This is a genomic window from Gallaecimonas pentaromativorans (assembly GCF_003751625.1).
GTDB lineage: Bacteria > Pseudomonadota > Gammaproteobacteria > Enterobacterales > Gallaecimonadaceae > Gallaecimonas > Gallaecimonas pentaromativorans.
In genome coordinates this window covers 1-223,322 of sequence record NZ_RJUL01000004.1, presented here as the reverse complement: position 1 = coordinate 223,322, position 223,322 = coordinate 1, and the positions used below count along the sequence as shown (strand labels likewise).

Genomic DNA, 223,322 nt, shown 5'->3' with positions numbered 1-223,322 from the left:
GGCCCCGTGCAGGTATTACAGGCAGCCTCACGGCTGGTTGGAGGTTGGGGCGCTCTCGGCGTTTCCACTTGTTATTCGTTTGAACGATGTCTGGTGAAGGGACAACGGTTTTGTCCAAAGGCTTTTCACCAAAAAGGCATCCAGTCGTTTTGCAAGTCCAGTGACGCGCACGCAATCGGCGCGAAGCTGTGCCTTTTTCCATATCAGGGCCCGGTGTTGGTTACCGCGCCCTGTAAATTCATCTGGCCTGACTCATCTTAGTCGATGCAGGCTTACCTATTATCCCATTGGATCAGTTATTTCGGCAAGCATACTGCGGCCATTTTCCCTGTGGTAGAATGCTCGCCCTATGAGCACAGCCAACAACACCGCCACAGTGCAGTATGTGGCCGTTGAGCCGGACTTGGCCGGTCAACGCATTGATAACTTCTTACGGACCTTCCTCAAGGGAGTGCCGAAGAGCCTCATTTACCGTGTTTTACGTAAGGGCGAGGTCCGGGTCAACAAAAAGCGCGTCAAGCCTGATTATAAGTTGCAGGCGGGCGACGAAGTGCGCATTCCGCCGCTGCGGGTGGCCGAAGAAAAAGCGCTGCCCAACGCCAATTTAAGCCAGGTGTCGCGCCTTAACGATTGTGTGCTCTATGAAGACGACTACCTGATGGTGGTCAACAAACCGGCCGGTTTGGCGGTGCACGGTGGCTCCGGGTTGTCCTTTGGCCTTATCGAAGGGCTGCGGGCGCTGCGCCCCGACGCGCGGTTTTTGGAGCTGGTGCATCGTCTGGACCGCGACACCTCCGGCTGTATTTTGATTGCCAAAAAGCGCTCGGCGCTTCGCGGCCTGCACGAAGCTCTTCGCGAAAAGACCATGCAAAAGGATTACCTGTGCCTGGTGCGTGGCGACTGGCCGGGTAATAAAAAGGTCATTCGGGCACCGCTTTTGAAAAACACCCTGCAGTCCGGTGAGCGGGTAGTACGAGTAGATACCGAGGGTAAGGCTTCTGAAACCCGCTTCAAGGTTGAGCGCCGTTTTGGCGGCCTGGCAACCTTGGTTAACGCTTTCCCTGTTACTGGCCGTACCCACCAAATCCGGGTGCACACCCTACATGCCGGGCACCCAATCGCCGGTGATGACAAGTACGGTGACAAGGACTTTGATGCTCGTTTGAAAGACGCTGGCTTGGCGCGTTTGATGCTGCACGCCTGGCACCTTTCCTTTACTCACCCCAATACGGGCGACGCCGTGTCGGTCACCGCCAAACCGGATGGCAGCTTTGCCGCCTTGCTTGCGCAGTTGGAGAAGGGCCAATGAAGGACATCGCGCTGGTGGTATTTGACTGGGACGGCACCTTGATGGACTCGGTGGGGCGTATTGTCTCGAGCATGCAAGCAACCGCCAGGGCGCTTGCTATGCCTGAGCCCAGTGAAGAAGCGGTGCGCAATATCATTGGGCTTAGCCTTCGCCCGGCGCTGGACCAGCTCTTTCCCAACCTCGATGAGAAAGGCCGCGAGCAGCTGCTCGCGGTGTACCGTGACCAGTATGTGGACCTTGACCCAACCCCAACGCCGCTTTTCCCCGGGGTTGAAGCCATGCTGGATGAGCTTCGCGCCTCAGGCAAGACCCTGGCGGTGGCAACCGGCAAAGCCAGGGCAGGGCTGGAGCGAGTCTTTGCCCAAACCGGCCTTGAGGTGCATTTTATTACCAGCCGCACCGCCGATGATGCCCAGTCTAAACCGCACCCTGACATGCTTGAGCAGATCTTGTCGCAAACCGGAATAAGCCCATCGCGGGCGTTGATGATTGGCGACTCGGTGCTGGACATTACCATGGCCAAGGCGGCTGGCATGTGGGCCGCTGGCGTGACCTTTGGGGTGCACGGCGCCGAGAAACTGCGCGCCGCCGGTGCAGACCTACTTATCAATGACTGGCGCGATTGGTCTTTGGCTTAATCGAGAGGCCCGGCGCCTTCGTTTTCCAGCATCCGGGTCAGTGCAATTAAAGGCAGCCCGATAAGGGTATTGGGGTCGCGGCCATTAAGGCGCTCAAAAAGGGCAATGCCCAAACCTTCACATTTAAAAGAACCGGCGCACCAAAACGGCTGCTCTTTATCAACATAGTTTTCAATTTGGTGCTGGCTTAACGAGCGAAAAGTCACTTCAAAGGGTTCCACCAGCGACTGGCACCTGCCGGTTTCACTGTTAAAAAGCGCAAGGCCGGTATAAAAGGTCACGGTTTTCCCAGAGGCTGCCGTCAGTTGGGCAATGGCATTTTCCCGGTTAAGGGGTTTGCCGCAGATGGTGCCGTCTACCACACATAGTTGGTCTGAGCCGATAACCAGCGCCGGCCCAACGGTTATCTCAGCCGCTTTTTTTGCTTTTTCAACAGCTAAGCGTTCAACCAAAGCCGTTATCGACTCCCCCTCCAAGGGGCTTTCATCGATGTCAGGGCTGACACAATCGAACGCGATTGCCAGTTTTTTCAGCAACTGCTGACGAAATACTGAGCTTGAGCCCAAAATCACCTTCATAAACTACCTATTTTTCTTCACTTGCCTGGGCATTTTCCCGTAAAATGCGCGGGCAAAACAGGGCAGTCTCACTGCTTTGTTAATTTCTCGGGCCCGTAAGGGCCTGTTGGCTTTTTTGACAGGGACTTAGGTCCCGAGTAAGATGCGCGCCTTATGCGAAAAGTTAAGCTGCCCTTAACTCTCGATCCGGTGAAAGCCGCCCAACGTCGTGATGATTACGACGGTATGGTGCCGTTCACCGAATTGACGCGTTTAATGGAATTGTCACTGACCCGGCAGGGTGAAGTGGACATTCAGCTACATTGTGGTGTTGACCCCCAGGGGCTGGTCTTTACCGAAGGTAAAGCCGCCGTGGAGCTTGAGCTGGAGTGCCAGCGTTGCAATGAGCCGATGTCCTTCCTCGCAGAGGTAAGCTTCGCCTACACGCCTGTTTTTGCCAAAACCGTAATAGAAGAGCTCCCGGAAGCTTATGAGCCTGTCGAACTCGACGAAAATGGCGAGATGGACTTGCGAAAACTTATCGAAGACGAGTTGATCCTGGCACTGCCCTTGGTCGCAATGCATGCTGAAGACCAGTGTGCAGTGTCTTCGTCAGAGATGAGTTTTGGCAAAATCGAGCCTGCTGATGAGCGTCCGAACCCCTTCGCTGTTCTTGAACAGTTGAAGAAGAAGTGATCACGATTTAAGGAGACTAGTCAATGGCCGTTCAACAGAACAAAAAGTCCCGGGCCCGCCGCGATATGCGTCGTTCACACGACGCACTGACCGCAGCTACCCTGTCTGTGGACAAAACCTCCGGTGAAACCCATCGCCGTCACCACGTGACTGCCGACGGTTTTTACCGTGGCAAGAAAGTTATCGGTTAATCCCCGGTAACTGACTTGCAAGCGTTTACCATAGCGGTAGATGCCATGGGCGGGGACCTAGGCCCCGCCGTAACAGTGCCCGCCATAGCGCGGGCACTGCTGCTTTACCCCTCTTTATCGGTCCGCCTTTTTGTCTGCGGCGATATCAGCAGTGACATCAAATCCGCCGGTCTTGAAAACCACCCGCGCCTGACGCTGGTGTCGGCTGCCTGTACCGTCGGCATGGACGAACGTCCGTCCAGTGCGCTTCGTACCAAACGTGACTCGACCATGGGCGAAGCCATCAAAGACGTGGCCGATGGCCAGTCCCAGGCCTGCGTCAGTGCCGGTAATACCGGGGCGCTGATGGCCCTTTCTCGGCATTTTCTTAAGACCCTGCCCGGTATTGACCGGCCCGCTATTGTCTCTGCCATGCCGGCAGTGAACGGTAAGCGCGTTTATATGCTGGATTTGGGGGCTAACGTCGCCTGCGACTCCGAGACCCTCTATCAATTTGCCGTGATGGGCTCAGCCATGGCCCGTACCGTTGAAGGTATTGGCTCGCCAAGGGTGGCACTGCTTAATATCGGCGAGGAAGAGGTAAAGGGGAACGACCAGGTTCGCCACGCCGCCAACCTGCTGCAAGATGCCCCCAGCATCAATTACATCGGCTATCTCGAAGGCCATGACATCTTCACCAACAAAGCTGATGTGATTGTCTGCGACGGCTTTGTTGGCAACGTCACCCTCAAAACCTGTGAAGGCATCGCCCAGTTTTTCCTGGCTCAGCTCAAGGAGAGCTTCGGGCAGAGCCTCTGGGGCCGGGTGCTTGGCTGGCTGATCCGGCCTTTTGTAAGAACGGTTTACGCCAGGGTGAACCCCGACCAGTACAACGGGGCCAGTCTGGTAGGATTGCGCGGTATTGTCGTGAAGAGCCACGGGAATGCCGGCATTGATGCTTTCTTTAATGCCATCGAGCAGGCACTGCACAGTGCAGAGCGCCATTTGCCAGACGGCATCGAAAGCAGCATCGGCACCGTTTTATTGGACAAGCACTGAGCCTTACATGCATTCAAAAATTCTGGGTACAGGCAGCTATCTGCCTGGGAAGGTGCGTACCAACGCCGATTTGGAAGCGATGGTCGAAACCAGCGATCAGTGGATCGTTGAGCGCACCGGGATCAGCGAGCGCCGTGTCGCCGCTGAAGACGAAACCGTAGTCACCCTGGCTGTCCCTGCCGCCAAAGCCGCTATCGAAGCCGCCGGCATCGAAGCAGACGACATCGACCTCATCATCTTTGCCACTACCACGGCGCCGCATTCTTTCCCTTCTGCCGCCTGTTGGCTGCAAGCCGAACTGGGTATTCCCGGTATCGGCGCCTTTGACGTGGGCGCTGCCTGCGCGGGCTTTACCTATGCGCTGACGGTAGCAGACCAATTCATTCGCGCAGGCTCTGCCAAGAAGGTACTGGTGGTAGGCGCCGACGTGCTCACCAAAGTCTGCAACCCTGAAGACCGCTCCACCATCATTCTCTTTGGCGATGGCGCCGGGGCCGTGGTGCTGGGTGCCAGTGAAGAGCCCGGCATTCTTGGCAGCTGCATCCATGCCGATGGCCATTATGGCGATTTGTTGTGCGCGCCGCTGCCAAGCCGCGTCAAACACGAAGCCGATGCCTGGCTGCAAATGAAGGGCAACGAAGTGTTCAAGGTGGCGGTCACCAAGCTGGCCAGCGTGGTAACCGAAATTCTCGACAGCAATGGCCTTGAGAAAGAAGCCATCGACTGGCTGGTTCCCCACCAGGCCAACTTGCGGATCATCACCGCCACCGCTAAAAAACTCAGCATGGGCATGGACCGTGTCGTGGTTAACCTCGACAAATACGGTAATACCTCTGCTGCCTCCGTGCCGGTCGCCTTGGACGAGGCGGTGCGGGACGGCCGTATTCAGCGTGGCCAACTCCTGCTGCTGGAAGCCTTCGGCGCCGGCTTTGCATGGGGTGCGGCCCTGGTTCGTTATTAATAAGGCCATATAAAATGCAACAAACCGCCTTTATCTTCCCGGGGCAGGGTTCCCAGAGCGTCGGCATGTTGGCCGAGCTGGCACAAACCCACCCCGTGGTGCTGGAAACCTTTAACGAAGCATCACAAGTGCTGGGCTACGATCTGTGGGCCCTGGTGCAAAATGGCCCTGAGGCCGACCTGAACGCCACCGAGCGTACGCAACCGGCTTTGCTGGCTGCGTCAGTCGCCACCTATCGCGCCTACCTGGCCCTAGGCGGCAAGGCGCCGGCGATGCTGGCTGGCCATAGCCTCGGTGAATATTCGGCGCTGGTCTGCGCCGGTAGTTTGGCATTTAAAGATGCTATTGCCCTGGTGGAAGCCCGCGGGCAGTTTATGCAAAGCGCGGTGCCCGCCGGCAGCGGCGCCATGGCTGCCATTATCGGCCTGGACGATGCCGCTGTGGTTGAAGGCTGTAAAGAGGCCGCCCAAGGCGACGTGGTCGAAGCGGTTAACTTCAACAGCCCCGGTCAAGTGGTAATAGCAGGTAGCAAAGCGGCGGTGGACCGCGCCTGTGAAGTACTCAAAGCCAAAGGTGCCAAACGAGCGCTGTCGCTTAGCGTATCAGTGCCAAGCCACTGCGCGCTGATGAAGCCTGCGGCCGAGCAACTGGCCGAGCGTTTGGCGGCCCTTGAGGTTAAAGCGCCAGAGATCAGCGTCATTAATAACGTGGACGTTGCCAGCGAGACCTCGCCCGAGGCCATCAAAGCCGCGCTGGTGCGCCAACTTTACAGCCCGGTACGCTGGACCGAATCGGTTGAAGCCATGGCTAAGGCCGGTATCAGCGAGCTGTTCGAGTGCGGCCCCGGCAAAGTGCTGTGTGGTCTTGTAAAACGGATTGATAAAGGCCTGAACGCCAGCGCGCTTCACTCAAGTGAAGAGCTGCAGGCCGCGGTTAAGTGAGGAAAACATGTCTGACTTTTTGTCATTGACTGGCAAAGTGGCCCTGGTTACCGGTGCCAGCCGCGGTATTGGCCGCGCCATTGCCGAGCGTCTGAGTGCCCAAGGCGCTACCGTATTCGGTACTGCTACATCCGACAGCGGCGCCCAGGCCATCAGTGATTACCTGGGTGAAGGCCGTGGCCTCAACCTCAATGTCACCAGCAGCGACAGCATCGAAGCAACCTTGGCCACCATCAAGGAGCGGGCAGGGGATGTGGATATTCTGGTTAACAATGCCGGTATCACTCGCGACAACCTGTTGATGCGTATGAAAGATGAAGAATGGGATATGGTCATCGACACCAACCTCAAATCCCTTTATCGTCTTTCCAAGGCCGTGTTGCGGCCCATGATGAAAAAACGGACCGGCCGGATCATTTCCGTCGGCTCTGTGGTCGGCACCATGGGCAACCAGGGACAGGTAAACTACGCTGCTGCCAAAGCAGGTCTGTTGGGTTTCACCAAATCCCTCGCTCGTGAGCTGGCCTCACGCAATATCACCGTTAATGCAGTGGCTCCCGGTTTTATCGACACCGATATGACCCGTGAGCTCACTGAGGAACAAAAAGCGGCGATCTTCGGTCAAGTACCCCTTGACCGGTTGGGAAGTCCCGCAGAAATTGCCAGTGCCGTTGCCTTTCTTGCTTCCAATGAAGCGGGCTACATCACTGGAGAAACCTTGCACGTCAATGGCGGCATGGTGATGGCGTAAGTGATGGGAAATTGCGCGAATTGCGTCGAACACCGGTATTAATCCGTGGTTTGACCAGCAACTTCGCGGAATTCCTTTCCCTTGCAAAGATTTGGGGATCGAATACACTAGCCCCCATTCGCTATTCACAGCGTACTGCTAAGGAAATAACAAGCTATGAGCACTATCGAAGAACGCGTTAAGAAAATCATCGTCGAGCAACTGGGCGTTAAAGAAGAAGAAGTCAAAAACGAAGCTTCTTTCGTTGACGACCTCGGCGCTGACTCTCTGGACACCGTTGAGCTGGTGATGGCGCTGGAAGAAGAGTTCGACACCGAGATCCCGGACGAAGAAGCCGAGAAGATCACCACCGTGCAAGCGGCTATCGACTACGTTACCGCTCACCAAGGCTAATCTTCCAACAGGCGGCCATCAGGCCGCCTGTTTCCTGTCTAGACCCTCGTAATTATTCCTTTCGGAGGCTAACGCCGTGACCAAGCGTCGTGTCGTTGTAACCGGTATGGGCATGCTGTCGCCGGTGGGCAACAGCGTAAACGCATCCTGGCAAGCCCTTCTGGCAGGGCAGAGTGGCATCGATACCATCTCCTGCTTTGATACCAGTGCCTTTACCACCCGTTTCGCCGGTAACGTTAAAAACTTTGACGTCACCGAATATATGTCCAGCAAAGACGCCAAGAAGATGGATCTTTTTATCCAGTACGGCGTTGCTGCAGGCATTCAGGCCCTCAAAGACAGTGGCATCGAACTGGATAAGACCGATCTGACCCGCTTTGGCGTCGCTGTCGGCTCCGGCATCGGTGGCCTGGGCCTGATTGAAAAAAACCACGAATCGTTGCTGGCCAGCGGCCCGCGTAAGATGTCGCCCTTTTTTGTGCCCAGCACCATCATCAACATGGTGGCCGGACACCTGTCTATCATGCACGGTTTGCGTGGCCCCAATATCGCCATCACCACCGCCTGTACTACCGGTGTTCATAACATCGGCCATGCAGCACGGATGATCGCCTACGGCGATGCCGACATCATGTTGGCCGGTGGCGCCGAGATGGCTTGCACGCCGCTGGGTATGGGCGGCTTTGGCGCCGCGCGCGCCCTGTCTACCCGCAATGACGACCCCCAAGCGGCCAGCCGCCCTTGGGACAAAGACCGTGACGGCTTCGTGCTGGGTGATGGCGCCGGCGTCATGGTGCTGGAAGACTATGAGCACGCCAAGGCCCGCGGCGCTCGCATCTACGCGGAATTCACCGGCTTTGGTATGAGCGGCGACGCCTACCATATGACCTCACCGCCGGACGACGGTGCTGGTGCGGCTCTGGCCATGGTCAACGCCCTTAGAGATGCCCGGCTTAACCCAAGCCAGGTGGGCTACGTTAATGCCCACGGCACCTCCACCCCGGCCGGCGATATTGCCGAAAGCAACGCGGTCAAAGCGGTATTTGGCGACCACGCCTACAAGATGATGGTGAGTTCCACCAAATCCATGACCGGGCACCTGCTGGGAGCGGCCGGCGCCATTGAAGCCATCATCTCGGTGATGAGCATCTATGACAACGCCATCGCGCCCACCATCAACCTGGACAACCTCGCTGAAGGCTGCGACCTGGACTACGTGCCGCACCAGGCGCGCCAGGCCAAGGTCGACCATGTGCTGTGTAACTCCTTTGGCTTTGGCGGTACCAACGGCTCCTTGTTGTTCAGCCGCGTCTAAAAGGGTGTAACTTGGCAAAAACGCCTGATAACCTTACGGCTTATCAGGCGTTTTTTATTACCTATGCTAAGCCTCGAACCTTATCCCAGCCGCCTGCAATACGGCGACGGTCATTTCACCACGGTGCGCGTCAGCGCCGGCTTGCCGGTTAACTGGCAGGCCCACCAATATCGTCTAGACGAGGCCTGTGCGCGCCTTGCCATGGCGCCCATCGACTGGCAGGCACTGACACCAGCAGTGATGGCCGAGGCCAAACTGCAAGGGCAAGGTGGCCTTAAGATCCTGGTGGCAAGGGCCCCCGGTGGCCGCGGCTACAAACCAGGGCCGGGTGAAAACCACATTTGGCTAAGCCGCTTCGCCGAGCCAGCCCATTACCCCCAATGGCGCCAAGCCGGCATCAGCCTGGCGCAGCTCCCCATTACCCTCGGTTCAAGCCCGCTGCTGGCAGGACTCAAGCATTGCAATCGCCTCGAACAGGTGTTGGCAGCCCAGGCACTCATTGAGCTCAACTGTGACGACGGCATTTTGCTGGACGAAAGCGGCCATGTGGTCTCGGCCATCAGTGCCAATGTGTTTTGGTTCAACGATGGCAAGCTGCATACCCCAAGCCTCGATAAAGCTGGCGTGCAAGGCACGCTGCGCTCGCAGATCCTCGCGCAAAGCTCGGTGCTGGTGGGTCGCTGGGGATTTGATGCCTTGTTGGCTGCCGACGAAGTCTTCATCACCAATGCCCTGATGGGGGTGGTGCCGGTGCGGCGTATCGAGCCCAAACATTTTGGCGATTTCTCACAAACCCGTTCTCTTATCAATAACTTACAACTATGAAAAAACTGTTTTGGATACTGGCGGTAGTGATGGCTGCCAGCGTGGCCTTTATCGGTGTGGCGACCTGGCAATATCGCCAGGCCCTTGAGCGGCCGTTGGCCGTCCCGGTGGCTCAGACCTACCGCATAGATAGCGGCGTCAGCGCCTATCAGCTTATTAAGGCCATGCAAGGCGCGGGCTGGCTGCAGCAGCGCTGGCCTTATAAGGTGCTCCTAAAGCTCCAGCCAAAGCTTTCGCACATCAAGGCGGGCTGTTACGCCCTGACCCCAACCACCACCGCCCAGCAATTACTGACTGACGCAGCTGCCGGTAAAGAGCAGGCTTTTTTAACCACCCTGGTGGAAGGGGAACGTTTTAGCCAGTGGCGAGCCCATCTTGCCAACCAGCCCGAGCTGAAAGCCGGCGAGTTGGACCAAGCGGCCGTAGCCAAGGCGCTGGGGGTGGATAACGTAGAAGGCTGGCTGCTACCTGACAGCTATCAGTATCGCTGCGGTGACACGGCGCTCAGCATTTTCGAGCATGCCCACAAGGCGATGCTCAGCTACCTCGATAGCGCCTGGCAAAACCGGGCTGACGGCTTACCCTACAGCGACCCTTACCAGGCGCTTATCATGGCGTCTATCGTCGAGAAGGAAACGGCGGTACCGGCCGAACGGCCACTTATTGCCTCGGTCTTTATCAACCGTCTGCGCCAGGGTATGCGCCTGCAAACCGACCCCACGGTGATCTACGGCCTGGGCGAAAGCTTTGATGGCAACATCACCAGGGCTGACCTTAAAAAGCCGACACCGTACAATACCTATGTGATTAAAGGGCTGCCGCCCACCCCTATTGCCATGCCGTCGCGGGCCGCCATCGATGCGGTGTTGCACCCGGACCAGGCCGATTACCTGTACTTTGTAGCCAAGGGCGACGGCAGCCACGTCTTTTCCAAGACCCTGCGTGACCACAATAACGCGGTCAACCGCTACCAACGAGGCCATAAATGACCCTGAATGCCCCCGGATTTGTTGTTATCGAGGGCCTGGAAGGCGCCGGTAAATCCACCGCTGTTGCCAGGGTTCGCGCCTTCTTGGAAAGTCGCGGCGCCACCGTAGTGCAAACCCGCGAGCCTGGCGGCACGCCGCTGGCAGAAAGAATGCGCGAGCTAGTGAAAAACGTTCACGACGAGCCTCTAACGCCCCAGGCTGAGTTGCTGCTGATGTACGCCGCACGGGTGCAGCTGGTGGAGAACGTCATCAAACCAGCCCTTGCCGCCGGCAATTGGGTGGTAGGAGACCGCCATGACCTGTCCAGCCGCGCCTACCAGGGCGGCGGCCGGCAGCTCGGCAACGCCCTTATCGACAGCATTCGCCAAGTAGTGCTGGGGGATTTCAAGCCGGTGCTGACCCTGTATCTGGATATCGACCCGAAACTGGGCCTGGAGCGGGCAAAAGCGCGTGGCGAGCTTGACCGCATCGAGCTTGAGCAACTGGCTTTTTTTGAGCGCACCCGCGCGCGCTACCTGGCGTTAGCCTCTGAAGATCCCAGCATTGTCACCATTGATGCTGGCCAAGAGCTGGCCTTGGTGCATCAGGCCATCGACAAGGCGCTGGCTGATTTTCTGGAGCGCCACTGATGCTGCCCTGGCTGACGCCTTATCTGGACCAGTTTGCCAAGTGGCAGGCTCACGATCGCCTGGCCCATGCCTATTTGCTGACCGGCCCCGATGGAGTTGGCAAGGGATTGTTGGCAGACGAGCTGGCTCGCTATCTTTTGTGTAAAAACCGGGTCGGCTGTGGCCAGTGCCATGCTTGCCAGTTGGTGGCAGCCGGCACCCACCCCGATTTGTACCGGGTAGAGCCGGATAACGGCACCATCAAAGTGGACGCCATCCGCGCGCTCACCGGGCCTGTGTACAGCGCCGCCTTGATGGGCGGGGCCAAGGTGGTGGTGGTGAACGGCGCCGAGCACCTTAACCTCAATGCCGCCAACGCGCTGCTCAAATCCCTGGAAGAACCTCCGGCGCAAACCTATTGGCTACTCACCAGCAGCCAGCCGGGGCAGCTGCTGCCCACCATTTTGTCGCGCTGCCAAAAGCTGCATGTCCCGGCGCCTGCCGAGGCCGACGCCCTGGCTTGGCTGGCAGGGGAGGGCATTGCGGCCAACCTGCCGCTGCTGCGGCGTTTTCACGGTGCGCCCTTGGCCCTCAAAGCCGCCCTTGCCGGCCAGTACCTTGAGAATGTACACAAGCTCCAGGGCGACTTGGTGGCGCTGGAAACCCGGCGGCTTACCCCCGAAACCTTTGCCGACCGCTGGCACAAAGCGGCGCTTTTTTGCCTGGACGAGTTGGCCCACCGGTTGCTTGACCAAGCCCGTTTGGCCCAGGGGCTGCCGGCCCTGTATCATGAGCGCCTTGATAGACAGGAGCGGCTTAGCGAAGCGGCCTTGACCGAACTTTGGCAAGCGGTGCTCGGCCAGCGCCGTTTGCTCTTGGAGCAGCCCGCCGTCAACAGCAAATGGTTGTTGATGGACATTGCCTGGCAGTTATTGGAAGGAAGGAGCGATAGCCTTGTTGGTTGATTCCCATTGCCACCTGGAAAGACTGAAACTCAGTGAAGACGACACCCTGGCAGCGGCCCTTGACCGCGCCAAAGGCCGGGGCGTAGACAGCTTCCTGTGTGTTTGTGTGACCTTAGAGAATTTCCCCGACATGATGGCTGCCATCGACGGCTTTGATAACGTGGTGGCAAGCTGCGGCGTGCATCCGCTGGACCAAAAAGAAGCCCAGGACCTGGCGTCCCTGCATGACCTTTCCACCAACCCCAAAGTGGTGGCTATCGGCGAGACTGGCCTCGATTATTTTTACGCCCCGGAAACCGCCGAAGTGCAGCAGTCATCGTTTCGCCACCACATCCAGGTCGCTCGCCAGCGCCAACTGCCCCTTATCATTCACACCCGTGATGCCAAAGAAGACACCCTTAGCATCTTGCGTGAAGAAAAGGCGGCCGAGGTCGGTGGCGTACTGCACTGCTTTACAGAAGACCTGGACATGGCTCAGCAAGCCATTGAGCTTGGCTTTTTTATCTCTATTTCCGGCATCGTGACCTTTCGTAATGCCGAGGCGCTTCGCGAAACCGTTAAAGCCCTGCCGCTGGAGCGGTTGCTGGTGGAGACCGACAGCCCCTATCTGGCGCCGGTGCCGCACCGAGGCAAATCCAACGAGCCGCAATATGTGCGCGATGTGGCTGAATTTGTGGCCGAGCTCAAAGGGGTGAGCCTTGAAGCGTTGGCCCAGATAACCACCGACAACTTCTATCGCTGCTTCCCCAAGGCCAAGCCTCTGCTGGCCCATTGAAAAAGGCGCCGGATGGCGCCTTTTTTACGAGGGATATTCAGCCAAGGCGCGCCGCAATGGCGGCCACCCGTTTACCGTAGGCAAGGGCGGTATCGATATCGCCCTGGGGTATGGCGTCGGCGCCGGCATCGGTGGGAGATTGCACAAGCACCCCCATGGAGCCGCCCAGATTGTTGATGTCGCTGCGGCTCGCGGCCAGGGTGTTGGCTGGCATCAGCCCCAGGCTCACCCACAACCCGCCATGTTGGCTGGCCAACACCTGCAGGTAGCTTAAGGTGCTGTGCTTGTCGCCGTTGAGACTGCCGCTGTTGGTAAAGCCACCGAAGACTTTGTCCTTCCAGCCTTGTTGCATCCAGATCTTGGAGCTGGCGTCGGCAAATTTCTTAAACTGCCAGCTGGGCCCGCCCATATAGGTGGGGGTGCCAAAAATAATGGCGGCGCTGTCTTTGAGGGTGGCCCAGTCAGCCTCGCTAATGTCCCCCTCACTGCTGATGGCGATAAGGGTGGCAGCGGCGCCTTCGGCCACCGCTTCGGCTACGCGCTGGGTGTGACCGTAGCCGGAATGATAAACAACACTGGTCTTGGGCATGTCGTACTCCATGTCGGTTCAACGGGTGGGTAAAAGCGGGCGCTTTGCACATAAAAGAAGCCCGAAACCAGGTCCTTGTTTCGGGCTTAGGGGAATGGCTCTCGGTGAGAGCCGTGCGCTAATTAACGGTGTGTACAAAGTGTGCAAAACCTGTGATTTAGGGTAGCTGAGCCTTGCTCAGTTTGCCTGCCATTAACGCCATTTATTCAATAAAACGCCGGGCTTTATTCATCAAAGGCCCTGATCTTTAACCAATTCCCTGGGCAGCCTGTTCTTCAGTTTATTCTTGATAACCTTGACGCTACCCAGTGGATATCCTTCCAGGGAAACCAGCTGCTCGCCACCTGCCGGGGTATCTCTTGCGATGTCACGGCCCTTTAAGAACTCGCTGGCTTCCTCAAGGCTCAGGGCAATGCTGTGGCAGTGCTGGCCAAAGGCCTGAATGAAATCTTGATGTAATCGCCATTCCTTGCCGGCTTGTTCGGCCACCTTGATGCCGAGACGGTCCATGCGAAAGCGGCCAATAAGCGCCTCACCGGCTTTGGGAAAATGCCACAAGGTTTGCTCGCGCTGCCAAAGGTTCAGCGGCTGGGTAAAACCGAACTGCTCGGCAAGGTAGTGGCCAAAAGCCTCGGCCACTTTCTTCGGGGCGCTTTGGTAGGGAAACTTGCCGAGCTTAAAGCCGGGGGGCTCGCTCTCGACACTGCCGGTCTTTTTAATGGCCGCCACAAAGAAGCCTTCGGAGTCGTAAATCTGCGGCCAGATATGCAGGTAGCCCTCTTCGGTCAGCGCCTTATGGGCTCCCTCAAACAATCCTTCAAGAGATAGCACCTCGACCTTGCCCGGGTGGGCCTTGATTAGGCTGTCCAGCACGTGCTGGTTTTCCTGGCGATTAAGGGTGCAGGTGGAGTAGGCCAGCACGCCGCCAACCTTAAGGGCCGAAAAGGCCGACGCCAACAACTGCTGCTGCAGGGCACTTATCTCGTCGATATGGCTTTGGGACCAGTTTTTCAGCGCGTCGGCATCCTTACGGATAGTGCCTTCGCCGCCGCAAGGGGCATCAAGGAGGATGGCGTCAAAGGTTTCCGGCAGGGCGTTGCCAAAAACCCGGCCGTCAAAATGGCTCAAGGCCACGTTGGCCACCCCCAGGCGCTGAATGTTGGCGGCCATGGATTTAAGGCGCGAAGAGGACAGCTCGTTGGCCACCAGCACCCCGCCATTTTGCATCAGGGCCGCCAGTTGGGTGGTCTTGGAGCCGGGGGCCGCGGCCATATCCAGCACCTTTTGTGCTTGGCCTTCAAGGACATGCCAAAGGGCTGTAGGCGGCATCATCGACGAGGCTTCCTGCACGTAAAAAAGCCCCAGCTGATGCTCGGGCTCGTTGCCCAGCATTTTTGACTCGTCGTCGCGCGCTACCCAAAAGCCGCTCTCGCACCAGGGAATGGGGGAAAGTTGCCAGCCCTTGGGGGCCATACGCGCCTGAAAGTCGGCAACGTTTATCTTGAGGGTGTTAACGCGGATGGCCTTTCTCAGCGGCCGCTGGCAGGCAGCAGCAAAGTCTTCGCGGCTTAGCCCGCTTGGCATGATGGCGTCCATGGCCGCCAGGAAGGAAGGGGGAAGGAAGGCTTTGCTTTGCACGCTGACTCTCGGGCCTTTAAAACAGGCCCGAGAGTGTAGCAAAAAGCCTTAGCTTTGGGGACGCGGCAGCTCCGGCGACCATTGCTCCCAGTGCTCCGGGGCGTCGCTTTGCAGCGGCATGGGTTTGTCAACCGGCTGGCCGCCGCCAAAGGTGGCAAATTGAATGCCGCCCTGGGCGATGGCTTGCAGGCTGTCGGTGTTGAATTTAAAGCCGTCCAGGAAGCCAAAGCTGGCTTTGAAGCCGGCTCTCACCCAGAAACGGCTGTTGCTGGTGACCCACTGGGCCGCCTCATCGCGGATGGCAAGGCGAATAAAGACCCCATCGCCGGTCGGCATCAGTTTGAGGCTCAAGATCTCGCCTACCGGCAGATCCCGGTACCACACCGGTGCACCGGGTGTGAGCCCGGCGGCGCTGGTGGCAGCCACTACCACTTCCTTGTGGGGATAGAGAGTGGGGGAGAGGGTAAAGGCGGTCTCTTGCCTAGCGCTCTTGTCCTTGGCCGGCATCACGGCGATATAAGGGCCAAGCAGGGCATCAAGATGGTCGACCCCGCCAAGGGATAGCTGCGGGCGCACCAAGCTGAACTGGCTGCCGTGGCGGGCAAAGCGTTCGGCCAGATTGCTGTCAAAGCGGATGGTCAGCACCCGGCCTTGGTCGTTGTCATCGAGGTTGACCACTTTGCCCACCGGGTAACCGAGGTATTTGACCGGTGCATCCGGGGTTATCTCGGTAAGGGCCGGTACCAACAGGGTTATATCGGGGCCAACGGCCAGGGCGCTGTCTTTGTTGGCAAAGATGCGGGTGCGATCTTCCTTGCTGCCCGCGTCTTTGGCATCCACCAGCTCAATGCTGCCAGCAACGGCCGAGGCAAGGTCAGGAATGCTGACTCGCACGCCTTTAAGATCGGCCTTCATGGCGATAGGAGGCTGCCAATAAAAGCGATTAGTGGCACTCAGGGTAATGTCCTTACGGATGACCACCTTGATCTGCGCTTCCTTGCCGCCTTTTTCCAGGGTGCTGCTTTGCACTTCCCCTATGGTAAAGCCGTTGCGGCGCACCGGGGTGCCAGCGGGCAGGGAGTGAGGCGGCGAGACATGCAGCGTCAAGTGCTGCATCGGTACGGCGCTTTGCTGGTCCAACACAAAAAGGCTGTCGTAGGAGGCCTCTTCACCTTTACCGGGCAGAATGTTAACGGCCCCTTGCCACCAGGTTTCAAGAGGAGCGGTTTTCAGTTTGAACTTCTGAAAACTGGCGTCCACTTGCAAGGGCTCAGCGGATTCAAAGCGGCTGTCGCGGCGTACCAGCTGCCGGTAGGCCTGCTGAATGCTGGTTTCGGCAATGACTTTATCACCCTCAAGGTGCGAGTAAATCACTTCACCTACTGTAAAGCCTTTGTACTGAATGGGCGTGCCATCGGCCAGTTTGTGGTCGCTGCTGATTTTAATCAAAAGCTCGCTATCACTGTTGCTGGGTAGCGGCGGTTCGTTGTGGAGGATATGGCGACCATCCACTCCTTGTAGCAGGCGAATGTACTGTGGATGTAACAGGGTGGCGACCTGTAAATCTTTGAGGCTGCGCTGGGCTATCCAGGCGTAGAAGGGATTGACCGGCTGCTCGTTAAAGCCCAGCAACACTCCGGAGTCGTTGCTGTCCATCACTTCACCCACCACTTGCTGGTGGGCAATGATGGGAGTGCCTTTGGGCAGGTACACCTGCTCGTCAAAATTAAGGTGCACTTGGTGGTTAAAGCGCCGCTCCTGGTCCAGCACAAAGCGCTGGCCGTACGTGGCGGCCGGGGAGTCGTCGGGGGAGTCCATCTGCAGCCCGCCGCTTAGCATGGACACCAGGCCCTGGCTGTCGACTTTCACGCCGTTAAGGCCGGCCTGAATTTTAAGGCCGGATACATCCTTAAAACGGCTGTCCCTTTTCACCAGATCGGCATAGTTTTCATCGAAGGTGAGCTGCAACACCACGGCGCCGGCTTCTTTATCCAGGCGGTAGCTGTGCACCTCACCTATGGGCACGCGCCGGTAATAAACCGGGGAGCCATCGGTCAAGGATCCTAAGTTACGCAGCGCCAGCTCCACCATGAACACCCCTTCTGGCACCGGTTCGGGCGGCGGGGTATGGCGGGCAACAAAATCCCGCTGGGGCTTGCCGTCACCGGGCAGCATGGCGATGTAGTTACCAGAGAGCAGGGTATCGAGGCCCGATACCCCCAACAGGCTGGCCGTGGGTTTAACCAGCCAGAACTGGGTGTTTTCCTTTAAAAGCGGTTCCACATCGCGCATGGCGTTGATGTGGGCGGTAAATTCGCCGGTTTTGGCATTGAAGCTCAAACGGCTGACCACCCCCACTTTAAAACCCTGGTAGCGCAGTTCGGTTTTGCCGGGCACCAGGCCCTTGGCCTCGGGGAAGCTGAGGGTGAGCAGCAGGCCGCGTTCAACAAACTGCTGATAAATCAAATAGCTGGCCAGGGCAATGGCCAGCAGCGGCACTACCCATACCAAAGACACACGCCGCACCTTGCGGATCTCGGGTTTATCCATCACGTTGACGGCGGTTTTTTTCATCTTGTATCCATAACCAACGGGTATCGAAACGCATGGTGACCAGCATGGTCAGCACCACCACCATGGCAAAAGGTGTGGCGGCGGGGCCAACCTCGAATTGAGACAAAACCCCTTGATCAACAAGGGTAACCATAATGGTGATCACAAAAATATCCAACATCGACCAGCGGCCGACAAAGTGCACCAGCTTGTAAAGCTTTTGGGCGCGGCGGGGCGAAAACTCGTGTCCCTTGGAGCGATACAGAATGATGCCCAGCAGCAAAATCTTACCGATGGGCACCACAATGGAGGCCACAAATACCAGCACCGCAATACCGGGGCTGCCGGCGTTACTTAAGGTCAGCACCCCGGAAAGGATGGTATCGGCGCCGGTGGAGCCAAAAGAGGTGGTGTAGCTGATGGGTAAAAAGTTGGCCGGTACCAGCAGCACGCAAGAGGCGATAAGCAGCATCCAGCACAGGCGGCGGCCCTGGGTAGGGCGGCTTTCCAAATGACGCTGGCAGCGCCAGCAATACTCGGCGGAGGCCACATTGAGGGCATAGCAGCGCACGCAGCTTCGCAGCCCATCGACATTTTTAAGGGGCTGCTCGGCAATGCGCTGCCAAAGCTCGGCTGGGCGAATACCTTGCAGCAATGCCGCCATGGCCAGTTGCCCAAGCACCAGGCTCCACATACCGGCTTTGAGGTGCAGATCGCCAATGTCTCCCAATTTGACCATGGACACGCAAAGCCCCACCAACAGGATGTCGAGCATGCACCATTCCTTGAGATACCCAAGGGCCACCATACTTTGGCGGCGCATATGGCTGTCGGGGGCAAATAGCACAAAGAGCAGCAGGCAAGACATCAAGATAGGTACCGCCAGCGCGGTCAGGAACACCAAAAAAGACGGGATCCACTGGCCTTCCTGAGCGAGGTTGATAATGCCGCTTAGCAAGGTGGCATCGGTACTGATGCCAAAGACACTAAAGCTTACCAAGGGCATGAACAGCAAACACAGGGTGCCGAGGGAGAGGGTCATCGCCAGGGCCACCATGGTGCGGGTTTTCATGCGCCGGCCTTCGGCAATGGCACCGCCGCAGCGCGGGCACCAGGCATTGTGGCCGGTATCCAAGGCGCAGCCGCTCATGTGCAGCAAACAGTGGGGGCAAACTATCTGGGGTTCGGACATAACAAGCCGATCCGTTAACGGCGATCCGCCCATGCTATCTGCTCAGCCAGGCAGCCTCAAGCAGATCAAGGTCTTTCAGCTTGAGGTTGACGTTAACGTAAAGCAAGGATTAGTCTGAGGGGAGTTTTCCCCATGTGAGGTTTGTCATGTCTCAGGGACGCAAATTCCGCGAGCTGGTTGCCAGCGAACACCCCCTGCAAATTGCCGGTACCATCAATGCCTATATGGCGCTGATGGCCAAAGCGGCTGGTTTTAAAGCCCTTTACCTGTCTGGCGGCGGCGTAGCCAACGCCAGCTTTGGCCTGCCGGACTTGGCCATTACCACCCTTAACGACGTGGCCCAGGATGCCGAGCGCATTACCGGCGCCGTGGATCTGCCGCTGTTGGTGGATATCGATGTGGGTTGGGGCGGCGCTTTTAACATCGGCCGCACCATCAAGACCATGGAACGGGCCGGGGTGGCCGCCGTGCACATGGAAGATCAGGTAGCCCAAAAGCGCTGCGGCCACAGACCCAACAAGGAAGTGGTCTCCACCAGTGAAATGCAAGACCGCATCAAGGCCGCCGTTGATGCCCGCCAGGACAGCAACTTCGTCATAATGGCCCGCACCGACGCGCTGGCCGTAGAAGGCCTGGACGCCGCCGTCGAGCGCGCCGCCGCCTACGCCGAAGCCGGCGCCGACATGATCTTTGCCGAAGCCATGACCAACCTTAACCATTACGACCGCATCAAAGCCGCCTGCGGCGTGCCGGTGCTGGCCAACATGACCGAGTTCGGCCAAACCGAGCTTTACCACAAGGCCCAGTTGGCCGAGCACGGCGTTGACATGGTGCTCTATCCGCTGTCGGCGTTTCGCGCCGCCAATGCCGCCGCGGTCAAGGTCTTTGAAGCCATCCTTCGCGACGGCCACCAAAACGCCGTGGTAGACACCATGCAAACCCGCAGCGAGTTGTACGACTACCTCAATTACCACCAGTACGAGCAAAAGCTCGACGCCCTATTTGCCAAAGATAAATAAAAAGAGGAATGCAGCATGGTTGATAAAGCATTAGGGGGGGCTGGCCTGCGCGGCCAGGTCGCCGGACAAACCAGCATCTGTACCGTCGGCACCGCCGGTAACGGCCTGCATTATCGCGGCTATGACATTGAAACCCTGGCCGACAAAGCCTGCTTTGAAGAAGTGGCCTATCTGCTGCTGCGCGGTGAGCTGCCCAATGAAGCCGAGCTTGGCGCCTACAAGACCAAGCTCAAGGGTATGCGCAAGCTGCCAGCCACCCTTTGCGAGATGTTGGAGAAAATTCCCGCCGACGCTCACCCCATGGACGTGCTGCGCACCGGTTGTTCGGCCCTGGGTAACCTGGAGCAAGAAGGGGACTTTAGCGCGCAGATGGACGTATCCGACCGCCTGCTGGCAACCTTTCCCGGCATCATCAACTACTGGTACCGCTTTAGCCATGACGGCGTGCGCATCGACACCGACTCAGACTGCGACAGCATCGGCGGCCACTTCCTGGCGCTGCTGCACGGCAAGGCGCCGAGCGCCCTTTTCGAAAAAGTGATGAACGTGTCGCTCATCCTCTACGCCGAGCATGAGTTCAACGCCTCTACCTTTACCGCCAGGGTCTGCGCCTCCACCCTTTCTGATATGCATTCATGCGTGACCGCCGCCATCGGTTCACTCCGTGGCCCGCTGCACGGCGGCGCCAACGAGATGGCCATGGCCATGATTGAGCATTGGGCCAGCGAAGAAGAAGCGGTGTCGCGCCTTAATGCCATGCTGGAGCAAAAAGAGAAGATCATGGGCTTTGGCCATGCCATCTACCGCACCAAAGACCCACGCAACGCCGTTATCAAGTATTGGTCCAAGGCCCTGGCCCGGGACTTTGGGGACGACCGTCTATACCGGGTTTCCGAGGCCACCGAGCAATTTATGTGGGAGAAGAAGCAGCTGTTCCCCAATGCCGATTTCTTCCACGCCAGCGCTTATCACTACATGGGCATTCCCACCAAGCTCTTTACCCCGATTTTTGTCTGCTCAAGGGTATCGGGCTGGACCGCCCACGTGATGGAGCAGCGGGCCAATAACCGCATTATCCGGCCCTCGGCCGAATACACCGGGCCTGATATCAGGGAATTTGTGGCCCTGGAAAACCGCGCCTGATAAAGAAAAGTGGCCCTTCGGGGCCCTTTGCCGTTAGTGACAACACGAGTTGAAGGCATGAACAGCCAATTTCGAAAAGCCCTGCCGGGCACCTCGCTTGACTACTTTGATACCCGCGCCGCCGTCGACGCCCTGGTGCCGGGGGCCTATGCGCGCCTTTCCTATACCGCCCGTGTGCTGGCCGAAAACCTGGTGCGCCGAGCAGAGCCGGCGCGCCTTAACGATTACCTGGGCCAAATCATCCACGGCAAACGGGAGCTGGATTTTCCCTGGTTTCCGGCCCGGGTGGTGTGCCACGACATTCTCGGCCAGACCGCCCTGGTAGACCTTGCCGGCCTTCGCGACGCCATTGCCGAGCGCGGCGGCGACCCGGCCAAGGTCAACCCGGTGGTGCCTACCCAGCTGATTGTTGACCACTCCCTTGCCGTCGAGCACGCCGGTTTTGACAAAGACGCTTTTGATAAGAACCGCGCCATCGAAGACAGGCGCAATGAAGACCGCTTCCACTTTATCAACTGGACCAAGCTTGCCTTTAAAAACGTCGAGGTCATCCCCCCTGGCAACGGCATCATGCACCAAATCAACCTCGAGAAAATGTCGCCGGTGGTGCAGGTTAAAGACGGCGTTGCCTTCCCCGACACCCTGGTGGGCACCGACAGCCACACCCCCCACGTTGATGCTCTGGGAGTAATAGCCGTGGGGGTAGGGGGCCTTGAAGCCGAAAGCGTGATGCTGGGCCGCGCCTCCTGGCTGCGCCTGCCCGATATCGTCGGCGTTGAGCTGACCGGTAAGGCGGCGCCCGGCATTACCGCCACCGACATCGTGCTGGCCATCACCGAGTTTTTGCGTAGCGAAAAGGTGGTAGGCGCCTATCTTGAGTTCTTCGGCGAAGGCGCCCGCAGCCTGACCCTGGGCGACAGGGCCACCATCGCCAACATGACCCCGGAATACGGCGCCACCGCCGCCATGTTCCAAATTGACGAGCAGACCCTCGATTACCTGCGCCTGACCGGCCGCGAAGAAGCCCAGGTGCAACTGGTAGAGCAATACGCCAAAACTGCCGGGCTCTGGGCCGATGGCCTTCAGAGCGCCGAATATGAGCGCACCCTGCACTTTGATTTAAGCTCGGTGGTGCGCAATATCGCCGGGCCGTCGAGCCCCCACAAGCGAGTGCCGGTCAGCGAATTGACTAAACGGGGCATTGCCGGCGCCTGGCAACAACAGCCGGGGCTGATGCCCGACGGCGCCGTGATCATCGCCGCCATCACCAGCTGCACCAACACCTCCAATCCACGCAACGTCATCGCCGCCAGCCTCTTGGCCCGCAATGCGGTGCAAAAAGGCCTGGTGCGCCAGCCCTGGGTCAAAACCTCCCTGGCGCCAGGCTCCAAAGCGGTGGAGCTGTATCTTAAAGAAGCAGGATTGCTGGGGTATCTCGAGCAGCTCGGTTTTGGGGTAGTGGGCTTTGCCTGCACCACCTGTAACGGCATGAGCGGCGCCCTGGACCCGGTTATCCAGCAGGAGATCGTCGAGCGCGACCTCTACGCCACGGCGGTGCTCTCCGGTAACCGCAATTTTGACGGCCGCATTCATCCCTATGCCAAGCAGGCCTTTTTGGCCTCGCCGCCGCTGGTGGTGGCTTACGCCATTGCCGGTACCATCCGCTTTGATATTGAAAAAGACGCCTTAGGGGTGGACGCCGAGGGCCAAAACATTACCCTCAAGGACATCTGGCCCGATGACGGCGAAATAGACGCCATCATCAAGCAAAGTGTAAAGCCAGAGCAATTTAAGGCCGTGTACGAGCCCATGTTTAACGTGAAGGTGGACTACAGCCAACGTGTCAAGCCACTGTACGACTGGCGGCCGCAAAGCACCTATATTCGCCGTCCGCCTTACTGGGAAGGCGCCCTGGCCGGTGAACGCAGCCTCAAGGGCATGCGGCCGCTGGCGGTGCTGGGGGATAACATCACCACCGATCACCTGTCGCCCTCTAACGCTATCCTGGCCAGCAGCGCCGCCGGCGAGTACCTGGCCAAAATGGGCTTGGCCGAAGAGGACTTCAACTCCTACGCCACCCACCGAGGCGATCACCTCACCGCCCAGCGCGCCACCTTTGCCAATCCCAAGCTCATCAACGAGATGGCGGTAGTGGACGGCACCGTAAAACAAGGTTCCCTGGCGCGCCTGGAACCTGAAGGCCAGGTGATGCGGATGTGGGAGGCCATCGAGGCCTACATGGCCCGGCGCCAACCCCTTTGCATCATCGCTGGCGCCGATTACGGCCAAGGCTCAAGCCGCGACTGGGCAGCCAAAGGGGTGCGGTTGGCTGGGGTTGAGGCCATCGTGGCCGAAGGCTTTGAGCGCATTCACCGCACTAACCTGATTGGCATGGGGGTCTTGCCGCTGCAATTTACAGACGGCACCGACCGCCACAGCCTGGGCATCGATGGCACCGAGACTTTTGATGTTAAAGGCATTCCTGCCCCCGGCGCCGAGCTGACGTTGGTGGTGCACCGCCAAAACGGCGAGCGCCTCGAAGCGCCGGTAACCTGCCGCCTCGATACCCTCGAAGAGGAGTCTATTTACCAGGCGGGCGGGGTGCTGCAGCGCTTTGCCCAGGATTTTTTGGACGCCAATAACTGATCATCCCCTTAAGCCGCCAGGGAAGGCGGCTTTCCTTTTTTTACGGGGCTCTTTTTGCCGGGCAGCCGGTGTGGAGTGATGTAATGAGTAAACCGCAAATCAAAATTCTGGCTACCTACATGCGCGGCGGCACCTCCAAGGGGGTGTTTTTTCGCTTAAACGACTTGCCCCCTGCCGCCCGTGAGCCGGGCCCGGCCCGAGACAAGCTGCTGCTGCGGGTGCTGGGTAGCCCTGACCCTTACGGCAAACAGATTGATGGCCTGGGTAACGCCAGCTCCAGCACCTCTAAGGCGGTTATCCTCAGTAAAAGCCAAAGGCCGGGCCACCATGTGGATTACCTCTTTGGCCAGGTGGCTATCGACAAGCCCTTTGTGGATTGGAGCGGTAACTGCGGCAACCTCTCGGCAGCGGTGGGCGCCTTTGCCATTCACAGCGGTTTGGTGGACAGCGCCTTACTGCCACAAAACGGCCATGCCGACATTCATATCTGGCAGCAAAACATCGGCAAAACCATCATCGCCCGGGTACCCATCAGCGGGGGCCAAGTCCAGGAGACCGGCGATTTTGAGCTAGACGGTGTCACCTTCCCGGCCGCAGAGCTGCCGCTGACCTTTGTTGACCCGGCTGACGATGAAGGGGCGCTGTTTCCCACCGCAAACCTTGTTGACAAACTGGAGGTACCCGGCCTTGGCAGCCTTGACGCCACCCTGATTAACGCCGGCATTCCCACCATCTTTGTGCGCGCCGGTGACCTCGGCTACCGGGGCACCGAGCTGCAAGGGGATATCAATGGCGATAAAGCCGCTTTGGCCCGCCTAGAAGCGCTACGCACCGCCGGGGCCCTCAAGATGGGGCTTATCAAAACTCCACAAGAAGCGGCCACGCGCCAGCACACCCCGAAAGTCGCCTTTGTGGCGCCTCCCACTAGCTATAACGCGTCGAGCGGTAAAACCGTGGCCGGCGACAGCATTGCCCTTTGTGTCAGGGCCATGTCCATGGGCCAGCTGCACCACGCCATGATGGGCACTGCTGCTGTCGCCATAGCCACCGCGGCGGCTATTCCCGGCACCTTGGTGAGCGAAGCGGCCGGCGGCGCCGCTAATCGCCTTCGCTTTGGCCACCCCTCTGGCACCTTGCTGGTGGGCGCCAAGGCAGGGCAAGACGCCAGTGGCAACTGGCAGGTACAAGACGTGTCCATGAGCCGTAGCGCCCGCATCATCATGGAAGGCTGGGTGAGGGTGCCCGAGGAATGCTTTTAACCCGGCGTAAAGCGGGGCGTTCATCAGCCTCTCATAAAGCTTTGCAATACTGCCCCTGTCCTCTGAATTTCGGCGTGACCTGACCGAGGAAATGATTTACTGTTCATTCATACAGTAAATCAGGAGTCGTTATGGCCGTCGTTATTCAATACGTCGTAGTACGCAAGGGGATAGAGAAGATGACCTTTACCAGCAAACAGGAAGCAGATGCCTATGACAAGCTGCTCGACAGCGCCGATCTGTTGGCCGACCTGCTGGAAAAAGGCCCCGTGACCTTGAGTGAAGAGCACCGGGAGCAACTGGGGTTGTTCCTTGCTACCGAAAAGGATGCGCTGCTGGCGGCCCTTAAAGGCAAGCCGGCAGCAACCAAACCGAAAAAGGAGAGCCCATGAAAGTAGCAGCGTTGGCCATGGTGCTGGCGGCAGCCAGCCCACTGACCATGGCCATGGACCGTTACGTAGCGGTGCAGGGCGAGGCGAGCCGCGCCGTGGCGCCGGATGAAGTCAGCTTTACCGTGTCCTTTAGCAGCGAAGGCGAGCAGTCTGATGAGCTACTAAAAGACATCGAAGCCAAAGCCAAGCCGTTTTTGGCCGCCATTAAAAAGATCGGCGTAGCCGACAAAGACATTCAGGGCACCCGCTTTGACGTGTCCCCGCGCTATGTAGACGGCAAAGCCGCCGGCCTTCGCGCTCAGCAAAGCTACCGGGTAACGGTGCACGACTTTGACCTTTACCCCAAGGCGCTGAAAGTGGCGGTGGACGCCCACAGCGACGGTATCGGCCAGGTGCAGCTGGCTTATTCTGGGCAAGACAAGCTCTATCGTGAACTGCTGGCCCAAGCGGTAGTGGATGCCAAGAGTAAAGCGGCGCTGCTGGCCAATGCCGGTGGCACCAGCCTGGGTAAGATGGTGAGTGTGGACGAGCAGGGCGGTGGCCGGGCGCCGGTGGTGTACATGCGCGCCGCCGCGATGGAATCGGGCCCGATGCAAACCCCAGGCACCATTGATGTCAGCGCCAGCGTGTCAGCCCGATTTGCGATTAAAGACTGACCGCCCGGCTCTAAAATAGCGCCTTAGGCCCTGTCTGGCGCATCCTTAACTGGACAGGGCCAAGCTTCCTACGTTATACCGACAGTTCGAATTTAAGGCCCTAAGGGCAAAACCAAAAATCTATGAGCAATAAAGCCGCTTTTTATACCGAAATAACCCAGATGGCATTGGGTCTTATCGACGGTGAACCGGATCTTATCGCTAACCTGGCCAACATCAGCGCCTTGCTGAATGAACACCTTGATGACCTTAACTGGGTTGGCTTCTACCTGCTCCAGGGCGATACCCTGGTGCTGGGGCCGTTCCAGGGTAAGGCTGCCTGTGTGCGTATCGAGGTGGGTAAAGGGGTGTGCGGAACCGCCGTCGCCCAAAAGGCCACCCAGCGAGTGGACGATGTTCACGCCTTCCCTGGTCATATCGCCTGTGATGGCGCTTCCAACGCCGAGATAGTCGTGCCCCTGGTGGTCAACGGCGCCATTATCGGCGTGCTGGATATAGATTCCCCTTCATTCAGTCGCTTTGATGCCGATGACGAAGCCGGGCTTAATGCATTCGTCAAGGCGCTGGGCGATGCCCTCAGCAACACTGGTAAATAAGCTGCCTGACCTTTTAGAATAAGCCGCTGCGCAGGTTTTAAGGCCCTGCGTGTCTGGCAAAGGAATACTCATGGAACAAACTGAAAGTTCGTCAAAACTCCCCGATACCAAGGCAGTACTTGCCTTTCTGGCTGAGACGTTCCCGCAATGCTTTACCCTCAAGGGCGAAGCCAAACCGCTGAAAATCGGTATTTTTCAAGACTTGGCCGAGCGCCTAGATAGCGACGAGCGGGTCTCCAAGACCCAGCTGCGCATGGCGCTGCGCCACTACACCAACGCCTGGCGCTACCTGCGTAGCGTCAAAGCCGGTGTAGCGCGGGTGGATCTGGACGGCGCCGATAGCATCGCCGTTACCGACAGCGAAGCCGAGCACGCCCAAACCAGCCTGCATGAGTCCATGCGTAAGGCCGGTGTCGATCCGGACAAAAAGCCCCAGCGCAAACCCAATGATAAAAAGGCGCCGCGTAAACCGGCTGCTAGCGCCAAGCCCAAACCCCGCCAGGCACCGCGCCTGGACATCAACGCCCTGAAAGTGGGTGACGATGTGCGGGTGGTTGGGGGCCAGCGCCCTCTGCCTGGTACTGTGGTAGCCGTTGATAAGGATTCTGTGCAGGTTCAGCTGGTTACCGGCATGGTAATGCATGTAAAGGGCGAGCACTTGATCGCCGCCAAGGGAGAGTAACGGATGGTAAAGGTGATTCGACTGGCCGCGTTGACCGCGGCCATGGTGTCCACGTTCAGCTATGCGGTGGCACCCACCCTCGGTGAAGATGCGCTGCCCAAGTTGGCACCAGAAGCACAGCACGCGACAGAGACCAAGCGGATCACCACTTTGCTGCGCCGCTCCCACTACAAGCATTTCTCGCTGGACGACAAACTGTCCGGCGAGATCCTCGACCGCTACCTAAAAGATCTCGACTACAACCGCAGCATCTTTTTGCAAAGTGACATCGACGGTTTTAAAAAGCGGTACGCCACCCAAATCGATAACGACCTTATCGACGGTGACAACAGCTGGGCCTACGCCATCTACGACCTTGGCATGAAGCGCCGCTACCAGCGCTTTGCCTATGCCTTGTCGCTGCTGGATAACCCCATGGGCTTTGATACCGAAGACAAATATGTCTACGACCGTACCGAAGCCCCCTGGCCCAAGGACGAGGCCGAGCTTAACGAAATTTGGCGCGAGCGCGTCAAATACGACGAGCTCAACTTGAGCCTGACCGGCAAAAAATGGGACGAAATCAAAGACACCCTGACCAAGCGTTACAATAACGCCATCAAGCGTCTTAGCCAGTCCCAGAGCGAGGATGTCTACCAGTTGGCCATGAATGCCTTTGCCAACCAGGTAGAGCCCCACACCAGCTATATGTCTCCCCGTAGCGCCGAGCGTTTTGACGTGGAGATGAACCTGCAACTGGAAGGCATTGGCGCGGTATTGCAGTCCATCGACGACTACACCGTGATCGCCTCTTTGGTTAAAGGTGGCCCGGCCGATAAATCCGGCGAGCTTAAGCCCGAGGACAAAATCATTGCCGTAGGGCAGGGCAGCAAGGGCGAGATGACCGACGTGGTCGGCATGCGCCTTGACGACGTGGTCGAGCTTATCAAGGGCAAAAAAGGCTCCAAGGTGCGCCTGGAAGTGCTGCCTGGTGGCTCGGTCTCAGCCAAGCCCAAGACCGTTGTCATTGAGCGTGACAAGGTGCGCCTGGAAGACCGCGCCGCCAAGGGCGAGGTTTACACCATTCCCTACGGCGAATACAAAGGCCAGAAGGTGGGCGTGATTAACGTGCCGAGCTTCTATGTGGGCCTGTCTGCCGACGTGAAAAAAGAAATCGCCAAACTGAAGAAAGACAAGGTTGGCACCATTATCATGGACCTTCGCGGTAACGGCGGCGGCGCGTTGACCGAAGCCTCGGCCCTGACCGGCCTCTTTATCGACGAAGGCCCGGTGGTGCAGGTGCGTAGCGCCAATGGCCGGGTGGATGTGGAAGGCGATTCCGACGGCGAAGTGGCCTACAGCGGCCCGCTGACGGTGCTGATTGACCGTTACAGCGCCTCTGCGTCGGAGATTTTCTCGGCGGCGCTGCAAGACTACGGCCGCGCCCTTATCATCGGCCAGAACTCCTACGGTAAAGGCACAGTGCAGCAGCATCGTGGCCTTGGCCGCCTGTACGACATGTTTGACAACAAGCTGGGCTTTATCCAGTACACTATTGCCAAGTTCTACCGCATCAATGGCGGCAGCACCCAGCACAAAGGGGTGGAGCCGGATGTCCTGCTGCCCCCGGAAATCGACCCGGATAAAGTAGGCGAGAGCACCAACGACAACTCACTGCCCTGGGATCAGATCCCCCCGGCCGATTACCAGCCGCTGGCCATGGTCAGCCACACCGCCGAGCTGCAAAAACTGCACGACGCGCGCATGGCCAAAGATCCCCGCTACGCTTATATCCTTGATGACATTAAGGAATATAACGCCCACAAAGCGGACAAGACGGTGTCTTTGAATAAAGCCGACCGGGAAAAGGAACGTAAGGACGACGAAGCCAAACGCCTGGAGCGCATCAACTCCTGGGCCACCTTTGAAGGCAAGCCGACTTACAAGACCCTGGACGACGTGCCCAAGGACTTCGAGCTTCCCGATGTGGATCTGGCTGAAGCCGCCCGCATCACTCTCGACTACGTCAAAGTCGATGACTTAGCTAAAAAATGAGATAAGGCCCCGATTTTGGGGCCTTTTTTTTTCTGGCTGCTCTGTTAGGGTTTTAACGAACAATAACAACAAGGACGGCCAATGCAGCAAACCAACAGCAAAAAAGGCGGGACTACCCGCTGGTCGAACCGCTTCGCCTATATCCTCGCCGCCACCGGCGCCGCCGTGGGCCTTGGCAATATCTGGAAGTTTCCCTACATCACCGGTGAGAACGGCGGCGGCGCCTTTGTGCTGGTGTACCTCATTTGTATCCTGCTCATTGGCATACCGGTGATGATGGCGGAAGTGGCCATCGGCAAATACGGGCGCCGCACTCCCGGCAAATCCACCAGCGAAGTGGCCAAAGCCTCCGGCAAACCGGCCTTTTGGGGCTTTGTGGGCTGGATGGGGGTGATAAGCGGCTACCTTATCTTGTCCTTTTATGTGGTTATTACCGGCTGGGGCTTGGCTTATATCTTCAAAGCCGGGGCAGGGGACTTTGGCAATGGCGACCCGGCGGCGGTGCAGGCACTGTTCAAAGGGCTGACCTCTAACGGCTGGGCGCTGCTGGGCTGGACCAGCTTGGTGGTCCTTGGCACGGTGCTGGTGATAGGCAAAGGCGTTAAAGCCGGCCTGGAGCGAGCGGTATCGACCCTGATGCCCATTTTGTTTTTGCTGCTGCTGGTGCTGGCCGGTTACGCCGCCAGTGAAGGGGATTTTGCGGCGGCCCTGCACTTCATGTTTGACCCGGATTTTTCCAAACTCACCATCAACGGCGTGGTGGTGGCCCTGGGCCATTCCTTTTTCACTTTGAGTCTGGCCTCGGGGATCATGATCATGTACGGCGCCTACCTGCCAGAAGGGGTGTCCATCGCCAAAAGCTCACTGTGGATAGCCTTTTTCGACACCTTAGTTGCGCTCATCGCCGGCATGGCCATTTACCCCATCGTCTTTGCCCACCACCTGGCGCCGGGGGCCGGCCCGGGGCTTATCTTTCAGACCCTGCCCATCGCCTTTGGCCAGATGCCGGGCGGGCGCCTGGTGGGGGTGTTGTTTTTCATCATGCTGGTGTTTGCCGCCTTTACCTCGGCGCTGGCGCTGATTGAATCGTCGGTAGCCTGGCTAGTGGAAAAACGCGGCTTTAGCCGCTGGGGCGCCGCCATCACCGCCGGTTTGGGGATTTGGCTGCTGTCTCTTGGCACCATCGCCTCGGTGGCAGAGCTGCCCATCGCCCAGTTTGCCGGCACCGATTTCTTCTCCGCGCTTGATTACCTGACCGCCAATATCCTGCTGCCCATCGGCGGCCTGGCCATTGCCGTCTTTACCGGTTGGGTGGCCAATAAATCCTTGATAGCCGACATGATTGACGCCCCGGCGGTGTTCAAGAGCTGGTACCCGGTCATCAAATTCCTGGCGCCTGTCGCCATCTTGCTGGTGTTCCTGCAACTTGTTGGGATCATCAACCTGTAGTCAGGGCGGCCCCTGCCGCCTTTTATAAAGAGAGCCCGATGAAAGCCGAAATAAAAGCGCCTTCCTTGCTGGACGCCATCATCCCGGTGGTGGTCCTTATTGCCTTGCTGGCAGCGTCGGTGACGCTGTTCCATGACGATTCCTCCTACGGCCCCAACCAGATAGCGCTGCTGCTCTCTGCCATGGTGGCCGCCATCATTGCCCTTAAAAACGGCCACCAGTGGCACGACATTGAAAAGGGCATCATCAAGGGCATCAGTATTTCCCTGGGCGCCGTGCTCATCCTGCTGGCAGTGGGCGCTCTTATCGGCACCTGGCTGCTGGCCGGCACCGTGCCGAGTCTGATTTACTTTGGCCTGAAAATATTAAACCCGTCGATTTTCTATGCCGCCACCTGCCTTATCTGCGCTGTGGTGTCCCTGGCTATTGGCTCGAGCTGGACTACCGCCGCCACCATTGGCGTGGCGCTGATGGGGGTGGCCGGGGGCCTTGGCCTGTCGCCGGCCGCCACCGCCGGCGCCGTGGTCTCCGGCGCCTACTTTGGCGATAAAATCTCGCCGCTGTCTGAAACCACCAACCTGGCACCAGCGGTGGCTGGCTCGGATTTGTTCTCCCACATTCGCCATATGATGTGGACCACGGTGCCGTCTTTTGTACTGGCGCTCATTATCTTCATGCTGCTGGGCCTTGGCAGCCAAGGCGACGCCTCCAGCGAGCGCATCGATGCCATCCTTACCGGCCTTACTCAGAACTTTGATATCTCGGCTTGGCACCTGGTGCCGCTGGTGGCCTTGCTGGTGATGGCCATGCGCAAGATGCCCGCCTTCCCGGCGGTGTTCATTGGCGCGCTGCTGGGGGGCGTGTGGGCGCTGTTATTCCAGGGCGAGCTGGTGCATCGCCTAGGGGGCGAGGGGCTGGTGGCCAGCCTTAAGCTGGTGTGGACCACCCTTTTTAACGGTATCAGCATCGAAACCGGCAATGCCACCCTCGATAAGCTCCTCTCCGGCGGCGGCATGAGCTCCATGCTCAATACCGTTTGGCTTATCATGTGCGCCATGAGCTTTGGCGCGGTGATGGAGCGCACCGGGCTGCTGACCCGCCTTATTCGCGGCCTGCTAGGGGCGGCCAAAAGCGCCGGTAGCCTGATTGCCGCTACCATCGCCACCTGTATCGGCTGCAATATCCTCACCGCCGACCAATACATGGCTATCGTCATGCCCGGCAGAATGTTCAAGGAAGAGTACGAGCGGCGCGGCCTGGCGCCGGTTAACTTATCTCGCTCCCTCGAAGATGGCGGCACCATTACCTCGCCTCTGGTACCCTGGAATACCTGCGGCGCGTACATGCATTCTGTTCTGCATGTTTCCCCGGCGGACTATATCTTTTATGCTTTGTTCAATCTCATCAACCCGGTACTGGCGGTGATATACGCCTACCTGGGTGTCAAGATCCTCAGGCTCAGTCCCCCTGCCGCGGGACCTGCGCAGTAACCTGTTCCAAGCCCGGCATTGCCGGGCTTTCCTTTCAAAGGAGTAGGCATGGCCAACAAGCCGGTAAAACGATTGGCGGATTACAAAGCCCCCGCATTTCTCATCAGCGCTCTCGACCTCACCTTTGAGCTGCACGATACCCAAACCCGGGTCACCGCCGTCAGTACCTTGACCAAGAACGGCACCGACCCCTTGCTGCGCCTGGACGGCGAGCAGCTGGAGCTGGTGTCAGTAGAGCTGGACGGCAAAGCCGTTACCCCCCGTTTTGAAGAAGGCCAACTGGTGATTGAGGTGGCAAAAGACAGCGCCACCTTGAAAATCGTCACCCAGATTGACCCCACCGCCAATACCGCCCTTGAGGGGCTGTATCGCTCCGGCGGCGCTTTTTGTACCCAGTGCGAGGCCGAAGGCTTTCGCCGCATCACCTATTTTCTCGATCGCCCGGACGTGCTGGCCGTCTACACCACCAAGGTAATAGCCGATAAAGCGCAGTATCCGCAGCTCTTGTCCAACGGCAATCTGGTGGAGAGCGGCGAGCTCGAAGGTGGCCGCCACTTTGCCACCTGGCACGACCCGCACCCCAAGCCTTGTTATCTCTTTGCCCTGGTAGCCGGGGATTTTGACCTGTTGGAAGACAGCTTTACCACCGCCAGTGGCCGCGACGTGCTGCTGCAAATCTTCGTGGATAAGGGCAGGCGAGTGCAGGCCCGCCACGCCATGGAGGCGCTGAAATTCTCCATGAAGTGGGACGAAGACACCTACGGCCTCGAGTACGACCTCGACCGGTTCATGATTGTGGCGGTGGATTTCTTCAACATGGGCGCCATGGAAAACAAAGGCCTTAACATCTTCAACGCCAAGTACGTGCTGGCCGATGACGACACCGCCACCGATCAGGACTTTGACAACATCGCCGCCATCATCGCCCACGAGTACTTCCACAACTGGACCGGCAACCGGGTAACCTGCCGCGACTGGTTCCAGCTCAGCCTCAAAGAAGGCCTGACGGTATTTCGCGACCAGCAGTTCAGCAGCGACTGGGCCGGCTCCAGCGCCACCCGCATCAAGGAAGCCCAGGTGATCCGCACCTTGCAGTTTGCCGAAGACGCGGGCCCCATGAGCCACCCCATCCGCCCCTTAGAAGTGGCGGAGATGAACAACTTTTACACCGTGACCGTGTACAACAAGGGCGCCGAAGTTATCCGCATGCTAAATGGCCTCTTGGGTAAGGCGGGTTTTCGGGCTGGCATGGATCTCTACTTCAAGCGCCACGACGGCCAGGCGGTGACCTGCGACGACTTTGTGGACGCCATGGCCGACGCCAACGACGTGGATCTCAGCCGCTTCAAAGGCTGGTATCGCCAGTCTGGCACCCCGGTGCTGACGGTAAGAGAAATTTGGGAAAACGGCCACTACGGCCTCAAGCTCAGCCAGTTGACCCCGCCCACCAGCGATCAGGCCGAAAAAGGCCCGCTGCCGCTGCCTTTTGCCATCGAGCTCTTGGGCCACGGCAAGGACGTGTTGCAGCTGCAAGACGCCGAGCAGACCTTTGCCCTTGGTCAGTTTGATGAAAAGCCCATTCTCGCGCCCCTGTGCGGCTTCTCGGCGCCGGTAAAATTGGTGTTTGAGCAGTCCGACGACGAACTGGCGGCCCTGATGGAAAAGGCCAGCGACGGCTTTGTGCGGGTGGACGCCGCCGAGCGGCTGTTGCAGCGGCTGGTGGCTGCCTGGCTGCAAGGGCAAGAGCACCCGGCCCTGGAGCTGTGGCTGCGTTCCTTGCACGGCATTGCCACCCGGCCTTTGACCGACGCCTTCCTGGACGCCGAGCTCTTTAAGGTGCCGTCGGTGAACGCCATGCAAGGCTGGTTTGAGCAAATCGACTTGGACGGCCTGGTGGCAGCTCGCCAGCGCCTTCGCAGCCAAGTGCGCGAGCGGCTCTTTGCGGTGCTGCACGACCGTTACCAGATGGTCAAGGACGTCAAAGAGAAGGGCGCCCGCGCCCTTACCAACAGCCTGCTGACCTTGCTGGCCGAGCCCTTGGAGCAAGGGGTGTTTGACCGCTACCAGCAAGCCCGCAATATGACCGAGCGCCAAGGCGCCCTGGCCGCCGCGGTGGCAGGGGATCTGGCCAATAGCGACGCTCTTCTTGCCGATTTTGCCGAGCGTTTTGAGGATAACCCCCAGGTGATGGACAAGTGGCTGATGCTGCAAGGCCAGCGCAGCGGCGCCCTTAAACGCATGGGTAAAGTGATGGAGCACAGCGCCTTTAACTGGAACAATCCCAACCGCACCCGCGCCCTTATCGGCACCTTTATCGCCACCAACCCCGAGTGCCACACCGAGGCCGGTTACCAATGGCTTAGCGAGGTGCTGCCAAAGCTTGACGCCATCAACCCCCAGGCCACGGCCAGGATGGTGGGGCCCTTGCTGCAATGGCGCCGTTTTGACCAAAAACGTCGCCAGGGCCTGGAAGCGCTGCTCAAAGGCCTGCAAACCCCGCACACCTCGGCCGACCTTGGCGAGTTGCTGGGCAAAGCCCTTAAAGGCTAAGGATGCGTCAGTTCACCCTGACGGTGGATTTTGACTACGGTCCCTTGGAGGCCGCCTACCGGCGGCCCGATACCCGTATTCTGCTGCGCGCCGACGGCGGCCAATTGCTGTCGGTGCCGTTTCGCCACCTGCGCCCTTATGTCACCCTGGCTGGGCTGCACGGGCGCTTTGCCCTGGAGCTCGGGCCAAACAACGACGTAGTCCGTTTTTACGCCCTGCCTTAGCCTTTGATACCTTTTTGCCATTACCGCCGTTAATGGCACTTTGACGTGAGCGTAAACCTTCCCTGGCAAGGGCACGCCAGCCCTTGTTTTTACTGGCCTGGAAGTGAGGTCAAACCAGTGCTTTGGCAACCGGCATTTTTGCTGGACGCCCCTCGCAACCTGCTGTGGAAAGGCATAGAATTGTTCGTGCTTTCAAGCATTACCGCTTGGCGGTCGCTTGATACTAGGCAACCCAATTCCACTCACATCACGGGGTAAGCGGATTTTCCGCTTTGCAGTACCTAAGGGAAGAGAGTCACATGGCACTGATAGACGGTCATTCGTCCGTACTGCTTGATAACGTTTGCAAACTCATTGATTCCAAAGTTCCTTCCGATCGCGCCCCGCTCATCACCAGCTTTGTCCAGAAGATCTATGGCACCATGTCGGTGGACGACTTTTCCGGTCGTAACGATGCCGACCTCTATGGCGCCGCCTTAAGCCTCTGGAATGCCTTGAATAAGAAAAAGGTCGGTGAGAGCTATATCCGCGTCTTTAATCCGGAAGTGAGCCGTGACGGCTGGCAGTCGAGCCACACCATCATCGAAATCGTCCACGACGATATGCCGTTCCTGGTGGACTCCATTCGCATGGCCCTTAGCCGCCATGCCATTACCTCGCACCTGATGCTGCACATTCCGCTGGCCTTTGCCCGGGACAAGCACAGCCAGGTGACGGCGCTGCGCCGCTTGTCAGAGCAAAAGAAAAGCGACAAGGCCGAGACGGTGTTCCTCATCGAGGTGGACCGCCTGACCGAGCAGAAGGTGATAGACAACCTCACCGACGAGCTGCGGGTGGTGCTGGCCGATGTCACCCTGGCGGTGACCGATTGGCAACCCATGCAAGAGCGCATGGACGAGGTTATCGGCCGCATTGAAAACACCCAACTGCCGGTAGAACAAGAAGAAAGGGCAGAGGTGGACGCCTTCTTAAAGTGGGTGAACGACCACAACTTTACCCTGATGGGCTATCGCTATTACGCCATCGAGCCGGTCAAGGGCGACTATGAGCTGCGCCCGCAAATCGACTCCAGCCTCGGCCTGATGCGCGCGTCCAAAGAAGTGCACAAGCGCAGCCTCTCGGCCCTTGGCGAAAGCGCCTGGGAAGAAGCCTTAAGCCCACATCTGCTGGTGCTCACCAAAACCAACTCCAAATCCCGGGTGCATCGCCCCGCTTATATCGACTACATCGGTATCAAGCGCTTTGACGCTGACGGCAATGTGGTGGGCGAAGACCGCTTTATCGGCCTGTACGCCTCCAGCGTCTATAACAACTCGGCCATGCAAATTCCGATGATCCGCAAGAAATTGCAGCGGGTGCTGGAAAACTCCGGTTTTGCCACCGGCAGCCACGCCTACAAGGCGCTGATGAACATCCTGGAAACCTATCCGCGCGATGAGCTTATCCAGGCCAAGGAAGAAGAGCTGATGCAAGTCGGCCTTGGCGTGCTGCAGATGCAGGAGCGGGACCGTACCCGGCTCTTTATCCGCAAGGATGTCTTTGGCCGTTACTACTCCTGCATGGTGTATGTGACCAAAGAGCGGTACAACACCCAGCTGCGGATCGCCACCCAGCGCATCCTGGCCCAGGCCCTGGGCTCCTCAGAGGAAGTGGAATTTACCACTTATTTTTCCGAATCCGCCCTGTGCCGCACCCATTATCTGGTGCGGGTCAAGGACGCTGACAAAGATATCAACGTGAAAGAGATAGAAGCGAACCTCATCGAAGCGGCCCGCAGCTGGGAAGACAAGCTGGAAGCGGCCTTGTTGTCTATCCACGGCGAAGCCAACGGCAAAAAGCTGGCCCGTAAATACGTGCAGGCCTTCCCCCGTTCCTACAAGGAAGAAGTGCTGCCCAGCACCGCCGCCGTCGACATCGCCCAGCTCGAAGCCCTGAGCGAAGAGCACCAGCTTGGCATGCTGTTCTACCGCCCGCAGGAATTTCGTAACCCGCGCCTGGTGAAACTCAAGCTGTTCCATATGGACCAGCCGATTTACTTGTCCGACGTGATGCCGATGCTCGAAAACATGGGCCTTCGCATCATCGGCGAGCGCCCTTGCGAAGTGCGCACCAGTGACGGCAAGCCGTATTGGGTGCTGGATTTCTACATGGAGCTGACCGGCGCCAAGGAGCTGAACCTCGAAGAGAGCCAGCACCGTTTCCAAGACGCCTTTGCCAAGGTGTGGAGCGGCGACTTCGAAGACGACGGCTTTAACAAACTGGTTTTGGGCTCAGGCCTGACTGGCCGCGAAGTGGTTATCCTGCGCGCCTTTGCCAAGTACATGCGCCAGATTGGCTCTTCTTTCAGCCAGTCTTACATCGAAGAAACCCTGGTGCGTTACCCGCATCTGGCACAGATGCTGGTGCAGCTTTTTACCAAGCGTTTCGACCCCAAAAAGCCGGCGGCCGAAAAGACCCTGGAAAAACTGGTTGGCCAAATCAACGAGGAGCTGGATCAAGTCTCCAACCTCGATGACGACCGTATCATCCGCTCCTACGTGGAGCTTATCAGCGCCACATTGCGCACCAACTTCTTCCAAAAGAGCAAGGACGGCAACGAGAAGCCGTACATCTCCTTCAAGATGAAGCCGGACATGATCTCCGACATGCCGCTGCCGTTGCCGGCCTTTGAGATCTTCGTCTACAGCCCGCGGGTTGAAGGTGTGCATCTGCGTGGTGGCAAGGTGGCCCGTGGCGGCCTGCGTTGGTCTGACCGCCGCGAAGACTTCCGCACCGAGGTATTGGGCCTGGTAAAAGCCCAGCAGGTGAAGAACACCGTTATCGTCCCTGTGGGCGCCAAAGGCGGCTTTGTCTGTAAAAAGCTGCCCACCACCGGTGGCCGCGAAGCCTTCCTCAACGAAGGCAAAGAGTGCTACCGCACCTTTATCCGCGCGCTGTTGGACATCACCGACAACATTGTCGGCGGCGACATCGTGCCGCCGGTTGACGTGGTGCGCCACGACGAAGACGACCCTTATCTCGTGGTAGCGGCCGACAAAGGCACTGCCACTTTCTCCGACATTGCCAACGGCATTGCCGAAGAATACGGCCACTGGCTGGGTGACGCCTTTGCCTCTGGCGGCTCCGTGGGGTACGACCACAAGAAAATGGGTATCACTGCCCGTGGCGGCTGGGAGTCGGTCAAGCGCCACTTCCGGGAAATGGGTATCGACTGCCAAACCACCGACTTTACCGCTACCGGTATCGGTGACATGGCCGGCGATGTGTTTGGTAACGGCATGCTGCTGTCCAAGCACACCCGCCTGCTGGCCGCCTTTAACCACATGCACATCTTCATCGACCCGGAGCCGGATGCCGCTTTGAGCTTTGCCGAGCGCGAGCGCCTCTTTAACCTGCCCACCAGCACCTGGGACGATTACAACAAAGAGCTTATCTCTGAAGGCGGCGGTATCTTCAGCCGTAGCCTCAAGGCCATCAAACTCAGCCCGCAGATGAAGCGCATGCTCGACACCAAAAAAGTCAGCATGACCCCTAACGAGCTGATGAAAGCCATCTTGCAGATGGAAGTGGATCTGCTGTGGAACGGCGGTATCGGTACCTACGTGAAAGCGGCCAGCGAAAGCAGCGCCGAAGTGGGCGACCGTGCCAACGATGCCATCCGCATCAACGGTGGCGAGCTGCGTGCCAAGGTAGTAGGCGAGGGCGGTAACCTGGGCCTGACCCAGCGCGGCCGTATCGAATACGCCCTGGGCGGCGGGCGCATCAACACCGACTTTGTGGACAACGTCGGCGGCGTGGATTGTTCCGATAACGAAGTGAATATCAAAATCCTTCTGAACACCCTGGTGCAAAGCGGCGACATGACCCGCAAGCAGCGCGACAAGCTCTTGTACGACATGACCGACGACGTGGCCCGCATCGTGCTGGAAGACTGCTACGAGCAGACCCACTCCATCTCCATTACCGAGCTAAAAGGGGGCAGCGCCCTTAAAGAGCAAAGCCGCTTTATCCAAGAGCTGGAAAAAGCCGGCAAGCTGGACCGCGCCTTGGAGTTCCTGCCATCTGAAGACGAGCTGGCCGAGCGCGCCGCCCAAGGCAAAGGCCTGACCCGCCCCGAGCTGTCGGTACTGACCGCTTACAGCAAGATGGTCCTCAAAGAGATGTTTAACGTGGCGGAGATCACCGAAGATGCCTACCACTCCAAACTGCTCAAGGCCAACTTCCCGGCGCTGATCCAAGACCAGTTCAGTGATGCCATGGCTAACCACCCGCTGCGCGGCGAAATCATCGCTACCCAGCTTGCCAACCGCATCACCAACGACATGGGCCTGAACTTCGTGCACCGCATGATGGACGAAACCGGCGGCACCGCCGTGGACATCGCCCACAGCTACGCCATGGCCGCGGCCATTTTCGACCTGCGCCGCCTCTGGGCTGAAGTAACCGCTCTGGATAACGTCATCGCCAGCGATGTGCAGTCCGGCTTGCTGTTCGAGCTGCGCCGCACCATTCGCCGCGCTACCCGCTGGTTCCTGCGCCATCGCAACAAGTCCATGACCATCGAAGAGGGGGTTGCCTTCTACAAGGACGGCGTTGAGAAAATCAAAGCCAACTTGCTGGGTTACATGGTGGAAGACGAAGCCGAGGGCATTCGCGCCGAGGCAGAGCAACTGGTAGAAGCCGGTGTGCCCAAGTCTCTTGCCTATGAAATCGAGCAGCTTTCCAGCCTGTTCTGCGTGATGGATATTGCCGAAGTGGCCCAGCAGCAGCAGTTGCCCCAGACCCTGGTGGCCAACAGTTACTACAAACTGGGCGCGCAACTGGGCCTGCACTGGTTCCTCGAGCAGATCATCGGCCAGCCGGTTACCAACCACTGGCAAGCCCTGGCCCGCGCCTCCTACCGCGAAGAGCTGGACTGGCACCAGCGCCAGCTGACCGCCGCCGTGCTGCAAAGCTGCACCGACGACAGCTGCCCGGTGGAAGATGTGGTGGAGCAGTGGATTGAGGGGCATGAAGCCATCCTGACCCGCTGGAACCAGATGCTGTCTGAGTTCCGCACCAGCCAAACCCACGAGTTCGCCAAGTTCTCGGTGGCGCTGCGTGAGCTGGGCATCCTTATTCACCACTGCCAGCCGGCCACAGCCGCCTGATTTTGTGGGTATAATGCAAAACCTCGGCCTGGTGCCGAGGTTTTTTTTGGAGGTGACATGTATTCCTTGCTTAAGCCCTTGTTGTTTCGGATGGACCCGGAGCGTTCCCACGATCTGACCCTTGGCCAGTTGGCCTGGCTGGGTAAAAGTCCCCTCAAAGGGCTCATTGCGCAATCGGTTGCGGATAAACCGGTTGAACGGATGGGGCTGACCTTTAAAAACCCGCTGGGTTTGGCGGCGGGCCTGGATAAAAACGGCGCCTGCATCGACGCCTTTGCCGCTATGGGCTTTGGCTTTATCGAAGTGGGTACCGTCACCCCGCGCCCCCAGGCCGGCAACCCCAAACCCCGTTTGTTCCGCCTACCGAAAGCCAATGCCATCATCAACCGCATGGGCTTTAACAACCTCGGCGTCGATAACCTAGTCAACAACGTCAAAGCCGCCAACTACCGGGGCATTCTCGGCATCAACATCGGCAAGAACAAAGACACGCCGGTTGAAAAGGGCACCGAGGACTACCTAATCTGCCTGGACAAAGTCTATGGCCACGCCTCCTATGTGACGGTAAACATCTCCTCTCCCAACACCCCCGGGCTTCGCAGCATGCAATACGGCGAAGCCTTCGACGAGCTGCTGTCTTCGGTCAAGGCCCGCCAACTGGCGCTTGCCGACCAGCACGGCCGCTACGTACCGGTGGTGGTGAAAATCGCCCCCGACATGAACGATGAAGAGCTGCAGTCGGTGGCCGATTGCCTGCGCCGCCACCATATGGACGGGGTGATTGCCACCAACACCACCCTGGCCCGCACCGGTGTCGAGCACCTTAAACACGGCAGCGAAGCCGGTGGCCTTTCCGGCCGGCCGGTGCGCGCGCTCAGCACCCAAACCGTAACAAAACTCAAGGGCATGCTGGCCGGCGAGCTGCCCATTGTCGGGGTGGGCGGTATAGATTCTGCGCAAAGTGCGCAGGAAAAACTCAATGCCGGGGCCGATCTGTTGCAGATCTATACCGGTTTTATTTATCAAGGGCCCGCGCTGGTAAAGGCGATCGTGGACGGGATCGAATGATCGCGCCGCGATCCTGAACGATTTTCAAAAAACCTTTAATTTTCAGGATCATGCTGTATAATTTTTAACATCTTATCAGGGAGATGCAGCATGATTCTGGAACCGGCCCACACTTGGGCCTGGCAATTTGACCAAGACCATAACCGACTGAGCATCGAGCTTGGTGGCGGCCTTGTGTTCATGACGCCATACGGCTCCAAGTGGCTCATCCCCGATGCCTGCCTCGGCGGCGCTTTTGACGTTGACGATGCCCATTATTATGCGGCCGTTATCAACGCCCTGGCGCCCTGCGATACGCTGTCAGACCCGGAGCGGGTGCAAGCGGCGCTGAACGCCTGTGCCATTCGCCGCTTTGCCAAGCCCTCCATGCCCAAAAGCTGGTTTTTTGCCGAAAACCCCCAAGGGGTAGAGGCGGCGACAAGCCCGGCGCTGGTATCGCTGCAAACCGCCTTTGGTCGGGGCCAATGCCTGGCCATCGAGAGCTTCGAGTCCAACTCGACCCTGTGCATGCTGCTGGACGGCCCGCTGGGTTTGTCGGACAGCCAAACCCTCGGTTGCTTCCAGGTGGTGAAGGTGATGAACAATCGCCTCTGGCCGTCCCAGTGGCAACGTCAAGGCGATAACCTGCGCCGGGTCAGCTAACCCGGCGAGTGCCTTTTGCCACTGCTAGGCTAAGCGGTGGCAGGGAGGCCAAGCACTGTTTTCCTGCCAGTTCGGCCACTTAGGCCAATCGACGCACTGTCAGGAGGACACATGGCATCGCCCAAACGCCCCAATATCCTGGTCATCATGACCGATGAAGAACGCTTCCCGCCCCCTTACGAAAATGCCGACGCCAAAGCGTGGCGCCTGGCCCATTGCCCCGGCCGGGAGGCCATTGCCAAAAACAGTATCCGCTTTCAAAACCATTACACCGGCGCCACCGCTTGCTCGCCGGCCAGGGCCACGATTTTTACCGGCCAATATCCGTCCCTGCATGGGGTTAGCCAGACACCGGGCATGGGCAAATCCTCGTTCGATCCGGCCATGTTCTGGCTGGACGCCGACACCCTGCCCACCATGGGCCACTGGTTTGCGGCCCTTGGCTATCAAACCTACTACCGGGGTAAATGGCATCTGTCGGACGAAGACTTACTGGTGCCGGGTACCCGCACCGCGTTATTGACCACCGAGACCGACGGCAGTCCCATTCCCGACAAAATCGGTAACTACAAGGTCGCTAACCGGCTACAGCCCTATGGCTGGCACGGCTGGATAGGCCCCGAGCCTCACGGCTCCTTGCAAGCCAACGACGGCACCAACCGTGACCCAGGCTTTGCCGAGCAGGTTTGCCGCACCCTCGAAGAGCTAGATGCCAAGGCAAGGGCAGGGGATGACCAACCCTTTGTGTTGGTTTCAAGCTTTGTGAACCCCCATGACATCGTCTTTTTCGATGTGCAATGGTTCGAGCATTTCCAAGAGCAGGTCAAAGCCGGCCACCTGCCGCAAATCGACCCGGCCCCCACTGCCGATGAAGACTTGGCCAGCAAGCCCAGCTGCCAGGCCGATTACGCCAGCCAATACCCGCTCTTTTACCTGCCGCAGCCCGATATCGCCCGTTACCGCCAGTTTTATTACTGGTTGATTGCCGAAGTAGACCGCCATATCCACAAGGTCTACCAAACACTTCAGCAGTGCAGCTTTTTTGAAGACACCATAGTGGTGTTCACCTCGGACCACGGCGAAATGCTGGGCGCCCATGGCGGCTTGCACCAAAAGTGGTACAACGCCTATGAAGAGACGGTGCATGTGCCCTTTTATCTGTCATACCCGGCCGAGCTCAAGCCGGGAGAGCACAAAGGGCTCACCAGCCACCTGGATTTACTGCCCACCTTATTGGGCTTGGCTGGCGCCGATAGCAGCAAGCAGCAGGCCATGGCTGAGCACTTTAGCCGCCGATATACCGAAGCGGCGCCCCTGGTGGGCGAAGACTTGGCCAGTTGGCTCAGGGACAACAACGACGGCACGCCTCGCACCCTCTATTTCATGTCTGATGACACCGTAGAAACCGGCGCCGATATGCGCGGCGCCCACAGCGATAAGCCCTACAAGCCCGTTACCCAGCCCAAACACCTGGAGACCATCATCACTAGCGCGCTCGAAGGCGGGCGCTGGAAGTTCTCCCGCTACTTTGACAACCCCCGCTTCAGCCAAGGTCCGGGCAATGCTGACAGCCTGCCGGTGCCGACCGGCGTCAAGGCTCAGTTCGAATGCTACAACCTCGATGCCGACCCACTGGAGCAAACCAACCTGATGGCCCCGGGCAATCGCCAGCAATTGCCCGAGCCGATTTTTGAAGCCCTTTGCCAGTTGTTGGCCGAGCAAAGGGCCAGCAAAAGACGGCTGCCCCGCAACCTCAACCAGGACCCTGAGGCGCTTTTGGCCTGATGATAAAAAAGTGGCGCCCCGGTGGCGCCGCTTTTTTGCCAGAGCGTGGCGTAAAGCCTTGTTGCAGGCTTTGAGCTAAGGGGGGCCAAGGCGCTATAATCGCGGGCTAACTTGGTCAGGATCTTCCCATGTCTCAACTCTTTATTACCTGTGCCCCCGCCATGGAAGCTTTGCTGGTGGACGAACTGGCGTTGCTGGATATCGCCGCCAAACCCGGCCACGGCGGGGTCAAGGCCGATGCCACCCTGGAAAACGCCTATCGCATCTGCCTGTGGTCGCGCCTGGCGAGCCGGGTACTGTGGCCCCTGACCGAAGGTGAAGCCGAAACCGCTGACGACATCTACGCCCTGGCGGCCAAGGTGCTGTGGCCCTCGCATTTTTCGGTGGCCAACAAGTTTGCGGTGGACTTTACCGGTTCTAATCGCGAGATCCGCCATACCCAATTTGGCGCCATGAAAATCAAAGACGCCATCGTCGATGTGTTTCGCGAAGAGCGCGGCCAGCGCCCTCAGGTGGATGTGAAGGACCCGGATATCCGCGTCCATGCCCACTTGGGTAAAAAAGGCCTGGCCATTTATCTTGATCTAGTAGGTAAACCGCTGCACCAGCGGGGCTATCGCACCCAGGCCGGCGACGCGCCGCTCAAAGAATCCCTGGCCGCCGCTATTTTGTACAAGCTCGGCTGGCACAAAGATCCCAGCCTCGACTTTCTGGTCGACCCCATGTGCGGCTCCGGTACCCTGGTGATTGAAGCGGCCCTTATTCGCGGTAAACGTGCCCCTGGCCTCAAGCGCGCCTTTGCCTTTGAAAACTGGGCGCTGCATAGCGCCGAGATTTGGAACACAGAAGTTAAAGCCGCCATCGATGCTGCCCAGCCCATTGAAGCTAAGTTCTTTGGTTTTGACAGCGACAAACGGGTTGTAGAGAAGGCCCGCAACAACGCCAAGGCCGCCGGCGTTGGCCGCGCTTTGACCTTCGAAACCCAGCCACTCAAAGATTTGGATGACAAACCCGGCGAGCGGGGTCTGCTGCTGTGTAACCCTCCCTATGGCGAGCGCTTGGGGGACATGGCCGAAGTACTGTACCTTTACAGAGAGCTTGGCGTTAAAGCTCGCCAATTTATGGGTTGGCGCCTGGGGGTTTACACCGGAAGCCCGGAAAGCCTGCGCCAGTTAAAACTCCTAAAATCCAACCAGTGGCAACTCAACAACGGCGCCATTGAAGCGGTACTGGCCAGCTACGAGCTGGACGAGCGCCAGGGCCAACCGCGGGTAGAAAGCAGCGAAGTGGCCCAATCGGCCCTGAGCGGCCCGGTGGAGGCTTATGCCAACCGCCTGAAAAAGAACATCAAAGCCCTGGAGAAATGGGCCAAGCGCGAAGGCATCGAAGCCTACCGCCTTTATGATGCCGACTTGCCCGACTACAACGCCGCCGTTGACCGCTATGGCGATCGCATCGTTATCCAAGAATACGCGCCGCCCAAAACCATCGAGCCGGAAAAGGCGGCCCGTCGCCTGCAAGACTTGATTGTGGCCACCGTGGCGGTAACCGGGGTGCAGTCCGATAAAATCGCCGTGAAAACCCGGGCCCGCCAAAGCGGCAGCAATCAATATGAGAAGCTGGAAAGCCGCCACCAGTACTTTTGGGTGGAAGAATACGGCGTGCGCTGCCGGGTTAACCTTTTTGATTACCTCGATTCCGGCCTGTTCCTTGACCACCGCCTGACCCGCAAATGGGTAGGGGAGATGGCCAAGGGCAAGCGTTTTTTGAACCTCTTTTGCTACACCGGCACCGCCACCTTGCATGCCGCCAAGGGCGGCGCCATGACCACCACCTCGGTGGATATGTCCCGCACCTATCTGGACTGGGCAGAAGAGAACCTGCGCGGCAACGGTATCAAGGGCCGCGATCACCAGTTGGTGCAGGCCAACGTGCTGGATTGGCTACATCGCTGCCAGGACAAATTCGACCTGGTGTTTGTCGACCCGCCGACCTTCTCCAACTCCAAGCGGATGGAAGCAAGCTTTGACGTGCAGCGCGACCATATCGAGCTTTTGGACGAGATAAGCTACGTGCTGAGCCCCGGCGCTAGCGTGGTGTTTTCCAACAACAAGCGCCACTTCAAGCTCGACCGTGACGCCGTGGAAGCCCTGGGTTACCAGATTGAAGATGTCTCCAAGGCCACCTTGCCGGAAGACTACAAGCGCAATCCGCACATCCACGTGTGCTTTAAGCTGGTGTTTTCCCCCAGAGATTGACACTCTAGCCCTTAATCCCAAGGGCAGCTCCGGCTGCCCTTTAAACCGGAATAACAGAAGCCTTCTACCATGGCCGCAGTCCTGACCCTTACCAACGCTTACCTGTCCTTTTCTGATGCGCCCTTACTGGCCAACACCGGCTTTAGCCTGCAAGAAGGCGAGCGCCTGTGCCTGGTGGGCCGCAACGGCACCGGCAAATCGACCCTGATGAAAATCATCAGCGGCGATATGACCCTCGATGACGGCACCTTGCAGTTCCACCATGACGGTGGCGTGGCGCGGTTGTCTCAAGATCCACCGCCGCGCGACGACATCACCAGTTATGCCTTTGTGGCCCAAGGCCTGGCCGAAGTCGGGGAACTGGTGCTGGCTTACCATGAACTCTCGGCAAGCCTTACCGAGCACAGCGACGAGAAGACCCTCAACAAGCTGGCATCCTTGCAAAGCCAACTGGATGCCTGCGACGGCTGGCAACTGGACAGCCAGATTCAGCGCGCCCTGCAACTGGCGGGGCTTAGCGGCGAAGAGAAGCTCAATGCTTTATCAGGCGGTTGGCTGCGCCGAGTCTCCCTGGCCCAAGCCCTGGCTGGCGACCCGGCAGTGTTACTACTGGACGAACCCACCAACCACCTGGATATCGAGTCTATCCAGTGGCTGGAGCAATTTTGTAAGTCCTACAACGGCGCCATTTTGTTTATCAGCCACGACCGGCAGTTTATCCGCCAGGTGGCCACCGGCATTTTGGACTTGGACCGTGGCCAGTTGACCCGCTATGACCTGGGTTACGATGCTTACCTTGATGCCAAAGCCGAAGACTTGCGGGTGGAAGCCGAGCAAAACGCGCTGTTTGATAAGAAGCTGGCCCAGGAAGAAGTCTGGATCCGCCAGGGCGTCAAGGCTCGCCGCACCCGCAACGAAGGGCGGGTGAGGGCGCTTAAGGCGCTTCGCCAAACCCACTCCGAACGCCGCAATGTCATTGGCAAAGTGCGGGGTCAGGTGGAAGAAGCGGACCGCTCAGGAAAGCTGGTGTTTGATGTCGAAGACATGAGCTACAGCTATCAAGGCAAACCCATAGTTAAGCACCTGGATTTGGTGGTGCAGCGCGGCGACCGCCTGGCGCTGGTTGGCCCTAACGGCTGCGGTAAAACCACCCTTATCAAACTGCTGACCGGCCAACTGGCCCCCGACAGCGGTACGGTACGCCAGGGCACCAACCTGGAAATCGCCTATTTTGACCAACACCGCGCCGTGCTCAACCCTGAGCTTTCTGCCGCTGAGCAGGTGGCAGACGGCAAGCAGGAAGTGACCCTTGGCAGTAAAAGTCGCCACGTATTGGGTTACCTGCAAGACTTTTTGTTTACCCCGGCAAGGGCCAGGGTGCCGGTTAAGGCGCTCTCCGGTGGTGAGCGCAACCGCCTGCTGCTGGCCAAGCTCTTTGCCCGGCCGTCAAACCTTCTTATCCTTGACGAACCGACCAACGATCTGGATATTGAAACCCTTGAATTACTTGAAGAAATGCTTGCCGAATATCAAGGCACGCTGCTGCTGGTCAGCCACGACCGGGCCTTTATCGACCAAAGCGTAACCAGCGTGCTGTGGTTTGCCGGTAACGGCAATCTTGAGGTGCACGCCGGCGGCTACGTCGATGCCGCCGCGGCGCGCACCAGAATGCAGGCTGTAGTAAATGAGGCAAAAACCGTCAAAGCTGACGCTAAGCCGAAAAAAGACACCGAAAAACCGCTCAACAATGCCAAAATGTCGTACAAAGACAAGCGCGAGCTGGAAAGTCTGCCGGGTCTGATTGAACAACTCGAGACCCAGATGGTCGAAGTGCAGAATCAAATCAACGAGGCGGACTTTTTTACACGCCCCGTCAGCGAAACCCAGCCAATGCTGGACAAGCTGGCCGAACTGGAGCAAGCCCTGGAAGAGGCCTTTGCCCGGTGGGAAGCATTGGACGCCCAACAATAAGCTGTGTGCAGGAATACCGAATTCATGAAAAAAAGTCTCTTTACCCTCTCAATGGTGGCATTGGCCACCAACCAGGCCATTGCCGCCATTCCCACCAGTTACAAGCTGGTGCCGGTGGATACGCAGGTTAGTGAACCTTACCAATTGACCGCTCTCGGCTTAACCAATGATGGGACCATAACAGGTGTCTTAACATCACGCCTAAAGGAAACTGACTCAGTTAATGAGATTTACTCCGACTTATTCGGGGTCTTTGATGATGAAACTGTAACTGCATTGGTTGAAGACACACTTGATGCAACGTCAGGGAGCTTTCGCACCTTATCAACCAGTAATGGCTTTATCGCTTCTCCAGCGGTTTCCTTGTTGAATGGGCTTAGTAGTGCTGATGACCAACTCACTGTAAGTACATTCGTCACCGGCGGGATAGATGATAGTTTTTATGGTTACAACTCGGGTCCTTGGAGTTTAACCACTTATACAGACAGTAATGGCGACAACCAGTCTGCCTACCAGCGAGACTTTGACAATCGTGCTTTTGTCGAAAATAAAGATGGAACCGCTTATCCACTCTATCCACTCTTTACCTACCCCGAAATTAGCCGAGGCGATACAGTTGTCATTACCGCAGAGGAAAAGTTAGGGGGAGTATCCTTTGCCGAGGGTGCCTCCAGCAGTTATATCGTTGGTTATAGTTCCTCCAAGTTCTCTACTGGCAGCAGTACGGCCTTGGATAACTGCAGTGAAAGCGATGAGGTCCTGCCGATCCTTGTGTGCATGAGAAATAGTGGCTATCAATATAGGGCGACAGTATGGCCACTAACTAATGGTATGCCAGGAGACCCGATATCCTTGGGAATTTTAGGTGAACGAACCGGCGATGACGATAATCCGGCGGTATATAACTCCTACGGTTATGCCATCAATGACAATGGCATCGTGGCCGGTCAGTCCACCTATTTAGACGGTGACATCAACCGCCAAGTGGCAACCATTTTTGATGTCAGTACCGGTAAGCCCATCAAAGCTATTACCAAAACAAACAGCGACATCAGCTCTTCCATTGCCTACGGTATCAACAATAACAATCTGGTGGTCGGTCAAACCAGCTATCCTGCCAGCTACAGTACCTATCGCTTCTTTGTCTATAACTACAACACCGACACCATTAGCTACCCTTCAACCTTCTATGGCAGTGCAAATTCTATCGCATATAGTGTGAATAACAGCGACTTGGTGGTCGGTGCCGCCGATTATGAGCAACTTCCCCCTTCAAGTGCTCGCCGTCAGCATGCTTTTGTTTATGATGCTGACAACGACATTTTTGCCGATATCAATACACGTCTGGAGTTTGACAGTAGCACCTTAACCCAGGTTTATAACGGTGATACCTGTGCCGCACGAGAAGACTGGGTGCTGGAAGGTGCGCAAAAAATCAACGATTCAGGCCAGATTGCCGCCACAGCCGTCACCACATTACGTGATAGTTCCGGTAATCAAGTATTGGATGATGACGGTAATGTCCAATATGTACTGCGCCCGGTACTGCTGGAACCATCAGATGAAACGGCGACAAGCTGTACAACCGAAGCCGATGAAAACTACAGTCGTTCCGGCGGCGGTAGCTTTGGCATCTTCGGCCTTGGGGTCCTGGGGTTGCTGGGGCTACGCCGACGCAAACACTAAAGACGATGAAAAACCGCTCTCTGAGCGGTTTTTTTTGTCATAAAAAATTAAAAGGGAAGTCAAGTGCTTGGGTGATGTCAAGTGCTATGCTCTCAGATCCCGATTTGATCATCCCCGCCGTTTTCTCTAATTAGTTAAAGGTACAGCATCATCGGCTGTGCGTTTCCGTACCTTCAGCTTCATTAGGAAGAGGATGTAAAGGATGAGAAGACAAAAACGTGACCGTCTTGAAAGGGCTCAATCTCGCGGCTATCAGGCCGGGATCGGTGGTAAGCCAAGAGAAGCTTGCCCTTACCAGAATGTGGATGCTCGAAGTCACTGGTATTCAGGATGGCGCACAGCCGTCGAAGACAGGGTCATCAATGGTGTAGATCTGAAATAGCGCAAATCGATGGCAAGAAAAGCCCCGCAATCGCGGGGCTCTTTTGTTTTAGAAGCTGGAGGTGTCTTTAAACAGGCCCACTTTCAGATCTTTAGCGGTGTAGATCACCCGGCCGTCCACTTCCACTTCGCCATCGGCAATGCCCATCACCAAGGTGCGGTTGATAAGGCGTTTGATGTTGATGCGGTAAGTGACTTTCTTGGCGGTAGGCAGGATCTGGCCGGTGAATTTCACTTCACCTACGCCCAGGGCCCGGCCTTTACCGGGGCCGCCTTGCCAACCGAGGAAAAAGCCTACCAGTTGCCACATGGCGTCAAGGCCAAGGCAGCCCGGCATCACAGGGTCACCCGGAAAATGGCATTGGAAGAACCACAGATCAGGGTTGATATCCAGCTCGGCAATCACTTGGCCTTTACCGAATTCGCCGCCTTCAAGGTGAATATGGCTCACTCTGTCCATCATCAGCATGTTGGGTGCAGGCAGCTGGCTGTTACCGGGACCAAAGAGTTCGCCCCTGGAGCAGGCCAGCAACTCTTCACGACTGAAACTGTGTTTGTCTGTCAGCACAAAGATATCCTTTAATTCACGAACGGGCGAAAGATTAGCGAACAACTGTACGCCAAACAACGCAGACCAGCCAACAGATTCAGTGCCTACCGAGCCCCAGCCAGCTCAAAAAGCGTTTACCGACCGTAGATATAGGCTCTTCCAGCTCCATCAGTGCTGCTTGGCGAAGATGAATACGGCCGTACACCGAGTCTTTAGGATACTGGCCTTCATCGTCCATCTGGCCTGCATCGGTTTCCATCATCAAGGCGATGGCTTCATCGACATGGCTGACGCACCAGAGGTGAAACTCACCCTTAGCCACCGCCTGGCAGACCTCGTCGTTGAGGTTTAATTGCTCAAGGTTGGCCTTGGGCAAAATCACCCCTTGGCTGCCGGTTAGGCCGCGGCTTTGGCAAACGTCAAAGAAGCCTTCCACCTTGGCATTGACGCCGCCTATGGCCTGCACGTTACCGAACTGGTCGATGGCGCCGGTAATGGCAATGTCCTGGCGCACCGGCACTTCCGCCAGCGCCGACAGCAAACAGACCAATTCGCCGGCACTGGCCGAGTCGCCGTCTACCTCGTGGTAGGACTGCTCAAACACCAAAGAGGCAGACAGATGCAGCGGGCTTTCCTGAGCAAAACGGGCAGCCAGGAAGGCGGTTAAAATCATGACCCCTTTGGCGTGAATATTCCCCGCCAGCTCGGCTTTACGTTCAATGTCGATGATGTCGCCATCACCGTAATGCACTGTAGCAGTGATCCGTGACGGTTCTCCGAACTCCACGCTGCCCATGTCCAGCACCGTCAAACCGTTCACCTGGCCGATGCAACGCCCCTGGGTGTCGATAAGAATTTGCCCCTTGGCCATGGCGTCGCGGCTCATGTTTTTAGACAGCGACTGGGCGTTATCCCGGGCCTTGATGGCCGCTTCAATATCTTGCGCTTCAATCATCTCGCCTTTGGCAAAGAAGTTGGCGCGACTGAGCAGCTCGTTATAGCGGTGATGGCAAAGGGCAATACGGTGCTGATCTTCAAAGAGGCGGCAGCCGTGGGCAATAAGGGCCTGCAAAGCACCAGGGGAGGGGAGTTTTAGCCCTTTTTTCTGGGCCTCAAAGCCCAGGTGCGCCGCCAGTTCGCTGGCAAGGCTCGATGCCACAAAAGGCTGCCATTCCACAAAGTAGGGAAAGAGTGGCGCCAGGTCTCTGTCGAGGCTCAACAGATCCAGGTGATCACCCCGGTCGCCGAACAGTACCAGTTTGACATCCAGCGGCATCGGGTCTGGCATAAAGAGCGGATTACCCTGGAGCTGGCCGCGATACTGGCTCCAATGAATTCGCTGGGAAAAAAGCGCTTCTTTAAGGCGGGTCCAAAGCTCTGGCTGCTCAACCAGCTCTGTGGCTGAAACCAAAAGGTAACCGCCGTTGGCTTTATGCAAATCGCCCGGGCGCAGCAGGTGCTGGTTAACCAGTACCGTACCGTCTTGTGTCTCGAAGGTGATCTCGCCAAAAAGCCCCACTTCGGACAGGTCCCGGTTGTGGACGATAGGCACTTCATCGGGCTTTTGATTGACAAGCAAATTGAGCAGCACCGGGTGGGCGAAGCCTTCGCCTTTGGCAACCTGGGCCAGCAAGGTGGGCAGGTAGGCGCCAAGCCTTCGCTCCTGGGGCTGGCTCTGGATAATGGCAGCCAGCAGGGCCTCGGTATCTTTGCCGCCAATGGCAGCGTCCAGCAATTCGGTGACGGCATTGCAAAAGTCATCACCACTGCCGGCTTTGAGTTTCAAACAATAAGGGCGGCGCGGCTCAAAGAGGTTCTCGGCGTAGCACCAGTCCCACAGTTTACCCAGGCGCTGCGCCTTGGGCTGGCCAGCGATAGCGGCTTTGAAAATGGCGATGGTGTCGAGGTAAGACGGCGCGCTCATGTAAACGTGGCCGAGGGGGCTGTGGTCGGCAGCGGCCTGGGCCAGTTCTGCCACGCCGTTTTCCTGCCCCAGCAGGAAGGCGGAGCCAAAGGGCAGGGCTTGCAAGGAAAACCGTGGCCGAAGCTGAGTCGCTTCTAAAAGCAGGTTCTTGAGCATCAAAGACTTAGAAAGAAGAAATAATGATTCATGATATCACGCCCCATCAGTGGTGGCAGCGGCTGTTACCCGAAGCAAGGCCTGGCACCAAGGCCTGCCTACCAAGCACCTTGGCTGAGACAATTTGCTACCGGGCCTATACAGATATGTCACAACCAATTCATAAATATGCAGTAATTACCCTCTAGCCTTCCAGCGTCCTGTTAACCTGCTGGAAAAAATAATCATGAAAAGGAAATTGTCTCTGGTTGCCCTGGCAACCCTGGTCGCGCTAACCGGTTGTAACGACGATGGCGATAACGGCAGCAATGGCCTGAATAGTCTGGTTACCCAAACCGACCTTGCCACCGGTAACAGTCAATGCTGGCTGGGCGGCGTGCAAATCGACAGCGGCGTCGACGCCAACGGCAACGGCACCCTTGAAGCCGGTGAAATCGCCAAGACGTCCTATGTCTGTAACCCTGACAACTTCTCCTCCAGCGGTGTTGAGCTGCCTTACTCGGTGATGCGCAACGATCTCCCCAACGCCGCCATTCCCGGCTCCACCATGGAAATTCGCAACGGCGGCTACGGCTCCGATATGGACGCCGATCCGAGCAATCCCATGCGTTTTTACGGCCTGACCGACCGTGGCCCCAACGCCAGCTACACCGGCAGCCTGGGCGCGGGTAAGAAGTTCCCAACCCCGGATTACACCCCGCGCATCGGCCTGTTTGAGATCCAGGCCACCGGCTCAGTGCGCCAGGTAAGCACCATTTTGCTCAAAGACCGCGACGGCAACCCCATCAGCGGCCTGCCCAACAGCGCCGCCCTTGGCGGCACCAATGAAATTCCTTACGACGCCGACGGCAACCCCATTTTGGTTGACCCTACCCAGCCTTATGACGCCACCACCAACCCCACCAAGACCGACGACTATGGTCTGGACTCCGAAGGCCTGGTGGCCATGAAAGACGGCACTTTCTGGGTGAGCGACGAGTACGGCCCGCACATGGTGCATTTTGATGCCACAGGTAAAGAAATTGGCCGCATCAACCCCTTTGCCGCCGACAGCCGTGACAACTTCAACCTGCCCGGTGAGTTTGCCCACCGCTGGGCCAACCGCGGTATGGAAGGCCTGACCATCACCCCGGACCAAAAGACCCTGGTGGGGATCATGCAATCGAGCCTGGATAACCCCGGCAAGAACCGCACCGATCTCACCCGTATCGTGACCGTCAACCTCGAAACCGGCGCCATCTCCCAGTACCTGTACCGCCAGGAGAAGCTGCAAAACGCCAACTGCGCCATCAAGGCCCTGAGCGCGACCCGCTTTTTGGTAATTGAGCGCGACGGCGCCTTCTACAACACCAACCCCAACGCCATGAAGCGCGTCTACGAGATTGATATCAGCGCTGCCACCGATCTCGAAAAAGTGGCTACTGCCACCAACATGGTTCAAGACCCAAGCGTTGGCCTGACCATCGACGGGCGCACCCTTGAGCAGGTGGTAAACGACAACTTGGCAGGTGGTGACAGCAGCGCCGGCTGGGATCTCTTGGCCAACGACGGCATCGTGCCGGTAACCAAGAAGATGGTGGTGGATATGGTGGCCGAAGTTGGCTACCCCCACGACAAAATGGAAGGGCTGTGGATCATCAACAACAGCCGCATCGGCGTCTTGAACGACGACGACTTCGCGGTGTGGTCTACCGACGATGGCGAGCTGGAGCAAAAATACCTCGATGACGCCAAATCGCGCATCGACGCCAACACCCTTTATATCGTCAAGGACCTCGATTTAGGTATCGAGTGACCCCCAAAAGCCGGCCCAGCGCTGGCTTTTTTCATGGAGAGAGTGATGAAAAAATACCTCCTGGCCGCCGCATTGCTGCCGCTTGCCGCCATGGCCAACCCCGATGTGACATCCCGCGAATACAAACTGATGCTAAGCCCGGCCAATTTTACCTTTGCCGGTGAGCAGGCCCAGGCCGACCAATATGCCGCCGCCTTTGAAAGCGCAGTTCAAAGCGCCATCAACCGCAGCGTCAGCGGTAACCTCACCCTGAAAAAGGTGCGCACCGTGAGCTTCTACGACCACCCCGGTAGCTGCCCGCTAAGAGCCCTCGGCTACAGCTTTCGCCAGCGCACCGAAGAGGGCGACACCGAACTGACCCTCAAATTCAGAAGCCCGGACCGTTACATTGCCGATTTTGAAGATGTTTCCAGCAGCGCCGGTGGCAGCGAGAGCAAACTCGAAGCAGACATCACCGCTAAAAGCCGCGACAGCTTTACGGTGATTTACAGCCACTCCACCACCGTGCTCAGCAACCGCACCGTTAACGCCGGGGACGACATCAACACCCTCTATTCGGGCTTTGCCGATGCCCAATATCTCAGCGACAGCCTGAGCCTGGCACGGGTAGGGGGCTTGGTGGTGTATGAGCGGGTTTATAAGGGGCTGGTGCTTGACCTTGGCTCCATTGATGCCGAGCTAAGCCTGACTTTGTGGTACAGCCAGTCCCCCAGCGGCGCGCTGCGGCCCATGGTTGCCGAAGCCTCTTTTAAATATGAAGACGCCAGCGCCGATTACACCCAAAAGGTGGTGCAACGCGCCAAACAGGCTTTTGAGACCATGCAGAGCCTTAGCGCCTGGAACCAACCGGACGGCACCACCAAAACCCAGGCGGTTTACCAATACGCCTCAGGTTTTTGTCACTAACTTGGCAAAAGAAAAGGCCCCGAACGGGGCCTTTTTCATATCACCATACCGCCATTGACCTTCAGCACCTGGCCATTAACCCAAACCGCGGCCGGGCTTAACAGGTAACTGACCACATCACTGATGTCCTCTGGCTGGCCGAGGCGGCCATAGGGGTTCATACCGGCAATGCGGGCCACCAGCTCATCCGATTTTCCTTCCATGAAAAACTCGGTGGCTATGGGACCGGGCGCTACCACGTTAACCGAGATCTCGCGCCCGGCCAGTTCCTTGCAAAGCACCTTGCACATGGCCTCAACGGCCGCCTTACTGGCAGCATAAGGGCCATAGCTCGGAAAGTAGCTGCCGTTGATGCTGGTCGATAGCGCCACAATGCGCCCGCCTTTATCCAGGCGCCGGGCCGCTTCTTTGAGGGTGTAAAAAGCGCCGGTGAGGTTTACCGCCATCAATCGTGTAAAAGCCTCGTCGCTAAACTCGCTCATGGGCGCCAGCTCCAAAATGCCAGCGTTGCATACCACGGCGCCAAGGGGGCCAAGCTGCTGGGCGGCATCAAAAAGCCGCGCCACGTCGCGAGATTGGGTGATGTCGGCCTGCACCGCGATAGCCTTGGCGCCTATGGCGACAATGTCTTCTACTACCGCTTCGGCCGCCGCTTTGGAGGCGGTGTAGTTCACCACCACATCAAAGCCATCTTTGGCTAAACGCTTGGCAAGTACGGCGCCAATGCCGCGAGAGGCGCCGGTGATAATGGCGGTTTGGTTGGTCGGTTTCATAATAGGCTCCGGTGAAAATGCCAGGCTATTGTTACCGTCACACCGGCGCGTTACATTGGCTTGCACTCCGCATTTCTTGCACTATCCTCCGTAGCGCTCACCTACAAACGGATTAGAACCAATAAAATCAAATGGTTAGAGAAGAATTATCGCCACTGGCTTGCTTGATTGCCCGGCATGCCAAGGTGGATGGAATAAACGACACCCCCATCGAGCGGCTGCGGCTGATGCGTAGCCACAGCCCAACCTTGCCCATTCCTTGGGCGTACCGGCCGTCTCTTTGCGTGGTGGCCCAGGGGGCCAAAGCGGCCCTTTGGAACGGCCAGTCGTACCGGTACGACCCAAGCTGCTATCTGGTGGTGTCGGTGGATCTGCCGGCGGTTAGCCACATTGCCAAGGCAAGCGTTGACGAGCCGTTTTTAAGCTTTCACCTGGGGTTTGATGCGGCGCTGGTGGCCCGTTATGTAGAAGCACTGCCAGCCGCGCCCATGGCGGCGCCCATGGCGACCACGCCCACAGAGCCAGAACTGGCTGATGCCTGCTTTCGGCTGCTGTCACTGCTCGACACCCCGGAAGATATCGCCGCCTTGGCGCCACTTATCGAACAGGAGATTGTCTACCGCCTGGTTAAAGGCGGCGCCGGTGCCACCTTGCGCCATATCGCGGGCAACCTTGGCGACAACGCCGTCGGCCGCGCCGTGCAGTGGGTAAAAGGGCATTTTTGCGAGCCTTTTACGGTGCAAGAGTTGGCCAATGAAGTGGGCCTTAGCGAGTCGGTACTCTTTGAGCGCTTCAAGGCATTAACGGCCCTTAGCCCCATTCATTACCGCACCAGCCTGCGCCTGCACGAAGCCCGGCGGCTGATGGTATTTGAGGGTTTCGATGCGGCTCAGGCAGCTTACAGGGTAGGGTACGGCACCCCGTCGCAGTTCAGCCGTGAATACCGGCGTTTTTTTGGCCACAGCCCGGCAGCCGATGCCGGTCGCTTGCGCCAAGGCCATGGATTGAATTTGTCGGTATAGCCGCTAACCGTGGCTTTGAGGCGAGCAAGGCGGCAATGCTAGGCTTGAAAGAGCAAGAGTAGAAGAGGAGGGCATCATGGCATCAGGTTGGGCCGGTGACGACGCCGTTACCAAGCAAATCGACTCCACAATAGACGACGCCGTTGCGGCGGCGCGCGCCAAGCTCGGTAAGGGCCCTGGCAGTGAATTTTGCCTAGAATGTGGCGAGCCTATTCCCCAAAAGCGCCGCCAGGCACTGCCCGGCGTGCAATATTGCGTCAACTGCCAGCAGACAATGGATGCCAAGGCCGATAAAAATGCCCTCTACAACAGAAGAGGCAGTAAAGACAGTCAGTTACGTTAGGCCACCTGCAAAACTATCTTCCAGATTTAACAGACTCTTAAGGCTGACTCTCTAGTGTCAATACAAATGCTATTGATACGAGATCTCATGGCTTTCCACCAATTTCGCCGTTTTGCCTGCAAAGGTGGGCAATGAAGGCACTGTTATTTTCCCATGACCCGGACCCGCGCTTTCTGGCCCGCTGCCAAGAGGCTGCCGTGCAAGTTGTTGAAGCCACGCCGGCGCCAGACAGCATGGAAAAGGTGCTGGCCACCCAGCCTGAGCTGGTGGTAGTGGACCTTGATAATGACAGCACGCAAGGGCTGGCGCTTATAGAGCAGCTACGCCAGCAGCACCAACATACCGCCTTGGTGGCGGTGGCCAGTAGCGGCTGCGCCTTGGTGTCGGCGCTGGAAAATGGGGCCGATGTTTTTATCTCCAAGCTCAGCTCTTGCCAGGAGTTGGTGGCGCAGTTCAAGGCGTTATCTAGGCGCTGCAATATCAAGTGGGGCCATGAGAGTCACCAAGCCGGCGACTACAGCTTGTCGGTGCGCAGTAAATCTTTGTATTTTGCCGATCAGCAAGTCCATTTGACGCCAGTGGAGTTCCAGGTGCTGCTGTGCATCTTCAACGGCCAGGGCCTGGCGGTAACGCCCGAGAGCATCATCAGTACCTTGACCCAGCAAGGCCATCAAATAAGCCATAACGCGCTGCAAGTGCATTTGTCATATATCCGCCGCAAAGTACGCAGCCAAGGTGGCGAGCTGCCGGTCATCAACCGCCGGGGTCTGGGATATTCCACCCAAAGCTAAAAACCCGACGCGTCGCTACGTGAAAAGTTAACCGCAAGCAGGGGCAATATGCCGATCGGTAAGCGTAGCGGCGCCCACACTAGTCATCGCTCCGTGGCTTGCCCATATGGTTATCGGCAGGTGCCAGCCCGAAAAGGGTTGGCAGCAGCAGGAATCATGCAAAGCGCAGCGACCAAAGAAGAGAAGAGAAGAGAAGAGAAGAGAAGAGAAGAGAAGAGAAGAGAAGAGAAGAGAAGAGAAGAGAAGAGAAGAGAAGAGAGCAGTAGACGTCTAAGCCTGAGTGACCGGGGCTGGTATAATGCCACATGTAATTTAACATAATATACATTATGCGCAATAATGTATACACCAGCGCAGGCAGGTTTCAGCGACAGCATTAAGGCAGCCACGCTAACCGGCGCTCCGTGGCTTGCCCATTTTACCAACGTGGTCCAAACGGCCGTTTGTCGTCCGTTTTTGCGCGCTCCTAGTGATAGCTGATCACCGCTAGAAAGCGCCAATCCTGCAAACTCACCCGATGCGTCGCAAAAAGTTGTGGGCGTTTTATTTGTTTGGGTATGGCTAGCTGAGAGCTTGATGAGCCAATCCGTTTGGTGCTTCAAGCGACCTTACCTTCGGCTATCCAGTTTTCGATGTACAGAGTGTGCAGCCGTTTTTGAGTTAAGTCTGCCTTGGTGCGCTGGTTTTTTCGATGCCTGACTACACTTACCGCCACTCTGGAGAGCATCAGGTACATAACAACCAGGAACCTGAGCGGCGAAGCCTCTGTAACCATTCCGCCCCTACACGGGTCGAATGTAAGGAGCGTGCCCTTGCTACCTTCACGCAATTAAGTGCGCATTTAACTGTGCACTGCAGTATACTGAATATGTGTCAATGGGAGGTCCCTTATGCAAACCGTACTCACTCGCAAAGCAGTTACTATGACTGATCTTCGCAAACCCTCAAAAGTACTTCAGGAAGCCAACGGCTCTCCTGTAGCCATTCTTGACCGAGGTGAAGTCCGCGCCTATCTGGTGCCCGCTAGTGCCGTGGAGTCCACTACCTTTGAAGCTGCTAGCACTGGTGAAGCCATGGCTGCACTGAAAAGCCGTAAACAGACTATCGCTCCGGTTCTAAAGTATCTTGAGGACAAGTAATGAAGTATCTGACTGCCAAGGATGTGGTGGCCATACACGACGACATCATCAACCCCAATGAACTCCAGGGCCAAGCCCCCGATAAAAGCATCCAGGCCGTAGTAAACCGGGTCGAAAACCGTGTTAACTACGGCCTCGTTTCAGATGTGTTTGAGTTAGCCGCTTGCTACGCCGTCTGTATTGCAATTGGCCATGCGTTCAACGACGCCAATAAGCGTACCGCCTTTGCCTGCATGGACTTGATCCTTTACCTTAATGGTATTGAGCTTCAATATGACACTGTTGAAGCTGGTGATATGATAAGAAAGGCTGCCCAAAAACAAATTGATGAGACAGATCTTTCTGGGTGGCTTAAGTCAAAGGAATGATTTGATAATTGAAAGAAGCAATTGCCATCAATTACAACCATCCGATGGAGCATCGTCCTTTTTGGCTAGTCATAATCATTCCACTTTCACTGTTCTTTATAAGTTTTTTTGTTTGGTTTGATAAAGGCTTGGATATTTCATCGGGCGGATTCAATTACTTCATTAAAATATCAATGCTCCCCATTCTCCATGTAATGTAAACGGGCCAAAATAAGCCGACCAGAAGAGCTAAGTCTCGATTTTCCAGCTATATTCCTGATGGCGTGACCGAAAATTTTTATAAAAATTATATCCTTTCAACGACGGAGCATTATTTTCTTCATTACGCCACTCGCCAACGCCCTCAGCTCGGTAAGATAGGACCGCCTGTTTTTCTCGCCCTCTCCACCGCTCCATTATCACCCCCTCCTGGCTTGAAATGCCGATAAATCCCGTTATCGGCATTAACGCTTATACCCAGATATAGTTGTGGCGAGCGTTGGTTGGCGGCATAAGTGGTGACGTTAACTCACGAGAGAATACAGATGGAAAACTATTTTGGAGATGCCCAGCAAGGGGCCGCCATTGCCGAGGAGCTGGGGATCAGCCCATCAGCAATGGGAGTCGCTAAAAGCGGAGCTGGACCCGGTGCTGTCGGCCGACGGCAACACTGTAATTGGCTACACCTTCGAGGTGCCAGCAGCGGCTGATGCAGCGCTGCTGGCCCAAACCGGCTGGGCGCCGGGGGCGCGGGTTGAGGTGTCGGTCACGGCAGTGGATTCAGAGCCGGACAAAGTGGACGACTAACAGGGCGTTTTAAAAGGGTTGGTCAGGGTATTAAAAAGCGCCAGTTGCTGGCATTGCACCACCACTCCCCTGTCCTTCTCGCCAAGGTGCTTTTTCAGCTCGTCCAGTATCGGCTCTGCCAGGTGGTGAAGCCGGGTTTCAAGATACCAGCTGTGGCGGCACAGCCGTTTGGCGTGCCAGCTGATAAGCAGGTTATGTAGCTCCAGGCTTAACAAATTCGATGGGGTATCGAAGCTCAATAAATAGTGCGACGGTGTTTGCATTCCCTGCCCTCCTCTTTTAGCACCGCCTTACATTACTCGCCGCTAATGTGGAAAAGCTTGATTGAAATCAAGCTCCCTTATTCAAGGGGGTCGAGCTTTTTATTGCTGGCACTTTGGTGGCGCTCTTGCACGGCGGTATGCAGGTAAAGGCTGGTGGTATGGATACTGTCGTGGCCAGCGTCGGCCTGCACGTGGGAAAGCGGCCTGTGGTTGAGGTTGATGTCGTGGCTGATACCGGTGTGGCGAATGTTGTGGGCGGTCATCTCGCGCATTTCCTGGGCGTCTTGGGTAAAACCGTCGGCCATGGCGGCGTCGCAAGCCTGGCTTATCAGCTTGTCTATTTCTTCTCGAAGTTGCCTTACCCCCAGATTGGCATTGAGCTGGCCTTGTTCCCTGCCCCGCCCGGCCGCCTTTTGGCGGATAAATAGCGGTGTGCTGTCCCCCGGCGCTGGCAGCGGGCTTAGGCCTAAAAAGCGCCGGTAGCGCTCAAGGGCTACCAACAAGTCTTTGGATACCGCCACGTTACGGCGCTTGCCGCCTTTACTGACCGGCACCCGAAAACCCCAGACGCCGGTTTTGCTGTCGCGGCGAAATTGGCCCATCACCGGCGAAAACCCAGGCCTTGCCGCCACTTCCGAGATGCGCAGGTAGCAGCCATAAAGGAGGCTTACCAAAAACAAAGTGCGCTCGTGGCGCTCGGGGGCCTGCTCGGCCATGGCTCTGGCGGTGGCCATAACATAAGACCACTGCAACTCGGAAAAGGCTTTGAGATCGTCCTCGCCGTCCCAGGCAAGGGAAACCGGCACCTGGCGGCTGCGGGCGTTATGGCGCATCCATTGGGTGGCGGGGTTTCGCTCGGTGAGTTCCTCATCAATCAAGAAGGTATAAAAGGAAGAAAGAATGGCCACTTTTGTTGCCAGGGCGCGGGGGCTGAGCTGATACGGCTGGCCCTTTTTACCAAGAAAGGGGCGCCAGTGGGGGTTGGGCAGCCGGCACTGCCAACCGGCGTCAGCCACAAACTGGGCCACGTTGCGATAAGCGATCAGCTCGTTTGGTGGCGCCTGGCAATAAAGGATGTATTGGCCAAAGCCGCGCCTGTCGAGGCTTACCGGGCTTTGCTTGGCCACATCAAAGCACCAGTGCAAAAAGCCGGTGAGTTCGGAGCGGTAGGCTTTGAAGTTGTTGTCGTGGTGAGCCGATTCTGCCAGGTATTGCACCGCATACTGATAAATCAGCCCCGCTTCCGGCACGGTGGCCAGGCTTAGCTCGGCAAGGTGCTGATTAACAACAGGGTTGCCTTCATCCAGGCTGGCACGGTCAAAAAGCGGTAATACCGGAGGCAATTGCATGATGGCGGGTTGTAAGGCAGGTGATGGTGGGGATATTACCATTAACTGTATTTATATACAGCACCTCGAGTTTTGGGCAGGAAAGGGCCAACATCCCTGCCCTTTTTTAGCCACATGCTGGCAATAGAGGCGCCGCTGCCGTTATCCTAGGCAGATATTGGGCCTCCCGCTGTACCCATTAAAAGGCATTGAAGCCAATCCGGGCCCAGGTCAGCCAGCCAGAGGGATACCAAGATGCATCGTAATTCTACCTGCGCCATTCATTGCCACGACTGTGCCATGAGCGAGCTGTGCATTCCTTTTACCCTGAGCACGCAGGAGCTGGACCAGTTGGACAGCATCATCGAGCGCAAAAAGCCGGTGCACAAAGGCGACACCTTATTTGAGGCTGGCCAGAACCTGGACTCGCTCTACGCTATTCGCTCCGGCACCATCAAAAGCTACACCCTCACCAAAGAAGGCGAAGAGCAAATCACCGGTTTTCACCTGCCCGGCGACATCATCGGCTTTGACGCCATTGGCCAAGGCAACCATGTGTCCTTTGCCCAGGCCCTGGAAACAGCCATGGTCTGCGAAATTCCCTTTGATACCTTAGATAGCCTCTCCGGCACCATGCCCAAGCTTCGCCAGCAGATCATGCGCTTGATGTCTTCAGAGATTAAGGGTGACCAGGACATGCTGCTGCTGCTCTCTAAAAAGACTGCCGAAGAGCGGCTGGCCTCGTTTTTGATGAACCTTTCCAACCGGTTTGGCGCCCGCGGCTTTTCCCCCAAGGAATTTCGCCTGACCATGACTCGCGGCGACATCGGCAACTACCTGGGGCTGACGGTCGAAACCATCAGCCGCTTACTGGGCCGCTTTCAAAAGGCCGGCATTATCCAGGTTTCAGGTAAGTTCATTACCGTGGTAGACCTTGAGAGCCTCTCCAAAGTTGCCGCCGACCCCCTCGAGGTTTGATCTAAATCATCTGCAACGCCAAAGGCCCCCCAGGGGCCTTTTTCTTTTGATCCAGAACAACTTAACCACCCACCCCCAGGACTACTCTTGCCGCCAGTTGTTCATTCGCTTGTAAAGCATTTGGTAGGGAGTTCCTATGCGCTATTCTGCTCTGGCCCTTGCGGCCGCTCTGGTTTGTGGTTCTGCTGTTGCTGATGACGCCGGTTGGCGTATCACCGCTGGCGCCATCAACGCCAACCCCAACGACAGTTCCAGTCACTTGACCAACGTTGAGGCCGCCGCCGGCCTGCCGGCCAACTCCACCGAAGTGAAGGTGGACGACGACACCCAATTGGGCCTGACCATCAACTACGACATCGACGCCAATTGGTCTGTCGAGCTGCTGGCCGCTACTCCGTTCAGCCACGAAATCACCTTAAGTTCTCCTGGCACCGCGGTTGACGGCCTGAACGTGGGCAAAACCAAGCAACTGCCCCCCACACTTAGCCTGCAGTACCGTTTTTTTGAGGGGCAGCCGGTGCGCCCTTATGTGGGCATAGGCTTGAACTACACCAAGTTCTTTAATGAGAAGATCTCCGGCCAGATGAGCGACACCCTCGACTCCCTTGGCCTGACCGGTGACAAAGAGCTGACCCTGTCCGACAGCGTAGGCCTGGCGGGCCAGGTAGGGGTTGACTGGGCCATCAACCAACAGTTCTTTGTACGTGCTGCCGTCTGGTATGCCGACATCGACACCAAGGCCCGGGTAAAAGTGAACGGCCAGACAGTGCAGAAAGTGGATGTGGACATTGACCCTGTTGTCGCCTACCTGGCTATTGGCTATCGTTTTTAATACCTTATGAAAAAGGGGGCTCGTCCTGGGCCCCTTCTGACGGAGGTGAACCATGGCAGATTTCAATAAAATCCTGGTTGTTGTGGATCCCAACGAAACGCAGCAGCCTGCCCTGTCCCGAGCAGCCTTTTTGGCCAAGAAAACCGGTGCCCAAATCACCCTGTTTTTGACCATTTACGACTTCTCCTACGAAATGACCACCATGCTCTCATCCAGTGAGCGCGAGGCGATGCGTAACGGCATCCTCAGCCAACGCCGCGAATGGCTGGACGAGTTGGCAAAACCCCTGCAGGCCGACGGCATCAAGGTTGAGACCCTCACTGCCTGGCACAACAGGCCCTATGAAAGCATCCTCAAAGCCGTTAACGAAGGCGGCTTTGATGTGCTCTTCAAATCCACTCACGAACACTCCACCCTCAAGGCCGTTATCTTTACCCCCACCGACTGGCACCTGCTGCGTAAATGCCCGGTGCCGGTGATGCTGGTAAAAGATCACGAGTGGCCAGAGAACGGCGTGGTACTGGCGGCGGTGAACTGCGGCTCCGAAGACGACGCCCACCAACAACTGGACGATGTTATTACCCGCGAAGGCAAAGCCATTGCCGAGCTTATCAACGCCGACCTGCATCTGGTTACCGCCTACCCCGGCACCCCGGTGAACATTGCCATCGAGATCCCGGAGTTCGACCCTCAGGCCTACACCCAGGCCATGAAGGAGCACCACGAGAAGCAGGCCAAGGAGCATGCTGCGGCCTTTGGCATTGCCGGTGACCATATCCATGTCAAAGAAGGCCTGCCCGAGGACGTGATCCCGGCCGTGGCCGAGAGCCTTAACGCAGAATTGGTGATCATGGGTACAGTGGGCCGCACCGGCCTGACTGCAGCCCTTATCGGTAACACTGCCGAGCAGGTGATTGACCGCCTCGAGAGCGACCTTCTGGCCCTTAAACCCGCCGCCAAAGGTTAAGGCCCGCAACTTGAAACGCCGCGCATAGCGCGGCGTTTTCTTTTGCGTATAATATGCGCCCCTAAAGAGGCTGTATGGGAGCGGGCATGTCCGGCCACAAGCAACAATACAATTTCAACAAGCTGCAAAAGCGGCTGCGTCGCCATGTGGGTCAGGCCATCAGCGATTTCAATATGATTGAAGACGGCGACCGCATCATGGTTTGCCTGTCTGGCGGCAAGGATTCCTACACCCTCCTTGAGATCCTGATGAACCTCAAGGCCTCGGCCCCGGTGCATTTCGACCTGGTGGCGGTGAACCTTGACCAAAAACAGCCCGGCTTTCCCGAGCATGTTCTGCCCCAGTATCTCGATACCCTGGGTGTGGAGTACCTCGTCGTTAACGAGGACACCTACTCCATCGTCAAAGAAAAGGTGCCCGAAGGCAAAACCACCTGCTCGCTTTGCTCAAGGCTGCGCCGCGGTATCCTCTATCGCACCGCCACCGAGCTCAAATGCAACAAGATTGCCCTTGGCCACCACCGTGACGACATCCTCGAAACCCTGCTGCTGAACATGTTCTACGGCGGCAAGATGAAGGCGATGCCGCCCAAGCTGGTGTCAGACGACGGCAAGCACATGGTGATCCGTCCGCTGGCCTATTGCCGCGAAAAAGACATCATCAAGTACGCCGAGGCCCGGGAATACCCCATCATTCCTTGTAACCTCTGCGGCTCGCAGCCCAACCTGCAGCGCCAGGTGATTAAAGAAATGCTGCAAACCTGGGACCGCCAATACCCAGGCCGTATTGAGACCATGTTTAAAGCCCTGCAAAATGTGGTGCCCTCGCATCTGGCCGACACCGCCCTGTTCGACTTCAAAGGCCTTAGCCGCGACAACGCCGAGGGTTTGGAAGGCGATACCGCCTTTGACCGGGAAAGTTTTAGTAACCCGGTGGTCGAAGACGACGAAGACGGTATCGAGATTGACCCGGCCCTGACGTTGGCGGTCAAAGCCCTGTAACGAAAAACGCGCCCTTGGGCGCGTTTTTTAATCGGTCATGTAGCGCCGGTTGTGGCTTATCATGCTCGACAGCTCTCGCACATAAGCGCCGCCTCGCTCTGAGTAACGCATCAAGCCCTGCACCAGGCTCTCGGCTTTAGGGTCCTGGCCCTTTTGGCGAGCCGTTTGGCGGATCTCCCGAAGCCCGCGATAGGCGTTATTGGTATTGATGTTATGGATATAACTGCGCACCGACGCCTGGGGCGAGCTGAATTTGGCCACCTCGTGGCTGGCGCCCTCTACCCTGTCTTGCGGCACCAGGCCGCAGCCTTCCACGTAACACCATTGACCGAAGAAGTTGTTGCCGTCGATGGCAAAACGGGAGGTGCCCCAGGCCGATTCATTGGCGGCCTGCACCAGCACCAGCGCCACCGGCAGTTTATCCACCCGGCGCAGCAAGGTTTGGCGGCCCTCGGTATCAAGGGGCAGCGGCACGTCGTAGCGGATGGCCAGGTTATCCAGCCACTCCTGCTCGGCGGGGCTTAATTTACGTTTGCCCAGCAACGCTTTTAAACGGCCCCGTTCGGTAAGGATGCGGGCGTTTTCGGCTTCCACCAGGGGGCGCAGATAAGAGAAAAAGGCTTTCTTCTTCTCGGCCACTTCCTGGTACTGGCTAAAGTCGGGCACCACCGTTGAGCCGACACTGGCCTGACGCGCCGGCGATTCGCCGCCTTGTCGCAGCCAAGCCAGTGCTACCAGCAAAATCACCAGTAGCAATAGCGGCGCGCGCAGAGTCTGCACCATCATGCGTTAAACAGCGCCTGTTGTTGGCCGGTGGCCAGTTTAAGCCGCACACCAAACAGCTCGCGGTAGATAATGGCTTGAAAACGCAGATAAAACGGCGCCAGCCATAGGGCCGCCAGGCCAAAGGTCAATACCCCAACTGCCACCGCCACAATCAGCAGCAATTGGCAAACCAGGAAGGCCGCAAAGTATTTGAAGCCAACGATGACCGAGACACGGATGGCGGCAAAAGGCGACATGCCTTTATCGGCCACCAACATCAGCACCGGTGCCAGCACCACTTGCAGCAACAATCCGGGAATGATGAACAGCGCTGTCCCCAGGCTGGAGATAGCCATGGTCAGCAAGGCCGCCAGGCTCAGTACCGGGCCAATGCGATACCAGTGCCAGAGCATGTTAAGCGGAGGGCGCAGCCCCACCACATGTTGCAGGGCAATCAATTGGATACCGGCATAGGCCGGTGCCAACATCACGGTGAGCACCAGTTGCAGCAGACTTTGGCCCTGGATATCGGTGATAGTCCAGCCCAGCATGCCCATCACTTCAAGCATGATGGAGCCCAATACCAGGCTTAGCCCCACCAGCATCAGCAGCGGCGAGAGCATGCCACGGTCAAGGCGGGCGGCCCCTTGCCAGGCTTCTTTGAGCATGGCGCCGATATTGAGCGAAATGGCGCGGGCCAGGGCTTTATCTACCGAGCCACCTACGTGGACGGTCTGCGGTTCTTGTTCAGTCATTATTCTTTTCAGCCAGGGCCTGTTTACGGGCCTCTTTCTCAGCCTTGAGTTGGGTGACGTCGGCAGCAATATGGGTTTGGTTGCGCGCCTTGGCAAGAGCGATTTGTTTTTGGCGTTCGCTAAAACGTGCCTTTTGCTCTTCGCTCATCTCGTCAAAGCAGTGCGGGCAAGCCACCCCTTGCTGGTAGCGGTCAGAGGCTTTGTCTTCGTCACTGATGGGGCGGCGACAAGCAAAGCATTGGTCAAAACTGCCCTGAATAAGGCCGTGTTTAACGGTAACCCGCTGGTCGAACACAAAGCACTCGCCTTCCCACAGGCTTTGCTCGGCCGGCACTTCTTCTAAGTACTTAAGAATGCCGCCTTCGAGGTGATACACCTCGTCAAAGCCTTGCTCTTTAAGGTACGCCGTGGATTTTTCGCAGCGAATGCCGCCGGTGCAGAACATAGCCACCTTTTTGTGGCGGGCCGGGTCCAGGTGCTCTTTTACATAAGCGGGGAAATCGCGAAAGGCCTTGGTGTTGGGGTCAAGGGCGCCTTTAAAGGTGCCTACCGCCACTTCGTAGTCGTTGCGGGTATCAACCAGCAGCACTTCGGGGTCGCTTATCAGACTGTTCCAATCCTGGGGTTTGACATAGGTGCCCACCACCCGGTTGGGGTCGATGCCTTCAACGCCCATGGTGACGATTTCTTTTTTGAGCTTGACCTTGGTGCGATAGAAGGTTTGCTCGTCACTGAACGATTCTTTGTAGCTCAAGCCGGCAAAGGCAGGCTGGGCATCCAAAAAGGCTTTGAGGATGTCTATACCGGCTCGGGGGCCGCAAACGGTGCCGTTAATGCCTTCGGCGGCCAGCAATAAAGTGCCTTTGACCTCGTGCTTGCTCATCAAGTCCAGCAGCGGTTGCTGGAGGCGTTCAAATTCAGGCAGACGGGTAAATTTATACAGGGCCGCGACCACAAACTGGGCCATAGTGATGTCCTCTTTCAGCTGACCGACCCGTAAAGCCGGCGCGTAACCAAGATAAAGGACGCCTGTTGGCGCCCTTTTTGATGTTAAGGCAGCATTCTACCAGAAAAGTCCGTAAATGAGACGTGCGGCAAGCGCCACCAGGAAAACCCCGAGGATACGGTCTATCCAATAGCCCTTCACCGCCAGGAAACGCCCCAAAGGCCCGGCGGTAAGCAGCCAGCCCAGCAGCACAAACCAAAGGCCGGTGGCAAAGGCCAGATAGGCGGAGATCCCCAGCATCTGCCAGCCACTGGGGCTGGTATTGAGCACCGAGCCAAACAGCGCCAGGAAGAACAGCGTGGCTTTGGGATTAAGAGCATTGGTTAAAAAGCCGCGGCGAAAAGAGAGCAGTGCATCGGGGGCATCGCCCTGCTCGGCGCTAAGGGCCATCCCCTGGCTTGAGCGAAGGGCGCCCCAGGCCATGTAAAGAAGATAAGCGGCGGCCACCACCGAAAAGCTCACCTCCAGCCAGTGGTGGGTTTTAAGCAGCAACGCCACCCCGGCCCAGGTATAGGCCATGTGTACCAGGATGCCGCAGCCAACACCAAAGGCCACAAAACGGGCGCAGCGCCGGCCAAAGGCAATGGCGTGGCGGCTCACTACAGCGAAATCCGGCCCCGGGCTTACCACCGCCAATAGATGGGCGCCGGCCAGCAGCAAAAACTGTTCAAAAGACATAAAAAACCGCGTTCACAAGACTTAACCCCGCTTTTTACCTTCATTACCCTTATCAGTGCCAGCGCATTTCTTTAAAATGCCTTCTTTTGCTGGCCAACTTGCACAAACAAACATGACCCACGTTGAGAAAAAGCCCCCGGTAGTGGTGCTTAAAGGTGTTGAAAAGCACTTTGACGGCAAGGCCGTGCTGGCCGGTTTGGACCTGACCATCGAAGACGGTGAGTTCTTTACCATTCTGGGCCCGTCAGGCTGCGGCAAAACCACGGCGCTGCGCCTTATCGCCGGCCTGGAAAACGCCGACGCCGGTATCGTTGAAATCGCCGGTATCGACAACACCGCCCTGCCCGCTGAAAAGCGCAATGTGAATACCGTGTTCCAGAGCTATGCGCTCTTTCCCCATATGACGGTATTCGACAATGTCGCTTTTGGCCTGAAGATGCAGAAAGTCGCCGCCGGCGACATTCAAAGCCGGGTAATGGACGCGCTGAAGATGGTACAGCTGGACAGCTTTGCCAAGCGCAAACCCCATCAGCTCTCCGGCGGCCAGCAGCAGCGGGTGGCCATCGCCCGGGCGGTGGTGAACAAACCCAAGGTGTTGCTGCTGGACGAATCCCTCTCGGCCCTCGATTTCAAGCTTCGCAAAGCCATGCAGTGGGAGCTTAAGCAGCTTCAGCGCAGCCTTGGCATCACCTTTATCTTCGTCACCCATGACCAGGAAGAGGCGCTGTCCATGTCTGACCGCATCTTGGTGATGAATAACGGCCGCGCCGAGCAGCTGGGCACCCCAAGGGAGATTTACGAGACTCCTCAAAGCCTTTTTGTGGCGCGCTTTATCGGCGAAATCAATATCTTTGACGCCGAGGTGGTGGGCCACGACGGCACCCATCTGGATGTCACCATCCTTGGCAAAGCCTTTAAGGTCAACGGCAAGGACAGCTTTGCGCCGGGCCAGAAGGTCAAGGTGATGCTGCGCCCCGAAGACCTGCGCCTTGATGCGGTCAGTAGCGAGCAAGGCCTGGCGGGCCGGGTGGTTGAACGCACCTATAAGGGCGCGACTCTTGATTCGCTGGTGGAGCTGGCCGACGGCAACCGGATCCAGGTGTCGGAGTTCTTCGACGAGGACGACCCGGATTTCGACCACAGCCTTAACGAGATGGTGGTGGTGAGCTGGGTGCCGCAATGGGAGGTGGTGCTGGCAGATGAATAAGCTCAAGTCCTTTAAATTCTGGGCCATAGGGCTTATCAGCTGTTGGCTGGTGGTATTTGTACTGCTGCCTAACCTGATGATCCTGGTGTCGAGTTTCCTCAGCAAAGGCGACAACAACCTGGTGCAGCTGCCCCTTAGCCTGCACAGCTACAAGCAGCTGATGGACCCGCTCTACGCCGAGGTGTTGTATCTGTCGGTCAAGCTGTCGTTTATCGCCACCCTGATTTGCCTGCTCATCGGCTACCCCTTTGCCTACGCCATCGCTAGCCTCAACCCCAAGTGGCGGCCGGTGCTGCTGTTTTTGGTGATAGTGCCGTTCTGGACCAACAGCCTTATTCGCACCTACGCCATCAAGATATTGCTGGGTAAGAAAGGGCTGCTGAACGCGGTGCTGATCGCTACCGGCATCACCGATAACGGCATCACCTGGCTTTACACTAATGGCGCCGTTATCTTCGGCTTAGTCTACATTTTGCTGCCCTTTATGGTACTGCCCCTTTACAGTGCCATCGAAAAACTCGACGGCCGTTACCTTGAAGCGGCCGCCGACCTTGGCGCCGGTAAAATACGCACCTTTATCCATGTGGTGCTGCCCCTGACCATGCCCGGTATTGTCGCCGGTTGCCTGCTGGTGTTCCTGCCGGCCATGGGCATGTTCTATGTCTCGGACATGCTGGGCGGCGGCAAGGACATGCTGGTGGGTAACATCATCAAGCGGCAAATTCTGCTGGTACAAGACTGGCCCTTTGGCTCGGCGGCCAGCGTGGTGATCACCCTCTTTATGGGGCTGCTGCTGGCGCTTTACTGGCAGGCGGCCAAGCGTATCAACCGCCAGGAGGCGCTGGATGGTTAAGTCACTTCGCGCTCTTATCATCACCCTGGTGCTGGTGTATCTGTATGTGCCCATTGGCATTTTGCTGGTCAACGCCTTTAACAAGCACCGCTTTGGCCTGGAATGGAAGGGTTTTACCCTGAAATGGTTTGTGGAGCTTTGGAATAACCACGGCCTGATGGACGCCGCCTGGCACTCGGTGGTGATCGCTCTGCTGGCCGCCACCTTTGCCGCCCTTATTGGCACCCTGGCGGCGGTGGCGCTGTTTCGCTACCAGTTCAAAGGCAAAGGAGCGCTCTCAACTTTGCTGTTTGTGGTGATGATGTCGCCAGATATCGTTATGGCCGTGTCCTTCCTGGCGCTCTTTGTGCTGTTGGGTCTTGGCCAGGGCTTTTGGCCGCTGCTGTTTGCCCATATCACTTTTTGCCTGCCTTTTGTGGTGGTCACCGTCTATTCGCGCCTTAAAGGCTTTGACGTACGGATGGTGGAAGCGGCCAGGGATCTGGGTGCCAACGAGTTTGTGGTGTTTCGCAAGATCTTGATGCCTCTTGCAAAACCCGCTATTGCTGGTGGCTGGCTGCTAAGCTTCACCCTGTCGCTGGACGACGTGATCATCTCCAGTTTTGTCACAGGCCCCAGCTTTGATGTGCTGCCGGTGAAGATCTTTTCCATGGTGAAAGTCGGGGTCAAACCCGAGGTTAATGCCCTGGCAGCGGTGATGCTGGGGATATCGCTAATTCTGGTGTTGCTGTCCCAATGGTTGATGAGGGAGAAAAAATGAACAAAGAGATCCGCCGCGGCGCCCTGGCGCTGATGCTGGGGCTAAGTGCCTTTGCCGCCCAGGCACAAGACAAAGAGCTGAACCTGTATGTGTGGTCTGAATACATTCCCGATGACGTGATTGAGAACTTCACCAAGGAAACCGGCATTGAGGTGAATGTCACCAACTACGAGTCCAACGAGGCGATGTTTGCCAAGCTAAAACTCACCAACGGCGCCGGTTACGACGTAGTAGTGCCCTCCACCTATTACATCAGCGTGATGAGCAAAGACGGCCTCTTGCAGAAAATCGACAAGAGCAAGCTCGATAACTTCAAAAACCTCGACCCGGCGCTGCTCAACAAGCCCTACGATCCGAACAACCAATACTCGGTACCTTACTTCTGGGGCTCTACCGCCATTGGCGTTAACGCCGATGAAATCGACCCCAAAACCATCACCAGTTGGAAGGACTTGTTCAAGCCCGAATACAAGGGCCGGTTGCTGCTGACCGACGATGTGCGCGAAGTGTTTCAGATTGGCCTGACGCTGAACGGTTTCTCGGCCAACACCACCGACCCTAAAGAGATTGAAAAGGCCTACGAGACCCTCAAGCCGCTGGTGGCCAACACCCAGGTGTTCAACTCCGACGCGCCGCGCCTGCCGTATTTGTCAGGCGATGCCGATATCGGCATGATCTGGAACGGCGAGGTGTACATGGCCAACAAGGAAGGCGGGAATCTCGCTTACGTCTACCCCAAAGAAGGCGCCATCTTCTGGGTAGACTCCTTTGCCATTCCCTCCCATGCCGAGCACACCGAGGCGGCGCTCAAATTCATCAACTACATGATGCGCCCCGAAGTGGCCAAGGAATGCGTGGAGTACGTGGGTTACGCCACCCCCAACCTGCCCGGCAAGGCGCTGTTGCCTGACGCGCTGAAAAATTCCAAGGTTATCTTCCCAGACAAAGCCACCGTGGATAAGGGCCAGTTCCAGACCGACGTTGGCGATGCCATCGGCATCTACGAGAAGTACTGGACCAAGCTCAAAACCGGCCACTGAAAAAAGGCTCCTTCGGGAGCCTTTTTTGTTTCCTATGCTTGGAAAGTACCTGCTGCGAGGGCCTGTCCATGCTAAAACGGCTGTTCATCGTACTGGGGCTGGTGATAGTGGTGGTGCTGGCCCTGGGTTATCAACGCTTTTTACGGTTCCAACAGCTTAGCTACGAGAAATGGACAGCCCAAAGCCAGCTGATGCAAACCCGCCAAGGGCCGCTGGAATACCAAATAAAAGGTAAAGGCGAGCCGATACTGCAGTTCCACGGCACTCCTTCAAGCTACCGGGGCAACCTCAACTTCCCGCTCTACCAACCCCTTTTTGATGACCGGTTTTCGCTTATTTCGGTCAGCCGCCCCGGCTACCTGCGCACGCCGCTGGCAACCGGCGCCACGCCTACTCAGCAGGCCGATGCTTTTTCAGAGCTGGTCAGTAACCTGGGGTATCAGCAGGTGGTAGTGGTGGGGATCTCCGGTGGCGGGCCCAGTGCCCTGGCCTTTGCCCATCGCCACCCCGAGCAGTGCAAGGCGCTGATACTGATTGAAGCCCTGGCGCTACCGCTGCCAGAAGACAAACGCGATGGCCGCTACGCCCGGCTTATTCGCCTGGCGCTGGACCACACCTACCTTGCCTGGCTGGCATCACCGGTGCTGAGCCAATATTTCCCGAACCAAGGCAGGCAGAACGAGATGGAGCTGGCCTTCGAGGAATACCTGTCGCTGTTTCCCTACTTTGCCGATGGCCTACAAAACGATGTCCGCCAGTTTGAACGCCTTACGCCTCTGGCCCAGCCCATCACCCGCTGCCCGACCTTGATTTTGCATGGTCTGGAAGATGAGGTGGTGGGCTTTGACAATGCCACGGCGGTGCTGGCCCACATTCCCAACGCTAAACTGGTGCCCTTCGGCGGCGCCGGCCATGAGCTGTTTTACACCCAGGCCGGCGCCATCAGCGCGTACATTGCCGACTTTGTCAGCCCAGCAGTTCCTTGACCAGCTTGGGCACCTCAACCGAGGCCGGCCCACGGCGGTGCTCTTGGAATTTGTGGCTTATCTCCGAGTGGTCGGCGTTTACCTCGATGCAGTGCGCCCCTTGTGACAGCGCTTCGTCCACAAACCCCGCCGCCGGATAAACCTGCCCCGAGGTGCCAATGGCGATAAAGAGATCGCACTGGGCCAGGGCGTGGAAGATCCTATCAAGCCCCAGGGGCATCTCACCAAACCACACCACATGGGGGCGCAGCGCATTGGCCGGCACGCAGCAGGTGCACAGGCTGTGCTCGTCCAAGGGCTCGGTAACCCGAAAAAGCTGCCCGGTTTTGACGCAGCGCGCCTTACTGAGCTCGCCGTGCATGTGTACCAGATGGTGGCTGCCGGCTCGCTCGTGAAGGTCGTCGATATTTTGGGTAATGACTAAGGTGGCGCCGACAGCCTTTTCCAACTCGGCCAACGCCAGGTGGGCGGCGTTGGGAGACACCTCGGGCAGTTGGGCACGACGCTCATTATAAAAGCGCTGCACCAAGGCCGGGTCTCGCAAGAAGGCCTCGGGGGTGGCCACATCCTCCAGGCGGTGTTGCTCCCAAAGACCGCCGTTATCCCGAAAGGTTTTGATACCGGACTCGGCGCTGATCCCGGCGCCGGTCAGTACAACGATACGACTGTAATGGCCTTGGCTCACGTTACACTTCCTATGTCTATTATTACACTTAAAAGTGTAATCTTATGATTTTCAATCTATTGCGCTTGCGCTCGTTACACTCGACCGACCAGCTGCTAAGTCTTTTTTTACCAGCCCATAACCGATACACTCAAGCAGCAGATCTTATTCACAAGGCCCCTGATGATCCCGGTCGATATCCTGATAGCAGATGATCACCCACTGTTCCGCGCCGCCATTCGGCTGACTATCTCAGCCGCCCTGCCCCAGGCCCAGATCCGCGAAGCCAGTGATGTCGAAGCGCTGGAAGCGGCCTTGAGTGAGGCAAACCCCGATTTGGTATTGCTGGATCTGACCATGCCGGGAGCCAATGGTTTCTCTTCTCTTATCCTGATGCGCCAGCATTACCCGGCGGTGCCGGTGGTAGTGGTGTCTGCCCACGAGGATAACAGCTCAATGAGCCGCGCCTACCATCACGGCGCCTTGGGCTTTGTGCCAAAATCCTCCCACCCCGACGCCATTGCCGAAGCCCTTAACCAGGTGTTGGCCGGCAATACCTGGTTTCCGCCGGGTTTTATGCCCGAGCCCCAATCCCAGCAGGAACATCAGCTGGCCCAGGGCTTGGCGTCTCTCACCCCGCAGCAGTACAAAGTGCTGGTGATGTTCTCCGACGGCTTGCTGAACAAGCAAATCGCCTATGAGCTGGGGGTGTCGGAGGCCACTATCAAGGCCCACGCCACCGCCATTTTTCGAAAGCTCGATGTGCGTAACCGCACCCAGGCGGTTATCGCCCTGCAGAGCCTGGGCCCAGTGCCCGATCCATCATGGCACGCAGGGCCGCTGGCTTAACCATCTTCGCCATAAAGCCAAAACCGGATTGCTGCGTCTCGCTGATAAGCTCCTGACGGGTGTCGGCCGTTATCAAGATCCCCGGCAGCAAACCGCCTTTTTGTTCCCGAAGTAACTGCATGACCTGCAGGCCGTTGTCCCCCTCGTCCAGGTGGTAATCGGCCAGCACCATGTCGATTTGCTCGCGGGCGATAATGGCCTGGGCCTCGCTGCGGTTACGGGCCGTCGACACCTTCATGTTCCAGCCGGTTAGCAAGGAGCGCATGCCATCGAGGATGGCGGTCTCGTTGTCGATGCACAACACGTGGCGGCCGGTGAGGGTGCGGTCGTTCATGGGCATCAGTTGCTGGGGCGCGGCGGCGCTTCGCACCCCGCGCGGCACCGTCACCGAAAACACCGAGCCGCGCCCTTCCCAGGAGCGTACCGACAAGGTGTGGCCCAAAATGCGGCTCATCCTATCGGCGATGGCAAGGCCCAGGCCCAGGCCCTTCTCGCCCTTATCAAAGCGTTTGAACTCTTCAAAGATGATGGCGAGGTTTTCCTTGGCGATGCCAGGGCCGGTATCCCACACCTCGATGCAAAGGTCGCGGCCGCGGTGGCGCGCGCCAAGCAGCACCTTGCCGCCGCGAGAATAGCGAAAGGCGTTGGTTAAAAAGTTTTGCACGATGCGGCGCAGCAGCATTTTGTCTGAGTCCACCACCGCATCGGAGCTGACCCAGTGAAAGTCGATTTGCTGCTCGTCGGCCAGGGCCTTGAACTCGTAGGCCAGGTTGCCCAGCAGTTCATCCAGCGCGAAATTGACCCGCCGCACCTTCATGGTGCCGGCGTCGAGCTTGGAGATGTCCAAAAGGTCGGTGAGCAGCTCGCCGGCGGCTTTCAGGGAGATGGTGGTGTTTTCCAGCAGCAGGGCCTGCTCGGTACCGGTTTCGGTGCGTTGCAGCAGCGCTGACACAAAGAGCCTGGCGGCGTTCAGTGGCTGCATCAGGTCGTGGCCACAGGCAGCCAGGAACCGGCTTTTGCCCTGGTTGGCCTTGTCGGCGGCGGCCTTGGCTACCACCAGCTCGTGGGTGCGTTCTTCAACCCGGGCCTCCAGGGCCTCGTTGGCGTCCTTTAGCACCCGCTCGGCGGCGCGATAGGAGGTGATGTCGGAGAAGGTCATCACAAAGCCGCCGTTGGGCATGGGATTGCCTTGCAGCTTTATCACTCGCCCGTCGGGACGCTGGCGCTCGGAGCTATGAGGGCTGCCCATCTTCATGTAATTTACCCGCCGCGCCACGTGCTCTTCCACCGAGCCTTTGCCGCACCAGCCGCGCTCGGCGTTCATGCGAATCAGATCGGCCACCGGGCGCCCGGCGTAGATAAAGCCGGGTGGATACTCAAAGAGCTCTAAATAACGGCGGTTCCAGGCTACAAGGTTCAAGTCTCTGTCCACCACCGACATCCCTTCTGAGGCATGTTCGATGGCCCCTTGCAGCAAGTCGCGGGAAAAGTGCAGCTGCTCGGTAGCTTCGTCAACCAGGGTCACCACTTCATCAAGGCCGATGTCGCGCCCTTCAAGGGCCGAGCGCAACACCAGGGCAGCGCTTGAGGCGCCAATGACCGAGGCCATTAAGCGCTCGGCTTCTTCAAGTAAGTCGTCAGGGGCTAGGCGCGGTAGCGACTGGCGGCTCATCACCCCGTCACGCAGATAGCGCTGGAGCATCCGCTCGGCCCGCTCCGGGCCCACAAAACGCGACACCAGCAGTTTGAGATCTTGCACGCTCAAATAACCCTGATGCTTACCGCCATTGCGGCTGCCTTGATGAGCGACAAAGGCGGCAGCCTGAAGCCGGTCGCGCACCCCGGCGCGAAGGGCCATGGAGGCCAGCACGTAGGTCATGGCGTTTACCAGGAGGGACACCAGCATGGCGTAGCTCGACAGCATTTGCCCAGCCAGCAGCCACCAAACCCCAAGGCCAGCCACAATGCCCAGCATCACCCCTTTGCGGTGGCCCTGGCTCCAATACAGGCCACCGATCAGCGCCGGCGCCAGTTGCGCAAAGATGCCGAAGGCAAAGAGGCCAAAACCGGCCAGCCGTTCCTGCTGGCCCATCAGGTAGTAGGCGCCAAAACCCAGTGCCATCAGCGCCAGGATGATAAGGCGGCGAATGCGCAACAGCAGGGTGGAGAACCGCTCGAAGTTACGGCCAGCGATAGAGCCGGTACGCAGCAGCAGCGGCAGCACCAATTCGTTGGAGACCATGATGGCGATGGTCACCGCCGCCATCACCACCATGCTGGTGGAAGCGGAAATGGCGCCCAGCAGTGCCAACGCCGCCACCCAGGGGTGACCTTGGTAGAGCGGCAGGGAAATCACGAAACCATCGGGGCTATGGTCAACCGGTGCGATAAGACTGCCGGCCATAGCCAAAGGCACCACCGGAATGGCCATCAGCACCAGATAGCAGCAAAAGATCCAGCGCGCGGTTTTTAAATCTCGCTGCTCCTGATTCTCCACCACCATCACATGAAACAGCCTTGGCAGGCATAAAAAGGCGCAGGCCCCCACCAGGCTCTGGGCCAGTACCGCCGGCAGCGAGGAAGAGGCCTCCTGGGTGATGCGGTCTTTGATAACCGCCTCGGTGATGAGATCCCCAAAGCCGTCAAAGCTGGCGTACACCACCACCAGGGTGACGGTGATAAGGGCAACCAGTTTCACCACCGACTCAAAGGCCATGGCCAACATCAGCCCGGGGTGATGTTCGGTGGCATCGAGCTTGCGAGTGCCAAACAAGGAGGCAAACAGCACCAGCGCCAGGGCTACGGCGGCAGCAATAGCGGTGCGGGGCAAACGGGTATCGGCCAGCAGCTCAAATCCCATCACCATGGCTTTTAACTGCAAGGCGATGTACGGCAGGCTGGCCAGAATGGCGATCAAGGTGACGGTTACCGCCAGGATTTGCGATTTGCCGTAGCGCGCGGCCAGAAAATCAGCCACCGAGGTAATGCGCTGGGCATGGCAGACCCGGATGAGCTTTTTGATCATCGGGTAGCCAAAGGCCAGCAGCAATACCGGCCCCAAGTAGACCGGCAGGAAAGACCAAATCGAGTGATAGGCCTGGCCGACGGTGCCAAGGAAAGTCCAAGACGAGCAATAAACAGCCAGTGAAAAGGCGTAAATCAGTTTACGGCTGGGAGGGTTGAATTTGCGCCGGGCGCGATCGCCCCAATAAGCAATACCAAACAGCAATAAAACGTAGGCCAGGGAAAAGGTCCCCATTAACCAAAGCGGCATTCCATCCCCTCCAAATGTAACCCGCTATTTGTACCACAGCCCTGTATTTCTGTGGGTTCGACTAAAGTCGACTGGTCGAATTTGCTGGAACCTGACTAACTTGTGAACGACCTGTTAACAAGGAGTTCCATCATGGACCATCCGCTATACGAAAAAATACACAGCAGCAAGCGATTTCAGGACATGGTGGCGCGTAGGGAGCGCTTTGCGTGGTTTTTGTCAGCGATCATGCTGGTTATCTACTTCGCTTTTATCCTGATCATCGCTTTTAGCCCCGCCACTTTCGGTAAACCGATAAGCGAAGGCTCTGTTGTGACCTGGGGGATCCCCGTTGGGCTTGGCGTCATTATCAGCGCCTTTGTACTGACCGGCATCTATGTGCGCAAATCAAACCGCGAGTTTGACGCTGAAAATAGCGCCATTATCGAGGAGGCCAAAAAATGAAGATGAAATATCTCCTCCCCGCCACCCTGTTGATGCTGCCGGGCTTGGCCAGTGCCGCCGGCGCCATCGAAGGGGAAGTGCACAAGCAACCCTTGAACGTGTCGGCCATCGTCATGTTCCTGCTGTTTGTGGCCCTGACCCTGGGGATAACCTGGTGGTCGGCCAAAAACACCAAGAGCACTGCCGATTATTACGCCGCTGGGGGCGGCATTACCGGTTTTCAAAATGGTTTGGCCATCGCCGGCGACTATATGTCAGCCGCCTCTTTTTTGGGGATCTCCGGCCTGGTATATCTCTCCGGCTTTGACGGCTTGATTTATTCCATCGGCTTTTTGGTTGGCTGGCCGCTTATTCTGTTTTTGATTGCAGAGCGCCTGCGCAACCTCGGCCGCTACACCTTTGCCGATGTTGCCTCTTACCGTCTCAAACAAAAACCCATTCGTACCCTGGCCGCTTGCGGCTCCTTGGCGGTGGTGGCTTTGTACCTAATTGCCCAGATGGTGGGCGCGGGTAAGCTTATCCAGTTGCTGTTTGGCCTGCCCTACCACTATGCGGTGGTGTTGGTGGGGGTGCTGATGGTGCTGTATGTGACCTTCGGCGGCATGCTGGCCACCACCTGGGTGCAGATCATCAAGGCGGTATTGCTGCTGTTCGGCGCCACCTTCATTGCCATCATGGTGCTCTATCACGTGGGCTTTAACCCGTCGCATCTTTTTGAAGAAGCGGTCAAGGTACACCCCAAAGGCGCAGCCATCATGGCACCGGGCGGCCTGGTGTCAGACCCCATCAGCGCCATCTCCTTGGGGATCGCGCTGATGTTCGGTACCGCCGGCCTGCCGCACATCCTGATGCGTTTTTTCACCGTCAGTGACGCCAAGGAAGCCCGAAAATCGGTGTTTTTTGCCACCGGCTTTATCGGCTACTTCTACATCCTGACCTTCATCATCGGTTTTGGTGCCATCTTGCTGGTGTCCACCAATGCGGAATTCAAGGATGCGGCCGGTGCCCTGTTGGGCGGTAACAACATGGCGGCAGTGCACCTCTCTAAAGCGGTGGGCGGCGATTTGTTCTACGGCTTTATCTCTGCCGTTGCCTTTGCCACCATCCTGGCGGTGGTCTCCGGCCTGACCCTGGCTGGCGCCTCCGCGGTGTCGCACGACCTGTACGCCAGCGTGTTCCGCCACGGCGATGCTTCCGAGCGTGAAGAGCTTAAGGTGTCGCGCATGGCCACCGTTGCCCTTGGTATCGTTGCCATCCTGCTTGGCATCGCCTTTGAGAAGCAGAACATCGCCTTCATGGTGGGCCTGGCCTTCGCCATTGCCGCTTCCACCAACTTCCCGGTGCTGTTCCTGTCCATGTACTGGTCCAAGCTCACTACCCGTGGCGCCAAGATTGGTGGTTGGATGGGCCTTATCACCGCGGTTACCCTGGTGATCATTGGCCCCACCGTATGGGTGGCAGTGCTGGGCTTTGAAGATGCCATCTTCCCCTACAAATACCCCGCGCTGTTCTCGGTAGTGGTGGCCTTTGTAGGTACCTGGTTCTTCAGCGTGACCGACAAGTCCGAAGCGGCAGACGAGGAGCGGGCACGCTTTGTACCCCAGTTCGTACGCTGCCACACCGGGGTGGGCGCAACCGGTGCCGTAGAGCACTAAAACAGCCGCCATCACCCGTCAAAAACCCGGCAACTGCCGGGTTTTTTCTACTTTGGTCTAATGGTGAGGGGCCCCCCTTGCTATACATACTCGGACCAACAATCCGATAACAAGATAGGGAATGCTATGTTGAAAGATCGCTACCCCGTCATGCAGCACATTGCCGACAGCACCCATGTGGACAAGGCCAAGTACCAGGCTCTGTACCAGGCGTCGGTGAATGACCCGGAGGCCTTTTGGGGCGAGCAGGGTAAACGCATTGACTGGATGAAGCCTTATACCAAGGTTAAGAACGTTTCCTTCGACCCTCACAACCTCCATATCCGTTGGTACGAAGACGGCACCCTCAACGCCAGTGCCAACTGCCTTGACCGCCACCTTGCCAAGCACGGCGACACCACGGCCCTTATCTGGGAATCGGACGACGGCAACACCATCACCAACGTTACCTACAGCGAACTGCACGCCAAAGTGTGCCGGTTTGCCAATGTCCTCAAAGCCCAGGGCATTAAAAAAGGCGACGTGGTGACCATCTACATGCCGATGGTGGTAGAAGCGGTGGTATCCATGCTGGCCTGTGCCCGTATTGGCGCCATCCATTCCGTGGTCTTTGCCGGCTTCTCCCCCGACTCCATTGCCGGGCGCATCATCGATGGCAAATCAAAACTGGTTATCACCGCGGATGAAGGCCTGCGTGGCGGCCGCGCCATTCCCCTTAAAGCCAGCGTGGATGAGGCCCTGTCCCACAAAGACATCACCACAGTGGACAAGGTGATTGTCTACAAGCGTACCGGCAACGACATCAACTGGGTTGAAGGCCGCGACTTGTGGTGGCACGACCTAGAAGCTGGCGCCGGCAAAGACTGCCCGGCCGAAGAAATGGCCGCCGAAGATCCGCTCTTTATCCTCTACACCTCCGGCTCTACCGGTAAACCCAAAGGGGTGCTGCACACCACCGGTGGCTACCTGGTGTATGCCGCCCTGACCCACGAAGTGGTCTTTGATTACAAACCCGGTGAAGTGTACTGGTGTACCGCCGATATCGGCTGGATAACCGGGCATTCTTACTTGGTGTATGGGCCTTTGGCAAACGGCGCTACCTGCCTGCTGCACGAAGGGGTACCCAACTCCCCCGGCCCAAGCCGCTTGGCCGAGATGGTAGATCGCCATCAGGTAGCCATTCTCTACACCGCGCCGACCCTTATCCGGGCGCTGATGGCCCAGGGTGAGGAGCATTTTGCCAAGCTTGACGGCAAGAGCCTGCGCATCCTTGGCACCGTGGGCGAGCCCATCAACCCCGAAGCCTGGCGCTGGTATCACGAGGTAATTGGCAAGGGCCGCTGCCCTATCGTCGACACCTGGTGGCAAACCGAGACCGGCGGCATCATGATAGCGCCGCTGCCAGGCGCGGTGGACGCCAAGCCCGGTTCGGCCACCCTGCCCTTCTTCGGCATTCAGCCGCAACTGGTGGACGCCACCGGCAACCCGGTTGAAGGTGAAGGTAACCTGGTAATAAGCGACTCCTGGCCCGGCCAAATGCGCACCGTTTATGGTGACCACGAGCGCTTTATCCAGACTTACTTCTCCACCTTCCCTGGCAACTACTTCACCGGTGACGGTGCCCGCCAGGACCAAGACGGTTATTTCTGGATAACAGGCCGGGTCGATGACGTGATTAACGTCTCCGGCCACCGTATGGGCACTGCCGAGGTGGAATCAGCACTGGTTTCCCACCACGATGTGGCCGAGGCGGCGGTCGTTGGCTACCCCCACGACATCAAGGGCCAAGGCATCTACGCCTATGTCACCCTCAATGCCGGGGTTGAAGCCACCGAAGAGCTGCGCCAAGCCCTTCGCCAATGGGTGCGCAAAGAAATCGGCGCCCTGGCCAGTCCCGACCTTATCCAGTGGGCACCGAGCTTGCCCAAAACCCGGTCCGGTAAAATCATGCGCCGTTTCTTGCGTAAAATTGCCGCTAACGAGTGCGAGGCTTTGGGTGATACCACCACCCTTGCCGACCCCAGCGTTATTGATGTGCTCATCGAGAGCCGTCTTAACAAGTAGTACCCTACCAACCATTAGCCCGCCTTTAAGGCGGGCTTTTTTATGTTCAATTTTCCCCAATTCACCATAGCGCTGCAGCTTTTTAATCCAACTTTCCTGGCGTAAGGCTCCTTCGCTGTCTTCGCTCCTGACAAAAATTGACGGGTGATAAACCGCGCATTTTTATTGTCCGGTAAGAGTTCTTTGGTGAAGGAAATGGTTATGCGAGGGAAGAAGGAACAGACAAGGCTTAAAAAGGGATAAAAAAAGCGCCGCATCAAGCGGCGCTTTTTCGGCCAACACTTTATTAGAAAGTGTATTTGGCAGACAGTTGCAGACGGGTCAGGTCGCCTTTGTCGTTGTTTTCCAGTTTACGCTCGGCATAAACAATCTCGGCACCGAAGGAGATCGGTTTAACCGGAGAGTACATCAGGTTGGCGTGAACAGACTGTACGCTCTTGGTCAGGGCCTGAGAGGCGGTATCGTTGTTGTCAGCCCAAGTGCCGGACAGTACAAAGCTGGAGCGCAGTTTTTCGGTCCAGAAGTGACGGTAAGCGGCGAAGGCGCTGACGGTGGAGATGGTGTCCAGGTCGCCGTTGGCTTTCACGTTGCTGGAGTTGAAGGTGTTCAGAGCCACATAACGGCCGATACCTTCACCAGCGGTTACGCTGAAGCGGAAATCGTCCATATCGCCCGCTTTAAGCAGGCCGGACAGGTTCACGCCAAAGCCCATTTTGGTTTCGTTGTCTTGCACGTCGCCGTTGGCATCAACGGTGTCGGCGCGCAGCTGACGTACCAGACCGGCAACGGCCAGGCTGCCCCAGTCGCCTTTCATGTTATAGCGACCAACCAGATCCGGCAGGATGCTGTTGTCTTCGTCTACACGAGAGGCAGAGTTGTAGGGGCTGTAAGTGGTTTCCGGGTTTTCCAAAGCGAACTGCCAGGCACCGGAATCAGAGGTGTAACGAACCATCGGCTGACGGTTGAACACGGTAGCGTCGGAAGCCGGCAGGAAGTCGGTGGTTTCCGGCAGTGCAGTGGTGTTCTCGAAAGTGGTAAAGGTTTGACCGAACAGCCAGTTGTCGTAGGTGAAGTAAGCGTGACGCAGACGAGGAGAAGTGGAGTTAGAGGTACGCTCATCGCCCGGGTAGCCAGACATGAAATCCAGTTCCAAGTAGCTGGTGATGACGTGGCCGTCGATCAGGGTCTTGGTGCCGAAGTTAAAGCGGGTTTCACGGGCGGTGAAATCCAGCAGAGTGTCGTCGTTGTTACCGTTACCACCAGAGGTAGCGATGGTGCTAGGAACATAATAGATGCGGCCCAGGCTAGAGCTGGCCGGCGCACCTTCGCTGAACTTGCTAACGTTCAAAGAGGCTTTGGCGTAACCGCCGAAAGTCACAGTGGTGTTGTCGGTTTTGAGCAGTTCAAAAGCGGCGTGGCTGGGCATGGAGACTATGGCACCGATGGCGCCAGCGAGCAGAGTCTTTTTCATGTTCTCTCTTCCTGTAGTGGTAGCTGCAATTGGCAATCTTTTTAATGTTGCCGAAGTTCATTCTTTAAATATTGCAAAAGTTCCCTAAGTTTCCTATTCGCCTTTGGTCGAAGCCAAATGCTGTTCCAAGGTCAACATGGGCGATGCATCAATTCCTTCAGCATCCATCATACTGGCCACCCTTTGCAGGGAGCTCAGAATCAACGTTTGTTCCCAAAGCGCTAATTCTTCAAATTGCTTGATGAAGGCATTTTGCAGTAATGCCGGGGCGGTGGAGACAGCCTCTTTACCCTGAACGGTCAAAGTTAATTCAACTTTGCGCTTGTCGAGGGTGGAGCGCTGACGAAATACCAGCCCTTTTGCTTCTAGGCGGTCAATTATGCTGGTAACTGTAGCCTGAGAGAGATTTACCACCTTGGCGATGCTACGGGTGGTATCGCCTGGATGCTCGGCGATGGCCCGCATCAACATCAGCTGAGGGCCGGTCAGGGAGGTTTCCTTGGTTAACTGCCGGGAATGGAGGTCAATGGCGCGGATGATGCGCCGAAGCGCGGTCAATACTTCATCTACTGGTTGCATACAGCTTACCCCCGGAACAAAAGCGGTATTTTAGACTGCGAAGGATGGCTTTGATAAGTCCTTGATTTGATCCTTTGAAACATCAGCACCATACTTGTTCGCCCACGAACAATATGGACCTGCAATGAAAAAGCATCTCCTTATCGCCGCACTGGCGCTCACTGGCACGCAAACGGCCATTGCTGACGTTAAAATTGGCGGCGCTGTGCGCCTCAATTACGCTTGGAAGGACTACGACCAGAGCAACAAGGATAAAAACGGCGAGTGGGACATTGAGCTGTTTCGTATCGACATCAACGGTGACGACGGCAATTGGTTTTACTCGGCGCAATACCGTTGGTATCAGGACTTTGAAGCCATTCACCACGCCTATGTCGGCTACAAATTCGATGAAGATCGCAGCGTCAAAGTGGGTGTCACCCTAGTGCCCTTTGGGCTACTGCCTGTTTCCTCCCACGGCTTTTGGTTCGGCGGCACCTACTATTTGGGGCTCGAAGACGATTACGACACCGGCGTGGTGTACGAACAAAAAGACGGCGACTGGTTATTTCACGCCGCGTATTTTCACAACGCCGAATACCAAAGCGGCGATCGCTACGACCGATATTCTTTCGATCTGGCCGCCGTTGACGGCCAGCGGGCCGACGAAAATGGCCAAATTAATTTGCGGGCAGAGCGCACCCTGCATTTTGCATCCAGCAAGTTGAAGTTAGGTGCATCCGCCCAGATTGGTCGTTTGTATCGGTATGATTCCAAAACACACGATAGCCGTTGGGCTGGCGCCCTCCATGCCGATTGGAGCAACGATGCTGGCTGGCAGGTGCAGCTGCAAGAAGCACACTATAAGTACGACACCGGCACCGATACCGTTGAGCTTTCCGCCTTCCAATTTCCGTTCCCGGTGGCAAGTGAAGCCGATGTAGTGTCGCTGAATCTCGCCAAGACCTTTACAGTGAACAACGACTTCGTTGACACCGTAACCTGCTATAACGACCACACCCAGACCTTGGCATCCGGCCAGGGTGTTGATAATTCGATACAGAACGTGACGGGTTGCCTGTTAGTCAAGGGTGGCCTTTACACCTACATTGACTGGATAGCCGGTAAAAACATGTGGTTTGCCGGTGGCGACGGCATCGGCTTTGACAGCCCCGACAACAACGGTTGGCACTCCAGGCTCAACATCAACATCGGCTATTATTTTTAAATATTTGTTGACAAGGATGGCCCTGATAAGAGAAGGATATAGCCATCGCTTTAGGAGTCAGCCATGAATTTGCGTCAACTCACCACCATTACCCGCACCATTACCGGTACCACCATTGTGTGGCACTGGCGGGCGCTGTTGGTGAATTGACAAGAAGCAATTCAAACATCAGAAAAGCCCGCCCTCACCGGCGGGCTTTTTGTTTATGGAGAGTAAAAAATGCAGGTCATGAAATTCGGTGGTAGCTCACTTGCCACGCCAGACAGGTTTGAATCTGTTGCCCGGCAGGTAAGAGAAGCCCTGGAAAGCAGCGCCGTAGCCGTGGTGTTATCGGCGCCGGCAGGGGTAACCAATCAACTGGTTGCCCTGTGCGATGATACCCAGGCTACCGATATTCAGGCCATCACGGCGCCTTGGCAGGCCCGCTACCCGGCCCTGACCGATGCGTTAGCCCAATGGGCCAACCAATTGGAGGCCTGGTGCCAGGGCATTGCCTTGCTAGGCCATTGCCCCGAAGGCACCCGGGTTGCCATCGCCAGTGCTGGCGAGCGTTTGTCAGTGTTGGTGCTGAGCCACATTCTTGAAGCTGATGAACCGCTGCAATTAGACCCGGCTGGCCTTTTCCTCGGTTATGGGCCTCGTCTTGACGCCTTGGTAGACTTGGACGCCTCTCGCAATAAATGCCGGGGCCTGAGAGAAAAGCAGCCCCGCCTTGCCGTCATGGCTGGCTTTTACGCCGGGCACCGAGACGGCGGCCAGTGCCTGCTGGGCCGTAACGGCTCGGATTACTCGGCAGCCGTTCTGGCCGCTTGCCTGGATGCCGAAGAGCTTATCATCTGGACTGACGTGGACGGCGTTTACCAGTGCGACCCGCGCCTGGTGCCTGAGGCCCAAAAGCTGCGTCAGCTTTCCTTTTCTGAAGCCCTCGAACTTTCCCACTTTGGCGCCAAGGTACTGCACCCCAAAACCCTGGGGCCGGTGGGCCGCTTTCATATCCCCACCTGGATCCGCTCCAGCCTCGACCCTAGCCTTCCCGGCACCCGCATCGATACCCAAGTAGAGCCGTCTGACAAGCCGGTCAAGGCCCTTTCCAGCCTCAACGATGTGGTAATGGTGTCGGTCAGCGGCCCCGGCCTTAAAGGCATGGTGGGCATGGCCAGCCGCATTTTCGCCGCCGTCGGCCAGGCCGGGGTGTCGGTGCTGCTCATTACCCAGTCGTCCAGCGAATACAGCATCAGTTTCTGTTTGAACGCGGTGGACGAGCGCCGCGCCGTCAACTCCATCGAAGACGCTTTCTCCCTGGAGCTTGCCTCTGGCATGCTCGAACCGGTCAGCGTCCAGCGGGATCTGGCCATCCTCACCTTGATTGGCGACAACATGTGCCAGGCCAAGGGCGTTGCCGGGCGCTGCTTTACCCAACTGGGCCGGGCCAACATCAACGTAGTGGCCATCGCCCAAGGCTCCTCGGAGCGGGCCATCTCGGCGGTTATTCCAGGTGATTGCGCCGCGCGCGGCCTGAAAATGGTGCATCAGGCCTTTTTTGACAGCTCCATGCCGCTGGAGCTGGTACTGCTGGGATGCGGCAACGTGGGCTCTGAGCTGTTACGCCAATTGGAAAGCCAGGGCCATTGGCTTGCTAAACAGGGCATCAATGCCCGGGTGGTGGCGCTTTCCAACAGCCAGAAAATGCTGGTGGATACCAAGGGACTGTCCCTTGCCCATTGGCACCAGGCGCTGGAAGCCGAAGGCCGGCCCCTCGACTTGGAGGCGTTAAAAGCCCTGAGCCAGGACTTATTGAACCCGGTATTGGTGGATTGCTCGGCAAGCGACGAACTGCCGGCGCAATACCAGGCTTTTTTGGAGGCGGGTTTTCATGTGGTCACCCCCAACAAGAAAGGCAACACCGGTGCCCTGGCCCACTACAAGGCGCTTAAGAAAACCGCCAAGCAGCACCGCCGCCGCTACCTCTACGACACCACAGTAGGTGCCGGCCTGCCGGTTATCGAGAACCTGCAAAACCTGCTGCACGCCGGTGACGAGCTGCAAAGTTTCTCTGGCATTCTCTCAGGCTCGCTGTCCTTTTTGCTTGGCCGCCTCGAAGACGGTGTGCCCTTTTCCCAGGCGGTACATGAAGCCATGGAAAAAGGCTTTACCGAGCCTGACCCGCGAGATGACTTGTCCGGTCTCGATGTGGCCCGCAAGGTGCTTATTCTCTCCCGTGAAGCCGGCCTCGACCTGGAACTTGCCGATATCAAACTCACCGGCCTGTTGCCCCAAAGCTTTGCCAGCCTCAGCCAGGACGAATTTCTGGCAAGGCTGCCTGAGCTTGATGAAGCCATGGCCCAAAAGGTCAGCGACGCCAAGGCCCAAGGCAAGGTACTGCGCTACGTCGGCCGGATTGAGAATGGCGAAGGCCAGGTTGGTTTGCAGGCGGTGGACGCCAACCACCCGCTGCACCGGGTTCGCGACGGCGAAAATGCGCTGGCCTTCTTGACCCGTTATTACAGCCCGGTGCCACTGCTGCTGCGCGGCTACGGCGCTGGCGCCGATGTTACCGCCGCCGGTATCTTTGCCGACGTGCTGCGTACCCTTAACTGGATGCGGGAGGTTTAACATGGTCCGCGTTTTTGCCCCCGCCACCTCCGCCAACCTCAATGTCGGCTTTGATAGCCTAGGGGTTGCCCTGGCGCCCCTTGATGGCCCCGCCATCGGCGATGTATTAACGGTCGAAGAAGCGGTTAAAGACCGCCTTGAGGTAACAGGCTCGTACGCCCATGAGCTAAGCGGCACCAATATTGTCGAAAAAGCGCTGTGGCGGTTTCGCGAACTGACCGGCAATACCACTCCGGTTGCCATGCACCTTGAAAAAGGCATGCCCATTGGCTCTGGTATCGGCTCGTCGGCAGCCAGCGTGGTGGCCGCAGTGGTGGCCATCAATCGCTACTTCGGCTCTCCGTTGGATTTGGATGCGGCCAAGGCACTGATGGCAGAACTGGAAGGCGAGCTTTCCGGCGGCGTGCATTGGGACAACCTGCTGCCTTGCCTGCTGGGCGGCCTGTGCCTGCATGACGCCAAGCTGCCGGTGCCGGAAAATTGGGTCTGGCTGCTGGCCTACCCGGGTATTCGCCTAGAAACCAAAGCCATGCGCGCCATCTTGCCCAAGGAGATTGCCCTTGGCCAAGCGGTGGCGCAGGCCTCCAACCTAGGGCGTTTTGTCGATGCTCTCTATCGCGGTGAAGGGCGCATGGCAGCCAAGCTGATGGTCGATAACGTGGTTGAGCCATGCCGCGCCCCGCTAGTGCCGGGCTTTTTGGCGCTAAAAGACAAGTTGATGGCCCAAGGGGCCCTAAGCAGTGGTTTATCGGGTTCCGGCCCTACCCTTTTTGCCATCTTTGATAACCTGGCCGCTGCCCAAAAGGCCCTGGCCGACGCCCAGCGATGGGTGGCCCCCCATAACGGCTTTGCCCATCTTTGCCGGGTTGATGACCTCGGCGCACGGACTCTGGAGTCATGATGCAGTTTTATAACCTCAAACACCCCGAGCAACGGGTCAGCTTCAGCCAGGCGGTGCGCCAGGGCCTGGGTAAAGACCAAGGACTGTTCTTCCCGGAAAGCTTGCCAATGCTGGATGCCAGTGAGCTCGCTGAGCTTCCTCGCCATCAGCGCTACCAGAAAATTTTGTCCGGCTTTTTAAAAGACACTTTTTCCGAGCCGACGCTCTCCGAGATGATCGCCAAGGCGTTTCCCTTCGAAGCGCCGTTGGTACCGGTCGGCCCACACTTTGCCCTGGAGCTGTTCCACGGCCCGACCCTTGCCTTTAAAGATTTCGGCGCCCGCTTTATGGCCCAGTGCCTGGCACGGCTTAGCGACGGCAAGCCTATCACCATCCTCACCGCTACATCAGGGGACACCGGCGCGGCAGTAGCCCATGCCTTTCATGGCTTAAAAGGGGTGCGGGTGGTGGTGCTCTACCCTGAGGGCAAAATAAGCCGTCCCCAGGAGCAGCTCTTTTGCACCCTGGGCGGCAATATCGAAACCCTGGCGGTCGAGGGCAGTTTTGACGACTGCCAAGCCCTGGTAAAAGCGGCTTTTGACGACGAAGAGCTGAAAAACGCCATTGGCCTTAACTCGGCAAACTCCATTAACATCAGCCGTTTGCTGGCACAGATCCTGTATTTTTGGGATTTAGCTCTGACCGAGCCCAACCTGGTGGTGAGTGTGCCGAGCGGTAACTTTGGCGACCTGACCGCCGGCCTGATGGCCAAGGCCATGGGCGCCCCCATCAAGCGCTTTATCGCGGCTACCAACAGCAACGATACCGTGCCCCGTTATCTAGCCAACGGCCAGTGGCAGCCCCATGCCACCGTTGCCACCCTGTCCAACGCCATGGACGTAAGCCGCCCCAATAACTGGCCAAGGGTTGAGCACCTCTTGACCAGCCATGGCTGGTCTTTGACCGGTGAAGCGGTCAGTGAAGCCGACACCAAGGCCTCGATGCAGACCCTGCAAATTCTCGACTACCTTGGCGAGCCCCACTGCGCCGTGGCGTTCAAGGCGCTGCTCAATAACCTTGAAGACAAAGAGCGTGGCGCCTTCCTTTGTACTGCCCATCCGGCCAAGTTTGCCGAAAGCGTCAGCACTATTCTCGGTATTCCGGTGCCGTTACCCAAGGCCCTGCAAGATGCGATGGAAAAGCCCAACCTTTCCAAAAAGCTGGGGAATGACTGGCAACAACTACGGCATTATTTACTTCAGGCATGAAAAAAGGCGCCCAATGGGCGCCTTTTTAATGGGTATTGATGGTTCAGCCGGCGGCAGCTACGGCCGCATCGATAGACATCATCAGGCTCAGCACCGTAACGGTGAGAATGGAGAACCCGAACAGCTTACGTGCCCAGGTGGCATCATCTTTGGTTTTGTAACCCTTGATGGCCATATGCAACCAGTAAGTGCCCAGACCCAGTGCCACCACGAAGTAGGCATAGCCGGTGTAGCCGGTAACGGTCAGCAATAAGCTGGCCACTACAAAGGCAACAATGTAGGCAATGATGTGGTTCTTGGTTACCCCTACCCCTCTGGCCACCGGCAGCACGCAAATGGATGCGGCCGAGTAGTCTTTGAGACGGAAGATGGCAATGGCATAGGAATGGGGCATCTGCCAGAGGCTGAAAATCAAAAACAGGATAACGGCGCCCAGATCCAACTGGTTGCTCACGGCGCAATAACCCACCAACGGTGGCGCAGCGCCAGAGAAACTGCCAATCAGGGTGCCATGTACCGAATGGCGCTTGAACAGCAGGCTGTATAAGCCCACGTAGATGACCAGGCCGGCCAAGACAATGGCAACCGCCAACAGGTTGGTAGTAGCCCAAAGCAAAGCGGTACCCAGCACGCCCAAGACAATACCGTATACCAGGGCAACGCCCATCGGCAGCTCACCGGTAGCGGTGGCTCGATTACGCGTCCGTTCCATCTTTTTATCGATGTCCCTGTCGATACAGTTGTTCAGCACACAACCACAAGCCACCACCAAGGAAACACCCACCAGGGTGCTTACCAGGGTCAGCCAGCTAAAGCTGCCCTTGGAGGCCAGAAAAAAACCACCGGCAACCGAAATAAGGTTACCGAAGATGATGCCTGGCTTGGTGATGCCGATGAACTTCTTAATCATGGGTGATACTGCTGGCTTGAGAGTGAAAGGGGCAGCCTCTCGGCTGCCCCCTTTGGGATAGGCCTTAGTGGCCCATCATTGGCATGGTCAGACCGTACAGATGCCAGAAGATCCAAGCAGAACCTGCCACCAGGATGGCAACGATGATCACTGCAAAGACAAAGGCATTGACGTTCCAGCGCTGCTCAGACGAGCTGTTCATGTGCAGGAAGAACACCAACTGGATCAGTACCTGAGCCAACCCGGCAATGACCATGACAGTAACGGTAACAGCCGTGGAGGCTGCACTGCTCATTACCATGGCAAAGGGGATCACGGTCAGAATGATCGACAGAATAAAGCCAATAAAATAGGACTTGAAAGAGCCGTGGCTTGCGCCGGCGTCAGTATGAGAATGTGCACTCATTACAGGGCCCCCATCAGGTAAACAGCGGTAAATACGCAGATCCAGACGATATCCAGGAAGTGCCAGAACAAGCTCAAGCACTGCAGACGGACGTTGTTCACATCAGTCAGGCCGTTACGGGCAACTTGGAAAATCATCACGATCATCCACAGCAAGCCGAAGCTGACGTGCAGACCGTGGGTACCTACCAGGCTGAAGAAGGCGCTCAGGAAGGCACTGCGCTGAGGGCCTTCACCTTCCAGGATCAGGTGATGGAACTCATAGATTTCCATACCAACGAAGCCAGCGCCCAGCAGAGCGGTGACGATCAGCCAGCCGATGGTTTGGCTCTTCTTGCCAGCGTGAACGGCCAGCATAGACAGGCCACTGGTAAAGGAGCTGATCAGCAGCAGGAAGGTTTCGACCAGCACAAAAGGCAGTTCGAAAATATCCTTGCCAGACGGGCCGCCTGCGGTGTGGCTATAAAGGACTGCATAAGCCGCGAACAGGGTCGCGAAGAGAATACAGTCGGTCATGATGTAGATCCAGAAGCCGAAAACCTTCAGGGCTCCTGCATCGTGATGCCCATGGTCGTGGGCATCCTGTGCGTGAATAGCTTCACTCGACATAGTTGAAATTCCTTACACCTTCGCTGCGGCGGCAAGCTTGGCTTTGTGCTCGCCTTCGATACGTTCGATTTCATCAACTTGGACGTAGTAATCAACGTCCTTGATGTTGGAGCGAACGATAACGGTCGCAATAACACCGATGAAAGTCACGGCAGCCAGCCACCAGATGTCCCAGATAAGGGCAAAGCCACACACGGTCATGAACGCACCGACAAAGACACCGGATGCAGTGTTCTTAGGCATGTGGATAGGCTCATAGGGAGCAACCTGCTTGTAGGCAGTACCTTTCTCTTTTTCATCCCACCAGGCGTCAAGGTCATGAACAACCGGGGTATGGGCGAAGTTGTAGAAAGGCGGCGGTGAGGAAGTGGACCATTCCAGGGTACGGCCATTCCACGGGTCACCAGTCAGATCGCGGTTGGCATCACGGTTACGGATGCTCACAAAGATCTGAATGAGCTGGAAGATAATACCGAACAGGATCACCACTGCACCGATAACGGCAACGTTCAGCCAGGGAGTCCAAGCCGGGTTGTCATAGTGGTTCAGACGACGGGTCATACCCATGAAGCCCAGTACGTACAACGGCATGAAGGCCAGGAAGAAGCCTACGAACCAGCACCAGAAGGAAGCTTGGCCCAGTTTGTCGTTGAGCTTAAAGCCAAAGGCTTTCGGGAACCAGAAGCTGATACCGGCCATAACACCGAACACCACACCACCGATAATCACGTTATGGAAGTGGGCAATCAGGAACAGGCTGTTGTGCAGCAGGAAGTCAGCACCGGGAACGGCCAGCAGTACGCCGGTCATACCACCGATGGAGAAGGTGATGATAAAGCCCAGGGTCCACAGTACCGGTGCATTGAATTGCACGCGGCCACGGAACATGGTGAACAGCCAGTTGAAAATCTTCAGACCCGTCGGAATGGCGATAATCATGGTCGCAATACCGAAGAAGGCGTTGACGCTGGCGCCAGAGCCCATGGTGAAGAAGTGGTGCAGCCACACTACGAACGACAGGAAACCGATGGCGCAGGTGGCATATACCATGGAGGTATAACCGAACAGGCGCTTGGTACTGAAGGTCGAGATGACTTCAGAGAACACACCGAAGCAAGGCAGGATGAGGATGTACACCTCGGGGTGACCCCAGGCCCAGAATAGGTTGACGTACATCATCGGGCTGCCGCCCGCATCGTTGGTAAAGAAGTGGAAGTCCAGATAACGGTCTACGGTCAGCATACCCAGTGCCACAGTCAGCATCGGGAACGCGCCCATGATGATGATGGTGGTCACGAAGATGGTCCAGGTGAACACGGGCATCTTCATCAGGGACATACCGGGGGCACGCATCTTCAGGATGGTCACGAAGAAGTTAACGCCGGTCAGGGTCGTACCGATACCGGATATCTGCATCGCCCAGATATAGTAATCAACCCCCACGCTGGGACTGAACGCCTTCTCCGACAGGGGCGGATAAGCAACCCAACCGGTGGTGGCAAACTGGCCAACGAACAGGGAGATGTTTACCAGGATCACGCCACCCACAAACAGCCAGAAGCTGATGCTGTTGAGGAAGGGGAAGGCAACGTCACGGGCACCGATCTGCAGCGGAACCACGATGTTCATCAGGCCGATAACCATAGGCATGGCCATAAAGATGATCATGATAACGCCGTGGGCGGTGAAGATTTGGTCGTAGTGGTGCGGAGGCAGGAAGCCACCTTGACCGTCATGGGCCAGGGCCAGTTGCGAACGCATCATAATGGCGTCGGCAAAGCCGCGAAGCAGCATCACGATGGCAACAACCATGTACATGACACCAATCTTTTTATGGTCAACCGAAGTCAGCCACTCACGCCATAGGTAGCCCCACTTTTTGTAGTAGGTCAGCGCGCCGACCAGGGCTATCCCTAGCAGCGCAACTACCGCAAAGGTGCCTACCAGGATCGGCACGTTATAGGGAATTTGATCCCAGGTTAATTTTCCAAACATCGTTATTCCTCAGCGCCAGCGCCCATTTTCTCGCCAATTTCGTGATTGTATTCAATCTTGTGCTCAACCACTTGGTCAAAGCTCATCACGATTTGGTGGTAAATCTGCGGCTCTACAGAAGAGAAGTACTCAACAGGCATATGGTCCTGTTTCAGAGCGATCGCTTTGTAGCCAGGATAAGTCAGCTCTTTGGAGCCGCTCTTAACCTTGGCAACCCAGGCTTCAAAGTCTTGGTCATTGGCAGTGGCAATGGCCTTGAACTTCATGCCGGAGAAGCCAGCACCGCTGTAGTTAGCAGAGATACCGTCATAAGTACCCGGGTGGTCGGCCTGCAAGTGAAGCTGAGTCGACATCCCCGCCATGGCGTAAATCTGGCCACCGAGCTGCGGAATGAAGAAGGAGTTCATGACAGTGCCGGAGGTGATCTCGAACTTCACCGGGGTACCGGGCGGGATCACCAGCTCATTCACGGAAGCGATGCCTTGCTTCGGATAAATGAACAGCCATTTCCAATCCAGAGATACGACTTGAACAGTCAGAGGTTGCTTGTCCGAATCCAGAGGACGATAGGGGTCGAACTCGTGGCTGGACTTCCAAGTGATCACGCCAAGGATGGCGATGATGACCAGAGGGATGGACCACACTGTTGCCTCAAGAGCATTAGAGTGAGACCACATAGGGGTATAAGTAGCCTTGGTGTTGGATGCGCGATAACGCCAAGCAAAGAGCACAGTCATGATGATGACGGGCACAACCACGATCAGCATCAGGATGAAGGCGGTAACGATCAACGACCATTCGCCCTGCCCTACCGGGCCCTTGGAGTTCATCAGAACCATATCGTCACACCCAGCCAACAAAAAGGCCGCTCCCAGGGAGAGCACCTTAGTAAGACTGGTTAACCACTTACTTTTCATATCATAACCTCACCTCAAAATGACTGCCTCGAGGAACATAAGAGCTCGCTACAGGGGACTTGCGTTGTAATTGTTAGCCGCGGAATGTACCAAGAAAAACCCCACCATTTCCAGTGAAAAACACCCCGTTCAACCCGCGTGGGGAACAAAACACCTTTTCGTACGGTCTTGCCTTACATTCCGTTAAAAGTTATTGACTTCATTTGACAAAAAGCCAGGTATCAGACCGTTTACCCGGCATGACCTTGCTTGTATTAGCAAGCGACTCTGGCACACTCTTTCTTTTGTTTTCCCGAGGGATATATGAGAGTAGCAGTTGCCCCTAACGGGCCTGAGTTGTCGAACATTGTAGCTGGCATGTGGCGTTTGGCCGACTGGCAGCTCAATATTCAAGCTCGCATTCGTTTTATAGAGGAGGCACTGGCATTAGGGATCAGCTCCTTTGACCATGCAGATATTTACGGTGACTACCGCTGTGAACAACTGTTCGGGGAAGCGCTGAAGGTTGCCCCTCATCTTAAGGCGCAAATCCAGCTTGTCTCCAAGTGCGGTATTAAGCTGACAAGCGACAATCACCCCTATCAGCTTAATCATTATGATACTTCCGCGGCTTATGTCCGTGCCCAGGTTGACGCCTCTTTAGCCAATCTGGGTGTCGAGCAGCTCGACCTTCTTCTTATTCATCGCCCTGATTATCTGATGGACGCTGCCGCCCTCGCAGGCACCTTCAGGGAACTGCAAAAAGAAGGAAAAGTGGCGCACTTTGGGGTATCCAACCACAGCGCCGCCCAGTTTGCGCTGCTTGATGACCAGTTCCCACTGGTAACCAACCAACTAGAACTGTCAGTCCTTGAACACCAATCCTTGGACGACGGCACCCTTAGCCAATGCCAGAGCAAGTGCATCAGGCCCATGGCTTGGTCACCCCTTGGCGGCGGCAGGCTATTTAGTGGCCAAGACCCGGCGGCCCTTCGGGTGCGGGCCGTGCTTGAAGACCTCGCCAAAGAGTACAGCTGTAGCCTAGCTACCATCGCCTACGCCTGGATACTGCGCCACCCCAGCAGGCCGCTGCCTATTACCGGCTCAGGTCGCATTGCAGCGCTAAAAGAAGCAACAGCCGCCCTTGAGGTGAGGCTGAGTAACGAGCAGTGGTATCGGTTATGGGTGGCCTGTCGCGGTCACGATGTCCCCTGAGCAAGGTTTCAGCATTACCGTGTTTCGGCATTAAGAAGCTTTGTTATCATGACGGCTTGGTCGCCGTTAACGGTAGCCCGCGCTTCAAAATGCGAGGTTATTGGGTCGCTTACCACTTAACGCAGATAATGACCGGCTAACGTCAACTGTCGTTGCCGTGAAGCAAAAGCACATTAAACTAAAGTCTCACTGACAAAATGCCAATTATTCATAAACTGGCGAGACACAATACTAAGAAGGAAATCCACTATGACATCCTGGTTGAAACGCACACTGGTGACCGTGTCACTGGCAGTCAGCCTGCCTGTAGCCGCGGCCAACTACACCATCGGTACCGGCAGTCAGAGCGGCACTTACTACCCCTTCGGCGGCATGCTGGCCAAGGTGTGGAGTGAAAACATCAAAGATTTCAACATGCGCGCCGAAGTTACCGCCGCTTCTGTTGAAAACATCATTAAAGTGGCTTCTGGCCAACAATTGGCCGGTATCGCCATGGGCGACTCCGTGCTGGCCGCGATGAAAGGCGAAGCGCCTTTCCGCCGCCCCATGGACGTTAGCGTCCTGTTCGCCCTGTACCCCAACGTGGTGCAGTTCATTGTTCCTGCCAACTCCAGCATCAAGTCCGTTGAAGACCTCAAAGGCAAAAAAGTGTCTGTTGGCGCCCCAGGTTCCGGTACCCGCGTAGGTTCTACCGCCATCCTCAAAGCCCTTGGCATCAATGAAGGCGACTTCAAAGCCCAGAGCCTGAACTACACCGCCACCACCGAAGCGCTGGCCAACGGTCAAATTGACGCTGGCGTTATCATCGGCAGCGCTGGCGTCGGTGCCATCACCGAGCTGGCCCTGACCCGCGACGTCCGCGTGCTGTCTTTCAGTAAAGACGAGTTGGACAAGATCCACGCTGCCCTGCCCGCCTATGCTGGCATGGACATTCCCGCCGAAACCTACAACAAGGTACCGGCCTTCACAGCCCCTGCCGTGTGGAACGTGCTGGTCGTGAAAAAGGATCTGGACCCGAAACTGGCCAGCGAAATGGTGAAGACTGCTTTTGCTAACATGGACAAAATCAAAAACGTCATCGCCGATGCCAAAAACACCACCGTTGCTAACATGGAACGTCTCGAAGGTGCGCCCCTGCACCCAAGCAGCCTGGCTTATTACAATGAGATGAAAGGCAAATAAGCCCCATGCAACAACAAGAAGTCGCAAAAGAACCCGTCAAGCTTGGCGGGTTCGATTATTTAATCGGGGCTATTGCGATAGCCCTTACTGTTTTCCAGATTTGGCATGGCCTGGCTGCAGAACTCTCCGCGCCGGTGTTCCTGCCCATCCACTTGAGCTGGGTGCTGGTCCTCATTTTCCTGGTCAAACCCACCTTCAAGAAAGACGGTTCCCCCAACGGTCTCTATCTTTTGGGTCGCGGACTCGATTTTATCTGCGCCCTTATCGCGGTTTGGGCAGGCTATCGCCTGTCGCACTTTGATTATGACGACTTGAGCTTCCTGCTGGACGGCCTGGGTAACGTGGATCTCTACACCGGCACCGTGCTAATCGTGCTGCTGCTGGAGGCCACGCGCCGCACCGTGGGCTGGGTGATGAGCCTGATCGCCATCCTGTTTCTCGCCTATGGCCTGTGGGGCAACCTGCTACCAGACGAATTTGCCAGCAAAGGTTTTGATTTGCAGGAGCTTATTCGCTTCCACATCTTCTCAACCAATGGCGTCTTCGGCGCTCCGCTGGCTATCTCCGCCGGCGTGGTATTCGTGTTCGTGTTGTTCGGTGCCCTGCTCCAGGTAACCGGCGCTGGCCAGTTCTTTATCGACTGCGCTTTCGCCATTGCCGGCCGTTATCGCGGTGGCCCGGCCAAAGCCTCGGTACTGGCCTCGGCGGCTCTTGGCTCTATCTCGGGTTCAGCCATCGCCAACACCGTGACCACCGGCGCTCTTACCATCCCGATGATGAAAAAGCTCGGCTACAAGCCTGAGCAAGCCGCAGGTATTGAGGCGGCAGCCTCCACCGGTGGCCAAATCATGCCGCCGGTCATGGGGGCGGGTGCCTTCGTGATGGCGCAATTTACCGGTCTGCCCTACTCCGAGATCCTCTTGGTCTCCATCGCGCCGGCCATCCTGTACTTCTTCTGTACCTTGCTGTATGTGCACCTGATGGCCTGCAAGCTCGGCCTCAAGGGCATGGACAACGTCGAGAAAGTACGGGTAGTGGTAAAACAAGGCTGGCATTACTTGGTGCCGCTGGTGCTTATCACTGTGCTGCTCTTGATGAGCTACTCACCGGTACTGGTGGGCCTGGCAGGCTGTTTGGCCATTGTGCTGGCCGCCTTTAGCCGCCGCAAAACCTGGGTGAAGTTCTCAGCACTGCTCGAAGGCTTGCGTGACGGCGCCTTGATGATATTGCCCATCAGCGCCGCCTGCGCTACCGCCGGCCTGGTGGTGGGAGTGGTTGGCCAAACCGGTATTGGCCTGCAATTTACCCAAGCGCTGCTGGCCCTGTCCGGTGGCTACCTGTGGGGCGCCTTCATCCTCATCGCCATTGCCGCTGTGGTGCTGGGTATGGGTTTGCCGGTAACCGCGGCCTACATCGTACTGTCAGTGATGGCAGTGCCTGCCCTGAACGAGTTCGGCCTGCCGGTACTGACCGCGCACCTTATCGTGTTCTGGCTGTCGCAAACCTCTAACGTGACACCGCCTATCGCTCTGGCGGCCTTTGCTGGCGCCGGTATTGCTGGTGCGTCGCCGATGAAGTCATCCGTGCAAGCCTTCAAGCTCGCCTTTGGCTTTTTCATCATCCCGCTGATGATGGCCTACTCCGGGCTGCTTTGGCGCGCCGATGAAACCGCCTTTGACTTCACCGTGGCCATTCTGGCGACCATTGGCCTTATCATCTCCTTTGCCTGCGGCGTGGAAGGCCGTCTGGTCAATCGCCTGAGCCCGATGCTGCGGGTGGTCTTGCTGGCCATTGCCTGCCTGATGCTGGTGCACAACCCGGTGCTGCGTATCAGCGCCCTGGTGGCCCTGGCTGGCATCATGTTTTGGGACTGGAAAAAGGGTAAAGCTGACGATTAATCAGCGGTTTAAGATAAAAATACCGGGCCTAGCCCGGTATTTTTTTATCCTGCACTCAATGGCCCTTGCCGGTAATGCCAGCCGCCCTTGTTTTGCTCAAAGAGCAGCTGATGGGTGATACCCACTGGCATGTCTTCGTCGTGGTGGCTAACCAGCAGCAACTGGCTTTCCCCTTTGGCCATCAGCAGACTCAAAAAGCCGTTGATTTGCTGACGGTGCCCTTCATCAATGCCCTGGTAAGGCTCGTCGAGAATAAGCAGCGGCGGGTGTTTGACCATGGCTCTGGCGATAAGCAGCAAGCGCTGCTCTCCATAAGAGAGTGATAAAAAAGCGCTGCCCGCTTTATGCGCCATGCCAACAATGCCAAGCCAACGCGCCGCCAACTGCCGCAGGTTGTCGCCGGCGCTTTGGTAAAGGCCAATGGAGTCAAAATACCCCGACAGCACCACCTCAAGGGCGCTGCAATTGACCCGGTAGGCGCCGTGCAGCGCTGGCGACACCAGCCCTTGCTGCTGGCGAATATCCCATAAGGTCTCCCCGGAGCCGCGTTTTTTGCCAAAAAGGTACACCTCGTTACTAAAACCCTGGGGGTTATCGCCGGTCAGCACCGACAGCAACGTGGATTTACCGGCGCCATTGGGCCCGGCAATTTGCCAGTGCTGGCCCGGCGCCAAGGTCCAGCTCAGGCCGTCGATAATAAGATTGTCCTGGTAGCTCACCTTGAGGTTGTCGACTTTCAGCAGCGGCCGGCTCACCTCAGGCAAGGCTTTAGGGGCCGGTGGCAACTCGGGCAGCACCTGTTGCTGGCGCTCGCCAAGCAGCGCCTCTTTGTCGCTAAGGCGCGTCAACACGCAGCGCTCCATCAGTGCCACCTGGGGGCAAAAATCCGGCACTTCGTCCAGGCGGCTTAGGGCCAAAACCAGGGTGGCGCCTTGGCCAATAAGCATTTTAAGCTCACGCATCAGCGCCTGGCGCGCGCCCTTATCCAGGCCGCTAAAGGGCTCGTCCAGCAGTAACAGCGGCGGCTCGTTCAGCAACGCTTTGATAAGCAGCAGCTTTCGCCCTTCGCCGCTGGAGAGCACGGTAAAGGGCCGCTCCAGCGCATGACCCAGGCCAAAGGCGTCAATCAGGGCCAGGGCTTTTGGCGCCAAGGTAGCGCCCAGCAGGGTGCGGGCACTGGGCACCAGCGCTTCGTCGTCTTTCACTAAATCGGTGTTAGCGTCTTTAAAGGCCTGATCCCACAGCGCCAGTTGCCGGTCCATGGACACCAGAGCGTCGCTCTTGGGGCCGGTTCGCTCCCCGGCGAGCAGCGCTAATTCCCCGGCGATGGCCCGCAGCAGCAGCGATTTACCGGCGCCGTTGCCGCCGGTGACGGCAAGGCAGCCGCCCTTTTCCAAGCTCAAGGCTTGCACCTCGAGGCTCAGCTCTTGGGTTACCCGAAACCGGGCCTCTTTGATACTCCACATACAGCGGCTCCCTGGGTCAAAAAAGGCGCCCTTGGGCGCCTTTTTGTTTTTGTCACAAAGCCGTTATTGGCGCAAGGGTGCTCAGACCCGTTCCAACAGCATGGCAATGCCCTGCCCCACGCCAATGCACATGGTGCAAAGGGCGTAGCGCTCACCGCTGCGGTGCAGTTGGCGAGTGGCGGTCAGCACCAGGCGGGCACCGCTCATGCCTAAAGGATGGCCGATGGCAATGGCGCCGCCGTTGGGGTTGACCCTGGCATCGTCGTCTTTGAGGCCAAGTTCGCGCAGTACCGCCAGGCCCTGGGCGGCAAAGGCTTCGTTGAGCTCGATAACGCCAATCTCATCAAGGCTGATGCCGGTCTGGGCCAGCAGTTTTTTCACCGCCGGCACCGGGCCAATGCCCATCACCCGGGGCGGCACCCCGGCGGTGGCCATGGCCACGATACGCGCTTTGGGGGTCAGGCCATGGCGCTCGGCAGCGGCCTTGGAGGCAACGATAAGGGCGGCGGCGCCGTCGTTGACGCCCGATGCGTTACCTGCGGTAACCGAGCCGCTGCCGTCTGGCTTGAACGGCGCCTTGAGGGCGTTAAGGGCTTCGAGGGTGGTGTCCGGGCGCAGGTGCTCGTCGGCACTGAATTCGAGGGTTTTACCACGGCCAAGGGCGACGGTTACCGGCATAATCTCTTCGGCCAAAATGCCCTCTTGCTGGGCTTTGGCGGCCTTTTGCTGGCTGGCAAAAGCAAAGAGATCTTGGTCTTCACGGCTGACGTTAAAATCATCTGCCACGTTTTCGGCGGTTTCCGGCATGGCGTCCACTCCGTACTGGGCCTTCATGCGCGGGTTGATAAAGCGCCAGCCAATGGTGGTGTCGTAAAGGCCGTTAGGCTCGCGGCTAAAGGCCTTCTCGGCTTTGCCCATGACAAAAGGCGCGCGAGACATGGATTCGACACCGCCGGCCAAAACCAGCTGCTGCTCGCCGCTTTTGATGGCGCGGGCGGCAATGCCGATGGCGTCCATCCCCGAGCCACAAAGGCGGTTGACGGTGGTGCCGGGGACCGATTCGGGCAGCCCGGCCAGCAGCGCCGACATCCGGGCGACGTTGCGGTTGTCTTCACCGGCTTGGTTGGCGCAGCCAAACACCACGTCGTCGATGGCCTCAGGGGCCAGCTTGGGGTTATTTTCCAGCAGGAATTTGAGCACCATGGCCCCCAAATCATCGGGGCGAACCGGTGCCAAGGCGCCACCGAAGCGGCCCACGGGGGTACGGATACCGTCGCAGATATATGCATCAGTCATAACATGCTACCGAGTTGAAGGGGCCGGGCGGCTGCCCGGCCCGAAATATCAGGCTTTGCCTTTTTTAAGCGACTGCCAGTAACGGAAGCCGGCAAAACCCAGGGAAAGCAGCGTCAGAGCCAGGAAGAACCAGTCGATGGGGCTGCGGAAGAAGACACTGGCTTCGCCCTTGCCAATCAGGATGGTGCGGCGCAGGTTGTCCTCGAACATGGGGCCGAGGATAAAGCCAATCAAAAACGGCGCGGCGGCAATACCGGTGCGGTTGAAGATGAAACCAACAATGCCGAACAGCAGCATGATGCTGATATCAAAGGTGTTGTTGTTGACCGCATAGGCGCCGTAGATACAGAACATCAGCACCACCGGGAACAGCACCGCCTTGGGAATGTCGGCGATGAGCGAAAAGTAGCGGATGGCCACCTTACCGGTGATAAAGAGCACCACAGAGCTCAGCATGATGCCGCAGAACAAGGCATAGATGAGGTTGATGTTTTCCTGGAACATCAGCGGGCCCGGCGTCAAACCGTGCAGCATAAAGGCGCCGAGGATGATGGCGGTGATCACATCCCCAGGAATGCCAAGAGACAGCAGCGGGATGAGGGTCGCACCGGCCACGGCGTTGTTGCCCGACTCGGCTGCCGCCACCCCTTCAATTTCCCCTTTGCCGAAGTTGTCTTTGCGCGGCGAGGTGCGGCGCGCTTCGGAGTAGGAAATAAAGGACGCAGCAGTGGCGCCGGTGCCGGGTATGGCGCCGATAATCACGCCGATAACCGAGCCTCGGATGATGGTCTTTAGCGACTGTTTAAGCTCGCCCAACGTCACAGAGGCGCCTTTGGCGGCGGACTGGATATGGGGCTTGGCCTTGGTCAGGTAGAAATCGAGGATCTCCGGGATGGCAAACAGACCAATCAGCAGCGGCACGAAGTTGACCTTGTCCATCAAATCGAAGTTATCGAAGGTCAGGCGCTGGGTGCCGTACACCGCATCGAGGCCAATGGTGGACACGATGATGCCAAAGGCGGCAGCGATAAGGCCCTTAAGAATGGAGTTGCCGGACACCGAAATGATGATGGTCAAGCTAAAGCAGATCAGCCAAAAATACTCCGGCGGGCCGAAGCTCAGGGCGATCTTCGCCAGGTAACCGGCCAAGAAAATCAAGGACAGGTTGGAGATGAAGTCGGCGATGCAAGAGGCATAAAGAGCCATTTGCAGGGCCTTTTTGGCCTGGCCTTGCTGGGCCAGCGGATAGCCGTCAAGCAAGGTACAGGCCGAGGCTGGCGAGCCGGGGGTTCGAATCAAAATAGCGGTAATGGAGCCGCCGTACATGCCCCCTTTGTAGATCCCCACCAGCAGCAAAATGGCGGTGATGGGTTCCATGGCAAAGGTAAAGGGCAGCGCCAGGGCGACAGCCATGGTGGCGGTAAGGCCAGGAATGGCACCGATGATAACGCCGATAAGCACGCCAACGGCGATCATCAGCAGGTTGTTCCAGCTCAGAAAAAGGCTGAGCACCTCGTGAAAGTTTTCCATCCGATACGTCTCAAGTGTGTTTCAGGGCGAGCCAGCTACGGCTCGTCGCGTCCTTGCATCGGATCACCACAGGTCACCGCTGGGCAATGGCACATTCAAGCCACTGATAAAGGCCCAGCAAACGGCCAGTGGGAACAGCACAGCAAATACGTACAGCAAAGGGTGTCGCACCTTAAGGGCGGCAAAGAGCAATAAGGTGGCGGCAACCCCGCTGACCATGGCACCAAGCCATTGAAAGCCGAAGCCGTAAACCACCAGGGCCACAAAGATGCTGGCGTACTGGGCAAAGGGAACGTCTTTTAACAGGCGCTCCTGGCTGTTACCTACCTGGCGGGTCAAGCCGCTGAGGATAAGGCCCAGGCTCAGTACCAGCACTATCCAGCCCATCACCTCGGGTAAGAAGCGGGGGGAAAGCAGCGGGTGCTGCATGTAACCGGGTTGCTCGATGTAGTTGGGCACCAGCTCCCACAGGAACACGGCCGATGCCACCAGAAACACCATGCCCAAAAGGACATCGACGTTAAAATGCAGGGAGCGGGATTTGGGTTGGGTCATGGAAAGGCTTTCCATCGGTCTTCTCCTCGGGCGGGGTTGCCCCCGCCCTTGGTCTATCAGTTGCGGCGGATGCCGGCTTCTTCAGCCACGGCGGCCCACTTCTTCACGTCTTTGGCTACGAATTCCTTGAAGGCCTCGCCTTGTTCGGTGGCAGGTTCGGCACCGATCTGCGGCAGGAACTGCTTGAATGCGTCGCTGGCCATAACTTTGTTGAGGGCGGCTTGCAATTTGGTTACCGCTTCATCAGACATCTTCTTGTTGGCAATCAAGCCGAACCAAGCGGAGGTTTGATAATCGGCAAGACCCAAGTCTTTACCCGCGTCCGCGATGGTAGGTACGCCAGGCAGGTAAGGAGAGGGGTGAGCGGTGGTTACCGCCAGGGCCTTGAGCTGGCCGCCTTTAATGGAGGGCAGCACCGAGGGCAGGTTTTCAAAGGACAGGTCTACGTCGCCGGAAATAAGAGCCGGCAGCGCTTCACCGGAGCCACGGAACGGTACATGCACCATTTTGCCGTGGATCATGCTTTTAAAGAGCTCGCCGGACATGTGGATGGAGCTACCCACGCCGGAGGAGCTAAAGGCCATACCGTCTTTCTCGCGGGCCGCCTTAACCACATCCGCCACGCTGTTGAAGGGGCTGTTGGCCGGTACTACCAGCACGTTGGGAATGTTGATGACGTTACGGATAAAACGGAAGTCGTTCACCGGATCGTAGCGCAGGCCAGGATAAATGGCGGCGCCGATGGTATGGCCCGGTGAGGCCATCAGGATGCGGTAGTTAGGGTCGCGGGCCCGGGTCAGTTGCGCGGTGGCAACGGTGGAGCCGGCGCCGGGGCGGTTTTCAACGACAACCGGTTTGCCCAGTTCCCCTTGCAGCAGGTCGGCAACGCGGCGCGACAGGATGTCGGTGGTGCCGCCGGCGGCGTAAGGCACCACCAGGGTAATGTTTTCCTGCGGCCAGTCTCCTGCCGCGCTGGCAGATGACGTAAAGGAGAGCGCAGCGGCGGCGCCCATGGCAAACAATGCCCCCACAAATGTGCGTTTTTTCATCGTTATCACCTCTGGTTCGATTATCGAACTTTTGTTCGTAAATGCTGACAATTAGACTCTTGCATGAAAGTGCAAGCCGATCAAGCCAGTTACGACTAAAGGCTATGGCAATTTGCATTTTACGGAAGCGTAAATAGGCTAACACCCTGTAACTCGGTGCCTTTAGTACAGATCCGTCCAGTTCCGGCCACAAAACCCCCTGCAAAGTCCCTTGACAAGGCCTTAAGGCAGCTCTTACGCTTTTCATTAATCGAACATATGTGCGATATACGAACATAGAGGAAATCATGGCTCAGCACTTGACCTTAACGGAAGCCATCAGTCGTTATGTTCTGCCCGGCAGTACAGTGGCGATGGAAGGCTTTACCCACCTTATCCCCTTCGCGGCAGGACACGAGATCATCCGTCAGGGGATCACCGGCCTGACCCTTATTCGCATGACCCCGGACCTTATCTATGACCAGCTCATCGGTATGGGCTGTGTCGACAAGATGATGTTCTCTTGGGGCGGCAACCCCGGGGTGGGTTCCCTGCACCGCTTTCGCGATGCCTTCGAGAACCAAAACCCCAAGCCGCTTGCCATAGAAGAGCACGCCCACGCCGCCATGGCCAACGCCTATGCGGCCGGCGCCAGCGGCCTGCCGGTCGCCATTTTTGACGGCTACCAGGGCACCTCTTATGCCAGCGTCAATCCCAACATCAAGTCGGTCACCTGCCCTTTTACCGGCAAGGTGCTGGCGGCAGTGCCAGCCATCAACCCGGACGTGGCCATCATTCACGCCCAAAAGGCCGATAAGGAAGGCAATGTCTGGCTCAAAGACATCGTCGGGGTGCAAAAAGAAGCGGTGCTGGCAGCCAAGGTAGCCATTGTCACCGTTGAAGAGATTGTCGAGAGCGTTGATGACAGCCAGGGCGGCACCATCATCCCGTCCTGGGTGATTGAAGCGGTGTGCTGCGTGCCCATGGGCGCCTTCCCTTCTTATGCCAGCGGCTATTACCCCCGCAACAACCGCTTTTATATCAAGTGGGATGCCATAGCGCGGGACTACGACACCTTCAGCGCCTGGATGCAGCAATACGTGCTGGACTCCAAGGACCATCAGCAATTCATGGATAAACTGCGCGAGGCCGATTATGTCTGAGGCGAGCTACAGCTCTTCTGAAATGATGACGGTGGCGGCATCTCGGATGCTGGCCGAAGACGATGTCTGCTTTGTCGGTATCGGCCTGCCAAGCGCGGCCGCCAACATGGCGCGGCTCGGCCACGCCCGTAACATCAAACTGATTTATGAAAGCGGCACCTTAGACACCAAGCCGCAGGTGCTGCCGCTGTCCATCGGTGACGGCGAACTGGCCGATACCGCCAAAGGCGTGGTGTCGGTGCCGGAGATGTTCCGCTACTGGCTGCAGGGCGGCAAAATTCGCACCGGCTTCTTGGGCGCCGCCCAGATTGACCGCTTTGCCAACATCAACACCACCGTCATTGGCGACTACGCCAATCCCAAGGTGCGCCTGCCTGGCGCTGGCGGCGCGCCGGAGATAGCCTCCCACTGCCAGCGGGTGCTTATTACCCTCAAGCATTCCAACCGCGCTTTTGTTGAAAAGCTCGATTTCATTACCTCGGTGGGCTTTCTCGATGGCGGCGACAGCCGTGAAAAACTGGGGCTACCCGGCAAGGGCCCGGCCATGGTGATAACCGATTTAGGGATATTGGAGCCAGATCCTGTCAGCCGCGAGCTGACCCTAACCTCGGTACACCCCGGGGTGAGCGTCGAGCAGGTGGTCGCAGCCACCGGTTGGCCGCTAAAAGTGGCAGACAAGGTGGCCACCACCCCTGCCCCGACCGAGCAGGAGCTGGCCATATTGCGGGATCTGAATGCCCGGACCCAGGCCGCTTACAACTGAACAATCACGGCAGCGATGCCGTGATTTTTTTTGCGGTTTCTTCCAGTAACGGTACAAATTCGGCGATCAGCTTTTCTTTCGAGACCTTGGACACATGGGTACTGACATTCAACGCAAAACGGACATTGTGATGGCGGTCAAACACCGGCACCGCTACCGAGCGCAGCCCCAGTTCCAGTTGCTGATCGTTAATGGCGTAGCCTTGCTGGCGCACCTTATCCACCTCTTCACGAAGCTGGCTGGCTTCAGTCAGGGTGTAAGGGGTAAGAGCCTCAAAGGGCGCCTCGGCCAGGAAGATGTCGAGGTGTTCCTGAGGCATGGCAGCCAGCAGCACCCGGCCCATAGACGTGGCATAAGCCGGCAGCTTGGCGCCAATTTGCAGGTTGATGGGCAGCAGACCCCGCACCGGCACCCGGGCAATGTAGACGATGTTCTGGCCGTCCAGTACCGAGGCCGAGCACGACTCGCCAAGCTTCAAGGTCACCTCTTCCATGTAGCGGGTAATGACGCCGCCAAAGTTGAGGGTCGACAAGTAGCTGTAGCCCAGATCCAGCACCCGGGCGGTGAGGCGGAACTGTTTGCCGTCACTGCTCACGTAACCGAGCTTTTGCAAGGTCAGCAAGAAGCGGCGGGCCGAGGCGCGGGAGAGATCGTTCTTCTTGGCCACCTCGGTCAGGGTCATGGCCGGGGTTTGGGCATCGAAGGATTTAATAACCTCCAAGCCACGGGCAAAGGTGGCCAGAAAGTCTTTGTCTACGGTGTCGTTTTTTTGCTGCTCTGCCATGGCTTTTTATTGAATACCGAACATTTGGTTCGAATATCGCACATGATGGTCCCATCGCCAAGTTTCTTCAGGAGTTAATCTATGTCTTCAGCCCCTTATGTCCTTGTTACCGGCGGTGCCCGCAATATCGGCCAAGCCATCAGCCTACGCCTGCAACAAGAGGGCTATCAGGTGATAGTACTGGACATCAACCCCCCCGAGGCCCGCTCCCTGACCCACCACTACCAGATTGATTTAAGTGACGGCAAAGCCACCACTACCCTGGTTAAGGCCCTGGCCGAGGAGTTTGCCATCACCCGGTTGGTAAATAACGTGGGTCTGGTAAAACCGGCCTTGATGGAAGAGGTCAGCGAAGCAGACTTTTTGCAGCTGATGCACCTCAATACCCTGTGTGCGCTGCACTGCGTGCAGGCGCTGAGCCCGGTCATGAAGGCCAAGGGCTTTGGCCGCATTGTCAACAACTGCAGCCGGGTGGTACTGGGGAAAACCGAGCGCAGCGCCTACAGCGCCAGCAAGGGCGCCTTGTTGGCCATGGCCCGCACCTGGGCCTTGGAGCTAGCGCCATTTGGCATCACGGTGAACAACGTCGCCCCTGGCCCCATCGCCACCGGCGCCTTTTGGGAAAACAACCCCCCCGGCAGCCCCCAGGCGGAGAAAATCGTCAACAACATTCCGGTCGGCCGCATGGGCCAGCCAGAAGATGTGGCCCACGCCATGAGCTTTTTCCTCGACGAGCGTTCCGGCTTTATCACCGGCCAGACCCTCTATGTGTGCGGCGGTGTTACCACCGGGCTGGCACCGGTATGACCGAAGGGGCCCGCACCCTGATCACACTGTTGATGTCCACCGGTCTAACCCTGGCGGTGGCGCATCTCTTTTTGCCCATTCCTCTTTATTGGGGGGCCTTGCCGCTGTGGCTGGCCGCCCTTATCCAGTTGCCGAGGTTGTCGGCGCTGCTGAGAAATCAGGTGCTGCTGCTGAGCCTTTGTGGCCTGGCACCCATGTCCATGGTGCTGTACATGGGCAAGGCGGTGGAGTGGCAGCGGGCCCTGGCCATCAACATGCCGCTGATTTGCATCATCATGGGCGCCGGCATGCTCAAGCTGGTGTGCCTGCCCCCCAAGGGCAAGGAAGGCAAGCTGGCCCAGGGGCCAAGGGCACTGTGGCAAACCCTGCTTGGGGTGCACGCCTTTTCAGCGGCCATCAATATGTCGGCACTCTATATCGCCGGTGACCGTTTAAGCGCCCACAAGCCGCTGACCCTCAACCAAGGCTCGCTGCTGGCCCGCGCCTTTACCACCAGCATGTTTTGGTCACCCTTGATGGCCGGCATGGCGCTGGCCCTGAGCTGGGCGCCGGGGGCCAGCCTTGGCAGCCTGATCCACTGGGGCCTGCCCCTTTCCTTGCTGATGATGGCCATCACCGTTTGGCAGATAAGGCTTAATGACAAAACCGAGTTCCTGGGTTTTAACGGTTTTCCGGTGTCGTTGGGGTCCTTGGCCATTCCCCTGGCGCTCACCTTGCTGGTGCTGACCATCAGCCATTTTGAGCCCACTCTTTCCATTCCGCTGTTGGTGTCGGGCGCGGCGCCCCTGATCACCTTGTTGATAAAGGGCCTGGGCGGCGGCCGCCAGGGGCTAGAAGACGTTGCCCGCCACGGGCGGCTGCAAATGCCAGCCATGGGCGGGGAGCTTTGCCTGTTCCTGGCGGCCGGGGTCTTTGCGGTGGGGCTTTCCAGCGCCTTTAACGCGCTGGGGGCCGGGCACATGGCGGTAACCCTCAATCATTGGCATACCGCCGCCATTTTGGTGGGGATAGTGGTACTTGCCTACCTGGGGCTGCACCCCATTGCCTCCATTGCCATCGCTGGTTCCTGGACCCAGGCGATGACGGTCGACCCCAACCTGCTGGCCTTTACCTATCTTGCCAGTTGGAGCATCGGTGTGGTGGCCAACCCCTTCTCCGGTACCATGCTGGCCATGGTGTCCCGCTATGGCCTGCCCTACCCGGCGTTGCGGCGCCATAACCTGCCCTTTGTGGCCGCCAGTCTGGCGCTTGCCATCGGCGCCATGATCTTTATCGCATAGGGCTGATTTTTATCAGGATATTGATAAGCTGGTGAGGTTGCCAGAAAGGACGCCTTGCCATGAACCACTTTTTCGAGCTCACCCTTACCACGGTTGCCGCCTTGCTGCCCATCATTAACCCCTTCAGCACGGCGGCGCTGTTCCTTGGCCTTACCGAAGGCGACTTGCCCAGTTGGCGCCGGCAACAGGCCAAGATGGGGGTGATTTACATGGTGGCCATCCTGGTGGTGTTCCTGCTGGCTGGGACGCTTATCATGAGTTTTTTCGGCATCTCCCTACCGGGGGTGCGCATCGCCGGGGGGATCTTGGTCGGCAGAGTAGCCATCGGCATGCTCTACCCTCGGGACGAGGGCTTTACCGATGCTGCCCACAAAGAAAACCGGCAGCGCAAGGACGTATCCTTCTTCCCGCTGGCCATGCCGAGCCTGGCCGGCCCCGGCGCCATTGCCGTCATCATTACCCTCGCGACCTTGGCCACTACCGTCACGCACTACCTGGCCATCATCCTTGGCGTGCTCATCATGGGGGTGATCACCTACCTGACCTTGCTGGCCTCCAATTTCATTACCCGTTGGCTGGGGGTAACCGGCATGCAGGCCCTGACCAAGATCATGGGCTTTTTGATCTTCTGTATCGCGGTGCAGTTTGTGGTGAACGGGGTAACGGACCCGGACCTGCTTGCCAAGATAAAATCGGGTCTGGGACTATAAAAAAGGCGCCTTGCGGCGCCTTTTTAGCTGTTGGGCGCTTCAAACTGAAGCTGGCCGTTTTGTACCGGTATGGTGTCGTCGGGGCGATGGGCCATACGCACCTTGCCTTGCTTACCATCCAGCTCATAAGTGACGTCGTAGCCCAGCAGCTTTTGCGAGCGGTCGTAGGCGGTGTGACACTTGCGGTCGGTGCGGGTGGTGAGGTCACCGTCTTGCATGTTTTTCTGCACCTGGTTACCGGCGTAACCACCGGCCGCCGCCCCGGCAACGGTGGCGATCTTTCGGCCATTACCGTCACCTATCTGGTGGCCCAGCACACCACCGACCACAGCACCAATCACCGAGCCGGCCACACGGTTCTCGTCCTGAACCGGTTTTCTGACGGTGGTGGTGACATCCTGGCACACCTGCCTTGGGGTGCTGATGTCTTTGGTGACCGCTTGCACGTCCAGCACCTTGGCATAGTCCTGGCCGTCGTTAAGGTTATATTCGGCGATGGCGCCGCCACCGGCGGCCAGAGCCACGCCCACGGCAATACCTGCAACCATGGATTTGTTCATTGTTCTCCCTCCTCTCCTCTTACAAGAGACCCGACCAACCTTAGGCACCCAACCCATTGCCAAGGCTGAACGCTGTGAAGAAAGCGGCCTTCTTTGCAGGTGCATTCAGATTGCAGGCAGAAACTGAGAGAAAACTGAATGGCTAGCGCCAGAGCTGCGGCAGCTGCAGCCAGGCATCTTCCAGTGCCCGTTGCTGCTCGGCCGCTTCGTCTTTGTCGTAGTAGGGTAAGTCCGCCACCCGACTCTCCAGCCCCGGCGCCGAGAAATCCGGCACCAGCGCCTTTAAAAAACGGGTGTAAGCCAGGGCCCTGACCGGCTGGTAGTACTCGCCGTTATTGGGGTCAGCGTAGGCGTTGGCCAGTACCGCCAACGCCATGAGGGCGCCTTGGTCGGCCGCGGCCTGAAAGTAGCTGATGGCTTTGGCCTGCAAGGCCGCCCAGTCGCGCCCTTCAAAGCGGGCCGAGTCAGCCTGATAACTCAGCATAAAGCCCTGCATCAGTTGGCCAAGGATAAACCCCTGGTCAGCCGAGGCGACTTTGAGCTGTTGAATAAAGGTTTTTTGCCGCCAGGCGGCTGGCAGCTCTTGGCAATGGGTCAGCCAGAGGCGCTCTTCTTCGGTTGCCTGGCTGGGAGGTAAGGCGCAGCGCTCCATACCTTCTGCCAGGCGGTACATGGCTTCGGCATCGATGTCCGGCCAGGCAGCAGCAGCGTCCAGCAGCTTGGTCACATCAAAGGCGTAATCAAAGGGCACCAAGCGCCCTTGCAAGATGGCGATGTTATCTGGCGGCGCACCCGCAGGCGCTGCCTCAATCTCACCCGCCGGGCGCTTAGGCTCAGCAAGGAGTGGCGGCGGCGAAGCTTGGGCGCTAGGTACAGGCGCCTTATCTTTAGGCGTTCCGGGCGGCGCCGGCTTGACTTGCCACCACCAGAGGCCAATAAGCAGCAATGCAACAACTAAGGCCAGCTTTTGCATATCAGCTGATCTCTTGCCAAAGATGGCAACGGGAGCAAGGGAAGAAAGGTGTCGGCAGCATCGGCTTAGCAGTAAAAATCCCAGCCACCAAGGCTGGGATTTTGTGTTATCGAACCAAGGCGCCGTCTTCGGCCGCAGGTAGCGGCTCGTCGACCAAGTCGTCCATAAAGGGGGTGTTGGCCAGCAAAAAATCGGCAAGGTGATAAAGGTCTGGCAAAACCTGGTGGAATTGCTGGCGCCCTCTTACCAAGGTTACGGCCACCCCTTTGGGGATGATCTCGGCCTTGAGGTCGTAACCCAGGGTAAAGAGCTGCAAGCGACCCTCACCGTCAAAGTGCTCGACCAGCCACTGGGCGCAGCGGCCCTTGGGGCTTTTTAGCCAGGCCGGGTGGCGCCAATCGCCGTAGCGCAGCATCAGCGCCACCCAGGGCAGCAGCAGCGCCAGCTGCACCAGAAAGGTAGAGAGGCTGTTGGTATCGGAAAAATCGTACCAGTGATGATCGGGTGACAGAATATGGTATTGCCAGGCGGTCAGGCCCTGGAACAGCAGTAGCAGCATCAAAGCCACCGCCAATGCCTGCCAGATACCGGGCAGCAGCACCGGGGCGCGGCGGGCATGGCTATACAGCCCAAGCCACAGCACTACCAGCATCACGGCAAAAAACGGATTGAAAGCCAAATTCGGAGCAAGCAGGGCGGACAGGGGATAGGCCCCCAACAGCAGTCCGTAACCTAAAAAGAGTACGGTTCTCATCATGATCAAGTCCTTGATGGTTAAGGCGCCTTCCTGGCGCCGAACGGATTTTATCTAAAAATTCCGGTTGGGGTAAAGATGAGCGAAGCAACAGGTGGGATACGAGCAGACGGCTGGCGCCCTGTATCAACCACTGCGGCTGTCCTTGCTCTTGGCTAAGAGTAGCTGACTTTCGTGCATAAAATCGGATGCTAATGGACCAAAATAGGACGCAACTTCCTCGAATCGCTCAATAAAACCTGCCTTATCATTGGCTTCCAGTAAGGCAATTACCTGATTGAGCTGCTCGCGAAAGCCTTTTATCACCCCAAGATGCTGGCTGTTGGACAGGATAATGTCTGCGTACAGCGAAGGGTCTTGGGCAAAAAGGCGCCCCACCATGGCCAGCTCCAAGCGGTAGATGGGCGAGCTCATGGTCAGCAATTTATTGAGGTCAGCGCCGCTGGCTTTGAGGTGCAGGCCATAGGCAAAGCTGTTGAAGTGTCGAAGCGCCTGGATAAAGCCCATGCTGGCATCGTGCTCGGCAGCGTCAACCGCCACCAGTTTGGCGCCCCACAGCCCCATTTGGGCAATGAGCCAGTCGTTGTCGCCCCGGCCCTGGCAATAGAGCACCACCTCTTTGGCAAAACTGGACACATCGGGCCCAAACATGGGATGCAGCCCAAGCACCGGCCCTGGGTGCTTTGCCAGCATCCAGCCGAGGGGCTGTTCCTTGATAGAGGTGAGATCCATCAAGGTGCAATGAGCTGGCAATGCTGGCAGCGCCTCGATAACCGCCTCGGTGACATTAATCGGCACGCTCAGGATGACAAGACCGGCATCGGCCAGCAGCTCGGTTGCCTGGTGCCAATCGTCTTTATCCAGCACCGACACCTGATAGCCCGAGGCGGTAAAGTATTCGGCAAAGCGCTTACCCAGGCGCCCTCGCCCACCCACCACCACGACCCGGCCAAGATCCGGGCGCAGGCACTTGCTGCCGGCCCCCACTTCCTGCTGGTAAGACTCGCGCATGCAGCGGCGCAGAATGTCTTCGATAAGGTCGGGGCTCAGGCCCCGTTTTTGCGCTTCTTCACGGCGGGAGGCCAGCATGCTGGCCTCCCTGTCCGGTGCGTAAATCGGCAGCCCATGCTCCCGCTTGACCTCACCGACTTCCCGCACCAGCGCCAGGCGCTGGTCGAGAAGATCGAGCAGCGCTTTGTCCACCGCATCGATGCGATTACGCAGATCCTCAAGCATCAGGACGCTACCTCTACCTGCTGCATGCCGCCGTGCAGCTCTTCCAAAAGGTGAGCGGTGGTGTCCCAGCCCATGCAGGCATCGGTAATCGACTGCCCGTAAACCAATGACTCACGCGGGCCACCGCTTTGGGCGCCTTCTACGAGGTTCGATTCGAGCATCACGCCCATGATGGCGCCGTTGCCGTTTTGGCGCTGACGCAACACATCCCTTGCCACCATCGGCTGACGACGGTGATCCTTGCCGGAATTTGCGTGAGAACAGTCAATCATAATGGCTTCGTTAAGGCCGGCTTTTTGCAAGCTTTGTAAAGCATCATTTACGGAGCTTTCATCGTAGTTCGGCGTGCTGCCGCCACGGAGGATCACGTGGCCATGCGGGTTGCCCTCGGTCTGAAGCACCGCCACCTGGCCGCTCTGGTTGATCCCCATGAAACAATGGGGCTGGGACGCGGCTTGTAAAGCGTTAATTGCGGTGGAAAGGCTGCCGTCGGTACCGTTTTTAAAGCCCACCGGCATCGACAAACCGGACGCCAGCTCCCGGTGGGTCTGGGATTCGGTAGTACGGGCCCCGATAGCTGACCAGGCAAAAAGCTCTGCTAAATACTGCGGGCTGATGGGGTCGAGAGCTTCGGTCGCCACCGGCATGCCCAGCTCCGCCAGCCAGACCAGCAATTCACGGGCCAGACGCAGGCCGGTTTCCAGCGCAAAGCTGCCGTCTAGGTGGGGATCGTTGATAAGGCCCTTCCAGCCAACCGTGGTGCGGGGCTTCTCAAAATACACCCGCATGACGATATAGAGCCGGTCCTGATATGCATCGTGAAGCGCCTTAAGACGGGTTGCGTAGGCCTTGGCCGCTTCGATGTCGTGGATAGAACAGGGGCCACAGACCACCAACAGGCGATCGTCTTGGCCGCAGATCACGTCGGCAATGGTCTGGCGGGCCTTGGCTATCTGGGCCAGGGCCTGTTCTGAGACCGCAATGGCGGCTTTCAATTCGGCGGGGGAAACCAGGACTTGTTCGCCACGGATATGAACGTTGTTAAGGGCATCTCTTTGCATTGTTTACACCTTGCTTAAACTTTTATTTACACAACAAGGCAAGGCTTCAATCGAAATCTGTATTGACTTTGGATAAAACCAGCCTACGCAACGACCCAGACACTACCATTGCAGCCCCTATTTTCCTAGCCCTTACCGCGATTTTATTGGCAATCGACTGTGCCACAACCCCCTTTGACAGGCATACCAACACATCGCAATAAATACATTTGCTTGTTTTTTACGCTTTAGTTGCAATTTCTGACTTTGTTACGTAACTGTTGCATGTCCACCAAAACGAGTGGACGTCAATAAGCCAATTAAAAACAAAGGTTAAGGAAGGACTACATGAAGAGAACTTTCGCATTGGCCGCCTTGGCGGTTGCAGTCAGCACCCCTGCCATGTCGGCAACTATTGTTGACATCAAACCCAACAGCCCGCGCTTTCAAGCGATGGGAGCCGACCAGGATCCGGTGAAAATGCTGGGCCTGAGCGACAGCCAAAGCTTTAAAGGTCAGGCAGTTAAGGTGGGTAAAGCCAGTAAGTCCCGCTTGCGCCAGTACTATAAAGGCGTCGAGGTGTACGGGGTGTCGGTAGTGGCCGACACCGATGCCATGGGGATCTACTCCAACCTGGTGGGCCGCTACGTTGAAGGCATTGATGGCGACTTGCCGGATGTCACCCCGACCCTGTCGGAGAAAATGGCCGTGGCTCGAGCCCAGCGCCATGCCGGGCTGAAGAAGGTGGACCGCTCCAATGCCAAGCTGTTTATCTGGCTGGACGAGGCGCAGCAGGCTCATCTGGTGTACCAGGTGGACCAGTTTGTGGCCGGCGACAACCCGCGCCGACCCTTTACCCTTATCGATGCCCACACCGGCGCGGTGCTTAAAACCTGGGATCAGCTGACCTTTTCACAAAACGCCACCGGCCCCGGCGGTAACACCAAGACCGGCGAGTACTACTACGGCACCGACTACGGCTATCTGGTGGTGGACGACAACTGCCGCATGGACAACACCAACGTCACCACGGTGGATATGAACAACGCCACCTCCGGCGGCTCTGTGCATCAATTCACCTGCCCAAACAGCACCGAGCCCATGGTAAACGGCGCCTATTCGCCGCTGAACGATGCCCACTACTTTGGTGGCGTTATCTTCAACATGTACTCCGACTGGTTTAACACCAGCCCGCTGACCTTCAAGCTGACCATGAAGGTGCACTACGGCAACAACTACCAGAACGCCTTCTGGGACGGCTCGGCCATGACCTTCGGCGATGGCGGCTCCACCTTCTACCCGCTGGTGAGCCTTGATGTCTCTGCCCACGAGGTGTCTCACGGCTTTACAGAGCAAAACTCCGGGCTGACCTACTCCGGCCAGAGCGGCGGTATCAACGAAGCCTTCTCTGACATGGCTGGCGAAGCCGCCGAGTACTACATGAAGGGCAGCAACGACTGGAAAGTGGGTGCCGAGATCTTCAAAGGCTCCGGTGCCCTGCGTTACATGAACCAGCCGAGCCTCGACGGTGCCTCCATCGACAGTGCCGACGACTACTACAGCGGCCTGGATGTGCACTACAGCTCCGGGGTCTTTAACCGCGCCTTCTACCTGCTGGCCACCACCAGCGGCTGGAATACCCGCAAAGCCTTTGAAGCCTTCGTTACCGCCAACCAGCTGTACTGGAACGCCAACTCCGACTACGACGATGCCGCCTGTGGCGTTGCCCAGGCCGCAGACGACCTTGGCTATTCGGTCAGCGACGTGGAAGCGGCCTTTAGCGGTGTCGATGTTGACGCCTCTTGCGGCAGCACACCGCCGCCCAGTGGCAGCACCCTGACCAACGGCCAGGCCGTGACTGGCATCAGCGGTTCGTCCGGCTCACAGCAAATCTGGACCCTGTCGGTACCGAGCGGTGCCAGCGGCCTTAGCTTTAACATCAGCGGCGGTAGCGGTGATGCCGACCTGTACGTGCGCTTTGGCAGCACGCCGACCACCAGCAGCTATGATTGTCGCCCTTATCGCAACGGCAACAATGAAACCTGCACGTTCAATTCGCCACAAAGCGGCACCTACTATGTGATGCTGCGGGGCTACTCCAGCTACTCTGGTGTCAGCCTAGTGGGCAGTTACAACAACTAATGAAAAAGGGCCGGTTAAACCGGCCCTTTTTTAATGTGCATGATGAGGTTCTGATAATCGGCAAGGCTCGTCGCCATACTCGATTTCAAAGGTGGTGTGGGCCAGGGGGTAATGCTGGCAAAGCCCCGCCAACGCCGATTTGAGCGCCAGGTAGTCGCCAGCGTCCAGAGCATGATGGGCAACCACATGGCCGGTCACCACATGCTGCTCGCCGTCAAAGGACCAAGCATGGAGGTGATGAACGTCGCTGACGTTATCAATCGCCAGGATATCGCGTTTAACCGCCGCCAAATCGATGTCTGCCGGAGTTGCCTGCATAAACAGCAGCACCGTACCCCAGAGGTTTTTCACCACGTTGTAGAGGATAAAGGCGGTGTAGAACACCGACAGCAGCGGGTCCAGTATCGGCCACTTCACAAAGAGCATCACCACCGCTACCACCAGTACCATCACCCAACCCAGCACGTCTTCCAGCAAATGCCAGCTGACCACCTTGGCATTTTGGCTTTTGGCGCCTTTGAGGCGAAACACCGCCGCGCCGTTAACCGCTATCCCCAGTATCGCCAGGCCAATCATGCCCCCGGCATGGGGCATTTGCGGGTCCCAAAGCCGGGGGATGGCTTCGCTTAGCACCAACACCGAGCCCGTTACCAGCACCAAGGCGTTAATAAGGGCCGCCAGCAGGCTGAGGCGTTTTGGCCCGTAGCTAAAGCGGGCGCTGGGGCCGGCCTTGGCCTTGTTACCAAGCCACCAGCCGAGCCCAAGGGCCAGGCTGTCGCCCAAGTCGTGCACCGCGTCGCTTAAGATGGCCACCGAGTTGGTGAGCAGGCCCCCCACTATCTCTATCAGGGTAAAGCCCAGGTTGAGAAAAAAGGCGACCTTGATGTTGCCCACGTCGTCGTGGCCGTGATGATGATGACTGTGGCTCATTACAACTCCTTGCCAGCGCTCAATTCTCTGAGCTTGCCTTTTGAGAACCAGGGATACAACACCGGCAGCACCAAGAGTGTCAGCAAGGTGGCCGTCACCAGGCCGCCAACAATCACCGTTGCCAGGGGTTTTTGGATCTCTGAGCCGATGCCGGTTGCCAGCAGCATGGGAATAAGCCCCAACGCGGCGGTGGTGGCCGTCATCAATACCGGCCTGAGCCTTGATACCGCCCCCTCAAACACCGCCTCGCGCAAGCTCTGGCCCGCTTCAAGGCGATGGTTAATGGCCTCTACCAGCACCACACCGTTCAGCACCGCCACCCCAAACAAGGTGATAAAACCCACCGAGCCCGGCACCGACAAATACTGGCCACTGATGTAAAGCGCGACAATGCCGCCAATCAGCGCCAGCGGCAGGTTAACCAGGATAAGCATTGCCTGGCCAACCGAGCCAAAGGCGAAATACAGCAGCAGGGCAATAAGGCCAATGGAAACCGGCACCACCACCAACAGCCGATTTTGAGCCCGCTGCTGGTTTTCAAACTGGCCACCAATCTCCACCGAGTAACCCGCCGGCAGCGCCACCTTGGCACTGAGCGCCGCCTTGATGTCAGCCACCACCGAGCCCATGTCCCGCCCTTGTACGTTGGCTTGCACCACCACCCGGCGCTGCACGTCGTCCCGGCGAATTTGCGGCGGCCCCGAAGCAAAACGCACATCGGCGATATCGGCTACCCGCAACAAGGCGCCGCCGGGGGCACGCAGCCGCAGCTCGCCGATGCGGCTTGCATCCTTGCGAAAGGCGTTATCCAGGCGCACGTAGATGTCGTAACGCTCGTTACCGTTGATGATTTGTCCGGCACTGGCGCCGCCCAGCCCTTGGCTAACCAAGCGCATCAAGTCCCCCACCGACAGGCCATAACGGGAAAGGGCATCGCGCTTGGGAGACACCACCAGTTGCGACTCGCCACTGACTTGCTCAAGGGCCACGTCCTTGGTGCCGGCAATGTTTTTTATTTGCGTTTCAATGGCCTGGCCCTTGGCGGTTAGCACTGCCAAGTCTGGCCCAAACAGCTTTACCGCCAGTTGGGCTTTGACCCCGGACAGCAGCTCGTCAACCCGGGTGGCAATGGGCTGGGAGAAATTGAGCAGCAGCCCAGGGAAGACCGACAGCGCGTCACGCATGCGCTGTTGAAGGTGTTGGCGATCCGGGGCGCTGGTCCACTGGCCGGTGGGCAGCAAGCCGATATAAATTTCGATATTGCTGACCGGCTCCGGGTCGCCCCCTATCTCGGCGCGGCCGATGCGCGACAAGGCATAGGTGACCTCGGGAAAAGCCATCAAAGTTGCCTCTAGCTTGGGCGCCAGCTCAAGCGCGTTATCCAGGCTGGTGGAGGGCCCCAGGGTCACCCGCAAGTTGATGGTGCCCTCTTCAAGCTCGGGCACAAACTCAGTGCCAAGGCGCGGCAATAGGGCCAGTGCCCCCACAAAGAGCAACAAGGCGGCGCCCAGCAGCGCCTTTTTGTGGCCCATGGCCCAGCCGAGCAAACGCCGGTAACCGCCCTCGGTAACCCTTACCACCAAGCTCACCCGGGTGTTAACGCCCCTTGGGTAGAAGTAACTGGCAAGGGCCGGCACCAGGGTCAGCGACACCACCAGCGAGGTGGCCATGGCCAACATGATGGAAATGGCCATGGGTTTAAAGAGTTTGCCTTCCACCCCTTCGAGGGCAAAGAGCGGCGCGAACACCACCAAGATGATGGTAACGGCAAAGAACACCGGCTTGGCCACTTCCCTTGCCGCCAGCACCACTTGCTGGCGCGCCGAGGTGCCCGGCGCCTTGGCTCCAAGACGCCTGAAGATGTTCTCGGTCATCACCACGGCGCCGTCCACCATCATGCCGATGGCCACCGCCAGCCCGCCAAGGGACATCAGGTTGGCCGAGCTGCCATGAAGGCTCATCACCATCAACGCCATCCCCACCGACAGCGGAATCGACACCAGCACCAGGGTAACGGCCTTCAGATCGAGCAAGAACAGGGTGAGGATGATGGCAATAAGCACCAGGGCTTCAATTAGCGCTTTCTCGACCGTGCCCACCGCCTGGCTGACCAGGAAGGCCTGATCGTAAAACGGCTCAAAGTGCACGCCTTTGGGCAAGGCCTGGTTGATGCGCTCAACCCGCGCTTTGATGCCATCGATGGTGGCTTTGGTGTTGGCCCCCATTCGTTTAAGGACAATGCCGGACACCACCTCCCCCAGCGATTGCGGGGTATCGCCCTCGCCGCGCTTGGTCATGGTTACGGCGCCTTGGCGGATCTCCGGGCCAAGCTCCACCTGGGCTACGTCTTCAACCCGCACCACGACGCCGTCGGCGGTTTTAAGGGGGAGCTTGCGAAGTTCATCCAGCGCTTTGTCACCTGATGCCAGCCAGCCGGTGCCGCGAATAACCATTTGCTCGGCGCCTCGGTCCAAGTACCAGCCGCCCACATTGAGGTTGTTGTCCTCAATCGCCGCCTGCACCTGTTGCTGGGTGAGCCCATAGGCAAGCAGCCGCGAGGGGCTTAAATTCACCTGGTATTGGCGCACCTCGCCGCCAAAGGACAACACCTCGGTGACCCCTTCAACCGGCATCAACATCAGTTTGACCAGGTAATCGTTCAGGCTACGAAGCGCCATAACGTCATAACCACTGCCGGGTTCGGCCACCAGCAGATACTGGTAGACCTGGCCAAGGCCGGAGGTATTGGGCCCCATCTGCGGCACCCCTATTCCATCTGGGATAAGGGCGCTTGCCGCCTCCAGGCGCTCAAACACCAACTGGCGGGCAAAGTAGATGTCGGTGCCCTCTTTAAACACCACGGTCACGCCCGAGAGGCCCGTTTTTGAAATGGAACGCACCTCTTCCACCGCTGGCAAGGCGTACATCACCGATTCGATAGGGTAGCTGATAAGCTGCTCCACCTCCTCGGCGCCAAGGCCGGGAGCCTCGGTGTTTACCGTCACCTGCACATTGGTAACATCGGGGAAGGCATCGAGGTTTAGCTTGGGAATAAGCCACCCCGCCATAGCCATCACCCCCAGTAGCGCCAGCACCACCAGCAGCCGGTTGGCAACGGCCCAATCAACAATACGATTTAGCATGCTGGCCCCTTAGTGGTTGTGAGCACTAAAGCCCGCCTTGGCGAGCTCGGAGGCGATATAAAACGCGCCTTTGACCGCCACTTTGGTGCCGGGCTCAAGGTCCAGTACCTGTTGCTGGTCGTCAAGCACCTTACCGAGGGTGACCTCCCTTGCCTCAAAGTGGCCAGGCTCGGGCTCTACAAAGACGGTCCAGTCGCCGTCGCTGCTGCGAATAAGGGCCTCCTGGGGTAGCGCCATCACCGGCGCAGGGGTCTCAAAGAGAAAGGCCACATCCACATACATGCCGGCGTGAAGGGCATGTTGGGGGTTAGGCAGGGAAAGGCGCACGGTACGGGTGCGAGTAACCGGGTCCAGGGTATGGCCGGCCTGGCTTACCGAGGCAGGCCAGGCGGTGTCGCCGGTGCTCACCAAGGCTTTGGTGCCTTTGGGAATATCAAGAGTGCTGGTGCCGGGTAACTGGGCTTGCACCCAAAGGGACGCTTCATCGGCCACCTGGACCAGCGCCTCACCGGGGGCCACGGCCTGGCCTTGCTGGAAGCTGTCAGATAGCACCACGCCGTCTATTGCCGAGCGAAGCGGATATTGGCCCAAGGGGGTAACCGCGATGTCGCCCTCATCCAGGCCATAGCCGCGCAATTTGGCAAGGCTGGCGTCAAAGCGGCTTTTGGTGTCCACAAAGCGCTGCTCGCCCACCGCCGCTTTGCCAAGCCCCTTGACTCGCTGCCACTCAGGCCGGGCCGAGAGATAATCGCCCTGGGCCTCGGCAAGCTCGGCGCTAAAGAGGGTGACCAGCACCGCACCTTTAACGACGTGGTCGCCAAGGGCGGTGTGGCGGCTTAGCACCACAGAGGGCAAGCGGGGGGAGGCAAGGTAACTGCGGTACTGATCCACCAACACCTCCCCTGGCACCAGATACCGATACTGGGCCGGCGCCGGGGTGATGGCGCGGGTTTCAATGCCCACGGCCGCCTGTTGCTCGGGGCTTAAGGTGATGCCTTCTTCGGCTTGAGCAGACAGGGCGAAAGTCAGCAGCAAAAAAATCAGTGAAGCTTTCATAGCGTCACTCCTTTGACAGAGAGTTGGCCGCTTTGGGCCAAGGCATCGATAAGGGCAAGGCGGGTTTGTTGCTCAAGGGCGATACCGTCACTTTGGCTTTGGGCCAGGGCATTGAGCCCCTGAAGGTACTGGGCGGTAGCCAGTTCCCCTTGCCGCCAAAAACGTTCAAGGCGGGGCTGCACATCTTGCTCGCGCCACTGCTGCCATTGGCGGTAATGGCGCTGATAGCTTGCCAGGCGGCCTTTGGCGGCGCGCCAAGCGGCACGCTGGTTAAGGTATTGCTGCTGGTAGGCAGCCTCCGATGCCAAAGCCTGGTAGCCGGTGGCGGCCACGTCACTTTGAAAGTCGTTGCGAAGGTTTAGAGGAATGGAAACCCCAACCTCGACGCTGCTACTGCCCCCGTCACGGCCGGCACTGAGCCCCACTGTCGGTTTGGCTTTTACCGCCCGGCGCCGGGTTTCAACCTGCTGGCGGCTTAGCTGCCAGCGGGCTTTGGCGAGAGCTACGGCAGGATGACGGGCGAGCCACTCTTCACCTTCGGGAAGGCGAAGGCGCGCCAGGTAGCCGTCAAGCTCCACACTTTTTTGCACGCTTGCGTTGGGCAACAAGGCTTCAAGCTCAGCGCGGGCCTCTTCATAGGCTGCATCGGCATCGGCCAGGGCCTTTAGGCGGGAGCTGAGGTTTAAGCGGGCAAGCTCGGCATCCACTACCCCAAGATCCCCGGCGACCTGGCGCTTTTTCACCAGTGCCAGCAAGGTGCCCAGATAGCGGCGCTGCTGCTTGGCCAGTTGCTGCTCATCGGCCGCCGCTAAAAACCGCGCCATGGCAGCGAGCACCTTGGCTTTTTGTTGCTGGAGCCTGGCATCGAAAGCCAAGGTAGCCTGTACCCGGGTAAGCCTCGCTTCCTGCTGTTGGCTGTCCCCTTGCCCCCACCAATCCAAGGTTTGTTCAAGGCCTAGGGCGACATTGTTGTCGTTGCCGTTTTTCTCGCCAAAGGCTGACAACACCGGGTTATAGAGGGGTTTAGCTAGGCCGTCGGCCTCGGCCCTGGCTGCTAGTAAACGCTGCTGCTCGGCAATAACCGCCGGCTGCGCCAAGAGTTGGCGGTCAAGCCAGCTCGCAAAATCCGCCGCCTGCGCGCCAAAGCACGCCGCAGCCGCCAGCCCATAGAGGGCCAGCCGTACAAAAGACAAAGACATGAAGTGTCCTCACATCGGTTGAACAGTTGGGCGAAAAACGCCCGTTAAGGCTCAAACCAGAAGGAGGATGGGAGGGCGAAACAGCGAGTCGGGGTGCAAAGACACAAAGGCCGCGCCGGTTTGGCGAGGCTTTTCAACAAAAACGGGGGCGGCTTTCCACAGTTCGCCAGGGGTCATGGTGTGGCCGCCATGGCAATGGCAGCAATGGTGGTGAACGAGGCCGTCGGCATCGCCCAGTGCGGCTTGTTGCACTGTTGCAGTTTCAGGCGCGTTAAGCGGCGCCACTACGTCAGCAACGGCCAGCACTGACTGAAAAGCCAGTAACAGGGCAAGGACGCAAGTACAGATGCGTCGCCATTGTTGAAGAGTTCGCGTAGTCTGCATGGGCAGGGACTCTAGCAAATGTCCCCGAGCCAAGAAAGAGGAAGTCCGTTGATGTTGAGCGCACTGCTGCTGGCCAGCCAGATGGCCACCGCCCCTGTTCCCTATCGAGCCAAGGCAACCCGCGTCTGTGAAATGGCAGTCAGGGCAAGGCTGGGCATGGTCAGAACCGATGCCATCAATGTCGAGCAGCGGGATCTGGTGTTGGTGGTCAGCGGTAAGGCGCTGGTGAGCAAGGGCCCGGTGAATTTTATCTGCCAGTTCACCATCGATGAGCGTGACGAGCTGCAGCTGACTCACCTAGACCTCCTGGCCCTCAAGCAAGACCCCAAATCCCAGTAACAAAAAAGGCCGCCCTAAGGCGGCCTTGGATGCTTGCAAGGTTTATTTTAGGTACGGCACTTCGACCCGTGTCAGGCGAAGAAGGCTGGCATCGTTTTGGGTATCAATGGCGTTGACCAACCAGAACTGGTTGTCGAAGGGGTCGGTCAGTTTGTATGAGATTTCCAGATCGCAGCGGTAACTGGCGTCCTGCCACTCCCCCAGGTAGTTCTCCACAGACAAAGTCCCCGACACCCAGAAGCGGCGCTCGTCCAGCTCGGCAATATTGCTGCTCCATACCGAGAACTGGCGAGCCAGGGGATCTTTGAGGCGTTTGCGAAGATGGTCTTCGCATTTGCTTGCGGCCAATGACCGCCAGTCCACAAATTCGTAGCCCTGACGGTTGCTGTAGTAGTGTTCCATGACCAGGCCGATAAAGCTGCAGTAGGCCAGAGAGAATGCGGCTGCCAACAACAAGCGTAAGTCCATATATCACCCTGTGTTTGCCGTTGAAATTGCGGATGTAAAACACCTAGGCAAATATAGTTAAAGATGTAACAAATTGCTCTTCCACTAATACTGAACACCCGTTAAACGACGCGCAGCTTCACACTTTTCAACTTTGCCTCCCTGCGTAGAATGAATTTCGCAAGCAAGGTAATCGACCCTGTCGAGACCCCTCTTATTCAGGCCGCTTTTCCCACCTCTGCGGCCTTTTTTTTCGCCCGAAATTCGTCGCGCCTTGGGCCTACACTGTGTTTAGGCTAGACTGCCCTTTTGGCCAGACTTCCCCTACCCATGACCGCAAGCTTGCTATTCCACGACTTTGAAACCTTCGGTGCCAATCCCAAAAGGGACAGGCCCTGCCAGTTTGCCGCTATCCGTACCGATGAAGATCTCAACATCATTGATGAGCCCAAAGTCTGGTTCAGCCAGCCCAGTAACGATTACCTGCCCCACCCCATGGCCTGCCTCATTACCGGCATTACGCCGCAGCAAGCCCTGGCGCAAGGCATGGCCGAGCCCGAGTTTGCCCGGCTTATCCACCAACAGATGAGCCAGCCACAAACCTGTACCCTGGGCTACAACAGCCTGCGTTTTGACGATGAAGTGACCCGCTTCATGCTCTATCGCAACTTCTACGATCCGTACGAGCGCGAATGGCAGCATGGCAACAGCCGCTGGGATCTTATCGACATGACCCGGGCTACCTATGCACTGCGCCCAGACGGCATTATCTGGCCCGAAAACGAAGACGGCCTGCCCAGTTTCAAGCTCGAGGCCCTGTCCCAGGCCAATGGACTGGCGCACAGCAAGGCCCACGATGCCTTAAGCGACGTGGAAGCCACCATTGCTCTTGCCAAGCTCATTCGCCAGCACCAACCCAAGCTGTACCAGTTTTTTTTCAAGCTGCGGCGCAAGCAGGCAGTGGCCGAGCTTATCGACATCATCAATCTCCAGCCTCTGGTGCATACCTCCAGCCGCTTTTCGGCCGCCCAGGGCTGCACCACCTATGTGGTGCCCATGGCCTGGCACCCGGTCAATAAAAATGCGGTGGTGGTGGTGGATCTCAATGGCGATCTGACGCCGCTGCTGGAGCTCGACGGCCAGGCGCTGGTTGAGCGCCTTTACACCAAAACTGCCGATCTCGATGAAGGCCAGTCGCGGCTGCCGGTAAAACTGGTGCACATCAACAAGTGCCCTATCCTGGCGCCCGCCAAGACCCTGGGGCCAGAGCGGGCCGATGCCCTTGGTATCGACCGGGCTCGTTGCCGCGATAACCTTGAGCTGCTAAAGCAGCACCCGGAACTTCGGGAAAAGCTGGGCGCCCTGTTTGCACAGGAAGGGGACTATCCTACCCCGGACGCAGAAGAAGCCCTTTACAGTGGCTTTATCTCTGACGCCGACAAAGCGGCCATGGCCCTGGTCAGAGAAAACCAAGATCCTAACCGCCTTAGCGGCATTCAGTTTAAGGATGATCGCCTTAACACCTTACTGTTCCGTTACCGGGCGCGTTATTTCGCCCAAACCCTTAGCGAACAGGAGCAGCTGCGCTGGCAGCGCTACCGCGAAGAGGTGTTGATGCAAGGCAGCCGCGGCTTTGGGCTACAGGAATTCATGGTGGAGCTTGAGCAGCTGGCCGAGGAGCGCGCCGAAGACGCCAAGGCCATGGGTATCCTCAAGAGCCTCTACCAATACGCTCAATCCCTCTAAGGGCTGGGGCTATAACCCTGGCCGGTGCTTAGCCTAGAGATGTCTCCCTGTTGGGTGGCAAACACAAACGGCAAGGAATGAGGGCGACCGTCCTCCCCTGCGGTTTTCACCACAAAGTGCAGGTGCGGCTCGGTAGAAAACCCGGTATTGCCGGAATGGGCCAAGGGCGTGCCAACCCTGGCCCACTGGCCAATTCGCACCAAGGCGCTGCCGGGTTGCAGGTGAAAATACTCCCCCAGGGTTTTATCGCTGTGCTCAAGCACCAGGTAGTTGGCATCTCCTGCGCAGCGGGCGAACGCGCAACCCTTGGTTGAGTCCATTTTCATGGCCACCACCCGCCCGGCCCGGGCAGCGGTCACCACCGTGCCTGCTGGCATGGCAAAATCCACGGCATAAAAGCTAAAGGGCTCATCGTGGCTGAACATGCCGCCCCAGCTCTGCAGCACCTTATAACGCCCGGTTTGCCAAGGCAGCCGATAGCGGGCGTCTTGGTCTTGGCGGGCGCTGACCGAGCCGCGCGACCAGCGAGACCAGTAGTGGAGCTTCCAGGGCGCGATGATGGTCAGGGTCTGCAGCGTCTTTTGCTGCTTTGGCCCCAGCTCCATCACCGCTGGCAAGCCTGGGCTTGCTTTCAGCCCCGACAGCACCGCATCAACCCTGACCGTCACCGGCGCCGAGGAATGGTTACTGGCCACCAGTTTGAGCTCTTGCCCCAGCTCCTGCATTTGTACGCACACCGGCTCCTGGCTACAGGCCAGCAGCGGTTTGGCATACAGCAATGCAAAAAGCCAAAAATATCGGCGCAACATGGGTTTAAAACCTTGAAAGATCAACTACTTTGTTAAGCGAATGTAGCTTAACGCCGGGCGTGAACTTGGCCTGAAAATATGGTTTACTCGTTCACTGTTATCGAAACATGCTTGACCCTCAATGCAAAGCGACAATCAAAACAACAACGAAGGCCGCTGGTTACCGCATCTGCTGCTGGTGCCCTTTGTGGTTTTCGCCGTCATCGCCGTATTGATGGCCATCAAGTTCAGCCTGTCGGTCCACGACCGGGTCAGCTGGCTCGATCACGCCGAAAAAACCCGAGGCGTGGTGCGCCAGCACCTTATTCGTCACCTGCCGCAACGCTTCGGCATGAAAGAAAAACTGCAACTGGCCATTTATTACAACGATAAAAAAGGCCACTGGCACGAATTCATCTCCAAAAGCGATCTGACCGAATACAACCCCTTTGCCGTTCCTCCCCAGGTGGGTGAGCGGCTTTGGCTCTACTACATGCCCAATCAACCCGCCAATGCCCGCCTGGCCGGTTTTAACGCCTTCTGGCTGCCGGTGATCCTCGAAGGGGTATTCCTGCTGTTCTCCGCCCTGCTCGGCTTTGGCCCGCTCATCTACATCTGGCTTAAACGCAGCAAGAGCTGATTGTCGGCCAGGCCGCTCCTGGCATAAGATGCGCCATCCATTTGTGTGAGGTGCCTTATGCCAAGGGCAAACGAAATCAAAAAAGGCCTGGTGGTCGAACTGGGCGGCAAGCTGCTTATCGTGCGGGAAATTGAGGTGCAAAACCCCTCGGCCCGCGGCGCGGCCACCCTGTATAAAATGCGGTTTTCCGATCTGAAAACCGGCCTTAAGGTTGAAGAGCGCTTTAAGGGCGACGATCTGTTGACCACCGTCGACATGCAGCGGGCCAACGCAATGCTCTCCTACGTTGATGGCGACGAGCACATCTTCATGGACCAAGCCGACTACACCCAATACCCCATCAAGTCTACCGACATCCAGGACGAACTGCTGTTCTTGGACGAAAACACCCAAGGCATCATGCTGCTGCTGGTAGACGGCCAGGTCGTGGGCCTGGAGCTGCCCCAGTCGGTGGAAATGGTGGTATTGGATACCACGCCAGAAATGAAAGGCGCCTCCGCAACCGCCCGCACCAAGCCGGCCAGTTTTGCCACTGGGCTTTCCATTCAGGTGCCGGAATACATCAAGGTGGGGGATAAGGTGAAGATCCACACCACGGAGCGGCGTTTCATGGGCCGCGCCGAGTAAGGAAAAGGGCCGCTAGCGGCCCTTTTTTAATGCCATTGCTGCTCTTCAAAGGCGATGGCGCCCTGCTTGGCATGGGGTAGCAGGGCCCTAAAATGTTCACCTTTAATGTGCAACAGATCCTTATGATCGCCGCTTTCCATGAAGATATCGTCTCGCCACCACAGTGACTCGTCGACCAGGGTTTCCATCGAGAACGCTTCGCCCAGGGCCGGAATGGCGCCCAGTTCGCAATCGCGGAAACGCTCGGCCAGCTCACGTTCTGACACCAACCGGCAATCCCTGTCCAATAGCGCCCTGACCCTGGACAAGCTGAGTTTGTGGCTGGCCGGTACTACCGCCATGATCTGGCGGCCTTCGTGATCTTCAAGCACCACCGCCTTGGCCATGTATTTCAACGGCACCTGGCTGGCAATGGCGCTTTGCAGCGCACCTTCACTGTACGCATGGTGGATGTGCTCGGCACGCACCTTTCTGACAGCGAGGTAATTGCGCAGGGACTCTGACATGCTCATCACAACCTCCTTCGTCAACGCCCAGCATTCAGTATAGGTGTGGCCCTTTGCTGGCGCGCCGCAAAGGGCTTTAGGGCACGGCCAGCACCTCGAAGTTGAACCTTGGCGCATAGCCTAAAAGGCGGCGGGCTTTGCTGATGTCATAGACCCTATCGATGCTGGCCGGTAGCTGCCAGCCCCGCGCCTGGTACCAGGCGTCAACCTCGGGGTAGTAGCGGCGGATAACCGCCGGGGCGTTGCGTTTAAGCTCGGCCACATCGTCCCGCCCAAAAGGCGAGCGGTTGGAGACGTTAAAGCACTCAAAGGCCCTAAGCGGGGCGCTGGCAGCCAGCAGATGGGCGGCGGCGCCGTCTCGCTCGTCAAGACCCCGGTACAGCCGGTAGTTGGCAATCTGGTTGGCGCTTTCGTCCATAAAGCGGGAAACCCGCAGTACCGTGGTAACAAAACCTGGGGCAAAGGCATCGGCGCACAGGGCCTCGGCGGCCTGCTTGGTGATGTCGTAGATGTCCCTAGGCTTGGGGGCCAGGTTTTCATCGACCCACACCGCTTTGTCGGCATCGACCATGGCCTTACCGTAAATAGAGGTGGTGCTGGTGTAGACAAAGCGGCTGGCGCCGGCCTGTTTGGCCGTTTCAATGAGACGCAAGGTGGCGCTGATGTTGGTGTCGATAAAGGCCTGGCGGCTCAAACCCAAGTCAAGATGCCGCCCGTGCAGCGCGGCGCAGTGGATAACCGCCGTTACCCCATCCAGTTTTGGCGCCAACTCGTCTTTGCGTAAATCAAAGGCTTCTGCGGTGTCACTTGGGGTGATATCCAGCCCCAGCACCGCCCTGCCCTCGGCCCTTGCCTGGCGTACCACCTCGCGGCCAAGGCGGCCGCTGGCGCCGGTCACCAAGAGGGTCATTGCCCCTCCCAGGGCTCTTTGGGCAGCTTTTGCCGCCAGCTCTGGTAGCGTTGGTGCACCCCGCGGCGAAGGGACTGGAAGCTGTTTTCCAAAATGTCCACACCGGTCAGTACCGCCACCACCACCAGGCACAGTTTCAGGGCAGTAAAGTCATGATGAAGGGAGATAACCACCCCGATACTGGCCAGTGCCCAGATGGCGGCGGCCGACGTGACCCCTACCACTACCCCGTCACGGGACATCATCACCCCGGCCCCTAAGAAGCCGACACCAGTCACCACCTGGCCGATGATCCGCGACGGGTCGGAGCTTTCGTTAGTGACCGACAAAGCCGAGGCCACAAAAAAATAGGTGCCCAGCACCACCAATGCCGAGGTGCGGATGCCTACCGGCTTGCCTCTTAGCTGGCGCTCAAGCCCCACAACGGCGCCGCACAGCACGCACATCAGGATGTCTGCCCAACTGAACGGGGCTATATCTAAAAGTTCTGGCCACATGATGTTTATTCCAAAAAGTAAGTTCCTTGGCCCGGTCGCCTTGGGGGGCGGCCAATGTAACCGCAAATGGCAAAACTGAAAATATTCTTTCCCTTAACGTAAAGAAAGTTAAGCCCAGTGCCGATAATCAGGGGTACATAGCGCCGCACGGGTAACAAGATGAATAACTGGTCCTTACGTTTGAAGATCCTGGCCATAACCGGCCTTTGTTTCATCGTTTTCTTTATCGCGGTGCTTTGGCAAAGCCTTAGCGCCTTGCAAAAAAACATCAACAGTTCGCTGGAAGAAGAGGTCAACCTTTTTTCCAACACCTTTAGCGCCAGCGTCGGCGATTGGATCCAAGACCGGCGCCAGACCATGGTGAAAACGGCGAAATCCATTGCCGACCACCCCGACATCCCCAGCTACGTCTTTTTGGATCAGGCCAAGGAAGGGGTAGGCTTCTCGCTCACCTACCTTGGCACTCCCGATGGCGGCATGTACCGCAACGACCCCACCATTGCCAACAAGGCCGGTTACGACCCGAGGGTCAGGGCCTGGTACAAAGGTGTTATGGCCGTTCGTGGCAGCTTCATCACCGAACCCTTTGTTTCTGCCACTAACAACCAATATGTGGTTACTGTGGCCGAACCGGTGTGGAAAAACGGCGAGATAATCGGCGTGGTGGGGGGGAACCTGCGGCTCGAGCAGCTGACCGAGCACACTAACGCCCTTAAGATCCCCGGCAACGGTTACGCGGTACTGGTGGATAAAAGCGACCAGGTGATCGCCCACCCCGATGAAAGTCGCCGCTCCAAAAAGGCGTCGGATATTACGCCCGAATTTACCGGCAGTGGTCTTGATGCGTTGTTAAAAACCCACGCCTTGCAAGAAAGAAGGCTCGACAACCGAGAGCGCTATCTCTTTGCCGAGAGTATTCCCGGCACTAACTGGGCTCTTATCCTGGTGATGGATAAAGACACCCTGATGGCACCACTTCGTAAACAACTCTATACCCAGCTTGGGATCAGCTTGTTGATACTGGTGGTGGTGGGATTGGTGTTGTCCTGGCTTATCCGCATGTTGCTAAGCCACTTGTCTGATATCACCGAGAACCTTGACGCCATCGCCAATGGTAATGGCGACCTTACCATTCGCCTCAAGGTTAACAGCCAGGATGAAATTGGCCGTCTGGCGGGAAGCTTCAACCGTTTTGTGGAGCAGCTGCACGGTATTATCTCAAGGCTCAAAGACGCCTCCCAAGGCCTGCTGGCCGAGGCTGAGCAAACGGCGAAGGGCGCCCGCAGCCAAAACGACCGTATCCAGCGCCACCAGACCGAAATTCATATGGTGGCCACCGCCGTGACCGAAATGGCCTCCGCCACCCAGGAAATTGCCGGTAACGCCGAACAAACGGCGGTGTCGGCCCGTAACTGCGTAGGCCTTAGCGAAGAAGGCCGTCGCCAGGTAGAGCAAAGCCAGCGCTCCATCGAAGGCCTGGCCGGAGAAGTGTCTCGCGCCAACAGCATCATTGGCGACCTGAACCAGCATGCCCAGAACATTACCTCCATCCTCTCCACCATCAGTGGCATTGCCGAACAGACCAACCTGCTGGCGCTGAACGCCGCCATTGAGGCGGCAAGGGCTGGCGATCAGGGCCGCGGCTTTGCGGTGGTGGCCGACGAGGTCAGGGTGTTGTCACAGCGCACTCACAGCTCTACCCAGGAAATTCAGGGCATGATTGAGGTGCTGCAAGGGGCCGCCAGCAAAGCGGTGGACGCCACCGACAAGGGCCGGATGATGGCCGACAAGAGCGTCACCGACGCCGAAGCGGCCAACCAACGCCTTGGCGAGATCTTGGGCGCCATCAATCAGATCAACGACATGGCGGCGCAAATCGCCTCGGCTGCCGAAGAGCAAACCTCGGTGACCCAGGAGATCAGCAAAAACACCGAGATCATCCGCGGCGTCGGCGACGAGATGTCTACCGCCAGCCACCAGGCGGCGCAGCAAGCCGACCAGCTCCGCGCCCTTGGCCAGCAGGTCGCGACAGAAGTGGCCAAGTTCCAGCTCTAAAAAGGCAGCACCTAGCCGCTGTAAAAAGGCACCTTATGGTGCCTTTTTTATTACTCGCCAATCGCTTAGCCTGAGCTTTTGCCAAAAGGATCTGTGCATGGCCAGAGTACAACTGACCTTCCCCGATACCACTCTCTTTCAGTGCGCATTGCCGCTTCGCATCAGCGACATCAACTACGGCCAACACCTTGGCCACGACACCCTGGTGACCTTGCTGCACGAAGGACGCTGCCAATGGCTTGCCAGCCATAGCCTTGGGGAGGGGAACATCGGAGGCACCGCCCAAGTGGTGGCGGAGCTGGTGGTCAACTATTTAGGAGAAGCTTTCTACCCCGAGCAACTGACCATGGAACTTGCCGTCGGCGAGATGGGCCGCAAAGGGGTAGAAGTGTTTCAGCGCTTATCCCGCCAAGACGGCCAACCGGTGGCCATCGCTAAAGTCGGCATCGTGTTTTTCAACACCGCCGAGCGCTGCGCCGTGGCGGTGCCAGAGGCCTTTAAAGCCCTGCTTTAAGCCGGGGTCAGCGCCAGTGGTCTTGGGTCGATATCCCGCTGCTGCTGATGCTGGCCCTGGCGCCCGGCTTCAATGAGCGGCAGATCGGCCAAGGGCCCGCTGGTTACCGGCCAATCCAGCGCCTTGGCAAGGGGCTGGGTGCGGGCCTTGGCAAGCTCGCCAGCCAAGGCCGACAGCAACAGGGCACTTTGCTGCTGATTGGCCTGCCCTGCCCGTTTTAAGGTGTCCAAGAGCCAAGGGTCGCTGATAAGCCCGGCCCGGTTTGGCAGCGCCAAAGGCAGCCTTGCCGACACCCACAATTGGCTAAAGGCGCTGTCGCTACCGGCGCCAAGCGCAAACAGGGTATCGGCAGGTAGCCATAACAGATCGCCGGCTTTTAGCGAGTGGTAGCCCTTGCCAAGGCGCACCACCCCTTGCCCTTCTTCCCAGCCGATAAGGGTGCCGGTCACCAGGCGCTGGCGGGCCGACAGGCGGGCCAGGGTCAGCCGTTGCTGTTGCAGGGTTAAAGGCAGATACATCAGAAGCGTCCTCTTCGTGCGTCAATCAGGGCGTTACGTGGGGTGTGCTGTTTGTCGGTAAAGGTGCCAAGGCTTACCTGGTAGCCCGCTTCTTCCAAGAAGCAGACCCTATCCAGTAGCAGCCACAGCTCCAGGGGTTTTCGATACCAGTGCCGTACCCAGTCCATGCGCCTGACCACCTGCTGGCGCGCCTGGCCAAGGGCCAGGTAATGCTGCCAATTGATGCCCGCGGATAACGCCAGACCTTTTTTGTCGGCGGCCCAGCGGGCAAAACCGGCAAAATCGCCGGTAAAAAGTGATTTGGGGGCATTGGGCACCGGCAGATAAGCATTCACCCCAGTCAGCGCCCGTTGCAGGGCGTCAAAGCCAAGCCGGTATTGCTGCTCGAGGTGGCGAAGGCGACTCGCCCGCTCGCCGCCGGTCACCAGCTCTTGTAGCGGCAGGCGAAGATCAAAGGGGGTAAGGGTCAGATCCCATTGGCGCCCAGCGCTTGATAGCGGCTGGTAGTATTCGGTGGCAATAAGGTGATAGCAACAGGGCGAGATGCTCACCGCCTCAGTGCCCGCCTTTACGGCAAGCTGTAAAAGCCGGCTGTGTAAATCCCCGCAGGCGTGGAGCGCCATGGCGTGCTGGTCTTGGCGCACATACTGCGCCGCGTCTGCCGACAACGCGTCGGCGCACACAAACTGGTGGTCCAGCTGCCAATGCCGGGCCTGCTCGCGCCCTTGCTCGCAAAGGTCCGCTTGCAGCTCAAGGGCCTTTACAGCATGGCCTTGGCTGGCGTAAACGCGGCCCAGGTGGCCTTTACCAGCGCACCATTCCAGCACCGATGCGACTGGGCGCACCGCCTGGCTAAAATCGGTAATTTGCTGCCATTTTCGCCCCTTCATGCCCACCGAAAGCCGGGCAAGGGGCTCGGGGCCCTCGGCGGCAAAAGCGCCCAACTCGGTTTGCATCCAGGCAAAAAGCCCAGGCCGATACGGCTCGATAAGAGCCCGTTGGCCATCGAGGTCGAGGCCGTCCAGTTCGTCGGCGCTAAAGGCCTCAAGGCCTGCCATTTCGGGCCAGGGCCAGGTGGCCTGGGTAAAGGGCATCAACTGCCAGTCCCCTTTGTACCGGGAAAGCAGCTCGCTTAAGGCGTGAAATTGGTCAAGGTGGCTTTGCATGGCGGCGCATTATACGTAACGGCCGGCCATTTTACTGCTTTTCGAAAAAGAGCGTGACTTCCCCCACCGCCAGGCCGAACTTTTTCATGGTGGTGCGGTTCATCAAATGCCGCTCATCGAGCTGGTACATCCAATCGTCCATGGTCACATCCAGGGTGTCGCCGTCATCCATGGTCAGGCGCAAGGTGTAGCCCCACTGAAAGGCCATACCCACCGCTTTGCCCTTGGCGGTGCCTATCACGTCGCTGGCCTGGCCCTGGTATTGGCCGCCGGGCAGTTTTTCGAGTGTCCAGACCCGGCGCTGGGTGCTGCCGTCACTGTAGGTAAAGTGCTCATCCAAGGTGCCGGTGTTGCCCTGCCATTTACCCTCAACCACCACGGTGAAGCGTTTGATGACCTTGCCGCTGTAGTCTTGGAACATGCCATGGGCCAGCACCTTGCCGTTAAAGAATTTATCCAGCTCAAGGGCAGGCTTAGTGCCTTGGTAATCCTCGATGCCGGCGGCGCAGCCCCCCAGCAGTAGGCAAAGGCTTAGTAATAAAACGCGCATCAATCCTCCTTGCCCAGCAGTGCCAGGCGTAGTTCAGGGGCCCGGGTTTTGGGCGACAGCCAAATGGCCAGAAAGACCGGGCCAAAGTCAGGGTCGGCGTTGCTGGCCAGCAGCTCACCGTTGAGATAAAAGCGGCTTTCACTTTGGGTAACTTCCAGGCGCAGGGTGTCGCCCTTTTTCACATCAGGGCAATACTCGGCAAACCAGTCCAGCCAAGGTTGGCGATAAAGGCCAAGATGGCGCCACTCTTTGGCGGTTTGCTTGACGATGTCCTGGCCCTTGATGTCCCGTAAATAATGAAGCGAAAGCGCCTGGGCCTCCGGACCGGTGTAATAGCGGGCGTCGTAGATATCCCAAAAAAGATACTCAAAGCGGCCCTGCCCTTTAAGCTGCCACTGCCCTAAGGCTGGCATGGCCAGCAGGCATAAAAGCCACAGCGTTCTCATACCGCCTCCCGCTTTGCCAGCGCCATCAAACCGGGCCATAAACCCGCCCACACCAAAGCCAGGGTGGCTATGGCTGGCATTAAAGGCCAACCAAACTGGGCCGCCCCCAGGCGCACCCCGCCCCAATAGGCCAAGGGCCCGGCCAGGGCGCCCAGCAAGACATTGAGCCAAAGCCTGCCTTTGAGCCAGGCAAGGCTATGGTTGGGGAGCATGGCAAGAGCCGCCCAAAGGGCAACAAGCCACAGCGGCACTAAATAGACCCCGGGGCCGAAATCAAAGAGCCCCAGCAGGCTTAAGCTGCCGTCAACCAGAGCGCCGATGAACATGTAAAGCAGCATCAGCCGACTATCGGCCCGGCGCTGGTTGCTGAGCCACAGGTGCAGCGCCAATATTGCCAACACCGGCCAGGCGCTTTTGGCCAGCACCGCGACCAACCAGGCGCCTTGATAGAGCAGCAGGTTTAGCAGCCAATGCATTGCCTGTTACCGGGGCGGGTGGCCACCAGATGCACCACCGAGATGGCCCGCTCCCAAAACCCCCCTTCGCAGTAGCAGAGGTAGTAGTCCCACAGCCGCTTGAAGCGCTCGTCAAAGCCATGGGGGCGCAGCCCTTCAAAGCCGTGATGAAAACGCTGGCGCCACTCTTTTAGAGTGCGGGCGTAATCAAAGCCAAAGTCTTTGAGGTCGCGCACCACAAAGTCGGTGTGCCTGGCCATCAGGCCCAGCATTCGGCTGTTAGACGGCAGGCAGCCACCGGGGAAGATGTAACGCTGGATAAAATCCACTGAGCGCGCATAGCTGTCGTAGCGTTGGTCGCTGATGGTGATGGCTTGGAGCAGCATCACGCCGTCGGGTTTAAGCAAGGACTGGCACTTTTCAAAAAAGGCCGGCAGGTAGCGGTGCCCTACCGCTTCAATCATCTCGATGCTGACCAGCTTGTCGTACTGACCGTCTAGGTCGCGATAATCCTGGGTCAGCAAGGTAATTTGCCCTTCAAGCCCGGCCTCTTTTACCCGCTCCCTCGCTTCTTGGAACTGAGCATCGGAGATGGTAGTGGTGGTGACCTTGCAGCCAAAGTGCCTGGCCGCATGAAGGGCAAGGCCGCCCCAGCCGGTGCCTATCTCAAGCAGATGGTCACCCGGTTTAAGGTCCAGCTTTTGGCAAATCACATCCAGCCGATGCTGCTGGGCCTCTTCAAGGCTCGCCTCGGCGTGGGGATAGAGGGCCGAGGAATACATCAGGCTCGGGTCCAAAAAGCTTTTGTAGAGCACATTGCCCAGGTCGTAGTGAGCAAGAATGTTCTTTTTCGAGCCCTGGCGGCTATTGCGGTTAACAAGGTGTTTGAGCCGCTGCAGCGGCCAGGTGACCCACCCCAGGCGCCGCTCAAGGCTGTCCAAAAGCGGCAGGTTGAGCACCATGACTCGCACCAGACTGGTGAGATCGTCTGAGCGCCACAGCCCGGCAATATAAGCCTCCCCGGCGCCAATGGAGCCGCCAAGAAGTAGCTGCGGGTAAAAGGCGCTGTCCAGCACTTCAAGGGTTGCCACCGGCTGGCCGCTGCCAAATTGCAGCTCGGCTTCACCGTCTTTTACCCGCAAGGTGCCGTACTCCAGCTTGGCCAAGAGCCCCAGCACGATTTTGCGGGCAAGGCGCTGCGAAAGCGGAAGGTCGGCGGCAATGGCCGCGGCTACTGGTTCAGTCATGCCGTCTCCTTGGGATGGCTGTAAAATTTGAGGCCTTTGATGGCGAGTTTGAGGGCCTGCCAGTAGATGCCCAATACCACGGTCAGGGTCATTACCGGGCGGCGCAGCAACTGGCGGCGAATATGCTGGCGGCTCAGCGCATGGCGCTTTAAGGCCAGGGTTGCATCAAATACGTGGCCACGGGGGTCATGGTTCTCAAGGTGCACAAAAAGCTGCTCACCGGGAGCCTTGATACGCCAGCGGTACTGCTGCTCTAGGGGGTTAAAGGGGGATACGTGAAAGACCTTGGGGTGATCCGGCAACTTGCCATCCACCACCCGGTGGCCGTAGCAGTGGCGCTCATTCCAGGGGGTGTTGGACACCTCGGCCAAAAAATGGGTGAGCTCGCCATGGCCGTCAAAGCCGTAATAGAAATTAACCGGGCTGAAGTAAAGGCCCAGGGTGCGCAGGTTTAAAAGGCCATACACCTTACCCTCGGGGGCGCTGCCGGTTTGCGACTGCCAGGTTTCTCGCAGGGCATCGGCCAGGGGCAGGTCTGGGGCGCCGAGGTAATCGGGGCGGTAAAACCGCGCCAGGGCAAAGCGGCGGCAAGAGAACCAGCGGCCCTCCTCGCCCGGTAGCTCGTCTAAGTCGAGATACCACATGAAAAAGGGGTAGCTAAAGCCATGCACCTTGGGCAGATGCCGGCGGTGGCGTACCTGGCCGGTGTAAAGGGCGCTGGTCATGGGCTCACTCCAAGAGCGCTGCATACCCTCAGGGCGCTATTGACACCATCTTCATGAAAGCCGTTAAACCAATAGGCGCCGCAGTAATGCACCCCGTCGACACCGGAGATATCGCGCCACTGCTGCTGGGCCTTGATGGCCGCCAAAGTGTAAACCGGGTGACTGTAACGGTAACGGCCCAGCACCTTGGCCTCATCCACTTCGTCGTTTAGGGTCACCAGGTATTGGTGGCGCTTATCCAGGCATTGCAGGATGTTCATCTGGTAGGTCAGCACCGCCTTTTGGCGGCTGCGGCCCATGCGGTAATTCCAGCTGGCCCAGGCTGCTTGGCGCTTGGGTAAATGACCGGTATCCAGGTGCAGCACCACGTCGTTGTCGTTAAAGCCCAGGGCGCCAAGCACCTGGTTTTCCGCCGCGCTCGGCGCCGCCAACATGGCCAGGGCCTGATCGGCATGGCAGGCCAGCACCACCTCGTCGAACAGCCAATCCTTGCCGTCGCTGATAAGCCGCACCTGCCCGCCTAGGCGCTCGATACGGTTGATGGGGGTCGCTAGGTGAATATTGTCTTTAAAAGGCGCCGTCAGCGGCGCTATATATTGGCGCGAGCCGCCTACGATGGTGAACCATTGCGGCCGGTTGGCCACATCCAAAAGGCCATGGTTTTCAAAAAAGCGGGCAAAAAAGCTCAGCGGGAAATCGCGCATTTCATCGAGCCCCATGGACCAGATGGCAGCGCCCATGGGCAGCAGGTAGTTGTCGATAAAAAGCGGCCCGAATTGCCCCTCGGCTAGGAAGTCGCCCAGGGTTTGGCTGCCGCTTTTGGCGGCCTCCAGCTTGGCCGCCTTGTTAAAGCGCAAGATGTCGCGAATAAGGCGCCAAAATGCCGGGCGCAGCAGGTTGCGCTTTTGGGCAAAGAGGGTGCGAAGGCTATGGCCGTTGTATTCGAGGTTGGCGCCGTCATTACGCACCGAAAAGCTCATCTCGGTGGGCTGATAGGCCACCCCCAGCTCGGCCAGCAGCCGCCGGAAGTTGGGATAGGTGCGGTCGTTAAAGACGATAAAGCCGGTGTCGATGGCGCTCTTCTCGCCATCGACCGCCACGTCCACGGTATGGGTGTGGCCCCCAAGGCGGGTGCCTGCTTCAAAGAGACTCACCTGATGCTGGCGCGACAAGTAATAGGCAGCAGTCATGCCGGCGATACCGGACCCCACAACGGCAATACGTTTCATGCTTTTATCATCCTTTTGGCAAGCCGGCGCCACAGTCCCTGAGGCAGTAGCCCCAAGAGTTGCAGGGTCCAGGTAAAGGCTTTGGGAAAGTGAATATGGCGCTGGCCCTTGTCGATGCCCCGGCGGATGTAGCGCGCCGCGTCTTGGGCAGAAAGCTGCATCGGCATGGCAAAGTCGTTTTTGTCGGTTAAGGGGGTTTTGACAAACCCCGGGAACACGGTGCTCACCGCCACCCCCTGGCGAGCAAGAGTGATATCCAGGGTGTCGAACAGGTAGCGAATAGCCGCCTTGGAGGCGCCGTAGGCTTCGGCCCTTGGCAAGGGAAGGTAGGCAGCCGCCGAAGCCACCCCCACTAATCTTGCCCCTTCACAACCGATAAGGCAGGGCAGCACCCCTTCGATGGAAATGGCCATGGACTCCACATTGGCCCGCATCACCCGGATAAAGGCGGCCGAGTCGAAATCGGGCATATCGAGGTATTCACAGGTGCCGGCGTTGAGGATGGCAAGGTTGAGTGGGCCAAGCCCAGCCAGGCCGTCGAGGGTTGCCTGTCGGTCGGTTAAATCCAGTGCCAGCACCTTGGCGCCCTTGTCTTTAAGCACCGCCAGGGCCTGACGCTTGCGGCCTACGGCGATAACGTCGTGGCCTTCGTCCAGATAATCGTGGGCCAGTTGCCAACCAATGCCGGAGGTGGCGCCCGTTATCAGCACTTTCATGAGGCGAGCCTGCGTTTAACGGCTTTGACTACCGGGCCCAACAGCGGCAGCTGCTCGTAAAGCATGGCGCCCAAGTCAAAGTAATCCCGGTGATGCTCCACCTTGCCGGAGCCGGCAAAGCGCAGCAGGCTGACCCCTTCCACCGCCACCGGCCGGCCACCGGCAAGGCGCGGGTGGGTTAAGGTCATGGTCCATTGCACCTGGGCCTTTTCGCCGTGCAGCCAAGGCGCGGCATAGGCAAATTGCACGGCACTGACGTTTTCATACAACGAAGCAAAGTAACCTTGCAGCGCCGCCAGGCCCTGCAGGCGATGGGCGGGATCTTCAAACAGCACACCCTTGGCGTAAATATCGCCAAGGCTTGCCAGATTGTGCTTGTCCAGGCGCTGGTAGGTCTCTAAGAACCGGGTCAGTGCGGCGTCCATCAGCCCTCCTTGATGGCCTTGAACAGGGCCAGGGTTTTCAGCCTTGCCTCTTTGTGATTGACGATGGGCTGCGGGTAGTCGAGTGCGCCGGGGTAAGCGGCTGGCTCAAACAAATATTTGTCGCTCACGCTTTGCAGCTCCGGTACCCAGTTACGGATGAATTGCCCTTTAGGATCAAAGCGTTTGCCCTGCTCGGTGGGATTAAAGATGCGAAAATACGGCGCCGCATCGGTGCCGGTGCTGGCCGCCCACTGCCAACCGCCGTTGTTGGCGGCAAAATCGCCATCAATAAGATGGCGCATAAAAAAGGTTTCCCCCAGGCGCCAGTCGAGCTGCAGATCCTTGACCAAGAAGGAGGCGGCGATCATCCGCAGCCGGTTGTGCATCCATCCGGTGGCCACCAGTTGGCGCATGGCGGCATCGACGATGGGATAGCCGGTCCGCCCTTCACACCAGGCTTTGAACGCCGCCTCGTTATAAGACCAGGCAATGGCGTCGGTATCGGCCTGGAAGGCCCGGCCTTTGACCACCCGGGGGAAATGCCAGGCCACATGCTGGTAAAAGTCGCGCCAAATCAGCTCATTAAGCCAGGTGCCGGGGCCGGAGGCGTCATCCCAGACTGCATCGCCGTGCTCGTGCAAAAGCCGCCACAGGCATTGGCGCACCGAGATAAGGCCGATGGAGAGCGCCGCCGACAACCTTGAGGTGGTATCGAGGCTGGGAAAATCGCGCTCGGTCTTGTAATCAGCCGCCCGTTCAGTGACAAAACGGCGCATGGCTAAAAGCGCCGCGTCTTCATCCAGCGGCCAACCTTCCAACAATGCGTCACAATCGGGGCTTGAGAAGACCGCCTTTGTTGGCGGCTCGATGGCATCGCCCTTCAACCTCGGCTGTACCTGCCCCAGGTGTTGCAACAAGCGGTCTTTGAGCTGCTTTTTAAAGGGGGTAAACACCTTATAGGGCTCGCCCTGTTGGGTAAGTACCGAGCCGGGGGGGGCCAGCAGGGCATCGTCCAGAAAATAACAGGGGCAAGCCAGAGTCTCGGCCACGGCGTTGTCTCGGGCCAGCTCGTTGACCAGATACTCGCGGTTGGCATAAAGAGCTGATACCTGATGCTCGCGGCAATACGTGGCAAGGGCGGCTGGCACGGCGGCAAAATCTTCCACCACCAGCACATCGAGCCTCACCCCAGCCTTGGCCAAATGCTCGCCAAGGTTATCCACGGCATGATTGATAAGCCGCAATTTAACCGGCGCCATGTGGTGGTGCTGCCACTGGCCGGGGGTAGCGATAAAAAGCGCCCTCGCCTCCCCAGCCTCCATGGCGCGGCTAAGGGCTGTGTTGTCGATGCTGCGAAGATCGTTTCGAAACCAGACCAGGGCGGTCATAACCACTCCTTGAGAGAAAAGGCGCCCGGCAGCACCGATTGGTGGGCCGGCAGCGAGCCTTTGATGGCACCGAGATATAGCTGCTGGTGCTCGATGGCATTAAGGGCCAGTTGCAGCTCGCGGTCAGAAAAGTGAGGCCCCAAGTCCACCACCTGATAGCGCTGAGACAACAGTGCCAGCACCATCAACCGCCACAGCGGCGCCATAGTGCCGGCCAACAGCGCAACCGGCCTTTTTTGCGGCTGCTGCAAACGGCTGATGGCGCTAAGGCGCAGGCTAAGTTCGGCCTCTAAAAGCCCTTGGCCGGCGCTTGAGAAAGGCCCCTTTGGCCACTGCTGAAGCTGCTGCCAGAGCGCCTCGCACAACAGCCCCAAGGGCTGCTCTTTCAACAGGTTATCGAGGGTTTGGCGAAGAGCTTTGACATTCAGGCTTTGCGCCAGAGCCAATACCGGTTCGGCAAGTGGTGTTACCACCGGCTCACCAAGCCCGGCCAGCAAGGTTTTGATATCGCTGAGGCTAACGCCCATGGCCAGGTACTGGCGAATTTGCGCCACCTTGGCCAGCTCGCTGGCTGGGTAAAGCCGATGGCCCTTGGCGGTGCGCTGGGGCTTTAGCAGCCCGTAACGGCGCTCCCAGGCCCGCAGGGTCACCGGCAATACGCCGCTGCGCTCGGCAAGGTCGCCAATTTTGAGAAGTTCAGAGTCCATAACGAAGTTTCAGGTCAGCCGGATAAGGGTTGAGGTAGCTTTGCTCGGCAAGGTAGCCCACCGGGTGCAACCGCAGGTGATGGTTAATCAGGGTCAGGGGCGCCACCAGAGGCACCAGGCCTTGGCGGTACTGCTGAATAAGCTCGCTAAGCTCTTGTTTTTCGGTGCCGCTCAACATTTTTTTAAAAAAGCCCTGCAGGTGCATCAGTACATTGGTGTGATCTTTTCGGCTGGCCGGGGATTGAAGGGCCTGCATGAAGCGGCTGATATAAGCCTCTGCCACCTCCTTGAGGGTGGCCGTGTCCGCCGCGGCAAGCATCGGGCCCAATTCGCGGTAAACCGGTTGGTTATGGGCCAGCAGCAAGAACTTGTGGCGGCGATGAAAGGCCATAAGCCTAGCGAGGGTCAGCCCGTCTTGGCGCAGTTGCTGCCACTGGTGATAGGCCATCACCCTCAGCACGAAGTTTTCGCGCAGCAAGGGGTCGTTAAGGCGTCCGTCTTCTTCTACCGGCAGGTTGGGAAAGCGCGCCATCAGGGCTTTGGCAAATACCCCCACCCCAACCTTACCCAAGCCTTCGCCGTCAGGGCGATAAACCCGCACCCGCTCCATGCCGCAGGTGGGGGATTTAGCGCACAGCAGGTAGCCACTTAGCTCACTCATGCCCGGCAACGCGGTATCGGCAAACGCCTTAAGCTGCTCGGTCACGTCAAGCTCGGGGCCTTTAGTGCCTTGCACCCTGGGGTGTTCCGGGTCGCCCACCAGGCGAATGGTGGGCCGGGGCGAGCCCATGCCGATGGCCATTTCCGGGCAAACCGGCACAAAGCGAAAATGGCGGCCCAGCTCGTCGCTGATAAAACGCGACAGCTTATGGCCACCGTCAAACCGCACCTGTTGGCCAATCACACAGGCACTAACGCCAACTTTGATCTCCATAGCACCCCCAGTTATCTATACAGATATTAATTTATGTATAGGTTTTCAGCATTGATATCGCATACGGGTACAACTTAGTGGTGGATCAGCTGGTCAGAATTTTTTCTGGTAAGCTCGCCCCATGCAAAGCTCACCTCCCTTTTCAGCGCAGCAGGTCCAGCAGATGCTTGACTGGGTTGCCAGTACACCGGCCCTGCTACAGATAGGCGACACCGCCTTACTGCCCGCCCCCGGACAAATAGACTTGGCAGCCCTTGGCCAGCAGCTGGCGGCTACTGCCAGACTTGGCCAGCGCTTTGAGTTACTGGTGGCCGCGCTTCTTAGCGGCAGCGGCCGCTACCAGATCTTGGCGCAAGATTGCCAAATTACCGCCCAAGGCCGCACCCTTGGCGCGCCGGACCTTATCGTCAGAGATTTACGCAGCGGCGAGATTGAACATTGGGAACTGACCGTAAAATTCTACCTGGGGCTTGCTTCGGGTTGGCTGGGGCCGGGCAAACGGGACTGGCTGGAGCAAAAAGCGGCACACCTTAAAACCCGGCAACTGCCGCTACTGGCAAGGCCCGAAGCACAAGCCTGGCTGGCAACAAAAGGCTGGCAACCGGCACGCTCCAGGCTCTGTAGCCACGGCATACTCTTTGGCGACGGCCCCTCTTACCCTTGGCTTGCGCCCGGGCATCAGCAAGGTCAGTGGTTTGAGGCAGGAAAACTGCCGGATGGAGACTGGCGGGCATTGGCGCGCTGGCAGTGGATTGCCACCACACCCAGTAGCGAGTTAGCGGCGTTTACTGGCCAGTGCCAGGCGCCCATCATGGTGCAGGACGGCTGCAGCGGCCTTAGGCATATGGTGGTGCCAGCAGGTTGGCCCAATAACGAAAAAGGAGAGCCATAATGGCTCTCCTTTTCGTTACTCTTGAACCTCTTCCACACGGCTCTTGAGTTTCTGGCCTGGGCGGAATGTCACCACGCGCCGGGCAGAAATGGGAATATCCTCACCGGTCTTCGGGTTACGGCCGGGACGCTGATTCTTGTCCCGAAGTTCAAAATTGCCGAAGCCGGACAATTTGACCTGTTCCCCGTTTTCCAGTGCCTGGCGGATCTCCTCAAAAAAGGATTCCACCAGATCCTTGGCTACCCGTTTGTTGATCCCCAGCTTGGTAAAGAGGTGCTCGGCCATTTCTGCCTTGGTCAGCGCCATAGATCACTCCCTCAAGGATGCATTAAACTGGCTTTTCAGCGCGTCAACCACCTTGGAGACTACATCGGCGATTTCGCCGTCTTCAAGGGTACGCGTTGTGTCCTGTAGCGTCAGGCTGACAGCCAAGCTCTTATGGCCATCGGCAACGCCCTTACCGTCGTACAGGTCAAACAAGTTTACGTCAACTACTTGTTTTCCGCCAATTTTTTGCAAAACCTCGAGAATTTCTCCCGCTGCCACCTCATTTTTCACCACCACAGCCAAGTCGCGGCGGTTGGCAGGGAAACGGGAAACCGGCTTGGCATCGGGGATCCGGCGCTCACCGAGCAATTCCCATTGCAATTCAAAGACCAAGGGTTGGGACTTGAGGCCAAGGGCCTTGGCGGCGGCCGGGTGCAGCACGCCGAAGTGGCCAACCATCTCGCCATTACGCACGATCTGGGCACTTTGGCCCGGATGCAGGGCATCGAGGCTGCTGCGCTCAAAACGGAACTCGTCAAGGGCCGCGGTCAGTGACAACAGCTGCTCCAAATCGCCTTTAAGGTCGAAAAAGTCGCTGCCGCGCTGCTCCAGGGTCCAATGTTCGCCATAGGCGCTGCCGGTGATAACCCCTGCCAGCATCTTCTGCTGCTTGAGCTCGCCATCGCAGGTGATAAAGCGCAGGCCGCTTTCAAAAAAGCGCACCCGGCCCTGCTGGCGGTTCTGGTTGTGCAGCACCGCTTGCAGCAAACCCGGCCACAAGGAAACCCGCATGGCGGACATTTCCACCGAGATGGGGTGCGGCAGGATTTGCACTTCTTCAGCCGGGAACAGCGCCGCCTGGGCTTTGGGCTCCACAAAGCTGTAGGTAATGGCTTCTTGGTAACCCAAGTCCACCAGCAAGGAGCGCACCCGCTTGAGGCTCAGTTCCGCTTCGCGGTGGTGGCTCATCACCAGTTTGGCTTGGGGAGCCTTGTTGGCAATGTTGTTGTAGCCAAAGACCCGGGCCACTTCTTCGATGAGATCTTCTTCAATGGCCATGTCAAAGCGGTAGCTCGGCGCCGTCACTGTCCACTGGCTGCCGTCAAAGGCCGGCTCTGTGCCCAGGCGGGTCAGGATCTCGGTGACTTTGTCATCGCTGATATTGGCGCCCAGCACCTTGGCCAGGCGGGCCTTGCGCAGCACGATTTGCGCGCCTTTGGGCAGATGCGCCTCTGCTACCGCTTCCACCACAGGGCCAGCTTGGCCGCCAACGATGTCCAGCAGCAGTGCGGTGGCACGCTCCATGGCTTTATGGGTCAGCTGCGGGTCGACGCCGCGCTCGTAGCGGTGGGAGGCGTCGGTGTGCAGGCCGTATTGGCGAGCACGGCCGGCGATGGCGGTAGGCGCAAAGAAGGCCGCTTCCAAGAAGATATCTTTACTGTCGCTGGTCACGCCGGAGTGCAGGCCGCCAAAGACACCGGCCATGGCCAGGGCTTTGGTGGCGTCGGCTATCACCAGAGTGTTATCGGCCAGCTCCACTTCGGACTCGTCCAGCAGCACCAGCTTTTCACCCTTCTCGGCCAGACGCACCTGGATGGCGCCGTCCAGCTTGGCCAAGTCGAAGGCGTGCATGGGGTGGCCGAGCTCAATCAGCACGTAGTTGGTGACATCCACCACCGCATCGATGCTGCGAATGCCGCTGCGGCGCAGCCGCTCGGTCAGCCACAGGGGGCTGGGGCGAGACAGATCCACACCCTTGATCACCCGGCCCAAGTAGCGCGGACAGGCATCGGGGGCCTTGAGGCTGATGGCGAGCTTATCGTCGATGGTGGCGGCAACAGGCGCGCAGGGCTCATTGGTGACGTCGAGGTTATTGAGTACCCCTACTTCCCGGGCCAGGCCCAGCACGCCCAGGCAGTCGGCGCGGTTGGGGGTCAGGTCCACTTCGATGATGCTGTCGTTGAGCGCCAGGTAATCGCGGATATCGGTGCCGACAACGGCGTCCGCCGGTAGCTCGATGATGCCGTCGGCTTCGATATCGATGCCCAGCTCGGTGAAGGAGCAGAGCATGCCGTGGGACGGCTGGCCGCGCAGCTTGGCTTTCTTGATTTTAAAGTCGCCGGGCAGTTCGGCGCCCACTTTGGCGACGGCCACTTTCAAGCCCGCTCGGCAGTTGGGCGCGCCGCAGACGATGTCCAGCAGCTCGTCTTCACCGACGTTGACCTTGGTAACGCGCAGTTTGTCGGCGTCGGGGTGCTGGGCACATTCCACCACTTCCCCTACCACTACGGTGTGGAAGGTGCCGGCGACCGGCTCGATGCCGTCCACTTCCAGGCCGGCCATGGACAATTGCTCGGACAAGGCCTGGGTATCAATAGCGGGGCTTACCCATTGGCGCAGCCAGTTTTCAGAAAATTTCATGACTCACTCCCTGCCTTAGTTGAACTGCTTCAAGAAACGTACGTCGTTCTCGAAGAACGCCCGCAGGTCGTTAACGCCGTAGCGCAGCATTGTCAGGCGTTCCACGCCCATACCGAAGGCAAAGCCGGTGTATTTTTCCGGGTCGATACCCACCGCCTTGAGCACGTTAGGGTGCACCATGCCGCAGCCCAGCACTTCCAGCCACTTGCCGTTCTTGCCTTTCACGTCCACCTCGGCAGAGGGCTCGGTGAAGGGGAAGAAGCTCGGACGAAAACGCACTTCCAAGTCTTCTTCAAAGAAGTTCTGCAGGAAGTCATGAAGAATGCCTTTGAGATCGGCAAAGGAGATGTTCTCGTCAACCAGCAGGCCTTCGACCTGGTGGAACATGGGGGTGTGGGTCTGGTCGTAGTCGTTACGGTAGACGCGGCCAGGAGAGATGATGCGAAGCGGCGGTTTTTCCACTTCCATGGTGCGAATTTGCACGCCGGAGGTTTGGGTGCGCAGCAGCATGTCGGGGGTGAAATAGAAGGTGTCGTGGTCCGCTCGGGCCGGGTGATGGGCCGGGATGTTCAGGGCGTCGAAGTTATGAAAAGCATCTTCAATTTCCGGACCTTCTTTGACCGCAAAGCCCAGCTCACCGAAGAAGCTCTCGATACGCTCTATGGTGCGAGTCACCGGGTGCAGGCCGCCCAGCGCCTGGCGACGGCCAGGCAGGGTGACATCCACCTGCTCGGCAGCCAGCTTGGCGTTAAGCTCGGCTTCCATCATGGCATTCTTCTTGGCGTTCAGTACTTCCTGAACCGCCTCTTTGGCCTGGTTGATCACGGCGCCGGCCTTGGGGCGCTCTTCCGGGCTCAGGTCACGCAGTGATTGCATCTGCAGGGTGAGCAAGCCTTTTTTACCCAGGTAATCGACCCGGATGGCATCCAGTGCCGCCATGTCCGCGGCAGCGTCGATGGCTGCCTTGGCCTGGCTGACGATCTCGTCAAGATGTTGCATGGCGTCCTCGTATCACAAACAAAAAAGCCTCCCGACGGGGAGGCCTTGGGTTTCCTTTAGCTTCTTCTTCACCAAGGTAAGGCCTCCTGAATGTCAGGAAGTAAAGAAGAAGCTAAAGAAAAACAGTGTTGGCATGGGGTGGTCTCTTTTTGCAAAAAAGGGGGGCCGGAGCCCCCCTCCGTCTTACAGTGCTGCTTTGGCTTTTTCAACCAGAGCAGTGAAGGCGGCTTTGTCGTGTACAGCGATGTCAGACAAAATCTTACGATCGATTTCCACGGAAGCTTTCTTCAGACCGTTGATCAGACGGCTGTAGGACAGACCGTTCTGACGGGAAGCCGCGTTGATACGGGCAATCCACAGCTGACGGAACTGACGTTTCTTAGCACGACGGTCACGGTAAGCGTATTGACCGGCTTTGATCACGGCCTGGAAGGCAACGCGATAAACACGGCTACGGGCGCCATAGTAACCTTTGGCGGCCTTCATTACCTTCTTGTGACGAGCGCGGGCAGTTACACCACGTTTAACTCTTGGCATCTCTCAAATCCCCTTACAGATTAGGCAGCATACGGTCGACCAGCGGCTTGTCCGCAGCGGCAACCTGATGGGTATCGCGCAGCTGACGCTTACGCTTGGAGGATTTTTTGGTCAAGATGTGGCGCAGGTGAGACTGCTTGAACTTATAGCCACCAGACGCGGTTTTTTTGAACCGCTTGGCAGCACCACGATGGGTCTTCATTTTAGCCATTACGAATAACTCCGCATTGTTAACAACCAACAACCAGGGCGAACGGGCCGAACTGACCCGTTACTTGTGGGCGCCTGATTATTTCTTTTTGGGTGCCAGCACCATCACCATCTGGCGGCCTTCCATTTTCGGGAAAGACTCAACAACAGACAGCTCTTCGAGGTCAGCCTTGATCCGCTCAAGCAGGTCTCGACCAAGCTCTTGGTGCGCCATTTCACGACCACGGAACCGCAGGGTGATTTTGGCTTTGTCACCGTCTTCCAGAAAGCGAACCAGGTTGCGCAGTTTTACCTGGTAGTCGCCTTCATCTGTGCCAGGGCGGAATTTGATTTCCTTCACCTGGATCTGTTTTTGCTTTTTCTTTTGTTCTTTTGCGCTTTTTTGTTTCTCGTAGAGGAACTTACCGTAATCCATGATCTGGCAGACCGGCGGTTCAGCGTTAGGGCTGATCTCTACGAGGTCCATTTGGGCTGCTTCAGCCTGGGCCAGGGCATCCTGGATTTTAACGACACCGAGCTGCTCACCTTCTGCGCCAATAAGGCGTACTTCAGGGATACGGATCAGGTCGTTGATACGGTGTTTCGGTTTCTGCTGGACCAATGGGCCCCGTCTTCCGCCTTTAATACGTTATTCCTCCACGGTTTGTTTGCCTCGGCTGGCAATTTCGCCTTGCAGCTGGCTTATAAAGTCTTCCAGCTTGAATTTGCCGAGATCTTGTCCTTTGCGCGTACGGACGGCGATTTCGCCTGCTTCCCGCTCTTTGTCACCTACTACCAGCAGGTACGGGACGCGCTTAAGCGTGTGCTCGCGGATTTTAAAGCCAATCTTCTCGTTTCTCAAGTCGGCTTTCGCACGAATGCCCGCGCTTTCAAGGGTTTTTACCACATCTTGCACGTAATCGGCCTGGGCATCGGTGATATTCATCACCACTGCCTGGGTCGGCGACAGCCATGCCGGGAAGAATCCAGCGTATTCCTCGATAAGAATACCGATGAAACGCTCCAAGGACCCCAGGATGGCACGGTGGATCATCACCGGCACCTTGCGGTCGTTGTCTTCGGCCACAAAACTGGCGCCCAAACGGCCCGGCAGAGCAAAGTCGAGCTGCACAGTACCACATTGCCAGGCACGGTTCAGACAATCATGCAGGGTGAACTCGATTTTCGGCCCGTAAAAGGCCCCTTCACCGGGTTGCAGGTCGTATTCGATACCTTTGGCGCTCAGCGCTTCGGCCAGGCCCTGTTCTGCCTTATCCCAGATGGCATCGGAGCCGATGCGCTGCTCGGGACGGGTAGAGAGTTTGACCTTGATGTTTTCAAAGCCAAAGGTGGCATAGGTGCTGTAAACCATGTCGATACAGCTGGCCACTTCCGCTTGGATTTGGTCATCGGTACAGAAGATGTGGGCGTCATCCTGGGTAAAACCGCGCACCCGCATCAGGCCATGGAGCGCGCCGCTCGGCTCGTTGCGGTGGCAAGAGCCAAACTCGGCCATGCGCAGCGGCAGGTCGCGGTAGGATTTGAGGCCCTGATTGAAGATCTGCACATGGCCTGGGCAGTTCATGGGCTTGATGGCGTAATCGCGGTTTTCGGAGCTGGTGGTAAACATGGCGTCGCCATATTTCTCCCAGTGCCCGGATTTCTCCCACAGCACCCGGTCCATCATCAAGGGACCTTTGACTTCTTGATAGTCAAATTCGCGCAGCTTTTCGCGGATAAAGGTCTCGAGTTGACGGAAGATTATCCAGCCGTCGTTGTGCCAGAACACCATGCCCGGCGCTTCTTCTTGGAAGTGGAACAAGTCCAGTTGCTTGCCGATTTTGCGGTGGTCGCGTTTTTCGGCTTCAGCCAACTGCACCAAATAGCTGTTCAAGGCCTTTTTATCGGCCCAGGCGGTGCCGTAGATGCGTTGCAGCATCTTGTTTTTGGCATCGCCACGCCAGTAGGCGCCAGAGACCTTCATCAGTTTGAAGTAATGGCAAAACTTCATGTTCGGTACGTGCGGGCCGCGGCACATATCGACATATTCTTCGTGGTGGTACAGGCCGGGGCGATCATCGTGGCTGATGTTTTCGTCCAGAATGGCCATTTTGTAGCTTTCACCACGGGCCTCGAAGGTGTCCCGTGCTTCCTGCCAGCTCACTTTTTTCTTGATGACGTCGTAGTCTTTTTCCGCCAGTTCGTGCATACGGGCTTCAAGCTGCTCGATATGCTCCTGCGTCAGGGGGAAATCCAAGTCAACGTCATAATAAAAGCCGTTATCGATCACCGGGCCTATAGCCATTTTGGTCTGCGGCCACAGCTGCTTGATGGCATGACCTAACAGGTGGGCACAGGAGTGGCGAAGGATCTCAAGACCTTCGTCATTCTTGGCGGTGATGATGGCCAGGGTTGCGTCGTTTTCGATGAGGTCGCTGGCGTCCATCAGCTCGCCGTTGACACGGCCGGCAATGGTGGCTTTGGCCAGGCCAGGACCAATGTCCAGCGCCACATCCATGATGGAAACAGGGTTATCAAAGTGACGAACGGAACCGTCTGGCAGGGTAATAGCAGGCATGGGAATGTCCTTGTCAGTGGTGACCCGTACCAAGGGCCACTTGATAGTCAAAATCGTGAAACGTCAGTTGCTTACCACCCAAACCAAGGGCGCTTCGGCAGCGGGAACCCCGCCCTGACCAAAAGAGACGCAATAATAGCGGTGTTGGTCGGCCCGGTGCAACGCCAATGACCCCGCCCTTTGGTCGCATCAACAAGGCGCACCGGCGCAGAGCACTGGCCTGGCCCGTTGTCGCTGTTAGCTTAGAGACACTGACAACAGGAGATAACCATGATCAAAAAGACCCTGCTGGCCGCCACCTTGCTGCCGTTTCTTGCCCAGGCGCAGACAGTACCGCCGGCAGAAAAACCCGAGTTGTACGACATTGGCGCCGCCATGTCTGCCGAGCGCATGAAGGCTGATGTTACCAAACTGGTCAGCTTTGGCACCCGCCACACTCTTTCTAGCCAAACCTCTAAAACCCGCGGCATCGGCGCCGCCACCGACTGGATTGAAGCCCAGTTCAAGGCCATCAGCAAAGAGTGCGGTGGCTGCCTGGAGGTGATCCGGGTATCCGATACCGTCAGCGGTGAAAAACGTATTCCTAACCCGACCCTCATCACCAACGTCATCGCCATCAAATGGGGCAGCGAGGATAAAAAACGCATGGCGCTGCTTTCCGGGGACATCGACTCGCGAGTGACCGATGTCATGAACGCCACCGCCGACGCTCCCGGCGCCAACGACAACGCCTCCGGTATCGCAGCGACCCTAGAATCGGCGCGGGTACTGACTAAATACGATTTTCCCGGCACCATCGTCTTTTCCGCCCTCTCAGCCGAGGAGCAAGGGCTTTTTGGCGGCAAGATCCTCGCCAAATACGCTCGCGAGCAGGGCTGGAACATCGATGCGGTGATCAACAACGACATGATTGGCAACACCGAAGGCATCGACGGCATCAAAGATAACCACACGGTACGGGTATTCTCCGAGGGAACCCGCGCGGTTGAAACCGCCACCGAGGCCCGCACCCGACGTTTTACCGGCGGAGAGCTGGACTCCCCCTCCCGCAACCTGGGCCGCTACATCAAAGCCTTGGCTCACCAGTATCTGCCGATGCTGGACGTGATGATGGTTTATCGCCTCGACCGCTTCGGCCGTGGCGGCCACCACAGCCCCTTTAATGACGCCGGTTATCCCGGAGTACGGCTGATGGAAACCCACGAAAACTACAACCGCCAGCACCAGGACCTTCGCACCGAGAACGGTGTGGCCTATGGCGACGTGCTGACCGGGGTGGATTTTGACTACGCCCGCAAGGTGGCGGCGCTTGATGCCATTACTCTCGCCTCCATGGCCTGGGCACCCACGGCGCCAGCGGGTGTCACCATCAAAGGTGCGGTCAGCCCGGATACCACCCTGAGCTGGCAAGCCGGTAAGGATAAACAACTGGCGGGGTATAAGGTGTATTGGCGCTTGACCACCGAACCGACTTGGACGCACAGTCGTTACGTTGGAAATACAGACAGTTACACCCTCAAAGGAGTGGTCATTGACAATTACTTCTTCGGCGTTGCCGCCGTTGCCAAAGACGGCACCGAAAGCCCGGTGGTCTTCCCGGGGGCAGCCGGCGCTTTCTAAACTGCTGTGGGGGCTGATACTGGCCCCTACCCTCGCCTTTGGTCAATGGCAGGCTCAGCCGGAGCGAAACGGGGTCAAGCTGTGGACAGAACAAGGTCGCGATGGCCTGGTGAGGGTGCGAGCCCAGTGCCAAGTAGTCACTCGGCTTTCGGCCTTTGCGGCGGTGATGAACGATCTTGAAGCCGTGCCCCAATGGATGGCCCATGTCGAGGCGGTAAAACGCCTCGACAAACCGTCCACCACCGAAGACGTTATCCATACCCGCTTTCATTTGCCCTGGCCGGCCAGAAACCGCGACGCGGTCACCCTCTCTGCCTGGCGCCAAGACCCTGACTTCACGCTGTATCTTGATATCAAAGACGCCGCCGAGCGCTACCCGCAACTTAAAGGCTATGTGCGCATGCACGGGGTGTCGGGGCAGTGGCGCCTGGCGCCCTTAGGCCAGGGGCTGACCGAAATTCGTTACACCGGTAGCGCCGATCCGGCAGGCTGGCTGCCCGATTGGCTGGTCAACAAGCTCAGTGTCAGCTCAACGGCCAAAACCCTGGCCGGGCTTTGCAATCGCATTACCGAGCTGAAATACCAGGACAGCCAATACCCCTTTATCAAGGAACCTCCGGCCACCCGTACCCGCAGCGAACGCTGAGCCTGCCAGAGTATTTGCGGCTACGCTTATCACCAGCGATTGCGGCAGGAGAACGACCATGTGGCATGCCTTGCAAGAAGAGATCTCGGCCTTTATCGGCAGGCCTTTTGTCTTGTCTGAGCGGCGCCTGCATCAAACCGGGCCGCGCTGGCAAAGCTACGTGGTGGGCGATGGGCGTCTGAGCCTGTTCGTCAAGATAAGCGAGTCGTGCCACCTCGAGCAGCTACAGGCAGAGGCCTTTGGCCTTGGCGAGCTGTCCCGTTTTGGCCCGCTGCGCAGCCCCGAAGTGGTGTGCGTGGGCGCCACCCGGGGTTTTGCCTATCTGGTCCTTGAATATCTCGACTTTGCCGCCCCCAGTTGCCTGGGCTGGCAGCGCCTTGGCGAAGGGCTTGCCGCCCTGCACCAGCGCCAGGACCAAGCCATGTACGGCTTTGACGAGGACAATTTCATCGGTAACAGCCCCCAACCCAACGCCTGGCATAAGCATTGGCACCGCTTTTTTTGCGAGCAGCGCTTGTCGTTCCAGTTGGGGATGCTGGCGGAGAAAGGGTTGATATTGCCTCAGCAAGAGGCGCTGCTCGATTGTGCCTGCCGGCTGTTAAAGCATCATCAGCCGACGCCGAGCCTGCTCCATGGTGATCTCTGGCGAGGTAACATTGGGTTTATAAACGATCAACCGGTGTTTTACGATCCGGCCTGTTACTACGGGGACAGGGAGGCAGATATCGCCATGACCGAGCTATTTGGCCGCTTTGACCCGGACTTTTACGCCGCGTACGACGATACCCTGGCGCTGGATGAAAACTACGAAAGCCGGCGAGAGCTTTACAACCTCTACCACCTGCTCAACCACGCCAACCTCTTTGGCGAGCATTACTGGCAGCAAGCCCAGCAGAGCGCCAGCGCCCTGCTGAACCTCTACCACCATCAGTAACGAGGCTGCACCACCACGAATTGGCTGCCGCCATCGACCGGCAGATACCAGATCCCATCGGCGATGTAATAAAGCCGCCCTTCATAAGCCACCTTCTTGGTGGACCCGACAATTTCGTCCACCACAGTGCCGGGGCTCAGACCCTCGCCACGGGCAACGGAAGTGGTGGTGGTTGTTACCGTAGTCGTAGTGCCAGGTTGGTTAACCACCCGGTAGCTACCGGCCGGCGGGGTATCGACATAAACGTAGCGGTCCCCTTGCTGGCGATAATAGGCGTTGTTGACGATGGCATAGGTGATACCGGCAAAGACCGCGAAGGTAGCAATACCGGCCAGGGCATTACCGTGGTGATAATAGCGACGAGCCGGCGGCGGGCCGTAGTGATGGTAACCCGGTTTCACCACGATGACCCGACCTGGACCACCGTGACCACCATAATGACCATCGTAGTGGCCGTCATGAGCCTCAGCCAGGGTCGGTACCAGGATCATGCTAAGGGCAGCAATGCCGGTGATCAGGGTCTTTTTCATGGGAAAGTTCCTCATTTACGTCACAGTTCAAGTATGCCCCATGCACCTAAACCAACTCGAACAATAGCGGGTAAATAAACGTAAACCTGCTGGCCCAATGCCATACTGACAGTCATCGCCACGCTTTTGGAGGCGTCATGGATAAAGTCAGGCAATGGCGGGTTGAATGCCCCACCTGCGGCCACCACACCTTTATCACCCTAGAGCCGGATGATGTCGGCCAGGATTTCATCGAAGACTGCGCCAACTGTTGCAGCCCCATTCATATCCAGGTGACCGAAGACTTAGACGGCCAGCTCAACGTCCAGGTAGACGGCGACGACGAGCAGCTTTATTGATCACTCCTCCACCAGCCACTCGCACCGATACTGCCCTGCCCCTTTGGCCAGCACCTTGTCCAGCCAGGGCAAGGTTTCGTCCATGGCGGCCTTGAGAGTCCAGGGCGGGTTGATCACCAACAGGCCGGCAGAGGTCATGCCGTGCTGATCGGTATCTGGCAGCAGGCCCTGCTCGATACGCAGCTGCTTTTTAATGCCAGTGGCCTTGAACGCCGCCATCATTGCCTCAACCCGGGCGCGTTCTACCACCGGGTACCAAAGCACATAGGTGCCGGTGGCAAAGCGCCGGTGAGCGTCGCTGATGGCGTGCACCACCGCTTGGTAGTCTTCTTTGAGCTCATAGGGCGGGTCGATGACCACTAGTCCGCGCTTTTCCTTGGGCGGCATCTTTGCCACCAGGGTCTCGTAGGCGTCGGCCTTTTCTACCCTCACCTGGCGGTCTCTGGCAAAGAGCTGCTCCAATAGCGCCATGTCTGCCGGGTGCAGCTCGGTTAGAAACAGGCGGTCGTGGTCTCGCAGCAGCTCGCGCGTCAAAAAGGGCGAGCCCGGGTAATGCAGCAGCTCGCCCTTGTTCATGGCGCGCACCACCTCCAGGTAGGGCGCCAGGGCCGCCGGAGCATCGGCGGCGGCCAGTACCTTGGCAATGCCGTCTTTAAATTCCCCGGTTTTCTGGGCCTTGGCATCGCTCAGCAGGTAGCGGCCGGCACCGGCGTGGGTGTCGTGCACATAAAAAGGCTTGTCCTTTTGCTTTAGGTAATCGAGCACAAAGGCAATAACGGCATGTTTGAGAACGTCGGCGTAATTGCCGGCATGAAAGGCGTGGCGATAGCTGAGCATGGCACTGGTCTAAAAGAATGGGTACGGGCATTCTAAAGCCATGGCCTTTTGAGATCACCTAAGCATGTATCATCTTCACCCCGCCATTAAGCACGCGCAGGCCATGGCCCAGAACCTGGCGGCCACCACTGGCCGGGAACTGGAAGACTGGCGCGCCCTGGTGGCCGCCGAAGCGCCCAAGGACGCCAAGGCCTGGCTCAAAGACGAGTATGGCCTTGGCGGGGCGACCATTGCCCTTATCCTCGATAGCCACAGCACCGACGAAGAGCACTATCTTCTTGAAGCGCCGCGTTTGGTCGATGCCCAATACAGCGGCGGCAAGGCGGCCTTGAGGCCCCTTTATGATGCGGTGGAGGATTTATTGCTGTCCTTGTCGGACGAGGTAAAGCTTTGCCCGGCCAAAACCCAGGTGGCGGCCTATCACAACAAGGTTTTTGCCACTGTTAAAACCGCCGGGAACCGGCAACTTGAGTTGGGGCTGGCCCTGGGGAAGGGCCAACCCTTTGATGAGCGCTTTGTCGATAGCGGCGTCCTTGCCAAAAAAGACCGCATTACCCACAAGGTCCGCCTGATATCGACGGCCGAGCTCGACGACAGCTTGGCCGAAAAGCTCAGCCTCGCCTTTGAGCTGGCCCGTTAACCGAGTAGCGCCACCTCTTCGGCGGTGAGCGGCCGGTATTCCCCCTCGCCAAGGCTGGCATCGAGCTCCAAGGGGCCGATGGCTTCGCGGTGCAGATCCACCACTTTGTTGTCCAGGGCGGCAAACATCCGTTTGACCTGATGGTACTTACCTTCGCTGATGGTCAGCAGCACTTCGGTCTCGCTCACGCGCTCGAGGGTCGCCGGTTTGGTCAAATGCCGCTCGCCCCTTAGCTGCACGCCTTCTTCAAAGCGCTGCTCGGCATCGTCAATCAGGGGATCGTCAAGCCAAACCCGGTAGCGCTTGGCGCAGTCGTGTTTGGGGCTGGTCACCCGGTGCGACCACTGGCCGTCGTCGGTGAGCAGCACCAGCCCGGTGGTGTCAAGATCCAAGCGGCCAGCCATGTGCAGCCCAAAACGCTCTTTGTCATCCAGCAAAGCCAACACCGAGCTGTGCTCAGGATCGTCGGTGGAGCACACATACCCCTTGGGTTTGTGCAGCATAAAATAACGCAGGCCAACCGCCCGCATGGCTTCGCCTTCCAACATCACCTCATCGGTATCGGTCACCTTAAAGCCGGGGTCCTTGACTACCTCGCCGTTTACGGTGACTTCTTCCCGGTGCATCAACCGTTTGATTTGAGCACGGGAGTAAAGGGAATTGTCGGCAAGAAATTTATCCAGACGCATTGAGTCTCGCCCTTGAGAAAAAGTGCACTATTCTAGCCACATTTGCCGCCTTAACCCACTTAACCTTGGCCGCTATTTGGCTTAGGCTAGGGGAAACGATTTCTCGCCCACCCTTTTGGAACAACCGACCATGTTTGAAAGCCTGCAAGCTGTGCCCGCCGACCCAATCCTTGGCCTTTCCATCGCCTATAAAAACGATGAAAACCCCAGCAAGGTGGATCTCGGTGTTGGTGTGTATAAAACCGAGACGGGTGAAACCCCCATTCTCAAATCGGTCGCCCTGGCCCAGCGCCAACGCATTGAGACCGAAACCACCAAGACCTACATTGGCTCTGCAGGAGACGCCGGCTTTAACGACAAACTGGCCAAGCTGGTCTTTGGCGAAGGCAACCCGGTACTGGCGCGCCAGTGCACCGTATCCACCCCGGGCGGTACCGGCGCGCTGCGCATGGCCGCCGAGTTCATCAAACGCTGTAACCCCGGCGCCACCATCTGGGTAACAGACCCGACCTGGGCCAACCACAATGCCCTCTTTAACGCCGCCGGCATCCAAGTCAAATCCTACCGTTATTTTGACAAGGACAATTCCAGCGTCGACTTTGCCGGCATGATGGATGCCCTGCAGTCGGTGCCCAAAGGCGATGTGGTGCTGCTACACGCCTGCTGTCACAACCCCTCTGGCGCCGACCTTAACCAAGCGCAGTGGCTGGCCTTTGCCGAACTGGCTAAGGAAAAGGGCTTTACTCCCCTTATCGATATGGCCTACCAGGGCTTTGGCGATGGCCTCGACGAAGACGCCTTTGGGCCCCGCACCCTGGCGGCGACGCTGCCCGAATTCCTGCTCACCACCTCAGGCTCAAAAAACTTTGGCCTGTATCGCGAGCGGATCGGCGCCCTGACCCTGGTTGGCGAAAACAGCACCCGCGTGGCGATTTTGTCCAGCGTTATCCAAAACGTGGCCCGCTGCATCTACTCCATGCCGCCTGCCCACGGCGCTGCCATCATCGATATCGTGCTGGGTTCAACCGAGCTCACCGAGCTCTGGAAAACCGAGCTGGCCGAGATGCGTGGCCGCATTCATGAGCTGCGTTCCTTGCTGGTGGATAAACTCCACGCCCGCCAGGACAAAAAGGACTTTTCCTTTATCACCAAGCAATACGGCATGTTCTCGTTCCTGGGGATCAGCAAAGAGCAAGTGCATCGCCTCAAGGACGAATTTTCCGTATACATGGTGGATTCAAGCCGCATGAACGTGGCCGGCATCAACCACAGCAACGTGGATTACTTGGCCGACGCCATCACCAAAGTGCTCTAAGTCTTTGATAAAAAAGAAAAGGCAACCCGAGGGTTGCCTTTTTTGTTTCACGTAATGCATCTAGCAAAGATGAGCATCTTCTTCCAACTCCAGGGGCAGTTCTTTGACTACCTCGTCTTGAAGCTGGTAGTAAGGCTCGTGGGTGTCATGGTGTTCCATGCTGCACTCCGGCCTCTGTTGTAGGGTCGGGCGCATTGTAACGTTTTCGTCAAATTCACTCTAGGTGTTTTTGCAAAAAGGTCGCCAGCTCTCCCTCCATGGCAACAGCTTTGCCGGTGCGTTGGTCCATACACACAAAGGTAATGGCTGCGTCCGCTACCAGGGTGTCGGAGCCATCAAAATAAATTTCCTGGCGCACCACACCAGAGCGCTCACCCAGTTCGGCAAGCTGGGTTTTGATGCGAAGGGTATGGCCAAGGGTGGCCGCGGCGCGGTAATTAATGTTGATGTTAACAACCACAAAGGCCAGCTTGTGAGCCTGGAACCAAGCCAGCTCACCCGAGTCTTCCAGCCAGCCCCAGCGGGCTTCTTCGAGAAACTCTAGGTAGCGGGCATTGTTGACATGCTGGTAGACGTCCAGGTGATAGCCGCGAACCTTGATCAGGGTGTGGTGTACTGCCATGGGATTTCCTTATAGATATTGTTGCCGAACCGATGCCGGCAGGCGGGTCATTGCCCGCTCAATGAGCCCCTCGAAACCGTCTTCAAGGGGAGATAAATCGATACCCGGTTCGATGATGGCAAGGGCCATCATCACCGCCTCTACCGTGCTCAAGGCACTTTTTTTGCGGGTACTGCGAAGCCGATAGCGGCTCGCTGCCCCTTGGGGTAAACACACCTTAGGCAAGGCCTTGAGTGCCGGGCTCTGCTCGTAGAGCCGAAGGGCCTTGCGCCAGGTGCCATCCAATACCACCAGATGGGGCGGCGCACTAGCTAAGGTGGCGAGGTTGCTGGCCTCTTCCCCCGGAAACAACAGAGCCGTTCCATCCGGCCAGGCTGGCGCCGCGAGCAGCGCGTCGGTACGGAGCAAGGCACAATCCAACGCGCCTTGCACCAATGCTGCGGTACCCAGAGGGTGGTTTTCCTCGCCGGGATATTGCACCAGGGTTACCTGGGTGCGGCATGCCAAAGGCCGGATCAGCGCACAAATACAGTGAATTATCAAACGATTGCACTTTGGGCAACTTGCTCGGGCCATGACTCCCCCTTAGGATGGAGGCCCATTCTAAAAAGAGTTTGCCATTGATGCCACATCTGGTCGGAGCTTTCAGCCTGATCCTGTTGGCCAGCCTGTTGATGCTGCTGCCGGCCGATCTGCACCAGCAATTGATGTACCAACGCCAAGCCATCCTCGACGGCCAGCTTTGGCGGCTCGTCACCGGCCATTTGCTGCATACCAATGGCTGGCATCTGGCCATGAACAGTGCTGGCACCCTGGTTATTGGCTGGCTCCATGGCCGCTATTACCGCTTTTGGGGTTGGTGGGGCCGCTTGGGTTACCTGAGTGTGGCCAGCAGCCTTGGGTTACTGGCCTTCTGCCCTGCCCTTCAATGGTACGTTGGGCTTTCGGGTATTTTGCATGGCCTATTGCTGATGGGCGCACTGGAAGACATTCGCCGAGGCGAGAAAACCGGCTGGCTTATCATCATCGGAGTGATAGCCAAGATAGGCTGGGAGCAGTGGCATGGCGCCGCAGCTGAAACCATCGCCCTTATCGGCGCGCCGGTGGCAACCGATGCCCACTTGTTCGGGGCCATGGCGGTGCTACCCTGGTGGCTGGTTAGTATTGTTTGGCGCAAAAGAAAAGGGGCCTGACGGCCCCTTGTTATTTAAAGCGAATTTTATCGGCGTTCGCGCTGAGAAGCTTTTCTCCAAGACCTTTTACCTTCTTGAGGTCTTCAAGGCTGGTAAAAGGGCCATGGGCCTCTCTGTATTCAACAATAAGCGCTGCCTTTTTCGCTCCGACGCCCTTGAGTGTGTGGGCGATTTCCTCTGCCGAGGCAGAATTGATATCAATGGCTTCAGCAGTCTCTTGCACAACCCCTTGGTCAGTTGTCGTCTTATCGACGTCTACCGCCAAAGCCACATTGCAGGCCAGTACACTGGCCGCCAGTAACAGCAATTGCAAAGTCCGTTTCATAGGTTGTCCTTACCTTGGTTGTCCCAGATGAGCACTTCCTTAGCTCAGAGGTAAGTATAGTCAGTTTTTCAGGCTGTCATTAATGGCGCCAAGCACCGCCATGGGGTCGTCTGCCTGGGTAATAGGCCGGCCAATAACCAGGTAATCCGAACCGGCCGCCAAAGCCTCTTTCGGAGTCAGTACCCGGCGCTGGTCGCCAGCGTCGCTGCCAGCCGGGCGGATCCCCGGGGTTACCAGTTTAAAGTCCTGGCCAAGGGTCGCTTTAAGTTGCGGAGCTTCCTTGGCCGAGCACACCACACCGTCAAGGCCGGCAGCCTGGGTCAAAGAAGCCAGGAGCAAAACCTGCTCTTCGGCGCTCGTAGCGCTGACGCCAAGCTCCTGAAGCTCTTCATCGGTCATGGAGGTCAGCACCGTAACCGCAATCAGCAGCGGCGCTTTATCGCCATAAGGTGCCAAGGCCGCTTTGGCCGCTTCCATCATCCGGCGGCCACCACTGGCGTGGACGTTGACCATCCACACGCCCAGCTCCGCCGCTGCGGCCACGGCTTTGGCCACGGTATTGGGAATGTCGTGAAATTTAAGGTCGAGAAAAACATCGAACCCTTTATCGACCAGGGTTTTCACCCAATCGGGGCCAAAGAGGGTAAACATTTCCTTGCCGACTTTCAGGCGGCACTGTTGCGGGTCGAGCTGGTCAACCAGCGCCAGGGCTTTGGCTTTGTCATCAAAATCCAGCGCAACGACGACAGGCTTATTTGGCATGGGTTCTCCTTAGTCACCATCCAGGCCACGGATGGGTTTGATTTGCCCCCACTGCTGGCAAGATGGACAGAGCCAGTAGCGCTTGTTGGCGCTAAAACCGCAGTGGCGACAGCGATAAGTGGGGCGAATACGGATCTGTTGCTCAACCAGCTCGGCCAGCAGGTTGAGACTCTCCTTGGCTGAAGGCTCGGCGACCTTCTCGCGCTGATACTGAATAAGGCGGCGAAAGCCTTTGAGAGTGGGGTGGCGTTTTAGCTCATCAAGCAGCAGTGCTTCGGCGCTGCCAATACCGGCTTGCGCTTGCGTGAGGTCGGCGTAAGCCAGCACTACCGAAACGCCGCTGTCCTGGCTGACGGCTTTGGCAAGAAAGTTGTAGTAGCCTTCGCTGTCACCCAGGCGGCTAAAAAGGTCAGCTATGACAGGCAACACTTCGGAGCTGTTATCAGGGTCAGTACTGATCACCGGCACCAATACCGCGAGCGCCTCTTCGAGTTGCCCGCCGTCGCGGTAGAGCTTGGCAAGGCCTTCACGAGCACGGGTGCAGCCGCTGTCCACATCCAAGGCTTTCTTGTATTCCTTGAGGGCTTCACGACTATTGCCCTTATCAAGGGCAAGCCCGGCTAACTGGCAGTAGAAGTGACTCAGGGCGCGGGTAATGGCCATGGGCCTGTCTTTACCCATGCGCTTGGCCACCTTGATGGCTTGGTGCCAGTCCTTGGTGTGCTGATAGATGGCCAGCAATTGCTCTTGGGCCTGTTGGCTATGCTCAGGGTCGTCCTTGAGTTCATCAAAGATATTCTCGGCCCGGTCATAGAGCCCGGCCACCATGAAGTCCTGGCCAAGCTCCAGCATGGCAAGACGCCGGTCTTCCTCTCCGATAGAGGGGCGAGCCACTAGGTTCTGGTGAATGCGAATGGCCCGGTCGACTTCACCACGGCGGCGAAAAAGGTTACCCAGTGCCATATGGGTTTCGAGGGTCTGGGAGTCTACCGCCAGCATGTCGATGAACAAGTCCACCGCTTTGTCGGGCTGGTCGGAGAGCAGGAAATTAAGGCCCTTGAAGTAACGCTGAGAGAGTCGGTTACGGTGAACCTCCCGTTCCTGGCGCACACTGCGACGGCCCATGTACCAGCCGTAACCGGCCGCAATGGGCAAAAGCAGGAACAGAAGTTCAACCATAAATCAGGCGTCTTTTTGTTTGGCGCTCAACTTGCGCTGCAGGAGGGCGATTCTGCGCTTTTGTACCCAGCACAGGCTGCCAAGCACAATAAAAGCCAGTAAGGCACCAAAAGCAAAGGCGATCCCCAGCCACTGCCCCAAAGAGAAGGTTTTCTGGGCAACCAGATAGTTAACGGCAACAGGTTGGGCATTTTCGGCACCAACAGCCAGAGCCAGGATAAAGATAACGACGGCAACAAGCCATTTGATGAGGGTTAGCACCGCACCTCCTGTGGGCCAAAATCGAACGCCGCTATTATTGCCTAAAAGCGGCCTCAGACACAAAAAAGGCATGCTCTCGCATGCCTTTTTTTCTTAAATACTGATCAGGAACCAGCGCTCAGATTGACCCTTTCCCGCAGTTCCTTACCCGGCTTGAAGTGGGGTACCTGCTTGGCAGGCAGCTCCACCGAATCCCCGGTCTTGGGATTACGCCCAACCCGCGGTGCCCGGTAATGCAGGGAAAAACTGCCAAATCCCCGGATCTCGATGCGCTCCCCTGCTTCCAGGGTGTTGGCCATCTGTTCCAGAATTTCTTTAACTGCCAGTTCCAGATCCCGCGCGGGCAGGTCGGTGTACTTGGCGGTCAAACTCTCGATGAGTTCTGATTTGGTCATAAGGTTTCCTCGGCGCCAAAGAGGGTGGGGCCAAAACCCCACCCGCCTGATTAGTCTTCGCTCTTAGCAGCTTTGAAAGCTTCAGCCATGGCGTTAGGAATAACCACGTCGTCCTGGTTGTTCAGGTGATCGATGGCATCACGCTCGTCTGCTTCATCCTTAGCGCGGATGGACAGGGAGATGGTGCGGTTTTTACGATCAACACCCATGAACTTGGCTTCAACTTCTTCGCCGGCTTTCAGCACGGTGGAAGCGTCTTCGATGCGCTCACGAGAAATATCGGAGGCACGCAGGTAGCCCTCAACACCTTCACCCAGATCGATGGTAGCACCTTTGGCGTCTACAGCGATCACGGTACCGTTAACGATAGCACCTTTCTTCTTATCGTTCAGGTAGTTGTTGAAAGGATCGGCTTCCAGTTGCTTCACGCCCAGGCTGATGCGCTCGCGCTCGGCATCCACTTGCAGAACAACTGCGGTGATTTCTTCGCCTTTTTTGTACTCACGTACGGCTTCTTCACCGGTAGCGTTCCAGGAAATGTCGGACAGGTGAACCAGACCGTCGATGCCGCCGTCCAGACCGATGAAGATACCGAAGTCAGTAATGGACTTGATCTTACCGGAGACTTGGTCGCCCTTGTTGAAGCGGCCAGCGAACTCTTCCCAGGGGTTGAGTTTGCACTGCTTGAGACCCAGGGAGATGCGACGACGCTCTTCGTCGATGTCCAGAACCATAACTTCCACTTCGTCGCCCAGGTTAACAACCTTGGAGGGGTGGATGTTTTTGTTGGTCCAGTCCATTTCGGAAACGTGTACCAGGCCTTCAACGCCTTCTTCGATTTCAACGAAGCAGCCGTAGTCGGTCAGGTTGGTCACGCGGCCTTTGAGCTTGTGACCTTCAGGGTAACGCTCGGCGATGGAAACCCACGGATCGGCGCCCAGTTGCTTCAGGCCCAGAGATACACGGGTACGCTCACGGTCGAACTTCAGTACCTTGACGGTGATTTCATCGCCAACATTGACGATCTCGGAAGGATGCTTAACGCGCTTCCAAGCCATGTCGGTGATGTGCAGCAGGCCGTCAACGCCACCCAGGTCAACGAAGGCACCGTAGTCAGTCAGGTTCTTAACGATACCTTTGACTTCCATACCTTCTTGCAGGTTTTGCAGCAGTTGCTCACGCTCAACGTTGTTCTCAGATTCGATCACAGCGCGACGGGAAACAACAACGTTGTTGCGCTTCTGGTCCAGCTTGATGACCTTGAATTCCAGGTCTTTGTTTTCCAGGTGAGCAGTGTCACGGATAGGACGAACGTCAACCAGAGAACCAGGCAGGAAGGCACGGATGCCGTCCAGATCGACAGTGAAACCGCCTTTAACTTTACCGTTGATGATACCGATAACAGTGGCGTTTTCTTCGTAAGCTTTCTCGAGAACCAGCCAGGCTTCGTAGCGTTTGGCTTTCTCACGAGACAGGATGGTCTCGCCGAAGCCGTCTTCTACGGTGTCCAGCGCGACGTCAACAACGTCACCTACAGCTACGGTGATTTCGCCGTTGGCATCTTTGAACTGTTCGGCAGGAATAGCGGACTCAGATTTCAGACCAGCGTCGACCAGTACGATGTCCTTTTGAACGCGAACAACAGTACCTTTAACGATGGAACCCGGGCGGGTTTCGATCTCTTTCAAGCTTTCTTCGAACAGTTGAGCAAATGATTCAGTCATGTGTGTCTGCTTATTTAACAAACCATGTGGCATCCATCCGACATGGGGTTGTTCATGTGTTCTACACCGTTCCTTGGCGCAGAAGGGTTCTTAATTGGCCAGTGCCGGTATCTTGGCACAGACCGCCTGCCAAGCGGCATCGAGCACCTGCTCGATAGAAAGATGGCTGGTATCAATGACCAGAGCATCCTCCGCTGGCTTCAGTGGCGCCACGGCGCGATTGGCATCGCGTTCGTCACGCTCACGGATCTCGGTTAAAAGACGTTCGATTTTAGCATCCTGCCCTGAGGCCAGCAACTGCTGGTATCGGCGCTCGGCGCGGACTTCGGCGCTGGCGGTCAGAAACAGTTTCACCGGGGCCGTTTTAAAGACCACCGTGCCCATGTCCCGGCCGTCGGCCACCAGGCCAGGCGCCTTCTGAAAGGCCCGCTGACGGCGCAGCAGTGCTTCGCGCACCCGTGGGAAGGCCGCCACTTGCGAGGCAGTACCGGCCACTTCCTGGGTACGAATGGCTTTGGTGACATCCTCGCCTTCGAGGATGACCTTCACCCCTTCGGCTGCTGGCTCAAACTGCACGTCCAAGTGCGCGGCCAGCGGCACCAGGGCTTCCTCGTCTTCCAAGGGGCACTGATGATGCAGCGCCGCCAGGGCCAGCACCCGGTAGATGGCACCGGAGTCAAGGAAGTGCCAACCGAGCCTGTCCGCCAGCAATTGGCACAGGGTGCCTTTGCCTACGCCGCTTGGTCCGTCTACGGTAACGACGGGTACCAGTTCAGCCATAAAATCCTCCATTTCTACGGATACAGGCTAAAGCCTGCAGGCGTCGGGCGCGCATTATAGGGCAAAAGTCTTTCAAATACCTTTACGGATTGCCGCAAAACGCGCAAAGAAATCCGGAAAGGTCTTGGCGGTGCACTTGGGATCGCGAATCCCCATGGTGCTGTTGCCAAGAGCCAGCAAGGCAAAACACATGGCCATGCGGTGATCGTTATAGGTATCAATCTCGGCATAACGGATGGCTTTGCCGCGGCTGACCTTGATAAAGTCCTGCCCTTCTTCCACCTCGGCGCCCACCTTTTTCAGCTCCGTCGCCATGGCGTGCAGCCGGTCGGTTTCTTTAAGGCGCCAATTGTAGATGTTGCGAATAACGGTCTGCCCCTCGGCAAAAAGCGCTGTGGTGGCCAGGGTCATGGCCGCATCGGGAATGGCGTTGGCATCGATATCAATGCCTTTGAGCTCGCCTTTTTGCACCCGCACCTGATGTTCGCCCCACTGGACCTTGGCGCCCATTTGCTCGAGGGCGTCGACAAAATCCACATCACCTTGCAGCATGCCTTTGAAAAGACCCTTGATGGTGACGTCACCACCAATGGCGCCGGCAGCGGCAAAATAGGAGGCGGAAGACGCGTCCCCTTCCACATAGTAATTACCGGGGCTTTGGTACTGGCAGGCCCCCTTGATGACAAAGGTCTGGTCGTCGGGGCGCTCGGCGGTGACGCCGAAAATAGCCATCAGCCCCAGGGTCAGTTCCACATAGGGTTTGGAGACCAGCTCACCATCCACCTTGATGGTGACGTCCCCTTCACACAGAGGCGCGGCCATGAGCAGCGCTGACAGGAACTGGCTGGACAGATCCCCTTTAACGCTCAGGGTGCCGCCGGCCAGTTTCTTACCGTTGATTTTAAGGGGTGGGTAGCCATCTTCACCCAAATAGCCGATGTCGGCGCCCAGTTGCCGAAGGGCGTCCACCAGATCGCCGATGGGCCGCTCATACATGCGCGGCTCGCCCACCAGTTCAAAGGTGCCAGGGGTAAGAGCCAGGGCAGCGGTCAAGGGGCGCATGGCGGTGCCGGCATTACCGAGGAAAATCGGCTCGGCCGGCGTGCCGGGCTGCCAGGGGCCCTGAACGACAAGACTTTCGCCCTGCTCGGCCACCGCCACCCCCAACGCCTTGAAGGCGCCGCGCATATGGCGGATGTCGTCAGCGTCCAGCACGTTACTCAAGGCGGTGGGCGCCGCGCAGAAGGCGCTCAGCAGCAATGCCCGGTTGGACAGGGATTTTGAACCAGGCATAGACAAGGTTCCGGCAACAGTACCGCCGGCGGCCAGTGTCAGTAATTCCATATCAATCTTCCGAGAGTAAGGGCCAGGCATCAAACTGATGCCCGGAAATCAAAAACCATCTGGCACCCACGCCTTGGCCGGGTGCCTTGTCACTCAGTTGCCAGGCACCACCGGTGGCGCCTTGGGCGGTCAGCAAAAAGCCCTGCTGCCCCTCATAAGCGAAAGTGGCAGCAGGTAGCAACCCGGCCAGGGAGTCTGGCAGGTCGCCGAGCCACAATACCCCTTGTGCCTGCCCTTCGAACACCGCCTCGAAGGGAGCATCGCTTGGCAGGGTTTGGGTATAGCGGCCAAGCAGCGCATGCACCAGCGGCGGTTGCAGGCTGGCAATGCGAAACGGCCCCTGGCGGGCCCGGCATAGGGAGATGAGGTCGCGGCTAAACTGGCGCACCAGCGGCGCCGGCAGCTCGGTAAAGCTCTCCACGTGCTGCTCGACCAGGGCAAACTCGCGGGCAGGGTCAAACACCCTGCCCCCTTTAAGTTCGCCAAGCTCGTCGGCCACCAGCAACCGCTGGCTGAGCAGAGCCAGCAAGCGATTGTCTATCTCCTCTATCTGCTGGCGCAGGGCGCTGAGATCAGCCATGGCGCTTGGCAAAGTCCGCCATGAAGGTCACCAAGGCCTGGGTACCTTCCAGCGGCATGGCGTTATACATGGAGGCGCGCATACCGCCCACAAACCGGTGGCCTTTAAGGGCCATCAGCCCCAGGGCTTCGGCTTCGGCAAGGAAGGCCTCGTTGAGGCTTTCATCTTTAAGTTGCCACACCACGTTCATCCGTGAGCGGCAGCTCGGGGCCACCAGGTTTTGATACAGCCCAATGCTATCGATAGCGCCGTACAGCAGCTCAGCCTTGGCAGCGTTATGCGCTTCCATGGCGGCAACGCCCCCCACCTCTTTGAGCCATTCGAACACCAACCCGGCCAGGTACCAGGAATAAGTCGGCGGGGTGTTGAGCATGGAGCCCTGCTCGGCTTGCTTGGTGTAATCCCAGATACAGGGCACCACCAGGTCGTCACGAAGCAGATCGTCACGGACGATCACCACCACCAGCCCAGAGGGGCCGATGTTCTTTTGGGCACCGGCATAAATGAGGCCGTACTTGGACACATCAATCTGGCGCGACAGGATGCAAGAGGACATATCCGCCACCAGCGGCACCGCTACATTGGGTTCCTCGAACATCTCGATGCCATCGACGGTTTCGTTGGGGCAATAGTGCAGGTACTTGGCCCCGTCACGTACCTTGATATCAGTGGGCAGCGAGATGGGCTTTTGGCTCATATCGATTTCGCCAGCGATGGCCACGTCGCGAAAGCGCTTGGCCTCCTCATAAGCAGCTTTGGACCATTGGCCGGTAATGAGGTAGTCGGCCTGTTCGCCTTCCTTTAACAGGTTCAAGGGCACGGCGGTGAACTGGCTGCGGCCGCCGCCGGCCAGGAACAACACTTTGTAGTTGTTAGGAATGGCCATCAATTCCCGAAGGTCGGCTTCGGCCTTGGCCGCAACCGCCATAAAGGGCTTGTCGCGATGGGACACTTCCATCACCGACACGCCGCGGCCCTGCCAGTCAATCATCTCGCTCTGGGCACGTTGCATCACCGCCGGCGGAAGCATGGCGGGACCTGCGCAAAAATTGAATACGTTGTTCATACGACCCTATCTAAAAACAAAAAGCGGCCCCATGGCCGCTTTTGAATTACTCGTCGGCGTTTTCGCCTTGCGCCTCGGGGACGATTTCTTCATCCACCTCGGCGATGCGCTGCAAGCCGACAACCTTCTCATCCGTTGCGGTACGAATGATGGTCACGCCCTGGGTGTTACGGCCGACTCGGGACACTTCATTGACCCGGGTGCGCACCAGGGTGCCACGGTTGGAGATAAGCATAATTTCATCGCCTTCTTCAACTGCTACCGCACCCACCACCTTGCCGTTACGCTCGGAGACCTTGATGGATACCACCCCTTTGGTGGCCCGGCTCTTGGCCGGATACTCGGCCTGCTCGGTACGCTTACCATAACCGTTTTCGGTCACGGTGAGGATGTCCACGCCTTCTCTGGGGATAACCATGGACACCACAGACTGGCCGTCTTCCAGGCTGATACCGCGTACCCCGGTGGCGCCGCGGCCCATAGGCCGGACACCTTTGAAGCTCATCTGTACCTGGCTGTTTTCGTCCAACACCGGGTTGCCTTGCTCGTCCAGTACAGGGGATTCCTCCCCTTCCTTGAAGCGCACCACTTTACCGGCATCGGAGAACAACATGATCTCGTTGCTGCCGTCGGTGATGGTCACGCCAATCAGCTGGTCGCCGTCGTTGAGGTTAACGGCGATGATGCCGCTGGAGCGCGGGCGGCTGTATTCGGTCAAGGCGGTTTTCTTCACGGTACCAAAGGCGGTAGCCATAAAGATGTACTTGCCTTCCTCATACTCGCGCACCGGCAAAATGGCGGTGATGCGCTCGTCTGCTTCCAGGGGCAGCAGGTTGATGATGGGGCGGCCACGGGCGGTGCGGCTGGCCAGCGGCAGCTGGTACACCTTCAGCCAATAGAGGCGGCCACGGCTGGAGAAGCATAGGATGGTGTCGTGGGTGTTGGCTACCAGCAGCTGCTCGATGAAGTCTTCATCCTTCATCTTGGTGGCTGCTTTGCCTTTACCGCCGCGGCGCTGGGCCTCGTAATCGGTCAGGACCTGGTATTTCACGTAACCCTCGTGGGAGAGGGTTACTACCACGTCTTCTTCATTGATCAGATCTTCGATGGAGATATCGGCAGAAGACTCGCTGATCTCGGTGCGGCGCTCGTCACCATATTGCTCGGAGATGGCCACCAGCTCTTCACGAATAACTTCCATCAGGCGCTCAGGGGAGGCCAGGATGAACAGCAGCTCTTTGATGAGATCCAGCAGGCCTTTGTACTCGTCGAGGATCTTCTCGTGCTCAAGGCCGGTCAGGCGGTGCAGACGCAGATCCAAAATGGCCTGGGCCTGCACTTCGGTCAGGAAGTATTTGCCGTCACGGATGCCGTATTGCGGCTCAAGGTGCTCAGGGCGTGCGGCGTCGGTGCCAGCGCCTTCGAGCATGGCTGCTACGTTACCGAGCTCCCAAGGGGTGCTAACCAGGCCAGCTTTGGCCTCAGCCGGGGTCGGGCTGCGGCGGATAAGCTCGATAACCGGGTCGATGTTGGCCAGGGCAATGGCCAGGCCTTCCAGCACATGGGCGCGCTCGCGGGCTTTACGCAGCTCATAAATGGTGCGGCGGGTCACCACTTCACGGCGGTGATTGATAAAGCACTCAAGGGCATCTTTGAGGTTAAAGAGGCGCGGCTGGTTTTGGTCCAGCGCCACCATGTTGATGCCGAACACTACCTGCATCTGGGTCAGGGAGTAGAGCTTGTTCAGTACCACTTCGCCGGCTTCGCCGCGCTTGAGTTCGATAACCACCCGCAGGCCGTCTTTATCGGACTCGTCGCGCAGGGCGCTGATGCCCTCGAGGCGTTTTTCCTTAACCAGCTCGGCAATCTTTTCAATCAGCCGTGCTTTGTTTACCTGGTAGGGCAGCTCGTGAACGATGATGGTCTCGCGGCCATTGTCTTCGTTGACTTCCACTTCGGCGCGGGCACGGATGTAAATCTTGCCGCGGCCGGTGTGGTAGGCGTCGCGGATACCGCTTTTACCGTTGATGATGCCGTGGGTGGGGAAATCGGGGCCCGGGATGTATTCCATCAGCTCGTCGATGGTCAAATCCGGGTTATCAATCAACGCCACACAGCCGCCCACCACTTCTTTTAAGTTATGGGGCGGAATGTTGGTGGCCATACCCACGGCAATACCGGCAGCGCCATTAACCAAGAGGTTCGGCACACGGGTCGGCAAGACATCGGGGATTTGTTCGGTATTGTCGTAGTTGGGAACGAAATCGACAGTTTCTTTGTCCAGATCCGCCAGCAGCTCGTGGGAGATCTTGGCCATCCGCACTTCGGTATAACGCATGGCGGCGGCAGAGTCGCCGTCCACGGAGCCGAAGTTGCCCTGGCCGTCTACCAGGGTGTAACGCATGGAAAAAGGCTGGGCCAGACGCACTATGGTGTCGTAGACCGCCGAATCACCGTGGGGGTGGTATTTACCAATAACATCCCCTACCACACGGGCCGATTTCTTATAGGCTTTGTTCCAGTCGTTGCCCAGTTCGTTCATGGCAAACAGAACACGCCGGTGTACCGGCTTGAGGCCATCGCGAACATCGGGCAGCGCCCGGCCGACGATAACGCTCATGGCGTAATCAAGGTAGGAGCTTTTGAGCTCATCCTCGATGCTGACCGGTACGATTTCTTTGGCCAGATCGCTCATCTCAGTCGTCCCTTTTAAAGGTCTTCCAACAAAGTGAGCCACTATACCACAACGGTCGACGTTGACCATGAAAAGGCAACGCACTCAGGGCTATAATGGCCCGTCTGCCAATGTCGGAAGGTAAAGATGAATAACAACGTAGATAACACTGAAATTGCCAAGTTCGAAGCCATGGCCCACCGCTGGTGGGATAAAGAAGGGGAATTTAAGCCCCTGCACCAGTTGAACCCGGTGCGCCTGGCCTTCGTTGAGGAAATGGCCGATGGCATTGGCAATAAGCGTATCGTCGATATCGGTTGCGGCGGCGGCATTTTAAGTGAGTCCATGGCCCGCCTGGGCGCGGTGGTCACCGGCGCTGACATGGGCACCGAGCCGCTGAACGTGGCCCGTGCCCACGCAGAAGAAGTGGGGGTGGCGCTCGAATACCGGCAAATAACCGCCGAAGCCCTGGCCGAAGAGCTGCCCGGCCAGTTTGATGTGGTGACCTGCATGGAGATGCTCGAGCACGTACCGGACCCACAATCGGTGGTGAGCGCCTGCGCCAAGCTCTGTAAGCCCGGCGGCATGCTGGTGTTCTCTACCCTTAACCGCACCCCCAAAGCCTGGGCCCTTGGCGTCTTTGCCGCCGAGCGCATCCTGCGCTGGTTGCCCGCTGGCACCCATGACTTTCAAAAATTCATCAAGCCGGCCGAGCTGATGGCCTTTTGCGACAACGCCGGGCTTATTCCTTTAAAAGCGGTGGGCATGAGCTACAACCTCTTGACCGGCCAGTTCAGCCGCTCCGAAAAACTGGACATGAACTACCTGGTCGCCGCCCGGAAACCGGCATGAGCGCGGTTCTTTTCGACCTCGACGGCACCTTACTTGATACCGCGCCCGACCTTCGCCGGGCGCTAAACGAAGTGCTGGCCGCCCACAACCTGCCCTTAAAAACCCTGGCCGAGGTGCGCCCCCATGCTACCCACGGCACCAAAAGCCTGCTGACCTTGGGCTTTGGCGAAGGGGCCTTTGAGCAAGAAACGCTGCGCCAGGCCTTTTGGGACGCCTACCTGCGCGACATCTCTGCCGAGACCCGGCTTTTTGAGGGGGTCAGCCAACTGATTGGCGCGCTGGATGCAGCGGCCATTCCCTGGGGCATCGTCACCAACAAGGTGACCCACCTGACAGTGGCTGCCCTGCCCCATTTTCCGGCGCTTGATGCCTGCAAGGCGCTGGTTTGTGGCGACACCCTTGCCAGTCGCAAGCCTGACCCGGCGCCGCTCCTTCATGCCGCCCAGCTGATGGGGGTGGCTCCTGGCCAGTGCCTTTATCTTGGTGATGCCCTGACCGACATGGAAGCGGCCCAGGGCGCCGGCATGCATGGCTTTGTGGCCAGTTGGGGCTATGTGGACGACAGCCACCCCGATTGGCCGGCCAAGGCGGTGCTGGCGGCACCGGAGGATCTGCTGAAGTGGTGCAAGATCACACGATCAAACAGCTGATCGGTTTTTTTGATCGGGGCTTGCATTTTGACAACTTAGGCAAAGCCGACCCCATTTAGGTTAGTGGCCACTAACGGGGTCAAAAAGCCGTCACTTTTACACCTTGAAAGACTGCCCATACCTCACTATCTTGTTTCTAAAATCAAAACCAAACCCAACATCTTGTGTATCTAATGCACAAGAAACATACGCCAGTGTCGCCGTCTTTGCTGGCGCAAGCTTAGGGAAAAGTCCGATAGGTACGTCATGAACAAGAACCTCCTCGTCACCAAGCGTAACGGCCAACAGGAATCCATTGATCTTGAGAAGATCCATCGTGTGGTTACCTGGGCTGCCGAAGGCCTTAACAATGTGTCTGTATCCCAGGTGGAACTGCGTGCCCAAATCCAGTTCTACGATGGCATAAAGACGGCGGATATCCACGAGACCCTGATCAAGGCCTCTGCCGACCTGATAAACGAAGAAGCGCCGGACTACCAATACCTGGCTGCTCGCCTGGCGGTGTTCCACCTGCGCAAAAAAGCCTACGGCGAATTCGAGCCGCCCCACCTGTTTGACCATGTCAGCAACATGGTGGAGATGGGCAAATACGACGAGCACCTGCTGAGCGACTATTCGCGCAGCGACTTCGATGCTCTGAACGACATTCTCGACCACAGCCGCGACATGAATTTCTCCTACGCGGCAGTCAAGCAGCTTGAAGGCAAATACCTAGTACAAAACCGGGTGACCGGCGAGATTTACGAGTCTGCCCAGTTCCTGTACATCCTGGTAGCGGCCTGCCTGTTTGCCGACTACCCCCACGACACCCGTTTGGATTACATCAAGCGTTTCTACGACGCCGTGTCCACCTTTAAGCTGTCGCTGCCCACCCCCATCATGAGCGGTGTGCGCACGCCTACTCGTCAGTTCAGCTCCTGCGTACTGATCGAAACCGGCGACAGCCTCGATTCCATCAACGCCACTGCGGCCGCCATCGTCCGGTACGTCTCCCAGCGTGCCGGTATCGGTATCAACGCTGGCCGCATCCGCGCCCTGGGTAGCCCCATTCGCGGTGGTGAAGCTTTCCACACCGGCTGTATCCCCTTCTACAAGCACTTCCAGACCGCCGTTAAATCCTGCTCCCAAGGCGGGGTCCGGGGCGGCGCGGCCACCCTGTTCTATCCCATGTGGCACCTGGAAGTGGAAAACCTGCTGGTGCTGAAGAACAACCGTGGCGTTGAGGAAAACCGGGTCCGCCATATGGACTACGGCGTGCAGCTCAACCGCCTGATGTACCAGCGCCTCATCAAGGGCGGCGACATCACCCTGTTCAGCCCCTCTGACGTGCCCGGCCTGTACGATGCCTTCTTTGCCGATCAGGCCAAGTTTGAAGAACTGTACGCCAAATACGAGCAGGACGAGTCTATTCGCAAGAAGACCCTCAAAGCGGTAGATCTGTTCTCCCTGCTGCTGTCCGAGCGCGCCTCCACCGGCCGTATCTACATTCAGAACGTCGACCACTGCAACACCCACAGTCCCTTCGACCCGGCGGTGGCGCCGGTGCGCCAGTCCAACCTGTGCCTGGAGATCGCCCTGCCCACCAAGCCGCTGATGGATATCAACGACGAAAACGGCGAGATTGCCCTTTGCACCCTGTCGGCCTTTAACCTCGGCGCCATCAATGATGTCAGCGAGTTTGAAGAGCTGGCTGAGCTTTCCGTGCGGGCCCTCGATAGCCTGCTGGACTACCAGGACTACCCGGTTAAAGCCGCGCACATCGCCACCATGGGCCGCCGCACCCTGGGCGTGGGCGTTATCAACTACGCCTACTATCTGGCCAAAAACGGCGTGCGTTACTCTGACGGCTCCGCCAACGGCCTGACCCACAAAACCTTCGAAGCCATGCAGTACTACCTGCTCAAAGCCTCCATGGAACTGGCCAAAGAGCGCGGCGCCTGCCCGATGTTCGAAGAAACCACCTACGCCAAAGGCGTGCTGCCCATCGACAGCTACAAAAAGGATTTGGACAAGATAGTCGAAGAGCCGCTGCACCTCGATTGGGAGCAGCTGCGTAAAGACATCGTCCAGCACGGCCTGCGTAACAGCACCCTGTCAGCGCTGATGCCGTCCGAGACCAGCTCGCAAATTTCCAACGCCACCAACGGCATCGAGCCGCCGCGCGGCCACATCTCGGTGAAGGCCTCCAAAGACGGCATCCTGCGCCAAGTGGTACCGGATTTCGAGCAGCTCAAGGACGCCTACGAACTGCTGTGGGACATTCCCAACAACGACGGTTACCTGCAGCTGGTGGGCATCATGCAAAAGTTCATCGACCAGTCCATCAGTGCCAACACCAACTACGATCCGGCCAAATTCCCGGGCGGCAAGGTGCCGATGCAGTCGATGATCAAAGACCTGCTCACCGCCTATAAGTACGGTGTGAAGACCCTTTACTACCACAACACCCGTGACGGTGCGGCGGACGCCCAAAAGGACTTTACCGTCACCGCCGCTTCCCTGCCCCAGGCCACGGTTGCGGTGGAAGAAGACGACGACGGCTGTGCCGGCGGCGCTTGCAAGATTTGATTTAAAGGGGGGCTTGGCCCCCCTTTCTCAGGGAGCTACCAATGCGTTACACCACTTTCAGCCGGGTCAACAACAACGCCCTGACCGAACCGATGTTCTTCGGCCAGCCGGTCAACGTGGCCCGGTATGATCAACAAAAATACGAAGTCTTTGAAAAGCTGATCGAAAAGCAGCTGTCGTTCTTCTGGCGCCCCGAAGAAGTGGACGTCTCCAAAGACCGCGTCGACTTTGCCCAGCTGCCCGAGCACGAGCAGCACATTTTCCTGTCCAACCTCAAATACCAGACCCTGCTGGACTCCATCCAGGGTCGCAGCCCCAACGTGGCGCTGCTGCCGCTGGTGTCTATCCCTGAGCTGGAAACCTGGATTGAGACTTGGTCTTTTTCCGAGACCATTCACTCGCGCTCCTACACCCACATCATCCGTAATATCGTCGCCGACCCGTCCAAGGTGTTCGACGACATCGTGATGAACGAAGAAATCCAAAAGCGCGCCGACGAAATTGCCGGTTATTACGATGTGCTCATCGAATACACCCAAATTTGGCAACTGCACGGCGAAGGCACCCATGTGGTGGCCGGCAAAACCTATGAGATCGCGCTTCGCGACCTCAAGAAAAAGCTGTACCTGTGCATGATGGCGGTCAACGCTCTGGAAGCCATCCGCTTTTACGTCAGCTTTGCCTGCTCCTTTGCCTTTGCCGAGCGCAAACTGATGGAAGGCAACGCCAAGATCATCAAGTTCATCGCCCGCGACGAAGCACTGCACCTGGCTGGCACTCAGCAGATTCTGAACCTGATGCGCGACGGCAAGGAAGGCAACGAATGGGCGGAGATCGCCATTGAATGCCGCGCCGAGTGCGAAGAGCTCTTCAAACGCGCCGCCGAGCAGGAAAAGGCCTGGGCCAAATATCTGTTTAAAGACGGCTCGATGATCGGCCTTAACGAGTCCATCCTCAGCCAATACGTGGAATACATCACCAACGTGCGGATGAACGCGGTCGGTCTGGCCCCGGCCTTTGCCACCGCCTCCAACCCCATCCCCTGGATCAACGCCTGGCTGGTGTCAGACAACGTGCAGGTGGCGCCTCAGGAGTCGGAAATAAGCTCCTACCTGGTGGGGCAAATCGACGCCAACGTCGACTTAGGCGATCTGGACGACTTCGACCTCTAAACCAAACCCCGCTTCGGCGGGGTTTTTAACAACTCCTCCGCGCTGTTGATCCAGATCCTGTGTTTGCACTCATAAGTGGTTACACTATGCGCAAATTCCGGTTGAGCCGCCCATGATCAACGCCCGCCATTATCTGTCCTTTGACCGCATGAAAGACGGCACCCCCGTCTTTGTCCGCGCCATCCGCCGGGAAGACAAATACGCGCTGCTCAAAGCCTACGAGCACATGTCGGACCGCTCCATCTACTACCGCTTCATGCGCCCCAAATGGCAGATGAGCCTGGACGAAGCGGCCCGCTTTACCGATGTGGACTTTGAAAGCCACGTGGCCATTGCCGCCGGCCATTACAGCGAGAAAGGCGAAGAAGAGGCCCTGGGCATAGGCCGTTACATCCTGCTGCCGGGCAGCAAGGTGAAAAGGGCCGAGTTTGCCTGCGCTGTGCTCGATAGCCTGCAAAACCTCGGAGTGGGCAGCATTCTTTTTCAGCACCTGCTGAAAATTGCCAGGGAACAAGGCGTAGAGGAGTTTATTGCTGAAGTGCTACCGCAAAACCGCGGCATGATTGGGGTGTTTCGCCGGGCCGGGCTTCCCACCCGCACCATCATGGAAGACGGCCTGCTGCGGGTGAATATGGATCTGCGGCAAAACCGCGAAGTGCTGGAGTCCGATTAAGGGCTCGGCACAAACACCAGCGGGCTTTCAAAGCCGTCGGAGAACAGCTTGAGATTGGCGCCGTCACGCTCCAGCCAGTTGGCCTTTTGCAGCCGATCAAGATAAAGCCCCTCGGCCTGCATCAGCTCCCCCATACAGGCCATTTTGGTACTGCCGATATGCCCCACCGTCATGGCGGCGCCATTTACCAGTTGGTAGTCGGCAAAGTAGCGGTTACAACCGCCCTCACCGCTTAAGCGACCGTCGGAGCTGAGTTTGAGGGTAATGCCTTTGACCGAGCGGGCGGCGGTGGCCAGGGGGCCTTTGACTTGACTGGCATCAAGGCGCCAGAGGTTGTCGTAAAAGCCGGGATCGCTGGCACTTTGGCAGGCACAAAGCCCAAGCACCAAGCCCATCATTCCTAACGCCTTTTTCATGATTGACCTCCCTGTCTGCCAGCCTGTTTGGCGTTACTGACTGCCGGTCGGTGACGGCGTCAACTCCCAGCATAGCTTAGGATCGCCCTGCCAGCGGATCTGCGAGACTTTACCGTCCACCACCACCACCTGGCGGGTGCAGCCGTCCACGCTGGGGCCGCCGCCAAAAACGGTACCAAGGGAGCCAAACACGTTACCCGAGCCACCTCCGACCCCGATGCCGATGCTGGGTTTAGAGCCGGTTTTGGTGTCGCGGTAGATAAGCCAGTCCTGGCCTTCTACCTTGTTGGTCTGGGCGGGTACGCCCCATTTGTCCATCAACGCTTCAGCGCTGTAGCCCTGCCACTGGTGCATGCGGGCGTCCACCCCTTCCGGGGGTACGCTGGTACAGGCGCCAAGGCCCAGCGCCATTAAAAAGGCCCATTTTTTCATGGCCCCTCCTTTGTTAGTTAAGCTCACTGTCGCAGAAACCGGCCAAAGGCGCCAGCAGGGGCTTGAAGCGGTTCATCCAGCCCGGCAGATCTCGGCCAGAGTCCCCAAGCGCCGGCTGGACTCTTTGACGTAGGGGTTGGTTTTGTCCCAGGCGTAACCGGCCAGGATGGAGCACACCATACGTTTGATTTGCACCTGCGGCGAGGGATAGAAGATAACGTCTTGGAAGAGGCCGTCGCCTCCCCTGGGAAATACATCAACGAGCTAGCGACTAAGAAGTAGGGGACAACGACTGTACAAAAGTGACGGCATGAGATGATCCAAAACGGCCAAGCAGGTAGTATGACTGCCCAGTTTGACTTTAACTGTTGAGAAAGCCAAATGACGGCCAATCCCGTGCTTATTACCGGCGCCGCCCAGCGCGTCGGGCTGCACCTGGTTCACCGCTTTTTGGAACAAGGCCGGCCGGTCATCATGACCTACCGCCAGCACCGCAAGCAGATTGACCAATTGACCGCCCAGGGCGTGCGCTGCATCCAGGCCGATGCTGTAGCCCTGCCACTGGTGCATGCGGGCGTCCACCCCTTCCGGGGGTACGCTGGTACAGGCGCCAAGGCCCAGCGCCATTAAAAAGGCCCATTTTTTCATGGCCCCTCCTTTGTTAGTTAAGCTCACTGTCGCAGAAACCGGCCAAAGGCGCCAGCAGGGGCTTGAAGCGGTTCATCCAGCCCGGCAGATCTCGGCCAGAGTCCCCAAGCGCCGGCTGGACTCTTTGACGTAGGGGTTGGTTTTGTCCCAGGCGTAACCGGCCAGGATGGAGCACACCATACGTTTGATTTGCACCTGCGGCGAGGGATAGAAGATAACGTCTTGGAAGAGGCCGTCGCCTCCCCTGGGAAATACATCAACGAGCTAGCGACTAAGAAGTAGGGGACAACGACTGTACAAAAGTGACGGCATGAGATGATCCAAAACGGCCAAGCAGGTAGTATGACTGCCCAGTTTGACTTTAACTGTTGAGAAAGCCAAATGACGGCCAATCCCGTGCTTATTACCGGCGCCGCCCAGCGCGTCGGGCTGCACCTGGTTCACCGCTTTTTGGAACAAGGCCGGCCGGTCATCATGACCTACCGCCAGCACCGCAAGCAGATTGACCAATTGACCGCCCAGGGCGTGCGCTGCATCCAGGCCGATTTCGCCACCGATGACGGTATCGCCGCCCTGGTTAGTGCCTTGTCCGGGCAGCCCCTCGGCGCCATTATCCACAACGCCTCAAGTTGGGATCTGGAAGCCGATATCCATGACGCCGCCCGCCATTTCGACGCCATGATGCAGGTCCACGCCAAGGCGCCCTACCTGCTCAACCGGCACCTGGCAGGCCAGATAGAAGATGGCGGTAGCATCATCCACATTACCGATTACACCGTAGAGAAAGGGAGTGACCGGCACATTGCCTACGTGGCCTCCAAGGCGGCGCTATCGAGCCTGACCTTGTCCTTTGCCAAATTACTTGGGCCAAGGGTGAGGGTAAACAGCATTGCCCCCAGCCTTATCATCTTTAACGAAGATGATGACGCCCAGTACAAGGCCAAAACCCTGGCCAAGTCCGTGATGGGTATCGAGCCGGGCTGCGACGAGATCTGGCTTGCCGTCCACTACCTTTTGAACAGCCATTACGTTACCGGTCGCACCCTCCATGTGGACGGCGGCCGCCATATCCGTTGAGAGAGCAATTCATGACAGAACAACTGGCCAAGCACTATGAAGCCATCATCCGTGGCCTGGGCGAAGACCCTTCTCGCGAGGGTCTGCTAAAAACCCCCGAGCGTGCCGCCAAGGCCATGCAGTATCTGACCCAGGGTTACCAGCAGTCCCTTGAAGAACTGGTTAACGGCGCCGTGTTCAGCTCCGACAATGACGAATTAGTGATTGTTAAGGACATCGAGCTTTATTCCCTGTGCGAGCACCACCTGCTGCCCTTCGTTGGCAAATGCCACATCGGCTACCTGCCAAACGGCAAGGTGCTGGGGCTGTCCAAGTTTGCTCGCATCGTCGATATGTTCGCCCGCCGCCTGCAAATTCAGGAAAACCTCACCCGCCAGATCGCCCTGGCGGTCGAGGAAGTCACCGGCGCCCAAGGGGTGGCGGTGGTGATTGAAGCCAAGCACATGTGCATGATGATGCGCGGCGTTGAAAAGCAAAACAGCTCCATGAAATCGAGCGTGATGCTGGGCTCGTTCCGCGAGTCTACCGACACCCGCCGCGAGTTCCTGTCGCTTATCCGCTGATAAACGGCAGCAAAAAAGGGCGCCCTAAGGCGCCCTTTTTCATGGCCGAATGCGGATTATCGTTACGCCCAGCGAACAGTGATTTTCGTCACATTTTTTCGTAACGGACTGTTGCCCGGCTTGGGGCTTCTAGTGGGGCGCAACGGCGATACAATGCCAGGGCAAGCAAGTCCCTTGGCCGCCACAGCCCCCAGACCCTCTCTCTTCCCTGTGGCGGCTTTCTTTTATCCGTTACTTGGCAAAAAGCTGGCTCATGTCCTTAAAGGCCTTGAACTCCAACGCGTTGCCGCAGGGGTCGAGCAAGAACATGGTGGCCTGCTCCCCAACCTGTCCCCGAAAGCGCACATAAGGCTCTATTACGAAGGGGATGTTGAATCCTTTGAGGCGCTCGGCCAGTTGTTGCCACTGCTCCCAAGGCAATACCACCCCGAAATGGGGGACCGGCACGTCGTGGCCGTCCACCGGGTTGGTATGGGCCGCTTGCTGTGAAGGGGTCTTGGGGTGTTCGTGGATCACCAGTTGGTGCCCGAAAAAATCAAAATCGACCCACTGGCTGGACGAGCGGCCTTCGGTAAGGCCAAACACCTCGCCGTAAAAAGCCCGGGCCCGGGCCAAATCGAAGACCGGAATGGCCAGGTGAAAAGGCGAAAGTGCCATGGCAACTCCTTGATTGCTATTGATAACCCTTGGTTAATCGCGCTATTGACAGTACGCTGCCAACACGCCCCGACTCAAGGATTTTAGCGATGAAAGCCGGCCTTTACGCCTATCCCCTAACCCCTTTTGCCGGTAGCGGCATCGACTATCAGGCCCTCGATGGGCTGGTGGCCCGCCTCAGCGAAGCTGGGGTCGATGGCATTGGCGCCCTCGGCTCCACCGGCTGCGCCCCTTATCTTGAGGTTGCCCAGCGTCTTGCCATCAGTGAACGGGTGATAGCCCAGGCCGGGCAGGTACCGGTGATGGTGGGGATAAGCGCCCTGGCTACCCGCGATGTGCTGCGATTGGCCGAAGGGGCCCAGCGCCAAGGCGCCGCCAGTTTGCTGCTGGCGCCGGTGTCTTACCAGCCCTTGAACGAGGACGAAGTCTTTGGGCTCTACCAAAGCCTGAGCGCCGCTTGCGACCTTCCCCTTTGCGTTTATGAAAACCCCCGCACTACCCAATTTACCTTCAGCGATGCCTTGCGTCAGGCCCTGGCGCAACTTCCCCGGGTTGCCGCCTTCAAGTTGCCGGGGCTCACCCCGGCAGATAACCGGCGGCTGCGCGCCTTGCTTCCCCCTCACATCAACCTGGGGGTGGCAGGGGACGGGGCCGCGGCTGTGGCCCTTGGCAGCGGGGTAGCCAGTTGGCATTCGGTTGCTGCCGGGCTCTTCCCCGAGGCGTGCCGAGCGCTGTATCTGGCCGCCAAAGCCCAGCAGCAGCATGACACCCTTGCCCAGCTTTGGGCGCTTTTCACCCGCTTTGGCTCGCTTAAAGTGATGGCGGCCAGCGCTGCGCTACTAGGCCTTGTCGGCCATTCCCTGCCCCAGCCGCTGCAGCCCCTGGGCCCGGAAGCGACGCGCGAGGTAAAAGAGGTGTTGGTCGCTCTGGGACTTTTAGGCATTTAGAGAAATTAGAAAATTTATTTCACCTAGTACTTTAGGCGGGTGCCGGCAGTGTCGTTTATTGCAGAGGCAAGCATTTGTCATTTGACACCGCCACAGAGACTCCCTCCTGATCAATCTCACATGTGGCGGCTTTTTTTGCGCCCATTCAAACGTTTGCGCATCACAAGCGTTTGCAGCCCGGCAACTACTGGGCAAAAAACAGCCACCCTTGCAGATTTCCCGGTTAAGGGGCCTTAGCTGGGGATGAAAGCAGTTATCCACAGCCTTGCCCCCAGATTTTGTTGATATCCCCTACCAAGGTATAGGTTGGCCGTCCCAGGCCCAAAAGCCGCCATGGTGCTGGGCCCCAGCCCCGGCCAGCACCTGTAGTAGCTGCCGGGCGGCGCGCTGTGGGCTGAACTGCTTATCCTTGGGTGTATTGCCAAGAAAGGGCGTGGATAAATCGCTGATAGTGGTGCCGGGGTGTAAGGTTAGCAGCCAGACGCCCGGCAACCGCCGACCAAGCTCGATGGCAAGAGTGCGGTTAAGCTGATTTTGCGCCGCCTTGGCAGCGCGATAGCTGTACCAGCCGCCAAGACGATTATCGGCAATGGACCCAACCCTTGCCGACAAATGCCCCACCAAAGCGTTTTTGGCCAGGGTCAGATTGGGCCACAAGGCCTGCAGGCAAAGGGCCGGGCTAAAAGCGTTAACAAGGGCACTTTTTAAAAGCGCCTCAGCGCTGACATCCTCTATCCGCTTTTCTGGCCAGATGCCGTCGCCATGCAATAGCCCCAAGGTATTGATAACCAGGTGCAGCGGCTGGCCGGCAAGCCAGCGGGCCAGCTCTGCCCTACCCTCATCAGTGGCAAGGTCGGCGGCGAGGTTAAAGGTGGCGGGCCCCTGGCCCCGGCGACTGACCCCATAAAGGCGCTCTACCTGCGCCAGCGCCTGCAGCTCGTCGCAAAGGGCGGCGCCAATACCGCCACTGGCACCTATCACAAGTGCATTGCAGCGAGACGGAAGATGACTGAACATGAAAGCTCCTGATCTGATGCCCGGTCTGATGTCGTACGACTCTCGGTCTTAAATGGAGCTTATCTGATGCTAAAGAAACTGATCCCCGCCCTCGCCTTGCTGGCCCTGCCCGCCCTGGCGGCGGACTGCCCTGACGCCCTTAAATTCGTCAAGCGCAAGCTCAATTCCGAGCAGACCGTCAACCTGTGCCAGGCGTATCAGGGTAAGACACTGCTCATCGTCAATACCGCCAGTTACTGCGGTTTTACCCCCCAGTTCCATGGCCTTGAAGCCCTGTACAGCCAGTACAAGGACAAAGGCTTGGTGGTGCTGGGCTTCCCGTCTGACGACTTCAACCAGGAAGCGGATGACGAAAAAACCACCGCCGATATCTGTTTTACCAAATACCAGGTCAAATTCCCCATGTTTGAAAAGCTGCATGTCAAAGGGGACGAGGCAGATCCGCTCTATCGCATCCTGGCCCGTGAAGCGGGCGGCCAGTCGCCCAAGTGGAATTTCTACAAGTATCTGGTTGGCAAAGACGGCAAGGTCATTGAGCTCTTTTCCAGCCGCACCAAACCGGACAGCGAGGAGCTGCGTACAGCCATCGAAAAGGCACTTTAGGAAGGCGGGCCCCGTGCCCGCTTTGTTTTTCGATGGCAAAACTCATTTTGGTGCTGGGTGACCAGTTAAGTACCGACCTCTCAAGCCTTCGCCACTACCAGCCAGAAGACCGCGTTTTGATGGCAGAGGTCATGGCCGAAGCCACCTACAGCCCCCACCACAAGAAGAAGCTGGCCTTGGTGTTTAGCGCCATGCGCCACTTTGCCAAGGCCCTTGGCGAGCAAGGCTATAACGTTACATACAGCGCCTTGCCTGATAGCCCCTCGACCTTATTTGATGCCGTCACGCGCCACATAGATAACGCCGACGCGCTGCTCATTACCGAGCCCGGCGAATACCGGCTGCTGGCCGAGATGCAACACTGGCAGGCTGAGCTTGGCGTCAAGGTGACGCTGCTTGAGGACGACCGTTTTTTCACATCTCGAAGGGAATTTGCCCGCTGGAGCCAAGGCCGACGCCAATGGCGCATGGAGCACTTTTACCGCCAGCAGCGCAGAAATACCGGCCTGCTCATGGCCGGCGCCGAGCCCGAGGGCGGCCAGTGGAATTTTGACCATCAAAACCGCGAAGCCTGGCAGCCCCAGGCTCTGCCGCCGTTAAAGCGCTACGCCCCCGATGCCATTACCCAAGAGGTGCTGGCGCTGGTTGAGGCGCGTTTTTCCCACCATATCGGTGAGCTGCTGCCCTTTGAGTTTGCGGTGACCCGTCAGCAGGCCCTTGAGGAACTGGACGATTTTATTACCCAGCGCCTCCCGGCTTTTGGCACCTTCCAAGACGCCATGGCCAGCGGCGAAGATTATCTTTATCACTCCCGGCTCTCGCCGCTTATCAACCTTGGCCTATTAAGCCCACGTGAGGTGTGCGAGGCGGCCTGCCAGGCCTATTACCAGGGCCATGCCCCCATCAATGCCGTGGAAGGCTTTGTGCGCCAGATCCTCGGTTGGCGCGAGTATGTGCGCGGCCTCTATTGGACCCTGATGCCGGGCTACAAAAGCCACAACGCCCTTAACAGCACCCGGCCACTGCCCGAGCTGTATTGGAGCGGCAAAACCGGTATGCATTGCATGAGCGAGGCCCTTCGCAACACCTTGCAAAACGGTTACGCCCACCATATCCAGCGGCTGATGATCACCGGAAATTTTGCCTTGATCACAGGTTTGGACATTGAAGCCATCTGCGATTGGTACCTAGCCGTGTATTTGGACGCCTATGAATGGGTGGAGCTGCCCAACACCTTGGGCATGGTCATGCACGCCGATGGCGGCCTGCTGGCCTCCAAGCCCTACGCCGCCTCCGGCAAGTACATTCAGCGTATGTCCAATTACTGCCAGCACTGCCGCTACAAGGTGAACAAGCTGACCGGCGCCGATGCCTGTCCCTTCAACAGCTTCTATTGGCATTTTCTGGCCCGTAACCGCACCACGCTTGCCGGTAACCCACGGCTGGCCATGGTGTATCGCACCCTGGACCGCTGGGACGAGGCCAAACTCGATGCCATTAACCAGCAGGTAGCCTGGCAATGGCGGCGCATAGAAAACAACGACCTGTAAAGGTTTGCCCGGTCTGTGGCCTGACTTTTCAGTGGCGGCGTAAGTACACAGACAGCTGGGATCAGGTCAAATACTGCTCCGAGCGTTGTAGAAGGAGTAGAAAATGCAGGGGATCTTGCTAAACGGCCAGCTCAGGCTGCACCGCAATCCGCTATTTGAAAACATCGACGAAGCGATGTTGCTGTGGTGCTGGCCAACCCGCCTTAGCGCCCTGCGCCGCGCTTGGCTGCAAGCCAATCTTTGTAAAATTCAAGAAGCGCTACGGGCAAGGGGCAGCGATATTTTCGTGCTCGAACCTGAGGCGCTGCCCGCGTTTATTCGCGAGCACCAGCTGAGCGCCCTTCGCATGGCAAGCCCGGTGGCCCCTGAAGAAAAGGCTCTGGCCAAAGCCCTTGGCGCAGAGCTCGCCCCGGCCAATAGGTTGTTTGACCATCGCGAGGCCAAAGGCAGCTTCAGCCAGTTTCGTAAAAGCCTCAAGGCGCCCTCCATGGGCCGCCTCAACGCCTTGCCGCCTACCACGCCGATAAAAGCGCCTACCCTCACCCTGCCGCCGGGGGCTTTTCGCTTTGATCCAGGTGAAGACGCCGCCAACGAGCGGCTGCTGTATTTTCGTGACCAACTGCTGGCAGACTACCACCAGAGCCGCAACGGCCTCTTGGGCAACAGCTTTTCAAGCCAGCTGTCGGTGTATTTGGGCGAAGGGATTTTGGCTATAGACCACGTCTGGCAATGCCTGCACAGCGCCCCAACAGGCCAGGGCCGCGATAAGCTCCTTGACGAGCTGCTGTGGCGTGAATTCTTCCAGCATTGGCTGGCCCAGCAAGGGGCAAAGGCCTTTGCCCCCCACGCCAGTACCCAAACCGATGAACGTCTGCTCGCCTGGCAACAGGGCCACACCGGCCTGCCGCTGGTGGACGCGGCCATGCGCGAGCTGCTGGCCACCGGTTATATCAGCAATCGCGCCCGCCAAAATGTGGCGAGCTTTCTGGTACACGACCTCAAACAAGACTGGCGCGCCGGCGCCGACTGGTTCGAGCGCCAGCTCCTTGACTACGACGTTGCCGCCAACTGGGGTAACTGGGCCTACATTGCCGGCCTGGGTGCCAGCACCCGGCCTATTTATTTTGACGTGGCCTGGCAAAGCCGCCAGCACGACAGGGAAGCCAGCTATATCAAGGCCTGGCTACCGGAGCTCGGGCTGTTACCGGCAGATACCATTCACAACCTGCCCTGGCTGCCAGAACAGCGCCCGGAGGGGTATCCCGCGCCAGTTGGCATGGCGGATTGGGGCTTTAAGGCCAGTGATCCAAAGAGGGTTTGAGGGCGTAAAGCGCCCTATGAGCCCCTTTTGGAGCAATACAGATGAGCACCCCGGCTTGGTCCGAGGCAAGGTATACTGCCAAACGACAAAGTAATCCAAGGGATAGCAACGTGAGTGGCGACCAGTTAGCCAACGATCTTGCACAAATTGCGTCCGGCCGCTGCAAAAAGGCTTTCGGGCGGGTGTTTGCGTATTTTGCCCCTCGGCTGAAGGCCTTTGGTTACAAGCAGTTTGGCAACGAGCAACTGGCACTGGAGCTGGTGCAAGAGACCTTACTGACGGTGTGGAACAAGTCGCACCTGTACGACCCTGAAAAAGCGGCCGTTAGCACCTGGGTTTACCGGGTGGCTCGCAATCAAAGTTTTGACATGATGCGCCGTCAGGCCGCGCGCCCCGAAACCTTGATGGCCGATGATCTGTGGCCGCTGGCCAGCCAAGAGTCAGACGATGTCCCCATCGACGAACAGATCTTGGGTGACCAAGCCCGAGCGCTGTTAGCGCTGCTGCCCGACGCCCAGCGCCAAGTCATTGAAAAGATTTATGTGGAAGACAAGACCCAACAGGAAACTGCCCTCGAGTTGGGGGTGCCGCTGGGTACCGTGAAATCCCGAGTCCGTCTCGCGCTGGAACGACTCAAGGAGCATCTGCACCGTGAAGATTAAGCACCACCCCGCTCCCGCTATGCTGGCTGCCCATGCCCAAGGGTTATTGCCTACCGCCACCAGCGCGGCCCTGGCTGCCCATGTGGAGGCGTGCAGCTATTGCCAGGCCCTGTGCGATGAATTAGAGCAGGATGCGGCCAAAGAACAGTTGGGACAATCGATGGCGTTAGACGATAGCCTCTTTGACGCCCTGCTGCTGCGCCTCGATGACGCCCCAGCCGACGCTGGCCCGGCCAAAGAAGCACCGACGGCCGCGCAAAACCAGCTCACCATCAACGGCGAATCCTTTACCCTACCCCGCGCCCTTCGGCCCCTGGCCGGCCGGGTGGGCAGCTGGCGCCGCCTGGGTTCAAAGGTGTGGTCGGCGGATGTAGACCTTGGCGAAAAGGCAGCCAAGGCCAGCTTTTTATATATCGACAGCCACACCCGCATTCCCAAGCACACCCATGGCGGTGAAGAGCTGACCTTGGTGCTGTCTGGCCATATTAAAGATGAGTCCGGCCGCTATCAGGAGGGGGACTTTACCCACCTTGACCAGCAGCACGAGCACCAACCCTATACCGAAGACGCGCCCTGCCTGTGCCTGACAGTGCTCACCGCGCCGCTGGTGTTCACCGGGCCTCTGGGGCGCCTTGCCAACCCGCTATTGCGGCTTTTCTTCTGACACAAAAAAGCCCGGGCAGATGCCCGGGCTTTTCTTATGGCGCGCCTTAGAGGGCAGCCACAACCTCTTCGATTTTGGTTTTGGCCTCAGCCAGGGCTTTGGCTTTGGGCTCGTCGCCCATGTTCAGGCCTTCGGCGTAGACAAAGCTTTGCTCGGTAATGCCCATCAGGGTGAACAGGGTGGACAGGTGCGGGGTTTGTGAATCCCACTCGCTGCCGGCGTAAACGCCGCCACGGGCAGCCAGTACCACGGCTTGTTTGCCTTCGATGAGGCCTTGCGGGCCATTCTCGGTGTACTTGAAGGTCACGCCGGCGCGCTCCAGGCGGTCAAAGTAGGCTTTGACCTGGCTGGGGATGCCGAGGTTGTAAAGGGGGACAGCCAGCACGATAACGTCGTGGGCTTTGAGCTCTTCAATCAGGTTGTCAGAGAGCTTGGCCAGTTCGGCTTGCTCGGCGGTACGCTCGCCAGGGGCAGCCATCCAGCTCAGCAGCTCGGGGGCTGCCAGGTGGGGGAGATCAAGAGCAATCAGGTCTTTTTCGGTGATGGAAAGGTCTTTACCGGCAGCAGCAGCCTTGAAGTAACCGGCCAGTTGGGAAGAGTTGCCGTTGTCACCGAAGATGGAGCTGGTCAGAAGCAGGACTTTTTTCATGGGGAGATCCTCGTGGGTTAACGTTGAGGCTTACTCTACCGACAAAAAAACAAATAAATACTGCTAAAAATCGCAATCTACGTTCTAATAAATCGAAAGATAACCTTGTCAATAGACGCTGGCGACGGCAAGCCGGTATGATGCGCCTTCCTTTCTTTACGTTTTGCTAAGACATGGTTAAAACCCAATTTTCCAGCCGCCTGGGCTTTGTACTGACTGCGGCCGGTTCTGCCGTGGGCCTGGGTAATATCTGGGGCTTTCCCACCCAAGCCGCCCAACACGGCGGCGGCGCCTTCTTGCTGTTGTACCTGCTGCTGGTGTTCGCCCTGGCCTACCCGGCCTTGGTAGCAGAAATGGCCATTGGCCGCCGCGGCCACCAGGAGCCCATTGCCGATCTTGGCTCCCTGGCGGGCAAGGTGGGCAAACTCACCGGCTGGCTGGGGCTGTTGGCGGTGAGCGCCATTTTGAGTTTCTACCTCATCATTGCCGGTTGGCTACTGGGTTACATGAGCGACGCCCTGCTGCGCTTGGTGGGGGTGAGCTGGCCTTGGCTCACTACCTTTAGCCTCGGCCGTAACCTCATTCTGGGGCTGCTGTTTGGCCTTATTACTTGGTGGGTGGTGCAGCGCGGCCTGCAAGAAGGGATTGAAAAGTGGTCCAAACGGCTGATGCCGGCACTCTTGGTGGTGCTGATTGCACTGGCTTGTTACGTGCTGACCCTGCCCGGCGGCAGCGAAGGGCTTAGTGCCTACCTCACCCCAGACCCGCAAAAGCTCTTGGCACCCAACCTCTGGCTGGCCGCCACTGGCCAGGCGTTTTTCTCGCTGTCTATCGGGGTGTGCGTGATGATGGTGTACGCCAGCTATCTCGATAAAGACGCCTCCTTGCCGCGCCTTGGCCTGCAAGTCACCCTGATTGACTCGGGCATCGCCTTTTTGGCGGGGCTGTTGGTGATCCCAACCCTGTATGTAGCCAAAGCCCAGGGCCTTGCCATCCTTGATGCCCACGGCCAACTTATTTCTTCAGACACTCTGGTGTTCGACCTCTTCCCCCGGCTGTTTGCCACCATGGGCAGCGCCGGCCTGGTATTGTCCTTTGGCTTTTTCCTGTTGCTGGCGGTGGCGGCCCTGACCTCGACCTTGTCGATGTTGGAAGTGCCCACCGCATCTTTGGTGGCTCGCACCGGCAGCAGCCGCCGTGTTGCCAGCGCCTGGGTGCTGGGGCTGGTGCTTATCGCCATGGCGCTCATTTGCTGGCAGTTTGGCACCCTGTTTGGGCTGGTGGTCAAGGTAGTTACCCAGTACGCCCAGCCGCTGCTGGGGCTGGTGTTCTGCGTCTATGTCGGCTGGCTGTGGCGGCGCGACAGTCTCCTTAAAGCCTTGGCCGCCGAAGACGAAACCTTTGCAAAATCATGGTTCTGGAGGCTCTGGCCCGGCTATGTCAAACTGGTTTGCCCCTTACTTATCCTGCTGGTGATGGTCCAGAGTATCCAATGACAACCCAAAATCGTGGACAATTCAGCTCGCGCCTGGGCTTTGTACTGGCCGCCGCTGGCGCGGCCGTCGGCCTTGGCAATATCTGGGGCTTCCCCACCCAGGCAGCCCAGCACGGCGGCGGCGCCTTTTTGCTGGTCTACCTGATACTGGTGTTTGCCCTCGCCTACCCGGTGCTGGTGGCCGAGCTTTTGATAGGCCGCCATGGCCAAGCCAACTCGGTGCGCTCCCTGATGGCCCTTGGCCAGAAGAAACTGGCGGTCTTTACCGGCCTGGCCGGCATTTTTACCGTCTGTTTGATTTTGAGCTTTTACGCCATCGTCGCCGGTTGGTTACTCAGTTACCTGTTGGGCGCCGGCCTTCGCCTGGGTGGCCTCGATGCCGCTGCAAAGTGGAGCGAGCACTTTGGCTTTGTGCGCAACACCCTCTTTACCCTGGTGTTTATGGCCATGACCGCCTTTGTGGTGAGCCGTGGTGTCAGCCAGGGGCTGGAGAACTGGTCAAAGCGGCTGATGCCGATGCTGTTTGCGCTGCTGCTGGCGCTGATTGGCTTTATGCTCACCCGCGAGGGCGCCGCTGAAGGCCTGGCTCGTTACTTAACGCCAGATCTGAGCGCCCTTGGCGACCCGGCCCTGCTACTCTCGGCCACCGGCCAGGCGTTCTTCTCCCTTGGGCTTGGGGTGGGGGCAATGATGGTGTACGGCTCTTACCTCAAGGCCGACTCCAACCTGCCCAAGCTGGCGCTGTCGGTCACCCTGGTGGACACCAGCGTGGCGTTTTTGGCAGGACTGCTGATTCTGCCGGCCATGTACGCGGCGCAGAATCTCGGGGTGCAAATTCACGGCAGTGACGGCAACCTGGTGTCGTCATCGACCCTGGTGTTTGATCTGCTGCCGGCGCTCTTTGCCAAACTTGGCGCCCTGGGGCCATGGGTAGCACTGGCGTTCTTTTTGCTGATGGGCATCGCCGCCATTACCTCGTCCATCAACATTCTGGAGCTGCCGGTCAGCTTTGTGGCCGAAGAAACCCGCCTTAGCCGCGCCCAGGCTACCTGGCTTATCGGCGCCGGCGTGAGCCTGCTGGCACTGGCTATCCTCTGGCAGTTCGACCGCTTGTTCGGGTTGGTGATAAGCGTCTCCACCCAGTACCTGCAACCCTTTGTGGGGCTGCTGCTGTGCGTCTTTACCGGCTGGGTGTGGCACCGCCACCGCTGCCTTGAGGCCCTGGCCGAAGGCTCTTCAACCCTTGCCACGAGCGGCGTCTTGCGGTTCTGGCGCTGGTACGTCAAATGGGTGTGCCCGCTGCTTATTGCCGCCTTGTTGGCCCAGAGTTTTCGCTGAAAAAAGCCCGGCTCGCCGGGCTTTTTATTAACCTTGTTGGCAGCGCCTTGGGACGTTGCTAAGGTGTGCCCACGTCAGCTTGCCAAGCGCCATTATGCTCAAACGAAAATTTACCCTGCACCTTGATGCCATGGTGGTTATCGCGCTGCTCTTTATTGCCTCCGTCGCCTTTAACCTTATTCAGCTCCACCAGGTACGTAGCCTCACCCAGGAAAATCTCGATCTGCAAATGCAGGCGCTGGTGGACAAATTCAATCTCGAATCCCAAAAGGCCGCCCTCGATAAACTAGGCCAAAAGCCCTCACCGGCCAAAAACGGCGCTGCTGCCAATTCACATTGATACATCAGCATGGATGATGGGTGTGGCAGGCTTGATTTGGAGCTGGCATCAGGTTTCAACCAAGCCACGCAAGGTTAAGGCCATAAAAAAGGGCGCCGCAGGCGCCCTTTTTGTCAGCGAAACAGTACCTTTTCTTGCCGAAAACAATAGACGCAAAAGCTTATCAGCAGCGCCGCTATCACCGCAGTGGAGAGCAGAATAAGCCCCAGCAGGCCGTAATCGACGGTGCCTTTTAAGATCTCCTTGATGGCCAGCGCCACGTTGGTGATGGGCACCAGCGCCCACTGGGCATCGAGGCTGATACCCGGCAGCATGGCCAGCACAATGGGCATGATAAGGGGAATATTAAGCATGCCCATGTAGTTTTGGGCCTCTTTATAGCTGCGGGCATAGACCGACAGCGACAACATGGCCGAGGCGAAAATGGCGGCGATGGGCACCAGCATTAACAGCACCAACAGCATGTCGCGCACGCCGATGGTGGCAAACACCTTGATGATGGCGTCTACCGCGAAATGCTGGCCGATAAGCATGCCCCAAAAGCCAAAACTGAACACCGAGAGCAATGACGCCAGCACGGCGGTGGTAAACACCACCAGAAATTTACCCAGCACCAGTTGGGTGCGCGGCACCGGCGAGAGCAACAAGGTTTCCAGGGTGCCCCGCTCTTTTTCACCGGCGCCCAAGTCGATGGCCGGCATCATGGCCCCCATCAGGCAGGTAAAAAAGAGGATGTAGGGCAAGAAGCCGCCGATGCGCTCACCTATGGACTCACGTTTATCCGCCACCGATACCTTTTGCAAATCAATGGGCTCACCAAGGGCCAGGCGCACTGTTTCGTCGATACCGGCCGCGTCGCTGTATTGCTGGCGAAGGCGGTTCTCTACCGGCTCCAGAGCGGTGCCGATACGGCTCATCACCGCCCCGAGCGCCGAGGCATCGTTAAAATAGACCTGCCACTGGCTTTGCTTTAGCGCCTTGCCGTCAAAGTCGCCTGGCACCTTGATAACCACATCCACCTTGCCGCTACGAATAACGGCGCTGATGTCGCCAAGGGGGGCGTCGGTCACCAGTTGCAGGTGGCTGGCGTTACGGATGGCGTCGGTCACCATCGGCAGCGGCCGGGTAATGGCCACCTTTAATTCTTCCGATTCGGCCTTTTGCATTTGCTTGGCAGTAATAATGCCGATACCGCCAAACAGCAGCGGAAAAATCAGCAGCGGCATGGCGATGGCAAAGAAAAGGGTCTTTTTGTCCCGCACCAGTTCCAGCAATTCTTTTTTATACAGTGTCCACATCAGGCGGCATCCTTTTTCACCAGTGCCAGCAGCGCCTGGCGTAAATCACCCTGGTCTTGGGCAAAGGCGCTGAAACTGTCGTTAAAAACGGTTTGGCCTTTGTCGATCACCACCACCCTGTCGCAAAGGGCAGAGACTTCGTCCAAATGGTGGGTGGAGAAAATCACCGGCACCCCGGTTTCCTTTAAATGCCGCACCACCGCCAGTACCGTTTCGGTGGCCATGATATCGAGCCCGGTGGTGGGCTCGTCGAGAATAACCACGCTGGGGTTATGCACCAGCGCCCGAGCAATGGAGGTGCGCTGCTTCATGCCAGACGACATCTGGTCGGCGCGGCGGTGCAAAAAGGGTTTCATGTCTAAAAGGCTAAAGAGCGTTTCCATACGCTCGGCCAAAAGCTCGGGGCCAAGGCCGTGCATCTTGCCAAAATAGGCGACGTTCTCCTGGGCGCTGAGGCGCCCGTAAAGGCCGGTGCTGGCAGATAAAAAACCGATTTTCTTACGGGCGCTGGCCGGATCTTTCACCACGTCGATACCGCCCACTTCAATGCTGCCAGCGTCGGGCTTAAGGGCGGAGCTCAGCATCCGCAAGGTGGTGGTTTTACCGGCGCCATTGGGGCCCAGCAGCCCCAGCACCTGGCCTTGTTCACATTCAAAACCGACATTGAGCACCGAGTGGAAAAAACGCCCCTTATAACGCGGATCGGCTTTTTCTTCTTCGGTCAGTTTTTTCGGATCCGCCACCCCGAAACGTTTGGCCAACCCCGTCACTTTGATCATCGCAACTCCCCTGTGCTTTTTCCCTATCATCTACCAGCGCTTAATTTCCATACAATCCAGTTTGTTACAAAAAGTAAACATGCCAAACGCGCCCTTGACACCACTTGCAGCCTGCCGGGAAACTTGCCACAGGTGGAAATTTACGGCCTGAACTCGGCCAAAAAACAACAAGGGGTCTTTCATGCAAAGTTCGTCGCCATTTTCGGCCATCATTGATATTTGCGTATCGCCAAGCCGCGCTCTTAACGGCGTCAACCATAGCAAATACTGGACCTTCCTCCCCTTCCTTTTGTATGTCGGCTTGCCCATCGCCTTTTTTGCCTTTTATTTCCTGGGCCACGACTTTGACAGCATCAAAGAACAGTTCATGGCACCCCTGGCCGACAAAAGCCCGGCCGAGCGCCAAAATGCCGAAGCGTTTTTAACGCCCCACACCCTGTTGGTTACCACCTGCCTCACCGTGCTGGTGGGCTCTTTGGTGATTTTTTGCCTGCACGGCCTTTACCTGATGTTCGCCACCAAGGTGGATGACGAAAACACCCATGGCTTTGGTGACTGGTTTGCCCTGGCGGTTTGGGCCCGCGCCCCGGAGCTGCTCTCGTCGCTGGTGTCGTTTTTGGTGGTGGCCATCTCCACGCCGTTGCCAACCCTTGCCGATGCCAACCTATTTTCCCTCAATGCGCTGTTAAGCCTTGAGCCTACCGACCCCTGGGCCAACTTGGCCAATACCCTGACCCTCTTTACCTTTTGGGGCGTCTTCCTGTCGGCCCTTGGCATTACCCTTTGGACCCGCATCGACAAAACCCGGGCCTGGGTGATAGCCACCCTGCCCTACGTGGTGGTGTACGGCGCTTGGGCCGCTATTATCTTCTTTACCAAAGGCTGAGCCGATGCGTCGTATCCTGATTGGCCTGGGCATCTTGGTGGTGCTGGGCCTGCTTGTGGTTATCAAGGTCAACTCCGGCCCGGCCGGCATCAAGGCGGATGTGGCAAGCGCCACCATCGGCGAGCTTAAACGCTCGGTGCTGGCCTCAGGCAAGCTTGCCTATCGCGAACAGGTGCAGCTGCGCTCGGAAGTCTCGGCCATGGTGCAGCACGTGTACGTTGAAGAAGGCGATACCGTTAAAAAAGGCCAGCTACTTATTCAGCTCGACCCCCAAACCTACCAGGCCCAGGTAGACGCCCAAAGCGCCTATGTCAGCCAGAGCCGTATCGCCATCGAGCGCCAAAAAAGCTACCTGCAAACCCTGCGCGCCCAAGTAGCCCGCAAGGTGGCGCTGCACGCCAAGGGCCTGTTAGACACCGATTCCTTTGAGACCGCCAAATCCGACCTCACCCTTGCCGAGATTGACCTGCAAACCCGCGAGCAGGCCCTCAAGCAAGCCGAGGCCGACCTTAACCGGGTCAAGGAATTGCTGGCCAAGACCCGCTTCTACGCCCCCATGAACGGGGTGGTGACGGCGGTGGACATCAAGGAAGGGGAAACCGTTATCCCCGGCACCACCAACATCGTGGGCTCCAGCTTGATGACCCTGGCCGACACCTCCGCCATCCTCACCGAGGTGGAAGTGGACGAAGCCGATATCGCCGGGGTGAAAGTCGGCCAGAGCGCCGATATCTTTGCCGTGGCCTTCCCCGACACCCCGCTTACCGGCAAAGTCGAGTCTATCGCCACCACCGCTCGCCAGGCCGTGGGCCGCCAGGGCATGAGCTTTACCGTGAAGATTTTGCTGAGTGACCTCAAAGGCAAGGCCATTCGCCCGGGCATGAGCTGCCGCGCCGAGATTTACACCGAAACCGCCGACAACGCCCTGTTGGTGCCCATTGAAGCGGTGCGTTACGACGACAACGACAAGCCCTTCGTGATGCTGGACAAAGACGGTGTCGCCCATCGCCAGGCCGTTACCCTGGGGCTATCTGACGATACCCAGCAGATGATAGCCAGCGGCCTTAAGGCCGGCGATAAGGTGGTCAAAGGCCCGGCCCGTGCCCTTCGCAGCCTCAAGGACGGCGACAGGATAGTCGCCCATGACTGATGTCATTCGTCTCGAAGGCATTACCAAGGCCTTCGATATGGCCGGCGAATTGTTCTGGGCCTTAAAGGGCATCGACATGGCGGTGCGCCAGAACGACTACCTGGCCATTATCGGCCCGTCAGGCTCGGGTAAATCGACGTTGCTTAATATCCTTGGCTGCCTGGACATTCCCTCCGGCGGCCAGTATTGGCTGGGGGGCGAAGACGTAGCCGGGCTGCCGCAAAGCCGCCTGGCCCAGGTGCGAAACCAGCAGATAGGTTTTATCTTTCAAAGCTTTAACCTGCTACCCCGGGCCAGTGCCTTAGATAACGTGGCCCAGCCGCTGGTGTACCGGGGCCTTAGCCTTAAAGAGCGCCACCAAAAGGCCATGGACGCCCTCAACAAGGTGGGCCTTGGCGACAAAGCCAAGCACCGCCCCAATCAGTTATCCGGCGGCCAGCGCCAGCGGGTAGCCATTGCCAGGGCCCTGGTGACCCGGCCCGCCATTTTGCTGGCCGACGAACCTACCGGCAACCTCGACTCGCAAACCACCCGCGACATCATGGCGCTCTTTGACGAGCTGCATGGCGAGGGCCAGACCATTGTGATCGTGACCCACGAGCAGGACATCGCCAACCACTGCCAGCGGGTGGTGCGGGTTATGGACGGCCTTATCACCAGCGATTCTCTGGTGGATGGGGAGGGATCGCGCCTTGTCTAATCTCAGTGCCACCGCTTATGAAAGCCTGCGCGCCGCCGTTAACGCCATTCGCGCCCACGGCATGCGCTCGGTGCTCACCACCTTGGGGATCGTTATTGGCATTGCCTCGGTCATAGCCGTGGTGGCCGTGCTCCAGGGGCTTACCGCCAGTATCGACAAACAACTTTCCGGCCTTGGCAGCAACGTGCTGTCGGTGCGGGCCGACACCCCCCTTAAGGAACAAATCGCCGGTAACTTTGCCAAGCTCACCGAGACCGATGTGGAGTCTATCCGCAACAGCGTATCCGGGGTGTCTAGCGTGACTGTCTCCACGCCGCTGTCGGGCAATTTGGGGCTGCTGAGCTACCAGGGCCGCAAGACCACCTCCATCGCCTTTGGGGTGGGCTTTAGCTACCAGGAGCTAAACGGCGTCTACACCGACAAGGGCCGCTTTTTTTCAAAAAGCGACGAGCAATACCGGCGCCGGGTGGTGGTGCTGGGTAAAACCGTGGTCAGTAACCTCAAGATAAAAGGCGACCCCATAGGCCAGTATCTGCAGCTGGGCCAGGAGTGGTTCAAAATCATCGGCGTGCTGGAAGAGCGGGGCCGCTTCTTTGGCTTTGATCAGGATGACCAGATATTCATCCCCTACTCCACCGCCCGGGCCCTGCAAGGCTTTGTCTCCACCCCCAACCTCACCATCTCCATGGCGGTGGACGACCCAACCCAGCAAGATAAGGTCACCGCCCAGCTCACCCGCCTGCTTAGGCGCAACCACAAGCTGAACGGCGCCGCCCCTGACGACTTCAAGCTGGAAACCGCCAAGCAGCTGCAAGACCGCATTGGCGCCATCACCAATGGCACCACCTGGGTAGCCGCCGGCGTGGTGGGGGTGTCATTGCTGGTGGGCGGCATCGGCATCATGAACATCATGCTGGTGTCGGTGACCGAGCGCACCCGCGAGATTGGTATCTTAAAAGCCCTTGGCGCCACCCGCGCCCATATCCTCTGGCAGTTTTTGGCCGAGGCGGTGCTGCTGTGCCTGTTGGGGGGGGTAATAGGCCTGGCCCTGGGTTATGGCCTGGCCTTGGGGGTAACGGCGGTGATCCCCGGTATTCCGGCGGCCACCGTGCCGTTGTGGGCCATCGCGCTGTCGCTGGGGTTCTCGGTATTTGTGGGGGTGCTCTTTGGCATCCTGCCAGCCATCAAGGCCGCCAATCTGCACCCCATAGACGCGTTGCGTTACGAGTAACCCCTAAAACAGCTAAAAGCGAATGGGCTATCAACAAAGCCAAATACGCCCTTTCTAACATCGGTTAAGGGCGATAACGTCCCGAAGATTTTGATATCTGGAGTGCAAGGATGCGCTTTTTTTCAGACAACCTGGAAGTGACCGACAGCCTGGGTAATACCTATGTTTTTGCCAGTCGTGGCAATGCGGTGGGTTTGCAGCTTTTGGGTGAGGCTAACAGCGTTAGCCAATACGACCTCCCCCAGCTTTTAGATAGGCTTCCTACTTACAGCTTTAACGAGCTGCTCCAGTTTTGGCGAAACCAAAGCCCATTGCCTTATGCGCTTTGCGATAGCCAAGCTGAGCGACAACTGGTTGAAGCGGTAAAAAGTGGCGACCTTTGCATCTTCCAAGTCACTGATGGCCTAGAAGCGACCCTTAGCAGCGCAACAGCGGCCAATACCGTCACCAGTGCCGCAACCCCGGCTGCCGCAGGCGCCCCACCCCGGCAACAAACCCAACAGAGCAGCGCCGCCCCAGAGCCAATCGTCGCCACCCGCCCTGCCGAGAGCAAAGCAGAGGTTGTTCAGGAAGACCACAGTGGTAACCGCAATAAGGTTACCGAGGTTGAGAGTAAAGCGAATCCCAACAAGTTAACAACGGCCAACAGGATAGCTAAGTTAGACTCTGAAGGACACGCACCAATTAGACATGGTGGTCCAAACAGAGTAACTGACCTTCAGCTTGAAGATCGAGCTATGAAGGGTTTCGACCCAGCATCAGGTACGGCGTATGACGCATTTAATAAATTTCCAGATGGCAGTCCTAAACCTCACAAAGTAGGGCGAAATGCTACAGCATTTATTAGTGACGATGTATTATTGAAGGCAGATGACTTTGCTCGAGATTCGACTCAATTTAAGAAAAATGTTGCCGCCGCTCGGACAAATGGAGATATGTTCGTTGATCCGGTTGAACTCCCATTGCAAGATGTATTTGGAAGTGACTACCAAAGTCACGTCAGGGGAGTCACGAGGTTAGGCAGCAAGAAAAATCCTACGGGACACATTCCGACTGATTTCACTGACGGCACCATTAAAGCAATTTATAAGCTAGATGAAAACGGGAATGTAAGTCTACATACTTTATATCCGAACCCAAAGCTTTGAGAGATTTAGATGAGCATCAAAGAACCATTAAAAACAATTTTGAGAAAGTATTGCCACGTCGAGTGTTATGATCCACAGTTGATAAGAGAGGCAATTAAAACTGGAAGAGGGTTTCCGTATGATGTGGAATTATTCAAATCTCAATTGCGTGAGGCAATCGATAAAGAGCTTATATCTCCAGAAGAGTATGAGAAGTTGACAGAAGAGGACTTTGATTCACAGGAGGAGCTACAGATTTGGCTAGAGGAATTTTGGTCCGAACTTTTCTAATATCTAGCCCAACAACCACGAAAAAATTAAGCAATTGATTCACAAGAACAACTTAACGTTTTTGGCATGTGGAGCAATTGACCTTCAATAACCAAATGCAACCTGGCTTTCTAGGTAAAAATACAACATTTATCTATGACAGACACAGCGAAACCAACTATCACCAATGACACCATTTTTTACCACAATCAATTCGCCCCCAAATATATAACAGGGGAATATAGCCACCCCTTAAACCACCACTTGACGGCCAAGCATCCTACAATAATTCAAGTTAATTAGTATTTCTGTCTCTCAAAATAAAAAATGGATAAGTCAACTCGAAAAAAAGCGCCTTTCGGCGCTTTTTTATTTCAGGCTTGAGGCCGCTTTGGCGATGGCGGTAATGCCATCCCAGTCGCCTGCTTCAATCAGCTCCTTGGGTGCCAGCCAGCTGCCGCCGACGCACAATACGTTGGGCAGGCCAAGGTAGCTGGCGGCGTTCTTCTCGCTGATACCGCCGGTGGGGCAGAATTTCACCTGCGGGATGGGGCCGCCCATGGCTTTAAGGGCTGGCGCGCCGCCGCTGGCTTCGGCCGGGAAGAACTTGAAGTAGCCAAGGCCCAAGTCCATGCCTTCCATCACCTCAGACAGGGTGCTGACACCGGGAATAAGCGGCGCCGGGCCTTTGAGGGCGGCCTGGACCAACGAAGGGGTCATGCCGGGGCTTATCACAAACTTGGCACCAGCCTCGATGGCCGCTTCGTAGTCTTCGCCGTTCAGCACAGTACCGGCGCCCACCAGGGCGTCGGGCACGTCTTTGGCTATCTGCGCGATAGCATCAAGAGCGCAGTCGGTGCGCAAGGTGACTTCCAACACCCTGATCCCGCCGGCCACCAGCGCTTTGGCCAGAGGCACGGCGTGCTCAAGCTTCTCTATCACCAGTACCGGCATTACCGGGCTGGCAGTGAGCACGTCTTGGGGGGCAAGTTTCCAGGTCATTGGTTGTCCTCATGGGGGAAGCGGAACAATGTGGCGCCCTGCTCGGCGCCGCACAGTTGCGGGCGAAGGTTCATAAAGAGGCCGCGGCCCATGCCGATGCTGTTGGGCAGCAAGTCAGCCTTGGCGCTTTCGCGCTTGGCAAGCTCGGCCTCGTCAACCAGCAGCGTCAGCTCGCCGCTGTGGCTATCAAGGCGGATGATGTCGCCGTCTTGGACCTTGGTCAGCACCGGGTTATCCAGGGCTTCAGGGGTCAGGTGAATGGCGGCGGGCACCTTGCCGGAGGCGCCAGACATGCGCCCGTCGGTCACCAGCGCCACCTTGTAGCCTTTTTCTTGCAGCACACCCAGCGGCGGGGTGAGCTTGTGCAGCTCCGGCATACCGTTGGCTTTGGGGCCTTGGAAACGCACCACCACGATGCAGTCGCGGTTGAGATCCCCGGCTTTAAAAGCGGCGTCCAGTTGGTGCTGGTCAGAAAAGACCACCGCTGGCGCTTCAATAACGGTATTGGCGCTCGGCACTGCCGAGACTTTAATCACGCCGCGGCCGAGGTTGCCGTGCAGGACGCGAAGGCCGCCTTCGGGGCTAAAGGGCGCTTCCGGGTCGGCCAGCACGCTGGTATCCAGGCTTTTCTCGGGGCAGGCGCGCCATTCGAGTTTGCCTTCGTTGAGCCAGGGCTCCAGTTCGTATTGGTCAAGGCCGTTGCCGACGATGGTTTTGACGTCTTCGTTCAGAAGGCCCAGCTTACGCAGCGCTTTAATGAGATAGCCCATGCCACCGGCAGCCTGGAAGTGGTTGATGTCGGCTTGACCGTTGGGGTAGATACGGGTCAGCAGCGGCACCACTTTGGAGAGCTGGTCAAAGTCGTCCCAGTTGATAGTAATGCCAGCGGCGCGGCCCACCGCCACCAGGTGCATGGTGTGGTTGGTAGAGCCGCCGGTGGCCAGCAGCGCCACCATGGCGTTAACCAGGGTCTTGGCGGTCAGGATTTCGCTAAAGGGGGTGTAGTTGCCGGACATCTCGCTCAGGCGCGCCACCTGTTTGGCGGCCGCTTCGGTCAGGGCGTCACGCAGCTTGGTGTTGGGGTTCACAAAGGAAGAGCCCGGCAGCTGCATGCCCATCACTTCCACCATCAACTGGTTGGAGTTGGCGGTGCCGTAGAAGGTGCAGGTACCGGCGCTGTGATACGACTCGCTCTCGGCGCGCAGCAGCTCGTTACGATCAACCTGGCCCTGGGCATAGGCTTCGCGGATGCGGGCCTTTTCTTTGTTTGGCATGCCAGACGGCATAGGGCCGGCCGGTACAAAAACGAACGGCAGGTGGCCGAAGGTGGCAGAGGCGATCAAAAGGCCGGGCACGATCTTATCGCAGATGCCCAGCATCAGGCCGCCATCGAACATGTTATGCGACAGCGCCACCGCCGAGCTCATGGCGATGATGTCGCGAGACAACAAGGACAATTCCATGCCCGGCTGGCCCTGGGTTACCCCGTCGCACATGGCCGGTACGCCACCGGCAAATTGCGCCACCGAGCCCACCTCATGGAGCGCTTTTTTAATCAGCGCCGGGTAGGTCTCGTAGGGCTGGTGGGCCGAGAGCATATCGTTATAGGCCGAAACAATGGCAATGTTGGCCTTGGTAAAAGACTTGAGGCTGTCTTTGTCTTCCATGCCGCAGGCGGCAAAACCGTGGGCCAGGTTGCCGCAAGAGAGGCTGGAGCGGTGCACGCCGCCGGCCCTTTGCTGGGCAATGTGATTGAGGTATTGCTCGCGAGCGCCTTTGGAGCGCGCTTCGATACGGGCCGTAACCTCGGCCACTACCTTATTCATGCTTCCTCCTGATACAGGTACACATCCACAGGGGTCTGCTTCTGGCCAACAATGGCGCGAATGGGCATGGCGGTAACGTCGGTATCCGCCAGGGCCTTGGCCAGGGTCTCGGCCTTGTCCTTGCCTTCCAGGTGCAGATAGATCTGACGGCTGTTAAGCAAGGTAGCCAGGCTCATGGAGATGCGCGCCAGCGGCTGGCTGGCAGGATGGGCGGCGATCAATGTGTCGCGGGTCTCAAGGCCATGCTTGAGGTTCGGGCAATCGGGGAACAGCGAGGCGGTGTGGCCGTCGTTGCCCATACCAAGGATCACCACATCAAGGGGTTTTGGCAGCGCGCCCAGCCAGTCGGTGGCAAGGGCCAAGCCCGCTTCCACCGTAGCATGGGGGGTTTTAAGGCCCACAAAGCGGGCGCTGGCCGCGCGGCCTTGTAAAAGGTTGTCACGCACCAGGGCGGCGTTGGAGGCAGCGTCGTCTACGTCCACCCAGCGCTCGTCAGCCAAGGTCACCAGCACCTTGGACCAGGTGATGGGCTGGCGCGACAGGGCGTGAAAAAACGCCAGCGGTGTGCGGCCGCCTGAGACCACCAGGGAGGCTTTTCCCCTGGCGTCGATGGCTTCTTGCAGCTGGCCGGCCACCTTGGTAGCCAGCTGCTCTGCCAGCAGGGCGCGGTCGTTAAAGCGCTTTTCTACTGTCAGTTTCATCATTCCTCCCAGCTGCGGCCGTCGCGGGTAATGAGCGCGATGGAGGCCACAGGGCCCCAACTGCCAGCCTGGTAGCTCTTGGGCTTGTCGCCGCTTTGTTCCCAGGAGGTCAGAATGGAGTCAACCCACTTCCAGGCCGCTTCCACTTCGTCGCGGCGTACAAAAAGTGCCTGGTTGCCCATCATGGCTTCCAGCAGCAGCCGCTCGTAGGCGTCGGCAATGCGCTCGTCTTTGAAGGCGTCGAAGAAGGACAAGTCCAGGGTGGTGCTTTGCAGGCGCATGTTGGACTCAAGGCCCGGCACCTTGTTCAGCACCTGCAGCTCAACCCCTTCGTGGGGTTGCAGGCGGATGATGAGCTTGTTGCTCTGCAACTGCTGCTGGGACTTGGCAAAGATGTTGTGGGGCAGCGCCTTGAAGTTGATCACCACCTCGGTGGTCTTGGACGGCATCCTTTTACCGGTACGCAGGTAAAAAGGCACCCCGGCCCAGCGCCAGTTGTCGATATCCACCCGCACCGCCACAAAGGTCTCGGTGTTCGAGCCGGTGTTGGCGTCTTCTTCCTCGGCGTAGCCGGGCACCGCCTTACCGCGCAAGAAGCCGGCCGTGTACTGGCCGCGCACCGCTACATCATTGATGTTGCTGCTGGTAATGGGGCGAAGGGCCTTGAGTACCTTGAGCTTTTCGTCACGGATGGCATCGGCATCGAGGCTCACCGGCGGCTCCATGGCAATCAGGCTCAGCACCTGCAACAGGTGGTTTTGCACCATGTCGCGCATCTGCCCGGCTTTGTCGAAGTAGCTCCAGCGCCCTTCGATACCCACCTCTTCGGCCACGGTGATCTGCACGTGGTCGATGCAGGTGTAATCCCAGTTGTTGGCGAAGATGGCGTTGGCAAAGCGCAGCGCCAGCAGGTTCTGCACCGTTTCCTTACCCAGGTAGTGGTCGATACGGTAGATCTGGCGCTCGGCAAAGTGGGCGTCGACCTTGTCGTTGATCACCTGGCTTGAGGCGAGGTCGTGACCGATGGGTTTTTCCATGATCACTCGGCTGTTGTCGCGGATAAGCCCGGCAGCAGACAACCCCTGGCAGATGTCGCCATATAAGGAAGGGGGAGTGGCGAAGTAATAAACTTCGGGGGTATCGGGGTTAACCGCTTCGCCTATGGCCTGGTAGGCGTCGGTGTCGGCAAAGTCGAGGGTGACATGGCCCAGGCGGGCTTTGAATCGTGCCAGCACTGCCGGGTCGGCAGGCTCTTTGAGGAACGTATCGAGGGTCTTCTCAATGAGGTCGGCCTCGTGTCGGGCGACACCGATGATACGACTGTCGGCGTGCAGCAGGCCGGCTTTGTCCAACTGATAGAGCGCCGGCAGCAGCTTACGCCTTGCCAGGTCCCCTTTCACACCGAACAACACCAGATCGCACGGGCCTATGGCGTGATCCCGTTTCATGCGTGCTTCCTTCCGCTGATCAATAAGGTTGTAATTTAACTACATTATAAGCGCCATTCGCCCTGTCTTGTCCATCCAAACCCCAAAGAAAATCGCCGCGCTAACTTTCATAAGAGGTTTTTTTTCATAATAATGACGAAAATGATCACTCAAAGTGGCAGTCACTTTCGGCAGAGCACTAAAACCATAAGGAAAATGTCGCCATGAATACCCTGGATAAAATCGCCAAGAGCCTGGGTACGCTCTCCAAATCGGAACGCAAAGTGGCCGAGGTGATCCTCGCCAATCCACAGTCCGCCATCCATTCGTCCATTGCCTCTTTGGCCAAGGCGGCTGACGTTTCCGAGCCTACGGTCAACCGTTTCTGCCGCCGCCTGGACACCAAGGGCTTCCCTGATTTCAAGCTCCACCTGGCCCAAAGCTTGGCCAACGGAACCCCTTATGTAAACCGCCATGTAGAAGAAGATGATGGCCCCGATGCCTACACTGCCAAGATCTTCGAATCCGCCATGGCAAGCCTGGATACCGCCAGGCGCAGCCTGGACACCAGCGCCATCAACCGCGCCGTAGATCTACTGACCCAGGCCAAGAAAATCTCTTTCTTTGGCCTTGGCGCCAGCGCCGCCGTGGCCCACGACGCCCTCAATAAATTTCTGCGTTTCAACGTGCCGGTGATCTACTCCGACGACGTATTGGTCCAGCGCATGAGCTGCATGAATTCCAGCGCCGACGACGTGGTGGTGTTGCTGTCGCACACTGGCCGCACCAAGAGCCTGGTAGAGCTGGCCCGCCTGGCGCGCGACAACGACGCCACCGTGGTGGCGGTCACCTCCAAAGACTCGCCACTGGCCCGTGAAGCCAACATCGCCATCGGCATGGAAGTGCCTGAAGACACCGACGTTTATATGCCCATGGCCTCCCGTTTGGCGTCGTTGACCGTGATTGATATCCTCGCCACCGGCTTTGTTTTGCGCCGTGGCCCACGTTTTCGTGAAAATTTGCGACGGGTTAAGGACGTGCTCCGTGAGTCCCGCCTGGAGAAGGAAGAGGATAAACACTGACCGATTGTAGTAAAATTACAAAAAAAGCGGTGATATGCTATAGTGGCGTCACCGCATTTTTGGGTAATCGGTCATGTTGAGAAGAACGAAAATTGTTACCACGCTGGGCCCCGCCACGGATAAAGGGAATACCCTCGAAGCAGTCATCCGCGCCGGTGCCAACGTTGTTCGTCTGAATTTCTCCCACGGTACACCAGAAGATCACCTGCAACGGGCTCAAGCCGTGCGGGAGATCGCAGCCCGCCTGGGTCGCCACGTTTCCATCCTCGGCGATCTGCAAGGCCCCAAGATCCGTGTTTCCACCTTTAAAGACGGCCCCATCCAACTGGCCATCGGTGCACCTTTTATCCTTGACGCCGACATGGCCAAGGGCGAAGGCCACCAGGGCGCCGTGGGCCTCGATTACAAGGCCCTGCCTGACGATGTCAGCCCAGGCGATGTGTTGTTGCTTGACGACGGCCGGGTACAACTGAAAGTCACCAAAGTCGCAGGCGCCAAGGTACATACCGAGGTGCTGATCGGTGGCCCGCTGTCCAACAATAAAGGTATCAACCGCCAAGGCGGCGGCCTGACCGCCCCTGCCCTGACGGAAAAAGACAAGGCCGACATCAAAACCGCCGCCGCCATCGGCGTCGACTACCTGGCGGTGTCCTTCCCCCGCTCTGGCGACGACCTGCGCTACGCCCGCGAACTGGCCGAAGCGGCTGGCTCCAAGGCCTTTATCTGCGCCAAGATTGAACGGGCCGAAGCCGTAGCCACCGACGAAACCCTCGATGACATCATCCTCGCCTCCGACGCGGTGATGGTGGCAAGGGGCGATTTGGGTGTGGAAATTGGCGACGCCGAGCTGGTAGGTCAGCAAAAGCGCATTATCCGTCGCTCCCGCGAGCTGAACCGGGTGGTGATCACCGCAACCCAGATGATGGAAACGATGATCGAAAACCCCATGCCCACCCGCGCCGAGGTGATGGACGTGGCCAACGCGGTACTGGACGGCACCGACGCGGTGATGCTGTCTGCCGAAACCGCCGCCGGTAAATACCCGGCCGAAACGGTAGCGGCCATGGCCAGGGTTTGTGTCGGCGCCGAGAAAAATCCGGCTGCCATCATCGACACCCACCGCATGAACCACAGCTTCAACTCGGTGGAAGAGACCATCAGCCTCTCCACCATGTATGCGGCCAACCACCTTGGTAGCGTCAAGGCCATTATCGCCCTGACAGAAAGCGGCGGCACCCCGCTGCTGATGTCGCGTATCAGCTCCGGTCTGCCCATCTTCGCCCTGTCTCGCCATGCCGGTACCCTCAACCGCCTGGCGCTGTATCGCGGCGTGTTCCCGGTGGCGTTCGATTCGAGCCACTACCGGGACGAGGCCCTTAAGCGCGAGGCGCTGACCCTGCTCAAGGCCAAAGGCCTGGTGAGCACCGGCGACCTGGTATTGATGACCTATGGCGACCGTATGGAAACCATCGGCGGCACCAACACCTGTAAAATTCTGCAAGTCGATTAACGACACTAGCAGTAAAAAAGGCGCCTTGATGGCGCCTTTTTTGTTGGTTTTGTTACGGGTACCGATGGCCCCAGGCGACCGTATGGAAACCGTCGGCGGCACCAACACCTGTAAGATTCTGCACGTCGATTAATGACACTGGCAGTAAAAAAGGCGCTTTGATAGCGCCTTTTTTGTTAGTCGATTTTAGTAAATATTGACGGTGTAGCGGATGTTCTGCACCAGCTCTCGGCCGTCTGCGCCGTTGTAGCGAGAGAGAATTTTAAGCTTGTGTTCGCCGGGTTCCAGGGGCCGGATCATCACCCAGTAACCTTCGGTGGCAGACGGGAATATCTTCGGTGGTAGCCGGTCACGGGCCACCCCGCCTAGAAGATCAAAACAGTTTTTGGACTTTTGCTTGAACGGCGCCAGGTTACCGACGTTCTCGCCGTCAATTTCCAAAGTCAGCTCGCTCATTCGCGGCCAGTCCACCGCCACCGCGTCTTTGACGGCAGGGCAGTCGTATTCGTTTTCAAAATTGGGGGCAGCAAGCTGCGAGAACAACGGCACAAACAGGTATTTGCCGGCCGGCACATTGCAGTAGCGGTCCACCAGTTGGCCGTTGGGGGCGCTCGCCAGGAACCACACGTCACCGCGCTGGTTGTAGTCGCAGCGAAGGCCGGTCATGTCCGAGTACGGGCTAGCGGGCCCAGGCACCGACTTTTGCCATTGCCACCAGCGCACCGCGTATTGCGATTGACTGGTGCCATCGACCATCAACAGCGGCGGCAGCAGGCGCTGATCCAGGGCATGAAGATGCAAAGAAAAGAATGCAAGCAGCAGGGCAAGTGTCCTGACACAGATCCCCTTATCCATTTTAAAGACTCCCTCATCTTTACAGCGGTGGTCTTAATTGCCCCGCTTTTCCTGCTTTTACAGCAGGTTGAACATTAAATTAACAAAAGAGGGGCAAATGTAAAGCAATGAAGACGAGCAAATCGCATAAAGATGGTGAAGCGGCGTTTAAGTATCCAGAAAAAGTGGCCGTCTAAGGTGTCGGCTGAAGAAACCAACGAAGATGCAAAAAAGGGCCAGCCGGCCCTTACCTTACACCTCGATATTGCCGCGCCGCTTGCGGTTAAGGCGGCTGCCAAGGGCGTTCACCACCGAACCCAACACCACCAGCCCCGCCCCCAGGTAGGAAAGCCAGGGCAATTGCCGGGTATCAAAACCAAAGGGCATGATGGGCGAAAGCACCGCCACAAAGAAGAAGGTTAACAGCGGCGCGATAGACAGCAGCGCCGAGACCTTGGACGCCTCCCAGTGGTTAAGGGCTTCGGCAAAGGCGCCATAGGCCACCAGGGTATTGAGGCAGCAAAACACCAACCAGCCCAGCTCCCGGCCACTTAACGCCAGAATTTGCAGGGGGTGGGCCAGGGTTAAAAAGAACAAGCCACCGGCAAGGTTGATTAGCATCATGATCTGCATGGAATTTAAGGCGCGCAGCAGCTTTTTTTGGGCAAGGGCGTAACCTGCCCAGCTCACCGCCGCCACCACCATCAGCGCCACCCCAAACCCGGCGCCGTTAACATCGGTGAAAATCGCCACCAGCCGCTCGTTAAAAAACAAACCAAGGCCCAGCACCAACATCAGCACCCCCAGCAACTGGGCGCCGCCAAAGGGCTCTTTATAAAGCCAGACACCGCCGAGCAATAACAGCAGCGGCGCCAACTGGATAACGGTCTGGGCGGTGCGCGGGTCAAGATGACGAAGCGCCACAAGATAAAAGCCGTAATTGGCCAACAGCCCCACCACGCACACCAGTATCAGCGCGCCGCTCGCGCCTTTAAGGCGCGACGGCTTGGGTAAGGCGCCCCTTGCCCCCAGCCACAGGGCCAGCAGCACTCCGGAGACAAAAAAGCGGTAGAAGGTGATGGTGTAGGCGTCCATGTCCACCAGCACTTCTTTTAAGGCGATGGGCAGCAGCCCCCAGAGCACGGCGGTGGTCAGGGATAGTCCGGCCCCAAGGCCGGCGCGTCCAGACAGGGACATTCGATACACTCCATGAAAAAAGGGCCCGCAGGCCCTTTTATTACAACAACAGTTGTTTGACCTTCTCGCGGTAGGAACGCCCTACCCTCAGCTCGTCGCCGCTTTTAAGGCGCACCAGGTAGTCGGCGCTGGCCAGGTTGATCAGCTGGCCGATACGCTCGCGGTTGACGATGGCGCTGCGGTGGATGCGTACAAACCGGCGCGGGTCCAGCATCGCTTCCAGTTCTTTCATGGTTTTACGCATGATGTGGGTCACGCCCTTGGCGTGAATGCACATGTAATCGCCGGCGGCGTCTACCCAGTCGATGTCTTCCACCGCCACTAGGCTTACTTCCGAGCCGTCGCGAATAGCCAGTTGGCTGGCGTAATCGCCGGTGACCGCTTCGCCGCGGTCTAGGCGCTGCTGCATCTCGTCGATGCTGACCCCGGCAAGCTCCGCCAGGGCCTTTAACATGCGCGCTTCGCGCCGGGCCTGGTCACGCTGGCCAAGCTGCTCGTCGATGCGTTCAAGGCAGGCGCCAAGGCGCTCTTCGTCGATGGGCTTTAACAGGTAATCAAGGGCATGAAGCTCAAAGGCTTTGACGGCGTAGTCGTCATAGGCAGTGACGAACACCACCAGCGGCATGTCCAAATCCCGCTCCAGCATGGACTCAATCAGCTCAATGCCGGTCATGCCCGGCATCTGGATGTCCAGGAACATCAGCTCCGGTTTTAAGGTAGCAATGGCCTCAAGGGCGTCATGGGCACTGGAGGCCTCGCCTACCAGTTGCAGCTGTGGGCACTGGGCCAGCCTGACCTTGAGGCCTTGGCGGGCCAGCGGCTCGTCGTCAACGATAAGGGTTGTTATGGTCATTCTTCTGTCTGGTAGGGTATGCGTAAATTTACTGTCAGCCCTGATGGCTCGTGGGGTGACAAGGTAAAGGCAAAGTCGTCGCCGTACAGGGTGGCGAGGCGCTCGCGGCTGTTGGCAAGGCCGAGGCCGGTGCTGGTGCTCTTGCCCTGGCCAAGGCCGGGGCCGTCGTCAGTGATCTCCAGCAGCAGATCACTACCAAAACGTTTACCTAAAATCCAGATATTCCCGCCATCGAGCTTACCGGCCACCCCGTACTTGATGGCGTTTTCGATAATGGGCTGCAGGATAAGCGACGGCACCAAGGCCCCTTTGGCCTCATCTTCTATCTGCCAATGCACTTTAAGGCGGTCGGAAAAGCGGATCTCTTCGATGGTCAGGTATTTTTGCATGGCCCGCACTTCCTGCTCCAACGGCACCCGGCGAATGGGGTCGTTCTCCAGCGAGTAGCGCAAAAATTCTGCCAGCCCTCCCACCATGCGATTGGCGGTGTCGTTCTCTTTTACCATGATCAGGGTCGAGATGGCATTGAGGGTATTGAACAAAAAATGCGGGTTAAGCTGGTAGCGCAGTGCCTTTAGCTGCGCCTGTTGGGCGGCATTGGCCGCTTTTAGGGCCTTTTCGTTGAGAATTTGCAGCATCCGGTAGTACTTGATACCGAAATACAGGCAGCTCCAGGCCGCCAGAATAGGCACCGTTGCCACCACGTAGCCGTAATAGCCCGACCACGCATCCGGCGCCCGGTTGGGATAGAGCACCGCGTAGAAGAAGAAGTTACGCCCCAGCTGCCAGGCCATACCCACCACCAGGCAGGCAAGGATGGCGATGATGACAATGGTGCGGGGCTTGAAATTCCACACCCGCCGGTAGAGGTAGCGCAGCGGAATGGAGAGCAGCCAACCGGTGGCGCTTAAAAAGACGATATGCACCCAGTAGCGCCCGGGGCTGCCGGCAAGATAGTTGGAGATCCAGAAAAGTACCCCGTAGCTGAACCAGCCAAGGGTATGCAAAAACCAGAAGTAGCGATCGTGGCGTTCGCCAAACAGCGCTTTACCCACGTCCCGAGGGTCATCGGACAGGGTGCGTCTCATAAAAGGCTCCCACCACAGCGGCAGGAAAAATCAACAGAAGGCATGCAAGCTTGCCGGTAAGGGATCTGACGCAGAGGCTAATCGACCCCTGCCAGCGCCACAAGGCAGTGCTGCCATGCTTTGCGATAATGCGCAGCGTAAGCAAGGTAGCCCGCCTGCGGGTGGCGACACCAGCATTCACAAAGGTGGGCATAGATTGCGCACATGGCCAAAAGCCGCTCTGGTACCAGCACCTTGCCGGTGAGCGACCGCCAAGCGCTGCAAAGCCGCTGTGGCGCCAATTCGTGGCTGACCACAATGGCTGCCAGGTCGTAATAAGGGTCGGCAAGGCTGGCGTATTCCCAGTCAATCAGCCACAAACGCTCCCCTTGCCACAGGCAATTTTCGGGGTTCAAATCCACATGGGCGGGCACCTCCGGCAAGGGAGATGCCTCCACCAGCCGGTAGGCCAGCCAGGGGCCGTCGGTGGCGCCAAGGGCCAGGGCCCGCTCCCGAAGAGGCAATAAGGGTAACTTCGCCCCCTCAACGCCTTGCAGCCAGTTAACGGCTTTAAGGAGCGCAATGAGCCGCGCCGGGGTGTTAGCAGCGCCTGTTGGCGCATCGATAAAGCGGCTTAAGGCCCAATCGCCTTCTTGCCAGATAAGCGCCGGGCTGATGCCCGCTTCACTTGCCGCTTGCCACAGCTGGTGCTCGGCCTGGCGGTTAATACCGAGCTCAAGGGCGGCGCTGTTTTGCCTAAGTAGCGCCCTGCCCTCGATGCTGCTAAGCAGCCAGTGGCGGTTGGTAAGGCCGCCGGTAAAGGGCGTGCGGCTAGCCTGTTGCCAGGGCTCAGGTAAGTTGCAAGGCACGGCGCCAGCTCCAATACCCGGCGATGGCCATCAGCACATAGGCCACGAACAGCAGTGCGGTCATGGCCAAATCTTTTTGCAGGTACAGCCAGATGGACAAACCGTCGATGGCTATCCAATAGAGCCAGTTCTCCAACACCTTGCGGGTGACCATCCAAGTGGTTATTACCGCAAAGCAGCTAGTGGCAGCGTCCAGATAAGGAAAGGCGGCCTGGGTATGGGTGGCCATCAGGTGGCCCCAGGCCAGGGATAGCGCCGCCCCGGCGCCAATCACCTTAAGGTGCCAGCCAAGGGGGCGGCTATTGACCGGCAACTTGCCGCCGGCCGTGCCCTGGCGCCAGCTCCACCAGCCATAAACCGCCATGGCCATGTAATAGACGTTGAGCAGCGACTCGCTAAGCAGCGCCACGTCGTAGAACAGCCAAACGTACAGCAAGGTGCTGACCAGCGCCGCCGGCCAGCACCATTGGCTTTGGCGCATGGCCAGCCACAGGTAGGCAACGGCCAGCAGCACCGCCACGCCTTCAAGGGGCGAGGTGGCCTTGAGCTGCTCGATAACCGCCGCCACAAAGGCCGTCACGGGCGCAGATCCCCACCCAGGAATTTACAGACAAAGCTCGCCTTGCCCTCGGCGTGAAAGGCCTTCATCGCCTCCCCTACCACCTTGAGCACGGTATCGTAGGGGCCAAACACCTGGGTACTCATGGTGTTGGTGAGCACCGTCAGCTGAGGGTGGCGGTTAAGGGTGTCGATAAAGCCTTGAATAGGCGGAATGTAATCGTCCGCCAGGGGGTACATGGAGATCTCAACAGACAGGTTCATACAGGCTCCTTAAAAACGGTAAGTGGCGCTGGCGCCCACCACCCGGCCGTCGGCCAGCTGGTAATAGGGGTGTTCGGCGTAGCCGTCGGCCGGGTCGTTACCAAAGCCGCCAAAGCCGCGGGTGGCGTACTTGCGGTCAAAGAGGTTACGCCCGTACAGCGACAGCTCCCAGTGCTGGTGTTGCCAGGCCAGGTTGGCGTGCCAAAGGCTATAGGCCCAGGACTGCTCGTTGTGGGTGTCGGAAAAATAGTATTTATCCTTGCCTTCGTTCTCGACGGTCAGCAGCCAGTTGTCGCTAAGTTGCCAGTCGGCGGCCAGCGAGTACTGCCAGCGCGGCGCCTGGGCTTGGTCGCGCCCGTCAAGGCGCACGCCCTCGGCGTTCACAAAATCCTTATAGCGGGTTTTAAGCAGCCCCAGCGAGCCACGCAGGCGAAGGCTTGGCAGCAGCTGCCAGTCGGCCTCGGCTTCCAGGCCATAGTTGCGGCCGGAGGCGGCGTTGTCGAGGAAGTTCACAAACTCGGTGGAGCCGTCGTCGCGGGGCAGGGTCTGGTAGGTTTTGACCTGCATGTCGTCGCGCCACATCTGAAAGACGCTAAGCGCCACCGACAAATCGTCTTCAAGCCACCACTTGGCGCCCGCTTCGAGGTTAAGGGCGGTTTCGGTATCAAAGCTGCGTTTGTCGTCCGGCACCCCGCCCTCGGTATTAAAGCCGCCGGGTTTGTAGCCTCGGCTCAGGCCCAGGTAATAGAGGCCCGAATCAAGACTGTAGGAAAGGTCCACATTGGCGCCCCACAAGGTCTCGCCGTGGGCCAGCTGCAAAGGGTTGGAGTCGTGATAATCGGCGCTCCAGCGCTCAAGGCGGCCACCAAAATCAAGGCGCCAGCGGCTGGCAAGGGGCAGTGAAAGCTGGCCATACACCGCTTTGTTGTCACTGTTGATGTCGCTTTGAATGCCGCCGTAGGTGTAATCGCGCACCAGGGATTCGTCCTGGAATTTACCGTACAGCCCCAGCACCCAGTCGGCGTTGCCGAGCCGCCCCTCGGGGCTGGACACCAGGCGAAGGTCTACCACCTTGGTGTTGCGGTCGCGCTGGTAGCTGTCAAAGCTTTCGTAGTCGCCATAGGGGCAGTCGCGGCTTTGGCAATAACCGGGGTTGGACCAATCCTCGTCATAGCTATAAAGACTATCGGAGTGGCTGATGGTGGTGTTGAGCTCAATACGGGCCTTGCTCCAGCCGCTGTAGCTGAGCTTGGAGCCAAGGCCCCGGCTAAGCTGTTTGTCGCGCCCGGGCTGGTCGGAGAGCGTGGTGCGGGAGTTGTCGAAGCTAAAGGCGTCGTAGCCGTTGTTAACGTCGATAAAAAGGCCGGTGACATCCCACTGCCAGTCGCCTTGCTGGTAGCGCAGCTTCAGGCGGGAGGTATCTTCGTCGCGGTCATTGGTGGCTTTGCCTAAAAAGGCGTCGTGGTTGTCGCCGTCGCTCTTGTAGCTCGAGCCCGACAGCCGCGCCGACCAACTGCCCCCCAGGCCGCCGCCAATGGCCCCTTCCAGGCGATGGGCGTCGTGGTTAGCCAGGCTCACCCGGCCGTAGCCTTCGAGGGTATCGGTTGGGTCTTGGGTGCGAATGTTCACCAGTCCTGCCAGGGCGTTGGCGCCAAAGCGGGTGCCCTGGGGGCCGCGAAATACCTCCACCTGGCTCACGTCGCTGATAAGCCCGGCAAGGCCGAGGCCCGAAAAATCAAAGCCGTCGACCAACAGCCCCACCGAGGGGTTAACCGGGTCAACAAACTGGCTGCGCTCGCCAATTCCGCGAATTTGCAAAAAGCGGCCACGGCTGGCGCCACTTGCCACGTTGACGTTAGGCACTAACGCCAGGGCTTCGTCAAGAGCCTGGGTGTGGCGTTTTTCAAGGGTGTCGGCAGAGAGCACCGACACGGAGTCGGTAAGGTCGCTCAGCGCCTGGGCGCGAAAGTCCCCGGTCACCTGGATGCGTTCGATGATGTCGTCCGCCATGGCCGTGGTGCTGGCCAGCGCGAGCGCAATAAGAGACTTTTTGAACATGTGGACCTCTTTTATAAGAGATCCGGGGCGTGCGGCAGTTATGGCGGGCACCATCCCTACGCCGGTACGAGCCGGATCAGGTTCAAAGGGTCTGTCGGTGCACCGACATCTCAGGCCTTTTAGGCCTCCCCCTGGTGAAAATCGCGCTGATTGTAACGGGGCTGTCACAGGATGTCAGCCCCTTAACGCCAGTTGGTGGCGCTGCCACTGGCGAGCGGCCTTGGCCACCGGCCAAAAATGGCGTGGGTTTAGCGGGCCAGCATTGGCCCCAAAGGTTTGCCGCCCAACAGGTGCAGGTGGATGTGATATACCTCCTGGCCACCGTGGTCACGGCAGTTCATCAACAGGCGATAGCCGTCTTCGGCAACGCCGGCTTCACGGGCGATTTTGGCGGCCACCGTCATCATTCGGCCGAGGTAGGGCTCGTGCTCTTGGGCCATGTCATCGGCGGTGGGGATAAGGATGTTGGGCACCACCAGCACGTGCAAGGGGGCCTTGGGGTTGATGTCACGAAAAGCGGTGACAAGATCGTCCTGGTACAGGATATCGGCAGGGATTTCCCGGCGAATGATTTTGGAAAAAATGGTTTCTTCGCTCATCGTTGGCTCCTTAAGCGGCCTCGAAGACCATGCTAGACTGCATGGCAAATCCTTGAAAGTGCACGCCAATGATCGCCGCCATCCATTACGACATCAAGCCTGCTGATCTCAGCCGCCACCTGTTCGACGTGACCCTCAGCATCGAAGAGCCAGACCACCTGGGCCAGCAGCTGTGGCTGCCCGCCTGGATCCCCGGCTCCTACCTTATCCGCGACTTTGCCAAACACCTGCAGTGGATAGAGGCCAGCGACGAAGACGACACCCCCATAGCCGTGCAAAAGCTGGGCAAAGCCCGCTGGCAACTGGCGCCTTGCGAAGGGCCGGTCAAGGTGCGCTATCAGGTGTACGCCTGGGATTTATCGGTGCGCGGCAGCCACCTGGATGAAACCCATGGCTTTTTTAACGGCACCTCGGTGTTTTTAGCCGTCGCCGGCCAGGAAAACGAGCCGGTGACCCTGGATATCCAGCCCCCCGTCGAGGCGCCCCACTGGCAGCTCGCCACCGGCCTGACCCGCCAAAGCAGCGCCCCCTGGCACTTTGGCCGCTTTAGCGCCCAAGACTACGACGCCCTTATCGACCACCCGGTGGAGATGGGCGATTTCGAGGTGCTGAGCTTCGAGGCTTGCGGCATTCCCCACCATTTGGTGCTCACCGGCCACCATTATGGTGACAAAGAGCGGCTCAAGCGGGACTTGGCCGCCATCTGCGAAACCCAGTTGCAGTTCTTCGGCGCCCCCTACCCCTTTGACGAATACTGGTTTCTGACCATGGTCACCAGCGACGGTTACGGCGGCCTTGAACACCGCAACTCCACGGCGCTGATGATCCCCCGTTATCTACTTAACGGTAAGGATTACAACGACTTCCTGGCGCTGTGCTCCCATGAGTACTTTCACAACTGGAACGTAAAACGCATCAAGCCCCAGGCCTTCTTGCCCTACCAGCTCGAACGCGAAAGCCACAGCATTCAGCTGTGGGCCTATGAAGGCATCACCTCTTATTACGACGACTTAATGCTGCACCGCGCCGGCCTTATCGACGCCGCCGAATACTTAGACCGCCTGGCCACCACCCTCACCCGAGTAGCCCGAGGCCCGGGCCGCCTGGTGCAAAGCCTGGCTGATTCCAGCTTCGACGCCTGGACCAAGTTCTACCAGCAAGACGAAAATGCCCCCAACGCCATCGTCAGCTACTACACCAAGGGCGCCATCATGGCCCTGTGCCTGGATTTGACCCTTCGCCTTCGCTCCGAGCACAGCCTCAGCCTTGACGATGTTATGGAACGGCTCTGGGAAGACTTTGGCCGCCAGTGCCTCGGCACCGACGACACCAGCCACCAGCGCATTGCCGAGAGCCTGCTGGGCGAATCCCTGGAAAGCTTCTTTAACCAGGCGCTCCACGGCACCGAAGACTTGCCGGTACAAAAACTGTTGGCCGCCCTTGGGGTGAGCCTGCGCTTTAAGCCCGCCAGTGACGATAACGACACCGGCGGCAACCCCGGCAAGGCCCGCAGCGAACGCCTCACCCTTGGCGCCAAACTGGCCGACGCCGACGGCGGCATCAAGCTCCTCTCCGTTACCCACGGTAGCGCCGCCGACCAAGCAGGCCTTGCCGCTGGCGATGTGATAGTCGCCATCGACGGCCTTCGCGCCCGCCTTGGCAAGCTGCAAACCCAGCTCACCGCCATCGGCGAGCGCCCGGTGGAAGTACACGCCTTTCGCCGCGACGAGCTGATGACCTTTGACCTCACCCCCCAACCGGCCCCCCTCGACACCGCCGTGCTGGAGATCACAGACCCGGACCAACTCAAAGGCTGGCTGGAGCTGTAAGCCGCTGGCCTCGAGGAAAAAAACGCCGCAGAAGCGGCGTTTTTTATGGCGCAGTAGCTTACCCACACGGCCCAAACCGGCGGCGATAAATCCGCTACGAATGGTAAAGCTTATTTTTGCTGTAGAACCTGACATTGATATCCCACTCAGTCGGGCTGCGCACGTACTCGCCTCTAATTTGCGTTTTTACGACAAAACGCGGTGTCAGCGTGAAGCAAACATCCTCAGGACTGATTAATCCTGCGCTGTCGATGCGTTGCGAAAATTAGATTTTTGGTCACTCAGAAGATGGATAGAAGATGGATGTCCTTTATTTTTTCTTATTTTTTATTTTCTTATTTATCCAGCTTCAAGCGCCCTATCGACAGATTAGTTAAAGCGGCCTCTTGCTCCCTGGTTGGGGTTATTTTTGAGAAAGAAACCGCTTCAACAAAGGCAACAGCTGCAACTAAATAAAACAATGGTGACAGTTGCAAATACCAACAACCGGCGATGTGCAAGGCGGCGGCAAGCAAACCCAAAGGCAACCGCGTTTTAAAGTGATAAGGATACCCAGTAAATCGCGCAAAGATACCGATTAAGGCGGGCGGTATAACGAGCATGATCAACAAAAAACCATGCATCAAACCAATAAGATAAAATATAGCCGCTCCTGGGATAGCACCACCGATCCCACCTAAGAATGCCGCCAAGATATTTTCTTTATCAATCAGTTCTTGATAGGCACGCTTTAGTTCTATATCTGAATAAGACATCTTAATCCTTTAATTTTTATTTTAATCACCAATTACCACTTGGAATATCTCAAGTGTAAACATCATCAGCTATGCTGGAATGCTCATTTCCCACTGGCAACACTCAAAAAATGGGTGTCCTCTTTTTATTTTCCGGAAAACTTCCCAAAGTCGCCTTGATAGCCTGTATGAGAAAGCTCATCGTCATCCTCAATACTATGGTTAAAAATGGCGAGAAATGGAGCGAAAAGAGGCTTAATTCATTGACAGAACGCCACAGTCACTTGTTATGCTGCTTTTAATACTAGGCGCAACCTACTAGAAATGATACTACTCAGAAACAACTTCACAACCAAGTTGGTCGCATAATTTTACTTGTTCGTTTTCAATTTTTAATTCTTTCTTGGTGAAATGTTTGTAGTCTGTTCCGTTTCTATAAACAATAGAGTCTTCATCGATGTTGATTTCTGCATTTAGCGATTTTATAGACTTCCTAGGTTTGTATTTAGTTCGCAATACGTATTCTAGCCTTGCGTCCCACATATCCTGTGTGTAGTACGAATAATAGCTTTCTTTAAATTTCACATAGCTTTCCATTGAGGCACTTTCTTCACTAGAAGGAAAGCAACCAACCAATACTACTAAGAAAATCAAATATACGATTTTATTCATACTTGCTCTATTGCATAACGCCCGCCACAAGCGCGAGCAACAAAATAAAACGGGACACCCATCCCATCATGGCGAAGTTGCCTCGTGAAAACTAACCTTGAAAGACCCTTCTCTTGATAAAGGCTACGGCCATGACCCGTCCTCGTGCTGAACTGGTGTCGGTGAACGACACACCCTACTACCACTGCATTGGTCGTTGTGTTCGCCGTGCCTTTCTCTGTGGCAAAGACACTGTCACCGGCCAGGATTTCAGTCACCGCAAAGCCTGGGTGATGGAGCGGCTAAAGGTATTGCAAGCTGTCTTTACCATCGAGCTTTGTGCCTATGCGGTGATGTCCAACCATTACCACTTGGTGGTGCATGTGGATGCCAATAAAATAAAACGGGACACCCACCCCATCATGGCGAAATTGCCTCGCAAAAACTAGCCTTGATAGACCCCTCTCTTGATAAAGGCTCCGGCCATGACCCGTCCTCGTGCTGAACTGGTGTCGGTGAACGACACGCCCTATTACCACTGCATTGGTCGTTGTGTACGCCGCGCCTTTCTCTGTGGCAAAGACACCCTCACCGGCCAGGATTTCAGTCACCGCAAGGCGTGGGTGATGGAGCGGCTAAAGGTGCTGCAATCTGTCTTTACCATCGAGCTTTGTGCCTATGCGGTGATGTCCAATCATTACCACTTAGTGGTGCATGTGGATGCCAACGCCGTAGCGGTGTTAGACGATGACGCGGTAATGGCCCGTTGGGAGCTGCTGTTTGCTTTGCCGCTCCTCATCAGCCGCTATCGGGCCGGTAAGTTAACCTGTGAGGCTGAGCGGATGGTGGCGCGCTCACATATCGACAAGTTGCGTCAGCGCTTGTGTGACCTGTCCTGGTTTATGCGCTGTTTGAACGAGCATATTGCCCGTAAGGCCAATGAAGAGGACCACTGCAAGGGCCGGTTTTGGGAGGCGCGGTTTAAGTCCCAAGCCATTTTGGATGAAGCGGGCTTATTGGCCTGTATGGCTTATGTCGACCTCAACCCCCTTCGCGCCAAGATAGTGGATACCCCTGAAGCCTCAGCAGATGTGTCACTCTCAGCACGGCTTAATACTGACGACAGCAAGCCAGCGTTATTGCCTTTTGTTACCCAGTTTAAAGACAGCCCCAAAGGCATTCCTTTTGCACTGGCCGATTACTTGGCGCTGGTGGATTGGACAGGTCGGGCACAACGAGAAGACAAGCGCGGTTTCATCAGCCAAGAGACACCCGCCATTCTGGAACGCTTAGGCCTCGATGCCGACAGCTTCCTTATTGCCCTTGGCCAACACCAGCTTTCCCGTGGCTCTGTGATTGGCCATAAGCAGGCGCAAAGTGCCTACGCCAAAGCCCATCACCGACGACACGTGGTCGGTCCACCAATAAAAGCCGCTTAATCCCCTCATAGCCCCGCGCTCACAGACCTTCGGCCCCCGCTGACAATCCCGCTCGCCTCTAATTTGCGTTTTTAACAACAAAACGCGGCATCAGCGCGAAGCAAACACCCTCATGGCTGATTAATACCGCACTGTCGATGCAATTCGAAAACTGGGCGTTGGGTTACTCAGAAGATGGATGTCCCCTATTACTCTTCCTATTACTCTTATAGAGAAATTATTGCTAGCATTTTATTTTTCAAGATAGATCTTCCTAATCCAATTTTTTCATTTTCGTAAACAATATCCCAGCGGAGGCCAAAAGGTCCGGAAAAAGCTGCTTGCGATTGTTATTGTTTGCTGAGTTCAGGGCACAACTCATGAAGTTTTGAACTTGCCAATCGCACCATAATTTTATTGAAATTTTGAGCATACCTTTTAGCCCGCGTTATAAGCGCTTCATGGCTAGCGCAGTACTGCGAGTCAGCTCCAATCCAAAGCATATCCCATTTAGTATTTTTATAAATACATGAAGTAAGTGGAATGTCGAAGCCTGGGCGAGAAGGGCCAACTCCATCCGCTACAGCGATGAAGTAAATATTATTCACTTGAAACGCCTTTTCAGCAAGAGTGGCTGCGTTTTCTGGTTTGTAACTGTCCATTTTCAATTTAAAAGAGCAATCAGCAAAAGTCTTTGAAAAAACTAAAAACAGTAGAACCAAAACCAGTATTTTTTTCATGATTATATTAACGCTAATCCAAGAAGCGGCTTAGCTGTCCAGCGGAAGGCCGAAGGCACGGAGTAAAATTTGGTGCCTTGTTAAACGCTCGCATACCAACCATACCCTGCGACAAGCAAGCATATAAACATAAACACCAAATACGGAACTATAGAGATTTTTACCAACTGCATTTTTGGCTCTTCTCCAATATAGTCCTGGCGCTTAGCTATAATAGGCAACAAATAATAGTAAATAAGACTACCTACCCCCAAGATTGAAAGGGAACCTTTTAAAACTGTTAGCTCGCCAATATAAAAACAAAAAGAAAAGCCAGCAATAGAGATGACGATACTCAGTACAATTGCGGCTATATACCTTGGACTGGGTTTCCCACCTATCAATATTAGCATTGAGAGATACCTGCACGTTTAACGCCGCGCTCTGCGGCAAATTTGGAGCAATAAAAAATAAAAAAAATAAAACGGGACAAATAAAACGGGACACCCATCCCATCATGGCGAAATTGCCTCGTGAAAACTAGCCTTAAAAGACCCCTCTCTTGATAAAGGCTCTGGCCATGACCCGTCCTCGTGCTGAACTGGTGTCGGTGAACGACACGCCCTATTACCACTGCATTGGTCGCTGTGTTCGCCGCGCCTTTCTCTGTGGCAAAGACACCCTCACCGGCCAGGATTTCAGTCACCGCAAGGCGTGGTGACGGCGCTGCCCCCAACCGCACAGCCTGCTGGTCAGCCCTGCGCAGCTCTACTGGTTTTAGTCACACTGGTTACTGGTGAGTCAAACTTGTCCGGGACCTGACACTTAGTCTAGTTTTATGGCCTTCATTTCGTCATTCACCCAATAAACCAAAGCCCCGCCGCCCACAGACTGCCTTAATTGAATAAAGCCTAACACACCTCTTTTTATTGAATAAAAAAACTCAACAGGAACGATGTTACTTTTGTTCATACTTTCAGACTCAACACTAATGACAAAATAAATTGAGTTATCTAAAAAACCAGCCTGAAATCTCCCTTTATTTTTAAAGATAAGTTTTCCTACACTCCAACTTTGGCGCTCCCCTTTAAATCCTTGGGGTAAGCAGAAGTTGAGCAGACCACTAACCAAGCAGTTGATATCCCCGTCAAAATTTTGGATTCTATATTCTGTACCTAAACCATTACTGTAAATCAGGCTCTTTTTCGAGTTAATAAGTATCTCGTTTATTTCAAAGCCGGGCTCCAGCTTTCCTGGGCTATGACTACTCTCATTAACAGTAAAACTCCTATATATATAATCTTTGGCCTGAACAGGCAAAGCATATAAAAGGACAAAAACAAAAAACCAAAGTGTTTTAGGCATTAATATTTCCCCGGATATAAAAATTTCAGCCATTTATCGGTTCGCGTTTCCTTATCTTCCCTCTGCTGCCATTGTGATTCATTGTTTAGAGGGTTGGTAAATAAAACGTAAATAAAACGGAATAAAACGGGACACCCATCCCATCATCGGAATAAAACGGGACACCCATCCCATCATGGCGAAATTGCCTCGTGAAAACTAGCCTTGAAAGACCCTTCTCTTGATAAGGGCTCTGGCCATGACCCGTCCTCGTGCTGA

The 223,322-nt window shown here is 57.7% G+C and carries 220 protein-coding genes, 1 pseudogene, 1 riboswitch and 1 other annotated feature; of the genes and pseudogenes, 114 read left to right on the top strand and 107 right to left on the bottom strand.

Annotation, left to right across the window (positions count from 1 at the left end; all coding sequences use genetic code 11):
* Positions 1 to 349 precede the first annotated feature (349 nt).
* Entirely contained in the window at positions 350 to 1,309 is a 960-nt protein-coding gene (gene rluC / locus EDC28_RS09075; RefSeq protein ID WP_123421385.1) for a 23S rRNA pseudouridine(955/2504/2580) synthase RluC, read from the top strand.
* On the top strand, positions 1,306 to 1,947 hold the full coding sequence (locus EDC28_RS09070) for an HAD family hydrolase (protein WP_123421384.1): 642 nt from the start codon (positions 1,306 to 1,308) through the stop codon (positions 1,945 to 1,947). Before rluC ends, EDC28_RS09070 begins: the two co-directional genes overlap by 4 nt.
* Here EDC28_RS09070 and EDC28_RS09065 read toward each other — a convergent pair.
* Positions 1,944 to 2,525 (bottom strand): Maf family protein, encoded by a 582-nt coding sequence (locus EDC28_RS09065; protein WP_050658226.1) that lies wholly within the window; start codon positions 2,523 to 2,525, stop codon positions 1,944 to 1,946. The two genes, EDC28_RS09070 and EDC28_RS09065, sit on opposite strands and share 4 nt — an antisense overlap.
* Positions 2,526 to 2,678: 153 nt before the next feature.
* On the opposite strand from EDC28_RS09065, the gene yceD reads away from it, so the two are divergent.
* The 13 genes from yceD (at position 2,679) to EDC28_RS09000 (ending at position 12,952) form a co-directional block, all read left to right on the top strand.
* Positions 2,679 to 3,200, top strand: a complete 522-nt coding sequence (gene yceD, locus EDC28_RS09060) for a 23S rRNA accumulation protein YceD (RefSeq protein ID WP_050658225.1) — start codon at positions 2,679 to 2,681, stop codon at positions 3,198 to 3,200.
* A 23-nt stretch (positions 3,201 to 3,223) separates the two neighbouring features.
* Positions 3,224 to 3,391 carry a 50S ribosomal protein L32 gene (rpmF, locus tag EDC28_RS09055; protein WP_050658224.1) on the top strand — a complete coding sequence of 56 codons (168 nt, stop codon included), beginning with the start codon at positions 3,224 to 3,226 and terminating at the stop codon, positions 3,389 to 3,391.
* 15 nt (positions 3,392 to 3,406) lie between these two features.
* The gene (gene plsX, locus EDC28_RS09050) at positions 3,407 to 4,429 is read left to right on the top strand and encodes a phosphate acyltransferase PlsX (protein WP_123421383.1); all 1,023 of its coding nucleotides are present in this window, start codon (positions 3,407 to 3,409) and stop codon (positions 4,427 to 4,429) included.
* Positions 4,430 to 4,436: 7 nt separating this feature from the next.
* Positions 4,437 to 5,390, top strand: a complete 954-nt coding sequence (locus EDC28_RS09045; protein ID WP_123421382.1) for a beta-ketoacyl-ACP synthase III — start codon at positions 4,437 to 4,439, stop codon at positions 5,388 to 5,390.
* A gap of 14 nt (positions 5,391 to 5,404) precedes the next feature.
* Positions 5,405 to 6,331: an ACP S-malonyltransferase gene (gene fabD, locus EDC28_RS09040; RefSeq protein ID WP_123421381.1), complete on the top strand. Its 927-nt coding sequence runs from the start codon at positions 5,405 to 5,407 to the stop codon at positions 6,329 to 6,331.
* A gap of 19 nt (positions 6,332 to 6,350) precedes the next feature.
* Positions 6,351 to 7,082 (top strand): 3-oxoacyl-ACP reductase FabG, encoded by a 732-nt coding sequence (gene fabG / locus EDC28_RS09035; RefSeq protein ID WP_123421485.1) that lies wholly within the window; start codon positions 6,351 to 6,353, stop codon positions 7,080 to 7,082.
* A gap of 156 nt (positions 7,083 to 7,238) precedes the next feature.
* Positions 7,239 to 7,475 (top strand): acyl carrier protein, encoded by a 237-nt coding sequence (acpP, locus tag EDC28_RS09030; RefSeq protein ID WP_050658220.1) that lies wholly within the window; start codon positions 7,239 to 7,241, stop codon positions 7,473 to 7,475.
* Between the two features lie 76 nt (positions 7,476 to 7,551).
* Positions 7,552 to 8,790: a beta-ketoacyl-ACP synthase II gene (gene fabF, locus EDC28_RS09025; protein WP_123421380.1), complete on the top strand. Its 1,239-nt coding sequence runs from the start codon at positions 7,552 to 7,554 to the stop codon at positions 8,788 to 8,790.
* A 63-nt stretch (positions 8,791 to 8,853) separates the two neighbouring features.
* Positions 8,854 to 9,615, top strand: a complete 762-nt coding sequence (gene pabC / locus EDC28_RS09020) for an aminodeoxychorismate lyase (protein ID WP_123421379.1) — start codon at positions 8,854 to 8,856, stop codon at positions 9,613 to 9,615.
* A complete protein-coding gene (mltG, locus tag EDC28_RS09015; protein ID WP_050658217.1) occupies positions 9,612 to 10,604 on the top strand; it encodes an endolytic transglycosylase MltG in 993 nt (330 codons plus the stop codon). Before pabC ends, mltG begins: the two co-directional genes overlap by 4 nt.
* Positions 10,601 to 11,233 carry a dTMP kinase gene (gene tmk, locus EDC28_RS09010; protein ID WP_050658216.1) on the top strand — a complete coding sequence of 211 codons (633 nt, stop codon included), beginning with the start codon at positions 10,601 to 10,603 and terminating at the stop codon, positions 11,231 to 11,233. The genes mltG and tmk overlap by 4 nt, the downstream gene beginning before the upstream one ends.
* A complete protein-coding gene (gene holB, locus EDC28_RS09005) occupies positions 11,233 to 12,177 on the top strand; it encodes a DNA polymerase III subunit delta' (RefSeq protein WP_123421378.1) in 945 nt (314 codons plus the stop codon). The genes tmk and holB overlap by 1 nt, the downstream gene beginning before the upstream one ends.
* Positions 12,167 to 12,952 carry a TatD family hydrolase gene (locus EDC28_RS09000; protein ID WP_123421377.1) on the top strand — a complete coding sequence of 262 codons (786 nt, stop codon included), beginning with the start codon at positions 12,167 to 12,169 and terminating at the stop codon, positions 12,950 to 12,952. Before holB ends, EDC28_RS09000 begins: the two co-directional genes overlap by 11 nt.
* Positions 12,953 to 12,989: 37 nt before the next feature.
* Here EDC28_RS09000 and EDC28_RS08995 read toward each other — a convergent pair whose 3' ends face one another.
* From EDC28_RS08995 to EDC28_RS08980, 4 genes are all read right to left on the bottom strand, one after another.
* On the bottom strand, positions 12,990 to 13,541 hold the full coding sequence (locus tag EDC28_RS08995) for a flavodoxin family protein (protein ID WP_123421376.1): 552 nt from the start codon (positions 13,539 to 13,541) through the stop codon (positions 12,990 to 12,992).
* Between the two features lie 231 nt (positions 13,542 to 13,772).
* Positions 13,773 to 15,179 carry a 16S rRNA (cytosine(1407)-C(5))-methyltransferase RsmF gene (gene rsmF, locus EDC28_RS08990; RefSeq protein ID WP_280530834.1) on the bottom strand — a complete coding sequence of 469 codons (1,407 nt, stop codon included), beginning with the start codon at positions 15,177 to 15,179 and terminating at the stop codon, positions 13,773 to 13,775.
* A 48-nt stretch (positions 15,180 to 15,227) separates the two neighbouring features.
* Positions 15,228 to 17,753, bottom strand: coding sequence for an MlaD family protein (locus EDC28_RS08985; RefSeq protein WP_123421375.1), 2,526 nt, complete (start codon positions 17,751 to 17,753; stop codon positions 15,228 to 15,230).
* Entirely contained in the window at positions 17,722 to 18,924 is a 1,203-nt protein-coding gene (locus EDC28_RS08980; protein WP_170164071.1) for a paraquat-inducible protein A, read from the bottom strand. Before EDC28_RS08980 ends, EDC28_RS08985 begins: the two co-directional genes overlap by 32 nt.
* Before the next feature lie 146 nt (positions 18,925 to 19,070).
* On the opposite strand from EDC28_RS08980, the gene prpB reads away from it, so the two are divergent.
* The 21 genes from prpB to rmf all read left to right on the top strand — a co-directional run bounded on the left by prpB (position 19,071) and on the right by rmf (position 50,006).
* Positions 19,071 to 19,943, top strand: a complete 873-nt coding sequence (gene prpB, locus EDC28_RS08975) for a methylisocitrate lyase (protein WP_123421374.1) — start codon at positions 19,071 to 19,073, stop codon at positions 19,941 to 19,943.
* 15 nt (positions 19,944 to 19,958) lie between these two features.
* Positions 19,959 to 21,086, top strand: a complete 1,128-nt coding sequence (prpC, locus tag EDC28_RS08970) for a bifunctional 2-methylcitrate synthase/citrate synthase (RefSeq protein WP_123421373.1) — start codon at positions 19,959 to 19,961, stop codon at positions 21,084 to 21,086.
* Positions 21,087 to 21,143: 57 nt separating this feature from the next.
* Entirely contained in the window at positions 21,144 to 23,732 is a 2,589-nt protein-coding gene (acnD, locus tag EDC28_RS08965) for a Fe/S-dependent 2-methylisocitrate dehydratase AcnD (RefSeq protein WP_123421372.1), read from the top strand.
* A gap of 83 nt (positions 23,733 to 23,815) precedes the next feature.
* Positions 23,816 to 24,991: a 2-methylaconitate cis-trans isomerase PrpF gene (gene prpF / locus EDC28_RS08960; protein WP_123421371.1), complete on the top strand. Its 1,176-nt coding sequence runs from the start codon at positions 23,816 to 23,818 to the stop codon at positions 24,989 to 24,991.
* A gap of 131 nt (positions 24,992 to 25,122) precedes the next feature.
* The gene (locus EDC28_RS08955) at positions 25,123 to 25,383 is read left to right on the top strand and encodes a YebG family protein (protein WP_083445786.1); all 261 of its coding nucleotides are present in this window, start codon (positions 25,123 to 25,125) and stop codon (positions 25,381 to 25,383) included.
* Positions 25,380 to 26,039: an SIMPL domain-containing protein gene (locus EDC28_RS08950; protein WP_123421370.1), complete on the top strand. Its 660-nt coding sequence runs from the start codon at positions 25,380 to 25,382 to the stop codon at positions 26,037 to 26,039. The genes EDC28_RS08955 and EDC28_RS08950 overlap by 4 nt, the downstream gene beginning before the upstream one ends.
* A 122-nt stretch (positions 26,040 to 26,161) precedes the next feature.
* Entirely contained in the window at positions 26,162 to 26,635 is a 474-nt protein-coding gene (locus tag EDC28_RS08945) for a GAF domain-containing protein (protein WP_050658204.1), read from the top strand.
* A 70-nt stretch (positions 26,636 to 26,705) separates the two neighbouring features.
* Complete coding sequence (gene proQ, locus EDC28_RS08940; protein ID WP_050658203.1) at positions 26,706 to 27,317, top strand: RNA chaperone ProQ; 612 nt, start codon at positions 26,706 to 26,708, stop codon at positions 27,315 to 27,317.
* A 3-nt stretch (positions 27,318 to 27,320) separates the two neighbouring features.
* Positions 27,321 to 29,351 (top strand): carboxy terminal-processing peptidase, encoded by a 2,031-nt coding sequence (prc, locus tag EDC28_RS08935; RefSeq protein ID WP_123421369.1) that lies wholly within the window; start codon positions 27,321 to 27,323, stop codon positions 29,349 to 29,351.
* A gap of 81 nt (positions 29,352 to 29,432) precedes the next feature.
* Positions 29,433 to 30,800, top strand: a complete 1,368-nt coding sequence (locus EDC28_RS08930) for a sodium-dependent transporter (protein WP_123421368.1) — start codon at positions 29,433 to 29,435, stop codon at positions 30,798 to 30,800.
* Positions 30,801 to 30,838: 38 nt separating this feature from the next.
* Entirely contained in the window at positions 30,839 to 32,290 is a 1,452-nt protein-coding gene (nhaC, locus tag EDC28_RS08925) for a Na+/H+ antiporter NhaC (protein WP_050658200.1), read from the top strand.
* A 48-nt stretch (positions 32,291 to 32,338) separates the two neighbouring features.
* Positions 32,339 to 34,840 carry an aminopeptidase N gene (pepN, locus tag EDC28_RS08920; RefSeq protein WP_123421367.1) on the top strand — a complete coding sequence of 834 codons (2,502 nt, stop codon included), beginning with the start codon at positions 32,339 to 32,341 and terminating at the stop codon, positions 34,838 to 34,840.
* Positions 34,841 to 34,842: 2 nt separating this feature from the next.
* Entirely contained in the window at positions 34,843 to 35,064 is a 222-nt protein-coding gene (locus tag EDC28_RS08915; RefSeq protein ID WP_050658198.1) for a DUF2835 family protein, read from the top strand.
* A gap of 299 nt (positions 35,065 to 35,363) precedes the next feature.
* Entirely contained in the window at positions 35,364 to 40,214 is a 4,851-nt protein-coding gene (locus EDC28_RS08910) for an NAD-glutamate dehydrogenase (protein WP_123421366.1), read from the top strand.
* Positions 40,215 to 40,271: 57 nt separating this feature from the next.
* Positions 40,272 to 41,282: a quinone-dependent dihydroorotate dehydrogenase gene (gene pyrD / locus EDC28_RS08905; RefSeq protein WP_123421365.1), complete on the top strand. Its 1,011-nt coding sequence runs from the start codon at positions 40,272 to 40,274 to the stop codon at positions 41,280 to 41,282.
* Positions 41,283 to 41,372: 90 nt separating this feature from the next.
* Complete coding sequence (locus EDC28_RS08900; RefSeq protein ID WP_050658195.1) at positions 41,373 to 41,924, top strand: cell division protein ZapC domain-containing protein; 552 nt, start codon at positions 41,373 to 41,375, stop codon at positions 41,922 to 41,924.
* A 111-nt stretch (positions 41,925 to 42,035) separates the two neighbouring features.
* Positions 42,036 to 43,709: a sulfatase family protein gene (locus EDC28_RS08895; RefSeq protein ID WP_123421364.1), complete on the top strand. Its 1,674-nt coding sequence runs from the start codon at positions 42,036 to 42,038 to the stop codon at positions 43,707 to 43,709.
* Between the two features lie 128 nt (positions 43,710 to 43,837).
* Positions 43,838 to 45,967 carry a bifunctional 23S rRNA (guanine(2069)-N(7))-methyltransferase RlmK/23S rRNA (guanine(2445)-N(2))-methyltransferase RlmL gene (gene rlmKL, locus EDC28_RS08890; protein ID WP_123421363.1) on the top strand — a complete coding sequence of 710 codons (2,130 nt, stop codon included), beginning with the start codon at positions 43,838 to 43,840 and terminating at the stop codon, positions 45,965 to 45,967.
* Between the two features lie 69 nt (positions 45,968 to 46,036).
* Positions 46,037 to 47,938 carry an ATP-binding cassette ATPase Uup gene (gene uup / locus EDC28_RS08885; RefSeq protein ID WP_123421362.1) on the top strand — a complete coding sequence of 634 codons (1,902 nt, stop codon included), beginning with the start codon at positions 46,037 to 46,039 and terminating at the stop codon, positions 47,936 to 47,938.
* A gap of 24 nt (positions 47,939 to 47,962) precedes the next feature.
* Positions 47,963 to 49,624: a DUF3466 family protein gene (locus EDC28_RS08880; RefSeq protein WP_123421361.1), complete on the top strand. Its 1,662-nt coding sequence runs from the start codon at positions 47,963 to 47,965 to the stop codon at positions 49,622 to 49,624.
* A gap of 202 nt (positions 49,625 to 49,826) precedes the next feature.
* Complete coding sequence (rmf, locus tag EDC28_RS08875) at positions 49,827 to 50,006, top strand: ribosome modulation factor (protein WP_083445785.1); 180 nt, start codon at positions 49,827 to 49,829, stop codon at positions 50,004 to 50,006.
* 48 nt (positions 50,007 to 50,054) lie between these two features.
* Here rmf and fabA read toward each other — a convergent pair whose 3' ends face one another.
* On the bottom strand, positions 50,055 to 50,573 hold the full coding sequence (gene fabA, locus EDC28_RS08870; protein WP_050658190.1) for a 3-hydroxyacyl-[acyl-carrier-protein] dehydratase FabA: 519 nt from the start codon (positions 50,571 to 50,573) through the stop codon (positions 50,055 to 50,057).
* Between the two features lie 79 nt (positions 50,574 to 50,652).
* Positions 50,653 to 52,635, bottom strand: a complete 1,983-nt coding sequence (locus EDC28_RS08865; RefSeq protein ID WP_123421360.1) for an AAA family ATPase — start codon at positions 52,633 to 52,635, stop codon at positions 50,653 to 50,655.
* A gap of 226 nt (positions 52,636 to 52,861) precedes the next feature.
* On the opposite strand from EDC28_RS08865, the gene EDC28_RS08860 reads away from it, so the two are divergent.
* Together EDC28_RS08860 and EDC28_RS08855 are read left to right on the top strand one after the other, a co-directional pair.
* Positions 52,862 to 54,430 carry an esterase-like activity of phytase family protein gene (locus EDC28_RS08860; RefSeq protein WP_123421359.1) on the top strand — a complete coding sequence of 523 codons (1,569 nt, stop codon included), beginning with the start codon at positions 52,862 to 52,864 and terminating at the stop codon, positions 54,428 to 54,430.
* A 45-nt stretch (positions 54,431 to 54,475) separates the two neighbouring features.
* Positions 54,476 to 55,336, top strand: coding sequence for a hypothetical protein (locus EDC28_RS08855; protein ID WP_211355729.1), 861 nt, complete (start codon positions 54,476 to 54,478; stop codon positions 55,334 to 55,336).
* A gap of 35 nt (positions 55,337 to 55,371) precedes the next feature.
* Here the strand turns inward: EDC28_RS08855 and EDC28_RS08850 are convergent, their stop codons facing one another.
* The gene (locus EDC28_RS08850) at positions 55,372 to 56,109 is read right to left on the bottom strand and encodes an SDR family oxidoreductase (protein ID WP_050658186.1); all 738 of its coding nucleotides are present in this window, start codon (positions 56,107 to 56,109) and stop codon (positions 55,372 to 55,374) included.
* 131 nt (positions 56,110 to 56,240) lie between these two features.
* On the opposite strand from EDC28_RS08850, the gene EDC28_RS08845 reads away from it, so the two are divergent.
* From EDC28_RS08845 to EDC28_RS08835, 3 genes are all read left to right on the top strand, one after another.
* The gene (locus EDC28_RS08845; RefSeq protein WP_123421357.1) at positions 56,241 to 57,131 is read left to right on the top strand and encodes an AraC family transcriptional regulator; all 891 of its coding nucleotides are present in this window, start codon (positions 56,241 to 56,243) and stop codon (positions 57,129 to 57,131) included.
* Positions 57,132 to 57,207: 76 nt separating this feature from the next.
* Positions 57,208 to 57,474 (top strand): DksA/TraR family C4-type zinc finger protein, encoded by a 267-nt coding sequence (locus EDC28_RS08840; RefSeq protein WP_123421356.1) that lies wholly within the window; start codon positions 57,208 to 57,210, stop codon positions 57,472 to 57,474.
* A 131-nt stretch (positions 57,475 to 57,605) separates the two neighbouring features.
* Positions 57,606 to 58,265, top strand: coding sequence for a response regulator transcription factor (locus tag EDC28_RS08835; RefSeq protein ID WP_050658183.1), 660 nt, complete (start codon positions 57,606 to 57,608; stop codon positions 58,263 to 58,265).
* 110 nt (positions 58,266 to 58,375) lie between these two features.
* Here the strand turns inward: EDC28_RS08835 and EDC28_RS08830 are convergent, their stop codons facing one another.
* Positions 58,376 to 58,867 (bottom strand): hypothetical protein, encoded by a 492-nt coding sequence (locus tag EDC28_RS08830; RefSeq protein WP_123421355.1) that lies wholly within the window; start codon positions 58,865 to 58,867, stop codon positions 58,376 to 58,378.
* A 288-nt stretch (positions 58,868 to 59,155) separates the two neighbouring features.
* On the opposite strand from EDC28_RS08830, the gene EDC28_RS08825 reads away from it, so the two are divergent.
* The 3 genes from EDC28_RS08825 (at position 59,156) to EDC28_RS08810 (ending at position 60,558) form a co-directional block, all read left to right on the top strand.
* Positions 59,156 to 59,404 carry a type II toxin-antitoxin system Phd/YefM family antitoxin gene (locus tag EDC28_RS08825; protein ID WP_148049826.1) on the top strand — a complete coding sequence of 83 codons (249 nt, stop codon included), beginning with the start codon at positions 59,156 to 59,158 and terminating at the stop codon, positions 59,402 to 59,404.
* Positions 59,404 to 59,772 (top strand): type II toxin-antitoxin system death-on-curing family toxin, encoded by a 369-nt coding sequence (locus EDC28_RS08820; RefSeq protein WP_123421353.1) that lies wholly within the window; start codon positions 59,404 to 59,406, stop codon positions 59,770 to 59,772. The genes EDC28_RS08825 and EDC28_RS08820 overlap by 1 nt, the downstream gene beginning before the upstream one ends.
* A gap of 537 nt (positions 59,773 to 60,309) precedes the next feature.
* Complete coding sequence (locus EDC28_RS08810) at positions 60,310 to 60,558, top strand: hypothetical protein (RefSeq protein ID WP_123421351.1); 249 nt, start codon at positions 60,310 to 60,312, stop codon at positions 60,556 to 60,558.
* On the opposite strand, the gene EDC28_RS08805 is transcribed toward EDC28_RS08810, so the two are convergent.
* Together EDC28_RS08805 and EDC28_RS08800 are read right to left on the bottom strand one after the other, a co-directional pair.
* Positions 60,555 to 60,821 carry a hypothetical protein gene (locus tag EDC28_RS08805; RefSeq protein WP_123421350.1) on the bottom strand — a complete coding sequence of 89 codons (267 nt, stop codon included), beginning with the start codon at positions 60,819 to 60,821 and terminating at the stop codon, positions 60,555 to 60,557. The two genes, EDC28_RS08810 and EDC28_RS08805, sit on opposite strands and share 4 nt — an antisense overlap.
* A gap of 77 nt (positions 60,822 to 60,898) precedes the next feature.
* Positions 60,899 to 62,170, bottom strand: coding sequence for a tyrosine-type recombinase/integrase (locus EDC28_RS08800; protein WP_123421349.1), 1,272 nt, complete (start codon positions 62,168 to 62,170; stop codon positions 60,899 to 60,901).
* 231 nt (positions 62,171 to 62,401) lie between these two features.
* Between EDC28_RS08800 and EDC28_RS08795 the strand changes: the two are divergent.
* The 4 genes and pseudogenes from EDC28_RS08795 to ttcA form a co-directional block, all read left to right on the top strand.
* A pseudogene (locus tag EDC28_RS08795) lies at positions 62,402 to 63,127 on the top strand (FNR family transcription factor); the annotation flags it as partial.
* Between the two features lie 136 nt (positions 63,128 to 63,263).
* Positions 63,264 to 63,959, top strand: a complete 696-nt coding sequence (locus tag EDC28_RS08790) for an OmpW/AlkL family protein (protein WP_050658169.1) — start codon at positions 63,264 to 63,266, stop codon at positions 63,957 to 63,959.
* Positions 63,960 to 64,011: 52 nt separating this feature from the next.
* Complete coding sequence (gene uspE, locus EDC28_RS08785; RefSeq protein ID WP_050658168.1) at positions 64,012 to 64,926, top strand: universal stress protein UspE; 915 nt, start codon at positions 64,012 to 64,014, stop codon at positions 64,924 to 64,926.
* An 86-nt stretch (positions 64,927 to 65,012) separates the two neighbouring features.
* Positions 65,013 to 65,927 carry a tRNA 2-thiocytidine(32) synthetase TtcA gene (gene ttcA, locus EDC28_RS08780; RefSeq protein WP_050658268.1) on the top strand — a complete coding sequence of 305 codons (915 nt, stop codon included), beginning with the start codon at positions 65,013 to 65,015 and terminating at the stop codon, positions 65,925 to 65,927.
* A gap of 27 nt (positions 65,928 to 65,954) precedes the next feature.
* On the opposite strand, the gene EDC28_RS08775 is transcribed toward ttcA, so the two are convergent.
* The 4 genes from EDC28_RS08775 to EDC28_RS08760 form a co-directional block, all read right to left on the bottom strand.
* Positions 65,955 to 66,713: a glucosaminidase domain-containing protein gene (locus EDC28_RS08775; protein WP_050658167.1), complete on the bottom strand. Its 759-nt coding sequence runs from the start codon at positions 66,711 to 66,713 to the stop codon at positions 65,955 to 65,957.
* Entirely contained in the window at positions 66,710 to 67,447 is a 738-nt protein-coding gene (locus tag EDC28_RS08770) for a DUF975 family protein (protein WP_123421347.1), read from the bottom strand. The genes EDC28_RS08775 and EDC28_RS08770 overlap by 4 nt, the downstream gene beginning before the upstream one ends.
* Complete coding sequence (gene trhO, locus EDC28_RS08765; protein WP_050658165.1) at positions 67,440 to 68,414, bottom strand: oxygen-dependent tRNA uridine(34) hydroxylase TrhO; 975 nt, start codon at positions 68,412 to 68,414, stop codon at positions 67,440 to 67,442. Before trhO ends, EDC28_RS08770 begins: the two co-directional genes overlap by 8 nt.
* 96 nt (positions 68,415 to 68,510) lie before the next feature.
* Positions 68,511 to 69,131 carry a LysE family translocator gene (locus EDC28_RS08760; RefSeq protein ID WP_123421346.1) on the bottom strand — a complete coding sequence of 207 codons (621 nt, stop codon included), beginning with the start codon at positions 69,129 to 69,131 and terminating at the stop codon, positions 68,511 to 68,513.
* 112 nt (positions 69,132 to 69,243) lie between these two features.
* Here EDC28_RS08760 and potA point away from each other — a divergent pair, with 112 nt between their 5' ends.
* The 5 genes from potA to EDC28_RS08735 all read left to right on the top strand — a co-directional run bounded on the left by potA (position 69,244) and on the right by EDC28_RS08735 (position 73,977).
* Positions 69,244 to 70,338 (top strand): spermidine/putrescine ABC transporter ATP-binding protein PotA, encoded by a 1,095-nt coding sequence (gene potA / locus EDC28_RS08755; protein ID WP_123421345.1) that lies wholly within the window; start codon positions 69,244 to 69,246, stop codon positions 70,336 to 70,338.
* The gene (gene potB, locus EDC28_RS08750) at positions 70,331 to 71,191 is read left to right on the top strand and encodes a spermidine/putrescine ABC transporter permease PotB (protein WP_123421344.1); all 861 of its coding nucleotides are present in this window, start codon (positions 70,331 to 70,333) and stop codon (positions 71,189 to 71,191) included. Before potA ends, potB begins: the two co-directional genes overlap by 8 nt.
* Positions 71,184 to 71,951, top strand: coding sequence for a spermidine/putrescine ABC transporter permease PotC (gene potC, locus EDC28_RS08745; RefSeq protein WP_123421343.1), 768 nt, complete (start codon positions 71,184 to 71,186; stop codon positions 71,949 to 71,951). The genes potB and potC overlap by 8 nt, the downstream gene beginning before the upstream one ends.
* A complete protein-coding gene (locus EDC28_RS08740; protein WP_050658160.1) occupies positions 71,948 to 72,991 on the top strand; it encodes an extracellular solute-binding protein in 1,044 nt (347 codons plus the stop codon). Before potC ends, EDC28_RS08740 begins: the two co-directional genes overlap by 4 nt.
* Before the next feature lie 68 nt (positions 72,992 to 73,059).
* Complete coding sequence (locus tag EDC28_RS08735) at positions 73,060 to 73,977, top strand: alpha/beta fold hydrolase (RefSeq protein WP_148049825.1); 918 nt, start codon at positions 73,060 to 73,062, stop codon at positions 73,975 to 73,977.
* Here EDC28_RS08735 and cobB read toward each other — a convergent pair.
* Positions 73,958 to 74,662, bottom strand: coding sequence for a Sir2 family NAD+-dependent deacetylase (cobB, locus tag EDC28_RS08730; RefSeq protein ID WP_123421342.1), 705 nt, complete (start codon positions 74,660 to 74,662; stop codon positions 73,958 to 73,960). The genes EDC28_RS08735 and cobB overlap by 20 nt on opposite strands.
* Before the next feature lie 162 nt (positions 74,663 to 74,824).
* Here cobB and EDC28_RS08725 point away from each other — a divergent pair, with 162 nt between their 5' ends.
* Positions 74,825 to 75,490 (top strand): response regulator, encoded by a 666-nt coding sequence (locus EDC28_RS08725; protein ID WP_050658157.1) that lies wholly within the window; start codon positions 74,825 to 74,827, stop codon positions 75,488 to 75,490.
* On the opposite strand, the gene EDC28_RS08720 is transcribed toward EDC28_RS08725, so the two are convergent.
* Positions 75,426 to 78,764: a hybrid sensor histidine kinase/response regulator gene (locus EDC28_RS08720; RefSeq protein WP_050658156.1), complete on the bottom strand. Its 3,339-nt coding sequence runs from the start codon at positions 78,762 to 78,764 to the stop codon at positions 75,426 to 75,428. The genes EDC28_RS08725 and EDC28_RS08720 overlap by 65 nt on opposite strands.
* 132 nt (positions 78,765 to 78,896) lie before the next feature.
* Between EDC28_RS08720 and EDC28_RS08715 the strand changes: the two genes are divergently transcribed.
* The 3 genes from EDC28_RS08715 (at position 78,897) to acs (ending at position 82,927) form a co-directional block, all read left to right on the top strand.
* Positions 78,897 to 79,208, top strand: a complete 312-nt coding sequence (locus EDC28_RS08715; protein ID WP_050658155.1) for a DUF485 domain-containing protein — start codon at positions 78,897 to 78,899, stop codon at positions 79,206 to 79,208.
* On the top strand, positions 79,205 to 80,863 hold the full coding sequence (locus EDC28_RS08710; protein WP_336391516.1) for a cation acetate symporter: 1,659 nt from the start codon (positions 79,205 to 79,207) through the stop codon (positions 80,861 to 80,863). Before EDC28_RS08715 ends, EDC28_RS08710 begins: the two co-directional genes overlap by 4 nt.
* 126 nt (positions 80,864 to 80,989) lie before the next feature.
* The gene (gene acs / locus EDC28_RS08705; RefSeq protein ID WP_123421341.1) at positions 80,990 to 82,927 is read left to right on the top strand and encodes an acetate--CoA ligase; all 1,938 of its coding nucleotides are present in this window, start codon (positions 80,990 to 80,992) and stop codon (positions 82,925 to 82,927) included.
* 286 nt (positions 82,928 to 83,213) lie between these two features.
* On the opposite strand, the gene EDC28_RS08695 is transcribed toward acs, so the two are convergent.
* The gene (locus EDC28_RS08695; protein ID WP_123421339.1) at positions 83,214 to 84,398 is read right to left on the bottom strand and encodes a DcaP family trimeric outer membrane transporter; all 1,185 of its coding nucleotides are present in this window, start codon (positions 84,396 to 84,398) and stop codon (positions 83,214 to 83,216) included.
* Between the two features lie 93 nt (positions 84,399 to 84,491).
* Positions 84,492 to 84,977 (bottom strand): MarR family winged helix-turn-helix transcriptional regulator, encoded by a 486-nt coding sequence (locus tag EDC28_RS08690; RefSeq protein ID WP_050658152.1) that lies wholly within the window; start codon positions 84,975 to 84,977, stop codon positions 84,492 to 84,494.
* Between the two features lie 124 nt (positions 84,978 to 85,101).
* Here EDC28_RS08690 and EDC28_RS08685 point away from each other — a divergent pair, with 124 nt between their 5' ends.
* From EDC28_RS08685 to thrC, 4 genes are all read left to right on the top strand, one after another.
* Positions 85,102 to 86,184, top strand: coding sequence for a hypothetical protein (locus EDC28_RS08685; protein ID WP_050658151.1), 1,083 nt, complete (start codon positions 85,102 to 85,104; stop codon positions 86,182 to 86,184).
* A gap of 219 nt (positions 86,185 to 86,403) precedes the next feature.
* Positions 86,404 to 88,797: a bifunctional aspartate kinase/homoserine dehydrogenase I gene (thrA, locus tag EDC28_RS08680; protein WP_170164070.1), complete on the top strand. Its 2,394-nt coding sequence runs from the start codon at positions 86,404 to 86,406 to the stop codon at positions 88,795 to 88,797.
* Between the two features lies 1 nt (position 88,798).
* On the top strand, positions 88,799 to 89,698 hold the full coding sequence (gene thrB / locus EDC28_RS08675) for a homoserine kinase (protein WP_170164069.1): 900 nt from the start codon (positions 88,799 to 88,801) through the stop codon (positions 89,696 to 89,698).
* Positions 89,698 to 90,945 (top strand): threonine synthase, encoded by a 1,248-nt coding sequence (gene thrC / locus EDC28_RS08670; protein WP_123421337.1) that lies wholly within the window; start codon positions 89,698 to 89,700, stop codon positions 90,943 to 90,945. The genes thrB and thrC overlap by 1 nt, the downstream gene beginning before the upstream one ends.
* Before the next feature lie 43 nt (positions 90,946 to 90,988).
* Here the strand turns inward: thrC and cyoE are convergent, their stop codons facing one another.
* The 5 genes from cyoE to cyoA all read right to left on the bottom strand — a co-directional run bounded on the left by cyoE (position 90,989) and on the right by cyoA (position 95,781).
* Positions 90,989 to 91,855, bottom strand: coding sequence for a heme o synthase (gene cyoE, locus EDC28_RS08665; RefSeq protein WP_050658147.1), 867 nt, complete (start codon positions 91,853 to 91,855; stop codon positions 90,989 to 90,991).
* A 64-nt stretch (positions 91,856 to 91,919) separates the two neighbouring features.
* Positions 91,920 to 92,261: a cytochrome o ubiquinol oxidase subunit IV gene (gene cyoD, locus EDC28_RS08660; protein ID WP_050658146.1), complete on the bottom strand. Its 342-nt coding sequence runs from the start codon at positions 92,259 to 92,261 to the stop codon at positions 91,920 to 91,922.
* Positions 92,261 to 92,869, bottom strand: a complete 609-nt coding sequence (locus EDC28_RS08655) for a cytochrome o ubiquinol oxidase subunit III (protein WP_050658145.1) — start codon at positions 92,867 to 92,869, stop codon at positions 92,261 to 92,263. Before EDC28_RS08655 ends, cyoD begins: the two co-directional genes overlap by 1 nt.
* A gap of 12 nt (positions 92,870 to 92,881) precedes the next feature.
* Entirely contained in the window at positions 92,882 to 94,864 is a 1,983-nt protein-coding gene (cyoB, locus tag EDC28_RS08650; RefSeq protein WP_123421336.1) for a cytochrome o ubiquinol oxidase subunit I, read from the bottom strand.
* A gap of 2 nt (positions 94,865 to 94,866) precedes the next feature.
* The gene (gene cyoA / locus EDC28_RS08645; RefSeq protein ID WP_050658143.1) at positions 94,867 to 95,781 is read right to left on the bottom strand and encodes a ubiquinol oxidase subunit II; all 915 of its coding nucleotides are present in this window, start codon (positions 95,779 to 95,781) and stop codon (positions 94,867 to 94,869) included.
* Positions 95,782 to 96,084: 303 nt separating this feature from the next.
* Here cyoA and EDC28_RS08640 point away from each other — a divergent pair, with 303 nt between their 5' ends.
* The 3 genes from EDC28_RS08640 (at position 96,085) to EDC28_RS08630 (ending at position 100,055) form a co-directional block, all read left to right on the top strand.
* The gene (locus EDC28_RS08640; RefSeq protein ID WP_123421335.1) at positions 96,085 to 96,975 is read left to right on the top strand and encodes an aldo/keto reductase; all 891 of its coding nucleotides are present in this window, start codon (positions 96,085 to 96,087) and stop codon (positions 96,973 to 96,975) included.
* A 249-nt stretch (positions 96,976 to 97,224) separates the two neighbouring features.
* On the top strand, positions 97,225 to 98,157 hold the full coding sequence (locus EDC28_RS08635) for a TAXI family TRAP transporter solute-binding subunit (protein ID WP_123421334.1): 933 nt from the start codon (positions 97,225 to 97,227) through the stop codon (positions 98,155 to 98,157).
* Between the two features lie 5 nt (positions 98,158 to 98,162).
* Positions 98,163 to 100,055, top strand: coding sequence for a TRAP transporter permease (locus tag EDC28_RS08630; RefSeq protein WP_083445782.1), 1,893 nt, complete (start codon positions 98,163 to 98,165; stop codon positions 100,053 to 100,055).
* 44 nt (positions 100,056 to 100,099) lie between these two features.
* On the opposite strand, the gene modF is transcribed toward EDC28_RS08630, so the two are convergent.
* The 5 genes from modF to EDC28_RS08605 all read right to left on the bottom strand — a co-directional run bounded on the left by modF (position 100,100) and on the right by EDC28_RS08605 (position 105,951).
* Positions 100,100 to 101,521, bottom strand: coding sequence for a molybdate ABC transporter ATP-binding protein ModF (gene modF, locus EDC28_RS08625; RefSeq protein WP_123421333.1), 1,422 nt, complete (start codon positions 101,519 to 101,521; stop codon positions 100,100 to 100,102).
* An 81-nt stretch (positions 101,522 to 101,602) separates the two neighbouring features.
* The gene (gene pcaF, locus EDC28_RS08620; RefSeq protein ID WP_050658139.1) at positions 101,603 to 102,817 is read right to left on the bottom strand and encodes a 3-oxoadipyl-CoA thiolase; all 1,215 of its coding nucleotides are present in this window, start codon (positions 102,815 to 102,817) and stop codon (positions 101,603 to 101,605) included.
* A gap of 48 nt (positions 102,818 to 102,865) precedes the next feature.
* Entirely contained in the window at positions 102,866 to 104,347 is a 1,482-nt protein-coding gene (locus EDC28_RS08615) for a tripartite tricarboxylate transporter permease (RefSeq protein ID WP_050658138.1), read from the bottom strand.
* Positions 104,348 to 104,410: 63 nt separating this feature from the next.
* Positions 104,411 to 104,917 carry a tripartite tricarboxylate transporter TctB family protein gene (locus EDC28_RS08610; protein ID WP_123421332.1) on the bottom strand — a complete coding sequence of 169 codons (507 nt, stop codon included), beginning with the start codon at positions 104,915 to 104,917 and terminating at the stop codon, positions 104,411 to 104,413.
* Positions 104,918 to 104,958: 41 nt separating this feature from the next.
* Positions 104,959 to 105,951 (bottom strand): Bug family tripartite tricarboxylate transporter substrate binding protein, encoded by a 993-nt coding sequence (locus EDC28_RS08605; protein WP_123421331.1) that lies wholly within the window; start codon positions 105,949 to 105,951, stop codon positions 104,959 to 104,961.
* Positions 105,952 to 106,238: 287 nt separating this feature from the next.
* Here EDC28_RS08605 and EDC28_RS08600 point away from each other — a divergent pair, with 287 nt between their 5' ends.
* Both EDC28_RS08600 and EDC28_RS08595 read left to right on the top strand, forming a co-directional pair.
* Positions 106,239 to 107,093, top strand: coding sequence for a CoA transferase subunit A (locus EDC28_RS08600; protein WP_050658135.1), 855 nt, complete (start codon positions 106,239 to 106,241; stop codon positions 107,091 to 107,093).
* Positions 107,086 to 107,856, top strand: a complete 771-nt coding sequence (locus EDC28_RS08595) for a CoA-transferase subunit beta (protein ID WP_050658134.1) — start codon at positions 107,086 to 107,088, stop codon at positions 107,854 to 107,856. Before EDC28_RS08600 ends, EDC28_RS08595 begins: the two co-directional genes overlap by 8 nt.
* Before the next feature lie 4 nt (positions 107,857 to 107,860).
* Here the strand turns inward: EDC28_RS08595 and EDC28_RS08590 are convergent, their stop codons facing one another.
* Complete coding sequence (locus EDC28_RS08590) at positions 107,861 to 108,640, bottom strand: IclR family transcriptional regulator domain-containing protein (protein WP_050658133.1); 780 nt, start codon at positions 108,638 to 108,640, stop codon at positions 107,861 to 107,863.
* Between the two features lie 81 nt (positions 108,641 to 108,721).
* Between EDC28_RS08590 and EDC28_RS08585 the strand changes: the two genes are divergently transcribed.
* From EDC28_RS08585 to EDC28_RS08575, 3 genes are read left to right on the top strand one after another with little or no spacing between them, the layout of a single operon-like run.
* Positions 108,722 to 109,447, top strand: coding sequence for an SDR family NAD(P)-dependent oxidoreductase (locus EDC28_RS08585; RefSeq protein ID WP_050658132.1), 726 nt, complete (start codon positions 108,722 to 108,724; stop codon positions 109,445 to 109,447).
* Complete coding sequence (locus EDC28_RS08580; protein WP_123421330.1) at positions 109,444 to 110,727, top strand: hypothetical protein; 1,284 nt, start codon at positions 109,444 to 109,446, stop codon at positions 110,725 to 110,727. The genes EDC28_RS08585 and EDC28_RS08580 overlap by 4 nt, the downstream gene beginning before the upstream one ends.
* 59 nt (positions 110,728 to 110,786) lie before the next feature.
* Entirely contained in the window at positions 110,787 to 111,437 is a 651-nt protein-coding gene (locus EDC28_RS08575; protein WP_050658130.1) for a MarC family NAAT transporter, read from the top strand.
* Positions 111,438 to 111,460: 23 nt separating this feature from the next.
* Here the strand turns inward: EDC28_RS08575 and EDC28_RS08570 are convergent, their stop codons facing one another.
* The 5 genes from EDC28_RS08570 to EDC28_RS08550 all read right to left on the bottom strand — a co-directional run bounded on the left by EDC28_RS08570 (position 111,461) and on the right by EDC28_RS08550 (position 116,021).
* Positions 111,461 to 111,997, bottom strand: coding sequence for a glycine zipper 2TM domain-containing protein (locus EDC28_RS08570; protein ID WP_123421329.1), 537 nt, complete (start codon positions 111,995 to 111,997; stop codon positions 111,461 to 111,463).
* 142 nt (positions 111,998 to 112,139) lie between these two features.
* Positions 112,140 to 112,748 (bottom strand): hypothetical protein, encoded by a 609-nt coding sequence (locus EDC28_RS08565; RefSeq protein ID WP_211355728.1) that lies wholly within the window; start codon positions 112,746 to 112,748, stop codon positions 112,140 to 112,142.
* A 328-nt stretch (positions 112,749 to 113,076) separates the two neighbouring features.
* Complete coding sequence (locus tag EDC28_RS08560) at positions 113,077 to 113,727, bottom strand: hypothetical protein (RefSeq protein WP_123421327.1); 651 nt, start codon at positions 113,725 to 113,727, stop codon at positions 113,077 to 113,079.
* A 123-nt stretch (positions 113,728 to 113,850) separates the two neighbouring features.
* Positions 113,851 to 114,960, bottom strand: a complete 1,110-nt coding sequence (gene tyrA / locus EDC28_RS08555) for a bifunctional chorismate mutase/prephenate dehydrogenase (RefSeq protein ID WP_123421326.1) — start codon at positions 114,958 to 114,960, stop codon at positions 113,851 to 113,853.
* Positions 114,960 to 116,021: a 3-deoxy-7-phosphoheptulonate synthase gene (locus EDC28_RS08550; RefSeq protein WP_050658125.1), complete on the bottom strand. Its 1,062-nt coding sequence runs from the start codon at positions 116,019 to 116,021 to the stop codon at positions 114,960 to 114,962. Before EDC28_RS08550 ends, tyrA begins: the two co-directional genes overlap by 1 nt.
* Positions 116,022 to 116,348: 327 nt before the next feature.
* Between EDC28_RS08550 and EDC28_RS08545 the strand changes: the two genes are divergently transcribed.
* Positions 116,349 to 118,142, top strand: coding sequence for a M4 family metallopeptidase (locus EDC28_RS08545; RefSeq protein ID WP_050658124.1), 1,794 nt, complete (start codon positions 116,349 to 116,351; stop codon positions 118,140 to 118,142).
* A 30-nt stretch (positions 118,143 to 118,172) separates the two neighbouring features.
* On the opposite strand, the gene EDC28_RS08540 is transcribed toward EDC28_RS08545, so the two are convergent.
* Genes EDC28_RS08540 through EDC28_RS08520 form a run of 5 tightly spaced genes read right to left on the bottom strand, consistent with a single transcriptional unit; the run spans position 118,173 to position 124,776 of the window.
* Positions 118,173 to 119,072 (bottom strand): cation diffusion facilitator family transporter, encoded by a 900-nt coding sequence (locus EDC28_RS08540; protein ID WP_123421325.1) that lies wholly within the window; start codon positions 119,070 to 119,072, stop codon positions 118,173 to 118,175.
* Positions 119,072 to 122,215, bottom strand: coding sequence for an efflux RND transporter permease subunit (locus EDC28_RS08535; RefSeq protein WP_123421324.1), 3,144 nt, complete (start codon positions 122,213 to 122,215; stop codon positions 119,072 to 119,074). Before EDC28_RS08535 ends, EDC28_RS08540 begins: the two co-directional genes overlap by 1 nt.
* 9 nt (positions 122,216 to 122,224) lie before the next feature.
* Complete coding sequence (locus tag EDC28_RS08530; protein ID WP_123421323.1) at positions 122,225 to 123,271, bottom strand: efflux RND transporter periplasmic adaptor subunit; 1,047 nt, start codon at positions 123,269 to 123,271, stop codon at positions 122,225 to 122,227.
* Entirely contained in the window at positions 123,268 to 124,470 is a 1,203-nt protein-coding gene (locus EDC28_RS08525) for a TolC family protein (RefSeq protein ID WP_123421322.1), read from the bottom strand. Before EDC28_RS08525 ends, EDC28_RS08530 begins: the two co-directional genes overlap by 4 nt.
* Before the next feature lie 51 nt (positions 124,471 to 124,521).
* Positions 124,522 to 124,776 carry a hypothetical protein gene (locus EDC28_RS08520; protein WP_050658119.1) on the bottom strand — a complete coding sequence of 85 codons (255 nt, stop codon included), beginning with the start codon at positions 124,774 to 124,776 and terminating at the stop codon, positions 124,522 to 124,524.
* Between the two features lie 129 nt (positions 124,777 to 124,905).
* Between EDC28_RS08520 and EDC28_RS08515 the strand changes: the two genes are divergently transcribed.
* Entirely contained in the window at positions 124,906 to 125,193 is a 288-nt protein-coding gene (locus EDC28_RS08515) for a hypothetical protein (RefSeq protein WP_123421321.1), read from the top strand.
* 42 nt (positions 125,194 to 125,235) lie between these two features.
* Here EDC28_RS08515 and EDC28_RS08510 read toward each other — a convergent pair whose 3' ends face one another.
* Positions 125,236 to 125,661 carry a hypothetical protein gene (locus EDC28_RS08510; protein ID WP_050658117.1) on the bottom strand — a complete coding sequence of 142 codons (426 nt, stop codon included), beginning with the start codon at positions 125,659 to 125,661 and terminating at the stop codon, positions 125,236 to 125,238.
* 309 nt (positions 125,662 to 125,970) lie between these two features.
* Here EDC28_RS08510 and sbcB point away from each other — a divergent pair, with 309 nt between their 5' ends.
* Positions 125,971 to 127,386 (top strand): exodeoxyribonuclease I, encoded by a 1,416-nt coding sequence (sbcB, locus tag EDC28_RS08505; protein ID WP_123421320.1) that lies wholly within the window; start codon positions 125,971 to 125,973, stop codon positions 127,384 to 127,386.
* On the opposite strand, the gene EDC28_RS08500 is transcribed toward sbcB, so the two are convergent.
* The gene (locus EDC28_RS08500) at positions 127,383 to 128,195 is read right to left on the bottom strand and encodes a M23 family metallopeptidase (protein WP_123421319.1); all 813 of its coding nucleotides are present in this window, start codon (positions 128,193 to 128,195) and stop codon (positions 127,383 to 127,385) included. The genes sbcB and EDC28_RS08500 overlap by 4 nt on opposite strands.
* A gap of 121 nt (positions 128,196 to 128,316) precedes the next feature.
* On the opposite strand from EDC28_RS08500, the gene EDC28_RS08495 reads away from it, so the two are divergent.
* Together EDC28_RS08495 and efpL are read left to right on the top strand one after the other, a co-directional pair.
* On the top strand, positions 128,317 to 128,814 hold the full coding sequence (locus EDC28_RS08495; RefSeq protein WP_050658114.1) for a DUF3592 domain-containing protein: 498 nt from the start codon (positions 128,317 to 128,319) through the stop codon (positions 128,812 to 128,814).
* A 57-nt stretch (positions 128,815 to 128,871) separates the two neighbouring features.
* The gene (gene efpL / locus EDC28_RS08490) at positions 128,872 to 129,441 is read left to right on the top strand and encodes an elongation factor P-like protein EfpL (protein WP_123421318.1); all 570 of its coding nucleotides are present in this window, start codon (positions 128,872 to 128,874) and stop codon (positions 129,439 to 129,441) included.
* Positions 129,442 to 129,467: 26 nt separating this feature from the next.
* Here the strand turns inward: efpL and EDC28_RS08485 are convergent, their stop codons facing one another.
* The 3 genes from EDC28_RS08485 to EDC28_RS08475 all read right to left on the bottom strand — a co-directional run bounded on the left by EDC28_RS08485 (position 129,468) and on the right by EDC28_RS08475 (position 131,354).
* A complete protein-coding gene (locus EDC28_RS08485; RefSeq protein WP_050658112.1) occupies positions 129,468 to 129,953 on the bottom strand; it encodes an aminoacyl-tRNA deacylase in 486 nt (161 codons plus the stop codon).
* 70 nt (positions 129,954 to 130,023) lie between these two features.
* Positions 130,024 to 130,857 (bottom strand): NAD-dependent epimerase/dehydratase family protein, encoded by an 834-nt coding sequence (locus EDC28_RS08480; protein ID WP_123421317.1) that lies wholly within the window; start codon positions 130,855 to 130,857, stop codon positions 130,024 to 130,026.
* Positions 130,854 to 131,354 carry an MgtC/SapB family protein gene (locus EDC28_RS08475; protein WP_050658110.1) on the bottom strand — a complete coding sequence of 167 codons (501 nt, stop codon included), beginning with the start codon at positions 131,352 to 131,354 and terminating at the stop codon, positions 130,854 to 130,856. Before EDC28_RS08475 ends, EDC28_RS08480 begins: the two co-directional genes overlap by 4 nt.
* 159 nt (positions 131,355 to 131,513) lie before the next feature.
* Between EDC28_RS08475 and EDC28_RS08470 the strand changes: the two genes are divergently transcribed.
* Positions 131,514 to 133,409 carry a methyl-accepting chemotaxis protein gene (locus EDC28_RS08470; RefSeq protein ID WP_050658109.1) on the top strand — a complete coding sequence of 632 codons (1,896 nt, stop codon included), beginning with the start codon at positions 131,514 to 131,516 and terminating at the stop codon, positions 133,407 to 133,409.
* Between the two features lie 97 nt (positions 133,410 to 133,506).
* A complete protein-coding gene (locus tag EDC28_RS08465) occupies positions 133,507 to 133,923 on the top strand; it encodes an acyl-CoA thioesterase (RefSeq protein WP_123421316.1) in 417 nt (138 codons plus the stop codon).
* Here the strand turns inward: EDC28_RS08465 and EDC28_RS08460 are convergent.
* The 13 genes from EDC28_RS08460 to EDC28_RS08400 are packed head-to-tail and all read right to left on the bottom strand — an operon-like array spanning position 133,920 to position 144,429.
* Entirely contained in the window at positions 133,920 to 134,441 is a 522-nt protein-coding gene (locus tag EDC28_RS08460) for an AraC family ligand binding domain-containing protein (RefSeq protein ID WP_123421315.1), read from the bottom strand. The genes EDC28_RS08465 and EDC28_RS08460 overlap by 4 nt on opposite strands.
* Positions 134,441 to 135,607, bottom strand: coding sequence for a methyltransferase (locus EDC28_RS08455; protein ID WP_123421314.1), 1,167 nt, complete (start codon positions 135,605 to 135,607; stop codon positions 134,441 to 134,443). The genes EDC28_RS08460 and EDC28_RS08455 overlap by 1 nt, the downstream gene beginning before the upstream one ends.
* 31 nt (positions 135,608 to 135,638) lie before the next feature.
* A complete protein-coding gene (locus tag EDC28_RS08450) occupies positions 135,639 to 136,157 on the bottom strand; it encodes a DUF3833 domain-containing protein (RefSeq protein WP_123421313.1) in 519 nt (172 codons plus the stop codon).
* Positions 136,157 to 136,603: a chalcone isomerase family protein gene (locus EDC28_RS08445; protein ID WP_170164068.1), complete on the bottom strand. Its 447-nt coding sequence runs from the start codon at positions 136,601 to 136,603 to the stop codon at positions 136,157 to 136,159. The genes EDC28_RS08450 and EDC28_RS08445 overlap by 1 nt, the downstream gene beginning before the upstream one ends.
* Positions 136,600 to 137,079, bottom strand: a complete 480-nt coding sequence (locus tag EDC28_RS08440; protein ID WP_123421311.1) for a DUF2878 domain-containing protein — start codon at positions 137,077 to 137,079, stop codon at positions 136,600 to 136,602. Before EDC28_RS08440 ends, EDC28_RS08445 begins: the two co-directional genes overlap by 4 nt.
* Entirely contained in the window at positions 137,064 to 138,305 is a 1,242-nt protein-coding gene (locus EDC28_RS08435) for an SAM-dependent methyltransferase (protein ID WP_123421310.1), read from the bottom strand. Before EDC28_RS08435 ends, EDC28_RS08440 begins: the two co-directional genes overlap by 16 nt.
* Positions 138,302 to 139,030: a DUF1365 domain-containing protein gene (locus EDC28_RS08430; RefSeq protein WP_123421309.1), complete on the bottom strand. Its 729-nt coding sequence runs from the start codon at positions 139,028 to 139,030 to the stop codon at positions 138,302 to 138,304. Before EDC28_RS08430 ends, EDC28_RS08435 begins: the two co-directional genes overlap by 4 nt.
* Positions 139,027 to 140,259, bottom strand: a complete 1,233-nt coding sequence (locus EDC28_RS08425; protein WP_123421308.1) for an NAD(P)/FAD-dependent oxidoreductase — start codon at positions 140,257 to 140,259, stop codon at positions 139,027 to 139,029. The genes EDC28_RS08430 and EDC28_RS08425 overlap by 4 nt, the downstream gene beginning before the upstream one ends.
* Positions 140,256 to 140,975 carry an SDR family NAD(P)-dependent oxidoreductase gene (locus EDC28_RS08420; protein ID WP_123421307.1) on the bottom strand — a complete coding sequence of 240 codons (720 nt, stop codon included), beginning with the start codon at positions 140,973 to 140,975 and terminating at the stop codon, positions 140,256 to 140,258. Before EDC28_RS08420 ends, EDC28_RS08425 begins: the two co-directional genes overlap by 4 nt.
* Positions 140,972 to 141,400: a nuclear transport factor 2 family protein gene (locus tag EDC28_RS08415; RefSeq protein WP_123421306.1), complete on the bottom strand. Its 429-nt coding sequence runs from the start codon at positions 141,398 to 141,400 to the stop codon at positions 140,972 to 140,974. The genes EDC28_RS08420 and EDC28_RS08415 overlap by 4 nt, the downstream gene beginning before the upstream one ends.
* On the bottom strand, positions 141,400 to 142,788 hold the full coding sequence (gene phrB / locus EDC28_RS08410; protein ID WP_123421305.1) for a deoxyribodipyrimidine photo-lyase: 1,389 nt from the start codon (positions 142,786 to 142,788) through the stop codon (positions 141,400 to 141,402). Before phrB ends, EDC28_RS08415 begins: the two co-directional genes overlap by 1 nt.
* Entirely contained in the window at positions 142,785 to 143,495 is a 711-nt protein-coding gene (locus tag EDC28_RS08405; protein ID WP_123421304.1) for a MerR family transcriptional regulator, read from the bottom strand. The genes phrB and EDC28_RS08405 overlap by 4 nt, the downstream gene beginning before the upstream one ends.
* Complete coding sequence (locus EDC28_RS08400; RefSeq protein WP_123421303.1) at positions 143,485 to 144,429, bottom strand: YbgA family protein; 945 nt, start codon at positions 144,427 to 144,429, stop codon at positions 143,485 to 143,487. The genes EDC28_RS08405 and EDC28_RS08400 overlap by 11 nt, the downstream gene beginning before the upstream one ends.
* 163 nt (positions 144,430 to 144,592) lie before the next feature.
* On the opposite strand from EDC28_RS08400, the gene EDC28_RS08395 reads away from it, so the two are divergent.
* Complete coding sequence (locus EDC28_RS08395; RefSeq protein WP_211355727.1) at positions 144,593 to 145,321, top strand: DUF1853 family protein; 729 nt, start codon at positions 144,593 to 144,595, stop codon at positions 145,319 to 145,321.
* A 15-nt stretch (positions 145,322 to 145,336) separates the two neighbouring features.
* Here the strand turns inward: EDC28_RS08395 and ihfA are convergent, their stop codons facing one another.
* The 7 genes from ihfA to thrS form a co-directional block, all read right to left on the bottom strand.
* Positions 145,337 to 145,627: an integration host factor subunit alpha gene (gene ihfA, locus EDC28_RS08390; RefSeq protein WP_050658093.1), complete on the bottom strand. Its 291-nt coding sequence runs from the start codon at positions 145,625 to 145,627 to the stop codon at positions 145,337 to 145,339.
* Positions 145,628 to 145,630: 3 nt separating this feature from the next.
* The gene (gene pheT / locus EDC28_RS08385; protein ID WP_123421301.1) at positions 145,631 to 148,009 is read right to left on the bottom strand and encodes a phenylalanine--tRNA ligase subunit beta; all 2,379 of its coding nucleotides are present in this window, start codon (positions 148,007 to 148,009) and stop codon (positions 145,631 to 145,633) included.
* 15 nt (positions 148,010 to 148,024) lie between these two features.
* Positions 148,025 to 149,008 carry a phenylalanine--tRNA ligase subunit alpha gene (gene pheS, locus EDC28_RS08380; protein WP_050658091.1) on the bottom strand — a complete coding sequence of 328 codons (984 nt, stop codon included), beginning with the start codon at positions 149,006 to 149,008 and terminating at the stop codon, positions 148,025 to 148,027.
* Positions 149,009 to 149,025: 17 nt separating this feature from the next.
* Positions 149,026 to 149,147 (bottom strand) — a sequence feature (Phe leader region).
* A 44-nt stretch (positions 149,148 to 149,191) separates the two neighbouring features.
* A complete protein-coding gene (gene rplT / locus EDC28_RS08375; protein WP_050658090.1) occupies positions 149,192 to 149,545 on the bottom strand; it encodes a 50S ribosomal protein L20 in 354 nt (117 codons plus the stop codon).
* 13 nt (positions 149,546 to 149,558) lie between these two features.
* The gene (gene rpmI / locus EDC28_RS08370; RefSeq protein ID WP_050658089.1) at positions 149,559 to 149,756 is read right to left on the bottom strand and encodes a 50S ribosomal protein L35; all 198 of its coding nucleotides are present in this window, start codon (positions 149,754 to 149,756) and stop codon (positions 149,559 to 149,561) included.
* 78 nt (positions 149,757 to 149,834) lie between these two features.
* Complete coding sequence (infC, locus tag EDC28_RS08365; protein ID WP_050658088.1) at positions 149,835 to 150,380, bottom strand: translation initiation factor IF-3; 546 nt, start codon at positions 150,378 to 150,380, stop codon at positions 149,835 to 149,837.
* A gap of 3 nt (positions 150,381 to 150,383) precedes the next feature.
* Positions 150,384 to 152,312 carry a threonine--tRNA ligase gene (gene thrS, locus EDC28_RS08360; protein ID WP_123421300.1) on the bottom strand — a complete coding sequence of 643 codons (1,929 nt, stop codon included), beginning with the start codon at positions 152,310 to 152,312 and terminating at the stop codon, positions 150,384 to 150,386.
* A gap of 270 nt (positions 152,313 to 152,582) precedes the next feature.
* Between thrS and EDC28_RS08355 the strand changes: the two genes are divergently transcribed.
* From EDC28_RS08355 to EDC28_RS08345, 3 genes are read left to right on the top strand one after another with little or no spacing between them, the layout of a single operon-like run.
* The gene (locus tag EDC28_RS08355) at positions 152,583 to 153,932 is read left to right on the top strand and encodes a M20/M25/M40 family metallo-hydrolase (RefSeq protein ID WP_123421299.1); all 1,350 of its coding nucleotides are present in this window, start codon (positions 152,583 to 152,585) and stop codon (positions 153,930 to 153,932) included.
* A complete protein-coding gene (locus tag EDC28_RS08350; RefSeq protein WP_148049823.1) occupies positions 153,844 to 154,578 on the top strand; it encodes an START domain-containing protein in 735 nt (244 codons plus the stop codon). Before EDC28_RS08355 ends, EDC28_RS08350 begins: the two co-directional genes overlap by 89 nt.
* A 58-nt stretch (positions 154,579 to 154,636) precedes the next feature.
* Positions 154,637 to 155,512 carry a fructosamine kinase family protein gene (locus EDC28_RS08345; protein ID WP_123421297.1) on the top strand — a complete coding sequence of 292 codons (876 nt, stop codon included), beginning with the start codon at positions 154,637 to 154,639 and terminating at the stop codon, positions 155,510 to 155,512.
* Here EDC28_RS08345 and EDC28_RS08340 read toward each other — a convergent pair.
* Positions 155,506 to 156,042 (bottom strand): hypothetical protein, encoded by a 537-nt coding sequence (locus EDC28_RS08340; RefSeq protein ID WP_123421296.1) that lies wholly within the window; start codon positions 156,040 to 156,042, stop codon positions 155,506 to 155,508. The two genes, EDC28_RS08345 and EDC28_RS08340, sit on opposite strands and share 7 nt — an antisense overlap.
* 137 nt (positions 156,043 to 156,179) lie before the next feature.
* Between EDC28_RS08340 and EDC28_RS08335 the strand changes: the two genes are divergently transcribed.
* Entirely contained in the window at positions 156,180 to 156,380 is a 201-nt protein-coding gene (locus EDC28_RS08335) for a zinc ribbon domain-containing protein (protein ID WP_050658082.1), read from the top strand.
* On the opposite strand, the gene EDC28_RS08330 is transcribed toward EDC28_RS08335, so the two are convergent.
* Complete coding sequence (locus tag EDC28_RS08330; protein ID WP_123421295.1) at positions 156,381 to 157,217, bottom strand: 23S rRNA (adenine(2030)-N(6))-methyltransferase RlmJ; 837 nt, start codon at positions 157,215 to 157,217, stop codon at positions 156,381 to 156,383.
* 103 nt (positions 157,218 to 157,320) lie between these two features.
* Here EDC28_RS08330 and EDC28_RS08325 point away from each other — a divergent pair, with 103 nt between their 5' ends.
* Positions 157,321 to 157,857 (top strand): DUF5655 domain-containing protein, encoded by a 537-nt coding sequence (locus EDC28_RS08325; RefSeq protein WP_211355726.1) that lies wholly within the window; start codon positions 157,321 to 157,323, stop codon positions 157,855 to 157,857.
* On the opposite strand, the gene rsuA is transcribed toward EDC28_RS08325, so the two are convergent.
* Positions 157,854 to 158,546: a 16S rRNA pseudouridine(516) synthase RsuA gene (rsuA, locus tag EDC28_RS08320; protein WP_123421293.1), complete on the bottom strand. Its 693-nt coding sequence runs from the start codon at positions 158,544 to 158,546 to the stop codon at positions 157,854 to 157,856. The genes EDC28_RS08325 and rsuA overlap by 4 nt on opposite strands.
* Before the next feature lie 130 nt (positions 158,547 to 158,676).
* On the opposite strand from rsuA, the gene EDC28_RS08315 reads away from it, so the two are divergent.
* Positions 158,677 to 159,861 (top strand): amino acid aminotransferase, encoded by a 1,185-nt coding sequence (locus EDC28_RS08315; RefSeq protein ID WP_123421292.1) that lies wholly within the window; start codon positions 158,677 to 158,679, stop codon positions 159,859 to 159,861.
* Positions 159,862 to 160,075: 214 nt separating this feature from the next.
* On the opposite strand, the gene EDC28_RS08310 is transcribed toward EDC28_RS08315, so the two are convergent.
* Together EDC28_RS08310 and EDC28_RS08305 are read right to left on the bottom strand one after the other, a co-directional pair.
* Positions 160,076 to 160,483, bottom strand: a complete 408-nt coding sequence (locus tag EDC28_RS08310) for an acyl-CoA thioesterase (RefSeq protein WP_050658077.1) — start codon at positions 160,481 to 160,483, stop codon at positions 160,076 to 160,078.
* Between the two features lie 9 nt (positions 160,484 to 160,492).
* Entirely contained in the window at positions 160,493 to 161,059 is a 567-nt protein-coding gene (locus EDC28_RS08305) for a tRNA-uridine aminocarboxypropyltransferase (RefSeq protein WP_050658076.1), read from the bottom strand.
* 47 nt (positions 161,060 to 161,106) lie between these two features.
* Between EDC28_RS08305 and rrtA the strand changes: the two genes are divergently transcribed.
* Positions 161,107 to 161,676 (top strand): rhombosortase, encoded by a 570-nt coding sequence (gene rrtA, locus EDC28_RS08300; RefSeq protein WP_170164066.1) that lies wholly within the window; start codon positions 161,107 to 161,109, stop codon positions 161,674 to 161,676.
* Between the two features lie 10 nt (positions 161,677 to 161,686).
* Here the strand turns inward: rrtA and EDC28_RS08295 are convergent, their stop codons facing one another.
* From EDC28_RS08295 to gyrA, 11 genes are all read right to left on the bottom strand, one after another.
* Positions 161,687 to 162,001 carry a ComEA family DNA-binding protein gene (locus EDC28_RS08295; protein ID WP_050658074.1) on the bottom strand — a complete coding sequence of 105 codons (315 nt, stop codon included), beginning with the start codon at positions 161,999 to 162,001 and terminating at the stop codon, positions 161,687 to 161,689.
* A gap of 60 nt (positions 162,002 to 162,061) precedes the next feature.
* Complete coding sequence (gene pyrF / locus EDC28_RS08290) at positions 162,062 to 162,763, bottom strand: orotidine-5'-phosphate decarboxylase (RefSeq protein WP_123421290.1); 702 nt, start codon at positions 162,761 to 162,763, stop codon at positions 162,062 to 162,064.
* Between the two features lie 9 nt (positions 162,764 to 162,772).
* Positions 162,773 to 163,942 carry a lipopolysaccharide assembly protein LapB gene (gene lapB, locus EDC28_RS08285; RefSeq protein ID WP_123421289.1) on the bottom strand — a complete coding sequence of 390 codons (1,170 nt, stop codon included), beginning with the start codon at positions 163,940 to 163,942 and terminating at the stop codon, positions 162,773 to 162,775.
* A 3-nt stretch (positions 163,943 to 163,945) separates the two neighbouring features.
* Positions 163,946 to 164,275: a LapA family protein gene (locus tag EDC28_RS08280; protein WP_123421288.1), complete on the bottom strand. Its 330-nt coding sequence runs from the start codon at positions 164,273 to 164,275 to the stop codon at positions 163,946 to 163,948.
* Positions 164,276 to 164,307: 32 nt separating this feature from the next.
* A complete protein-coding gene (locus EDC28_RS08275; RefSeq protein WP_050658070.1) occupies positions 164,308 to 164,598 on the bottom strand; it encodes an integration host factor subunit beta in 291 nt (96 codons plus the stop codon).
* Positions 164,599 to 164,648: 50 nt separating this feature from the next.
* Complete coding sequence (gene rpsA / locus EDC28_RS08270) at positions 164,649 to 166,322, bottom strand: 30S ribosomal protein S1 (protein ID WP_050658069.1); 1,674 nt, start codon at positions 166,320 to 166,322, stop codon at positions 164,649 to 164,651.
* Between the two features lie 90 nt (positions 166,323 to 166,412).
* Complete coding sequence (gene cmk, locus EDC28_RS08265; RefSeq protein WP_050658068.1) at positions 166,413 to 167,102, bottom strand: (d)CMP kinase; 690 nt, start codon at positions 167,100 to 167,102, stop codon at positions 166,413 to 166,415.
* 72 nt (positions 167,103 to 167,174) lie between these two features.
* Positions 167,175 to 168,446, bottom strand: coding sequence for a 3-phosphoshikimate 1-carboxyvinyltransferase (aroA, locus tag EDC28_RS08260; RefSeq protein ID WP_123421287.1), 1,272 nt, complete (start codon positions 168,444 to 168,446; stop codon positions 167,175 to 167,177).
* Position 168,447: 1 nt separating this feature from the next.
* Entirely contained in the window at positions 168,448 to 169,026 is a 579-nt protein-coding gene (locus EDC28_RS08255) for a chorismate mutase (RefSeq protein WP_123421286.1), read from the bottom strand.
* Entirely contained in the window at positions 169,019 to 170,092 is a 1,074-nt protein-coding gene (serC, locus tag EDC28_RS08250; protein WP_123421285.1) for a 3-phosphoserine/phosphohydroxythreonine transaminase, read from the bottom strand. Before serC ends, EDC28_RS08255 begins: the two co-directional genes overlap by 8 nt.
* A gap of 46 nt (positions 170,093 to 170,138) precedes the next feature.
* Positions 170,139 to 172,787 (bottom strand): DNA gyrase subunit A, encoded by a 2,649-nt coding sequence (gyrA, locus tag EDC28_RS08245; RefSeq protein ID WP_123421284.1) that lies wholly within the window; start codon positions 172,785 to 172,787, stop codon positions 170,139 to 170,141.
* Positions 172,788 to 172,913: 126 nt separating this feature from the next.
* On the opposite strand from gyrA, the gene ubiG reads away from it, so the two are divergent.
* The 5 genes from ubiG to EDC28_RS08220 all read left to right on the top strand — a co-directional run bounded on the left by ubiG (position 172,914) and on the right by EDC28_RS08220 (position 178,681).
* Entirely contained in the window at positions 172,914 to 173,618 is a 705-nt protein-coding gene (gene ubiG, locus EDC28_RS08240; RefSeq protein ID WP_123421283.1) for a bifunctional 2-polyprenyl-6-hydroxyphenol methylase/3-demethylubiquinol 3-O-methyltransferase UbiG, read from the top strand.
* Complete coding sequence (locus EDC28_RS08235; protein ID WP_123421282.1) at positions 173,615 to 174,268, top strand: HAD family hydrolase; 654 nt, start codon at positions 173,615 to 173,617, stop codon at positions 174,266 to 174,268. The genes ubiG and EDC28_RS08235 overlap by 4 nt, the downstream gene beginning before the upstream one ends.
* A gap of 246 nt (positions 174,269 to 174,514) precedes the next feature.
* Positions 174,515 to 176,836, top strand: coding sequence for a class 1a ribonucleoside-diphosphate reductase subunit alpha (gene nrdA, locus EDC28_RS08230; RefSeq protein ID WP_123421281.1), 2,322 nt, complete (start codon positions 174,515 to 174,517; stop codon positions 176,834 to 176,836).
* Between the two features lie 41 nt (positions 176,837 to 176,877).
* A complete protein-coding gene (gene nrdB, locus EDC28_RS08225; RefSeq protein ID WP_050658060.1) occupies positions 176,878 to 178,008 on the top strand; it encodes a class Ia ribonucleoside-diphosphate reductase subunit beta in 1,131 nt (376 codons plus the stop codon).
* 112 nt (positions 178,009 to 178,120) lie between these two features.
* On the top strand, positions 178,121 to 178,681 hold the full coding sequence (locus EDC28_RS08220) for a GNAT family N-acetyltransferase (RefSeq protein WP_123421280.1): 561 nt from the start codon (positions 178,121 to 178,123) through the stop codon (positions 178,679 to 178,681).
* Here the strand turns inward: EDC28_RS08220 and EDC28_RS08215 are convergent.
* The 3 genes from EDC28_RS08215 to EDC28_RS08205 form a co-directional block, all read right to left on the bottom strand.
* A complete protein-coding gene (locus EDC28_RS08215; RefSeq protein ID WP_123421279.1) occupies positions 178,678 to 179,097 on the bottom strand; it encodes an META domain-containing protein in 420 nt (139 codons plus the stop codon). The two genes, EDC28_RS08220 and EDC28_RS08215, sit on opposite strands and share 4 nt — an antisense overlap.
* Positions 179,098 to 179,130: 33 nt before the next feature.
* Positions 179,131 to 179,529: a hypothetical protein gene (locus EDC28_RS08210; protein WP_123421278.1), complete on the bottom strand. Its 399-nt coding sequence runs from the start codon at positions 179,527 to 179,529 to the stop codon at positions 179,131 to 179,133.
* A 72-nt stretch (positions 179,530 to 179,601) separates the two neighbouring features.
* Positions 179,602 to 179,724, bottom strand: a complete 123-nt coding sequence (locus tag EDC28_RS08205) for a hypothetical protein (protein WP_336391515.1) — start codon at positions 179,722 to 179,724, stop codon at positions 179,602 to 179,604.
* Positions 179,725 to 179,910: 186 nt separating this feature from the next.
* On the opposite strand from EDC28_RS08205, the gene EDC28_RS20220 reads away from it, so the two are divergent.
* Complete coding sequence (locus tag EDC28_RS20220; protein WP_211355725.1) at positions 179,911 to 180,159, top strand: Rossmann-fold NAD(P)-binding domain-containing protein; 249 nt, start codon at positions 179,911 to 179,913, stop codon at positions 180,157 to 180,159.
* 90 nt (positions 180,160 to 180,249) lie between these two features.
* Here EDC28_RS20220 and EDC28_RS08195 read toward each other — a convergent pair whose 3' ends face one another.
* Positions 180,250 to 180,372, bottom strand: a complete 123-nt coding sequence (locus EDC28_RS08195) for a hypothetical protein (RefSeq protein WP_336391515.1) — start codon at positions 180,370 to 180,372, stop codon at positions 180,250 to 180,252.
* A 186-nt stretch (positions 180,373 to 180,558) separates the two neighbouring features.
* On the opposite strand from EDC28_RS08195, the gene folM reads away from it, so the two are divergent.
* Positions 180,559 to 181,254 (top strand): dihydromonapterin reductase, encoded by a 696-nt coding sequence (gene folM, locus EDC28_RS08190; RefSeq protein WP_123421277.1) that lies wholly within the window; start codon positions 180,559 to 180,561, stop codon positions 181,252 to 181,254.
* A gap of 11 nt (positions 181,255 to 181,265) precedes the next feature.
* The gene (gene folE / locus EDC28_RS08185) at positions 181,266 to 181,817 is read left to right on the top strand and encodes a GTP cyclohydrolase I FolE (RefSeq protein ID WP_050658037.1); all 552 of its coding nucleotides are present in this window, start codon (positions 181,266 to 181,268) and stop codon (positions 181,815 to 181,817) included.
* A 231-nt stretch (positions 181,818 to 182,048) separates the two neighbouring features.
* Here folE and EDC28_RS08180 read toward each other — a convergent pair whose 3' ends face one another.
* Positions 182,049 to 182,474, bottom strand: coding sequence for a VOC family protein (locus tag EDC28_RS08180; RefSeq protein WP_123421276.1), 426 nt, complete (start codon positions 182,472 to 182,474; stop codon positions 182,049 to 182,051).
* An 89-nt stretch (positions 182,475 to 182,563) separates the two neighbouring features.
* Between EDC28_RS08180 and EDC28_RS08175 the strand changes: the two genes are divergently transcribed.
* Positions 182,564 to 183,421, top strand: coding sequence for a dihydrodipicolinate synthase family protein (locus EDC28_RS08175; RefSeq protein ID WP_123421275.1), 858 nt, complete (start codon positions 182,564 to 182,566; stop codon positions 183,419 to 183,421).
* 291 nt (positions 183,422 to 183,712) lie between these two features.
* Here EDC28_RS08175 and EDC28_RS08170 read toward each other — a convergent pair whose 3' ends face one another.
* Positions 183,713 to 184,438, bottom strand: a complete 726-nt coding sequence (locus tag EDC28_RS08170; protein ID WP_050658034.1) for an SDR family NAD(P)-dependent oxidoreductase — start codon at positions 184,436 to 184,438, stop codon at positions 183,713 to 183,715.
* A 66-nt stretch (positions 184,439 to 184,504) separates the two neighbouring features.
* Here EDC28_RS08170 and EDC28_RS08165 point away from each other — a divergent pair, with 66 nt between their 5' ends.
* From EDC28_RS08165 to EDC28_RS08140, 6 genes are all read left to right on the top strand, one after another.
* Positions 184,505 to 185,041 (top strand): glutathione peroxidase, encoded by a 537-nt coding sequence (locus tag EDC28_RS08165; protein WP_123421274.1) that lies wholly within the window; start codon positions 184,505 to 184,507, stop codon positions 185,039 to 185,041.
* 32 nt (positions 185,042 to 185,073) lie between these two features.
* On the top strand, positions 185,074 to 186,591 hold the full coding sequence (locus EDC28_RS08160) for a cryptochrome/photolyase family protein (RefSeq protein ID WP_123421273.1): 1,518 nt from the start codon (positions 185,074 to 185,076) through the stop codon (positions 186,589 to 186,591).
* Positions 186,561 to 186,713, top strand: a complete 153-nt coding sequence (locus tag EDC28_RS20490) for a DUF2256 domain-containing protein (RefSeq protein WP_083445774.1) — start codon at positions 186,561 to 186,563, stop codon at positions 186,711 to 186,713. Before EDC28_RS08160 ends, EDC28_RS20490 begins: the two co-directional genes overlap by 31 nt.
* On the top strand, positions 186,695 to 187,912 hold the full coding sequence (locus EDC28_RS08150) for an FAD-binding domain-containing protein (protein ID WP_123421272.1): 1,218 nt from the start codon (positions 186,695 to 186,697) through the stop codon (positions 187,910 to 187,912). Before EDC28_RS20490 ends, EDC28_RS08150 begins: the two co-directional genes overlap by 19 nt.
* 110 nt (positions 187,913 to 188,022) lie before the next feature.
* The gene (locus tag EDC28_RS08145; RefSeq protein WP_050658030.1) at positions 188,023 to 188,574 is read left to right on the top strand and encodes a sigma-70 family RNA polymerase sigma factor; all 552 of its coding nucleotides are present in this window, start codon (positions 188,023 to 188,025) and stop codon (positions 188,572 to 188,574) included.
* Complete coding sequence (locus EDC28_RS08140; RefSeq protein ID WP_123421271.1) at positions 188,564 to 189,238, top strand: ChrR family anti-sigma-E factor; 675 nt, start codon at positions 188,564 to 188,566, stop codon at positions 189,236 to 189,238. Before EDC28_RS08145 ends, EDC28_RS08140 begins: the two co-directional genes overlap by 11 nt.
* A 46-nt stretch (positions 189,239 to 189,284) precedes the next feature.
* Here EDC28_RS08140 and EDC28_RS08135 read toward each other — a convergent pair whose 3' ends face one another.
* On the bottom strand, positions 189,285 to 189,887 hold the full coding sequence (locus EDC28_RS08135; RefSeq protein ID WP_050658028.1) for an FMN-dependent NADH-azoreductase: 603 nt from the start codon (positions 189,885 to 189,887) through the stop codon (positions 189,285 to 189,287).
* A gap of 173 nt (positions 189,888 to 190,060) precedes the next feature.
* Between EDC28_RS08135 and EDC28_RS08130 the strand changes: the two genes are divergently transcribed.
* From EDC28_RS08130 to EDC28_RS08120, 3 genes are all read left to right on the top strand, one after another.
* Positions 190,061 to 191,383 carry a sodium-dependent transporter gene (locus EDC28_RS08130; RefSeq protein ID WP_123421270.1) on the top strand — a complete coding sequence of 441 codons (1,323 nt, stop codon included), beginning with the start codon at positions 190,061 to 190,063 and terminating at the stop codon, positions 191,381 to 191,383.
* Positions 191,380 to 192,720: a sodium-dependent transporter gene (locus EDC28_RS08125; protein ID WP_123421269.1), complete on the top strand. Its 1,341-nt coding sequence runs from the start codon at positions 191,380 to 191,382 to the stop codon at positions 192,718 to 192,720. Before EDC28_RS08130 ends, EDC28_RS08125 begins: the two co-directional genes overlap by 4 nt.
* 94 nt (positions 192,721 to 192,814) lie before the next feature.
* Positions 192,815 to 193,060: a hypothetical protein gene (locus EDC28_RS08120; RefSeq protein ID WP_123421268.1), complete on the top strand. Its 246-nt coding sequence runs from the start codon at positions 192,815 to 192,817 to the stop codon at positions 193,058 to 193,060.
* Between the two features lie 113 nt (positions 193,061 to 193,173).
* Here the strand turns inward: EDC28_RS08120 and EDC28_RS08115 are convergent, their stop codons facing one another.
* A complete protein-coding gene (locus tag EDC28_RS08115; RefSeq protein ID WP_123421267.1) occupies positions 193,174 to 194,358 on the bottom strand; it encodes an ABC transporter permease in 1,185 nt (394 codons plus the stop codon).
* Complete coding sequence (locus tag EDC28_RS08110) at positions 194,358 to 195,137, bottom strand: ABC transporter ATP-binding protein (protein ID WP_123421266.1); 780 nt, start codon at positions 195,135 to 195,137, stop codon at positions 194,358 to 194,360. The genes EDC28_RS08115 and EDC28_RS08110 overlap by 1 nt, the downstream gene beginning before the upstream one ends.
* A gap of 181 nt (positions 195,138 to 195,318) precedes the next feature.
* Here EDC28_RS08110 and EDC28_RS08105 point away from each other — a divergent pair, with 181 nt between their 5' ends.
* The 6 genes from EDC28_RS08105 (at position 195,319) to EDC28_RS08080 (ending at position 200,522) form a co-directional block, all read left to right on the top strand.
* Complete coding sequence (locus EDC28_RS08105; protein WP_123421265.1) at positions 195,319 to 196,023, top strand: YIP1 family protein; 705 nt, start codon at positions 195,319 to 195,321, stop codon at positions 196,021 to 196,023.
* A gap of 4 nt (positions 196,024 to 196,027) precedes the next feature.
* Positions 196,028 to 197,173, top strand: a complete 1,146-nt coding sequence (locus tag EDC28_RS08100; protein ID WP_123421264.1) for an efflux RND transporter periplasmic adaptor subunit — start codon at positions 196,028 to 196,030, stop codon at positions 197,171 to 197,173.
* Positions 197,166 to 197,873, top strand: coding sequence for an ABC transporter ATP-binding protein (locus EDC28_RS08095; RefSeq protein ID WP_050658019.1), 708 nt, complete (start codon positions 197,166 to 197,168; stop codon positions 197,871 to 197,873). The genes EDC28_RS08100 and EDC28_RS08095 overlap by 8 nt, the downstream gene beginning before the upstream one ends.
* On the top strand, positions 197,866 to 199,104 hold the full coding sequence (locus EDC28_RS08090; protein ID WP_123421263.1) for an ABC transporter permease: 1,239 nt from the start codon (positions 197,866 to 197,868) through the stop codon (positions 199,102 to 199,104). Before EDC28_RS08095 ends, EDC28_RS08090 begins: the two co-directional genes overlap by 8 nt.
* A gap of 110 nt (positions 199,105 to 199,214) precedes the next feature.
* Positions 199,215 to 200,252, top strand: coding sequence for a hypothetical protein (locus EDC28_RS08085; protein WP_123421262.1), 1,038 nt, complete (start codon positions 199,215 to 199,217; stop codon positions 200,250 to 200,252).
* 9 nt (positions 200,253 to 200,261) lie between these two features.
* Positions 200,262 to 200,522: a hypothetical protein gene (locus tag EDC28_RS08080; protein WP_123421261.1), complete on the top strand. Its 261-nt coding sequence runs from the start codon at positions 200,262 to 200,264 to the stop codon at positions 200,520 to 200,522.
* 348 nt (positions 200,523 to 200,870) lie between these two features.
* Here EDC28_RS08080 and EDC28_RS08075 read toward each other — a convergent pair whose 3' ends face one another.
* Genes EDC28_RS08075 through zwf form a run of 4 tightly spaced genes read right to left on the bottom strand, consistent with a single transcriptional unit; the run spans position 200,871 to position 205,478 of the window.
* The gene (locus tag EDC28_RS08075) at positions 200,871 to 201,503 is read right to left on the bottom strand and encodes a bifunctional 4-hydroxy-2-oxoglutarate aldolase/2-dehydro-3-deoxy-phosphogluconate aldolase (RefSeq protein WP_123421260.1); all 633 of its coding nucleotides are present in this window, start codon (positions 201,501 to 201,503) and stop codon (positions 200,871 to 200,873) included.
* Positions 201,500 to 203,329, bottom strand: coding sequence for a phosphogluconate dehydratase (gene edd, locus EDC28_RS08070; protein ID WP_123421259.1), 1,830 nt, complete (start codon positions 203,327 to 203,329; stop codon positions 201,500 to 201,502). The genes EDC28_RS08075 and edd overlap by 4 nt, the downstream gene beginning before the upstream one ends.
* Complete coding sequence (gene pgl, locus EDC28_RS08065) at positions 203,326 to 204,030, bottom strand: 6-phosphogluconolactonase (protein WP_123421258.1); 705 nt, start codon at positions 204,028 to 204,030, stop codon at positions 203,326 to 203,328. Before pgl ends, edd begins: the two co-directional genes overlap by 4 nt.
* Positions 204,030 to 205,478, bottom strand: a complete 1,449-nt coding sequence (gene zwf / locus EDC28_RS08060) for a glucose-6-phosphate dehydrogenase (RefSeq protein WP_050658015.1) — start codon at positions 205,476 to 205,478, stop codon at positions 204,030 to 204,032. Before zwf ends, pgl begins: the two co-directional genes overlap by 1 nt.
* Positions 205,479 to 205,681: 203 nt before the next feature.
* Between zwf and EDC28_RS08055 the strand changes: the two genes are divergently transcribed.
* Together EDC28_RS08055 and pyk are read left to right on the top strand one after the other, a co-directional pair.
* The gene (locus EDC28_RS08055; protein ID WP_050658014.1) at positions 205,682 to 206,539 is read left to right on the top strand and encodes a MurR/RpiR family transcriptional regulator; all 858 of its coding nucleotides are present in this window, start codon (positions 205,682 to 205,684) and stop codon (positions 206,537 to 206,539) included.
* Between the two features lie 73 nt (positions 206,540 to 206,612).
* Positions 206,613 to 208,049, top strand: coding sequence for a pyruvate kinase (gene pyk / locus EDC28_RS08050; protein WP_050658013.1), 1,437 nt, complete (start codon positions 206,613 to 206,615; stop codon positions 208,047 to 208,049).
* A gap of 186 nt (positions 208,050 to 208,235) precedes the next feature.
* Here pyk and EDC28_RS08045 read toward each other — a convergent pair whose 3' ends face one another.
* From EDC28_RS08045 to hinT, 9 genes are all read right to left on the bottom strand, one after another.
* A complete protein-coding gene (locus tag EDC28_RS08045; RefSeq protein ID WP_050658012.1) occupies positions 208,236 to 208,904 on the bottom strand; it encodes a hypothetical protein in 669 nt (222 codons plus the stop codon).
* A 231-nt stretch (positions 208,905 to 209,135) separates the two neighbouring features.
* Entirely contained in the window at positions 209,136 to 210,080 is a 945-nt protein-coding gene (locus EDC28_RS08040; protein ID WP_123421256.1) for a DMT family transporter, read from the bottom strand.
* 40 nt (positions 210,081 to 210,120) lie between these two features.
* Positions 210,121 to 210,933, bottom strand: coding sequence for a LytR/AlgR family response regulator transcription factor (locus EDC28_RS08035; RefSeq protein ID WP_050658010.1), 813 nt, complete (start codon positions 210,931 to 210,933; stop codon positions 210,121 to 210,123).
* Positions 210,930 to 212,021, bottom strand: coding sequence for a sensor histidine kinase (locus EDC28_RS08030; RefSeq protein ID WP_050658009.1), 1,092 nt, complete (start codon positions 212,019 to 212,021; stop codon positions 210,930 to 210,932). Before EDC28_RS08030 ends, EDC28_RS08035 begins: the two co-directional genes overlap by 4 nt.
* Positions 212,022 to 212,098: 77 nt before the next feature.
* On the bottom strand, positions 212,099 to 212,869 hold the full coding sequence (locus tag EDC28_RS08025; RefSeq protein WP_170164065.1) for a choline/ethanolamine kinase family protein: 771 nt from the start codon (positions 212,867 to 212,869) through the stop codon (positions 212,099 to 212,101).
* Positions 212,850 to 213,449: a nicotinamide riboside transporter PnuC gene (pnuC, locus tag EDC28_RS08020; protein WP_050658007.1), complete on the bottom strand. Its 600-nt coding sequence runs from the start codon at positions 213,447 to 213,449 to the stop codon at positions 212,850 to 212,852. Before pnuC ends, EDC28_RS08025 begins: the two co-directional genes overlap by 20 nt.
* Entirely contained in the window at positions 213,446 to 213,691 is a 246-nt protein-coding gene (locus EDC28_RS08015; RefSeq protein ID WP_050658006.1) for a hypothetical protein, read from the bottom strand. Before EDC28_RS08015 ends, pnuC begins: the two co-directional genes overlap by 4 nt.
* Positions 213,692 to 213,700: 9 nt before the next feature.
* Positions 213,701 to 215,749, bottom strand: a complete 2,049-nt coding sequence (locus EDC28_RS08010) for a TonB-dependent receptor (RefSeq protein WP_123421254.1) — start codon at positions 215,747 to 215,749, stop codon at positions 213,701 to 213,703.
* A gap of 36 nt (positions 215,750 to 215,785) precedes the next feature.
* Positions 215,786 to 215,891, bottom strand: a riboswitch (TPP riboswitch).
* Positions 215,892 to 215,997: 106 nt separating this feature from the next.
* Complete coding sequence (gene hinT / locus EDC28_RS08005; protein ID WP_050658004.1) at positions 215,998 to 216,348, bottom strand: purine nucleoside phosphoramidase; 351 nt, start codon at positions 216,346 to 216,348, stop codon at positions 215,998 to 216,000.
* A 68-nt stretch (positions 216,349 to 216,416) separates the two neighbouring features.
* On the opposite strand from hinT, the gene EDC28_RS08000 reads away from it, so the two are divergent.
* A complete protein-coding gene (locus EDC28_RS08000) occupies positions 216,417 to 218,177 on the top strand; it encodes a M61 family metallopeptidase (RefSeq protein ID WP_123421253.1) in 1,761 nt (586 codons plus the stop codon).
* A gap of 335 nt (positions 218,178 to 218,512) precedes the next feature.
* On the opposite strand, the gene EDC28_RS07995 is transcribed toward EDC28_RS08000, so the two are convergent.
* Together EDC28_RS07995 and EDC28_RS07985 are read right to left on the bottom strand one after the other, a co-directional pair.
* The gene (locus EDC28_RS07995; protein WP_123421252.1) at positions 218,513 to 218,932 is read right to left on the bottom strand and encodes a hypothetical protein; all 420 of its coding nucleotides are present in this window, start codon (positions 218,930 to 218,932) and stop codon (positions 218,513 to 218,515) included.
* A gap of 309 nt (positions 218,933 to 219,241) precedes the next feature.
* Positions 219,242 to 219,583, bottom strand: a complete 342-nt coding sequence (locus EDC28_RS07985; protein ID WP_148049822.1) for a hypothetical protein — start codon at positions 219,581 to 219,583, stop codon at positions 219,242 to 219,244.
* A 131-nt stretch (positions 219,584 to 219,714) separates the two neighbouring features.
* Here EDC28_RS07985 and EDC28_RS07980 point away from each other — a divergent pair, with 131 nt between their 5' ends.
* Positions 219,715 to 220,011, top strand: a complete 297-nt coding sequence (locus EDC28_RS07980) for a transposase (RefSeq protein ID WP_244946565.1) — start codon at positions 219,715 to 219,717, stop codon at positions 220,009 to 220,011.
* 36 nt (positions 220,012 to 220,047) lie between these two features.
* Entirely contained in the window at positions 220,048 to 221,001 is a 954-nt protein-coding gene (locus EDC28_RS07975; RefSeq protein ID WP_123421250.1) for a transposase, read from the top strand.
* Between the two features lie 329 nt (positions 221,002 to 221,330).
* On the opposite strand, the gene EDC28_RS19975 is transcribed toward EDC28_RS07975, so the two are convergent.
* On the bottom strand, positions 221,331 to 221,720 hold the full coding sequence (locus EDC28_RS19975) for a hypothetical protein (RefSeq protein ID WP_148049821.1): 390 nt from the start codon (positions 221,718 to 221,720) through the stop codon (positions 221,331 to 221,333).
* 559 nt (positions 221,721 to 222,279) lie between these two features.
* Here EDC28_RS19975 and EDC28_RS07965 point away from each other — a divergent pair.
* Entirely contained in the window at positions 222,280 to 222,420 is a 141-nt protein-coding gene (locus EDC28_RS07965) for a hypothetical protein (protein ID WP_244946564.1), read from the top strand.
* 104 nt (positions 222,421 to 222,524) lie between these two features.
* Here EDC28_RS07965 and EDC28_RS07960 read toward each other — a convergent pair whose 3' ends face one another.
* Positions 222,525 to 223,097: a hypothetical protein gene (locus EDC28_RS07960; protein ID WP_123421249.1), complete on the bottom strand. Its 573-nt coding sequence runs from the start codon at positions 223,095 to 223,097 to the stop codon at positions 222,525 to 222,527.
* Between the last annotated feature and the right edge of the window lie 225 nt (positions 223,098 to 223,322).

Excerpts from the sequence above, each read along its gene's own strand:
- EDC28_RS08215 (WP_123421279.1), bottom strand. The coding sequence starts at position 179,097 with ATGAAAAAGGCGTTAGGAATGATGGGCTTGGTGCTTGGGCTTTGTGCC.
- acs (WP_123421341.1), top strand. The coding sequence starts at position 80,990 with ATGTTGAAAGATCGCTACCCCGTCATGCAGCACATTGCCGACAGCACC.
- edd (WP_123421259.1), bottom strand. The coding sequence starts at position 203,329 with ATGAATAAGGTAGTGGCCGAGGTTACGGCCCGTATCGAAGCGCGCTCC.
- EDC28_RS08425 (WP_123421308.1), bottom strand. The coding sequence starts at position 140,259 with ATGAAACGTATTGCCGTTGTGGGGTCCGGTATCGCCGGCATGACTGCT.
- EDC28_RS08685 (WP_050658151.1), top strand. The coding sequence starts at position 85,102 with ATGAAAAAGCATCTCCTTATCGCCGCACTGGCGCTCACTGGCACGCAA.
- potB (WP_123421344.1), top strand. The coding sequence starts at position 70,331 with ATGAATAAGCTCAAGTCCTTTAAATTCTGGGCCATAGGGCTTATCAGC.
- EDC28_RS08910 (WP_123421366.1), top strand. The coding sequence starts at position 35,364 with ATGGCACTGATAGACGGTCATTCGTCCGTACTGCTTGATAACGTTTGC.
- EDC28_RS08955 (WP_083445786.1), top strand. The coding sequence starts at position 25,123 with ATGGCCGTCGTTATTCAATACGTCGTAGTACGCAAGGGGATAGAGAAG.
- EDC28_RS08690 (WP_050658152.1), bottom strand. The coding sequence starts at position 84,977 with ATGCAACCAGTAGATGAAGTATTGACCGCGCTTCGGCGCATCATCCGC.
- thrB (WP_170164069.1), top strand. The coding sequence starts at position 88,799 with ATGGTCCGCGTTTTTGCCCCCGCCACCTCCGCCAACCTCAATGTCGGC.
- pheS (WP_050658091.1), bottom strand. The coding sequence starts at position 149,008 with ATGCAACATCTTGACGAGATCGTCAGCCAGGCCAAGGCAGCCATCGAC.
- mltG (WP_050658217.1), top strand. The coding sequence starts at position 9,612 with ATGAAAAAACTGTTTTGGATACTGGCGGTAGTGATGGCTGCCAGCGTG.
- EDC28_RS08775 (WP_050658167.1), bottom strand. The coding sequence starts at position 66,713 with ATGATGGTGCAGACTCTGCGCGCGCCGCTATTGCTACTGGTGATTTTG.
- EDC28_RS08295 (WP_050658074.1), bottom strand. The coding sequence starts at position 162,001 with ATGAAACGGACTTTGCAATTGCTGTTACTGGCGGCCAGTGTACTGGCC.
- EDC28_RS08540 (WP_123421325.1), bottom strand. The coding sequence starts at position 119,072 with ATGAGCCACAGTCATCATCATCACGGCCACGACGACGTGGGCAACATC.
- EDC28_RS08610 (WP_123421332.1), bottom strand. The coding sequence starts at position 104,917 with ATGGAAAGCCTTTCCATGACCCAACCCAAATCCCGCTCCCTGCATTTT.
- EDC28_RS08040 (WP_123421256.1), bottom strand. The coding sequence starts at position 210,080 with ATGTCCCTGTCTGGACGCGCCGGCCTTGGGGCCGGACTATCCCTGACC.
- lapB (WP_123421289.1), bottom strand. The coding sequence starts at position 163,942 with ATGGTTGAACTTCTGTTCCTGCTTTTGCCCATTGCGGCCGGTTACGGC.
- EDC28_RS08980 (WP_170164071.1), bottom strand. The coding sequence starts at position 18,924 with ATGTCCGAACCCCAGATAGTTTGCCCCCACTGTTTGCTGCACATGAGC.
- EDC28_RS08080 (WP_123421261.1), top strand. The coding sequence starts at position 200,262 with ATGAGCATCAAAGAACCATTAAAAACAATTTTGAGAAAGTATTGCCAC.
- rlmKL (WP_123421363.1), top strand. The coding sequence starts at position 43,838 with ATGTCTCAACTCTTTATTACCTGTGCCCCCGCCATGGAAGCTTTGCTG.
- EDC28_RS08880 (WP_123421361.1), top strand. The coding sequence starts at position 47,963 with ATGAAAAAAAGTCTCTTTACCCTCTCAATGGTGGCATTGGCCACCAAC.
- rpmF (WP_050658224.1), top strand. The coding sequence starts at position 3,224 with ATGGCCGTTCAACAGAACAAAAAGTCCCGGGCCCGCCGCGATATGCGT.
- EDC28_RS08860 (WP_123421359.1), top strand. The coding sequence starts at position 52,862 with ATGAAAAGGAAATTGTCTCTGGTTGCCCTGGCAACCCTGGTCGCGCTA.
- efpL (WP_123421318.1), top strand. The coding sequence starts at position 128,872 with ATGCCAAGGGCAAACGAAATCAAAAAAGGCCTGGTGGTCGAACTGGGC.
- EDC28_RS08415 (WP_123421306.1), bottom strand. The coding sequence starts at position 141,400 with ATGGACGCCGCACTGACCCGGTTCTTAGAGACCTACCAGCGCCTGGAC.
- EDC28_RS08525 (WP_123421322.1), bottom strand. The coding sequence starts at position 124,470 with ATGTCTTTGTCTTTTGTACGGCTGGCCCTCTATGGGCTGGCGGCTGCG.
- nhaC (WP_050658200.1), top strand. The coding sequence starts at position 30,839 with ATGAAAGCCGAAATAAAAGCGCCTTCCTTGCTGGACGCCATCATCCCG.
- EDC28_RS08500 (WP_123421319.1), bottom strand. The coding sequence starts at position 128,195 with ATGTTGCGCCGATATTTTTGGCTTTTTGCATTGCTGTATGCCAAACCG.
- pepN (WP_123421367.1), top strand. The coding sequence starts at position 32,339 with ATGGCCAACAAGCCGGTAAAACGATTGGCGGATTACAAAGCCCCCGCA.
- EDC28_RS08130 (WP_123421270.1), top strand. The coding sequence starts at position 190,061 with ATGGTTAAAACCCAATTTTCCAGCCGCCTGGGCTTTGTACTGACTGCG.
- gyrA (WP_123421284.1), bottom strand. The coding sequence starts at position 172,787 with ATGAGCGATCTGGCCAAAGAAATCGTACCGGTCAGCATCGAGGATGAG.
- EDC28_RS08100 (WP_123421264.1), top strand. The coding sequence starts at position 196,028 with ATGCGTCGTATCCTGATTGGCCTGGGCATCTTGGTGGTGCTGGGCCTG.
- folE (WP_050658037.1), top strand. The coding sequence starts at position 181,266 with ATGACAGAACAACTGGCCAAGCACTATGAAGCCATCATCCGTGGCCTG.
- nrdA (WP_123421281.1), top strand. The coding sequence starts at position 174,515 with ATGAACAAGAACCTCCTCGTCACCAAGCGTAACGGCCAACAGGAATCC.
- EDC28_RS08405 (WP_123421304.1), bottom strand. The coding sequence starts at position 143,495 with ATGGACTCTGAACTTCTCAAAATTGGCGACCTTGCCGAGCGCAGCGGC.
- potC (WP_123421343.1), top strand. The coding sequence starts at position 71,184 with ATGGTTAAGTCACTTCGCGCTCTTATCATCACCCTGGTGCTGGTGTAT.
- EDC28_RS08455 (WP_123421314.1), bottom strand. The coding sequence starts at position 135,607 with ATGCAAAGCCACCTTGACCAATTTCACGCCTTAAGCGAGCTGCTTTCC.
- EDC28_RS08170 (WP_050658034.1), bottom strand. The coding sequence starts at position 184,438 with ATGTTCAGTCATCTTCCGTCTCGCTGCAATGCACTTGTGATAGGTGCC.
- rmf (WP_083445785.1), top strand. The coding sequence starts at position 49,827 with ATGAGAAGACAAAAACGTGACCGTCTTGAAAGGGCTCAATCTCGCGGC.
- zwf (WP_050658015.1), bottom strand. The coding sequence starts at position 205,478 with ATGAAACGGGATCACGCCATAGGCCCGTGCGATCTGGTGTTGTTCGGT.
- EDC28_RS08000 (WP_123421253.1), top strand. The coding sequence starts at position 216,417 with ATGATCGCCGCCATCCATTACGACATCAAGCCTGCTGATCTCAGCCGC.
- acnD (WP_123421372.1), top strand. The coding sequence starts at position 21,144 with ATGAACAGCCAATTTCGAAAAGCCCTGCCGGGCACCTCGCTTGACTAC.
- EDC28_RS09070 (WP_123421384.1), top strand. The coding sequence starts at position 1,306 with ATGAAGGACATCGCGCTGGTGGTATTTGACTGGGACGGCACCTTGATG.
- EDC28_RS08420 (WP_123421307.1), bottom strand. The coding sequence starts at position 140,975 with ATGAAAGTGCTGATAACGGGCGCCACCTCCGGCATTGGTTGGCAACTG.
- proQ (WP_050658203.1), top strand. The coding sequence starts at position 26,706 with ATGGAACAAACTGAAAGTTCGTCAAAACTCCCCGATACCAAGGCAGTA.
- EDC28_RS08330 (WP_123421295.1), bottom strand. The coding sequence starts at position 157,217 with ATGCTCAGCTATCGCCACGCCTTTCATGCCGGCAATTACGCCGACGTT.
- hinT (WP_050658004.1), bottom strand. The coding sequence starts at position 216,348 with ATGAGCGAAGAAACCATTTTTTCCAAAATCATTCGCCGGGAAATCCCT.
- EDC28_RS20220 (WP_211355725.1), top strand. The coding sequence starts at position 179,911 with ATGACGGCCAATCCCGTGCTTATTACCGGCGCCGCCCAGCGCGTCGGG.
- EDC28_RS08635 (WP_123421334.1), top strand. The coding sequence starts at position 97,225 with ATGACATCCTGGTTGAAACGCACACTGGTGACCGTGTCACTGGCAGTC.
- holB (WP_123421378.1), top strand. The coding sequence starts at position 11,233 with ATGCTGCCCTGGCTGACGCCTTATCTGGACCAGTTTGCCAAGTGGCAG.
- EDC28_RS08305 (WP_050658076.1), bottom strand. The coding sequence starts at position 161,059 with ATGGCCCGAGCAAGTTGCCCAAAGTGCAATCGTTTGATAATTCACTGT.
- EDC28_RS08315 (WP_123421292.1), top strand. The coding sequence starts at position 158,677 with ATGTTTGAAAGCCTGCAAGCTGTGCCCGCCGACCCAATCCTTGGCCTT.
- EDC28_RS08725 (WP_050658157.1), top strand. The coding sequence starts at position 74,825 with ATGATCCCGGTCGATATCCTGATAGCAGATGATCACCCACTGTTCCGC.
- EDC28_RS08110 (WP_123421266.1), bottom strand. The coding sequence starts at position 195,137 with ATGATCAAAGTGACGGGGTTGGCCAAACGTTTCGGGGTGGCGGATCCG.
- prc (WP_123421369.1), top strand. The coding sequence starts at position 27,321 with ATGGTAAAGGTGATTCGACTGGCCGCGTTGACCGCGGCCATGGTGTCC.
- EDC28_RS08485 (WP_050658112.1), bottom strand. The coding sequence starts at position 129,953 with ATGAGCATGTCAGAGTCCCTGCGCAATTACCTCGCTGTCAGAAAGGTG.
- EDC28_RS08465 (WP_123421316.1), top strand. The coding sequence starts at position 133,507 with ATGGCCAGAGTACAACTGACCTTCCCCGATACCACTCTCTTTCAGTGC.
- EDC28_RS08335 (WP_050658082.1), top strand. The coding sequence starts at position 156,180 with ATGGATAAAGTCAGGCAATGGCGGGTTGAATGCCCCACCTGCGGCCAC.
- EDC28_RS08590 (WP_050658133.1), bottom strand. The coding sequence starts at position 108,640 with ATGGCAGAGCAGCAAAAAAACGACACCGTAGACAAAGACTTTCTGGCC.
- thrS (WP_123421300.1), bottom strand. The coding sequence starts at position 152,312 with ATGCCTGCTATTACCCTGCCAGACGGTTCCGTTCGTCACTTTGATAAC.
- EDC28_RS08430 (WP_123421309.1), bottom strand. The coding sequence starts at position 139,030 with ATGACCAGCGCCCTTTACACCGGCCAGGTACGCCACCGCCGGCATCTG.
- thrC (WP_123421337.1), top strand. The coding sequence starts at position 89,698 with ATGCAGTTTTATAACCTCAAACACCCCGAGCAACGGGTCAGCTTCAGC.
- EDC28_RS08355 (WP_123421299.1), top strand. The coding sequence starts at position 152,583 with ATGATCAAAAAGACCCTGCTGGCCGCCACCTTGCTGCCGTTTCTTGCC.
- EDC28_RS08950 (WP_123421370.1), top strand. The coding sequence starts at position 25,380 with ATGAAAGTAGCAGCGTTGGCCATGGTGCTGGCGGCAGCCAGCCCACTG.
- EDC28_RS08695 (WP_123421339.1), bottom strand. The coding sequence starts at position 84,398 with ATGAAAAAGACTCTGCTCGCTGGCGCCATCGGTGCCATAGTCTCCATG.
- thrA (WP_170164070.1), top strand. The coding sequence starts at position 86,404 with ATGCAGGTCATGAAATTCGGTGGTAGCTCACTTGCCACGCCAGACAGG.
- EDC28_RS09065 (WP_050658226.1), bottom strand. The coding sequence starts at position 2,525 with ATGAAGGTGATTTTGGGCTCAAGCTCAGTATTTCGTCAGCAGTTGCTG.
- EDC28_RS08115 (WP_123421267.1), bottom strand. The coding sequence starts at position 194,358 with ATGTGGACACTGTATAAAAAAGAATTGCTGGAACTGGTGCGGGACAAA.
- pgl (WP_123421258.1), bottom strand. The coding sequence starts at position 204,030 with ATGAAACTGACAGTAGAAAAGCGCTTTAACGACCGCGCCCTGCTGGCA.
- phrB (WP_123421305.1), bottom strand. The coding sequence starts at position 142,788 with ATGACCGCCCTGGTCTGGTTTCGAAACGATCTTCGCAGCATCGACAAC.
- EDC28_RS08015 (WP_050658006.1), bottom strand. The coding sequence starts at position 213,691 with ATGAACCTGTCTGTTGAGATCTCCATGTACCCCCTGGCGGACGATTAC.
- EDC28_RS07960 (WP_123421249.1), bottom strand. The coding sequence starts at position 223,097 with ATGGCTGAAATTTTTATATCCGGGGAAATATTAATGCCTAAAACACTT.
- EDC28_RS08550 (WP_050658125.1), bottom strand. The coding sequence starts at position 116,021 with ATGCAAAGAGATGCCCTTAACAACGTTCATATCCGTGGCGAACAAGTC.
- EDC28_RS08075 (WP_123421260.1), bottom strand. The coding sequence starts at position 201,503 with ATGACCTGGAAACTTGCCCCCCAAGACGTGCTCACTGCCAGCCCGGTA.
- potA (WP_123421345.1), top strand. The coding sequence starts at position 69,244 with ATGACCCACGTTGAGAAAAAGCCCCCGGTAGTGGTGCTTAAAGGTGTT.
- uspE (WP_050658168.1), top strand. The coding sequence starts at position 64,012 with ATGGCAGATTTCAATAAAATCCTGGTTGTTGTGGATCCCAACGAAACG.
- EDC28_RS08800 (WP_123421349.1), bottom strand. The coding sequence starts at position 62,170 with ATGCAATTGCCTCCGGTATTACCGCTTTTTGACCGTGCCAGCCTGGAT.
- EDC28_RS08010 (WP_123421254.1), bottom strand. The coding sequence starts at position 215,749 with ATGTTCAAAAAGTCTCTTATTGCGCTCGCGCTGGCCAGCACCACGGCC.
- EDC28_RS08605 (WP_123421331.1), bottom strand. The coding sequence starts at position 105,951 with ATGAAAAAACGCACATTTGTGGGGGCATTGTTTGCCATGGGCGCCGCC.
- EDC28_RS08530 (WP_123421323.1), bottom strand. The coding sequence starts at position 123,271 with ATGAAAGCTTCACTGATTTTTTTGCTGCTGACTTTCGCCCTGTCTGCT.
- EDC28_RS08985 (WP_123421375.1), bottom strand. The coding sequence starts at position 17,753 with ATGAAAAAAACCGCCGTCAACGTGATGGATAAACCCGAGATCCGCAAG.
- EDC28_RS08855 (WP_211355729.1), top strand. The coding sequence starts at position 54,476 with ATGAAAAAATACCTCCTGGCCGCCGCATTGCTGCCGCTTGCCGCCATG.
- pyrD (WP_123421365.1), top strand. The coding sequence starts at position 40,272 with ATGTATTCCTTGCTTAAGCCCTTGTTGTTTCGGATGGACCCGGAGCGT.
- EDC28_RS08545 (WP_050658124.1), top strand. The coding sequence starts at position 116,349 with ATGAAGAGAACTTTCGCATTGGCCGCCTTGGCGGTTGCAGTCAGCACC.
- EDC28_RS08105 (WP_123421265.1), top strand. The coding sequence starts at position 195,319 with ATGCAAAGTTCGTCGCCATTTTCGGCCATCATTGATATTTGCGTATCG.
- uup (WP_123421362.1), top strand. The coding sequence starts at position 46,037 with ATGGCCGCAGTCCTGACCCTTACCAACGCTTACCTGTCCTTTTCTGAT.
- EDC28_RS08345 (WP_123421297.1), top strand. The coding sequence starts at position 154,637 with ATGTGGCATGCCTTGCAAGAAGAGATCTCGGCCTTTATCGGCAGGCCT.
- EDC28_RS08740 (WP_050658160.1), top strand. The coding sequence starts at position 71,948 with ATGAACAAAGAGATCCGCCGCGGCGCCCTGGCGCTGATGCTGGGGCTA.
- EDC28_RS08220 (WP_123421280.1), top strand. The coding sequence starts at position 178,121 with ATGATCAACGCCCGCCATTATCTGTCCTTTGACCGCATGAAAGACGGC.
- EDC28_RS08135 (WP_050658028.1), bottom strand. The coding sequence starts at position 189,887 with ATGAAAAAAGTCCTGCTTCTGACCAGCTCCATCTTCGGTGACAACGGC.
- EDC28_RS08150 (WP_123421272.1), top strand. The coding sequence starts at position 186,695 with ATGCAGGGGATCTTGCTAAACGGCCAGCTCAGGCTGCACCGCAATCCG.
- EDC28_RS08325 (WP_211355726.1), top strand. The coding sequence starts at position 157,321 with ATGGCCCAGAACCTGGCGGCCACCACTGGCCGGGAACTGGAAGACTGG.
- EDC28_RS08255 (WP_123421286.1), bottom strand. The coding sequence starts at position 169,026 with ATGGCTGATCTCAGCGCCCTGCGCCAGCAGATAGAGGAGATAGACAAT.
- EDC28_RS08095 (WP_050658019.1), top strand. The coding sequence starts at position 197,166 with ATGACTGATGTCATTCGTCTCGAAGGCATTACCAAGGCCTTCGATATG.
- nrdB (WP_050658060.1), top strand. The coding sequence starts at position 176,878 with ATGCGTTACACCACTTTCAGCCGGGTCAACAACAACGCCCTGACCGAA.
- EDC28_RS08470 (WP_050658109.1), top strand. The coding sequence starts at position 131,514 with ATGAATAACTGGTCCTTACGTTTGAAGATCCTGGCCATAACCGGCCTT.
- EDC28_RS08820 (WP_123421353.1), top strand. The coding sequence starts at position 59,404 with ATGAAGTATCTGACTGCCAAGGATGTGGTGGCCATACACGACGACATC.
- EDC28_RS08945 (WP_050658204.1), top strand. The coding sequence starts at position 26,162 with ATGAGCAATAAAGCCGCTTTTTATACCGAAATAACCCAGATGGCATTG.
- EDC28_RS08125 (WP_123421269.1), top strand. The coding sequence starts at position 191,380 with ATGACAACCCAAAATCGTGGACAATTCAGCTCGCGCCTGGGCTTTGTA.
- EDC28_RS08030 (WP_050658009.1), bottom strand. The coding sequence starts at position 212,021 with ATGAGACGCACCCTGTCCGATGACCCTCGGGACGTGGGTAAAGCGCTG.
- EDC28_RS08570 (WP_123421329.1), bottom strand. The coding sequence starts at position 111,997 with ATGAACAAATCCATGGTTGCAGGTATTGCCGTGGGCGTGGCTCTGGCC.
- prpB (WP_123421374.1), top strand. The coding sequence starts at position 19,071 with ATGTCTCAGGGACGCAAATTCCGCGAGCTGGTTGCCAGCGAACACCCC.
- rplT (WP_050658090.1), bottom strand. The coding sequence starts at position 149,545 with ATGCCAAGAGTTAAACGTGGTGTAACTGCCCGCGCTCGTCACAAGAAG.
- EDC28_RS08930 (WP_123421368.1), top strand. The coding sequence starts at position 29,433 with ATGCAGCAAACCAACAGCAAAAAAGGCGGGACTACCCGCTGGTCGAAC.
- EDC28_RS08835 (WP_050658183.1), top strand. The coding sequence starts at position 57,606 with ATGAAGGCACTGTTATTTTCCCATGACCCGGACCCGCGCTTTCTGGCC.
- rpsA (WP_050658069.1), bottom strand. The coding sequence starts at position 166,322 with ATGACTGAATCATTTGCTCAACTGTTCGAAGAAAGCTTGAAAGAGATC.
- EDC28_RS08395 (WP_211355727.1), top strand. The coding sequence starts at position 144,593 with ATGCTTGACTGGGTTGCCAGTACACCGGCCCTGCTACAGATAGGCGAC.
- serC (WP_123421285.1), bottom strand. The coding sequence starts at position 170,092 with ATGAACAACGTATTCAATTTTTGCGCAGGTCCCGCCATGCTTCCGCCG.
- EDC28_RS08120 (WP_123421268.1), top strand. The coding sequence starts at position 192,815 with ATGCTCAAACGAAAATTTACCCTGCACCTTGATGCCATGGTGGTTATC.
- EDC28_RS08560 (WP_123421327.1), bottom strand. The coding sequence starts at position 113,727 with ATGATGAGAACCGTACTCTTTTTAGGTTACGGACTGCTGTTGGGGGCC.
- ttcA (WP_050658268.1), top strand. The coding sequence starts at position 65,013 with ATGTCCGGCCACAAGCAACAATACAATTTCAACAAGCTGCAAAAGCGG.
- EDC28_RS08495 (WP_050658114.1), top strand. The coding sequence starts at position 128,317 with ATGCAAAGCGACAATCAAAACAACAACGAAGGCCGCTGGTTACCGCAT.
- EDC28_RS08595 (WP_050658134.1), top strand. The coding sequence starts at position 107,086 with ATGTCTGAGGCGAGCTACAGCTCTTCTGAAATGATGACGGTGGCGGCA.
- EDC28_RS08600 (WP_050658135.1), top strand. The coding sequence starts at position 106,239 with ATGGCTCAGCACTTGACCTTAACGGAAGCCATCAGTCGTTATGTTCTG.
- EDC28_RS08790 (WP_050658169.1), top strand. The coding sequence starts at position 63,264 with ATGCGCTATTCTGCTCTGGCCCTTGCGGCCGCTCTGGTTTGTGGTTCT.
- rsuA (WP_123421293.1), bottom strand. The coding sequence starts at position 158,546 with ATGCGTCTGGATAAATTTCTTGCCGACAATTCCCTTTACTCCCGTGCT.
- EDC28_RS08845 (WP_123421357.1), top strand. The coding sequence starts at position 56,241 with ATGGTTAGAGAAGAATTATCGCCACTGGCTTGCTTGATTGCCCGGCAT.
- EDC28_RS08510 (WP_050658117.1), bottom strand. The coding sequence starts at position 125,661 with ATGGACTTACGCTTGTTGTTGGCAGCCGCATTCTCTCTGGCCTACTGC.
- pyk (WP_050658013.1), top strand. The coding sequence starts at position 206,613 with ATGTTGAGAAGAACGAAAATTGTTACCACGCTGGGCCCCGCCACGGAT.
- EDC28_RS08865 (WP_123421360.1), bottom strand. The coding sequence starts at position 52,635 with ATGCTCAAGAACCTGCTTTTAGAAGCGACTCAGCTTCGGCCACGGTTT.
- cyoB (WP_123421336.1), bottom strand. The coding sequence starts at position 94,864 with ATGTTTGGAAAATTAACCTGGGATCAAATTCCCTATAACGTGCCGATC.
- EDC28_RS07965 (WP_244946564.1), top strand. The coding sequence starts at position 222,280 with ATGACCCGTCCTCGTGCTGAACTGGTGTCGGTGAACGACACGCCCTAT.
- EDC28_RS08400 (WP_123421303.1), bottom strand. The coding sequence starts at position 144,429 with ATGGAGATCAAAGTTGGCGTTAGTGCCTGTGTGATTGGCCAACAGGTG.
- EDC28_RS08175 (WP_123421275.1), top strand. The coding sequence starts at position 182,564 with ATGAAAGCCGGCCTTTACGCCTATCCCCTAACCCCTTTTGCCGGTAGC.
- EDC28_RS09045 (WP_123421382.1), top strand. The coding sequence starts at position 4,437 with ATGCATTCAAAAATTCTGGGTACAGGCAGCTATCTGCCTGGGAAGGTG.
- EDC28_RS08640 (WP_123421335.1), top strand. The coding sequence starts at position 96,085 with ATGAGAGTAGCAGTTGCCCCTAACGGGCCTGAGTTGTCGAACATTGTA.
- EDC28_RS08210 (WP_123421278.1), bottom strand. The coding sequence starts at position 179,529 with ATGAAAAAATGGGCCTTTTTAATGGCGCTGGGCCTTGGCGCCTGTACC.
- EDC28_RS08615 (WP_050658138.1), bottom strand. The coding sequence starts at position 104,347 with ATGGAAAACTTTCACGAGGTGCTCAGCCTTTTTCTGAGCTGGAACAAC.
- EDC28_RS08160 (WP_123421273.1), top strand. The coding sequence starts at position 185,074 with ATGGCAAAACTCATTTTGGTGCTGGGTGACCAGTTAAGTACCGACCTC.
- prpC (WP_123421373.1), top strand. The coding sequence starts at position 19,959 with ATGGTTGATAAAGCATTAGGGGGGGCTGGCCTGCGCGGCCAGGTCGCC.
- EDC28_RS08900 (WP_050658195.1), top strand. The coding sequence starts at position 41,373 with ATGATTCTGGAACCGGCCCACACTTGGGCCTGGCAATTTGACCAAGAC.
- EDC28_RS08165 (WP_123421274.1), top strand. The coding sequence starts at position 184,505 with ATGCTAAAGAAACTGATCCCCGCCCTCGCCTTGCTGGCCCTGCCCGCC.
- EDC28_RS08440 (WP_123421311.1), bottom strand. The coding sequence starts at position 137,079 with ATGCATTGGCTGCTAAACCTGCTGCTCTATCAAGGCGCCTGGTTGGTC.
- cmk (WP_050658068.1), bottom strand. The coding sequence starts at position 167,102 with ATGGCTGAACTGGTACCCGTCGTTACCGTAGACGGACCAAGCGGCGTA.
- pabC (WP_123421379.1), top strand. The coding sequence starts at position 8,854 with ATGCTAAGCCTCGAACCTTATCCCAGCCGCCTGCAATACGGCGACGGT.
- aroA (WP_123421287.1), bottom strand. The coding sequence starts at position 168,446 with ATGGAATTACTGACACTGGCCGCCGGCGGTACTGTTGCCGGAACCTTG.
- tyrA (WP_123421326.1), bottom strand. The coding sequence starts at position 114,960 with ATGCTTGAGGATCTGCGTAATCGCATCGATGCGGTGGACAAAGCGCTG.
- EDC28_RS08450 (WP_123421313.1), bottom strand. The coding sequence starts at position 136,157 with ATGCGCGTTTTATTACTAAGCCTTTGCCTACTGCTGGGGGGCTGCGCC.
- EDC28_RS20490 (WP_083445774.1), top strand. The coding sequence starts at position 186,561 with ATGGCGGCGCATAGAAAACAACGACCTGTAAAGGTTTGCCCGGTCTGT.
- EDC28_RS08085 (WP_123421262.1), top strand. The coding sequence starts at position 199,215 with ATGCGCTTTTTTTCAGACAACCTGGAAGTGACCGACAGCCTGGGTAAT.
- prpF (WP_123421371.1), top strand. The coding sequence starts at position 23,816 with ATGAGTAAACCGCAAATCAAAATTCTGGCTACCTACATGCGCGGCGGC.
- cyoE (WP_050658147.1), bottom strand. The coding sequence starts at position 91,855 with ATGATTAAGAAGTTCATCGGCATCACCAAGCCAGGCATCATCTTCGGT.
- EDC28_RS08825 (WP_148049826.1), top strand. The coding sequence starts at position 59,156 with ATGCAAACCGTACTCACTCGCAAAGCAGTTACTATGACTGATCTTCGC.
- modF (WP_123421333.1), bottom strand. The coding sequence starts at position 101,521 with ATGTGGAGTATCAAAGAGGCCCGGTTTCGGGTAACCCAAGAGCTGAGC.
- EDC28_RS08480 (WP_123421317.1), bottom strand. The coding sequence starts at position 130,857 with ATGACCCTCTTGGTGACCGGCGCCAGCGGCCGCCTTGGCCGCGAGGTG.
- EDC28_RS19975 (WP_148049821.1), bottom strand. The coding sequence starts at position 221,720 with ATGAAAAAAATACTGGTTTTGGTTCTACTGTTTTTAGTTTTTTCAAAG.
- EDC28_RS08310 (WP_050658077.1), bottom strand. The coding sequence starts at position 160,483 with ATGGCAGTACACCACACCCTGATCAAGGTTCGCGGCTATCACCTGGAC.
- cyoA (WP_050658143.1), bottom strand. The coding sequence starts at position 95,781 with ATGAAAAGTAAGTGGTTAACCAGTCTTACTAAGGTGCTCTCCCTGGGA.
- EDC28_RS07975 (WP_123421250.1), top strand. The coding sequence starts at position 220,048 with ATGACCCGTCCTCGTGCTGAACTGGTGTCGGTGAACGACACGCCCTAT.
- EDC28_RS08805 (WP_123421350.1), bottom strand. The coding sequence starts at position 60,821 with ATGCAAACACCGTCGCACTATTTATTGAGCTTCGATACCCCATCGAAT.
- EDC28_RS08575 (WP_050658130.1), top strand. The coding sequence starts at position 110,787 with ATGAACCACTTTTTCGAGCTCACCCTTACCACGGTTGCCGCCTTGCTG.
- EDC28_RS08735 (WP_148049825.1), top strand. The coding sequence starts at position 73,060 with ATGCTAAAACGGCTGTTCATCGTACTGGGGCTGGTGATAGTGGTGGTG.
- EDC28_RS08340 (WP_123421296.1), bottom strand. The coding sequence starts at position 156,042 with ATGAAAAAGACCCTGATCACCGGCATTGCTGCCCTTAGCATGATCCTG.
- EDC28_RS08180 (WP_123421276.1), bottom strand. The coding sequence starts at position 182,474 with ATGGCACTTTCGCCTTTTCACCTGGCCATTCCGGTCTTCGATTTGGCC.
- EDC28_RS07995 (WP_123421252.1), bottom strand. The coding sequence starts at position 218,932 with ATGTCTTATTCAGATATAGAACTAAAGCGTGCCTATCAAGAACTGATT.
- EDC28_RS08895 (WP_123421364.1), top strand. The coding sequence starts at position 42,036 with ATGGCATCGCCCAAACGCCCCAATATCCTGGTCATCATGACCGATGAA.
- EDC28_RS08235 (WP_123421282.1), top strand. The coding sequence starts at position 173,615 with ATGAGCGCGGTTCTTTTCGACCTCGACGGCACCTTACTTGATACCGCG.
- ubiG (WP_123421283.1), top strand. The coding sequence starts at position 172,914 with ATGAATAACAACGTAGATAACACTGAAATTGCCAAGTTCGAAGCCATG.
- EDC28_RS08710 (WP_336391516.1), top strand. The coding sequence starts at position 79,205 with ATGAAGATGAAATATCTCCTCCCCGCCACCCTGTTGATGCTGCCGGGC.
- EDC28_RS08760 (WP_123421346.1), bottom strand. The coding sequence starts at position 69,131 with ATGTCTTTTGAACAGTTTTTGCTGCTGGCCGGCGCCCATCTATTGGCG.
- pyrF (WP_123421290.1), bottom strand. The coding sequence starts at position 162,763 with ATGCCAAATAAGCCTGTCGTCGTTGCGCTGGATTTTGATGACAAAGCC.
- EDC28_RS08840 (WP_123421356.1), top strand. The coding sequence starts at position 57,208 with ATGGCATCAGGTTGGGCCGGTGACGACGCCGTTACCAAGCAAATCGAC.
- rpmI (WP_050658089.1), bottom strand. The coding sequence starts at position 149,756 with ATGGCTAAAATGAAGACCCATCGTGGTGCTGCCAAGCGGTTCAAAAAA.
- EDC28_RS08035 (WP_050658010.1), bottom strand. The coding sequence starts at position 210,933 with ATGACCATAACAACCCTTATCGTTGACGACGAGCCGCTGGCCCGCCAA.
- EDC28_RS08580 (WP_123421330.1), top strand. The coding sequence starts at position 109,444 with ATGACCGAAGGGGCCCGCACCCTGATCACACTGTTGATGTCCACCGGT.
- EDC28_RS08445 (WP_170164068.1), bottom strand. The coding sequence starts at position 136,603 with ATGAGAACGCTGTGGCTTTTATGCCTGCTGGCCATGCCAGCCTTAGGG.
- EDC28_RS08460 (WP_123421315.1), bottom strand. The coding sequence starts at position 134,441 with ATGTATCTGCCTTTAACCCTGCAACAGCAACGGCTGACCCTGGCCCGC.
- EDC28_RS08280 (WP_123421288.1), bottom strand. The coding sequence starts at position 164,275 with ATGCCTTTTTTGTGTCTGAGGCCGCTTTTAGGCAATAATAGCGGCGTT.
- EDC28_RS08045 (WP_050658012.1), bottom strand. The coding sequence starts at position 208,904 with ATGGATAAGGGGATCTGTGTCAGGACACTTGCCCTGCTGCTTGCATTC.
- EDC28_RS08055 (WP_050658014.1), top strand. The coding sequence starts at position 205,682 with ATGAATACCCTGGATAAAATCGCCAAGAGCCTGGGTACGCTCTCCAAA.
- EDC28_RS08995 (WP_123421376.1), bottom strand. The coding sequence starts at position 13,541 with ATGCCCAAGACCAGTGTTGTTTATCATTCCGGCTACGGTCACACCCAG.
- sbcB (WP_123421320.1), top strand. The coding sequence starts at position 125,971 with ATGACCGCAAGCTTGCTATTCCACGACTTTGAAACCTTCGGTGCCAAT.
- trhO (WP_050658165.1), bottom strand. The coding sequence starts at position 68,414 with ATGGCCCAGTTTGTGGTCGCGGCCCTGTATAAATTTACCCGTCTGCCT.
- folM (WP_123421277.1), top strand. The coding sequence starts at position 180,559 with ATGACGGCCAATCCCGTGCTTATTACCGGCGCCGCCCAGCGCGTCGGG.
- EDC28_RS07985 (WP_148049822.1), bottom strand. The coding sequence starts at position 219,583 with ATGAATAAAATCGTATATTTGATTTTCTTAGTAGTATTGGTTGGTTGC.
- EDC28_RS08585 (WP_050658132.1), top strand. The coding sequence starts at position 108,722 with ATGTCTTCAGCCCCTTATGTCCTTGTTACCGGCGGTGCCCGCAATATC.
- rluC (WP_123421385.1), top strand. The coding sequence starts at position 350 with ATGAGCACAGCCAACAACACCGCCACAGTGCAGTATGTGGCCGTTGAG.
- pcaF (WP_050658139.1), bottom strand. The coding sequence starts at position 102,817 with ATGACTGATGCATATATCTGCGACGGTATCCGTACCCCCGTGGGCCGC.
- EDC28_RS08850 (WP_050658186.1), bottom strand. The coding sequence starts at position 56,109 with ATGAAACCGACCAACCAAACCGCCATTATCACCGGCGCCTCTCGCGGC.
- acpP (WP_050658220.1), top strand. The coding sequence starts at position 7,239 with ATGAGCACTATCGAAGAACGCGTTAAGAAAATCATCGTCGAGCAACTG.
- EDC28_RS08630 (WP_083445782.1), top strand. The coding sequence starts at position 98,163 with ATGCAACAACAAGAAGTCGCAAAAGAACCCGTCAAGCTTGGCGGGTTC.
- EDC28_RS08720 (WP_050658156.1), bottom strand. The coding sequence starts at position 78,764 with ATGCCGCTTTGGTTAATGGGGACCTTTTCCCTGGCCTACGTTTTATTG.
- cyoD (WP_050658146.1), bottom strand. The coding sequence starts at position 92,261 with ATGAGTGCACATTCTCATACTGACGCCGGCGCAAGCCACGGCTCTTTC.
- EDC28_RS08715 (WP_050658155.1), top strand. The coding sequence starts at position 78,897 with ATGGACCATCCGCTATACGAAAAAATACACAGCAGCAAGCGATTTCAG.
- rrtA (WP_170164066.1), top strand. The coding sequence starts at position 161,107 with ATGCCACATCTGGTCGGAGCTTTCAGCCTGATCCTGTTGGCCAGCCTG.
- yceD (WP_050658225.1), top strand. The coding sequence starts at position 2,679 with ATGCGAAAAGTTAAGCTGCCCTTAACTCTCGATCCGGTGAAAGCCGCC.
- EDC28_RS08655 (WP_050658145.1), bottom strand. The coding sequence starts at position 92,869 with ATGTCGAGTGAAGCTATTCACGCACAGGATGCCCACGACCATGGGCAT.
- EDC28_RS08770 (WP_123421347.1), bottom strand. The coding sequence starts at position 67,447 with ATGACTGAACAAGAACCGCAGACCGTCCACGTAGGTGGCTCGGTAGAT.
- EDC28_RS08915 (WP_050658198.1), top strand. The coding sequence starts at position 34,843 with ATGCGTCAGTTCACCCTGACGGTGGATTTTGACTACGGTCCCTTGGAG.
- pheT (WP_123421301.1), bottom strand. The coding sequence starts at position 148,009 with ATGAAATTTTCTGAAAACTGGCTGCGCCAATGGGTAAGCCCCGCTATT.
- EDC28_RS08535 (WP_123421324.1), bottom strand. The coding sequence starts at position 122,215 with ATGCTAAATCGTATTGTTGATTGGGCCGTTGCCAACCGGCTGCTGGTG.
- EDC28_RS07980 (WP_244946565.1), top strand. The coding sequence starts at position 219,715 with ATGACCCGTCCTCGTGCTGAACTGGTGTCGGTGAACGACACACCCTAC.
- EDC28_RS08435 (WP_123421310.1), bottom strand. The coding sequence starts at position 138,305 with ATGACTGAACCAGTAGCCGCGGCCATTGCCGCCGACCTTCCGCTTTCG.
- fabD (WP_123421381.1), top strand. The coding sequence starts at position 5,405 with ATGCAACAAACCGCCTTTATCTTCCCGGGGCAGGGTTCCCAGAGCGTC.
- tmk (WP_050658216.1), top strand. The coding sequence starts at position 10,601 with ATGACCCTGAATGCCCCCGGATTTGTTGTTATCGAGGGCCTGGAAGGC.
- EDC28_RS08475 (WP_050658110.1), bottom strand. The coding sequence starts at position 131,354 with ATGTGGCCAGAACTTTTAGATATAGCCCCGTTCAGTTGGGCAGACATC.
- ihfA (WP_050658093.1), bottom strand. The coding sequence starts at position 145,627 with ATGGCGCTGACCAAGGCAGAAATGGCCGAGCACCTCTTTACCAAGCTG.
- EDC28_RS08275 (WP_050658070.1), bottom strand. The coding sequence starts at position 164,598 with ATGACCAAATCAGAACTCATCGAGAGTTTGACCGCCAAGTACACCGAC.
- EDC28_RS08515 (WP_123421321.1), top strand. The coding sequence starts at position 124,906 with ATGTTGAGCGCACTGCTGCTGGCCAGCCAGATGGCCACCGCCCCTGTT.